The 230686-nt window shown below is 60.5% G+C and carries 211 protein-coding genes, 5 tRNA genes and 1 pseudogene (2 of these 217 cut by a window edge); 73 read left to right on the top strand and 144 right to left on the bottom strand.

Going from position 1 to position 230686, the window contains the following annotated elements:
* Positions 1-198, bottom strand: the 5' portion of a protein-coding gene (locus FAY22_RS06400; protein ID WP_146329442.1) for a type II toxin-antitoxin system RatA family toxin. It extends 234 nt beyond the left edge of the window; only the first 198 of its 432 coding nucleotides appear in the window; it begins with the start codon at positions 196-198; its stop codon lies beyond the left edge, outside the window.
* A 67-nt stretch (positions 199-265) separates the two neighbouring features.
* Here FAY22_RS06400 and smpB point away from each other — a divergent pair, with 67 nt between their 5' ends.
* Positions 266-715 carry an SsrA-binding protein SmpB gene (gene smpB / locus FAY22_RS06395; protein ID WP_146329441.1) on the top strand — a complete coding sequence of 150 codons (450 nt, stop codon included), beginning with the start codon at positions 266-268 and terminating at the stop codon, positions 713-715.
* Between the two features lie 44 nt (positions 716-759).
* Here smpB and FAY22_RS06390 read toward each other — a convergent pair whose 3' ends face one another.
* From FAY22_RS06390 to ppsA, 3 genes are all read right to left on the bottom strand, one after another.
* Positions 760-1686, bottom strand: a complete 927-nt coding sequence (locus FAY22_RS06390; RefSeq protein WP_146329440.1) for an SPFH domain-containing protein — start codon at positions 1684-1686, stop codon at positions 760-762.
* A gap of 15 nt (positions 1687-1701) precedes the next feature.
* The gene (locus tag FAY22_RS06385; protein WP_371417372.1) at positions 1702-2160 is read right to left on the bottom strand and encodes an NfeD family protein; all 459 of its coding nucleotides are present in this window, start codon (positions 2158-2160) and stop codon (positions 1702-1704) included.
* Between the two features lie 242 nt (positions 2161-2402).
* Positions 2403-4811: a phosphoenolpyruvate synthase gene (ppsA, locus tag FAY22_RS06380; protein ID WP_371417392.1), complete on the bottom strand. Its 2409-nt coding sequence runs from the start codon at positions 4809-4811 to the stop codon at positions 2403-2405.
* Between the two features lie 190 nt (positions 4812-5001).
* On the opposite strand from ppsA, the gene FAY22_RS06375 reads away from it, so the two are divergent.
* Both FAY22_RS06375 and FAY22_RS06370 read left to right on the top strand, forming a co-directional pair.
* Entirely contained in the window at positions 5002-5850 is an 849-nt protein-coding gene (locus FAY22_RS06375; RefSeq protein WP_146329438.1) for a pyruvate, water dikinase regulatory protein, read from the top strand.
* 153 nt (positions 5851-6003) lie between these two features.
* Positions 6004-6345: a hypothetical protein gene (locus FAY22_RS06370; RefSeq protein WP_146329437.1), complete on the top strand. Its 342-nt coding sequence runs from the start codon at positions 6004-6006 to the stop codon at positions 6343-6345.
* 27 nt (positions 6346-6372) lie between these two features.
* Here the strand turns inward: FAY22_RS06370 and FAY22_RS06365 are convergent, their stop codons facing one another.
* From FAY22_RS06365 to rpsB, 16 genes are all read right to left on the bottom strand, one after another.
* The gene (locus FAY22_RS06365; protein ID WP_146329436.1) at positions 6373-7158 is read right to left on the bottom strand and encodes an RNA methyltransferase; all 786 of its coding nucleotides are present in this window, start codon (positions 7156-7158) and stop codon (positions 6373-6375) included.
* A complete protein-coding gene (gene rnhB, locus FAY22_RS06360) occupies positions 7155-7805 on the bottom strand; it encodes a ribonuclease HII (protein ID WP_146329435.1) in 651 nt (216 codons plus the stop codon). The genes FAY22_RS06365 and rnhB overlap by 4 nt, the downstream gene beginning before the upstream one ends.
* The gene (gene lpxB, locus FAY22_RS06355; protein WP_146333285.1) at positions 7802-8935 is read right to left on the bottom strand and encodes a lipid-A-disaccharide synthase; all 1134 of its coding nucleotides are present in this window, start codon (positions 8933-8935) and stop codon (positions 7802-7804) included. The genes rnhB and lpxB overlap by 4 nt, the downstream gene beginning before the upstream one ends.
* A gap of 13 nt (positions 8936-8948) precedes the next feature.
* On the bottom strand, positions 8949-9737 hold the full coding sequence (gene lpxA / locus FAY22_RS06350) for an acyl-ACP--UDP-N-acetylglucosamine O-acyltransferase (RefSeq protein ID WP_146329434.1): 789 nt from the start codon (positions 9735-9737) through the stop codon (positions 8949-8951).
* Positions 9737-10207 carry a 3-hydroxyacyl-ACP dehydratase FabZ gene (fabZ, locus tag FAY22_RS06345; protein WP_146329433.1) on the bottom strand — a complete coding sequence of 157 codons (471 nt, stop codon included), beginning with the start codon at positions 10205-10207 and terminating at the stop codon, positions 9737-9739. Before fabZ ends, lpxA begins: the two co-directional genes overlap by 1 nt.
* A complete protein-coding gene (lpxD, locus tag FAY22_RS06340; RefSeq protein ID WP_146329432.1) occupies positions 10207-11256 on the bottom strand; it encodes a UDP-3-O-(3-hydroxymyristoyl)glucosamine N-acyltransferase in 1050 nt (349 codons plus the stop codon). The genes fabZ and lpxD overlap by 1 nt, the downstream gene beginning before the upstream one ends.
* A gap of 17 nt (positions 11257-11273) precedes the next feature.
* Positions 11274-11798 (bottom strand): OmpH family outer membrane protein, encoded by a 525-nt coding sequence (locus FAY22_RS06335; RefSeq protein WP_146329431.1) that lies wholly within the window; start codon positions 11796-11798, stop codon positions 11274-11276.
* A 32-nt stretch (positions 11799-11830) separates the two neighbouring features.
* Positions 11831-14170, bottom strand: a complete 2340-nt coding sequence (gene bamA / locus FAY22_RS06330) for an outer membrane protein assembly factor BamA (RefSeq protein ID WP_146329430.1) — start codon at positions 14168-14170, stop codon at positions 11831-11833.
* A gap of 53 nt (positions 14171-14223) precedes the next feature.
* Positions 14224-15591, bottom strand: coding sequence for an RIP metalloprotease RseP (rseP, locus tag FAY22_RS06325; protein ID WP_146329429.1), 1368 nt, complete (start codon positions 15589-15591; stop codon positions 14224-14226).
* An 11-nt stretch (positions 15592-15602) separates the two neighbouring features.
* The gene (gene ispC, locus FAY22_RS06320; protein WP_146329428.1) at positions 15603-16772 is read right to left on the bottom strand and encodes a 1-deoxy-D-xylulose-5-phosphate reductoisomerase; all 1170 of its coding nucleotides are present in this window, start codon (positions 16770-16772) and stop codon (positions 15603-15605) included.
* A gap of 22 nt (positions 16773-16794) precedes the next feature.
* A complete protein-coding gene (locus FAY22_RS06315) occupies positions 16795-17613 on the bottom strand; it encodes a phosphatidate cytidylyltransferase (RefSeq protein WP_146329427.1) in 819 nt (272 codons plus the stop codon).
* Positions 17613-18371, bottom strand: a complete 759-nt coding sequence (gene uppS, locus FAY22_RS06310) for a polyprenyl diphosphate synthase (RefSeq protein WP_146329426.1) — start codon at positions 18369-18371, stop codon at positions 17613-17615. Before uppS ends, FAY22_RS06315 begins: the two co-directional genes overlap by 1 nt.
* A 182-nt stretch (positions 18372-18553) precedes the next feature.
* Complete coding sequence (gene frr, locus FAY22_RS06305; protein WP_146329425.1) at positions 18554-19114, bottom strand: ribosome recycling factor; 561 nt, start codon at positions 19112-19114, stop codon at positions 18554-18556.
* A 24-nt stretch (positions 19115-19138) separates the two neighbouring features.
* Positions 19139-19855, bottom strand: a complete 717-nt coding sequence (gene pyrH, locus FAY22_RS06300) for a UMP kinase (RefSeq protein WP_146329424.1) — start codon at positions 19853-19855, stop codon at positions 19139-19141.
* A gap of 308 nt (positions 19856-20163) precedes the next feature.
* Positions 20164-21045, bottom strand: a complete 882-nt coding sequence (gene tsf / locus FAY22_RS06295) for a translation elongation factor Ts (protein ID WP_146329423.1) — start codon at positions 21043-21045, stop codon at positions 20164-20166.
* Between the two features lie 127 nt (positions 21046-21172).
* Entirely contained in the window at positions 21173-21922 is a 750-nt protein-coding gene (rpsB, locus tag FAY22_RS06290; protein WP_146329422.1) for a 30S ribosomal protein S2, read from the bottom strand.
* Positions 21923-22174: 252 nt separating this feature from the next.
* Between rpsB and map the strand changes: the two genes are divergently transcribed.
* From map to FAY22_RS06275, 3 genes are read left to right on the top strand one after another with little or no spacing between them, the layout of a single operon-like run.
* Entirely contained in the window at positions 22175-23005 is an 831-nt protein-coding gene (gene map, locus FAY22_RS06285) for a type I methionyl aminopeptidase (protein WP_146329421.1), read from the top strand.
* 2 nt (positions 23006-23007) lie between these two features.
* Positions 23008-25560 (top strand): [protein-PII] uridylyltransferase, encoded by a 2553-nt coding sequence (locus FAY22_RS06280; protein WP_146329420.1) that lies wholly within the window; start codon positions 23008-23010, stop codon positions 25558-25560.
* A gap of 45 nt (positions 25561-25605) precedes the next feature.
* Positions 25606-26352 carry a pseudouridine synthase gene (locus FAY22_RS06275; protein WP_146329419.1) on the top strand — a complete coding sequence of 249 codons (747 nt, stop codon included), beginning with the start codon at positions 25606-25608 and terminating at the stop codon, positions 26350-26352.
* Positions 26353-26386: 34 nt separating this feature from the next.
* On the opposite strand, the gene def is transcribed toward FAY22_RS06275, so the two are convergent.
* From def to FAY22_RS06255, 4 genes are read right to left on the bottom strand one after another with little or no spacing between them, the layout of a single operon-like run.
* Positions 26387-26920, bottom strand: a complete 534-nt coding sequence (def, locus tag FAY22_RS06270; protein ID WP_146329418.1) for a peptide deformylase — start codon at positions 26918-26920, stop codon at positions 26387-26389.
* Entirely contained in the window at positions 26917-27795 is an 879-nt protein-coding gene (gene galU, locus FAY22_RS06265; protein WP_146329417.1) for a UTP--glucose-1-phosphate uridylyltransferase GalU, read from the bottom strand. Before galU ends, def begins: the two co-directional genes overlap by 4 nt.
* Positions 27792-29861 carry an NAD-dependent DNA ligase LigA gene (ligA, locus tag FAY22_RS06260; protein WP_146329416.1) on the bottom strand — a complete coding sequence of 690 codons (2070 nt, stop codon included), beginning with the start codon at positions 29859-29861 and terminating at the stop codon, positions 27792-27794. Before ligA ends, galU begins: the two co-directional genes overlap by 4 nt.
* 3 nt (positions 29862-29864) lie before the next feature.
* Positions 29865-30947 carry a cell division protein ZipA C-terminal FtsZ-binding domain-containing protein gene (locus FAY22_RS06255; RefSeq protein WP_146329415.1) on the bottom strand — a complete coding sequence of 361 codons (1083 nt, stop codon included), beginning with the start codon at positions 30945-30947 and terminating at the stop codon, positions 29865-29867.
* A 409-nt stretch (positions 30948-31356) separates the two neighbouring features.
* Between FAY22_RS06255 and FAY22_RS06250 the strand changes: the two genes are divergently transcribed.
* Complete coding sequence (locus FAY22_RS06250; RefSeq protein WP_146329414.1) at positions 31357-31728, top strand: hypothetical protein; 372 nt, start codon at positions 31357-31359, stop codon at positions 31726-31728.
* Positions 31729-31798: 70 nt separating this feature from the next.
* Here FAY22_RS06250 and smc read toward each other — a convergent pair whose 3' ends face one another.
* Positions 31799-35329: a chromosome segregation protein SMC gene (gene smc / locus FAY22_RS06245; protein ID WP_146329413.1), complete on the bottom strand. Its 3531-nt coding sequence runs from the start codon at positions 35327-35329 to the stop codon at positions 31799-31801.
* 186 nt (positions 35330-35515) lie between these two features.
* On the opposite strand from smc, the gene dapC reads away from it, so the two are divergent.
* From dapC to alaC, 10 genes are all read left to right on the top strand, one after another.
* A complete protein-coding gene (gene dapC / locus FAY22_RS06240; protein WP_146329412.1) occupies positions 35516-36724 on the top strand; it encodes a succinyldiaminopimelate transaminase in 1209 nt (402 codons plus the stop codon).
* A gap of 23 nt (positions 36725-36747) precedes the next feature.
* Positions 36748-37575 (top strand): 2,3,4,5-tetrahydropyridine-2,6-dicarboxylate N-succinyltransferase, encoded by an 828-nt coding sequence (gene dapD, locus FAY22_RS06235; protein ID WP_146329411.1) that lies wholly within the window; start codon positions 36748-36750, stop codon positions 37573-37575.
* Positions 37576-37683: 108 nt separating this feature from the next.
* On the top strand, positions 37684-38817 hold the full coding sequence (locus tag FAY22_RS06230; protein ID WP_146329410.1) for a PilT/PilU family type 4a pilus ATPase: 1134 nt from the start codon (positions 37684-37686) through the stop codon (positions 38815-38817).
* Positions 38818-38821: 4 nt separating this feature from the next.
* A complete protein-coding gene (locus tag FAY22_RS06225) occupies positions 38822-39175 on the top strand; it encodes an ArsC family reductase (RefSeq protein WP_146329409.1) in 354 nt (117 codons plus the stop codon).
* A gap of 3 nt (positions 39176-39178) precedes the next feature.
* Complete coding sequence (gene dapE / locus FAY22_RS06220) at positions 39179-40306, top strand: succinyl-diaminopimelate desuccinylase (protein WP_146329408.1); 1128 nt, start codon at positions 39179-39181, stop codon at positions 40304-40306.
* A gap of 63 nt (positions 40307-40369) precedes the next feature.
* On the top strand, positions 40370-41254 hold the full coding sequence (prmB, locus tag FAY22_RS06215) for a 50S ribosomal protein L3 N(5)-glutamine methyltransferase (RefSeq protein ID WP_146329407.1): 885 nt from the start codon (positions 40370-40372) through the stop codon (positions 41252-41254).
* A 2-nt stretch (positions 41255-41256) separates the two neighbouring features.
* A complete protein-coding gene (locus tag FAY22_RS06210) occupies positions 41257-43218 on the top strand; it encodes an ATP-binding cassette domain-containing protein (protein WP_146329406.1) in 1962 nt (653 codons plus the stop codon).
* Between the two features lie 15 nt (positions 43219-43233).
* Positions 43234-44322 (top strand): CaiB/BaiF CoA-transferase family protein, encoded by a 1089-nt coding sequence (locus tag FAY22_RS06205; protein ID WP_146329405.1) that lies wholly within the window; start codon positions 43234-43236, stop codon positions 44320-44322.
* A gap of 10 nt (positions 44323-44332) precedes the next feature.
* A complete protein-coding gene (locus tag FAY22_RS06200; protein ID WP_146329404.1) occupies positions 44333-45184 on the top strand; it encodes a Rossmann-like and DUF2520 domain-containing protein in 852 nt (283 codons plus the stop codon).
* A gap of 138 nt (positions 45185-45322) precedes the next feature.
* Entirely contained in the window at positions 45323-46534 is a 1212-nt protein-coding gene (gene alaC, locus FAY22_RS06195; protein WP_146329403.1) for an alanine transaminase, read from the top strand.
* Positions 46535-46579: 45 nt separating this feature from the next.
* Here alaC and FAY22_RS06190 read toward each other — a convergent pair whose 3' ends face one another.
* Positions 46580-46927, bottom strand: coding sequence for a hypothetical protein (locus FAY22_RS06190; protein WP_146329402.1), 348 nt, complete (start codon positions 46925-46927; stop codon positions 46580-46582).
* 220 nt (positions 46928-47147) lie between these two features.
* On the opposite strand from FAY22_RS06190, the gene ompR reads away from it, so the two are divergent.
* The 4 genes from ompR to FAY22_RS06170 all read left to right on the top strand — a co-directional run bounded on the left by ompR (position 47148) and on the right by FAY22_RS06170 (position 51413).
* Positions 47148-47909: a two-component system response regulator OmpR gene (gene ompR, locus FAY22_RS06185; protein WP_146329401.1), complete on the top strand. Its 762-nt coding sequence runs from the start codon at positions 47148-47150 to the stop codon at positions 47907-47909.
* A gap of 18 nt (positions 47910-47927) precedes the next feature.
* On the top strand, positions 47928-49280 hold the full coding sequence (locus FAY22_RS06180) for an ATP-binding protein (protein WP_146329400.1): 1353 nt from the start codon (positions 47928-47930) through the stop codon (positions 49278-49280).
* Between the two features lie 106 nt (positions 49281-49386).
* On the top strand, positions 49387-50565 hold the full coding sequence (locus tag FAY22_RS06175; protein ID WP_146329399.1) for a DUF4382 domain-containing protein: 1179 nt from the start codon (positions 49387-49389) through the stop codon (positions 50563-50565).
* A 242-nt stretch (positions 50566-50807) separates the two neighbouring features.
* Positions 50808-51413 (top strand): DUF4382 domain-containing protein, encoded by a 606-nt coding sequence (locus FAY22_RS06170; protein ID WP_146329398.1) that lies wholly within the window; start codon positions 50808-50810, stop codon positions 51411-51413.
* A 28-nt stretch (positions 51414-51441) separates the two neighbouring features.
* Here FAY22_RS06170 and FAY22_RS06165 read toward each other — a convergent pair whose 3' ends face one another.
* Positions 51442-51738 (bottom strand): encapsulin-associated ferritin-like protein, encoded by a 297-nt coding sequence (locus FAY22_RS06165; protein WP_146329397.1) that lies wholly within the window; start codon positions 51736-51738, stop codon positions 51442-51444.
* Between the two features lie 201 nt (positions 51739-51939).
* On the opposite strand from FAY22_RS06165, the gene FAY22_RS06160 reads away from it, so the two are divergent.
* Both FAY22_RS06160 and FAY22_RS06155 read left to right on the top strand, forming a co-directional pair.
* Positions 51940-53097, top strand: a complete 1158-nt coding sequence (locus FAY22_RS06160; RefSeq protein ID WP_146329396.1) for an iron-containing alcohol dehydrogenase — start codon at positions 51940-51942, stop codon at positions 53095-53097.
* 127 nt (positions 53098-53224) lie between these two features.
* Complete coding sequence (locus tag FAY22_RS06155) at positions 53225-53428, top strand: hypothetical protein (protein ID WP_146329395.1); 204 nt, start codon at positions 53225-53227, stop codon at positions 53426-53428.
* Between the two features lie 3 nt (positions 53429-53431).
* Here FAY22_RS06155 and ispF read toward each other — a convergent pair whose 3' ends face one another.
* Positions 53432-53923 (bottom strand): 2-C-methyl-D-erythritol 2,4-cyclodiphosphate synthase, encoded by a 492-nt coding sequence (gene ispF / locus FAY22_RS06150; protein ID WP_146329394.1) that lies wholly within the window; start codon positions 53921-53923, stop codon positions 53432-53434.
* Positions 53920-54618: a 2-C-methyl-D-erythritol 4-phosphate cytidylyltransferase gene (gene ispD, locus FAY22_RS06145; RefSeq protein WP_146329393.1), complete on the bottom strand. Its 699-nt coding sequence runs from the start codon at positions 54616-54618 to the stop codon at positions 53920-53922. The genes ispF and ispD overlap by 4 nt, the downstream gene beginning before the upstream one ends.
* Before the next feature lie 145 nt (positions 54619-54763).
* Between ispD and mfd the strand changes: the two genes are divergently transcribed.
* The 7 genes from mfd (at position 54764) to FAY22_RS06110 (ending at position 65269) form a co-directional block, all read left to right on the top strand.
* Positions 54764-58204 (top strand): transcription-repair coupling factor, encoded by a 3441-nt coding sequence (gene mfd, locus FAY22_RS06140; protein ID WP_146329392.1) that lies wholly within the window; start codon positions 54764-54766, stop codon positions 58202-58204.
* A gap of 88 nt (positions 58205-58292) precedes the next feature.
* On the top strand, positions 58293-59135 hold the full coding sequence (serB, locus tag FAY22_RS06135; protein ID WP_146329391.1) for a phosphoserine phosphatase SerB: 843 nt from the start codon (positions 58293-58295) through the stop codon (positions 59133-59135).
* Between the two features lie 19 nt (positions 59136-59154).
* Positions 59155-59517: a hypothetical protein gene (locus tag FAY22_RS06130; RefSeq protein WP_146329390.1), complete on the top strand. Its 363-nt coding sequence runs from the start codon at positions 59155-59157 to the stop codon at positions 59515-59517.
* A gap of 244 nt (positions 59518-59761) precedes the next feature.
* Positions 59762-60901: an FIST signal transduction protein gene (locus tag FAY22_RS06125; protein ID WP_146329389.1), complete on the top strand. Its 1140-nt coding sequence runs from the start codon at positions 59762-59764 to the stop codon at positions 60899-60901.
* Positions 60902-60904: 3 nt separating this feature from the next.
* Complete coding sequence (locus tag FAY22_RS06120; protein WP_146329388.1) at positions 60905-63694, top strand: EAL domain-containing protein; 2790 nt, start codon at positions 60905-60907, stop codon at positions 63692-63694.
* Between the two features lie 61 nt (positions 63695-63755).
* Positions 63756-64349 (top strand): hemerythrin domain-containing protein, encoded by a 594-nt coding sequence (locus FAY22_RS06115; RefSeq protein ID WP_146333283.1) that lies wholly within the window; start codon positions 63756-63758, stop codon positions 64347-64349.
* Between the two features lie 47 nt (positions 64350-64396).
* A complete protein-coding gene (locus tag FAY22_RS06110; RefSeq protein ID WP_146329387.1) occupies positions 64397-65269 on the top strand; it encodes a YihY/virulence factor BrkB family protein in 873 nt (290 codons plus the stop codon).
* A gap of 9 nt (positions 65270-65278) precedes the next feature.
* On the opposite strand, the gene FAY22_RS06105 is transcribed toward FAY22_RS06110, so the two are convergent.
* The 6 genes from FAY22_RS06105 to FAY22_RS06080 all read right to left on the bottom strand — a co-directional run bounded on the left by FAY22_RS06105 (position 65279) and on the right by FAY22_RS06080 (position 72573).
* Positions 65279-66469, bottom strand: a complete 1191-nt coding sequence (locus tag FAY22_RS06105) for a cystathionine beta-lyase (protein ID WP_146329386.1) — start codon at positions 66467-66469, stop codon at positions 65279-65281.
* Positions 66470-66481: 12 nt separating this feature from the next.
* Entirely contained in the window at positions 66482-67837 is a 1356-nt protein-coding gene (rimO, locus tag FAY22_RS06100; protein ID WP_146329385.1) for a 30S ribosomal protein S12 methylthiotransferase RimO, read from the bottom strand.
* Positions 67838-67926: 89 nt separating this feature from the next.
* Positions 67927-68499 carry a polyhydroxyalkanoate synthesis repressor PhaR gene (phaR, locus tag FAY22_RS06095; protein WP_146329384.1) on the bottom strand — a complete coding sequence of 191 codons (573 nt, stop codon included), beginning with the start codon at positions 68497-68499 and terminating at the stop codon, positions 67927-67929.
* A gap of 236 nt (positions 68500-68735) precedes the next feature.
* Positions 68736-70445 carry a class I poly(R)-hydroxyalkanoic acid synthase gene (gene phaC, locus FAY22_RS06090; protein ID WP_146329383.1) on the bottom strand — a complete coding sequence of 570 codons (1710 nt, stop codon included), beginning with the start codon at positions 70443-70445 and terminating at the stop codon, positions 68736-68738.
* Positions 70446-70788: 343 nt separating this feature from the next.
* Positions 70789-71547, bottom strand: coding sequence for a peptidoglycan editing factor PgeF (gene pgeF / locus FAY22_RS06085; RefSeq protein WP_146329382.1), 759 nt, complete (start codon positions 71545-71547; stop codon positions 70789-70791).
* A gap of 3 nt (positions 71548-71550) precedes the next feature.
* Complete coding sequence (locus FAY22_RS06080; RefSeq protein ID WP_371417391.1) at positions 71551-72573, bottom strand: RluA family pseudouridine synthase; 1023 nt, start codon at positions 72571-72573, stop codon at positions 71551-71553.
* 58 nt (positions 72574-72631) lie between these two features.
* On the opposite strand from FAY22_RS06080, the gene FAY22_RS06075 reads away from it, so the two are divergent.
* The gene (locus FAY22_RS06075) at positions 72632-73429 is read left to right on the top strand and encodes an outer membrane protein assembly factor BamD (protein WP_146329380.1); all 798 of its coding nucleotides are present in this window, start codon (positions 72632-72634) and stop codon (positions 73427-73429) included.
* A gap of 60 nt (positions 73430-73489) precedes the next feature.
* Here FAY22_RS06075 and yaaA read toward each other — a convergent pair whose 3' ends face one another.
* Positions 73490-74266 (bottom strand): peroxide stress protein YaaA, encoded by a 777-nt coding sequence (yaaA, locus tag FAY22_RS06070; RefSeq protein ID WP_146329379.1) that lies wholly within the window; start codon positions 74264-74266, stop codon positions 73490-73492.
* 27 nt (positions 74267-74293) lie between these two features.
* On the opposite strand from yaaA, the gene FAY22_RS06065 reads away from it, so the two are divergent.
* The 3 genes from FAY22_RS06065 to FAY22_RS06055 all read left to right on the top strand — a co-directional run bounded on the left by FAY22_RS06065 (position 74294) and on the right by FAY22_RS06055 (position 77262).
* Positions 74294-74758: a putative toxin-antitoxin system toxin component, PIN family gene (locus FAY22_RS06065; protein ID WP_146329378.1), complete on the top strand. Its 465-nt coding sequence runs from the start codon at positions 74294-74296 to the stop codon at positions 74756-74758.
* Positions 74759-74782: 24 nt separating this feature from the next.
* Entirely contained in the window at positions 74783-75952 is a 1170-nt protein-coding gene (locus tag FAY22_RS06060) for a pyridoxal phosphate-dependent aminotransferase (RefSeq protein WP_146329377.1), read from the top strand.
* A gap of 155 nt (positions 75953-76107) precedes the next feature.
* Positions 76108-77262, top strand: coding sequence for an HD-GYP domain-containing protein (locus FAY22_RS06055; RefSeq protein WP_146329376.1), 1155 nt, complete (start codon positions 76108-76110; stop codon positions 77260-77262).
* Positions 77263-77293: 31 nt separating this feature from the next.
* Here the strand turns inward: FAY22_RS06055 and FAY22_RS06050 are convergent, their stop codons facing one another.
* Positions 77294-77941, bottom strand: coding sequence for a glutathione S-transferase family protein (locus FAY22_RS06050; RefSeq protein WP_146329375.1), 648 nt, complete (start codon positions 77939-77941; stop codon positions 77294-77296).
* Between the two features lie 156 nt (positions 77942-78097).
* On the opposite strand from FAY22_RS06050, the gene FAY22_RS06045 reads away from it, so the two are divergent.
* From FAY22_RS06045 to FAY22_RS06030, 4 genes are all read left to right on the top strand, one after another.
* A complete protein-coding gene (locus FAY22_RS06045) occupies positions 78098-78877 on the top strand; it encodes an oxepin-CoA hydrolase, alternative type (protein WP_146329374.1) in 780 nt (259 codons plus the stop codon).
* Positions 78874-79578: a histidine phosphatase family protein gene (locus FAY22_RS06040; protein WP_146329373.1), complete on the top strand. Its 705-nt coding sequence runs from the start codon at positions 78874-78876 to the stop codon at positions 79576-79578. Before FAY22_RS06045 ends, FAY22_RS06040 begins: the two co-directional genes overlap by 4 nt.
* A 109-nt stretch (positions 79579-79687) precedes the next feature.
* Positions 79688-80755 carry a phosphotransferase family protein gene (locus FAY22_RS06035; protein WP_146329372.1) on the top strand — a complete coding sequence of 356 codons (1068 nt, stop codon included), beginning with the start codon at positions 79688-79690 and terminating at the stop codon, positions 80753-80755.
* A gap of 83 nt (positions 80756-80838) precedes the next feature.
* Complete coding sequence (locus FAY22_RS06030) at positions 80839-81531, top strand: glutathione binding-like protein (protein WP_146329371.1); 693 nt, start codon at positions 80839-80841, stop codon at positions 81529-81531.
* A gap of 53 nt (positions 81532-81584) precedes the next feature.
* On the opposite strand, the gene FAY22_RS06025 is transcribed toward FAY22_RS06030, so the two are convergent.
* The 19 genes from FAY22_RS06025 to FAY22_RS05935 form a co-directional block, all read right to left on the bottom strand.
* Positions 81585-82040, bottom strand: coding sequence for a MaoC family dehydratase (locus tag FAY22_RS06025; RefSeq protein ID WP_146329370.1), 456 nt, complete (start codon positions 82038-82040; stop codon positions 81585-81587).
* Between the two features lie 34 nt (positions 82041-82074).
* Positions 82075-82530, bottom strand: a complete 456-nt coding sequence (locus tag FAY22_RS06020; protein ID WP_146329369.1) for a MaoC family dehydratase — start codon at positions 82528-82530, stop codon at positions 82075-82077.
* A 17-nt stretch (positions 82531-82547) separates the two neighbouring features.
* Positions 82548-83687: an acyl-CoA dehydrogenase family protein gene (locus FAY22_RS06015; RefSeq protein ID WP_146329368.1), complete on the bottom strand. Its 1140-nt coding sequence runs from the start codon at positions 83685-83687 to the stop codon at positions 82548-82550.
* Between the two features lie 10 nt (positions 83688-83697).
* A complete protein-coding gene (locus FAY22_RS06010) occupies positions 83698-84894 on the bottom strand; it encodes an acyl-CoA dehydrogenase family protein (protein WP_146329367.1) in 1197 nt (398 codons plus the stop codon).
* 137 nt (positions 84895-85031) lie between these two features.
* Positions 85032-85454: a DUF1178 family protein gene (locus FAY22_RS06005; protein WP_146329366.1), complete on the bottom strand. Its 423-nt coding sequence runs from the start codon at positions 85452-85454 to the stop codon at positions 85032-85034.
* Positions 85455-85629: 175 nt separating this feature from the next.
* Positions 85630-85911, bottom strand: a complete 282-nt coding sequence (locus FAY22_RS06000; RefSeq protein ID WP_146329365.1) for a hypothetical protein — start codon at positions 85909-85911, stop codon at positions 85630-85632.
* A 387-nt stretch (positions 85912-86298) separates the two neighbouring features.
* A complete protein-coding gene (lipA, locus tag FAY22_RS05995) occupies positions 86299-87273 on the bottom strand; it encodes a lipoyl synthase (protein ID WP_210411902.1) in 975 nt (324 codons plus the stop codon).
* Between the two features lie 9 nt (positions 87274-87282).
* A complete protein-coding gene (gene gcvT, locus FAY22_RS05990; protein WP_146329364.1) occupies positions 87283-88407 on the bottom strand; it encodes a glycine cleavage system aminomethyltransferase GcvT in 1125 nt (374 codons plus the stop codon).
* Between the two features lie 43 nt (positions 88408-88450).
* On the bottom strand, positions 88451-89830 hold the full coding sequence (locus tag FAY22_RS05985) for an L-serine ammonia-lyase (protein ID WP_146329363.1): 1380 nt from the start codon (positions 89828-89830) through the stop codon (positions 88451-88453).
* A gap of 112 nt (positions 89831-89942) precedes the next feature.
* On the bottom strand, positions 89943-92804 hold the full coding sequence (gene gcvP, locus FAY22_RS05980; RefSeq protein ID WP_146329362.1) for an aminomethyl-transferring glycine dehydrogenase: 2862 nt from the start codon (positions 92802-92804) through the stop codon (positions 89943-89945).
* A gap of 104 nt (positions 92805-92908) precedes the next feature.
* Entirely contained in the window at positions 92909-93289 is a 381-nt protein-coding gene (gene gcvH / locus FAY22_RS05975; protein WP_146329361.1) for a glycine cleavage system protein GcvH, read from the bottom strand.
* Between the two features lie 670 nt (positions 93290-93959).
* Positions 93960-95411 (bottom strand): NADP-dependent succinate-semialdehyde dehydrogenase, encoded by a 1452-nt coding sequence (gene gabD, locus FAY22_RS05970; RefSeq protein WP_146329360.1) that lies wholly within the window; start codon positions 95409-95411, stop codon positions 93960-93962.
* Between the two features lie 23 nt (positions 95412-95434).
* The gene (locus FAY22_RS05965; protein ID WP_146329359.1) at positions 95435-96589 is read right to left on the bottom strand and encodes an iron-containing alcohol dehydrogenase; all 1155 of its coding nucleotides are present in this window, start codon (positions 96587-96589) and stop codon (positions 95435-95437) included.
* Positions 96590-96606: 17 nt separating this feature from the next.
* Positions 96607-97263 (bottom strand): ABC transporter ATP-binding protein, encoded by a 657-nt coding sequence (locus FAY22_RS05960; protein WP_146329358.1) that lies wholly within the window; start codon positions 97261-97263, stop codon positions 96607-96609.
* Positions 97260-98042 carry an ABC transporter ATP-binding protein gene (locus tag FAY22_RS05955; RefSeq protein ID WP_146329357.1) on the bottom strand — a complete coding sequence of 261 codons (783 nt, stop codon included), beginning with the start codon at positions 98040-98042 and terminating at the stop codon, positions 97260-97262. Before FAY22_RS05955 ends, FAY22_RS05960 begins: the two co-directional genes overlap by 4 nt.
* Positions 98039-99010 carry a branched-chain amino acid ABC transporter permease gene (locus tag FAY22_RS05950; RefSeq protein WP_146329356.1) on the bottom strand — a complete coding sequence of 324 codons (972 nt, stop codon included), beginning with the start codon at positions 99008-99010 and terminating at the stop codon, positions 98039-98041. The genes FAY22_RS05955 and FAY22_RS05950 overlap by 4 nt, the downstream gene beginning before the upstream one ends.
* A 3-nt stretch (positions 99011-99013) precedes the next feature.
* The gene (locus FAY22_RS05945; protein ID WP_146329355.1) at positions 99014-99919 is read right to left on the bottom strand and encodes a branched-chain amino acid ABC transporter permease; all 906 of its coding nucleotides are present in this window, start codon (positions 99917-99919) and stop codon (positions 99014-99016) included.
* Positions 99920-100032: 113 nt separating this feature from the next.
* Positions 100033-101352: an ABC transporter substrate-binding protein gene (locus FAY22_RS05940; RefSeq protein ID WP_146329354.1), complete on the bottom strand. Its 1320-nt coding sequence runs from the start codon at positions 101350-101352 to the stop codon at positions 100033-100035.
* A gap of 3 nt (positions 101353-101355) precedes the next feature.
* On the bottom strand, positions 101356-102720 hold the full coding sequence (locus FAY22_RS05935) for an ABC transporter substrate-binding protein (protein WP_146329353.1): 1365 nt from the start codon (positions 102718-102720) through the stop codon (positions 101356-101358).
* A gap of 459 nt (positions 102721-103179) precedes the next feature.
* Here FAY22_RS05935 and FAY22_RS05930 point away from each other — a divergent pair, with 459 nt between their 5' ends.
* Positions 103180-104865 (top strand): sensor histidine kinase, encoded by a 1686-nt coding sequence (locus FAY22_RS05930; RefSeq protein WP_146329352.1) that lies wholly within the window; start codon positions 103180-103182, stop codon positions 104863-104865.
* On the top strand, positions 104858-106222 hold the full coding sequence (locus FAY22_RS05925) for a sigma-54 dependent transcriptional regulator (RefSeq protein ID WP_146329351.1): 1365 nt from the start codon (positions 104858-104860) through the stop codon (positions 106220-106222). The genes FAY22_RS05930 and FAY22_RS05925 overlap by 8 nt, the downstream gene beginning before the upstream one ends.
* Positions 106223-106306: 84 nt before the next feature.
* Here FAY22_RS05925 and FAY22_RS05920 read toward each other — a convergent pair.
* From FAY22_RS05920 to FAY22_RS05780, 29 genes are all read right to left on the bottom strand, one after another.
* Positions 106307-106399, bottom strand: a tRNA-Leu gene (locus tag FAY22_RS05920).
* Between the two features lie 66 nt (positions 106400-106465).
* Positions 106466-106539 (bottom strand) — tRNA-Cys (locus FAY22_RS05915).
* Between the two features lie 102 nt (positions 106540-106641).
* Positions 106642-106717 (bottom strand) — tRNA-Gly (locus tag FAY22_RS05910).
* Between the two features lie 106 nt (positions 106718-106823).
* Positions 106824-106899, bottom strand: a tRNA-Gly gene (locus FAY22_RS05905).
* A 59-nt stretch (positions 106900-106958) separates the two neighbouring features.
* Complete coding sequence (pgsA, locus tag FAY22_RS05900; RefSeq protein WP_146329350.1) at positions 106959-107543, bottom strand: CDP-diacylglycerol--glycerol-3-phosphate 3-phosphatidyltransferase; 585 nt, start codon at positions 107541-107543, stop codon at positions 106959-106961.
* A gap of 77 nt (positions 107544-107620) precedes the next feature.
* The gene (gene uvrC / locus FAY22_RS05895; protein WP_146329349.1) at positions 107621-109477 is read right to left on the bottom strand and encodes an excinuclease ABC subunit UvrC; all 1857 of its coding nucleotides are present in this window, start codon (positions 109475-109477) and stop codon (positions 107621-107623) included.
* A 15-nt stretch (positions 109478-109492) separates the two neighbouring features.
* Entirely contained in the window at positions 109493-110542 is a 1050-nt protein-coding gene (nagZ, locus tag FAY22_RS05890) for a beta-N-acetylhexosaminidase (RefSeq protein ID WP_146329348.1), read from the bottom strand.
* On the bottom strand, positions 110539-110931 hold the full coding sequence (gene acpS / locus FAY22_RS05885; protein ID WP_146329347.1) for a holo-ACP synthase: 393 nt from the start codon (positions 110929-110931) through the stop codon (positions 110539-110541). The genes nagZ and acpS overlap by 4 nt, the downstream gene beginning before the upstream one ends.
* The gene (gene pdxJ / locus FAY22_RS05880) at positions 110928-111695 is read right to left on the bottom strand and encodes a pyridoxine 5'-phosphate synthase (protein WP_146329346.1); all 768 of its coding nucleotides are present in this window, start codon (positions 111693-111695) and stop codon (positions 110928-110930) included. The genes acpS and pdxJ overlap by 4 nt, the downstream gene beginning before the upstream one ends.
* Positions 111696-111712: 17 nt before the next feature.
* Entirely contained in the window at positions 111713-112552 is an 840-nt protein-coding gene (gene recO, locus FAY22_RS05875; RefSeq protein ID WP_146329345.1) for a DNA repair protein RecO, read from the bottom strand.
* A 90-nt stretch (positions 112553-112642) separates the two neighbouring features.
* On the bottom strand, positions 112643-113545 hold the full coding sequence (gene era / locus FAY22_RS05870) for a GTPase Era (protein WP_146329344.1): 903 nt from the start codon (positions 113543-113545) through the stop codon (positions 112643-112645).
* Positions 113542-114501, bottom strand: coding sequence for a ribonuclease III (rnc, locus tag FAY22_RS05865; RefSeq protein ID WP_246860674.1), 960 nt, complete (start codon positions 114499-114501; stop codon positions 113542-113544). The genes era and rnc overlap by 4 nt, the downstream gene beginning before the upstream one ends.
* A gap of 17 nt (positions 114502-114518) precedes the next feature.
* Positions 114519-114908: a DUF4845 domain-containing protein gene (locus FAY22_RS05860; RefSeq protein WP_146329343.1), complete on the bottom strand. Its 390-nt coding sequence runs from the start codon at positions 114906-114908 to the stop codon at positions 114519-114521.
* A gap of 19 nt (positions 114909-114927) precedes the next feature.
* On the bottom strand, positions 114928-115839 hold the full coding sequence (gene lepB, locus FAY22_RS05855) for a signal peptidase I (protein WP_146329342.1): 912 nt from the start codon (positions 115837-115839) through the stop codon (positions 114928-114930).
* The gene (gene lepA, locus FAY22_RS05850) at positions 115836-117629 is read right to left on the bottom strand and encodes a translation elongation factor 4 (protein WP_146329341.1); all 1794 of its coding nucleotides are present in this window, start codon (positions 117627-117629) and stop codon (positions 115836-115838) included. The genes lepB and lepA overlap by 4 nt, the downstream gene beginning before the upstream one ends.
* Before the next feature lie 234 nt (positions 117630-117863).
* Positions 117864-118127 carry a glutaredoxin family protein gene (locus FAY22_RS05845; RefSeq protein ID WP_146329340.1) on the bottom strand — a complete coding sequence of 88 codons (264 nt, stop codon included), beginning with the start codon at positions 118125-118127 and terminating at the stop codon, positions 117864-117866.
* A 72-nt stretch (positions 118128-118199) separates the two neighbouring features.
* Complete coding sequence (locus tag FAY22_RS05840) at positions 118200-119687, bottom strand: DegQ family serine endoprotease (protein ID WP_146329339.1); 1488 nt, start codon at positions 119685-119687, stop codon at positions 118200-118202.
* Between the two features lie 20 nt (positions 119688-119707).
* Entirely contained in the window at positions 119708-120739 is a 1032-nt protein-coding gene (locus FAY22_RS05835) for a MucB/RseB C-terminal domain-containing protein (RefSeq protein ID WP_146329338.1), read from the bottom strand.
* 5 nt (positions 120740-120744) lie between these two features.
* The gene (locus FAY22_RS05830; protein ID WP_246860673.1) at positions 120745-121389 is read right to left on the bottom strand and encodes a sigma-E factor negative regulatory protein; all 645 of its coding nucleotides are present in this window, start codon (positions 121387-121389) and stop codon (positions 120745-120747) included.
* A 70-nt stretch (positions 121390-121459) separates the two neighbouring features.
* On the bottom strand, positions 121460-122062 hold the full coding sequence (rpoE, locus tag FAY22_RS05825) for an RNA polymerase sigma factor RpoE (RefSeq protein WP_040041344.1): 603 nt from the start codon (positions 122060-122062) through the stop codon (positions 121460-121462).
* Between the two features lie 100 nt (positions 122063-122162).
* On the bottom strand, positions 122163-122657 hold the full coding sequence (locus tag FAY22_RS05820) for a protein YgfX (protein WP_146329337.1): 495 nt from the start codon (positions 122655-122657) through the stop codon (positions 122163-122165).
* Positions 122658-122720: 63 nt separating this feature from the next.
* A complete protein-coding gene (fabF, locus tag FAY22_RS05815; RefSeq protein ID WP_146329336.1) occupies positions 122721-123968 on the bottom strand; it encodes a beta-ketoacyl-ACP synthase II in 1248 nt (415 codons plus the stop codon).
* Between the two features lie 32 nt (positions 123969-124000).
* On the bottom strand, positions 124001-124240 hold the full coding sequence (gene acpP / locus FAY22_RS05810; RefSeq protein ID WP_040041346.1) for an acyl carrier protein: 240 nt from the start codon (positions 124238-124240) through the stop codon (positions 124001-124003).
* A 123-nt stretch (positions 124241-124363) separates the two neighbouring features.
* A complete protein-coding gene (fabG, locus tag FAY22_RS05805) occupies positions 124364-125110 on the bottom strand; it encodes a 3-oxoacyl-ACP reductase FabG (RefSeq protein ID WP_146329335.1) in 747 nt (248 codons plus the stop codon).
* Positions 125107-126039: an ACP S-malonyltransferase gene (fabD, locus tag FAY22_RS05800; protein WP_146329334.1), complete on the bottom strand. Its 933-nt coding sequence runs from the start codon at positions 126037-126039 to the stop codon at positions 125107-125109. Before fabD ends, fabG begins: the two co-directional genes overlap by 4 nt.
* Positions 126040-126055: 16 nt before the next feature.
* On the bottom strand, positions 126056-127042 hold the full coding sequence (locus tag FAY22_RS05795; protein ID WP_146329333.1) for a beta-ketoacyl-ACP synthase III: 987 nt from the start codon (positions 127040-127042) through the stop codon (positions 126056-126058).
* Positions 127039-128130 (bottom strand): phosphate acyltransferase PlsX, encoded by a 1092-nt coding sequence (plsX, locus tag FAY22_RS05790; protein WP_146329332.1) that lies wholly within the window; start codon positions 128128-128130, stop codon positions 127039-127041. Before plsX ends, FAY22_RS05795 begins: the two co-directional genes overlap by 4 nt.
* 148 nt (positions 128131-128278) lie before the next feature.
* On the bottom strand, positions 128279-128461 hold the full coding sequence (gene rpmF, locus FAY22_RS05785; RefSeq protein ID WP_146329331.1) for a 50S ribosomal protein L32: 183 nt from the start codon (positions 128459-128461) through the stop codon (positions 128279-128281).
* A gap of 73 nt (positions 128462-128534) precedes the next feature.
* Positions 128535-129032: a DUF177 domain-containing protein gene (locus FAY22_RS05780; RefSeq protein WP_210411901.1), complete on the bottom strand. Its 498-nt coding sequence runs from the start codon at positions 129030-129032 to the stop codon at positions 128535-128537.
* Between the two features lie 104 nt (positions 129033-129136).
* On the opposite strand from FAY22_RS05780, the gene FAY22_RS05775 reads away from it, so the two are divergent.
* Positions 129137-129751 carry a Maf-like protein gene (locus FAY22_RS05775; protein WP_146329329.1) on the top strand — a complete coding sequence of 205 codons (615 nt, stop codon included), beginning with the start codon at positions 129137-129139 and terminating at the stop codon, positions 129749-129751.
* A gap of 26 nt (positions 129752-129777) precedes the next feature.
* Positions 129778-130530, top strand: a complete 753-nt coding sequence (locus FAY22_RS05770; protein WP_146329328.1) for an SAM-dependent methyltransferase — start codon at positions 129778-129780, stop codon at positions 130528-130530.
* Positions 130531-130799: 269 nt separating this feature from the next.
* On the opposite strand, the gene FAY22_RS05765 is transcribed toward FAY22_RS05770, so the two are convergent.
* The 4 genes from FAY22_RS05765 to rluC are packed head-to-tail and all read right to left on the bottom strand — an operon-like array spanning position 130800 to position 133943.
* The gene (locus tag FAY22_RS05765; protein ID WP_146329327.1) at positions 130800-131801 is read right to left on the bottom strand and encodes a S49 family peptidase; all 1002 of its coding nucleotides are present in this window, start codon (positions 131799-131801) and stop codon (positions 130800-130802) included.
* Between the two features lie 32 nt (positions 131802-131833).
* Positions 131834-132205: a Rieske 2Fe-2S domain-containing protein gene (locus tag FAY22_RS05760; RefSeq protein ID WP_146329326.1), complete on the bottom strand. Its 372-nt coding sequence runs from the start codon at positions 132203-132205 to the stop codon at positions 131834-131836.
* A gap of 7 nt (positions 132206-132212) precedes the next feature.
* Positions 132213-132872 carry an HAD-IA family hydrolase gene (locus tag FAY22_RS05755; protein ID WP_146329325.1) on the bottom strand — a complete coding sequence of 220 codons (660 nt, stop codon included), beginning with the start codon at positions 132870-132872 and terminating at the stop codon, positions 132213-132215.
* Positions 132873-132923: 51 nt separating this feature from the next.
* Positions 132924-133943 carry a 23S rRNA pseudouridine(955/2504/2580) synthase RluC gene (rluC, locus tag FAY22_RS05750; protein WP_146333277.1) on the bottom strand — a complete coding sequence of 340 codons (1020 nt, stop codon included), beginning with the start codon at positions 133941-133943 and terminating at the stop codon, positions 132924-132926.
* Positions 133944-134490: 547 nt separating this feature from the next.
* On the opposite strand from rluC, the gene FAY22_RS05745 reads away from it, so the two are divergent.
* The 3 genes from FAY22_RS05745 (at position 134491) to moaA (ending at position 139950) form a co-directional block, all read left to right on the top strand.
* Positions 134491-137337, top strand: coding sequence for an Rne/Rng family ribonuclease (locus tag FAY22_RS05745; RefSeq protein ID WP_146329324.1), 2847 nt, complete (start codon positions 134491-134493; stop codon positions 137335-137337).
* A 120-nt stretch (positions 137338-137457) separates the two neighbouring features.
* On the top strand, positions 137458-138801 hold the full coding sequence (gene chrA / locus FAY22_RS05740) for a chromate efflux transporter (RefSeq protein WP_146329323.1): 1344 nt from the start codon (positions 137458-137460) through the stop codon (positions 138799-138801).
* A 39-nt stretch (positions 138802-138840) separates the two neighbouring features.
* The gene (gene moaA, locus FAY22_RS05735; protein ID WP_146329322.1) at positions 138841-139950 is read left to right on the top strand and encodes a GTP 3',8-cyclase MoaA; all 1110 of its coding nucleotides are present in this window, start codon (positions 138841-138843) and stop codon (positions 139948-139950) included.
* A 51-nt stretch (positions 139951-140001) separates the two neighbouring features.
* Here moaA and FAY22_RS05730 read toward each other — a convergent pair whose 3' ends face one another.
* The 8 genes from FAY22_RS05730 to FAY22_RS05695 form a co-directional block, all read right to left on the bottom strand.
* Positions 140002-142002, bottom strand: coding sequence for an acyl CoA:acetate/3-ketoacid CoA transferase (locus FAY22_RS05730; RefSeq protein ID WP_305778381.1), 2001 nt, complete (start codon positions 142000-142002; stop codon positions 140002-140004).
* A 52-nt stretch (positions 142003-142054) separates the two neighbouring features.
* Positions 142055-145183 carry an efflux RND transporter permease subunit gene (locus tag FAY22_RS05725; RefSeq protein ID WP_146329321.1) on the bottom strand — a complete coding sequence of 1043 codons (3129 nt, stop codon included), beginning with the start codon at positions 145181-145183 and terminating at the stop codon, positions 142055-142057.
* Positions 145180-146742 (bottom strand): efflux RND transporter periplasmic adaptor subunit, encoded by a 1563-nt coding sequence (locus tag FAY22_RS05720; RefSeq protein WP_146329320.1) that lies wholly within the window; start codon positions 146740-146742, stop codon positions 145180-145182. The genes FAY22_RS05725 and FAY22_RS05720 overlap by 4 nt, the downstream gene beginning before the upstream one ends.
* Positions 146739-148052 (bottom strand): TolC family protein, encoded by a 1314-nt coding sequence (locus tag FAY22_RS05715; protein ID WP_146329319.1) that lies wholly within the window; start codon positions 148050-148052, stop codon positions 146739-146741. The genes FAY22_RS05720 and FAY22_RS05715 overlap by 4 nt, the downstream gene beginning before the upstream one ends.
* A gap of 72 nt (positions 148053-148124) precedes the next feature.
* Positions 148125-148511, bottom strand: a complete 387-nt coding sequence (locus tag FAY22_RS05710; protein WP_146329318.1) for a hypothetical protein — start codon at positions 148509-148511, stop codon at positions 148125-148127.
* A gap of 85 nt (positions 148512-148596) precedes the next feature.
* Positions 148597-149907 (bottom strand): hemolysin family protein, encoded by a 1311-nt coding sequence (locus FAY22_RS05705; protein WP_146329317.1) that lies wholly within the window; start codon positions 149905-149907, stop codon positions 148597-148599.
* Between the two features lie 90 nt (positions 149908-149997).
* The gene (rmuC, locus tag FAY22_RS05700; protein ID WP_210411900.1) at positions 149998-151452 is read right to left on the bottom strand and encodes a DNA recombination protein RmuC; all 1455 of its coding nucleotides are present in this window, start codon (positions 151450-151452) and stop codon (positions 149998-150000) included.
* Positions 151453-151512: 60 nt separating this feature from the next.
* Positions 151513-151914, bottom strand: a complete 402-nt coding sequence (locus FAY22_RS05695; RefSeq protein ID WP_146329316.1) for a group II truncated hemoglobin — start codon at positions 151912-151914, stop codon at positions 151513-151515.
* 432 nt (positions 151915-152346) lie between these two features.
* On the opposite strand from FAY22_RS05695, the gene FAY22_RS05690 reads away from it, so the two are divergent.
* The 9 genes from FAY22_RS05690 to FAY22_RS05650 all read left to right on the top strand — a co-directional run bounded on the left by FAY22_RS05690 (position 152347) and on the right by FAY22_RS05650 (position 162988).
* Positions 152347-153708 carry an undecaprenyl-phosphate glucose phosphotransferase gene (locus tag FAY22_RS05690; RefSeq protein WP_246860672.1) on the top strand — a complete coding sequence of 454 codons (1362 nt, stop codon included), beginning with the start codon at positions 152347-152349 and terminating at the stop codon, positions 153706-153708.
* 170 nt (positions 153709-153878) lie between these two features.
* Positions 153879-154847 (top strand): GDP-L-fucose synthase, encoded by a 969-nt coding sequence (locus FAY22_RS05685; RefSeq protein ID WP_146329314.1) that lies wholly within the window; start codon positions 153879-153881, stop codon positions 154845-154847.
* Between the two features lie 174 nt (positions 154848-155021).
* Complete coding sequence (locus FAY22_RS05680; RefSeq protein ID WP_146329313.1) at positions 155022-156551, top strand: lipopolysaccharide biosynthesis protein; 1530 nt, start codon at positions 155022-155024, stop codon at positions 156549-156551.
* Between the two features lie 12 nt (positions 156552-156563).
* Positions 156564-158009, top strand: coding sequence for an O-antigen ligase (locus FAY22_RS05675; RefSeq protein ID WP_146329312.1), 1446 nt, complete (start codon positions 156564-156566; stop codon positions 158007-158009).
* Positions 158010-158139: 130 nt separating this feature from the next.
* The gene (locus FAY22_RS05670) at positions 158140-158898 is read left to right on the top strand and encodes a glycosyltransferase family 2 protein (RefSeq protein ID WP_146329311.1); all 759 of its coding nucleotides are present in this window, start codon (positions 158140-158142) and stop codon (positions 158896-158898) included.
* The gene (locus FAY22_RS05665; RefSeq protein WP_146329310.1) at positions 158895-159752 is read left to right on the top strand and encodes a glycosyltransferase family 2 protein; all 858 of its coding nucleotides are present in this window, start codon (positions 158895-158897) and stop codon (positions 159750-159752) included. Before FAY22_RS05670 ends, FAY22_RS05665 begins: the two co-directional genes overlap by 4 nt.
* A gap of 26 nt (positions 159753-159778) precedes the next feature.
* Entirely contained in the window at positions 159779-161005 is a 1227-nt protein-coding gene (locus FAY22_RS05660; RefSeq protein WP_246860671.1) for a glycosyltransferase family 4 protein, read from the top strand.
* Between the two features lie 50 nt (positions 161006-161055).
* A complete protein-coding gene (locus FAY22_RS05655) occupies positions 161056-162225 on the top strand; it encodes a glycosyltransferase (protein ID WP_146329309.1) in 1170 nt (389 codons plus the stop codon).
* Positions 162215-162988, top strand: a complete 774-nt coding sequence (locus tag FAY22_RS05650; protein WP_168204778.1) for a WecB/TagA/CpsF family glycosyltransferase — start codon at positions 162215-162217, stop codon at positions 162986-162988. The genes FAY22_RS05655 and FAY22_RS05650 overlap by 11 nt, the downstream gene beginning before the upstream one ends.
* A gap of 97 nt (positions 162989-163085) precedes the next feature.
* Here the strand turns inward: FAY22_RS05650 and FAY22_RS05645 are convergent, their stop codons facing one another.
* The 4 genes from FAY22_RS05645 to FAY22_RS05630 all read right to left on the bottom strand — a co-directional run bounded on the left by FAY22_RS05645 (position 163086) and on the right by FAY22_RS05630 (position 167324).
* Positions 163086-163796, bottom strand: a complete 711-nt coding sequence (locus FAY22_RS05645) for a polysaccharide deacetylase family protein (RefSeq protein WP_246860670.1) — start codon at positions 163794-163796, stop codon at positions 163086-163088.
* Positions 163797-164022: 226 nt separating this feature from the next.
* Positions 164023-165144, bottom strand: a complete 1122-nt coding sequence (locus FAY22_RS05640) for a glycosyltransferase (RefSeq protein ID WP_246860669.1) — start codon at positions 165142-165144, stop codon at positions 164023-164025.
* A gap of 317 nt (positions 165145-165461) precedes the next feature.
* Complete coding sequence (locus FAY22_RS05635; protein WP_246860668.1) at positions 165462-166244, bottom strand: family 16 glycosylhydrolase; 783 nt, start codon at positions 166242-166244, stop codon at positions 165462-165464.
* Positions 166245-166586: 342 nt separating this feature from the next.
* Positions 166587-167324, bottom strand: coding sequence for a family 16 glycosylhydrolase (locus FAY22_RS05630; RefSeq protein WP_246860667.1), 738 nt, complete (start codon positions 167322-167324; stop codon positions 166587-166589).
* Between the two features lies 1 nt (position 167325).
* Here FAY22_RS05630 and FAY22_RS22295 point away from each other — a divergent pair, with 1 nt between their 5' ends.
* Positions 167326-167538, top strand: a complete 213-nt coding sequence (locus tag FAY22_RS22295) for a hypothetical protein (RefSeq protein WP_246860666.1) — start codon at positions 167326-167328, stop codon at positions 167536-167538.
* A gap of 50 nt (positions 167539-167588) precedes the next feature.
* Positions 167589-167780 carry a hypothetical protein gene (locus tag FAY22_RS05625; RefSeq protein ID WP_146329305.1) on the top strand — a complete coding sequence of 64 codons (192 nt, stop codon included), beginning with the start codon at positions 167589-167591 and terminating at the stop codon, positions 167778-167780.
* Positions 167781-167806: 26 nt separating this feature from the next.
* Here the strand turns inward: FAY22_RS05625 and FAY22_RS05620 are convergent, their stop codons facing one another.
* Positions 167807-168562 carry a methyltransferase domain-containing protein gene (locus FAY22_RS05620; protein ID WP_146329304.1) on the bottom strand — a complete coding sequence of 252 codons (756 nt, stop codon included), beginning with the start codon at positions 168560-168562 and terminating at the stop codon, positions 167807-167809.
* 324 nt (positions 168563-168886) lie between these two features.
* A complete protein-coding gene (locus FAY22_RS05615) occupies positions 168887-169558 on the bottom strand; it encodes a family 16 glycosylhydrolase (RefSeq protein ID WP_146333265.1) in 672 nt (223 codons plus the stop codon).
* Between the two features lie 41 nt (positions 169559-169599).
* Here FAY22_RS05615 and FAY22_RS21950 point away from each other — a divergent pair, with 41 nt between their 5' ends.
* Entirely contained in the window at positions 169600-170037 is a 438-nt protein-coding gene (locus tag FAY22_RS21950) for a hypothetical protein (protein ID WP_168204715.1), read from the top strand.
* Between the two features lie 197 nt (positions 170038-170234).
* On the opposite strand, the gene FAY22_RS05610 is transcribed toward FAY22_RS21950, so the two are convergent.
* Both FAY22_RS05610 and FAY22_RS05605 read right to left on the bottom strand, forming a co-directional pair.
* Positions 170235-170936: a family 16 glycosylhydrolase gene (locus tag FAY22_RS05610; protein ID WP_146329303.1), complete on the bottom strand. Its 702-nt coding sequence runs from the start codon at positions 170934-170936 to the stop codon at positions 170235-170237.
* A gap of 575 nt (positions 170937-171511) precedes the next feature.
* Positions 171512-172189: a family 16 glycosylhydrolase gene (locus FAY22_RS05605; RefSeq protein ID WP_246860665.1), complete on the bottom strand. Its 678-nt coding sequence runs from the start codon at positions 172187-172189 to the stop codon at positions 171512-171514.
* 32 nt (positions 172190-172221) lie between these two features.
* Here FAY22_RS05605 and FAY22_RS22530 point away from each other — a divergent pair, with 32 nt between their 5' ends.
* Positions 172222-172356 carry a hypothetical protein gene (locus FAY22_RS22530; RefSeq protein WP_256377359.1) on the top strand — a complete coding sequence of 45 codons (135 nt, stop codon included), beginning with the start codon at positions 172222-172224 and terminating at the stop codon, positions 172354-172356.
* 600 nt (positions 172357-172956) lie between these two features.
* Here the strand turns inward: FAY22_RS22530 and FAY22_RS05595 are convergent.
* The 11 genes and pseudogenes from FAY22_RS05595 to FAY22_RS05545 form a co-directional block, all read right to left on the bottom strand.
* The gene (locus FAY22_RS05595; protein WP_146329301.1) at positions 172957-173754 is read right to left on the bottom strand and encodes a polysaccharide deacetylase family protein; all 798 of its coding nucleotides are present in this window, start codon (positions 173752-173754) and stop codon (positions 172957-172959) included.
* 63 nt (positions 173755-173817) lie between these two features.
* Positions 173818-174840 carry a UDP-glucose 4-epimerase GalE gene (gene galE / locus FAY22_RS05590; protein WP_146329300.1) on the bottom strand — a complete coding sequence of 341 codons (1023 nt, stop codon included), beginning with the start codon at positions 174838-174840 and terminating at the stop codon, positions 173818-173820.
* A gap of 13 nt (positions 174841-174853) precedes the next feature.
* Positions 174854-176500 (bottom strand): FAD-dependent oxidoreductase, encoded by a 1647-nt coding sequence (locus tag FAY22_RS05585; protein WP_146329299.1) that lies wholly within the window; start codon positions 176498-176500, stop codon positions 174854-174856.
* 477 nt (positions 176501-176977) lie between these two features.
* The gene (locus tag FAY22_RS05580; RefSeq protein WP_146329298.1) at positions 176978-178354 is read right to left on the bottom strand and encodes a phosphomannomutase/phosphoglucomutase; all 1377 of its coding nucleotides are present in this window, start codon (positions 178352-178354) and stop codon (positions 176978-176980) included.
* Positions 178355-178481: 127 nt separating this feature from the next.
* A complete protein-coding gene (locus FAY22_RS05575) occupies positions 178482-180749 on the bottom strand; it encodes a polysaccharide biosynthesis tyrosine autokinase (protein WP_146329297.1) in 2268 nt (755 codons plus the stop codon).
* Positions 180750-180888: 139 nt separating this feature from the next.
* Positions 180889-181971 carry a polysaccharide biosynthesis/export family protein gene (locus tag FAY22_RS05570; RefSeq protein WP_146329296.1) on the bottom strand — a complete coding sequence of 361 codons (1083 nt, stop codon included), beginning with the start codon at positions 181969-181971 and terminating at the stop codon, positions 180889-180891.
* A 656-nt stretch (positions 181972-182627) separates the two neighbouring features.
* Entirely contained in the window at positions 182628-185129 is a 2502-nt protein-coding gene (locus FAY22_RS05565) for an ABC transporter permease (protein ID WP_146329295.1), read from the bottom strand.
* Positions 185130-185165: 36 nt separating this feature from the next.
* Positions 185166-185750, bottom strand: coding sequence for a DUF4126 domain-containing protein (locus FAY22_RS05560; protein ID WP_146329294.1), 585 nt, complete (start codon positions 185748-185750; stop codon positions 185166-185168).
* 105 nt (positions 185751-185855) lie between these two features.
* A complete protein-coding gene (locus FAY22_RS05555; RefSeq protein ID WP_371417361.1) occupies positions 185856-186866 on the bottom strand; it encodes an adenosine deaminase in 1011 nt (336 codons plus the stop codon).
* Positions 186867-186985: 119 nt separating this feature from the next.
* Positions 186986-187378: a TraR/DksA family transcriptional regulator gene (locus FAY22_RS05550; protein ID WP_146329292.1), complete on the bottom strand. Its 393-nt coding sequence runs from the start codon at positions 187376-187378 to the stop codon at positions 186986-186988.
* A gap of 49 nt (positions 187379-187427) precedes the next feature.
* Positions 187428-188452 (bottom strand): annotated as a pseudogene (locus tag FAY22_RS05545) (SDR family oxidoreductase).
* Positions 188453-188753: 301 nt separating this feature from the next.
* Here FAY22_RS05545 and FAY22_RS05540 point away from each other — a divergent pair.
* Positions 188754-189032, top strand: a complete 279-nt coding sequence (locus FAY22_RS05540; protein WP_040039597.1) for a hypothetical protein — start codon at positions 188754-188756, stop codon at positions 189030-189032.
* Positions 189033-189133: 101 nt separating this feature from the next.
* Positions 189134-189367: a hypothetical protein gene (locus FAY22_RS05535; protein WP_146329291.1), complete on the top strand. Its 234-nt coding sequence runs from the start codon at positions 189134-189136 to the stop codon at positions 189365-189367.
* Positions 189368-189394: 27 nt separating this feature from the next.
* Here FAY22_RS05535 and FAY22_RS05530 read toward each other — a convergent pair whose 3' ends face one another.
* The gene (locus tag FAY22_RS05530) at positions 189395-191158 is read right to left on the bottom strand and encodes a chloride channel protein (protein WP_246860664.1); all 1764 of its coding nucleotides are present in this window, start codon (positions 191156-191158) and stop codon (positions 189395-189397) included.
* A 208-nt stretch (positions 191159-191366) separates the two neighbouring features.
* Between FAY22_RS05530 and FAY22_RS05525 the strand changes: the two genes are divergently transcribed.
* Complete coding sequence (locus FAY22_RS05525) at positions 191367-192527, top strand: HPP family protein (RefSeq protein WP_146329290.1); 1161 nt, start codon at positions 191367-191369, stop codon at positions 192525-192527.
* Between the two features lie 805 nt (positions 192528-193332).
* Here FAY22_RS05525 and FAY22_RS22650 read toward each other — a convergent pair.
* Entirely contained in the window at positions 193333-193722 is a 390-nt protein-coding gene (locus tag FAY22_RS22650) for an EAL domain-containing protein (RefSeq protein WP_371417390.1), read from the bottom strand.
* Between the two features lie 887 nt (positions 193723-194609).
* On the opposite strand from FAY22_RS22650, the gene FAY22_RS05515 reads away from it, so the two are divergent.
* Positions 194610-195323 carry an MCP four helix bundle domain-containing protein gene (locus tag FAY22_RS05515; RefSeq protein ID WP_146329289.1) on the top strand — a complete coding sequence of 238 codons (714 nt, stop codon included), beginning with the start codon at positions 194610-194612 and terminating at the stop codon, positions 195321-195323.
* Between the two features lie 148 nt (positions 195324-195471).
* Here FAY22_RS05515 and FAY22_RS05510 read toward each other — a convergent pair whose 3' ends face one another.
* On the bottom strand, positions 195472-195711 hold the full coding sequence (locus tag FAY22_RS05510; RefSeq protein ID WP_210411899.1) for an SHOCT domain-containing protein: 240 nt from the start codon (positions 195709-195711) through the stop codon (positions 195472-195474).
* A 131-nt stretch (positions 195712-195842) separates the two neighbouring features.
* Here FAY22_RS05510 and FAY22_RS05505 point away from each other — a divergent pair, with 131 nt between their 5' ends.
* On the top strand, positions 195843-196025 hold the full coding sequence (locus FAY22_RS05505) for a hypothetical protein (RefSeq protein ID WP_146329288.1): 183 nt from the start codon (positions 195843-195845) through the stop codon (positions 196023-196025).
* Between the two features lie 276 nt (positions 196026-196301).
* On the opposite strand, the gene FAY22_RS05500 is transcribed toward FAY22_RS05505, so the two are convergent.
* The 6 genes from FAY22_RS05500 to FAY22_RS05475 form a co-directional block, all read right to left on the bottom strand.
* Positions 196302-196389, bottom strand: a tRNA-Ser gene (locus FAY22_RS05500).
* Between the two features lie 270 nt (positions 196390-196659).
* Positions 196660-197892, bottom strand: coding sequence for a radical SAM family heme chaperone HemW (hemW, locus tag FAY22_RS05495; RefSeq protein WP_146329287.1), 1233 nt, complete (start codon positions 197890-197892; stop codon positions 196660-196662).
* Positions 197889-198473, bottom strand: a complete 585-nt coding sequence (rdgB, locus tag FAY22_RS05490) for an RdgB/HAM1 family non-canonical purine NTP pyrophosphatase (RefSeq protein ID WP_146329286.1) — start codon at positions 198471-198473, stop codon at positions 197889-197891. Before rdgB ends, hemW begins: the two co-directional genes overlap by 4 nt.
* Before the next feature lie 101 nt (positions 198474-198574).
* Positions 198575-199309, bottom strand: a complete 735-nt coding sequence (rph, locus tag FAY22_RS05485; protein ID WP_146329285.1) for a ribonuclease PH — start codon at positions 199307-199309, stop codon at positions 198575-198577.
* 3 nt (positions 199310-199312) lie between these two features.
* On the bottom strand, positions 199313-200245 hold the full coding sequence (locus FAY22_RS05480; protein ID WP_146329284.1) for a PP2C family serine/threonine-protein phosphatase: 933 nt from the start codon (positions 200243-200245) through the stop codon (positions 199313-199315).
* Positions 200246-200254: 9 nt separating this feature from the next.
* Positions 200255-201268 (bottom strand): serine/threonine-protein kinase, encoded by a 1014-nt coding sequence (locus tag FAY22_RS05475; protein ID WP_146329283.1) that lies wholly within the window; start codon positions 201266-201268, stop codon positions 200255-200257.
* A gap of 66 nt (positions 201269-201334) precedes the next feature.
* Here FAY22_RS05475 and FAY22_RS05470 point away from each other — a divergent pair, with 66 nt between their 5' ends.
* From FAY22_RS05470 to FAY22_RS05455, 4 genes are read left to right on the top strand one after another with little or no spacing between them, the layout of a single operon-like run.
* The gene (locus FAY22_RS05470; RefSeq protein WP_246860663.1) at positions 201335-202249 is read left to right on the top strand and encodes a YicC/YloC family endoribonuclease; all 915 of its coding nucleotides are present in this window, start codon (positions 201335-201337) and stop codon (positions 202247-202249) included.
* A 53-nt stretch (positions 202250-202302) separates the two neighbouring features.
* The gene (gene gmk, locus FAY22_RS05465) at positions 202303-202947 is read left to right on the top strand and encodes a guanylate kinase (RefSeq protein ID WP_146329282.1); all 645 of its coding nucleotides are present in this window, start codon (positions 202303-202305) and stop codon (positions 202945-202947) included.
* Positions 202948-202969: 22 nt separating this feature from the next.
* Entirely contained in the window at positions 202970-203173 is a 204-nt protein-coding gene (gene rpoZ, locus FAY22_RS05460) for a DNA-directed RNA polymerase subunit omega (RefSeq protein WP_146329281.1), read from the top strand.
* A gap of 36 nt (positions 203174-203209) precedes the next feature.
* Entirely contained in the window at positions 203210-205477 is a 2268-nt protein-coding gene (locus FAY22_RS05455; protein WP_146329280.1) for a bifunctional (p)ppGpp synthetase/guanosine-3',5'-bis(diphosphate) 3'-pyrophosphohydrolase, read from the top strand.
* A gap of 24 nt (positions 205478-205501) precedes the next feature.
* Here FAY22_RS05455 and FAY22_RS05450 read toward each other — a convergent pair whose 3' ends face one another.
* The 9 genes from FAY22_RS05450 to FAY22_RS05410 all read right to left on the bottom strand — a co-directional run bounded on the left by FAY22_RS05450 (position 205502) and on the right by FAY22_RS05410 (position 214734).
* Positions 205502-206851: a DUF3422 family protein gene (locus tag FAY22_RS05450; RefSeq protein WP_146329279.1), complete on the bottom strand. Its 1350-nt coding sequence runs from the start codon at positions 206849-206851 to the stop codon at positions 205502-205504.
* 150 nt (positions 206852-207001) lie between these two features.
* Positions 207002-207553: a transcription elongation factor GreB gene (gene greB, locus FAY22_RS05445; protein WP_146329278.1), complete on the bottom strand. Its 552-nt coding sequence runs from the start codon at positions 207551-207553 to the stop codon at positions 207002-207004.
* Between the two features lie 58 nt (positions 207554-207611).
* Positions 207612-208901, bottom strand: coding sequence for an EAL and HDOD domain-containing protein (locus FAY22_RS05440; RefSeq protein WP_146333252.1), 1290 nt, complete (start codon positions 208899-208901; stop codon positions 207612-207614).
* A gap of 274 nt (positions 208902-209175) precedes the next feature.
* Complete coding sequence (locus FAY22_RS05435; protein ID WP_146329277.1) at positions 209176-210093, bottom strand: 23S rRNA (adenine(2030)-N(6))-methyltransferase RlmJ; 918 nt, start codon at positions 210091-210093, stop codon at positions 209176-209178.
* Between the two features lie 122 nt (positions 210094-210215).
* Positions 210216-211532 carry an isocitrate lyase gene (gene aceA / locus FAY22_RS05430; RefSeq protein WP_146329276.1) on the bottom strand — a complete coding sequence of 439 codons (1317 nt, stop codon included), beginning with the start codon at positions 211530-211532 and terminating at the stop codon, positions 210216-210218.
* A 372-nt stretch (positions 211533-211904) separates the two neighbouring features.
* Positions 211905-212099: a DUF2892 domain-containing protein gene (locus FAY22_RS05425; protein WP_146329275.1), complete on the bottom strand. Its 195-nt coding sequence runs from the start codon at positions 212097-212099 to the stop codon at positions 211905-211907.
* A 95-nt stretch (positions 212100-212194) separates the two neighbouring features.
* Positions 212195-212887, bottom strand: coding sequence for a Crp/Fnr family transcriptional regulator (locus FAY22_RS05420; protein WP_146329274.1), 693 nt, complete (start codon positions 212885-212887; stop codon positions 212195-212197).
* Between the two features lie 18 nt (positions 212888-212905).
* Positions 212906-213400 carry a ribonuclease E activity regulator RraA gene (rraA, locus tag FAY22_RS05415; RefSeq protein WP_146329273.1) on the bottom strand — a complete coding sequence of 165 codons (495 nt, stop codon included), beginning with the start codon at positions 213398-213400 and terminating at the stop codon, positions 212906-212908.
* Positions 213401-213498: 98 nt separating this feature from the next.
* A complete protein-coding gene (locus tag FAY22_RS05410) occupies positions 213499-214734 on the bottom strand; it encodes an MFS transporter (protein WP_146329272.1) in 1236 nt (411 codons plus the stop codon).
* Positions 214735-214849: 115 nt separating this feature from the next.
* On the opposite strand from FAY22_RS05410, the gene FAY22_RS05405 reads away from it, so the two are divergent.
* Positions 214850-215641: a helix-turn-helix transcriptional regulator gene (locus FAY22_RS05405; protein WP_146329271.1), complete on the top strand. Its 792-nt coding sequence runs from the start codon at positions 214850-214852 to the stop codon at positions 215639-215641.
* A 69-nt stretch (positions 215642-215710) separates the two neighbouring features.
* On the opposite strand, the gene clpB is transcribed toward FAY22_RS05405, so the two are convergent.
* The 8 genes from clpB to kbl all read right to left on the bottom strand — a co-directional run bounded on the left by clpB (position 215711) and on the right by kbl (position 224627).
* Positions 215711-218287, bottom strand: coding sequence for an ATP-dependent chaperone ClpB (gene clpB, locus FAY22_RS05400; RefSeq protein WP_146329270.1), 2577 nt, complete (start codon positions 218285-218287; stop codon positions 215711-215713).
* Positions 218288-218459: 172 nt separating this feature from the next.
* Positions 218460-218837: a fluoride efflux transporter CrcB gene (gene crcB, locus FAY22_RS05395; protein ID WP_146329269.1), complete on the bottom strand. Its 378-nt coding sequence runs from the start codon at positions 218835-218837 to the stop codon at positions 218460-218462.
* On the bottom strand, positions 218834-219313 hold the full coding sequence (gene moaE / locus FAY22_RS05390; protein WP_146329268.1) for a molybdopterin synthase catalytic subunit MoaE: 480 nt from the start codon (positions 219311-219313) through the stop codon (positions 218834-218836). Before moaE ends, crcB begins: the two co-directional genes overlap by 4 nt.
* 7 nt (positions 219314-219320) lie before the next feature.
* Positions 219321-219578 carry a molybdopterin converting factor subunit 1 gene (gene moaD, locus FAY22_RS05385; RefSeq protein WP_146329267.1) on the bottom strand — a complete coding sequence of 86 codons (258 nt, stop codon included), beginning with the start codon at positions 219576-219578 and terminating at the stop codon, positions 219321-219323.
* 5 nt (positions 219579-219583) lie between these two features.
* Positions 219584-220825 carry a gephyrin-like molybdotransferase Glp gene (gene glp / locus FAY22_RS05380; RefSeq protein WP_146329266.1) on the bottom strand — a complete coding sequence of 414 codons (1242 nt, stop codon included), beginning with the start codon at positions 220823-220825 and terminating at the stop codon, positions 219584-219586.
* 27 nt (positions 220826-220852) lie between these two features.
* Positions 220853-222325: a threonine synthase gene (gene thrC / locus FAY22_RS05375; RefSeq protein ID WP_146329265.1), complete on the bottom strand. Its 1473-nt coding sequence runs from the start codon at positions 222323-222325 to the stop codon at positions 220853-220855.
* Between the two features lie 117 nt (positions 222326-222442).
* Entirely contained in the window at positions 222443-223408 is a 966-nt protein-coding gene (locus FAY22_RS05370; RefSeq protein ID WP_146329264.1) for an NAD-dependent epimerase/dehydratase family protein, read from the bottom strand.
* Positions 223409-223418: 10 nt separating this feature from the next.
* A complete protein-coding gene (gene kbl / locus FAY22_RS05365; protein ID WP_146329263.1) occupies positions 223419-224627 on the bottom strand; it encodes a glycine C-acetyltransferase in 1209 nt (402 codons plus the stop codon).
* 148 nt (positions 224628-224775) lie between these two features.
* Between kbl and FAY22_RS05360 the strand changes: the two genes are divergently transcribed.
* Positions 224776-225351, top strand: coding sequence for a helix-turn-helix domain-containing protein (locus FAY22_RS05360; protein ID WP_146329262.1), 576 nt, complete (start codon positions 224776-224778; stop codon positions 225349-225351).
* Positions 225352-225411: 60 nt separating this feature from the next.
* Here the strand turns inward: FAY22_RS05360 and FAY22_RS05355 are convergent, their stop codons facing one another.
* Both FAY22_RS05355 and FAY22_RS05350 read right to left on the bottom strand, forming a co-directional pair.
* Complete coding sequence (locus FAY22_RS05355) at positions 225412-226734, bottom strand: homoserine dehydrogenase (RefSeq protein ID WP_146329261.1); 1323 nt, start codon at positions 226732-226734, stop codon at positions 225412-225414.
* A 75-nt stretch (positions 226735-226809) separates the two neighbouring features.
* A complete protein-coding gene (locus FAY22_RS05350; protein ID WP_146329260.1) occupies positions 226810-228039 on the bottom strand; it encodes a pyridoxal phosphate-dependent aminotransferase in 1230 nt (409 codons plus the stop codon).
* 187 nt (positions 228040-228226) lie between these two features.
* On the opposite strand from FAY22_RS05350, the gene FAY22_RS05345 reads away from it, so the two are divergent.
* The 4 genes in view from FAY22_RS05345 to FAY22_RS05330 are tightly spaced (at most 23 nt apart) and all read left to right on the top strand, a layout consistent with a single transcriptional unit that may run on beyond the window.
* Entirely contained in the window at positions 228227-228607 is a 381-nt protein-coding gene (locus tag FAY22_RS05345) for an Mth938-like domain-containing protein (protein WP_146329259.1), read from the top strand.
* Positions 228604-230283: a glycosyltransferase family 39 protein gene (locus FAY22_RS05340; protein ID WP_146329258.1), complete on the top strand. Its 1680-nt coding sequence runs from the start codon at positions 228604-228606 to the stop codon at positions 230281-230283. The genes FAY22_RS05345 and FAY22_RS05340 overlap by 4 nt, the downstream gene beginning before the upstream one ends.
* Positions 230280-230651, top strand: a complete 372-nt coding sequence (locus tag FAY22_RS05335) for a multidrug efflux SMR transporter (RefSeq protein ID WP_146329257.1) — start codon at positions 230280-230282, stop codon at positions 230649-230651. The genes FAY22_RS05340 and FAY22_RS05335 overlap by 4 nt, the downstream gene beginning before the upstream one ends.
* 23 nt (positions 230652-230674) lie before the next feature.
* Positions 230675-230686, top strand: partial view of a DegT/DnrJ/EryC1/StrS aminotransferase family protein gene (locus tag FAY22_RS05330; RefSeq protein ID WP_146329256.1) — the beginning only. It continues 1113 nt past the right edge of the window; 12 of the gene's 1125 nt are visible here — the first part of the coding sequence; its start codon is at positions 230675-230677; the stop codon falls past the right edge of the window.

Below are 230686 nucleotides of genomic sequence, written 5' to 3'. Positions count from 1 at the left end.
ATTCTCGGTCGAAAAGCTTTGCTTCACGCCACGGTAATTGATCGTCAATTCGGCCAGCACCTTGCTACCATCCCTGGTGCGCACCTCTGCCCCACCACACCAGGGCAGAAATTTCGGATACTCCTCGATGTTCTCCACCAGCGTGAACATTTGTTCTGCGCTATATGCGAGCAATACCGACTTGTGAACGACAGCCATCGCGAATGAACCGTTTGATAAAATAAGAAGTTAAAATTTTAACCGACACACTCTGTTTCCAGAACTCATGACCATTGTTGATAATAAAAAAGCCTTCCACGATTACTTCATCGAGGAGCGCTACGAAGCCGGCATGGTTCTGGAAGGTTGGGAAGTCAAATCAATCCGCGCCGGCCGCGTGCAATTGAAGGAAGCCTATGTCATCGTGCGCAATGGCGAAGTCTTCCTGTTCGGCTCCCATATCAGCCCTTTGCCTACCGCATCGACCCATGTGTCGCCGGACCCGGTACGTACCCGCAAGCTGCTGCTGAACGGGGAAGAAATCAAGCGGCTGATCGGTAAGGTCGAGCGCGCCGGATACACATTAGTTCCAATCAATTTGCATTACACCAAAGGCCGCATCAAATGCGAGATCGGCCTGGCCAAGGGCAAGAAGCAGCACGACAAGCGCGAGAGTGAAAAACAGCGCGACTGGCAGCGCGAGCAGCAATCGATCATGAAGCAGCACCGGCGCTGATCACGCCCGGCGCGCCCTTCCTCCTTGCGGCGCGCCTTTCCGGCTCACGCTTTTTGCTGCGATTTTACGACCTGCAACGCGCTCGCGATCAAGCCGCTGATGTCGCTCATGTTGGCGGGAACGATAATCGAGTTATTGGTTTTTGCCAGCTGCGAGAAGGCACTCACATACTGTTCCGCCACTTTCAGGTTGACCGCGTCCGAGCCGCCCGGCTCGCGGATGGCCGCTGCCGTCTTGCGCAATGCTTCCGCGCTCGCTTCCGCGATGGCAAGAATACCGGCGGCCTGGCCTTGCGCGCGATTGATCGCCGCCTGCTTTTCACCTTCGGACTTGGCGATCGCCGCTTCGCGCTCGCCGCTGGCGATATTGATCTGTTCCTGCTTGCGCCCCTCCGACGCAGCAATCAGGGCGCGCTTTTCGCGTTCTGCCGTAATCTGTGCCTGCATTGCATGCAGGATTTCCTTGGGCGGGGTCAGATCCTTGATTTCATAACGCAGCACCTTGACGCCCCAGTTTGCCGCCGACTCATCGATTGCACTGACCACCGCCTTGTTGATGTGATCGCGTTCCTCGAAGGTCTTGTCCAGCTCCATGCGCCCGATGACGGAACGCAGGGTGGTTTGCGCCAGCTGCGTAATCGCCATCAGGTAATTGGACGATCCGTACGATGCGCGCATGGGGTCGGTCACCTGAAAGTACAGGATGCCATCCACTTGCAGCTGCGTATTATCCTTGGTAATGCAGACTTGACTGGGAACGTCGAGCGGAATTTCTTTCAGCGAATGCTTGTAGGCGATGCGGTCAATAAACGGCAATACGATATTCAGGCCGGGGCCGAGCGTGGCGTAATATTTGCCCAGTCGCTCGACGACCCAGGCATGCTGCTGCGGCACCACGTTGATCGTCTTGACGACGAATACCACCGCAACGACAAACAAAATCAGGCCGAGATTTCCGAATCCGAATTGCATGGGCATCCTTTCTTTTCAGTTATCTTGTTTGCGATCTTTTGAAACGATCAGGCGATTGCCACGGATTTCCCGAATGGTGAAGATGCCTGGCACGCAATCGGCATCATGTTCGAGTTCGACATCCCATAAAGCGCCGCGATATGTTACTCGGGCCGTCTTGCCGTCCTCATTCCAGGCGTCGACTTTCAAAGCCTGCCCGATGTCGAGATTGACGTTCGGATCACGGGCAGCCAGACGCCGCGTCATGCCTCCCCATTTGCTGCGCCGCAGGCCATAGGTGGCAATCGCACCGACGATACCTGCACCGATCAGTTGCGCTTCGCGCCCCAAGCCGGCAAAAGCCACCAAGCCGCCGGCGACCAAGCCGAAACCGATCATCAGCAGATAAAACGTCCCGGTAAACATTTCCAGGATCACCAGAGCACCGGCGAAAACAAACCAGATCATCCAATCCGCCATTTTCAGTCCCCGCATTCTTACTGCAGCACAAAAATAAAACACCCCCGCAGCCGCGAGGCTGGCGGGGGTTCAAACCACCTTGTACTGCCGTTTTTGTTGGTTGTTGTCCATGAATAAGGTTGCTTAAGTCTAATCCAAAACCCCTTGCCGTCAAATGCTTTCTATCTGCATTTTTGCCGCCTTACAACAGATTACTCTAAACAAAAACGCGGGCATGAAGCCCGCGTTTTCGCATCTCAACAAGACATGTCCACCGATCAGCGCACCGTCGCCAGCTTTTGCCAGGTATCGATCACGGTATCGGGATTCAGCGAAATCGATGCAATCCCCTCTTTCATCAGCCACTCCGCGAAATCCGGGTGGTCCGACGGCCCCTGACCGCAGATGCCGATGTACTTGCCCTGCGCACGGCATGCAGCAATCGCCTTGGACAGCAAGGCGCGCACAGCCGGGTCGCGCTCATCGAAATCGGCCGCCAGCAATTCCATGCCAGAATCGCGATCCAGGCCGAGCGTGAGCTGGGTCAGGTCGTTGGAACCGATCGAGAAACCGTCGAAATACTCCAGGAACTGCTCGGCCAGTATCGCGTTGGACGGCACTTCGCACATCATGATCAGGCGCAGGCCGTTTTCGCCGCGCTTCAGACCGTTCTTCGCAAGCAGGTTGACAACCTTTTCCGCCTGGCCGAGCGTGCGCACGAACGGCACCATGATTTCGACATTGGTCAGGCCCATGTCGTTGCGCACCCGCTTCATCGCCTGGCATTCCATCTCGAACGCCTCGGCAAAATCCTCTGCCAGGTAGCGCGCCGCGCCGCGGAAGCCGAGCATCGGGTTTTCCTCGTCCGGCTCGTATCGCGAACCGCCGATCAACTTCTTGTACTCGTTCGACTTGAAGTCGGAAAGGCGCACGATCACCGGCCTCGGCCAGAATGCGGCGGCGATCGTTGCCACGCCTTCGGCCAACTTATCGACATAGAAGGCCTTGGGCGACGCATGGCCGCGCGCGACCGATTCGACCGCCTTCTTCAAGTCGGCGTCGATGCCCGGATATTCCAGGATCGCCTTCGGATGCACGCCGATGTTGTTGTTGATGATGAACTCCAGGCGCGCTAGGCCGACGCCGCCGTTCGGGATCGACTGGAAGTCGAACGCCAGCTGCGGGTTACCGACGTTCATCATGATCTTCACCGGCACTTCCGGCAGTTCGCCGCGCGACACTTCGGTCACCTCGGTTTCCAGCAAGCCGTCATAAATCTTGCCTTCATCGCCCTCGGCGCAGGACACGGTCACCAAGGTGCCGTCTTTCAGCATGTCGGTCGCATTACCGCAGCCGACCACCGCCGGCACACCCAGCTCGCGCGCGATGATCGCCGCATGGCAGGTGCGTCCGCCGCGATTGGTCACGATTGCGGAAGCGCGCTTCATCACCGGCTCCCAGTTGGGGTCGGTCATGTCGGCCACCAGCACGTCGCCCGGCTGCACGCGCTCCATCTCGGAGGGGTCGCGAATCACACGCACCGGGCCGGCGCCGATCTTCTGGCCGATCGCGCGGCCCGAAGCCAGCACGACGCCATTGCCCTTGAGCTTGAAGCGCTGCTGCGCATCGGTCGCCTTTTGCTGCGACTTCACCGTTTCCGGGCGCGCCTGCAGGATGTACAGCTTGCCGTCGCGGCCATCCTTGCCCCATTCGATATCCATCGGGCGGCCATAGTGCTTTTCGATGATGACTGCATACTTGGCCAGCTCGACGATTTCCTGGTCGTTCAGCGAATAGCGGTTGCGCAGCTCGATCGGCACGTCGACCGTCTTCACCGAGCGGCCGGCTTTCGCTTCGCCGGTGAATTCCATCTTGATCAGCTTGGAACCGATATTGCGGCGGATGATGGGCAGCTTGCCCTGCTCCAGCATCGGTTTGTGCACGTAGAATTCGTCAGGATTGACCGCTCCCTGCACCACTGTCTCGCCTAGGCCGTAGCTGGCGGTGATGAACACGACATCCTTGAAGCCGGATTCGGTATCGATGGTGAACATCACGCCGGCGGCACCGATATCGGAACGCACCATGCGCTGCACGCCCGCAGACAATGCCACTTCGGAATGGGTAAACCCCTTGTGCACGCGATATGAAATCGCGCGGTCGTTGTACAACGATGCAAACACATGCTTGATCGCTTCCAGCACATTGTCGATGCCGACCACATTCAGGAAGGTTTCCTGCTGGCCCGCGAACGATGCATCCGGCAAATCTTCGGCAGTCGCGGAGGAACGCACCGCAAACGACATCTCAGCGGTCGAATCGGCGACCAGGCGCTGGTAAAACTCGCGGATCTCCTGTTCCAGGCGCGGCTGGAACGGGGTGTCGATGATCCATTGACGGATTTCGGCGCCGGCTGCAGCCAGCGCGCGCACATCGTCGATATTCAGCGACGCGAGGCGGTCCTCGATGCGCTGTGCGAGCGTTGCACCACCACCGGCGCTGTAGGACAGGAAGTCGCGAAACGCCTGCGCGGTGGTCGCGAACCCGCCGGGCACACGCACGCCGGCACCGGCCAACTGGCTGATCATTTCACCCAGCGACGCATTCTTGCCGCCGACGGACTCGACGTCCGTCATTCTCAGATGTTCAAATGATGCTACGTAAGTAGCCCCCTGGGTAGCACCCATAGCTGTGTTGGACATAACAACCCTTTAAGTTTGATGATAGAAATCTTCATATGCGGTGGCACGGCTCATTTCTTGTTATTCTTCGTCGTGAGCGCGGCATGGCTTACTGTTCAATGTCATTTTACAGTGTGCAACAGGAATCCGCCGTGCACAACTGAGAGTTTTTCATCATTTCAAATTAGATAAGATTATGCCAGACTTGTCCGCCCAACATTTGCCGCCTGCCGATCGCACTGTATTCTTCGTTTCCGATGGGACCGGTATCACGGCGGAGACATTCGGCCATTCCGTGCTGACCCAGTTCGAGTTGCGATTCAAGCAAGTTCGCCTTCCTTTCATCGATACGCTCGACAAGGCTTATGAGGCTGTACGCCATATTAACGACGCCTGCGAGATCGATGGCAAGCGCCCCATCGTGTTTTCCACCTTGGTCAAGGCGGAGCTGTCATCGGTAGTCAGGCAATCCAAGGGTATGCACATGGACCTGATCCAGACCTTTGTCGAGCCGCTGGAGCAGGAACTGGGCGTGAAGTCCACGCATACGGTGGGGCGCAGCCATAACATCGCCGACTCGGAGGAATACAAGAACCGTATTGAGGCGATCAATTTCTCGCTTGCGCATGACGATGGCCAATCGGACCAGAACCTCGCCGCCGCCGACGTAATCCTGGTGGGCGTGTCGCGTTCCGGGAAAACCCCGACCAGCCTCTACCTCGCCATGCAATACGGGATCAAGGCTGCCAATTACCCGCTGATCCCGGACGATTTCGAACGCGGCAAGCTGCCGAATGGTTTGCTGGCGTACAAGAAGAAGATATTCGGATTATCCATTGCCCCGGACCGCCTGTCCGAAGTGCGCAATGAGCGGCGGCCAGGAAGCAAATACGCAGCACTGGAAAATTGTCGGTACGAAATCAACGAGGCGGAAAAAATGATGCGTCGCGAAGGCATACGCTGGATGTCCTCGACGGCAAAATCAATTGAAGAAATTGCAACAATGATTCTTCAAGAAATCAAGCTGGACAAACGCTCATATTGATTGGCTGGCATTGCTGTAACTATGCCGCGCCGCGCCAGCGTCGCGGCATTTTTCATTCGACTAGGCAGTTCCAGTCAATATCACCCCGAAAAACCTTACAGATTCCTTACAAATTGAGTATAAAGAAAGCATAGGCGTTGATGGAGCGGTGCCATGGATTTGCTATTGATCGAACTCGTATTGTGGGGCGGCCTGGTATTTTTTTTCTGGGCACTAAAGGACGGGCTGGGACATGTCGAGAGCGATATTGAGTCGCTCGGTCTCCTTGATAAATCTAGGGCGGACGCCAAGCCTCGCGAGGCCATGCCTTTCGCCCGCCCCGAACAAGTGCTCGAACCGATCGGCAGTTACCAGGACTCACAGATTCATCGCTACGCGATCATCAACGGACGGAAATGCCAGTTCGACCGCGTCTGTCCGATGCAAAGCAGGATGACGCTGGAGGCAGACGAATACTATGTAGCGCCCGGCCTTGTATACCGAGAGTGCGGCTGACAATTCCCTCCGTCCGCCACCGCTCGATCAGGCTGTTTTCTGGCGCACCTGCTCGAAAAAGCACACGGCGGCGCTTGCCGCGACGTTCAGCGACTCCACCTCGCCAAGATGCGGGATCGATACGCGCCAAGTGGCCAAGTCGAGCAAATCCCCGGAAACGCCTTGACCCTCGTGGCCGAACAGCCAAGCGACAGGGCCCGCCAAGTCGACGTCATATATCCGTTTGTCGGCATGTGAACTGGTTGCTAATATCGGTATGCGTGCGGCGCGCACCAAGCTGCCGAGGTCGACATTCTCGAAGATATTGAGCAGAAAGTGCGCCCCCATTCCGGCGCGCAGAACCTTCGGCGACCATGCAAACACGGTCGTTTTGCTGCAGTAAACATCCTCGATCCCTGCCGCAGCGGCGCTACGCAGAATCGAGCCGAGATTTCCCGGATCTTGCAGGTTATCGAGCAACACCGCTCCACGTACCAGGTTTTTAGGTGGGGCAATACGCGGCGTATCGACCACAAACAGCAATCCGACACCGTGCTCGACCTGGCTCAAGGCATGAAAAAGCGCTTCCGGCAGCACGATGCATTGCGCCCTCGCCGCTTCGCAACGTTGCACGATAGAGGCAACTTCCGCATGCCCGACAGAGTCCTCGCTGACGATACACAATGGTGGCAATCCGACGTGCTGTAGATAAGCCTCGCACAAATGCACGCCGTCGAGCAGCGTGCGCCCTGCCTTGCGCCGTGCATGAGGATTCGATGCCAGCAGCTTCAATTCCTTGTACAACGGGTTCTCGCGCGATGAAATCGCCTTCATGTAGTTCCTTTGCCGTCCCGTCCCATGCCCGTCTCCTCGCAAGCATCGATCAATGCCCGTACTGGCGCATATGATTTGCGGTGTACCGGTGTCACACCGTGCAGGCGCAGGCGCTCCAAGTGCAGCGCGGTGGGATATCCCTTGTGCCGGTCGAAGGCGTAATCCGGATACTGCCGGTGCAGCGCCAGCATGGAAGCGTCGCGCGCAGTCTTCGCCAGTATCGATGCGGCGGAAATGGCCGGCACCTTGTCGTCGCCCTTTACGATCGCTTCGGAGCGCAGCGGCATCACAGGACAGCGGTTGCCATCGACCAGCGCGAGCGTGGGCTGCACTTTCAGCGCCTCGACCGCGCGCCGCATCGCCAGGAGCGACGCCTGCAGAATGTTGATCTCGTCGATTTCAGCTTCGGTGCAGCAAGCGATCGCCCACGCCAGCGCGTCCGCCTTGATCTGTTCGGCCAGCGCTTCGCGCCGGGCTTCCGTCAGCTTCTTGGAGTCGCGCAAACCGGCGATCGGCTTGAAGGGATCGAGAATCACGGCTGCGGCAAACACGGCGCCGGCAAGCGGACCGCGCCCGGCCTCGTCCACGCCGCAAATTACTTCGCCCGCGTGGTCAAACAGCGACAGACTCACGTCCTTCTTTTTCATGCCGGCCGTCGTCCAATCAATTGCAGGACCGCCTGCGCACTCTCCCGCGCTGTATCGCGCAACAGCGAGTGATGCATATCCGTAAATCGCTGGCGCAGCCGCGCACGCAACGCGTCGTCGTCCAACTGCGCCCACAATGCATCGGCGAGCGCCTGCGGCGTGGCCGCATCCTGAAGTAATTCGGGCACGACGAATTCCTGCGCGAGGATATTCGGCAGTCCGATCCAAGGTTGGTACCCCATGTGGCGCAGAATATGCCACGAGGCCCGCATCATCTTGTATGCGATCACCATCGGCTTCTTGAACAGCGCCACCTCCAGCGTTGCGGTACCCGAAGCAACCAGCACCACGTCCGCGGCCGCGATGGCTTCATGCGAACGCCCCGCCGTCAGCTGGATCGGGACATCGGCCAAGCCCGCCTTCGATACCAGTTCGAGAAAATAAGCGCGCTGCTTCTCGCCGGCCATCGGCACCACGAAGCGGATCGACGGGTCGCGCTGGGCCAATACCTTGACAGCCTCGATGAATGCAACAGTGTTGTACTTCAGTTCGGACATGCGACTGCCTGGCAGGATGGCGATCACGCGCCCTTCGTTCGGCAAGCCGAGCGCCATGCGAGCGGCGTCGACGTCCGGCTCCATGGGAATGACCTCGGCCAGCGGATAGCCGACATAGGTCACCGGAATTCCAGCCTTGCGGTAAATCTCCTCTTCGAAGGGGAATACCACCAGCATGTGGGACACGGCACGCGCGATCTTCTTGATGCGCCCTGCGCGCCATGCCCAGATCGACGGACTGATGAAATGCATGGTTGGGATGCCAGCCCGCTTCAGCTGCTCTTCCAGGCCGAAATTGAAGTCAGGGGCATCGACGCCGATGAAGGCGGCCGGCCTTTCCCGCAACAAGGCATCACGCAGCGTATTCTGGATACCCTTGATTTCGCGGTAATGCGCGAGCACCTCGAACAGGCCGCGCACCGAAAGCTTTTCCATCGGCCAGTCGCTGCGAAAGCCGTACTGCGCCATCTTCGGCCCGCCGATTCCATGAATATCGGCGTGCGGCAAATGCGGCCGCAGGCCAGACAACAAGCGGCTCGCGAGCAGGTCTCCGGAAGTCTCGCCGGCGACCATCGCAAGGGACAGCTCAGCGGATGATGCCACGGCTGCTATTTTCCACGAACTCGCGCAACATGCGGATCGATTCAGCCGCTGCAGGTGACTTGATTTCTTCCTGCGCCAGCGCCGACTTGGCATCGTCCAACGACAATCCGGCCCTGTATACCAGCTTGTAGGCGCGTTTGATGGCGGCGATCTGTTCTGGTGTGAAACCGCGGCGCTTCAGTCCTTCGGAATTGATCCCCGCAGGTACGGCACGGTTGCCTGCGGCCGTCACAAATGGCGGAACGTCCTGGCTCACGGCGGCGGTAAAGGCGGTCATTGCATGGGCGCCGACATGGCAGAACTGATGAATGGTCGTAAACCCGCCCAAAAACACCCAGTCGGCCAGATGCACATGGCCAGCAAGCGTCACGTTGTTCGCCAAAATAATATTGCTGCCGAGCTGGCAATCATGCGCGACATGGACGTACGCCATGATCCAGTTATCGCTGGCGATGCGCGTTGCCCCGGCATCCTGCGCCGTGCCGAGGTTGAAGGTGCAGAATTCGCGGATCGTGTTGCGGTCGCCGATCTCCAGCAGGGTCGGCTCGCCCTTGTATTTCTTGTCCTGAGGCGCCGCGCCGATCGACGAAAACTGGAAGAAAGTATTGTCGCAGCCGATCGTCGTATGTCCCTCGATCACCACGTGCGGCCCCACCTTGGTCCGGGCGCCGATCTTGACGTTCGGCCCGACAATCGAATACGCGCCGATCTCGACCGAATCGTCGAGTTCCGCCTTCGGGTCGACGATGGCGGTCGGATGAATGTTGGCCATTACTGCCCCGCCGGCTGGCTGGCGTCGGTTGCGCTACGCATGGTGCACATCAGTTCGGCTTCCACCGCTGTCTGGCCGTCGACCGTCGCCACCGCCTTGTATTTCCAGATACCGCGCGACTGGCGCAGGATCTCGACTTGCATCTTCAATTGATCACCCGGCTCGACCGGACGCTTGAAGCGGGCGCCGTCGATGCCGACGAAATACACCACGCTGTTCTCGTCCGGCTTCTGCCCCATTGTCAGGAAGGACAGCAAAGCAGCCGTCTGCGCCATCGCCTCGATCATCAATACGCCTGGCATGACTGGCTTGTGCGGGAAATGCCCGTTGAAAAATTCCTCATTCACCGTGACGTTCTTGATCGCAGTAATCGATTTTCCGGATTCCCATTCCAGTACGCGATCGACCAGCAACAACGGATAACGATGCGGCAAATATTCTTTGATTTGATTTATATCGAGAGTTTTCATTACTTTTTTTCGATGAGCGATTTGATTGTTTTTTCCAGCTCGCGGATTTTCTCACGCATTGATCCCAGATTGCGTACGATCGCGGCCGATTTTTCCCATTCCGCGTTCTTGGCAAGCGGATAGAAGCCGGTGTATTGCCCGGGTTCCATGATCGAGCGCGACACCATGCTGCCCGACGAAATATGGACGTTGTCCACAATCGTCAAATGGCCGAGCACCATCGCGGCGCCGCCGAACGTGCAATATTTCCCGATCCGGGCGCTACCGGCGACACCGACGCAACCCGCCATCGCGGTATGCGCGCCGATATGGCAGTTATGGCCAATCTGGATCTGATTGTCGAGCTTGACGCCATCTTCGATCACGGTATCGGCCAGCGCGCCGCGATCGATCGTGGTGTTGGCGCCGATCTCCACGTCATCGCCGATCACCACACGTCCGGTTTGCGGGATCTTGATCCAGGCGCCCTTTTCATTGGCAAATCCGAATCCGTCCGCACCGATCACAGCGCCCGAATGAATGATGCCGCGCTCGCCGATCTCGCAGCCGGCGTGGAACGTGACATTGGCGAAAAAATGCGTGTCGGCGCCGATTTGCGCATTGCGTCCGACAAAACACCCCGCATCGATCACTGCCCGGTCGCCGATGACGGCGCCAGCCTCGATCGTGACTTGGGGGCCAACGTACGCTTCCGCCGACACTTTCGCATCCGGATGCACGCTGGCTCGCGGATCGATGCCGGGCACGAGCGGTACGGCGCTTTGCTCCGCGAACAACTGTGCCGTGCGCGCAAAATACGCGTATGGATTATCCGTGACGATACGCGCGCCTTGGTACGTCGCGCTGATAGCCGCATCGTCGGCCGCCGACAGAATCAGCGCCGCAGCCTTGGTTTGCGCCGCTTGCGCGCGCAGCCTGGGATTGGAAAGAAATGTGATGTGGGACGCGTTTGCGTCATCCAGCGGAGCGATGCCAAATACTTCTATATCGGCATCGCCTATCAGTTGGCCTCCCAAGCGTTCGACCAATTTTCCCAGCCGATTGCTCATCGTGGCCTTCCTTTGGGTTATTTGTTGAGCGCCTTCAGAACCTTGTCGGTGATATCGATGCGCGGGCTGGCGTAGACCGCTTCCTGGAACACGATATCGTACTTTTCCGTTTCGGCGATCTGCTTGATCACCTTGTTGGTTTTTTCCAAGACCGTGGCGAGTTCCTCATTGCGGCGCTGATTCAGATCTTCGCGGAATTCGCGCTGTTTGCGCTGGAAATCCTTGTCCAGGTCGGCCAAGTCGCGCTGGCGCCTGACCCGGTCGGAATCGGACAACACGGCGGCATCCTTGTCCAGCTTTTCCGACATGCCTTTCAGCCGTGCCGCCATGTCCTGCAATTCTTTATCGCGTCGCGAGAATTCCTGCTCGATTTTGGCCTGCGCAGCCTTGGCTGGTGCCGCCTCCCGGAAAATCCGCTCGGTGCTGACGAATCCGATCCTGGATTCCTGCGCCTGCACATTGCTCAAGGGGAGCATGCACAATGCAAGCAACGCCATAAGCCGAGAGGGGGTCGATATTTTAGTGAAAGACTTCAAGGTCATTCTCCGCAAATCAAATTGCAATTATGCCATTATTAGAAACCGGTACCTAATTGGAACTGGAATGACTGCTTCCTGTCTTCCGGCTTCGCATTCAAGGGCTTGCCATAACTGAGCTTCAGCGGACCAATCGGCGAGACCCAACTGATGCCGATACCAGCCGAATAGCGCAGTTCAGATACCTGGATTTTCTCCCCCTCGCCGAACACGTTGCCGCCGTCCAGATAAGTGAACCAGCGCAGGGTACGGTCGTTGCCGGAACCAGGGAACGGGAACTGCAGTTCCGCGTTCGCGATGATACGCGAGGTGCCGCCTAGAGGGTCGCCGTTGGAAGCGCGCGGGCCGAGCGACGAGCCTTCGTAGCCGCGTACCGAGCCAATCCCGCCGGCATAGAAATTCTTGAAGATCGGGTACGGCTTGCCGCCGAAACCATGACCATAATCCAGTTCGCCATTCAATGCCAGCGTAATGGTACGGAACAAGGGCTTGAAGTACTGGTGCTGATAAATTGCGCGGTAATACTTCAGCGTTCCGACTGGCGCAATCTCGAAGTTGGCGCGCTGATAGCGCCCCACCGACGGTACAAGTGCGCTGTCGCGGCTGTCGCGTTGCCAAGCCACAGTCAACGGGAAGCTGGTAGTGTCGGCGTTGGTGCCATCGCCGAAGTCGGTTACGTATTGCTTGTACAGTTGCGGACTGTCATTGTGGTCGGGGACGCCGGTAAAGGTTTCCACCCGTGTCTTTTCCACGCCGAGTCCGAAAAACACTGTATCCACTTCCGAGAATGGCACGCCGAACCTGATATTGCCGCCCGTGGTGCGGACGATATAATCGCCGGTATTTACTTCCGGCGGACGCGTGGTGCGCAGGAAGAGTTCATAACTGCGGCTGACACCATCATCCGTAAAGTAAGGATTGGTCTGCGACACCGCAATGGTCCGGTTGCGATGGCTGGTATTGACGTCGATGCCGAGCGTATTGCCGCTGCCGAAGGCATTGGCCTGCTGGATCGAACCTGTCAGTGTCAATTTGTCGCTGCTCGAAAAGCCTGCGCCGAGCAGGATATTTCCGGTCGGCTTCTCGGCAACCGTCATGTTGACATCGACCTGGTCAGTCGTGCCCGGGACCTCCGGCGTTTCGATATTCACTTCCTTGAAATAGCCGAGGCGGTCAACACGGTCACGCGACAGCCTGATCTTTTCGCCGTCGTACCACGAATCCTCGAATTGCCGGAATTCGCGGCGAATCACTTCGTCGCGCGTCTTGGTATTGCCGGCGATACTGATGCGCCGCACATAGACACGCTTGCCCGGGTCGATCAGCACCGTGAAGCCGACTTCCTTCTTTTCGCGGTTGATTTCCGGATTTGCGTTGACGTTCGCGAATGCGTAACCGAAGTTACCCATACGTTCGGAAATCTTCTTCACGCTTTCAGCGAGTTTCTCACCGGAATAGACGTCGCCCTTTTTCAGCTCCACCAGCGACTTCAGCTCCTGCTCCCGCCCAAACATCTCGCCTTCCAGCTTGACGTCGCCGACGGTGAACTTGTCACCTTCGTTGATGTTGATCGTGATGTAGATGTCTTTCTTGTCCGGCGTAATCGACACCTGGGTCGATTCCACCTGCATCTCGAGGTAACCGCGGTTCAGATAGAAGGAACGCAAGGTCTCGATATCGCCGGTGAGCTTTTGCTTGGAGTACTGGTCCGCCTTGGTATACCAAGTGAACCAACCTGGCGTCCTGAGGTTCAGCAGGCCGCGCAGCTCGCTGTCGGAAAAAGCCTTGTTGCCGACAATATTGATCTGCTTGATGCGGGAAACCTCGCCTTCGTCAACGACAAAGTTGATATTCACGCGGTTGCGCTCGACCGGTGTCACGGTAGTCGTGATTTGCACCCCGTACAGGCCGCGTGACAGGTATTGCCGCTTGAGTTCCTGCTCGGCGCGATCGAGCAGCGCCTTGTCGAAAATGCGCGACTCGCCAAGACCGATTTCCTTGAGCGCCTTGGTCAGTTGATCCTTGTCGAATTCCTTCACACCAGAAAAATCGACGGCGGCAATTGCGGGCCGCTCTTCCACCGACACCACCAGCACGTCGCCCTCGACCTCGATGCGCACGTCCTTGAAAAAGCCGGTCGCATACAGCGCCTTGATCGCGGCAGCCCCTTTTTCGTCGGTATAGACTTCACCGACCCGCACCGGCAGATAGCTGAAAATAGTCCCTGCTTCGGTGCGCTGGATTCCCTCTACGCGAATATCCTTGACGGTGAACGGTTCCACAGCCAGCGCATGGCCTGTGCAAAGAGTGAAGGCGGCAATGGCGATTAAGCGACGGGCAAAAAAAGGCTGTGAAAAACGCTCGGAATGTAATTTCATCGGTTCTTTATTATCAATATTCTTGCCGGGCGAGCCGCGCGATTGGCGCGGTTTCAGGACATGAGTCGGATGATGTCGTTAAAGACAGCGACAGCCATCAATGTCATCAGGATGCCCACCCCGGCACGCTGGGCCAGTTCACCAAACCGCTCGGGTATGGCTCGGCCAGTCAAAACTTCCAGCGCATAATACAGTAAAAGCCCCCCGTCTAAAACCGGGATGGGCAGCAGGTTCATGACCCCCAGGCTGATACTGATGAACGCAATGAAGCTGAGATAGCTGATCATGCCGATGCGAGCCGTCTGCCCCGCATAATCCGCAATCGTGATTGGCCCGGTGACGTTCCTCCAAGAAACTTCACCAACGAGCATTTTACCAAGCATCTTGATAGTGAGCGTGCTGGTTTCCCAGGTTTTCTTGACGGCTTTTCCAACGGCGACCAATGGCGAATCACTGGCAATCGTCATTTCTGGTGCGAGCGGCACCTCCGTCCCGATACGACCAAGCACCTGATTACCCTTGCTGTACGACTCCGGCGTCACGTCAAGGCTGAATTCCCGTCCATTGCGCAATCCGTGAATGCGCAACGGCTTCCCCGGCGACGCCCTGACCAGCTCCACAAATGCGAGCCCATCGGCGACCGCACCACCGTTGACGTCGAGGATCAGATCTCCCTCTTTCAAGCCGGCTCGCATCGCCGGGCCATCCTCAATGATCCTGCCCAGCACGGGACGTGGCCGGGCCAGATCCATGCCGAGCTTTCCGAGGAAGTCGCCTTCCAGATCGGAAGTGGAAAGGCTATTCAGGTCAAGGGTCTTCGTATCCAGCAAATCCCCCCCCGAAGGGCCGGGGTTCGGACGTTGCACATCCAGCCGTGCCTGCTTGCCTTCCAACGCCAGTTGCATCAGCTTCCAGCGCAAGTCGGACCAGAGCCGAATCGGTTCGCCATTGATGGCAGTAACCAATTCGCCCCCGCGCAATCCAGCCTGATACGCGGCTGAATTTTCGGGAACCGCACGCAGCCTTGCTGTCGGCTCTGGAATTCCATAACTGTACAGCCCTGCAAACAGCACGATCGCCAGCACAAAATTGGCGAGCGGCCCTGCCGCCACGATGGCGATGCGCTTCCATACCGATTGCCGTGTGAATTCACGCTTGAGCTCCTCAGGCGGCAGCTTCGCTAAATCCTGCTCGCGCGCATCGAGCATCTTGACGTAACCGCCGAAAGGAAGGATCGAAAGCGCCCACTCCGTCTGGTCGGAGCCAAGACGGCGCGAATAGACAATGCGCCCCATGCCGACCGAAAAACGCAGGACCTTGACGCCGCACCAGCGCGCCACCCAGTAATGCCCCAGCTCGTGCACGATGATCAGCACGCCGAGCGCGACGAAAAACGCGATCAGAGTCTGCAGCAGAGTCATGTTTTTAGCAGTTAGTGAATGAGCGCCTGGGCTGCCTGACGGGCGCGACGGTCTTGCTCAAGCAAGGTCCCGACATCTCCGGCTTCGCCATGCGGCACCCGATCCATGACTTGCGCGATCAGGCGGTCGATCGCACGGAAGCCGATCTTTCGATCCAGAAATGCTTCGACAGCCACTTCATTGGCTGCATTCAGTATAGCCGGCGCTGTGCCTCCCGCCAACAAGGCGTCATAGGCCAGCTTAAGACATGGAAAACGCTCGAAATCGGGCCGCTGGAAAACGAGCTGACCGACTTGCGCAAGGTCGAGCGCAGCAACGCCGGATTCGATTCGCTCGGGGTATGCGAGCGCATGTGCGATCGGGGTGCGCATGTCCGGATTGCCTAGTTGCGCGAGGACCGAGCCATCGACATAGGACACCATCGAATGGATCACGCTCTGCGGGTGAATCACCACCTCGATCTGTTCCGCCGCGGCGCCGAACAGCCAGTGCGCCTCGATGACTTCCAGCCCCTTGTTCATCATGGTGGCCGAGTCCACCGAAATTTTTCGCCCCATGACCCAGTTTGGATGGGCGACCGCCTCTTCAGGAGTAACGTTTTCCAAGGTGGCGACCGCGCGCGTGAGGAAAGGTCCGCCCGATGCAGTCAACAGCACCTTGGCGACCCCGTGCTGCGCCGGGGTACGGCGATATGCCTGGGGCAGACACTGAAAAATGGCATTATGCTCGCTGTCGATCGGCAGCAGTGTTGCACCGCTTTGTGCAACGGCGTCCATGAACAGGCGCCCGGACATGACCAATGCTTCCTTGTTGGCAAGCAATATCTTTTTCCCGGCGCGCGCCGCCGCCATAGTGGGCGCAAGCCCTGCGGCACCGACGATGGCGGCCATCACCACGTCGCATCCGGGAGCGCTCGCAACGGCACACAATGCTGCCTCTCCATATTCGACGACGGTGTTGACGCCTTTTTCCCGCAACAATACTGACAAAGCCTGGGCCGCCTCCGCAGAGCCGACGACGGCAACTTCAGGCCTGAAACGCTCGCACTGCGCGGCAAGTTCCTCCACGCGGCGTTGCGCCGTCAATGCATAGACGCGATATCGTTCCGGATGGCGCGCGAGCACATCCAGCGTGGAAACACCGATCGAACCTGTCGCGCCGAGTATCGTAATTTGCTGCATCCAGCCGCTACCTATCTCTATCCTAAAGCCATGAATCAATCAGGATCGCCAGCGGAAGCGTCGGTATCAGTGCGTCGATCCGGTCCAGCACGCCTCCATGCCCCGGCAACAGATTGCTGCTGTCCTTCATCGACACACGCCGCTTGAGCTGCGATTCAAACAAATCGCCAACGATACTGGCCGCGACCAGAAGCGTCATTACCGCGCCAAACCCGAGCCAGCCCCACTTCATCTGGACGCGAGCCGCGAATGTGTCAGCGAGTGCGGGAGCCAAGGTCGTCGCAGCGGCAATCACCAGCACAGCCAGCCATCCTCCGATCGCACCTTCCCAGGACTTGCCAGGCGAAATCGACGGCGCCAGCTTGTGTTTGCCAAATGCCTTGCCGGCAAAATAAGCGCCAATGTCCGCAACCCAAACGAGAGCCATCACGGAAAGCAGGTATTGTGGCGAATGCCGGAATAATGCCGCAATGGCGATAAAGCAGCCAAGAATCGCGATGCCGTATATCCCGTTCAGCAGCCGGTTGCCGACGCTTCCCGCCGCGGGCAAACCGACTGCGAGCGACGGCACCAGGCGCAGCGCCCATATTGCGGCGCACAAGCCGAACAGCAGGTTCGCACGGGACAAGTCCCCCTTGAATACGATGAAAACGAATGCCGCACTCCACAGTGCCGCACCAAGCAGGGGCTGCCGATTCTGGAACAAGCGAAAGCATTCCCAGGCTGCGGCGCCGAAAAAAACCGCGGCAACCAGAGAAAAGAAGACAAACGAATGGGAAAACAAGACCGACAGCAGTATCGCCAGCAAAATTACCGCCGTAATGACGCGTGTCTTGAGCATTACGAAGCCTTCTTCTGTTCGACCAGTTGCTCGCTGGTTCGACCAAAGCGGCGCTCTCGCTGCTGATAGGATGCAATGGCACGGTCAAGCGCCGTCGCATCGAAGTCCGGCCAAAAAGTATCGGTGAAGTGCAGCTCGGTATAGGCAAGCTGCCATAAAAGGAAGTTGGAAATACGCTCTTCCCCGCCAGTACGGATAAACAGGTCCGGTTCGGGCGCGTAGGCCATGGCCAGATATGGCGCCAACTGTTCCTCGCTGAAAGCAGTTTCACCCGGATGCGCGGCGACCATCTTGCCGACGGCCTGCATGATGTCCCAGCGGCCGCCGTAATTGGCGCAGACAGTGACCGTCAATCGGGTGTTATTGGCCGTGCGGCGCTCCGCATTGGCGATCAGTTCCTGCAACCGGGCATCAAAGCGACTGAGATCACCCACCACCTTCAAGCGAATATCGTTGGCATGCATTTTTGCCACTTCGCGCTCCAGTGCCGTGACAAACAAGCGCATCAGCAACGACACTTCCTCGGCAGGCCGGCGCCAGTTTTCAGAACTGAAGGCAAACAGCGTCAGATATTCGACGCCACGCGTCACGCAGGCTTCCACGATATTGCGTACCGCTTCAACCCCCTTGTGATGGCCGGCGACACGCGGAAGAAAGCGCCTGGTAGCCCAGCGTCCGTTACCATCCATGATGATGGCAATATGGCGCGGCACACCGGAAACAATAGGTACCGCTTGGGTTGAACTCTGATGCGTCATGAGAAGGCTGAAGCCAAAATGAAGTTATCGGGTGTATTGCGGTTTCCACCGCTGAAGCAACGCATACCTTATCACGCAAATGGCTTCTTCATGCGACCGGCCGTCGGCTACGGGAAAGCCCGCCAGCCCAGAACAGGCGTCGCTGAACTGCCGGATTGAGCGTATCGATCCGGCAGAGTCGATCAGACAGTCAGCAGCTCTTTCTCTTTTTCGGCAATCAGCTTATCCACTTCTGCCACAAACTTGTCCGTCAGCTTTTGCACGTCATCCTGGGCGCGTCGCTCGTCGTCTTCCGAGCAAGCCTTATCCTTCAACAGCTTCTTCAGCGCTTCGTTGGCATCACGGCGAATATTGCGGATCGCCACCTTCGAGTCCTCGCCTTCACCCTTCACCATCTTGACGATTTCCTTGCGACGCTCTTCAGTAAGCGGCGGTGTCGGCACACGAATCAGGTCGCCCTGGGTGGACGGATTCAGGCCGAGGTCAGATTCACGAATCGCCTTTTCAACCACCGCGACCATTTTCTTTTCCCACGGCTGAACGCCGATTGTGCGCGCATCGATCAGCGTGACATTCGCCACCTGGCTAATTTGCGTGGGCGTGCCGTAGTAGTCCACCTGAACATGATCGAGGATCCCCACATGGGCACGGCCGGTGCGCACCTTGGCAAGGTCCGCCTTCAGCGTCTCGATCGACTTGTGCATTTTTTGTTCAGCGTTTTTCTTGATCTCAATGACTGACATGCTGTTCTCCACAATGGCAATGAGTTATACGTGAACCAGAGTGCCCTCATCATCACCCATGATGACATTCTTCAGCGCGCCTGGTTTGACAATGGAAAACACCTTGATCGGCAGCTTCTGGTCGCGGCAGAGCGCAAACGCAGTCGCATCCATGACCTGCAAGTGCTTGGCGATCGCCTCATCGAAACTGATTGTCGAATAGCGCGTCGCGTTGCGGTCCTTGTTCGGGTCGGCGCTGTACACCCCGTCAACCTTGGTCGCCTTGAGAACGATCTCGGCTCCAATTTCGGACCCGCGCAAGGCAGCCGCAGTATCCGTTGTAAAGAACGGATTACCGGTGCCAGCCGCAAATATGACGATCTTACCCTCTTCCAGGTATTGCAGCGCCTTGGGACGCACATAGGGCTCGACTACTTGCTCAATAGCAATTGCAGACATCACCCGAGATGTCAGGCCGGCCTGACGCATCGCATCGGCGAGGGCCAGCGAATTCATTACGGTTGCCAGCATTCCCATATAGTCCGCGGTTGCGCGGTCCATGCCTTGAGCGCCCGGCGCAACGCCGCGAAAGATATTGCCGCCACCGATAACGATCGCCAGCTCCACACCCAGCTTCGCCACTTCGGCCACGTCCGCCACCATCCGCTCAATGGTAGAGCGATTGATGCCGTAAGCATCGTCACCCATCAGCGCTTCACCGGAGAGTTTGAGCAGGACGCGTTTATAAGCTGGTTTTGTCATTGGCTAGACTCCTAATAAAGGGCGATTCCAAAAGGGTAATCAGTTGTTGCCACCCTTCATCTCCCGCTAGCCTGCGTGCGGCTAAAGATTAGATGAAATCCGGCGTTACTGGTGCACTTAAATATTAATAAGCTGTAAGACAGTGCGTTTTAGCAATGATTTCCGAGCTTCTGCACGAGGAAATTGTATTGATTCCCGGCTTGCTCGCATCAGCTTGCCAAGCGACGCGTCTACATTCTTTTCCGTTACAAAATATTTCGGCGAAATTGATTCGCCTAGAAAAACGGGCCTTTCGGCCCGCTTTCCTTTTATGCCTGCTTGGCCGCCGCGACTTGCGCCGCGACTTCCGCAGCGAAGTCATCCTGCTTCTTCTCGATACCTTCGCCGACGACAAACATCGTGAATGATTTCACGGTTGTATTAGTCGCCTTCAACATTTGCTCGACCGTCTGCTTGTCGTTCTTCACGAACGGCTGATTCAGCAGCGACACTTCCTTCAGATACTTCTGCACCGAGCCCTCGACCATCTTGGCGACGATGTCGGCCGGCTTGCCAGATTCGGATGCCTTTTGCGCGGCGATCGAACGCTCTTTCTCGATCAGGTCTGCCGGCACTTCATTTGCCGACAATGCCACCGGCTTCATCGCAGCGATGTGCATTGCAACGTCCTTGCCCACCTGCTCGTCGGCGCCGTCGTATTCGACGAGCACACCGATGCGGGTGCCATGCAGGTAAGAAACCAGCTTGGAGCCGGTTTCATAACGTTTGAAGCGGCGGATCGACATGTTCTCGCCAATCTTGCCCACCAATGCAGCGCGCACTTCATCGAGCGTCTTGCCGTCGACCGGCAGCGCGGACAATGCTGCCACGTCGGCCGGATTCTTCTCGGCAGCCAGCTTCGCCGTGGTATTTGCGAGCGAGATGAACTCTTCGTTCTTGGTCACGAAGTCGGTTTCGCAATTAACCTCGACAATGGCACCAACGCCGCCGGCGATGTATGCAGCGACTACGCCTTCTGCGGTGATGCGGGAAGCCGCCTTGGAAGCCTTGCTACCCAGTTTGACGCGCAGGATCTCTTCGGCGCGCGCCATATCGCCTTCAGCTTCAGTCAATGCCTTCTTGCACTCCATCATCGGCGCGTCGGTTTTCGCGCGCAGTTCGCCTACCATTGCTGCGGTAATTGCCGCCATGTCTTTCTCCTAAATTCAGTGGGCGTCTCATCGGACGCATTCAATCAAAATACGTTCAAGTCGGCTAAAAAAAAGGGGCGAACAGCCGTTGCCCCTTCTTTAAAGCCCGACCTCGGGGCACAGGGCATTAAGCCTGTTCGTTGACCTCAACGAATTCGTCTGCGCCACCCTTGACTGCTTCCAGCACGTCGGCCGTTGCATTCGCACGGCCTTCCAGGATCGCGTCCGCCACGCCGCGCGCGTACAGAGTGATTGCCTTGGAAGAGTCGTCGTTGCCAGGAATAACGTAGGTAACGCCTTCCGGGGAGTGGTTGGTATCGACCACGCCGATCACCGGGATGCCCAGTTTGGCGGCTTCGGTAATCGCGCCCTTGTGGTAGCCGACGTCGATCACGAAAATCGCGTCCGGAATGCCGCCCATATCCTTGATGCCGCCGATGGACTTCTGCAGCTTTTCCATCTCGCGCTGGAACATCAGCGCTTCCTTCTTGCTCATCTTCTCGACGGATCCGTCTTCGATCGCAGCTTCCATGTCCTTCAGACGCTTGATGGAAGTCTTGATGGTCTTGAAGTTGGTCAGCATGCCGCCCAGCCAGCGCTGATCAACGTAAGGCATGCCGGCGCGCTGCGCTTCGGCCGCGACGATGTCACGTGCCTGGCGCTTGGTGCCGACGAACAGGATCGTACCGCGGTTGGCGGACAGTTGACGGATATACTTCATCGCCTCCTGGTACATGGCCAGAGTCTTTTCCAGGTTGACGATGTGAATCTTGTTGCGATGACCGAAGATGTACGGGGCCATCTTGGGGTTCCAGAAGCGGGTTTGGTGGCCGAAGTGGATACCGGCTTCCAGCATTTCGCGCATGGTAACGGACATAATTTCTCCAGGGTTAGGTCTTGAATCCGCTCAGTCACCCGACGATGTCGCCAGGCACCCTTTAAGAGCGGATTCGCGATTTGTGATCAAAGTTTCACTTGAATCCATTTCAAGCTAACCCGAGATTCTACTCCAAATCCCGGAAAAGATTCAAGACTGGAACGGGCTTTGCGTCAGCGAACTTGCGGCGCGTCGACTATAATTTTGGATTGACTCTTATTTACTGCACTTTTGTGCACATTCTGGATTGCCATGGCTTCAATCACTATCAAAAGCGAGGACGATATCAAGGGTATGCGGGTAGCCGGAAAACTGGCCGCCGAGGTACTCGACTTCATCGAACCGCATATCAAACCCGGCGTGACAACCGGCGAACTCGACCGTCTTTGCCATGAATACATGACCGATGTGCAGGGAACCATTCCGGCTCCGCTGAACTACTGCCCGCCCGGCTACACGCCGTATCCGAAAGCAATCTGCACCTCGGTCAACGACGTGGTCTGCCACGGCATCCCCGGCGACAAGGCGCTGAAAAACGGAGACGTCATCAACATCGACATTACGGTGATCAAGGACGGCTATCATGGCGACACCAGCCGCATGTTCTTCGTCGGAGAGCCGTCGATTCTCGCGCGCCGCCTGACGGAAGTCACTTTCGAGTGCATGTGGATCGGGATTTCCAAGATCAAGCCGGGCGCGCACTTGGGCGACATCGGCTACGCGATCCAGCAGCATGCGGAAAAGGCCGGCTACAGCGTAGTGCGCGAATTTTGCGGCCACGGCATCGGCAAGGTGTTTCACGAAGAGCCGCAGGTGCTGCATTACGGCCGCCCCGGCACACTGGAAGAACTGGTTCCCGGCATGATTTTCACGGTGGAGCCGATGATCAATGCCGGACGCCGCGAAATCCGCGAAATGGGCGACGGCTGGACTATCAAGACCAAGGACCGCAGCCTGTCCGCGCAATGGGAACATACCGTGCTGGTGACGGAAACCGGCTATGAAGTGTTGACGGTGTCGCCCGGCATGCCGGCCCCGCCTGCCTTCATCACGCTGCCCAAGACACAGACGGTAGCGGCCTGACGATGGCGTCTTTTGCATTGACGCTCAAAGAGCAACTGAAGACCGAGCGCCAAGCAGCCATCGCCGACTTCCAGGCCGACGGCAAGCCGGAAAAGCTACTCGCCAAATTGCGTCAGAACGTAGATGCCGCCTTGATCCAGGCCTGGCAGGCATTCGCGCTCCCGTCCAGCGCGGCTCTGGTCGCTGTTGGCGGCTACGGCCGCGGCGAATTGTTTCCCGGCTCCGATGTGGATGTGCTGATCCTGCTCGATTCGGCACCGGACGCCTCCCTCCAAGGCAAACTGGAAGAGCTGGTTCAACTGTTCTGGGATATCGGCCTGGAAATCGGACACAGCATCCGCACCATTGATGAATGCCTGATCGAATCCGCCGCCGATATCACTGTCCAGACGGCGCTGCTGGAGGCGCGCCTCGTGACCGGCAGCCGCAAGCTGTTCCAGTTCCTGCGCGACCGTTACAACGCCGCGATCAATCCGCAGGCTTTTTTCGAGGCCAAGACGCTTGAAATGCGCCAGCGGCACGCAAAATACGAAGACACCCCGTACAGCCTGGAACCGAATTGCAAGGAAAGCCCGGGCGGATTGCGTGACTTGCAAGTCATCCTGTGGGTCGCGAAGGCAGCCGGGCTGGGCGATTCATGGCGCAGGCTGGCAGAGCGCGGCCTGATCACGTCGACCGAAGCACGTCAGCTGATGCAGAAGGAACGCGCGTTCAAGGACATCCGCATCCGGCTGCACATCCATGCCGGGCGGCGCGAGGATCGGCTGGTATTCGATGTCCAGACGCCGATTGCGGAAAGTTTCGGATTCAAGACCACCGAAACCAGGCGCGCCAGTGAATACCTGATGCAGCACTACTACTGGGCCGCCAAGGCCGTTACCCAGCTCAATACCATCCTGCTGCAGAACATCGAAGCTCAGCTGTTCCCGCAAAATGGTTCGCCGCAGCCCATCAACGAGCGCTTCAACGAGATCAACGGACTGGTCGATATCGCGCGCGACGATACATTCGAAACGACGCCCTCTGCCATGCTGGAAGTGTTCCTGCTCATCGCGCAGCATTCCGAACTCAAAGGCATGACGGCCCGCACCCTGCGCGCCCTGTGGCATGCCCGCTTCAAGATCGACAGCCAGTTCCGCAGAGATCCAGCCAACCGGGCGCTGTTCCTGCGGATTCTGCAGGCGCCTCAGGGAATCACGCATGCCCTGCGCGGCATGAACCAGACCAGCATTCTCGGGCGATATCTGCCGAACTTCCGGCGCATCATCGGCCAGATGCAGCACGACCTGTTTCATGTCTACACGGTTGACCAGCATATCCTTATGGTGGTGCGCAATGTGCGCCGCTTTACCATGCCGGAACACGCGCATGAATACCCGTTCTGCAGTCAGCTGATGGCGAATTTCGCCCAGCCCTGGCTGCTGTACATCGCGGCGCTGTTCCACGATATCGCCAAGGGCCGCGGCGGCGACCACTCTCAACTTGGCATGGTCGACGCGCGCCGTTTTTGCAAGGAACACGGCCTGTCGAAGGACGATATGGATCTCGTGACCTTCCTAGTCGAGCATCACCTGTCGATGTCGCAAGTGGCGCAGAAGCAGGACTTGTCCGATCCGGATGTCATTCGCAATTTCGCCAATCTGGTGAAAAACGAGCGTCATCTCACCGCGCTGTATCTGCTGACGGTGGCCGATATCCGCGGCACCAGCCCAAAGGTATGGAACGCCTGGAAAGGCAAGCTGCTGGAAGACCTGTACCGGATGACGTTGCGGGTATTGGGCGGCGAGGATCCATCCACCGACCATGAACTGAAAAACCGCCAGGAAGCAGCGCTCAAGACCTTGCGACTGTATGGCTTGCCGGACGATGCGCACCAGCGGCTGTGGCAGCAACTGGATGTCGCCTACTTCCTGCGTCATGATGCAACGGATATCGCGTGGCAAACGCGCTGCCTCTATCACAAGACCGACAGCGAGCGCGCCGTCGTGAAATGCCGCCTCGCCCCGATCGGGGAAGGTGTGCAAGTGGCGGTCTACATCAAGGACCAGCCCGATCTGTTTGCGCGCATCTGCAGTTACTTCGACAAGAAGAATTTCAGCATCCTCGACGCGAAGATCCATACGACCAAGAATGGCTATGCGCTGGATACGTTCCTGGTGACAGAACCGGCCTTCGCGAACAATTATCGCGACATCATCAACCTGATCGAACATGAACTGACGCAGCTGCTCGAGTCGCAGGCGCCATTGCCTCCGCCGAGCAAGGGGCGCCTGTCGCGCCTGTCGCGCACCTTCCCGATCACGCCGACAGTCGACCTGCGGCCGGACGAGCGCGGCCAGTACTATCTGCTCTCCGTGTCGGCCAACGACCGCAATGGCTTGCTGTATTCGATCGCCAACTTGCTGGCGAAATACAAGGTCAATCTGCATACCGCGAAGATCATGACGCTGGGCGAGCGCGTGGAAGACGTCTTCCTGGTGGATGGCCCCGTCCTGAATAACGCGCGGTCCCAGATCCAGCTGGAGACCGAACTGCTGGAAGCGCTACGCGTTTAAATACCCGCTTTAAATACCCGCTCGCATTTTCCTCCCATTACTCCAATGACTGAACCCGTCCGCTTATCCAAACGCATGTCCGAACTTGGCCTGTGCTCGCGCCGCGAAGCCGATGAATGGATCGCGCGCGGCTGGGTACGGGTGGACGGCGCCATTGTTTCCGAACTAGGAAGCAAGGTGCTGCCGCACCAGCGCATCAGCGTGGAACGCCAGGCCAGCGCGCAGCAGGCGCGCCGCGTGACCGTCCTGCTTAACAAGCCGGTGGGTTACGTCAGCGGCCAGGCTGAAGACGGCTACAAGCCGGCGGTCACCCTGATCAATGCCGCAAGCCGCTGGAAGGAGGACAAGTCTCCGCTCCAGTTCCACCCCAGCCAGTTGCGCAGCCTGGTGCCGGCAGGCCGGCTCGACATCGATTCGGTCGGCCTGTTGGTGCTGACCCAGGATGGCCGCGTCGCGAAACAGTTGATCGGCGAAGACACGTCGATCGAAAAGGAATACCTGGTGCGCGTGCAGTACACGAAGCCAGGGCGCCTGCCGGACGCCAACCTGAGACTACTGAACCACGGCCTTTCACTCGACGGCAAGAAGCTCTTGCCCGCGAAAGTACGCTGGCAAAACGACGATCAATTGAGCTTCATTCTGCGCGAAGGGAAAAAGCGCCAGATACGCCGCATGTGCGAAGCGGTCGGCCTGAAAGTACTCGGACTAAAGCGCGTGCGCATCGGCCGCGTCGCGCTCGGCAACCTGCCGCCGGGCCAATGGCGCTACCTCGAAAACGACGAAAAGTTCTGACCCGTCCGGACGACTGCGGCTGAATTACCCCCGCTCAGTCGTCGCCAGCTTCAAGCTCGGGAAACAGCACGTCGGTAAAGCCGAAGCGCGAAAAGTCCTTGATCCTCATCGGATAAAGAATCCCGGCAAGATGGTCGCACTCGTGCTGGACGACACGCGAGTGAAAACCGTCCACGTCACGACTAATCGGCCGCCCGTACTGGTCGACGCCCTCGTAATGCAACGTGCGCCAGCGCGAGACCATTCCGCGCAAGCCCGGAACGGAAAGACATCCCTCCCAGCCATCTTCGACCTCGTCCGACAGCGGCTTGAGCAGCGGATTGATCAGGACCGTTTCCGGCACCGGAGGCGCATCCGGATAGCGCTGGTTTTGCCGGAACCCGAAAATGACCAGCTGCAAGTTCACCCCGATCTGGGGCGCGGCCAGTCCGGCGCCATTGGCCGCATGCATGGTATCGAACATATCCTCGATCAAGGCATCCAGCTCCGGCGTTCCGAATTGCGTGACCGGTTCAGCCTGCCGCAGTAGGCGCGCATCACCCATCTTGAGGATTTTCCTGACGCTCATCTCACTTGCCCGAGAAAACTCGAAAACGCCGCTCCCATTTCCGGGTGCTTCAATCCCATTGCCACGGTCGCCTGCAGATAGCCCAGCTTTGAACCGCAGTCATAGCGGCGTCCGTCGTAGCGATACGCCAGCACCGGATCCGTTTTCATCAATGCGGCGATGCCGTCGGTCAGCTGGATCTCGCCGCCCGCGCCCTTTCCAAGCCCTTCGAGATACGAAAAAATCCGATTATCGAGCACGTAGCGCCCGACCACCGCCAGCGTCGAAGGCGCGGCTTCCGGAGCCGGTTTTTCGACAATGCTGTTGACCCGCTCAAGGCGGCTCTTGAAGGGCGCGACACTGACGATGCCATATTGCCGCGTGTCGGCGCGCGGCACCTCGTGTACGGCCAGCAGGCTCGCGCCCTCGCGGCTATACAAGTCGGTCATCTGTGCCAGCACGGGCGCCTGGCCCGCCTCGACATCCATGAAGTCATCGGCCAGCAGCACGGCGAACGGTTCGTCGCCAATCACCGGACGGGCGCATAGCACCGCATGACCTAGGCCAAGCGGCGCGGACTGGCGAATATAGATGCAGTTGACGTTTTTCGGGATCGCATTGCGCACCACTTCGAGCAGCGCAGTCTTGCCAGCCGCCTCCAACTCCGCCTCCAGTTCGTAGGCAGTATCGAAATGATCCTCGATCGCGCGCTTGTTGCGGCCGGTGATGAACACCAGGTCCGTAATTCCTGCAGCGACAGCTTCTTCCACCGCATACTGGATCAACGGCTTGTCCACGATGGGCAGCATTTCCTTCGGTTGTGCCTTGGTAGCGGGCAAAAACCGGCTCCCCAGGCCGGCGACGGGGAAAACTGCTTTTCTTATTTTTATCGTCATTGCTGTTCCAGTAAATGAAGCAAGCCTGCTTCGTCGATAATCGTGATGCCAAGCTCCTGCGCCTTGACCAGCTTGCTGCCTGCTTCCTCGCCGGCCACCACGTAGCTGGTCTTCTTCGATACCGAGCCCGCGACCTTTCCGCCTGCGGACTCGATTTTCCCGGCCGCCTCATCCCGGGTCAGCGTCGGCAAAGTGCCGGTGAGAACGAATGTCTTGCCCTGCATCGGCCTGAGCACCTCCACCTTGCGCTCGCTTTCCGTCCAGTGAATACCGGCGGCACGCAGCTGCTCGATCAATTCCCTATTCATCGCCTCGGACAGGAAAGCCGTGATCGAGCGCGCCACCACCGGGCCGATGTCGGCCACCTCGAGCAGTTGTTCTTCCGACGCATTCAGCAGCGCATCCAGACTGCCGAAATGATGCGCCAATTCCTTTGCCGTCGCCTCGCCGACATGACGAATCCCCAATGCGTAGATGAAGCGCGCCAAGGTGGTCGATTTGGATTTTTCCAGCGCGTTGAGCACGTTTTGCGCCGACTTGTCGGCCATGCGATCCAGTTCAACCAGCGCGGTCAGCCCGAGCCTGTACAAGTCGGCTGCGGTGGTAACAATATGTTTATCGACCAGCTGTTCGATCAACTGCTCGCCAAACCCTTCGATATCCATCGCGCGGCGAGATACGAAGTGCAGTAAACCGCCCTTGCGCTGTGCCGCGCACTTGATCCATCCACCGGAACAGCGCGCAATGGCTTCCTCTTCCGGCCGGACGATGGGCGAGCCACAGACCGGGCATTGCACCGGCATCCTGAATTCGCGGGCATTATCCGGACGCAGTTCGGGAACATAGGCAACAACCTCCGGTATGACGTCGCCGGCACGCCGCACGATCGCGGTATCGCCAATCCGGATATCTTTGCGCCGGACCTCGTCCTCATTGTGCAGGGTGGCATTGGTCACGGTCACGCCGCCGACGAATATCGGAGCGAGCCGGGCCACTGGCGTAATCGCGCCAGTTCGCCCCACCTGAACGCCGATATCCTGCACGACAGTCATCGCTTCCTCGGCCGGAAATTTATGCGCGATCGCGAAACGCGGGGCGCGCGAGACGTAGCCAAGCTTCAGCTGATGCTCCAGCCGGTTGACCTTGTACACCACGCCGTCGATGTCATACGGCAGTTGTTGTCGTTTCGCGGCGATGCCATGAAAAAAATCGAGCAGCCCTTGCGCCCCCTTCACCACGGCGCGCTCCCGGCAGACTGGCAGTCCGAGGCTGCCATACCAATCGAGCAGCGCGGCATGCGAAGTCGGCATCGGCGCGCCTTCCAGCATGCCGATACCGTACGCGAAAAACCGCAGCGTGCGCTGTGCGGTAATGCGCGCGTCAAGTTGGCGCAGACTACCCGCCGCCGCATTACGCGGATTGACGAATTCCTTCTGTCCCGCCGTACGCTGGCGCTCGTTGAGCTTGGCGAAATCGGCCTTGTACATCAGCACTTCACCGCGTACGTCGAGTAGAGCGGGAGGCTGATCGGTATGCAGGCGCAATGGAACGGCGCGCACGGTACGAATGTTGGGCGTGACATTCTCGCCGGTCGCGCCGTCGCCCCGAGTTGCGGCCTGGGTCAGGACGCCATTCTCGTAGCGCAGGCTGATCGCCAGCCCGTCGAATTTCAGTTCCGTGGAATACTCCACCTCCTCCGCAATTTCAAGCCCTTCCCGCACGCGGCGATCGAATGCCACCGCGTCCTGTTCGTCAAACGCGTTGTTCAGCGAGAGCATCGGCGTCGAATGACGCACCTGGTCGAACTGTGGCAGCGGCTTGCCGCCTACCCGCTGGGTCGGGGAATCCGAGGTAATGAGGTCGGGATGCGCCTGCTCCAGCGCCACCAGTTCGCGGAACATCCTGTCATATTCCGCGTCGGGAATAGTCGGGTTGTCGAGAACATAGTACGCATGGCTATGCCGGTTCAGTTCGGTCTTGAGCCATGCGGCGCGTTCCTGCCAGTGGCTTGCTTCCGGATTCGGCGGGGAAGCGTCCTGGGGTATCGAAAATAAATCCGGTTGCATCGCTTAACTGAACAAACGCAGTGCCCTGGTCGAGCCCGCCGGGATAGTTGATGCATCCATCTGGCTATAGAACGCGTTGACCTGCTCGCCGATTTCAGACAGCGTCGCCTCTGAAAGCGCCTGGTTACCGTCGTCGACGACGGTTCCGTCGAGCCGCGCCGCGAGCATGCGCGCGCATGCGATCATCGCACCGAAGCCATCGCGCTGGGGGGCGACGCGCGGCACATCGAGCAGTAAGGTCAGGCGCGAAGTGATTTCCTCGGCCAGCGTAACATTGGTCGACAGCGAAAACAGGATGCCGCCCTCCCCGTCCGGCATGACCAACCGGCCGTCCGGACGCAGATCGAACCCCTGGCGCTCCAGCGCGCCCAGCAGCGTATTGATCGCCCATGCGGCGCCATTGGAATGGACATTGACGCTCAATTGCGCATCATATTCCGCGACGAACTGGTGCAGCGAGCGTGCTTTTTCCATGACTTCCGCCATGTCGGGCACATCGGGTTCGGCGTCCAGTTCGTCGGTGATCTGGCGTAGCCGCATGATCAATTCCGAATATTCGATTTCATTCAAGGCGCTGCTGCGATTCGCCAGTTGCACACCGGCGCGCAATCCGTAATAGATACCGCCGTGGGCAACCGGCTCCCAGACGCCGTCATCGCGCTGGCCGATGAAATGCACCGGTTTGCTGCCGACGTGACGCAGCGTTTGCAGCTTGGGCAAAAGCTTTTCCCCGCGCACCGGCGCATCCAGCGCGATCGGAATCACGCAATCGATCAAGTCATCGACTGGCAATTCGCGTTGAGGAACTTGCACCGCCGCCTGCACCTCGCCACTTTCGTCGATGGCAGCCGGCTCATCGTCCAACGCAATGTCGGGCACCTCGGCCTCGGGTTCCAAAGTCGGCTCATGCCGGGCGGCGCCAGTCTCGGAGACCGTTTCGGAACTCATCAACACATCATCGTGATCCGAAGAAAATGCCCGCTGCACGCTCTTCTTCGCCTTGTATTCCTGCCACTTGTTATAGGAAATTACGGCGGCCACGATAGTGCCGCCAATTGCCATCAGGCTTACCTGGAGGTCGGTCATGCCGCTTGCACCTTAGCGTAATGAATTGAAGCGCGCATCGCGCGGCTGGAGGGAAAGTGCACGCATTGCAGTGCTGCTGAAACAGAAGTCATTTACATCAATCCGATAAATACGGCCGGTACTTGTCTTCAACGAATGCCCCCACGAAAAGGAAATGGTTTAAGTAACGGCCAGCGTAAAGTTAGCAAGTTGAACAGTCTTGGTCAATGGACAACAAATACTTCAACGTTTATTCCAATAAGAAAATGATTCCAAGGGACTTGATCGTGTCGAAATCGCGAAAATCAGGCCGTTGACCGTTATCAATACAACCACAATCATGCCGCTAATAAAATAACAATACCTTCAGAGGCGCCGCTGGAGGGAGCAAACGAAATGTCTGTAACACATTCTTTCGTAGGGAGACCGCATGAATTTCGATTATGGAGCTGGCGCAGCATTGAATCACACTTCCACAGGGCCCGACACCCCGGCAAAGACCGAAGCGTACCAATCGAAAATCAACCGCGACAGAGCGACCATGAACAATTTATCCAGCACGAACCTTCGCACCGGCAAATCCAATTTGGACCTTTCCAATACGAAAGAATTCAAATTGCAGGAACTCGCCATGCTGTCGCTTTCACCGATCCTACGTTCGATCCATCACTGGTGGTTGCAGCGCGCAGAACGGCATTACCTGATTTGCGCCGATGTCGAACAACAGCGTGCGCGCGAAGCGCAGATGAACGTTGCGTACTATCAAAAACGCGCCGCACTCGCTCGCTCCGCCCGCCTCTGAACCTCGTTTCACTCGATGAAAGGCGCACCTGCCTGCGGGCGCCTTCCTTTCCTCCGCATCCACCTTCCTGTTACGCAACCTGGGCTTCGGCCGCAAAGTTCGCCGCCGCTTCCATATCGACTGCCACGATACGCGATACACCCTGCTCCTGCATCGTAACGCCGATTAATTGCTGTGCCATTTCCATGGCAATCTTGTTATGCGAGATGAACAGGAACTGGGTTTGCGACGACATGCGCTTAACCATGTTGCAGAAGCGTTCGGTATTTGCATCATCGAGCGGAGCATCCACTTCATCGAGCAGACAAAACGGTGCCGGATTGAGCTGGAACATCGAGAACACCAGCGCGGTTGCAGTCAATGCCTTTTCGCCGCCAGACAGCAGGTGAATCGTTGCATTTTTCTTTCCAGGCGGCTGCGCCATCACCTGAACGCCAGAATCAAGAATTTCTTCCCCAGTCATGATCAGCTTCGCATTACCCCCGCCGAACAGCACCGGGAACAGCTCGCCGAAATGCTTGTTGACCTTGTCGAAGGTATCTTGCAACAGCTCGCGGGTTTCCTTATCAATCTTGTTGATCGCGTCTTCCAGCGTCCCGATCGCTTCAGTCAGGTCGGCATGCTGCGCATCCAGGAAATTCTTGCGTTCGCGGGCCTGCGCCAACTCTTCCAGCGCCGCAAGATTAACGGCGCCCAAGGCCGCGATGGCATTGGTCAGCCGCGTCACCTCGCCTTGCAAATAAGACGGCTTCATGTCGACATTCAGCTTTTCGGCAAGAGCCGCTTCGTCCGCCTGCGCCTCCAGCAACTGCTGCGCATATTGTTCCTGATTCAGGCGCGCCGCCTGCTCCTTCAACTGCAGCTCCATGATTCGGTCGCGCTGCGGCTGCAGGCTGCGTTCTGACTGCATGCGCGCTTCCTCGGTATGGCGCAGCTTCTGTGTCAGCTGATCCAATTCATGGCGCGCATCCGCCAACGCGCGCTCCTGCTCGGAACGTTTTTCCAGGAGAGTTTGCAGGCCGGCTTGCGCCGCCTGATCATCCAGGCTTTCCAGCTCGAGATTCCCCTGCTGCATGCTTGCGAATAACTGCGCCGACTGCTCGGACGCGGTTGCGATACTTCGCTTCAATTCCTCTATCTTGTTGCGATGGGATTTCTCGGCAAATTCCGCTTCCTGCGCGCCACGTTCCAGCTCGCGCAAGCGCTGGCGCGCATCATTGAGCTGCTGCTCCTTGGCCAGGTAATCGGTCTGGCCGTTTTCATGCCGTTCCTGCAACTCCGCCAGCTCGATGTCCAGCTGCTCGAACTTTGCCTCGGATTCCGCCTTGATTTGCTGCTGCTCTGCTTCTTGCGCGGCAATCTCTGCAAGATCCGCTTCAATTTGCGTATTGCGCTGATTGAAGCGCTCCTGCACCTCGGAAAGCTTCATCGCTTCAAGCTGCAGGCTGTGCACGGTCTGCGTCAAGGCTGTGACGCGCTGACGTAACTCTTGCAAGCGCTGCATGGCCTGCGACAAGGCTGCTTCCGCGCGTACGGCGCGGGACTTTGCCTCGTCGGCCAGCATCTGCTGCGCGCGCAACTGCTTGGTAATGTTTTCGATTTCCTGCTGGCGCGCCAGCATGCCGTCCTGCTCCGAGTCGGAAGCATAGAAGCGCACGCTTGATTTCTCGATCAAATGCCCCTGGCGCGTGACGAAACAGCCGCCGACCGGCAGCTTGCCGCGATCGAGGAAGGCCGCGTTGACGTCATCGGCGGCAAACACGTTGTGCAGCCAATCCTGCAGCAGCGCACGCAAGCCGGGATCGTTCAGGTGCAACAGACTCAGGAATGGCTTCAGCCCGGCCGGACCGTCGGCATGCGCCGCGCTAGCTGCACTGTTTAACGAAAACAGGGCGAGCTTGGCCGGCGGCGCATCGTTGAAGAAACCCTTGGCCCAGTCGAGATTGGACATCTCCAAGGCAGAAGTTCGCTCCCGCAGCACGGATTCCAGCGCGGTTTCCCAACCCTGGTCGATGTGCAGCTTCTGCCACAGGCGCGGCAGCTCGCCGAGTTCATGCTTCTTGAGCCAGGGTTGAACCTTGCCCTGGGTTTGCACATTTTCCTGCAGCTGTCGCAAGGCGGCCAGGCGGGCCTCGAGCTGTGCGTTATTCGCGGTTTCCGTGTTCAGCTGCGCCTGGGCGGCGCGACGTTCTTCCTCGAGCTTCGGCTGCTGCTCCTGCGCCGCTTCCAGCTGTTCTCGCGCCTCTTCCAACGCGGCTTGCTTTTCCTCGAGCTGCATTTTCAGGTTGGACAAATGCGCGGTATCCGGCATCAGCATGCCATTTTTTTCCTGCGACAGGCGCTCGCGCCGCGAAGCCAGATTGGAGAGAATGCCGGAGGCATTGCGCTGGTGAGCGGATTCCAGCTCGATCTGCTGCTGGACCTGCATGATCTTGCCGCGTGACTCGGTCGCCTTCAACTGCGCTTCGCGCCATGCCTGTTCGAGCGCAGGCAGGTTGTCATTCTGATTCTGGGCGGCCTGCTGCGCCTGCTCGACACGCATGGCGTGTTCTTCCAGGCGCATTTCGGCCTCGGCCAAGTCGTCCTGGAACTGCTGGCCTTGGCGCTGCCACTGGTCGCGTTGCGCGGTCAGCGAATTGAGCTGGGCCTGCAACCGGTTGCGCGATTCGATCACAAACCTGATCTGCGCCTCCAGGCTGCCGATCTCGGAATTGGTCTGGTACAGGTGGCCTTGCGCCTGATGCATGCGGTCGCCGGCGGCATAATGCGCTTGGCGCATGTGCTCCAGCTCGGTCTCGACATGGCGCAGCTTGGCAGTCTGCTCTTCCAGGTCGAGCTGCGCCTTTTCGATGTCGCGGAAGAATTTATCCTGCTCCGCCTTCGCCTCGTTCTTTCGCAGCAGCCACAGCAGCTTTTGCTTTTCGTCCTGGTCGGCCTGCAATTCGTGGAATTTCTGCGCAACCGCCGCCTGCACTTCCAGCTTGTCGAGATTGGCATTCAGTTCGCGCAGGATGTCCTCGACCCGGGTCAGGTTCTCGCGCGTATCGTGCAGCCGGTTTTCGGTCTCGCGGCGGCGTTCCTTGTACTTGGACACGCCCGCGGCTTCTTCCAGGAAAATCCGCAAGTCTTCCGGGCGCGCTTCAATGATGCGCGAAATCATGCCTTGACCGATGATCGCGTAAGCGCGCGGTCCCAGGCCAGTACCGAGAAAGATGTCCTGGATATCACGGCGGCGCACCGCCTGGTTATTGATGTAGTAGCTCGACGTGCCGTCGCGCGTCAGCACGCGCTTGACGGCAATTTCGGCATACTGGCTCCATTGGCCGGCGGCACGGCCATCGCTGTTATCGAACACCAGCTCGACCGATGCACGTCCGGCTGGCTTGCGCGCTGTGGAACCGTTGAAGATTACGTCCTGCATCGATTCGCCGCGCAATTCCGACGCCTTGGATTCGCCCAACACCCAGCGCACCGCGTCCATAATGTTGGATTTGCCGCAGCCGTTTGGTCCCACCACGCCCACCAGCTGGCCCGGGACCTGGAAATTAGTGGGATCCACGAAAGACTTGAATCCCGATAATTTAATGGAATTTAGACGCACGTTATCGACTGTTCTACACTAAAGGAAGCAAGCAGCGGCCTTCGCCGCGCGAAAGGGCCTTATCATAACATTTCGAGTCTGCGCCTCATTACTTTCCGCTCAGTAATCACGGGCCAATGGCATGAACGGTATAATGCCGCCTTTAGCGATTTTGCACTCCGATCCACTCCTTCCGCGTCCGCCCAAGTGAATCCGCTCCTCGACAAGCTTCAGCCCTATCCATTTGAAAAGCTGCGACTTTTGTTTTCCGGCATTACGCCGAATTCGGCCTACTCGCCGATCAGTCTCGGCATCGGCGAACCCAAGCATCCGACGCCGGCATTCATTCAAAAGGCGCTGGCTGACGGTTTGAGCAATGGATTGGCAAGTTATCCGGCGACGGCTGGCTCGGAAGCGTTGCGCGCTGCCATAGCCGACTGGATTGAGCGACGTTATGGCTTACCCCCACTCAACCCGGCAACGCAAATTCTCCCCGTAAATGGTTCGCGCGAAGCCTTGTTCGCGCTGGCGCAAACGGTGATCGATCCCAGCCGGGGTGATGCGCTGGTGATGAGCCCGAACCCGTTCTACCAGATCTACGAAGGCGCGGCCTACCTGGCCGGCGCCCAACCGTATTTCGTCAACTCCGATCCGGCGCTGAACTTCGCACCGGACTACAAGAGCGTTCCGGCCGACGTGTGGCCGCGCGTGCAGTTGCTGTATCTCTGCTCCCCAGGCAATCCGACCGGCGCCGTGCTGACCTTGGAAAACTGGAAGGAATTGTTCGAATTATCCGATCGCTACGGTTTCGTGATCGCCGCCGACGAATGCTATTCGGAGATTTACTTCAAGGAAGACGCCCCGCTGGGCGGGCTGGAAGCGGCGCACAAGCTTGGCAGAACCGGCTACCCGCGCCTGATCGCTTTCTCCAGCCTGTCCAAGCGCTCCAACGTGCCGGGCATGCGCTCCGGTTTCGTCGCCGGCGATGCGGAAGTGATGAAGAAATTCCTGCTGTACCGTACCTATCACGGCAGCGCGATGAGCCCGGCAATCCAGGCTGCCTCCGTGGCGGCATGGAACGACGAACAGCACGTCGCGGAGAACCGCGCCAAGTACATCGCGAAATTCAAACAGATCACACCCATGCTGCAGGAAGTGCTGGACGTGCAGTTACCCGACGCCGGTTTTTACCTGTGGGCGAAGGTCGATCAGCGTGTAGCGATTTCGGACACGGAATTCGCGAAGCGCCTGTATGCCGAATATAATGTGACCGTATTGCCGGGAAGCTATCTCGCGCGCGAAGCACATGGCATCAACCCCGGCCGCAACCGCATCCGCATGGCGCTGGTGGCTGAAGTGGAAGAATGCCTGGAAGCCGCCAGCCGCATCGTCGAATTCACTAAGAAATTATCGTAATCCACCAACTTCAGAGCATCCAGATGACTCAACAACTCCAACAGATCATTGACCAGGCGTGGGAAGACCGTGCCAATTTCTCCCCCAAGTCCGCCCCGGCCGAGGTGCGCGACGCGGTAGCGCACGTGCTGGCCCAACTCGATGCCGGCACGCTGCGCGTGGCGCAAAAAGAAGGCGGCGACTGGACTGTCAACCAGTGGGTCAAAAAGGCCGTGCTGTTGTCGTTCCGCCTGGAAGACAACCTGCCTATGCCAGCCGGTGGCAGCATGCAGTTCTACGACAAGGTGCCCACCAAGTTCGCCAACTACACCGCCGACGACTTCGCCAAGGGCGGCTTCCGCGTGGTGCCACCAGCAGTGGCGCGACGCGGCAGCTTCATCGCCAAGAACGTGGTGCTGATGCCGTCGTACGTCAACATCGGCGCCTACGTCGATGAAGGCACGATGGTCGACACCTGGGCCACCGTCGGCTCCTGCGCGCAGATCGGCAAGAACGTGCACCTGTCCGGCGGCGTCGGCATCGGCGGCGTGCTGGAGCCGATGCAGGCCAATCCGACCATCATCGAGGACAACTGTTTCATCGGCGCCCGCTCCGAAATCGTGGAAGGCGTGATCGTCGAGGAAAACTCGGTGATCTCGATGGGCGTGTACATCGGCCAGTCGACCAAGATCTATGACCGCGCCACCGGCGAAGTCAGCTATGGCCGCATTCCGGCCGGCTCGGTGGTGGTGTCGGGGAGCCTGCCCTCCGCCGACGGCAAGTACAGCCTGTACTGCGCGGTGATCGTCAAGCGCGTCGATGCCAAGACGCGCGCCAAGACCGGCATCAACGAGCTGCTGCGCGAAGCGTAACCTGTCGGCGTTGCGCACGCCGTCCCCCCTCCCTCGCAAGCGCGCGAGGGGAGCCTCAAAACTGGAGCGGCCCGCAGCCGTTCCAATGGCTAAACAACGGAGAGCATCATGGCAATGGACCGTCTGTTCCAGCTGATGAAGGACAAAAAGGCGTCGGACCTGTTCATGGCCGTGAACTCCCCGATCCACATCAAGATCAACGGCCATCTGCTCCCCGTCAACCAGCAGAAGATGGACAACCCGACCATCCGGAACCTGCTGGCCGAAGTCGTCCCCGCGCCGCAGCTGCAGATCCTGGACACGCACAACGAGCTCAACATGGGCATCCCGGTGCCGGGCGTCGGCAGTTTCCGCTTGTCGGCGTTCCGCCAGCGCGGCTCCGTGTCTGCCGTCTTTCGCTACATCCCCGGCAATATTCCGCGCCTGGCCGACCTGAACCTGCCGCCGGTGCTGGCCGAGATCATCATGGAAAAGCGTGGACTGGTCCTGGTCGTGGGCGCGACCGGCTCCGGCAAATCGACCACGATCGCCTCCATGCTCGACCATCGCAACGCGAGCAAGACCGGCCACATCCTGACGCTGGAAGATCCGATCGAATTCCTGTTCACCAACAAGAAATCCATCGTCAACCAGCGCGAAATCGGCACCGATGCGGAAAGTCTGCAGATCGCGCTGAAGAATGCACTGCGCCAGGCACCGGACTGCATCCTGATCGGCGAAATCCGCGACAAGGAAACCATGGGCGCCGCGCTGGCCTATGCGCAATCCGGCCACCTCGTGCTCGCAACCCTGCATGCGAACAACAGCTACCAGGCGCTCAACCGCATCATCAATTTCTATCCGATCGAAACCCGCACCTCGCTCCTGCCCGACCTCGCCGCGACCGTCAAGGCGGTGATTTCGCAGCGCCTCGTGCAGGCGAAGGACGGCGGCCGCCGCGCGGCAATCGAAATACTGCTCAATACCCGTCATGTGGCCGAACTGATCGAGCAAGGCGATATCTCGCAGATCAAGGAAGCGATCGAGAAAAGCATGGCACCCGGCTCGCAGACCTTCGAGCAGGCGCTGATGCAGATGATCCAGGACGATGTCGTCACGCAGGAAGAAGCCCTCGCCAACGCCGACTCGGCCAGCAACCTGTACTGGCTGATCAACAATGCGCAAGGCAAGCAGGCGCCGCCGGAACCCGAGGAAAAGAAAGACGAAGGCCCGACCTTCACCGAATTCACCCTGAACGTCTGACAGCATGACTGCAACCCTCTTCGGCATCCCGAACTGCGACACCGTCAAGAAAGCAAGAACCTGGCTCGACCGCAACGGCGTTGCGTACACCTTCCACGACTTCAAGAAGGCCGGGCTCAGCCGCGCGCAGATCGACGCGTGGCTGTCGCACGTTTCATGGGAAATGCTGGTCAACCGCAAGGGCACGACATGGCGCGCCCTGAGCGACGAACGCAAGGCAGCCATCGCCGATGCCGGCAGCGCCACCGACCTGATGCTGGAGTCGCCGTCGGTTATCAAGCGACCGGTACTCGTCCTTGGCGCCAGTACGCATGTCGGCTTTTCCGAGGGCGCCTACCAACAGATTTTCAAGAAATAAGCCATGAGTAAAACGCTTGCCCTCACGGAAGAACTGATCGCCCTCTCCTCCGTGACGCCGGACGACAAGGGCTGCCAGCGCCGGCTGATGGAACTGCTGTCTCCGCTCGGATTTCAATGCGAGAGCGTGGAGTCCGGCAATGTGACGAACCTCTGGGCGCGCCGGGGCACCACGCAGCCGCTGGTCGTCTTTGCCGGGCATACCGATGTCGTGCCGACCGGACCGCTCGACCAGTGGCATTCCGACCCGTTCGTGCCCACCCGGCGCGACGGCAAGCTGTACGGCCGCGGCGCGGCCGACATGAAAACGTCGATTGCCGCAATGGTGGTCGCAGTCGAAGAATTCGTCGGCAACCATCCGGACCACAAGGGCTCGATCGGTTTTCTGATCACGAGCGACGAGGAAGGCCCGGCCATCGATGGCACCGTGATCGTGTGCGACATGCTCAAGGCACGCGGCGAGCAGCTCGACTACTGCATCGTCGGCGAGCCGACCTCTTCCGACCAGTTGGGCGACGTGATCAAGAACGGCCGGCGCGGTTCGCTGTCCGGGAGGTTGACCATCAAGGGCGTGCAGGGCCACATCGCCTATCCGCACCTGGCGAAGAACCCGATCCACCTGGCCGCCCCCGCGCTGGCGGAGCTGGCGGCGGAGCACTGGGACAACGGCAACGAATACTACTCGCCAACCTCCTGGCAGATGTCCAATATCCATGCAGGCACCGGCGCGACCAACGTGATTCCGGGCGAAGTCGTGGTCGATTTCAATTTCCGTTTTTCCACCGCGAGCGCGGTCGAAGACTTGCAACAGCGCGTGCACGCGATCCTGGACAAGCATGATTTCGACTACGGCATCGAGTGGACCGTCGGCGGCCGCCCTTTCCTCACGCCGCGCGGGGCGCTGTGCGACGCGATGACCGAGGCGATCAAGTCGGAAACCGGGATCGATGCCGAGCTGTCGACCACCGGCGGCACCTCGGACGGGCGCTTCATCGCCCAGATCTGCCCGCAGGTGATCGAGTTCGGCCCGCCCAACGGCAGCATCCACAAGATCGACGAGCATATCGAACTGCGCTTCATCGATCCGCTCAAGAACATCTACCGGCGCGCCCTGGAAAACCTGCTGCGTTAACCTTCCGATTTCCCCGCGCCTGGGCGCGGGGAAATCGCCGCACATCCCACACGAATATACTCCATGACTCCAGAAAATTTTTCCACGATCCGCGACCTGCTGCGATACGCAGTCACCCGCTTCAACCGCGCCCAGCTATTCTTCGGCCACGGCAGCAGCAATGCATTCGATGAAGCCGCCTACCTGATCCTGCATACACTCAAGCTCCCGCTCGACAAGCTCGATCCATTCCTCGACGCGCGCCTTCTGCCGGACGAGGTCAGCGCGGTGCTCAAGGCGCTAGAACGGCGCGCGACCGAACGCGTACCCGCCGCCTACATCACGAACGAAGCCTGGCTCGGGGATTACCGTTTCTACGTGGACGAGCGCACGATCGTGCCGCGCTCCTTCATCGCGGAACTGATCCCCGACCAGTTCGCGCCCTGGGTGGAAGATGCCGACGGCGTCGCCAACATCCTTGAACTGTGCACCGGTTCGGGCTGCCTGCCGATCATGCTGGCCGACGCCTTTCCCAACGCACAGGTAGATGCAGTGGATATCTCGCCGGACGCCCTGGCGGTAGCGCGGCGCAACGTCGACGACTATCACCTGCAGGACCGCATCACGCTGATCGAGTCGGACCTGTACGCCAACGTCCCGAAAAAGAAATACGACCTGATCGTCACCAACCCGCCGTACGTGAACTCCGGCTCGATGGACAAGCTGCCGCAGGAATACCTGCGCGAGCCAAGAATCGCGCTGGCAGGCGGCGCCGACGGCATGGACCTGGTGCGCAGAATCGTGGCCGGCGCCGGAGAACGTCTGACCAAGGAAGGCGTGCTGGTGGTGGAAATAGGTAACGAACGGGAATTCGCGGAAGCGGCATTTTCCGACCTCGAGCTGACCTGGCTGTCGACTTCCGCCGGCGACGACATGGTGTTTCTCGTCACCGCCGATCAGTTGAAATAACGATGATACGTTTTCTTCAAGTCAGTTTGACCCGCGGCGTCAAGCCGCTGCTCGACAGCGTCGACCTGACGCTCAATCCGGGCGAAAAGGCCGGCCTGATCGGCGCCAATGGCGCCGGCAAGTCGAGCCTGTTCGCCATGTTGCGCGGCGAACTGCACGCCGACCAGGGCGAGCTCGGTTTTCCGGCGAAGTGGCGCATGGCTTACGTCGCCCAGGAGACGCCGGCGCTCGACCGTCCGGCGATCGAATATGCGATCGACGGCGACACCCATCTGCGCCACCTGCAGGCGGAACTGGCGGAGCTGGAAGCCCATCCGGACCATGCCGCCAGCGGCACCCGCATCGCGGAACTGCACGCAGCGCTGGCCGACGCGGACGCCTACACGGTGCGTTCGCGCGCGGAACAGCTGCTCACCGGCCTGGGCTTCACCCAGGAACAGATGCAGCAGCCGGTGGCCAGCTTTTCCGGCGGCTGGCGCATGCGCCTGAACCTGGCGCAGGCGCTGATGTGCCCGTCCGACCTGCTGCTGCTGGACGAGCCGACCAACCACCTCGACCTTGACGCCATCATCTGGCTGGAAGATTGGCTCAAGCGCTATCCGGGTACGCTGATCATCATTTCGCACGACCGCGATTTCCTTGACGGCGTGGTGAACGTGATCGTCCATATCGACGAACGCAAGCTCAAGCGATATTCCGGCAACTACTCGGCATTCGAGCGCCAGCGCGCGGCGCAGATCGCGCTGACCCAGGCAGCCTACGAAAAGCAGGCACGGCAGCGCGCCCACCTGCAATCCTTCATCGACCGCTTCAAGGCCAAGGCCACCAAGGCGCGCCAGGCGCAAAGCCGCATGAAGATGCTGGCGAAGATGGAGGAAATCGCTCCCTTGCAGGCCGCCGCCGAGTTTTCGTTCGAATTCCGTGAACCGTTGAGCGCGCCCAACCCGCTGCTGGTGATGGAAGACGTCGATGCCGGTTACCGCACCGAAGGCGGCGACAAGACCATCGTATCCGGAATTAATTTCTCGCTGCAGACCGGCCAGCGCATCGGCCTGCTGGGCGTGAACGGTGCCGGCAAATCGACCCTCGTCAAAACCATCGCCGGCGAACTGAAGCCGCTGGCGGGCGACGCACGACTCGGCAAAGGACTGGTGATCGGCTATTTCGCGCAGCACCAGGTCGAAATGCTGCGGCACGACGAATCGCCGCTATGGCATCTGGCGCGCATTGCGCCGAACGTGCGAGAACAGGAGCTGCGCAATTTCCTGGGTGGCTTCAATTTCGGTGGGGATATGGTGACCAGCAAGATCGCGCCATTCTCCGGCGGCGAAAAGGCGCGCCTGGCACTGGCGCTGATCGTCTGGCAGCGCCCCAACCTGCTGCTGCTGGACGAGCCGACCAACCACCTCGACCTGGAAACGCGCGAGGCGCTGACGATGGCGCTGGCGCAGTTCGAGGGCACGCTGGTGCTGGTGTCGCACGACCGCCACCTGCTGCGCGCCACCACCGACCAGTTCATGATCGTGGCCGACGGCAAGCTGCAGCCGTTCGACGGCGATCTCGACGATTACCGCGACTGGCTGTTCAAGACCAAGCTCGGCAAAACGGATACGCCCTCTTCCGCTTCGGAAGCACCCGAGAAGCCTTCCGCCGCCGCGGCATCGGAATCGCGCGAAGACCGCCAGGAGCGGCGCCGGCTGGAAGCCGAAGAACGCCAGCGCATGTCCGCGCTGAAAAAGCCGATCGAAGCGCGCATCAAGCGCCTCGACGAGCAGATGGCGAAGCTCAATGCCCGCAAGGCCGAAGTCGATGCACGGCTGGCCGAACCGTCCATCTATGACGACGCCAACAAGGAAGAGCTGAAAACCCTGATCCTCGACCAGGCCTACCTGGCCAGGGAACTGGAACAGCTCGAGACCGAATGGCTGGAGAAGCAGGAAGCGCTGGAACAGCTCACCGCCTGACCTGAAGGAGGACGCATGAATCAACCGATCAACAAGCCGCTGCAAGGCATCCGCGTGCTGGACCTGACGCGGCTGCTGCCCGGCCCGATGGCAACCCTGCATCTAGCCGACTTGGGTGCCGAGGTCATCAAGATCGAAGATCCCGGCGCCGGCGACTATGCGCGCACGATGGGCCCGGTGCGCCATGAAGTGTCGCAATTTTTTGTCGCGGTCAATCGCGGCAAGCAGTTCATGCGCCTCGACCTGAAGAAAGAGGAACAGCGCGAAGAGTTCCTCAAACTGGCCGAGGCCGCCGACGTGGTCGTGGAAAGTTTTCGGCCCGGGGTGATGGACAAGCTCGGCGTCGGCTGGGAAGTACTGAAGCGCCGCAACCCGCGACTGGTAATGTGTGCCATTTCCGGCTATGGCCAGGACGGGCCACTGGCGCAGATGGCCGGCCATGACATCAACTATATCGGGCTGGCCGGCATGCTGGAGCAGAACGTCGGGCCCGACGGCGTTCCCGCCCTGTCCAACCTGCAGGTTGGCGACCTTCTCGGCGGCGCACAAGCCGCCGTGCAAGGCATTCTCGCCGCCCTGCTCGGCGTGAAGATGAACGGCTGCGGCCGCTTCATCGACGTGTCGATGACCGATGCCGTATTTGTGCACAACATCATGCCGCTGGTCGCGGTCAACAACTTCGGCCGGACCGCTGTGCCCGGACGCGACCTGCTGACCGGCGGCGTTCCCTGCTATAACGTCTATCGCACCGGCGACGGCCGCTTCATGGCGGTCGGCGCGCTCGAACTGAAATTCTGGGAATCGTGCTGCGACGTGCTGCAACGGCCCGACCTCAAGACAAGGCACTGGAGCCTTGGCCAGGAAGTCGGCGGCACCGATGCCATGGCGGTCAAGGCCGAACTCGACGCGATCTTCGCGCAGCACAGCCTCGCAACATGGACCGAACGATTCGCAGGCGTCGATTGCTGCGTGACGCCGATCCTGCGCATGGACGAAGCCATCGCTCATCCGCTGTTCCAGGCGCGCGCCATGGCCGTGCCAGAAACCCATCCGACCGAAGGCCGCTATTGGGCGAGCGGGCCCGCGGTGAAGTTCAAGCCTTAGGCGAGCGGACATGAAAACAGGCGCGTCCCCGAAAACTCTCAACATCATTGGTTGCGGCAAGGTCGGCAAGACCCTGGCGCGCCTGTGGGCGCAACGATCGACGTTCATCGTCCAGGACATACTTAACCGCACGCCTGACAGCGCGCGGAAGGCGGCGGCATTCATCGGCGCCGGCCATGCCGTCGACGATTACGCCGGCCTGCGCGCCGCCGACGTCTGCCTGATCGCCGCGACGGACGACCAGATCGCGGCGTGCTGCGAGCAGCTCGCCCATGCCGGCCAGCTGGGGCCAAGCACCATCGTCTTCCATTGCAGCGGAGCGCTACCTTCGTCTGTGCTGCAGGCCGCCGTGCAGTGCGGGGCGTCGGTCGCGAGCATTCATCCGATCCGCAGCTTTGCCGACCCGGCGCAGGCGGCAGCCGCTTTCGACGGCACCTATTGCGGAGCAGAAGGCGATACGCAGGCGCTTGAGGCGCTCAACGACGCCTTCAGCGCAATCGGCGCACGCATCGTGCCGATTCATTCGGACGGCAAGATTCTGTATCACTCCGCAGCGGTTTTCGCATGCAACTACCTGGTCACGCTGCTCGACGTTGCGCTGCAGGCTTACCAACAGTCGGGCGTTCCACAGGAAGTGGCGTTACGCCTGATGGAACCACTGGTGCGCGGAACGATAGACAACGTTTTCAAGGCGGGCACCGTCAATGCTCTTACCGGCCCGATTGCCCGCGGCGACCTGGCAACGACCGCGAAGCAGGCGCACGCCGTCGCAGATTGGTGCGCGGATTACGGCAAGCTGTACGAGCAATTCGTCGCGCTGACGAAGGAGCTTGCCGCGCGCCGCAACGACGCGGACACCTGAGCCCCCCGTCATTACGTTACACCGGTTGCCGGCACTGCAATCCTTGGCTAGAATCAAGCCAGAAACCGCTTCATCCTACGGAGCAAAGCCGGTTTCAACGTCGCTCGGACGGTTCCGGGCGCTTACGTAAAAATTCACATGACACAATCCCGAAGCCCGCGCCGCTTTGCGCGCATCGATCGCCTTCCCCCTTACGTTTTCAACATCACGGCCGAACTGAAGATGGCAGCCCGCCGTCGCGGCGAGGACATCATCGACATGTCGATGGGTAATCCCGATGGCCCGACGCCGCCGCACATCGTCGAAAAGCTGGTCGAGGTCGCCAGGCAGCCCGACACGCACGGCTACTCGGCCTCCAAGGGCATTCCGCGCCTGCGCCGCGCCATCGCGCGCTGGTACAAGACGCGCTATGCGGTGGAGATCGACCCGGACAGCGAAGCGATCGTAACGATCGGCTCGAAGGAAGGCCTGGCGCACCTGATGCTCGCCACGTTGGATCGCGGCGACACGGTGCTGGTGCCCAATCCGAGCTACCCGATCCACATCTACGGCGCGGTGATCGCCGGCGCCGACATCCGCTCCGTGCGCATGAGCCCGGGCGTCGATTTTTTCGCCGAGCTGGAGCGCGCCATCCGCGAAAGCTATCCGAAACCGAAGATGATGATCTTCGGCTTTCCCTCCAATCCGACGGCGCAATGCGTGGAGCTCGATTTTTTCGAGCGCGTGGTCAAGCTCGCCAAAGAGCATGACATCCTGGTCGTGCATGACCTGGCATATGCCGATATCGTGTTCGACGGATGGACGGCGCCATCCATCATGCAGGTGCCGGGCGCGCGCGACGTGGCCGTGGAATTCTTCACGCTGTCGAAGAGCTATAACATGGCCGGCTGGCGCATCGGATTCATGGTCGGCAACAAGGAGCTGGTGGCGGCGTTGGCGCGCATCAAGAGCTATCACGACTATGGCAGCTTCACGCCGGTGCAGGTGGCCGCGATCGCGGCGCTGGAAGGCGATCAGACCTGCGTGCAGGAGATCCGCGCAAAGTACCAGAGCCGGCGCGATGTGCTCGTCAAGGGCTTGCACGAAGCGGGCTGGGATGTGGACCTGCCGAAGGCCTCGATGTACATCTGGGCACGGATTCCGGAACCGTACCTGCATCTCGGTTCGCTGGAATTTGCAAAACAATTGCTGGCCAAGGCGACAGTCTGCGTTTCGCCGGGTATCGGCTTCGGCGAATATGGTGACGAGTATGTGCGCTTTGCGCTGATCGAGAACGAGGCGCGCATCCGCCAGGCGATTCGCGGGATCAAGGCCATGTTCCGCGAAGACAGTCTCGTCCATCGCGATTGAACGGCGCGCGGCTGGCTCGGTGAGAGCCGTCGCGCCCCCTGCGGCCTATCTTTGTTTGGGCGTGTAAATGTCGTGCCCGGCTTCGTCGATCTGGCGGCGCAGCGTGCGGCGCTCTTCCGGGGACATTCTTCCCTGCCGGCGCGCATTTTCCTGTGCGCCGGAGCCGCTGTCGCCCTGTGCGGTATAGCCGCTGGTTTCCGGCAGGCCCACCAAGCGGCCGCGACGCTGCTCGGGCTGGCGCTGCTCGGCTTGCTCGGCGCCCTGCAAATTGCGGTCGAGGACAGCGTTCTGCAGGAATGCGCGCTCGGCACGACCGAACATGCCCGGTGCGGCAGCCACTTGCGCCGCGCCGGAAACCAATAACAGAAAGAAGCCTAAGTGTGTGAGCCGCATGTCTCGCCGCTAATCCAAAAACTGCCTGCCCGCCGGTGTTGGAATCCATGTCTTGCCGCGTCTTGAGCTAGACTTCGCATAGCGGTTAAGCTTGAACAGTGATCCCAGTGTATGTCGCATCATGCGATGCGATAACCTGTTTAAGGTAAAGTTTGTAACTCTTTGTAATGCTTTTCATTAAGCAGATGAATCACCGACTTTCCGAAGTTACCATAGCGCCATGAATACGACAAATCCGACAACAAACCAACCCGCGTCCGCCGGACACCAGGCGAAAATCCTGGTGGTGGACGATGACCTGCGTCTGCGTGATCTGTTGCGCCGTTATCTGGCCGAGCAAGGCTTCAACGTGGTGACCGCGGAAAACGCGCAAGCCATGAACAAGCTGTGGATCCGGGAGCGCTATGATCTGCTGGTGCTGGACCTGATGCTCCCCGGGGAAGACGGCCTGTCGATCTGCCGGCGCCTGCGCGGGGCCGGCGACCAGACCCCGATCATCATGCTCACGGCTAAGGGGGAAGACGTCGACCGCATCGTCGGCCTGGAAATGGGCGCCGACGACTACGTGCCGAAGCCTTTCAATCCGCGCGAACTGGTGGCGCGCATCAATGCCGTCCTGCGCCGCAAGGGTCCGGACGAAATCCCGGGTGCGCCGTCGGAAACGCCTCAGACCTTCCGCTTCGGCGATTTCGTGCTCGATCTCGGCACCCGCACGCTCAAGCGCAACGACAGTACCATTTCGCTCACCACCGGCGAGTTCTCCGTGCTGAAGGTGTTTGCACGCCACGCGCGCCAGCCGCTGTCGCGCGAAAAGCTGATGGAACTGGCGCGCGGCCGCGAATATGAAGTGTTCGACCGCAGCCTGGACGTGCAGATTTCCCGCTTGCGCAAGCTGATCGAGCCCGACCCCTCCAATCCGATTTTCATTCAAACCGTGTGGGGACTCGGCTACGTATTCATCCCCGATGGCCAGCCGCGATAGGAGCATCGACCGCTTCGCATGAAGAAGATCCGACACCGCCTAGGCTGGCTCAGGAGCGGCCTGTTCTGGCGGACCTTCATTTTGCTGGCGTTCCTGATCACGGCAAGCCTGCTGACCTGGGTGGCCAGCTTCCGTACCGTGGAACGTACGCCGCGCGCGCAGCAGATCGCGGCGCAGGTGATTTCCATCGTGACCATTACGCGGGCGGCACTGACCCACTCCGCGCCGGATTTGCGGCGCGAGCTCCTGTTCGACCTTGCCAGCAATGAAGGCATCCGTGTCTACCCGCTGGAAAAAAATGATGCGATCGAGCCGCCCGAGGACAGCGGCGTGCTGCCGGTACTGGAGGCGGACGTCAAGGCCCGCCTTGGCAAAGACACGAAATTCGCCGGCAAGGTCAACGACGTAGCCGGTTTCTGGATCAGCTTCAAGATCGACGACGACGAATACTGGTTGCGGCTGGACCGCGAGCGCATCGAACGGGTATCGAACATCCAGTGGCTTGGATGGGGCGCCATTTCCCTCGCGCTGGCGCTGCTGGGCGCGGTCTTCATCTCGCGCCTGATCAACCAGCCGCTGTCGCGCCTGACCGACGCCACGCGCGCCATCGCCAAGGGCGTGCAACCGGAGCCGCTACCGGAAAAGGGCCCGACCGAGATCCGGGAAGCCAACCGCAGCTTCAACCAGATGGTGGCCGACCTGAAGCGACTGGAATCGGACCGTGCCATCATTCTTGCCGGCATTTCACATGACTTGCGTACGCCGCTGGCGCGCATGCAACTGGAACTGGAACTGGCCAAGCTGAGCGAAGACGCGCGCAACGGCATGCAATCCGACCTGGCGCAGATGGACTCGATCATCGGCCAGTTCCTGGAATACGCGAGACCGAGCGACAAGTCGCAGCACGACCCGGTCGAACTGAGCGCGCTGCTGTCCAGTTGCGCGCACGAGGCGGAACGCCTCCCGGATGTGCGGATCACGACCGACATCACGCCTGGCGTGAAGGTCATCGGCAACGCGACCGAGCTGAAGCGCGTCGTCCACAACCTGATCGAAAATGCCCGGCGTTACGGCAAGAGCGCCGGTATCGACCTGGCCGAAATCGATATTGCCTGTCATGTAGAAAACGGGCAGGCGGTGATCGAAGTGGCGGACAACGGCTCGGGTGTCCCGGAATCCGAAATGGAGCGCCTCCTGCGGCCATTTACGCGCATGGACGTTGCACGTGGGCAAGCTAATGGCTCGGGCCTGGGCTTGGCTATCGTCGATCGCATCATCAAGCGCCACCACGGCTCGCTCAAGCTGTCGAACCGAGCCAGCGGCGGGTTGAAGATCCGGATTGCCTTCGATACGCTGGCGATGCGGGTATAACAATTTCTTACACAGTCTCTCTTTGCACTTAATTTCCAATTCGTTACAGTTCTCTCTAGGTAAGGCTTCGGCCTGATATCGGCATCCAACACACCAGGGAGCTGCAATGAAAACATCTATATCCGTTCGCCATCTTGGCCTTCCCGTTGCTCTCAGCATCGCCGGCATGCTTGCCGCTTGTGGCGGTGGGGGCGACAGTGCCACGGCGCAGGGAACGGTGCAGGTCAAGCTGACCGATGCCCCCGCGTGCGGCTTCGATAACGTCAACGTGACCGTGACCAAGGTCCGCATCAACCAAAGTGCGACCGCCGGAGAAAGTGATGCTGGCTGGCAAGATATCGCACTGGACACACCCAGGACGATCGATCTGCTTACGCTGACCAATGGCTTGACGACCGACCTCGGTATCAAGACCCTGCCGGCCGGCCACTATACGCAGGTACGCCTGGTGCTGGACAAGACGCCGTCGGCCAATTCGGTCGTCGTTAGCGGCGCAACCAAGGCACTCTCCACCCCGAGTGGACAAACCAGCGGGCTGAAGGTCAATATCAAGGACGGCGGGTTCGATGTCACGGCCAATTCGACGGTGAACCTGGTGCTCGATTTCGACGCCTGCAAATCGATCGTTACCCAAGGTAACGGCAGCTATGCCCTCAAGCCTGTGATTACGGCATTTCCGGTGCTTGCCACAACTGGGATTACGGGCATCACCGGCAGCGTCGCCACCGGCCTGACCGCGCCGCTCGTCACTGCCCAGCAGAACGGCGTGGTGGTCAAGGCGACCGTGCCGACTTCGGACGGCAAGTTCGACCTGTCGCCGCTGCCCGACAGCTCCGTCTCGTACGTAGTCGTCCTGACCGCCGACGGACGCACCACTGCGGCCATCACGGGCGTTCCCGTGACTTCCGGCCAGAAGACGGCGATCGGCACAACGATCACGCCGACCGTTTCCACAACGCAGAGGATCATCAGCGGCACGGCGACACCGGTAGCGGCGCAAGCCCTGGTACGCGCCACGCAAAACTATTCGAACGGAACAACGGTCGAGGTCGGCTTCAAGAACGCCGATGCAAGCACGGGCCAGTACTCCCTGACGGTTCCGGTTGAAGCGCCGTTGCTGGGCAGCTACAGCACATCCGCGATCACCCTGGCGCCGGATGTGTCGGCCACCGCCGGCAAGTACACCCTGCAAGCGTCCGCCACCGGCTATGCATCCCAGACCGCGAATGTCGATGTCGGCAGTGCCGATGCCACAGCGAACTTCACGCTGGTACCTACACCCTGAACCGCACCTTAGAAACGCTCTCCGAGCCAAGCCTCCGCCTCCAAGCGGAGGCTTTTTTATTTTTCGGATGAGCCGACACAGTCGAAAAAACAGCGAGCCTTTTGTATAGCCACAACAGCAATACAAAAGGCTCGGAAGATCGGCCCGCGTCAATATAAAATATTGACTCTTAAACAATAATCACTAAAAACGCGGCGGCCGACATTGTCGAAGCGTACCGCATACCTGTTCAGGGAGACATCATGCGATTCAAGAAAATCGTCCAACATGCACGCTCGCTTGCAGCCGTTGGCGTTGCGGCCCAGCTCGCGGCTTGCGGCGGAGGTGGCGACCACGCTCTAGCCGAGGGGACGTTGCGCGTATCGCTCGCGAATACCGGGTCGAACACATGTGGTTACGATATGGTCCGCATTGCCGTGGACTCTGTCATGGTGAACCAGAGTGCGAACGCAATCCCTGGTGACGCCGGCTGGCAACCGAAGGATGTGCCGCTGGCACTCCGTCAGGCCAAGGACATGGATTTGTCTGCGCAGAACAACAACTCCCCGCAGGAAGTCGTCACGATGTCGGTACCCGCGGGGAATTATGCGCAAGTGCGCCTGTGGCTGGAACAAAACAGCGCGCTTGTCGTGGCACCCAGCTGGGTCATGCAATCGGGCACGAAGATCACCCTCGACACAAGCAAGGCCGCCACCGTCCCTGTTCCATACGCATTCACCGTGCCGGCGAACGGGCAAGTCGACCTAACTCTGAAACTCGATGTATGCCAGTCCATCGTCGATACCGGCAGCATGTTCGAGCTGAAATCGGCGCCGGTCATTACAGCCATGTCGACCACCGGCGCCTGATGGGCGGCCAAGCCGCGCAGAGAGCCGCTCAATCGGGCTCGTGACTGGCGATATCGCCCGGCTTGAACAGCACCTCGCGCAATTCGTGATCCATCTTCGGATCGCGCCGCCTGATCCATTCCAGCACCATCGCCGCATGCTCCTTTTCCTCGTCGCGGTTGTGCTCGAGGATGCGCTTCAATTCCTGGTCGCCTGTCGCGTCGATACGCTGGTTGTACCAGTCGACCGCTTCCAGTTCTTCCATCAGGGAAGTAATTGCGCGATGCATGTCCATGGTCGCCGGGGACAGTTTGTCGAGTGGTTCATGGAAGCCTTCGCTTGCCATAGTTTCTCCTTGGGTTAAGTCGTCGTAATGATCGAGGTCATTGTGAAATCTGCACAAGGAAAGCTCAAATTGGCAGTTTCAATATTGAAGATAGACAAACGCAATTCATGATCCCCTGAAAAGGCCCATGGCAAACCCGATTTCATGCTTGACGTTACAATAAGTCACGCAAAAAACGTTCGATAACCTTGGGAGATTCCGGTGCTGAACTTCGATTTATATAATCCGACCAACATTCTTTTCGGCAAAGGTCGCATCGCCGACTTGGCCAAGGTGGTGCCGGCCGATGCGCGTGTACTGTTGCTGTACGGCGGCGGCAGCATCAAGAGCAACGGCGTGTTCGATGAAGTGATGGCAGCACTGGCCGGACGCAGCGTGCAGGAGTTTGCCGGCATCGAGCCGAATCCGAGCTACGAAACGCTGATGCAGGCGGTCGAACTGGTACGCCGCGACAAGCTGGATTTCCTGCTGGCGGTCGGTGGCGGTTCCGTCATCGATGGCACCAAGTTCGTGGCGGCTGCCGCCTGCTTCGAAGGCGATCCCTGGGCGATCCTGGAAAAGCGCGGCCGCAACATCACGCAGGCGCTGCCGTTTGGCACCATCCTGACGCTGCCTGCCACCGGGTCCGAAATGAATGACGGCTCGGTCATCACGCGCAAGGCGCTGCAGGCGAAGATGGCGTTTTCCTCGCGGCTGGTATTCCCGAAATTCTCCATCCTCGATCCGTCCAAGACCTTCAGCCTGCCGGCCAGGCAGGTCGGCAACGGCGTGGTCGATGCGTTCGCGCACGTGATGGAACAGTACATGACCTATCCAGTGAATTCGCCGGTGCAGGATCGATTCGCGGAAGGCTTGCTGCAGACGCTGATCGAGGAAGGCCCGAAGGCGTTGGCGAAACCGGACGATTACGACGTGCGCGCCAACATCATGTGGTGCGCCACCCTTGCGCTGAATGGCCTGATCGGCGCCGGCGTGCCGCAGGACTGGGCCACGCACATGGTGGGTCACGAACTGACCGCCTTGTACGGACTTGACCATGCGCAGACGCTGGCGATCGTGTTGCCGGGCATGCTGCGCGTGCGCAAGGAAAGCAAGCGCGCGAAACTGCTGCAATACGCGGCGCGCGTGTGGAGCATCAGCGAAGGCGACGAGGATGCGCGTATCGAACAGGCGATCCGGCGCACCCAGGACTTCTTCGAACAGATGGGCGTGAAAACCCGCCTGTCCGACTACCAGTTGGGCGCGCAAAACATCGAGGCGATCCTGAAACACCTGGAAAACCACCGCATGGTGACGCTGGGAGAACAACGCGATGTAACGCTGGAAGTCAGCCGCAAGGTACTCGAACTGAGCGTGTAATCCCCATCCGCAATGCTTGAACTTCCTGCCGGACGGTCAATCTACCGGTGTGCCATGCCCGAGGGCATAACGGGGCTTGATCGTCGGCATGGCGTCGTGTCCATGCATCACGTTCGCAGGAGGATTCATGAATCCCACTCCCTCTTCCGGCAATACCGGCGCCAACGCGCCGCCCCACCTGAAACCCGGTGACGAAGCAGCGCCGGGCACGGTAGGCACCGGCGAAGACATCTGCCAGGATTGTTCCGGCACCGGCAAAAGGAAAGACGGCAGCGAGTGCCCGACGTGCGAAGGCACCGGCCGCATCGTGCAGGGCATCGGCGGCGGCTGAAAACTAGTCGCGCCGATAGACCAGGGCCACGGCTTCCGCCGCAATGCCCTCTTCCCGTCCGAGATAGCCGAGCTTTTCGTTGGTCTTGGCCTTGAGGTTGACCTGGCTCACCGCCACGTCGAGATCGGTGGCGACGTTCGCCGCCATCTGCGCGATATGCGGCGCCATCTTCGGTGCCTGCGCGATGATGGTGCCATCAACGTTGCCGATCAGGTAACCGGCGGCGGTCACGCGTTTGCACGCTTCGCGCAGCAGCGCCCGGGAGTCCGCGCCCGAGAATTGTGGATCGGTGTCCGGAAAATGCCGCCCGATGTCGCCCAACCCGGCAGCGCCCAGGATCGCATCGGTGATCGCATGCAGCAGCACGTCGGCGTCGGAATGCCCGAGCAAGCCGGTCTTATGCGGAATGACGACGCCGCCGATAATCAGCTTGCGCCCCGGCACCAGCGCGTGGCAGTCGTATCCTTGTCCGACCCGGAACGGTGGCAGGTTCATGCGATTCCTTTCAAATACAGTTCGGCCAGCGCCACATCGTGCGGCAGGGTGACCTTGAGATTGCGCGGGCTGCCTTCGACCAGCTTCGGCTGCAGGCCGAGCGCCTCGACGGCGCTGGCCTCGTCGGTGACTTCGTCCGCCTCTTCCAGCGCGCGGCGCAGCAAGGCGTAGCGAAACATTTGCGGCGTCTGCGCCGCCCACAAGTGTTCGCGCGAAACGGTTGCCTGCGCGCGGCGCTCGCCGTCGCTGCGCTTGAGCGTGTCGACCACCGGCAGCGCAAGCAAGCCGCCCACCGCATCGTCCCGCAACTCGCGCGCCAGCTTGCCGATCAGCTCGCCGGTCAGGCCCGGCCTGGCGGCATCGTGCACCAGCACCCAGTCGTCTTCGCCGACGTGGCCGCCGATGGCGCGCAAGCCGTTCAGCACCGACTGGTGCCGGGTTGCGCCGCCGTTGTAGATGACCGAGATGCGGTCGAACAGGTGGCGGGCGCCGGACAGCACATCGGCGATATAGCCGTCCTCGGCCGAGACGACGACGTAGGTATGCGCGATTTCCGGTGTCGCTGCGAAGGTATCGAGCACATGCCGCAGCATCGGCTTGCCGGCCAGCGGCATGTATTGCTTCGGACAACCGGCGCGCATGCGCGCGCCGACGCCGGCGGCGGGGATGAGCGCGAAATAACGTGGTGAAATCATTGCGTTCGAAGGAAAGGCCCCGTTCCGGCCGGGGCGAAGTGCTTGGTTTATAATCTCGACATATTTTCTCACAGCCAAAGTGCGCTGAAATGCAGGCATTTCGGTACTTTTTGGCGAAACATGACATTTCAGATGTCCCGACTTGATGTCATTCGATCTAAAGAAATCCCTTCCCAAGCCCGGTAACCGATTCGCCCTGCCCGCCGTGCACGGCTCGGCCGACGCCTTTGCACTGGCGCAGGGCGCCATCGAACTGAAGGCGCACAAGCGCATGCTGGCGGTGGTCGTCGCCAATGCCACCGATGCGCAGCGCCTGCTCGACGAAATCCCGTGGTTCGGCGGATCCGCCGACTTGCGCTGCCACCTGCTGCCGGACTGGGAAACGCTGCCCTACGACGCCTTCTCGCCGCACCAGGACTTGGTGTCCGAGCGCTTGGCGACGCTGTACGAAGTGCAGAATGGCCAGTGCGACGTGCTGCTGGTGCCGGCAACGACGGCCTTGTTGCGCATGGCGCCGCCCTCCTTCCTGGCGGCGCACACCTTTTACTTCAAGCAGGGCGAAACGCTGGACGAGGCACGCCTGAAAGCGCAGCTGACGCTGGCCGGCTACACCCATGTGTCGCAGGTGATGTCGCCGGGTGAATACTCGGTGCGCGGCGGCCTGATCGACCTGTTCCCGATGGGCTCGGCGCTGCCCTACCGGCTCGACCTGTTCGGCGACACGATCGAAACCATCCGCACCTTCGATGCCGACACCCAGCGCTCGCTCTACCCGGTGCGCGAGGTGCGCCTGCTGCCAGGCCGGGAATTCCCGATGGACGAAGCATCGCGCACCGCCTTCCGCGGCCGCTGGCGCGAAGAGTTCGAGGGCGATCCGTCCAAGTCGCCGATCTACAAGGACATCGGCAACGGCATCGCATCGGCCGGCATCGAATACTACCTGCCGCTGTTTTTCGAGGAGACGGCGACGCTGTTCCAGTACCTGCCGGACGACGCCACCTTCGCGCTGGTCGGCGACATCGACGGCGCGATCAAGCGCTTCTGGAGCGACACGCAGTCGCGTTATAAATTCCTGAAGGCCGACCGCGAGCGGCCGCTGCTGGCGCCGGAACGCCTGTTCCTGAAGGACGAGGATTTCTTCACGCTGGCCAAGCCGCATGGCCGCTGGGTGATCCAGGCTGGCGACGTCGCTTCCGAAATCTCGGCGCCGATCCCGAATATCGCCGTCAACCGCCGCGTCGAAGACCCGCTGGTCAACCTGCGCTCCTACCTGCTGCAGACCGACAAGCGGGTGATGATCTGCGCCGAATCGAACGGCCGGCGCGAAACGCTGCAGCAGTACTTCAACGAATACGACCTGGCGCTCGCGCCCTGCGACGGCTACGGCGACTTCGCCGGCGCTTCCGCCAAGCTGATGCTCGGCGTCGCGCCGCTGCATGCCGGCTTCGAGCTCGGCCCCGAGTTCGGCAATCTCGCCTTCATCACCGAAACCGAACTCTATGCCGGCTCCGGGCGCCGCGCCGGCAGGAGAAAACAGGAAGGCGCGACGCAGGTCGAATCGATGGTGCGCGACCTGTCGGAACTGAAGGTCGGCGACCCGGTCGTGCACGTGAACCACGGCATCGGCCGCTACATGGGCCTGGTCAGCATGGACCTGGGCGAAGGCGAGACCGAATTCCTGCACCTCGAATACGCGAAGGACACCAAGCTCTACGTGCCGGTGTCGCAGCTGCATGTGATCTCGCGCTACTCCGGTGCCTCTCCCGAGGACGCGCCGCTGCACGTGCTCGGTTCCGGCCAGTGGGAAAAGGCGAAGAAGAAGGCCGCGCAGCAGATCCGCGACACCGCCGCCGAGCTGCTCAACCTGTATGCGCGCCGCGCCGCCCGCCAGGGCCATGCGTTCCAGTATTCGGCGCGCGACTATGAGGCGTTCGCGGAGAGCTTCGGCTTCGAGGAAACGCCCGACCAGAGCGCCGCAATCAATGCCGTGATCAAGGACATGACCGGCGGCAAACCGATGGATCGCCTGATCTGCGGTGATGTCGGCTTCGGCAAGACCGAAGTCGCATTGCGAGCGGCCTTCGTTGCCGTCATGGGAGGCAAGCAGGTCGCGATCCTCGCCCCCACCACGCTCCTGGCCGAACAGCATGCGCAAACCTTCGCCGACCGCTTCGCCGACTGGCCGGTGAAGATCGCCGAACTGTCACGTTTCCGTACCGGCAAGGAGGTCACTGCGGCGATCAAGGGCATGGCCGAGGGCACGATCGACATCGTGATCGGCACCCACAAGCTGCTGTCGAACGAAGTGAAATTCTCGCGCCTCGGTCTGGTCATCATCGACGAGGAACACCGCTTCGGCGTGCGCCAGAAGGAGGCACTGAAAGCCCTGCGCGCCGAGGTCGATGTGCTCACGCTCACCGCCACGCCGATCCCGCGCACGCTCGGCATGGCGCTGGAAGGCTTGCGCGACTTCTCGGTGATCGCCACCGCGCCGCAAAAGCGCCTGGCGATCAAGACCTTCGTGCGTTCCGAGAACGACTCGGTGGTCCGCGAAGCCTGCCTGCGCGAACTGAAGCGCGGCGGCCAGGTGTACTTCCTGCATAACGAGGTCGAAACCATCCAGAACCGCAAGGCGATGCTGGAAGAATTGCTGCCGGAAGCGCGCATCGCGGTCGCGCACGGCCAGATGCACGAGCGCGACCTGGAAAAGGTGATGCGCGATTTCGTGGCGCAGCGCTTCAACATCCTGTTGTGCACCACGATCATCGAAACCGGCATCGACGTGCCGACTGCGAACACGATCATCATGCACCGCGCCGACAAGTTCGGCCTGGCGCAATTGCACCAGTTGCGCGGGCGCGTCGGGCGCTCACACCACCAGGCCTACGCCTACCTGCTGGTGCACGACGTGCACGGGCTGACCAAGCAGGCGCAGCGCCGGCTGGAAGCGATCCAGCAGATGGAGGAGCTGGGCAGCGGCTTCTATCTCGCGATGCACGACCTGGAAATCCGCGGCGCCGGCGAGGTGCTCGGCGAAAACCAGTCGGGCGAAATGATGGAGATCGGCTTCCAGCTCTATTCCGACATGCTCAATGAAGCGGTGCGCTCGCTCAAGAACGGCAAGGAACCTGACCTGGCCGCGCCGCTGTCGACCACTACCGAGATCAACCTGCATGTGCCGGCGCTGCTGCCGCAGGATTACTGCGGCGACGTGCACGAGCGGCTGTCGCTGTACAAGCGCTTTGCCAACTGTGCCACGCCGGAAGCCATCGACGGCTTGCAGGAAGAACTGATCGACCGCTTCGGCAAGATGCCCGATGCGGCCAAGGCGCTGATCGAGACGCATCGGCTGCGGATTGCCGCGATGCCGGTCGGGATTGTTAAAATCGACGCCCACGCGGAATTGGCTGTGCTGCACTTCCAGCCGAACCCGCCGATCGACGCGATGCGCATCATCGAGCTGATCCAGAAGAACCGCCACATCAAGCTGCACGGACAGGACAAGCTGCGCATCACGGCGAACATGCCGGATCTGGCGGCGCGCGTGTCGCAGGTGAAGGCGACCATCCGCTCGCTGGTCGGATAAGCACGAATTTCGAATAGCGCAGGTTGGCGCTCACGCCTCCTGCACCAGTTTTTTTATTTTTGTCGAGACTGCCGCAAGCAGCCCAGTAATGAACCTGATTCTCCAAGGCCTCGCCACCGACCGTTCCACCATCGACCGCATCGCCGCCATGGCGGACGCGCAGCGAATCGTCCAGATCCATCCGAACGCCTATCGCTGCGAAGGTGTCGGGCATTCCGACGCATTGAAAGCGAAGATCGACAGCGAATGCTTCGCAGCCCGGTTGGACTATGCCTTCAGCGCCGCGGCGCGCAAGCTGAATGACTTCGGCCTGGTCGCGATGGACATGGACTCGACGCTGATCACGATCGAATGCATCGACGAGATCGCCGACATGCAGGGGCTGAAACCGCAGGTGGCGGAAATCACCGAAGCCGCCATGCGCGGCGAGATCGAATTCCGCGAAAGCCTGACGCGCCGCGTGTCGCTGCTCAAGGGGCTGGATGCGGGCGCCTTGCAGCGCGTCTACGACGAACGGCTCAAGCTGTCTCCCGGCGCGGAAAAAATGCTTGCGGCGGTTCAGGCGGCCGGCCTGAAAACCCTTTTGGTATCGGGAGGCTTCACCTTCTTTACCGACCGCATGAAAACCCGCCTAGGCCTCGACTACACGCATTCCAACGAGCTGGAAATCGTCGACGGCAAGCTGACCGGCAAGGTGGTCGGCGGCATCGTCGACGCTGACGAAAAAAAGAACACCGTCGAACGCGTGTGCCGCGAACTCGGCATGTCGCCGAAACAAGCCATCGTCATGGGTGACGGCGCCAACGATCTGAAGATGATGGGCATTTCCGGCATGTCGGTAGCCTTCCGCGCCAAGCCGGTTGTGCGGGCGCAAGCGGACATCGCCTTGAATTTTGTAGGATTGGACGGCATTTTGCCTCTGTTCGATTAACTCACTCCAGGGAAACGCCATGGCCCAGGAACTCGTGTTCGATGAAAAGCTGCAATCCGCAAAGAACCTTGCATGGTGGCTGTATATCGGCCATGGCGCGAGCTTCCTGTTTTCGCTGGGAGCGTTTTCCTGGATTCCGCTGATTATCAATTACATCAAGCGCGACGAAGCCCTCGGCACTTTCGTCTACAGCCACCACAACTGGCAAATCCGCTCGTTCTGGTGGTTTTTCTTCTGGATGGCGATCAGCGTAATGCTGGCGTTTACCATCATCGGTATCCCGCTCGCGTGGCTGATCGGCACCGTCGTCTGGGTGTGGAAAGCCTATCGCTTGCTCAAGGGCATCCTGGACCTCAACGACAACAAGGCGATGCCTGTGTGACGCCACGTGGCGTCCCGTTTCCTGGCCCCATCCTTCCAAATAGGAAATAAACGGCGGCTATCCCGCTGCGGCATTGCCCGCCTGTCAATCAGCTCTGGGAAACATCGAGTCCATCCTCGCATTTATTTCTAGGAGATAAGATATCTTCGGTGTACTCTTTAAGCATCCATCGGCCACGCGTCGCCCTTGCAACTGAAATTGGCCGTCCGAAGAGCATGTCAGACATGCCGCTGGAGGGAGAGTCATGCAACTGAGTACATTTTCGTTTGACGCGGCAAACGGCTGGTCGCCGTCCGCGTTCCCGCCCCTGGATTCCGACCGGACGCTCGTCATGGTCTATGCCGCGCCCGGCTACATCGATAATCCCCAGCCCATCTCGGACCTGTACCGCGCCTATCCGCGCTCGCGCCTGATCGGCTGTTCCACGGCTGGCGAGATTGCCGGGCCGGAGGTCAACGACGGCAGCCTTTCCGTTGCAGTAGTCCGGTTCGAGCACAGTGATGTCGAAGCCGTCTCCGCTCAAATCCGCGATGCGGCGGATTCGCATGAAGCCGGCGCGCAGCTGGCTCGCCAGCTTTGCCGCGCCGGCTTGCGCAGTGTCTTCGTCCTGTCGGACGGATTGCATGTCAACGGCAGCGAACTGGTGAAGGGGCTGGCGGCCGCCTTGCCGGCCGATGTCACGGTGACCGGCGGTCTGGCAGCGGACGGCGACCGTTTCCGACGCACGTGGGTCATCCGCGACGGAAAGCCGGAGAGCGGCGTCATTACCGCGGTCGGCCTGTACGGCGAGCGGCTGCGCGTCACCCACGGCTCTCGCGGCGGCTGGGACAGTTTCGGTCCCGAGCGGCGCATCACCCGTTCCAACGGCAACATCCTGTACGAACTCGACGGCAAACCGGCGCTTGCCCTCTACAAGGAGTACCTGGGCGAACGGGCTTCTGGCCTGCCCGCCACCGGCCTGCTGTTTCCGCTGTCGATACGCAAGCAAGCCGGCGAATCGCGGCAGGTGGTGAGGACCATCCTCGGGATCGACGAAGCCAGGCAGGCGCTGATCTTCGCCGGCGATGTGCCCAAGGGCTATCTGGCGCAGCTGATGCGCGCCAATTTCGACCGCCTGCTCAACGGCGCGAGCCTTGCGGCCGACCAGGCCAAGGGCGACGGCCAGACGAGCGGCCCCGTGCTAGCGGTCGCTATCAGTTGCGTCGGCCGCCGCCTGGTGCTGGGCGAGCGCATCGAGGAAGAAACCGAAAGCACGCTGGAAAACCTGCCGCCGGCGACGCAGCAGGTCGGCTTCTATTCCTACGGCGAGATTTCCCCGTACACGAATGGCAGCTGCGACCTGCACAACCAGACGATGACCCTGACTACGTTTTCCGAGGCCTAATCCATGCCTCCCAACCATAACCTGCTGTTGCGGCAACTGAAAAAGCTCGGCATCGATAGCGTCGAAGGCCCCCAATCGCGGGAACAGTGGCTGCAATTCCTCGATCGTGTCAATCGCGCCTATACGGAAGCGGACCAGGAACGTTATCTGATGGAGCGTTCGCAGGAAATTTCTTCCCGCGAAATGCAGGAGCTTTACACCCGGCTGGAGGAGGCGCAGCGCATCGCCGGATTGGGAAACTGGTCGTTCAACCACCCGGATCGCCACGGGCACTGGTCGGAGGAGTGCTTCCGCATCTTCGATTTCGATCCCTCCTCGCCGCTGCCGACGTACCGCCGCATCCTGCAAAAGGTGCGGAAGAAGGACCGCCATCAGCTGACACAGGCCTTCCGGGCAGCGCGGCGGGAAGGCATGGACGGCGAGATCGAGTTCGGCCTGCGTCGCGCGAACGGCGGCACGCGGTGGGTGCGGGCACTGCTCCAACCGGTCAGGAACGGCGACGGCACGGTCGCGCGCCTGCACGGCACGATGATGGATATCACCGTGCGCAAGCATGGCGAGATACGGCAGGCGCTGAAGCACACGATCACCCGCACCGTGGCCGAGTCCGCCTCGATCGACGGCATCATGCCGCAGATCATACAGATCGTCTGCGAAACGGTGGGTTGGGCATGCGGCACGTTATGGATGCTGAACCACAAGGAAAATTCATGCGAACGCATCCACACATGGACCGCGCCCGATCCCCGCGTGCGCCAATTCCTCGATGAAGCGCCGCGCATGCTCGGCCTGCCCGCACGCGACAGCCTTGCGGGGCGCGTGATCGAAACGCGCCAGCCGGTGTGGATCGGCGACATTGGCCGTGCGCCGATCCACACGGCCGCCGCCGCGGCGCTCGACGCCGGCTTGCGCGCGGCATTCGCCTTCCCGATCCGGATGGGAGACGAGCTGCTGGCCGTGGCCGAATTCTTCAGCAAGCGGACGCAGGAAGCCGATGGCGAAATTCTGCAAAGCGCGGAATCGATCGGGCGCCATATCAGCCAAGTGCTGCAGCGCAGGCAGGCCCAGCACGCCCTGCACGAGAGCGAAGCCCACTTCCGTGCCCTGGTGGAGCAGGCCAGCGACAGCTTCTACGTGCACGACAGCGCTGGCCGCCTGATCGACGTCAACCGGCACGCATGCGACAGCCTCGGTTACAGCCGCGACGAACTGCTGTCGATGACCATGATGGAGATCGACGTCGACCTTTCCCTGGCCGACCTGCGACACCTGCAGGCAAGCGCCGTCGAGGGCGCGGCGCTTGCCGTCGAGAGCCGCCACCGGCGCAAGAACGGCTCCACCTTTCCGGTCGAGATCCGCATGGGACCGATCCGCATCGGCGGCAAGGAACACCTGCTGTCGCTGGTGCGCGACGTCACCGAGCGCAAGGTCTTGCAGGAGCATATCCAGCATCTCGCCTACCACGATGCGCTCACCGCCCTGCCCAACCGCGCCATGTTCAACCGCCACCTGCGCCACGCCATCGCGCAGGCGCAGCGCTACAACAAGCGGCTGGCGGTGCTGTTCGTCGACCTCGACCGCTTCAAGAACATCAACGACACGCTCGGCCACGAAGCCGGCGACCGCCTGTTGCAGGAAATGGCGCATCGCATCGGCTCCAGCCTGCGCAGCGGCGACGTGGTCGCGCACCTGGGCAACGCGGAAAGCCTGGTGGCGCGCCTGGGCGGCGATGAATTCGTGGTTCTGGTCGAGGAAGTGACGGACAGCGCCCAGGTCAGCCAGATCGCCCGCCGCATCCTGGCAGCGACGGTCAAGGAATACCTGCTCGACGGCCAGCTGGTCCACATGACGGCGAGCGTCGGCATCAGCCTGTTCCCGGAAGACGGGCGCAACGAATATGCGCTGATGAAGCACGCGGACATCGCGATGTACCGGGCCAAGGACAGCGGCAAGAACACGTTCCAGTTTTATTCTGCCCAGATGGATGCCCATTCGGCCAAGCTGCTGGCGCTCGAATCGGGCCTGCGGCGCGCCATCGAACGCAACGAGCTGACGCTGCACTATCAGCCCAGGGTGGATGCGAACAGCGGACGCATCACCGGGGTGGAAGCGCTGGTGCGCTGGCATCATCCCGATCTGGGGCTGGTGGCGCCGGCGCACTTCATTCCGCTGGCTGAAGAAACCGGCCTGATCGTGCCGCTGTCGAAATGGGTGCTGAGGCAAGCGTGCCTTCAATGTTGTCAATGGAAACAACTGGGCCTGCCGCCCTTGCGTGTTTCGGTCAACCTGTCGGCACGGCAGTTCACCGACGACAACCTGTCCGGCGAAACGGCAAGGACACTGCGGGAAGTCGGCATGGACCCGTCCCTGCTCGAACTCGAAATCACCGAGAGCATGATGATGTACAACACCGACCGGACCATTCAGGTGCTGTCGGAATTGCGCATGATGGGTATCGGCATTGCCATCGACGATTTCGGCATCGGTTATTCCTCCCTGTCTCACTTGAAACAGTTCCCTATCGACATCATCAAAATGGACCGCTCGTTCATCAAGGACATTCCCGGCGATTATTCGGATGCCGCCATCGCCGACGCCATCATTGCAATGAGCCAACGTCTCAAGGTCATGGTCGTGGCCGAAGGTGTGGAAACCGATGCACAGCTTGATTTCCTGCGCGAACGCGGCTGTGACGAAATTCAGGGCTACTACTTCAGCAAGCCATTGCCGCCAGACGAATTCGTCAGATTCGCATTGGACAATCTCGCTGTTCCCCAGCGCATCAAGGCCTAGGCACATCGATTGCTTGGCTGGAGGCGTCTTCGCCCTCACCTCGCCAATGGAGGATGCCAGCATGAAATCGATCACCCGTTCCGTCGCCAACACACTCTCGCCATCCATTACCAACATGATTCGGATGGATCATACCCATGTCATGGCGACCTTCCATGAGTATGAAATGGATACAAGTCCGCAGAAAAAAAAGGCATTGGTCGATTCGGCCTGCCTGGCACTGGAAATTCATGCGCAGCTAGAGGAAGAAATTTTTTACCCGGCCATGCGTGAACTTGCCGCCGATACGGCCGTCGTGGAAAAAAGCATTCCGGAACATAACGAAATGCGCCGCCTGATTGCCGAACTGCGCCACATGGAGCCAACCGATCCGGCTTATGACAAGACATTCCTGGAATTGATGCGCGACGTGATGCACCACGCCGCCGATGAAGAGACCTCGCTGCTGCCCGACGCGGAGCGGTTGCTCGCGGACCGGCTGGGCGAACTCGGCGTACGTATGACCAAGCGCCGGCTGCAGCTGGCCGCACCGCATGCCGGCGAACTTGCACGCGGCACGGTGCGCACTTTCCCCGTCACTTCGGTTGCGGTGGCGGCAGGAGCGCTACTGGCCGGGACCTACCTGGCACGCCGAACCTTTGCCCGGCATGCTTGATGTAAAGACTTGCCAACCGTCCGATCACTTTACTGGGGGTAACGCTCATGCAGATTCCCGGTCTCCGGGGGCTTTCTCCCCTCGCGCTCATCAAGGAATCCGTCAAGGCCTTTTCCGACGACGACATGTCGACCTATGCGGCGGCGCTCTCCTACCAGGTTTTGTTTTCGCTTTTTCCGTTTGTGCTATTCCTGATCGCGCTGCTCGGTTTCCTCAACCTGTCCGATTTCTTTGACTGGCTGCGGCAACAGGCGCAGGTATTCTTGCCCGGGCAGGCGATGCAACTGGTCGACAAGGTGATCCACGAGCTCAAGCAGCCCAAGGGGGGGCTGATGTCGATCGGTGCTATCGTCGCCCTCTGGACCGCTTCGGCCGGCATACGTGCCACGATGAATGCACTGAACACGGCTTACGACGTGGAGGAAGGCCGCCCGGCCTGGAAACTTTATCCGCTCTCGGTGGTGTATACGCTCGGGCTTGCCGCCATGCTGATCGCTGCCGCGGCCTTGTTCATAATCGGACCGCAGGCGGTGCAGTGGGTAGCGCGCCACCTCGGTCTGGAGCAGATTTTCGTGTTTTTGTGGACCTGGCTGCGCTGGCCGGTAGTCCTGTTCCTGCTCACACTGGCGATTGCCGTGGTTTATTATGTCGCGCCCGATGTCGAGCAGGAATTCCGCTTCATCACGCCCGGTGCAGTGTTGTCCGTCATCGTTTGGATTGCCGCCTCACTGGGCTTTGATTTCTACGTACGCAATTTCGCGGACTACAGCGCCTCCTATGGCAGCGTCGGCGCGATCATCGTGATGCTGCTGTACTTTTACATCTCGGCCGCGGTGCTGCTGTTCGGCGCCGAGGTCAACGCGGTGATCGAGCATCATGCGCCGACAGGCAAGGATCCCGGCGAAAAGAAGATGCCTTGACAGCCCGAGTCAGGCGCAGTGCAGCGCCGCGAGCGCCTGTTCGATATCGGCGATCAAGTCCTGCGGATCTTCCAGCCCGATGTTGAAGCGCACCAGCTGACCCTGCTCGCGCCAGTTCGCGCGCATCCCCTGGATACGGTATGGCACGCACAGGCTGTTGGCGCCGCCCCAGCTGTAGCCGATCTTGAACAGCTTGAGGCTGTCGATGAAGCGGTCGGTCTGCGCCTCGCTGTAGCGCGCGTCGAACAAGACCGAGAACAGTCCGCCGGCGCCGGTAAAGTCGCGCTTCCAGATTTCATGGCCCGGGCAATCCGCGAATGCGGGATGCAGGACCTTGGCGATTTCCGGCCGCGCCTTGAGCCACGCGGCGACCTTGCGCGCGGCGGCATCATGCGCATCGAAGCGCAGTTTCATGGTCGGCAGTCCGCGCAGCACGAGGTAGCAGTCGTCCATGCCGACGCCGTAACCGAGACGCATATGGGCCATCTCGATACGATTGATCAAATCCTTGTCGCGCGTAATGACCGCTCCCATCAACACGTCGGAGCCGCCTGACTGGTACTTGGTGAGCGCCTGCATCACGATGTCGACGCCGTAATCGAAGGCGCGAAAAGCGATGCCCGCCGACCAGGTATTGTCGATCGCCACGTAGACTTTCTGCCCGCCCGCACTCTTGCTTTGCGCGGCACGGCAGATGGCGGGAATGTCGGGCACTTCCATCGACACCGAGCCCGGTGCTTCAGTCCAGATCAGACGGGTATTCGGCTGGATCAGGTCGGCAATCCCTTCCCCGGCCAACGGATCGTAGAAGCGCGCGGAAATGCCAAAATCGCGCGCCAGCCAGTTGCCAAGCTCGCGGTTCGGGTTGTAAACGTTATCCGGGATTAGCACATCGTCGCCGCTTTTCAGCAGCGCGAGGTCGATCATCGAGATCGCCGCCAAGCCGCTTGGCGCCAGCAGGCAATGCTCGCCGCCCTCGATCTGCGCCAGGCGCGCCTCCAGCGTGAATGACGTCGGCGTGCCGTGCAAGCCGTAGGTGTAGGAATTCTTGTCCTGCCAGTTGCGCGAACGCATAGCGGCCACATTCTTGAACAGGACGGTGGACGCATGATGAATCGCCGTCGGAAATGCGCCGAATCCGGCCGGCGCCTTGTAGTCGCTGTGAATGAGAGCGGTCTGAAGCGATTTGCGATCCGTCATGCGTCCTCCCGGTCAGGCTTCCGCCCACAAGTCGTAGGCATCGGCGGCAGTCACCCGGACATCCACGAATTCGCCGACGCGCAGCTTCCTGTGCGGTTCGTACGGCGGCTTGACGTAAACTACGCCGTCGATTTCCGGAGCATCGGCGGAGGAACGCGCGACGGCGCCGCCGGTCTTCTCCACCTCGTCGATCAGCACACGGATGGTCTTGCCGACTTTCGCCTGCAGGCGCTTCTTGGAAATCCCTTCCTGCAGCGCCATCACACGGTCGCGCCGCTCGTCGCGCACTTCTTCCGGCACCGGGTTCGGCAACTCGTTGGCCGTCGCGCCTTCCACCGGCGAATACGAGAAGCAACCGAGCCGGTCGATCTCGGCTTCCGCCAGGAAGTCCAGCAGGTACCGGAACTCCGATTCCGTCTCGCCCGGGAACCCGGCGATGAAAGTGGAGCGGATCGTCAGGTCCGGGCACATCTTGCGCCAAGCCTGGATGCGTTCGATATTCTTTTCGCCGTTGGCCGGGCGCTTCATGCGCTTCAACACATCCGGGTGTGCATGCTGCAGCGGCACGTCGAGGTAAGGCAAGACCCTGCCCTGGGCCATCAGCGGGATGATGTCGTCGACGTGCGGATACGGATACACGTAGTGCAGGCGCACCCACGCATCGTATTGCGCGGCCAGCTCGCCCAACGCGGTCACCAGTTGCGTCATGTGGGTCTTGACCGGCTTGCCGTTCCAAAAGCCGGTGCGGAACTTCACGTCAACGCCGTACGCGCTGGTATCCTGCGAAATCACCAGCAATTCCTTGACGCCCGCCTTGAACAGGTTTTCCGCCTCCAGCATCACATCGGCCACCGGGCGCGACACCAGATCGCCGCGCATCGACGGGATGATGCAGAAGCTGCAGCGGTGATTGCAGCCCTCGGAAATCTTCAGGTAGGCATAGTGTTTCGGCGTGAGCTTGATGCCCTGCGGCGGTAACAGATCGACGAACGGATCGTGCGGCTTGGGCAGGTGCTGGTGGACCGCGCCCATCACTTCGCCAAGCGCATGCGGTCCGGTCACCGCCAGCACCTTCGGATGCACGCTCTGGACGATGTCATTGCCGGCAGCATCCTTTTTCGCGCCCAGGCAACCGGTGACGATCACCTTGCCGTTTTCATTGAGCGCCTCGCCGATCGCATCGAGCGACTCCTGCACGGCGGCATCGATGAAGCCGCAGGTATTGACGATCACCAGATCGGCGCCGTCGTACGACTTCGCCGTTTCATAGCCTTCGGCGCGCAACTGGGTAATGATTTGTTCCGAATCGACCAGTGCCTTGGGGCAGCCGAGCGAGACGAAACCGACTTTGGGAGAAGAATCGGACATAACAAAAAAGGGTACAAAGCAATCCGCTATTGTACCCTTTCAAGCCGCCGTTCTCGCCTGCAGAGGCAAGAGTTGCACTAAAGCGTGGACTATTTCTTGTCCTTGTCGGTCATGCCAGGAAACGGGAAATTCCCCGGAAAGCTGCCGAACATATTCTTGGTCTGGTTCTGCATCTGCTCCTGCATCTGCATAAACAAATTCTTGCTCTGCTCGATGTAGTTGCTCATCATCCCCTGCATCATCGGCCCCTGCACATTCATGAACTGGGTCCACATTTCCTGACTAAACGGCTTGCCTTCGTAAAAGCCCTTGGAAGTTTCGGCCAGCTTGTTCTGGATGTCGATGAAGGCCTGGATATTTTTCTCGATATAGGAACCCATCATCCCCTGCATCGCGTGGCCGTAGTAACGGATGATCTGCGACAGCGCACTGCTGGAAAACATCGGCGTGCCGTTCGCCTCTTCTTCCAGGATGATCTGCAAAAGAATGCTGCGAGTCAGGTCTTCCTCGGTCTTGGCATCGACGACGGTGAACTCTTCGTTGTCGAGCACCAGTTGCTTCACGTCGGAGAGCGTAATGTAGGAACTGGTCTGGGTATCGTAAAGGCGGCGGTTCGGATACTTCTTGATCAAGCGCTCGGTAGCCTTTTTTGCACTATTCATCGAATTTCCAGTGTTTTGCGTTGCAACGCATTTATGCCGTTTTATAAAAAGCGAACATGCGTTCGCCTCTGTCTCGTTTAATTATAGTGCGAGAAAACAAAGATTTACGCAACTATTGCCAGATTATTATAAGGTTATTGCAATGCAATTGAGAACAACTTTATTTCTTTTTAGCAATGCCAATACGCCATGCATGGCGTATTGGCAAAAGATACGTTATCCATCCGGCGCGCCGCTTATTCCGCCTTGACCTTCACATAGCGGCCCGGTGCAGGCTCGATCACCTTGTACTTGGGGTTGCCGTACTTGGGTGCCTTCACTTGCTCGCCTGCGTTTGCACCGAGGAATGACGACCATTCCGGCCACCAACTGCCCGGATGCTCGGTCGCGCCTTTCATCCATGCGTCGGCGCTGGCCGCCGGCTTGTCGTTGGTCCAGTAGCTGCGTTTCTTCTTGGCCGGCGGATTGATCACGCCAGCGATGTGGCCGGACGCGCCGAGCACGAAACGGTTATTGCCGCGCTTTCTGGCGTTCAAGAGGTTGTTCGATTCGTAGGCGGCGGTCCACGGAACGATGTGATCTTCGCGCGACCCGTAGATGAAGACCGGCGCATCGATTGCGCCGAGATCGACCGGCTCGCCAGCCACCGTGAGCTTGCCCGGCACCTTCAGGCTGTTTTCAAGGTAAAGGTTGCGCAGGTACCAGCAGAACATCGGTCCCGGAAGATTGGTGGCATCCGCATTCCAGTACAGGAGGTCGAACGGCGGCGGGTTTTCCCCCTTCAGGTAGTTCGACTTCACGTAATTCCAGACTAGGTCGTTCGGCCGCAGACTGGAAAATGCGGACGTGAAATCTCGTCCCGGCATGAGCCCGCCGTTGCCGATGGTCTTTTCGCGCAACGCAACCTGCGCCTCGTCGATGAAGACGTCGATGACGCCGGTCTCCGAGAAATCCAGCAGCGTGGTCAGCAGGGTGACGCTGGACACGGGTTTTTCGCCGCGCGCAAAAAGCAATGCCAGTGCTGTCGACAGAATCGTTCCGCCCACGCAGAAGCCAAGTGCATTGATCTGGTCCTGCTTGGAAATGTCACGCACGACGTTAATTGCCTCGATCGCGCCTTGTTCGATATAGTCGTCCCAGGTCGCATTGGCCAGCGAGGCATCCGGATTGCGCCATGAAACGAGGAATACCGTGTGTCCTTCGCTGACGGCATAGCGCACCAGCGAATTTTCCGGCTGCAGATCCAGAATGTAGTACTTGTTGATGCAAGGCGGAACCAGCAGCAGCGGTCGCTCGAAGACGGTTTTTGTCAGGGGCTTGTACTGGATGAGCTGGAAAAACGCGTTTTCGAATACGACCGCGCCTTCGGTAGTGGCCACATTGCGCCCGACTTCGAAAGCGGACTCGTCAGATTGCGAGATATGGCCTTTTTGCAAGTCTTCGATCATGTGGGAAATGCCTTTCATCAGGCTCTCTCCCTTGGTCTCGATCAGTTTTTGCTGTGCTTCCGGATTGGTCGCGAGAAAATTTGCCGGCGACATGGCATCGACCAATTGCTGAACCGCGAAGCGGATTTTCTGCTTCGCGCGCGGCGTTGCTTCCACGGCGTCCGCCATGGCCATCAGGAATCGCGAATTCAGCAAGTACGTGGCGGCGTTGAAAGCGAACATCGGGTTCGACTGCCATTCCGGGCCGGCGAAGCGCCGGTCGGGAATCGCGGGCGTCTTTGAGCTCAGCATCTCCTGCCACAGCGAAGAGCATTGCTGCATATAGTCGTTCTGCAACTGCGCAATCGTTGAGGGATCGATAGTCGCACCGAACTCCTTCATCGTTGCGGTGATCGGCTTCGTATCAATTTGCTGGGTTTTGAGCCAGGATTGCCATGCCGTGGGATCGAACTTGGGCATCCACGAGGCGAAATCGGTTTGCGGGGTGAACATGTTCATGCGTGCATCTCTAGGTTTTGACGTGTCGTTGAAGTTCGGGTGTGGTACTTAACCTTCGGTTCGATCGCTGCCATCGCCGGATTTATCTTGTTTTTGCAATGCCTGTCACCGTGCGATTCTCCTTGCCGGCCACGATCTGTATGCTGTACGTCTAGTGTCTCCCCAGCAGCCCATTTTAACTTGCCGTATACACGCCAGCGCCAAGCCCATAACAAAGAAATTGAAAATATTTCCGCATAACGGATTGAATCATGCGCTTGATATTTCTCTTGAGAAAGGCAATGACGAGAGGTACAGGCCAATTGAAATGGGCGCACCAATCTTCACCCATGAAAGAAGGCAACTATTTGAGCCAAATCAACGATGCCATACGGCCAGTCGTCTTGTCGCGTCGATAGGAAAAAAAACTTCCTCGATCGGTCACGGTGCACAGGCCGCCGCCGTATATGCGGGTGATGCCCGCATGCGCGAGTATCGCCCTCGCCAAGCTATAAATATCGGCCCAATATTTTCCCGCCTGATCGGGATTCGGCATGAATGCCGCAGCAAGGCGGGCATCGCGCTTGACGAATGCGTCGTACACGTCTTGCCCGACCTCGAAGCGCTCCGGGCCGATGGCCGGCCCGAGCCAGGCCAAGATTTCATCCGCGCCCGCGTCGCGCATGCGCGCGATCGTGTTGTCCAGTACGCCTTGCGCCAAGCCGCGCCATCCGGCATGCGCGGCGCCGACCGCGCGCCCTCGCGTATCGCAAAACAACACCGGCAGACAGTCCGCGGTCTGGATGACGCAGACGACTCCGGGCTGATTCGCAACGCTGGCGTCCGCGTCCGGAACAGTCTGACCTATGCCGGCGGCGTCGACCACCGTCGTGCCGTGCACTTGCGACAGCCAGGCAGGCTCGGCCGGCAAATGCTGGCGCAACAGCGCCCTGTTGCGGGCGACGTGCGCGGGATCGTCTCCGACATGCGCGCCCAGATTCAGTCCGCCGCCGCCTACACCATCGTCATACGGCGCACGGCTCACGCCGCCTATGCGCGTGGTCGACAGTGCTGCGACGTTGGGAGGCGCACCGATCCAGTCGGGGACGACGAAATGGGGCATTGATCAATCCGCCGCGGCTGCGTCTATGCCGGCCCGCTCGAACAGTTCCGCCAAATCGGGCGGCAATGCCGCGCGCCATTCGCAATGCTGTTCCGACCCGGGGTGCGTCAGGCCGAGCCGATAGGCATGCAACGCCTGGCGGGCGAACGCTGATGCCAAGTGCGGCTTTCCATATAGCGGATCGCCCACCAATGGAAAACCGATCGACGCCATATGGACGCGGATCTGGTGGGTTCGCCCAGTTTCCAATTGGCAACGCAATAGGCTCACCGCGCGGCCATCGAGCTGTCCGGTTGCCAGGCGCTGGTAATGCGTGACTGCCGGCTTGGCGCTTTCATGCGTGGAGACGGCCATCTTGATGCGGTCGCGCGGGTGGCGGCCGATCGCGGCCTCGATCCGGCCGCTAATCTGCGGCATGCCCCACACCAGCGCCAGATATTCGCGCTTGACGGTGCGCGCCTGCAGCTGGCGCACCAGGTCGGTCTGCGCTTCCAGGGTCTTGGCGACCACCATCAAGCCGCTGGTTTCCTTGTCGAGGCGATGCACGATTCCCGCGCGCGGTACGCCGGCCTGCGACGGAATGTGGTGCAGCAGCCCGTTGAGCAAGGTACCGGTCCAGTTGCCTGCCGCCGGATGCACGACCAGGCCGGCCGGTTTGTCAATAACCAGAATCGACGCATCTTCGTGGACGATTGGCAGCGTCATCAGTTCCGGCTGATAGGCCTGTTCCTCGGGCGCTGCCTGCGGCTGCACGACGATGGTTTCGTCGCCCAGCATCGTCGTTTTCGGGCGCGCAGGCTGACCGTCCACGATGACATGGCCGGCTTCTATCCATTGCTGCAGGCGGCTGCGCGAATATTGCGGAACCAGTGTCGACAGCACCTTGTCGAGCCGCATGCCGCAATATTCGGGGCTCAGGACCAGGGTGATCGCGGCTTGCTCCGGCAAGCCTGCATCTTCATCGACGTCCTCGAAATCGGAGTCGGGCAGGGTTTTATTATTCAAATTCGGTTTTTCGGCGCGCATCGTGGCAAGTTCCATCAGCTATAATCGATCTCTTGTTCAGATGTATTCTTGCAACGTCATGCAAAAAAAATCCCTGAAGTTCGCTGCCCTTGTTCTCGCCGCCTCGCTGTCGGGTTGCGGTCTGCTTCCCGAAAAAGTGGATGAGACCAAGGATTGGCCAGCCGCCAAATTATACTCGGAGGCTCGCGACGAATTATCGAGCGGGAATTACGAAAAAGCGATCCAGTACTTCGAAAAGCTGGAGTCGCGTTATCCATTCGGCACCTATGCGCAGCAGGCGCAGATGGAAATCGCCTACGCCAATTACCGCCAGGGCGACCAGGCGCAGGCGCTGGCCGCGGTGGAGCGCTTCATCAAGCTGCACCCGAATCATCCGAACGTCGATTACATGTATTACCTGCGCGGACTGATCAACTTTAACGACAACACCGGCTTCTTCGATTTCCTGTCGAAGCAGGATCCGAGCGAACGCGATCCGAAAGCCGCGCATGAAGCCTTCGACTCCTTCAAGCAGCTGGCCGAGCGTTTCCCGGACAGCAAATACGCCAAGGATGCGATCGCCCGCATGAAGTACCTGGTCAATGCCATGGCACGCCACGAAGTGCATGTAGCAAGTTACTACTATCGCCGCGGCGCCTACGTGGCGGCGGCCAACCGTGCTCAGGTAGCGGTCAACGAATACCGCGACGCGCCGGTGATCGAGGAAGCCCTGACCATCATGGTGAAATCATACGATGCACTGGGCCTGACCGATCTGCGCGACGATACAGAACGCGTGCTGAAAGCGAATTTCCCGAACAGCGCATTTTTCAAGGGCACAGTGGCGCAAAGCGGCCCGTGGTGGAAAATCTGGTAAGTCGCGCTTACCGCGACAAAATGACAAAGCCTCGCAATGCGAGGCTTTGTCGTTTCCGGCCTAGCCCTCGATACGACGCCGAAAGACCCACATGTTGTCGTTTGAGGCTGCCGCGTCGAACGCATATCCTTCCGCATCGAATTCCTTCAGCTTTTCCGGCTGCCTGATCCCGTTCTTCACCGCGTAGCGCGCCATCATGCCGCGCGCGCGCTTGGCGTAAAACGAAATCACCTTGTACTTGCCGCCCTTCCAGTCCTCGAACACCGGCGTGATGACCGGCGCCTTCAACAAACGGGGCTTGACCACCCTGAAATACTCTTCCGACGCGAGATTGACCAGCGCCATCGACTTCTGCTCGTCCAAGGCCTGGTTGAGCGCCTCGGTAACCCGGTCGCCCCAGAATGCATACAGATCCTTGCCGCGTGGGTTAGCCAGCCGGGTTCCCATTTCCAGCCGATACGGCTGCATCAGGTCGAGCGGACGCAGCACGCCGTACAAGCCGGATAAAATGCGAATCCTGGATTGCGCGACATCGAGCTGTTTCGCGGTAAGCGACGCCGCGTCGAGCCCCTCGTAGACATCGCCGTTAAATGCGAGAATCGCCTGTTTTGCGTTCTCTTTGGTGAAGCTGGTCGACCAGGAAGCGTAACGCCCGACGTTCAACACCGCCAAGGCATCCGAAATCCGCATCAGGCTGCCGACCTGGGCCGGCGACAGCTGTTTCAGGGTAGCGATCAGTTCGGCCGAATGGCTGAGGAAATCCGGGAGGGTGTGCGCATCGGTCGTTGCAGGCGTGTCGTAGTCGAGCGTCTTGGCGGGCGATAAAACAATCAGCATGGAAAATCAATCAGGATAACTAAGGCAATGATACCGACGCGCATTGTAATCGACACCAACGTCTGCCTGGATCTGTTCGTGTTTCGCGACCCGCGCTGGGCAGGGCTGCTGGCGGCGCTGCAGGCTGGCACGGTGGAAGCTGTGACGCGGGACGATTGCCGCACCGAGTGGCTGCTGGTGCTGGAATACCGTCACCTCCCGCTGGACGAGCAATCGCGGCCACTTGCGGCGGCGCAGTTCGATGCCCTGATCACCTGCCTCGCGGCCGACATGCTGCTGCCGCGCGACGACATTCGCCTCCCCGTCTGCAAGGACCCGGACGACCAGAAATTCCTCGAACTGGCGCGCGACGCCCGGGCGCATACCTTGATCACCAAGGACAAAGCACTGCTGAAACTGGGAAAAAGAACCGCGCGCGCGGGGCTGTTCGGCATCATCCAGCCGGAATCCTGGCAGCCGACCGAGGCGGCAATGGTTACAATGCCAGCTTGATTCCCACAACTGCCCGCATGCCGCATGAATCCGTCTTCCAGCACTCCCGCTCTACAGTCGAAACTGCCGAACGTCGGCACCACGATCTTTACCGTCATGTCGGCCCTGGCGGCGGAAAAAGGCGCGGTCAACCTGGGCCAGGGTTTTCCGGATTTCGACTGTGACCCGGCTCTGGTCGACGCGGTGTCGGCGGCGATGAAGCAAGGCATGAACCAGTATCCGCCGATGACGGGCGTGCCGGCGTTGCGCGAAGCGATCGCGGCAAAGATTGCCGCGCTGTACGGCCACGCCTATGACGCTGCCACGGAAATCACCGTGACGGCGGGTGCCACCCAGGCCATCCTGACGGCGATCCTGTGCAGCGTCCATGCCGGCGACGAAGTCATCGTGATCGAACCGGCTTACGACAGCTACGTGCCGGCGATAGAGCTGGCCGGTGGAAAACCGGTTTTCGTGCAGATGGAAGTCGGCCCGGGCGGTTATTCCGTGCCCTGGGAAAAAGTGGCCGCGGCGGTCACGGACCGCACCCGCCTGATCATGGTCAATTCGCCGCACAATCCGACCGGCTCGGTGCTGCGTGCGGCGGACCTCGCGGCGCTCGCGGCCATCGTGCGCGGCACTGGCATCCTGATCATTTCCGACGAAGTGTACGAACACATGGTGTACGGCGACGCGCGCCATGAATCGGTGTGCCGTCATCCGGAGCTGGCGACGCGCGCCTTCGTCATCTCGAGTTTCGGCAAGACCTATCACGTGACCGGATGGAAGGTCGGCTATGTCGCCGCTCCGGCCCCACTGTCCGGCGAATTTCGCAAGGTGCATCAGTTCAACGTCTTTACCGTCAATACGCCGGTGCAGCATGCGCTGGCGCGCTACATGGGCGACCCGGCGCCCTATCTCGAACTTCCCGCGTTCTACCAGCGCAAGCGCGACCTGTTTCGCAACGGGCTGGCATCGACCCGTTTCAAGCTGCTGCCGTCCGACGGCACCTATTTCCAGTGCGTCGATTACTCCGCCGTGTCGGACATGCCGGAAGCCGACTTTGCAAAATGGCTGACGGCCGAAATCGGCGTCGCCGCCATTCCTGTTTCCGCCTTCTATCAGCAGCCACGGGAATCGGGCATCGTCCGCTTCTGTTTCGCCAAGAAGGATGAAACTTTGCGCAGCGCCCTTGAGCGGCTTGCAACCCTCTAGAAAATTTCTTATGCTGCCTATAGGAAACAAAAAAATCTGCCGATAACAGAGGCAAGGCGTACCGGTCATTCATCGTCGGCGCGAAGGCAAGTTGCATAAAAGACATGCAAGGCCGCATTTTGCAACCCCGTCATTGTTCGGTGCAGGGATAGCAGATGGACCAGAAAAACCTCACTGTTGCAGACTTCCTGATCGGCCATCCATTGCCTTGGGACGTCTATACCGAAGGCGACAAGCTGCTGCTGCGCCGCGGGCAGATCGTCCAATCCGTCGAACAGTTGCACAAACTGCTAGAGCGCGGCCTGTATATCAATCGATCCTCGGAAGAAGCGACGCAGGCTGCTGCCAAGGCGCATGAACGCCCCGTGCCCAAAAAGGCGGAAACCCCGTCCGCGCTCCATTTCATCAACCTGGCGAACAAGCGGCTCGAACGCCTGCTTTACAACCTCGTCAACGAAGACGGGGCGCAGGAAAAGCTCCTCGAAGTCGTGAAAGCACTGAATCACGCGGTCAACATCAATTCCGACGTGGCGCTGGCCAGCGTGCTGCTCAACCAGGATGCCGCCAACTATGCGGTGCGGCACAGCGTCGATACCGCGATCGTTGCACTGCACGTGGCACGCGCGATGAAGAAAACCCCGGATGAAATGCAAGCCATCATGGCGGCAGCCCTGACCATGAATATCGGCATGCTGCGCCAGCAGGACCATCTCGAGAGCAAATCCGAACCGCTCACCGAGAAGGAAAACGACATCATCCGCCACCATCCGCAGGAGTCGGTCGCCATCCTGCGCCAGGCCGGCATATCGGATCCGGAATGGCTGTCGTATGTGCTGCTGCACCATGAAAACGAAGACGGCAGCGGCTATCCGCTCGGCACGGGAATCGGGGATATTCCGCAAAACGCCAGGATCGTCGCGATGGCCGACCGCTATTGCGCCGCCGTCTCTCACCGCAAGTACCGCAAGACGCTGATGCCGAATGCCTCGCTGCGCGATGTGCTGATGGCCGGCGGCAAGGCCAGCGACCCGATGCTAGCGGCCTATTTCATCAAGGAGCTCGGCATGTATCCGCCCGGCGCCTTCGTCCGCCTGCAAAACGAGGAAATCGCGGTAGTGACCAAGCGGGCGACGGCCGAGGAGTTAGCGATCGTGCATGCCTTCATCGGCCCGCGCAACTCCGCGCTATCCATCCCGCTGCAACGCGAGACGGCAAAGAAGGCGTTTGCGATCCGGGAGGCGGTGTCGAGCGATCAGATCACCCTGCGCTTCAGCATGCACCAACTCTGGGGCGACGTCGCCGCGCCATGAATGAAGTCCGCGCCGCGGCCTTCCCCGCGTATTACCTGAAGCGCTGCATGAACAGCGCGGAGTTGGCCTTGCGATCCGCATTGACGCGCTGCGCAGCGGGCCGCTCGTTCATCATCGCCACATATTCCTGCAACGGCAAACCGGCCAGCACGTCTTCGCCGTAGATCTTCTTTGTCGTGCTGCTAACCAGCGGCAAATGGACCAGGCCAGCGCAATCGGCCATCGTGAATTCCGCGCCGGCCACGTACGGCGCGAATTTCGCCAGCTGCGCGAACGCTTTCGCGTTGCGCTTCAACAGCTTGTGCGCGCGCTCTTTCACCTCGTCCGACACCTTGCCTCCAAAGAAAGCCTCGGCGAACAACTCGCGCGCCACCAGCTCCAGATGCAGTTCCATGAAGGCGATCAGCTCGCGCACCTTGGCGGCTGCGAACGGGTCGGGCGGCATCAGCGGCTTTTCCGGATACGCGGCTTCCAGGTATTCCATCATGACTTGCGATTCGCACAGCAGCCCATGCCCGGTGTCGAAAAAAGGCACCTTGCCCAACGGCGAACGCGCCAGCAACTCGGGCGAGCGGTCGGTCCAGACCAGCTCCTCTTCGAATGGCACGCCCTTTTCGAGCAGCGCGAACTTGACCTTGTTGTAGTAATTGCTGGCGGCAAAGCCGCAGAGTTTCAGCATGTCGTCTCCCCTCTGGTTAATGAATTCTTGCTTGCGAGCTTACTGCAGGAAATGGCCGGATTGCAGTCTTAGCCACTTGACGTCCACATTTCGGCAATAATATCGTGCAATGCAATTGCGTTTTACGGCACATCCATTTTCCAACCCGCCATCACCATGTCCGCCGAACTCCAAGCCTCGCGCCAGGACGCGACCCTGATTCTGACTATCTCCAATCCCGGTGCCCGGAATGCGCTGCATCCCGACATGTACGCCGCCGCGATCGAGACCCTGACGACCGCCGAACGAGACGAGTCGATCCGCGCGGTCGTACTGACCGGCGCCGACCATTTTTTCTGCGCCGGCGGCAACCTCAACCGGTTGCTGGATAACCGAGGCAAGGATCCGTCCGTGCAAGCCGACTCGATCGACCAGCTGAACGGCTGGATCGAGGCGATCCGCGATTGCCCGAAACCGGTGATCGCCGCCGTCGACGGTGCGGCGGCCGGCGCCGGCTTTTCTCTGGCGCTGGCGTGCGACATGATCGTCGCCGGCCAGTCCGCCAAGTTCGTGATGGCCTACGCACGCGTCGGCCTCACGCCCGATGGCGGCGGCTCCTGGTTCCTGACGCGCGCCCTGCCGCGCCAGCTGGCGTTTGAAATCCTGGTTGAAGGCAAGCCGGTGTCCGCGCCTCGGCTGCATGAACTGGGGCTGGTCAACCGATTGGCGGCGGATGGCTCCGCGCTGGATGCGGCGCTGGCCTGGGCCGACGAATTGGCGGAACTGTCGCCCAATGCCGTCGAGCGTATCAAGACACTCACCCACGAAGCGCAAGCCAATTCGCTGGCCCGGCACTTTGACAGCGAAAAGCGGCATTTCGTCGAGAGCCTGCATCACCGCGACGGGCATGAAGGCATTACCGCCTTCCTGGAGAAAAGAAAGCCCCACTACAAATGACTTCCCATCAGAGACGGCGCATCTACCTGATGCGCCACGGCAGCGTCACGTATTTCGACGAACAAGGCAAACCCTTCCTCCCGGAACAGGTGCCTTTGAACGAACTAGGCCAACGTCAAGCCACAGCCGCCGGCAAGGTGTTCGCGCAGGCAGGGTTGCGGTTCGACCGCGTGATCGTGTCCGGCTTGCCGCGCACCGTCGAAACTGCAACACGGGTGTTGGCCGAAACCGGGCAGCGGATCGAGCTGGAGCACTGGAGCGACCTGGAAGAACTACGCGGCGGCAAGCTTTCCGCAATTCCGGACGAAAGCCTGAAAGAAGCTTTCGTCGGCGCCTTCGACGGGCTGGTGCCGGAAGACAAGCAATTCCTCGGCGGCGAAACCATCGGCCAGCTGCTGGACCGCGTGCATCCCTGCATCGACCGCCTGCGAAACGATTCCTCGTGGGACACGGTGCTGCTCGTGCTGCATGGCGGCGTCAACCGCGCGATCCTGTCCTACGCGCTGACCAACCAGCGGCTCTTTCTCGGCAATCTCGCGCAGACCGCCGGCTGCATCAATGCGATCGACGTCGGAGCAGCCCATGCCGATTGGGTAGTGCGCATCGTGAATTACTCGCCCATCTCGGAGCTGCAGGGCGAGTCGCGCCATACCACGATGGAAGTACTGCTTGATCAGTACCGCAAGTCGCGCGGCTTGTAGCTCGCGCCCCTCTTTTTCGCCTTCAGGCACCGGAAAAATAGTACGAGCGTACACTTTTGTAATGTAAAATGAGCCATCATTGATCCGCCCCTCACGCAAAGGAGACAAGATGTTCGAAGAATTCATGGGCACCCGGCCGGTGTCGGAGCGCGCGAAGTTCGATGTCGACGCATTGCAGGCCTACATGCGCGAACACGTCGAAGGCTATTCCGGCGAGCCGCTCACGGTGGAACAGTTCAAGGGCGGGCAATCCAATCCGACCTTCAAGCTGTCCGCAGGCGACCAACGCTATGTGCTGCGCACCAAGCCGGGCCCGGCCGCCAAGCTGCTCGCCTCCGCCCATGCGATCGACCGCGAGTTCCGCGTGATGGATGCGCTCAACAAGGCCGGCTTCCCGGCCGCGCGCCAATATGCATTGTGCGAGGACGAGTCGGTGATCGGCCGCGCCTTCTACATCATGGAATTCGTCGACGGCCGCGTGCTGTGGGACCAGTCGATGCCGGGCATGAGCAACGCCGAGCGCGCCGCGCACTACGACGAGATGAACCGCGTGATCGCCCAGCTGCACACGATCGATTACGCCGCGATCGGCCTGGCCGACTACGGCAAGCCGGGTAACTACTTCGCGCGCCAGATCGACCGCTGGACCAAGCAGTACCGTGCGTCGGAAACCGAGAAAATCGAGGCGATGGACAAGCTGATCGAATGGCTGCCGAATAACATCCCGCCGGGCGACGAAACCAGCATCGTGCATGGCGACTACCGCCTCGACAACATGATCTTCCATCCGACCGAGCCGCGCGTGCTGGCGGTGCTGGACTGGGAATTGTCGACGCTGGGCCACCCGCTGGCCGACTTCTCCTACCACTGCATGAGCTGGCATATCCCGCAGGGCCAGTTCCGCGGCATCGGCGGCCTCGACCACAAGGCGCTCGGGATTCCGACCGAAGACGAGTACATCGCGAAATACTGCGAGCGCACCGGCAAGACGATCCGCAAGGAAGACTTCGACTTCTACCTCGCCTATAACATGTTCCGCCTGGCAGGCATCATGCAAGGCATCATGAAGCGCTACGTCGACGGCACCGCCGCCAGCGAGCAGGCGCTCAAGAACGGCAAGGCCGCGCGCCCGATGGCGGAGATGGGCTGGAGCTACGCTTCGCGCGCCAAGGGTTGATCGCCCCGCTTCTTGGTCTGCACGGAATCTCGAACTTCTGCATAATCAAGCAGCGTTTGAGATTCCGACAACAAGGAGAAAAAATGATCGACGTTTATTCCGCCGCCACGCCCAACGGCCACAAGATTCACATCATGCTGGAAGAATGCGGCCTGCCCTACCGGGTCCATCACATCAACATCGGCGAGGGTGACCAGTTCAAGCCTGAATTCCTGGCGATTTCCCCCAACAACAAGATCCCGGCGATCGTCGACGCCGACGGCCCCGACGGCAAGCCGATGTCGCTATACGAATCCGGCGCGATCCTGGTCTACCTTGCCAGCAAGACAGGCAAATTCCTTGGCAACACCGATCGGCAGAAGTTCGTCACGCTGCAATGGCTGATGTTCCAGATGGGCGGCGTCGGGCCGATGCTGGGACAGGCGCACCACTTCCGCATCTACGCGCCGGAGAACATCGAGTACGCGGTCAACCGCTATACGAATGAGGCGCATCGCCTGTACGGCGTCATCGACAGGCAGCTGTCGAAAAATGCCTATCTCGCGGGCGACGAATACACGATCGCCGACATCGCCACGTTCCCGTGGCTGCGTTCATGGAAGAATCAGGGAATCGAGTGGGCGGATTTCCCGAATGCGAAACGCTGGTTCGATGAAATCAGCGAGCGGCCGGCAGTCAAGCGCGGCGTCGAAGTGCTAGCCGGCGAGCGCAAGCCGCTGACCGACGACAAGGCAAGGGATATCCTGTTCGGCAAGACGCAATACGCGAAGCACTAAACCTTCTGTCACGCAGGGCGCGTCATGACACGCCCTGCAAAACGCCTTCCGTTTTACCAATAGCGGCGCGAAATCGATTCTGCGACACAGACCGGCTTGTCGCCGCCCTCGCGTTCGATCGTCACCTTCCAGATGACCTGCACGCCGCCTTCGATATCTTCCACTTCCTGCAGCGTCATGCGCGCGCGCACCTTGCTGCCGACCGGGACGGGTGCCGGAAAGCGCACCTTGTTCAGTCCGTAATTCACGCCCATCTTGCTGCTGGGGATGCTGACCGCGCTCTCCATCAGCATGGGCAGCAGCGACAAGGTGAGAAAGCCGTGCGCAATCGTGCCGCCGTACGGCGACTCCTTGCGCGATCGCTCGACATCGGTATGGATCCATTGATGGTCCCCGGTCGCTTCGGCAAACATGTTGACGCGCTCCCGGCTGATCGCCACCCAGTCGGTGACCGCGACCTCCTGCCCGACCAGGCTTTTCAGTTCTTCTACCGACGAAATTTTCCGCATGTTGTCTCCATACTCGTCTCGTTGAATATTTTGTTTATGCCGGCCGGCGCTGGAACATGCCCATGCCCTTGATGGTGGCGACCAGTTCTCCGTGCTGGTTTTTTGCCTCCCACAAGGTGACCACCACGCCACGGTCCGGCCGGCTGCCCGACGGCCGCTTCTCCAGCGCGGTGGTCGTGACGGTCATCGTATCGCCACCGCGCACCGGCTTGATCCAGCGGATTTCGTCGACGCCGGGCGAACCGAGGCTGGCTGCTTCCCTCAGGAATCCATCTACCATCAGGCGCATGATCATGCCGCAGGTATGCCAGCCGCTGGCGATGATTCCGCCGTACATCGACTTCGCGGCGGCGTCCCTATCGACGTGAAATGGCTGGGGGTCGAACTGTGTCGCAAAATCGATGATTTCCTCTTCCGTCACAGTACGGCTTCCGACTTCAATGGACTTACCCACTTCAAAATCTTCAAAGTACCAGTTCGGTTGCGACATATTCGCCCCTTTCCTTGTTAAGCAGCGTCCTTGAAGCCCGGCTGCGCGGCAAAACGTGCCAGGTGGTGATCGGTGTCGCCCAGCGTCAGCTCGATCATGGTCAGGCGCTTGAAGTGATGCGCGGACGGCAGCTCGTTGGTCACGCCCATGCCGCCATGCAGCTGCACCGCCTGCTGGCCGACATACTTCATCGCCTGGCCGACGCGCGCCTTCGCGGCCGACACGGTGCGGCGGCGTTCGGTCGCGTCCGCCGATGCAACCTTCACCGCAGCCAGCGTCGCCATCGAACGCGCCTGCTCGGCCTGCATGAACATCTCGGCCATGCGGTGCTGCAGCACCTGAAATTTACCGATCGGCACGCCGAATTGCTGGCGGGTTTTAAGGTATTCCAGCGTCGCTGCATTCAATGCATCCATCGCACCGACCGCTTCCGCGCACAGCAGGGTCGCACCGTAATCCGCTGCAGCATCGAGGATGTCCCAGCCGGCACCTTCCTTGCCGAGCAAAGCGGAGGTTGGCACCTGCACGTTGTCGAAGCTGATATCGGCCGCGCGCAGGCAATCGAGCGTGCGATAGTCGCGGATCGAAACACCGGCGGCATCGGCCGGCACCACGAACAGCGAAATGCCGTTCGTGCCGCGCTGCTCGCCGCTCGTACGTGCGGATACGATGATCTTGTCGGCCTGCCCGCCATGTATGACGATGGTCTTCGTGCCGTTGATCACGTAACCCTCGCCATTGGCTTTCGCGGTCGTCGAGACATCGGACAAGTCATGGCGTGCCTGCTTTTCGCCCAGCGCCGCCGCCAGCTTCAGTTCGCCGCCCGCGACCTGCTCCAGCAGAGCTTCCTGGCCGCCGGCCAGCTTCAGGAATTGCGCGCCGACGACCGTCGCGAAATACGGCTCGACCACCAGGCCACGCCCCAACTCCTGCATCACGACCAGCATGTCGACCGCGGAACCGTTGAAACCGCCTTGTTCTTCGGGAATAGGCAATGCCGTCATGCCCAGCTCGGTCAGCGTCGCCCAGGCGTCGTCCGAAACTCCCTTGTCGGAATGGACGATCTTGTTGCGATGCTCGAAGGTGTAATCCTTGTCGATGAAACGACGCAGCGCATCCTTGAACTGCTGTTGCTCCGGTGTGTAATTGAAGTCCATGCTTGTCCCCTCACAGCCCCAGGATCATCTGGGAAATGATGTTCTTCTGAATCTCGTTGGATCCGCCGTAGATCGACGTCTTGCGGAAGTTGAAGTAATACCCGGCCAGCGGTGCCGCATCATCATCTCCGGTGATGCTGTGCTCGTGCTCGCCCTCGAGATAGGCCGGATCGAAAGGCATCGCGTACGGACCGGCGGCTTCCACCATCAGTTCCGTCAGCCACTGCTGCACCTCGGTGCCCTTCACCTTCAGCATCGACGCTTCCGGTCCCGGGCCGCGCTTGGCGCCTTCCTGCGACAGCACGCGCAGCACGGTCATCTCGAGTGCCATGATTTCGATTTCCAGGCTGGCGACCTTGGCGGCGAACAGCGGATCATCGAGCAGCGGCTTGCCGTTCTTCTGCTGCTTGTTGGCGACGCGCTTCAGGAATTGCAGCTCGCGCTTGGCGCGGCCGACCGCGGCGATATTGGTGCGCTCGTGGCCGAGCAGGTATTTCGCGTAGGTCCAGCCCTTGTTTTCTTCGCCGATCAGGTTCGCCACCGGCACCTTCACGTTGTCGAAGAAGACTTCGTTCACCTCATGCTCTTCGTCGAGCATGATGATCGGGCGCACGGTGATGCCCGGCGTCTTCATGTCGATCAGCAGGAACGAGATGCCTTCCTGCTTGCGCGCGTTCGGATCGGTGCGTACCAGGCAGAAAATCATGTCGGCGTGCTGGCCCAGCGTGGTCCAGGTCTTCTGGCCATTGACGATGTAGTAGTCGCCCTGGCGTTCGGCGCGCGTCTTCAGCGACGCGAGGTCGGAACCGGAGCCGGGCTCGGAATAGCCCTGGCACCACCAGTCGTCGCAATTGAGAATGCGCGGCAGGTAGTGCCTTTTCTGCGCCTCGTTACCGTAAGCCATGATGACGGGCGCCACCATGTTGACGCCGAACGGCAGGATCGCCGGGGTGCCGGCGCGCGCGCATTCCTCTTCCCAGATGTGGCGCTGCACGGCGGTCCAGCCGGTGCCGCCGTATTCGACCGGCCAACCGGTGCCGACCCAGCCCTGCTTGGCGACGATCTTGTGCCAGCGGACGTAATCTTCTTTAGAAAGGCGCTTGTGATTGAGGACTTTGTGCTGCAGGTCTTTTGGCAGGTTCGCATCCAGGAAGGCGCGAACAGTATCGCGGAAGGCCAGATCTTCCGCCGTGTAATTCAAATCCATGCTGTCTCCTAGTTTTCCCGGTTAAAAAGCACGACCGTTCGAAAACGATTATACAGCGGATTTCAGGAATGCATAGCGAAATAATATGTGGCTGGTCGACCAGTCGAACTGGTCAATCGGTGAGAGGAAAACTGCCGTTATTGGAGCGGCTGCTTCAATGCGGCTGGCAGCGGCAGCGGGGTAACCTCGATCCCCTCGTCCACCAGCGCCTCGCATTCGGCAACGGTGGCGACACCGCGAATCGGCCGCTCCGGGGATTCGTTGTAGTGGATGCGCCTGGCCTCGTCGGCGAAGCGTTCGCCGACATCCTCGGTGCCTTCAATAACCTTGCGCACCATGCTCAAGATTTGGGCCTGGATCTTGGCGGTGGCGTCCCCGCGCGGCTCTTGTGCCGACGAGAGATTGAGACGCGGAGCGGAAGGAAGCTTGTTGATGGAGCGGCTTTCGCAAACGGGGCACGCAATCCTGTTCTGAGCCAGTTGCGAGGCGTAATCATCCTCCGAAGAAAACCATCCTTCGAAACGATGCTCGTGGTCACAACTGAGGTTATAGACTTTCATGGGTGTGCCGGACTGAAAACCGCACCCGGAACGGAGCGTTGCCGTTCCGACGTAGAGTGCGCATGAAGGCGGCATGAAAGCCGCCGCACAAGTGCCACTATTTTACAGTTTTCTATCGGGACACGTACCGAAAGGACATCGTTTCGCCTTAATTATCGAGCGATATGTCGTTGATTTAATTGAATTCGAACTGCTGCTGTGCGCCGGCCAAGATGGCCGGCAAGCGCTGCGCGAGAAGCACAGCCTTCGCGCGACGGCGGGCATTATGCACCTCCATGGCCCCGGTCAGCTTTTGCACATTCGCCTTGATTTCCATGATCTGTTCGGATTTCGCAAGCCGAACCAGGCTATGCAGGCTCTCACGGAACAGATATTTCTGACGCAGCGTTGCGTCTTCCCCCAACATGGCCGCAATCAGATTATCAATAACTTGGTCCGACTCAAGTTGTTTCTTCATGACTGTCTCCAGTTGATGAAAGGAATTTTCTAACTAGAAAGTATCCTTAATTCTCGACAGGCAATTTTTGAGAAATCTCAATCGGAATTCGGGTTTCATTCTCGTCAGTAACAACGAATATTTAATTGTCAACAAAAAAAACCCGCATGGCTGACGCGATGCGGGTAAATACTTCCTGGGAGGCCTTTAGGGACCGACCTCATCGTATGACAGACTGGATAAGCCGGCTTTGCGTTACCACAAAGAACATATTGACTTTGATAATTATCAGAAGTTACCCACAGCAACTGTGGCTAAGCCTGTTGATAACCATGTTGATTTCTTCCTAGTCTTTTGATTTGAAAAGATTTTCCCTAAAGCTTCATTTCTTGGGCAAGGCGCCGTCAGTCAGAACTGCCCTTTCGCCTGCAGATCCGCGTGATACGAGGATCGCACCATCGGCCCGGACGCGACATGGGTGAACCCCATCTTCTGGCCCGCGACGCGTAACGCATCGAATTCTTCCGGCGTGACATAGCGCTGCACCTGCAGATGATGCGCGCTCGGCTGTAAATACTGCCCCAGGGTCAGCATCTCGATCCGATGCGCGCGCATGTCGCGCATGACCGCTTCAACCTCATCCAGAGTTTCGCCAAGACCGAGCATCAGGCCGGACTTGGTCGGAACATCGGGATGCTGCTCTTTCACGCGCAACAGCAGGTCGAGCGAATGATCGTAATCCGCGCCAGGACGGGCCTGCTTGTACAGGCGTGGCACCGTTTCGAGGTTGTGATTGAACACATCCGGCGGCGCCTCGCGCAGGATTTCCAGCGCAGTATCGACGCGCCCCCGGAAATCCGGCGTCAGGATCTCGATCGAGATGCCGGGATTGAGGCGCCGCGCCTCCTGGATGCAGGCGACGAAATGCGCCGCGCCGCCGTCGCGCAGGTCGTCGCGGTCGACCGAGGTGATCACGACGTACTTCAGGCCCATCGCCTTGATCGTCTCGGCCATGTTCTTCGGCTCGTCCGGATCGAGCGGGTTGGGACGGCCGTGGCCGACGTCGCAGAACGGGCAGCGCCGGGTGCAGATGTCACCCATGATCATGAAGGTCGCTGTGCCGCTCTTGAAGCATTCGCCCAGGTTCGGGCACTTCGCTTCCTCGCATACCGTATGCAGCTTGTTCTCGCGCAGCACGGACTTCAGGCGCTGCACCTCGCGGGTCCCGGTGAATTCGGCTCGGATCCACTTCGGCTTGCGCAGGTACTGCGACGGCTCGGTCGGCGCAATCTTGATCGGAATGCGCGCCATCTTTTCCGCGCCGCGCAGCTTTTCGCCGGCCTGCACCGGGCGCGAAGCCGGATCGATCTTCGAATCGCTCATCGGTTGCCTTCAGCCACGGTAGTAGCGCTGGGGCGCGAACGGCGTCTTCGCCACTTCAACCGGAACCGGCTTGCCGCGCACGATCGCCTGCAGCGCAGTGCCGATTTTGGACTGCGCAGTTTCGGTATAACCCATCGCGACCGGGCCGCCCACCGTCGGGCCAAAGCCGCCGCTGGTCACTTTCCCGATCACGCGGCCTTCGGCGTCGGTCAATTCCGCGCCTTCACGCACCGGCATGCGGTCCTTGACCAGCAGGCCGACGCGCTTGCGTGCCACGCCTTCGGCAAGCTGCCGCAGGATGACTTCCGCACCGAGGTAACCGCCGGGGCGGGCGCCGTCCGCGCGACGCGCCTTGGACAACGCCCACGCCAGGCTGGCCTCGACCGGCGTGGTCGTCGTATCCATGTCATGCCCATACAGGCACAGCCCGGCTTCCAGCCGCAGCGAGTCGCGCGCGCCGAGGCCGATCGGCGCCACTTCCGGCTGCGCCAGCAGCAGGCGCGCAAGCTCTTCGGCCTTGTCGTTGGGTACCGAGATTTCGAAGCCATCCTCGCCGGTATAGCCGGAACGGCTGACGAAGCATTCGGCACCGACCAGCGTGGCCTTGGTGGTCTGCATGAAGACCATCTTCACCGCTTCCGGCGCGAGGCGCGCCATCACGGTTGCCGCCGCCGGCCCCTGCAAGGCCAGCAGCGCACGATCCGAGAGTTCCTCGATCGTGCAACGGTTGCCGATATGCTTGCGCATGTGCGCGACGTCCTGCTGCTTGCACGCGGCATTGACCACCACGAACAGGTGGTCGCCGCCGTTCGACACCATCAGGTCGTCCAGGATGCCGCCGTGCTCGTCGGTGAACATCGCGTAGCGCTGCGTATTCAGCGGGAGATCGATGATATCGACCGGCACCAGCGTCTCCAGCGCAGCCGCGGCGTCCGGTCCGGAAAGGCGCACCTGCCCCATGTGCGACACGTCGAACAGCCCTGCCTGGGTACGGGTATGGTTGTGCTCCTTGAGCACGCCGGTGGGATACTGCACCGGCATTTCGTAACCGGCGAACGGCACCATGCGGGCGCCGAGTTCGACATGCAGGTTGTACAGCGGAGTACGGGCCAGAGCTTGCGTGGTGTTTTCCATAAAACTGTTTTCCTTTTTTATTCGATGCCGCAAAGGAGCGGCATCAGCACTCGATCACATTGACCGCAAGTCCTCCGCGCGCGGTCTCCTTGTACTTCGTTTTCATGTCTGCTCCGGTTTCGCGCATGGTCTTGATCACCTTGTCGAGCGACACGAAATGCTGGCCGCTGCCGCGCAAGGCCATGCGCGCCGCATTGATCGCCTTGATCGATCCCATCGCATTGCGCTCGATGCAGGGTACCTGCACCAGCCCGCCGATCGGATCGCAGGTCAATCCGAGGTTATGCTCCATGCCGATTTCCGCGGCATTTTCCACCTGCTCGGGCGTTCCGCCCATCACTTCGGCCAGCGCGCCCGCAGCCATCGAACAGGCGACGCCGACTTCGCCCTGGCAGCCGACTTCAGCCCCGGAAATCGAGGCATTCTCCTTGTACAGGATGCCGATCGCCGCGGCCGTCAGCAGGAAACGCATCACGCCCTCATCGTTCGCGCCAGCGACGAAGCGATGGTAGTAATGCAGCACCGCCGGAATGATGCCGGCCGCGCCATTGGTCGGCGCCGTCACGACCCGGCCGCCCGCCGCGTTCTCTTCGTTGACCGCCAGCGCATACAGGTTCACCCAGTCCATCGTGGTCAGAGGATCGCGCAGGCTGGCCTCCGGCTGGCTGGACAGCTTGCGGTACAGCTCGGCGGCGCGCCGTTTCACCTGCAGGCCGCCCGGCAGCGTGCCTTCCCGTTCGCAGCCGCGCTTGACGCACTCCTGCATCACCTGCCAGATTCTCAGGAGGCCGGCGCGCGTTTCCTGTTCGCTGCGCCACACCTTCTCGTTTTCCAGCATGAGCTGGCTGATCGTCAGCCCGTGCTGCCTGCACAGGGCAAGCATTTCCGCCGCGCTCTTGAACGGATAAGGCAATACTGTCGTATCCGGCACGATCCGGTCGATGCCGGCCGCGTCTTCGTTGACCACGAAGCCGCCCCCCACCGAGTAATACACCTTGCTGCGGATTTCCGCGCCCGCCGCGCCATAGGCGGTGAAGCGCATGCCGTTCGGGTGATAAGGCAAGGATTGCCGCTTGTAGAGCAACAGATGCTCGCTCTCGATGAACGGAATCGCTTTTTCCCCGAGCAGGTCGATGCGCTTTTCTTGCCGAATCTTCGCCAGCGTGTCGGCCACCGTATCGGTATCAACCAGGTCCGGCGCTTCGCCCTGCAGCCCGAGCAATACCGCCTTGTCGCTGCCGTGGCCTTTCCCGGTTGCGCCCAGCGAACCGTACAGCTCCGCCTTGACCGCTTCCGTCTGCGCCAGCAGCCCGGCATCCCGCAAGCCGCTGACGAACTGCAAAGCCGCCCGCATCGGCCCGACGGTATGCGAACTGGACGGGCCGATGCCAATCTTGAACAACTCAAAAACGCTGATGGCCATACTTCGCCTGCCGCCTCGTCTACCCCTTGGTTGTTCCTCTCCCGCCATGGGGAGAGGACAAAATGCCCTGCTGTCGCGCTCTTATAAAATTCGGCGCGCTCCGGAGCCGGCCTTATTCGTAGTCGGACATCGGCGGGCACGCGCAGACCAGGTTACGGTCGCCGTACACGTTGTCGACCCGCCCGACCGGCGGCCAGTACTTGCCCTCGCGCAGGGAGCTGACCGGGAATACAGCCTGCTCGCGCGAGTACGGGCGGTTCCACTCGCCGGTAATATCCATCGCTGTATGCGGCGCGTTGCGCAGCGGGCTCTCCTCCGCCTTGTAGACGCCCTGCTCGACGGCGCGGATCTCTTCGCGAATGGCGATCATCGCTGCGCAGAAGCGATCGAGTTCTTCCTTCGATTCGCTCTCGGTCGGCTCGATCATCAGCGTGCCCGGCACCGGGAACGACATGGTCGGCGCGTGGAAGCCAAAGTCCATCAGGCGCTTGGCCACGTCGTCGACGGTGACGCCAGTGTCCTTCAGTGGACGCAGGTCGACGATGCACTCGTGCGCCACCAGGCCGTTGGTGCCGGTGTACAGGATCGGGAAATGCGGCTCCAGGCGCTTGGCGATATAGTTCGCGTTGAGGATCGCCATTTCGCTGGCCGCCTTCAGGCCCTGGCTGCCCATCAGCTTGATGTAGGTCCAGCTGATCGGCAGGATGCTGGCGCTGCCCCACGGCGCAGCGCATACCGGCGCCGCGTGCTTTTCCAGCATGCGGTGCCCCGGCAGGAACGGCGCCAGGTGCGACTTCACGCCGATCGGGCCGACACCCGGTCCACCGCCGCCATGCGGAATGCAGAAGGTCTTGTGCAGGTTCAGGTGCGACACGTCGCCGCCGAACTTGCCAGGGGCGCACAGGCCGACCATCGCGTTCATGTTGGCGCCGTCGATGTAGACCTGGCCGCCGTGCGAATGCACGATCTCGCACACTTCGCGCACCGCTTCCTCGAATACGCCATGCGTGGACGGATAGGTGATCATGATCGCCGCGAGGTCGTTCGCATGCTTCTCGGCCTTCGTCTTGAGGTCCGCGATATCCACGTTGCCGCGCTCGTCGCAAGCCACGACCACCACCTGCATGCCGGCCATGTGCGCCGTCGCCGGATTGGTGCCGTGCGCGGAGCTCGGGATCAGGCAGACGTTGCGGTGTCCCTCGCCGCGGCTCTGGTGATAGCCGCGGATCGCCAGCAGGCCGGCGTATTCGCCCTGCGAGCCGGCGTTCGGCTGCAGCGACACGGCGTCGTAGCCGGTGCAGGCAACCAGCATCTGCTCCAGCTCGGTGATCATCTGGTGGTAGCCCTGCGCCTGCTCGAGCGGCGCGAACGGATGGATTTCACCGAATTCCTTCCAGGTGACCGGGATCATTTCGGTCGTCGCGTTCAGCTTCATCGTGCAGGAGCCGAGCGGAATCATGCTGCGATCCAGCGCAAGGTCCTTGTCGGACAGCTTGCGCAGGTAGCGCAGCAGTTCGGTTTCGGAATGGTGGGTGTTGAACACCGGATGCGCGAGGAAATCACTGGTGCGGACGAGCGATGCTGGGATGCGATCGCTCACGTCGGCTTCGATTGCCGCGAATGCCGGAATCGCCTTGCCGTCGGCAAAAATGCCCCACAGCGCCTCGACGTCGGCCGGGGTCGTCGTCTCGTCGAGCGAAATGCCGACCGTTTCGCCGTCGGCCACGCGCAGGTTGATCGCCTGCTTGCGTGCGGCTTCGTGAATCTGCTGCGTGCGGCCGCCGGTCTTCACCACGATGGTGTCGAAGAATGCCGATGTGGCGACTTCGCAATCCAGCTTGCGCAGGCCGGCGGCGAGCGTCGCGGTCAGGCGATGCACGCGCTGCGCGATCGTCTTCAGCCCCAGCGGGCCGTGATAGACGGCGAACATGCTGGCGATATTGGCAAGCAGGACCTGCGCGGTACACACGTTGGAGGTTGCCTTCTCGCGGCGGATATGCTGTTCGCGGGTCTGCAACGCCAGGCGATACGCCTTGTCGCCGCGGCTGTCGATCGACACGCCGACCACGCGCCCCGGCATCAGGCGCTTGTTCGCGTCGCGCGTGGCGAAATACGCGGCATGCGGGCCGCCGTAACCGAGCGGCACGCCGAAACGCTGGGCGGAACCGATAGCTACGTCGGCGCCGAATTCTCCCGGCGGCGTCAGCACGGTCAAAGCCAGCAGGTCGGCGGCGACCACCACCAGCGCATCCTTGCCGTGCGCCTTGGCGACGACGTCCTTGTAATCATGGATTTCGCCGTCGAGCGTCGGATACTGCAGCAGCACGCCGAAGCAGTCGAGCGAATCGATATCCTTGCGATGGTCGCCGACGACCACCTGCACGCCGATCGGCTCGGCACGGGTGCGCACCACGTCGATGGTCTGCGGGAAGCATTCCTGCGACACGAAGAAGGTCTTGCTCTTGCTCTTGGAAACGCGCTGGCAGAAGGTCATCGCTTCGGCGGCGGCGGTCGCCTCGTCCAGCAGCGATGCGTTCGCGATTTCCATGCCGGTCAGGTCCGAAATCATGGTCTGGAAGTTCAGCAGCGCTTCCAGGCGGCCCTGCGAAATCTCCGGCTGATACGGCGTGTACGCGGTGTACCAGGCCGGGTTTTCCAGCAGGTTGCGCAGAATGACCGCCGGCGTGTGGGTATTGTAGTAACCCATGCCGATATAGGATTTGAAGACCTGGTTCTTGGACGCGATCGCGCGCAGCTCTTCCAGGACTTCCGATTCGTTGCGCGGCGTCCCCAGCTCGAGCGCCTTGTCGGTCAGGATCGCCGCCGGCACCACCTTCTTGATGAAGGCATCCATGGACTCAAAGCCGAGTGCTGCGAGCATTGCCTTCTTTTCCGGCTCCGCCGGCCCGATATGCCTGCCGATGAAATCCGTATGCTGCTGCAAATCCTCAAAAGCAGCTCGTTTCTGAACCATGGTTTTCCTACCTCTCGATACAAATTGAAAATGGTGGGTGCCGATTGCGATTCCAAATCAGCGTAAAAACGTGTTCGCGGCGGGTTCCCGCCGCGGCGCCGGCGTTAATGCAGCGTTTCGATATAGGCCTTGTAGCCGGCTTCATCCAGCAAGCCATCCAGCTCGCCCGGCTCAGTCACCTTGAACTTGAAGAACCAGCCGGCGCCCAGCGGATCTTCATTGACCTTGGCCGGCTCGTCGGCCAGCGCGGTGTTGATCTCGGTGACGACGCCGGCGGCCGGCATCAGGATCTCGCCGGCCGTCTTGACCGACTCGATCACCGCGGCTTCCTCGCCCTTTGTGAATTCACGCCCGGTTTCGGGCAACTGGACATAGACGATATCGCCGAGATGATCCTGCGCATAATCGGTAATCCCCACCGTCACCGAACCATCGTCCTCGATGCGCAGCCACTCATGCTCCTGCGTATATACGGTCTTGCTCATTTGCCCTCTCCTTCTGAAAGTGATTAATCGACATCGGTGATGCGAACGAATGCGAAGCGGCCGGCAGCGCTCGATGTATTGCATCGCGCTGAACTCAGACACTTCGCATCGCGCAAAAATTCTTGTTTTACGGCGAGTATTTCGCTGACAGGCGGTAGCCAGCCCCTCCTAGCATCGACTGCCGCGCATGGGGCAGATTTTAGTGCGTTACATATTTTTATTGTATTCAATTGCACCCCACAAAACATCGATAATTCAAATGTTTTGTCGGCATTTTATTTATTTTTAAAAATTTCCACGTATTTTTATTAATATAAAAAATAAGGATTTGCGGCAGGAATGCCTTGCCCGTCAGACAAGGCCAGATGCAAGGCCGGCGACCGCAGATGCGGCTGAGGCAGGCGTAAAAAAACCCGCATGCCTGCTCAGTGCTCAGGGTCATGCGGGTGATATGAATCGTTCAACAGGGTCGTTCACGGGGTGCCGATACCGGCATCGAAAGCCGAGCCATAATAGCCCGGGCCTCAAGCTAACGGCACTGACAATGCCCCGACAAAGCAAAAGGCGATTGCATTTTATTGCTTTAAAGCGATATTTGAAAGCCGAAGAACCGCCGGCAGCGATGCTGCCTGCCACGCGTTTCGATCGGCTTCAAGCGCTTTCTGCCTGGTTACACTCCCATGCAGAGATACTTGATCTGCAGGTACTCGTCGATGCCGTAATGCGAGCCTTCGCGGCCGATCCCGGACTCCTTCACTCCACCGAAAGGAGCGACCTCGTTGGAAATCAGTCCTTCATTGATGCCAACCATGCCATATTCGAGCTGCTCGGCGACGCGCCATACGCGGCCGATATCGCGCGAATAGAAATACGCCGCCAGTCCGTAACGGGTATTGTTGGCCAGCGCCACGGCTTCCTCGTCCGTCTTGAAACGGAACAGCGGCGCGACCGGCCCGAAGATTTCCTCCTGCGCGACAGCCATTGCCGAGGTCACGTTTGTCAGCACGGTCGGTGCATAGAAGTTGCCGCCCAGCGCATGACGCGCGCCGCCAATGATGGCTTTCGCCCCCTTGGAGACCGCGTCGGCGACCAGATTGTCCACCTTGCCGATGGCAGCCTGGTTGATCAACGGGCCAATCTGCACGTCCTGCTGCAGGCCGTCGCCGACCTTCATGGCGCGGACTGCCTCTGCGAGTTTTTCCGCGAACCGGTCGTACACGCCATCCTGCACGATGAAACGGTTGGCGCAGACGCAGGTTTGGCCGGCATTGCGGTATTTGGACGCGATCGCGCCGCGCACGGCGGCATCGATATCGGCGTCGTCGAACACGATGAACGGCGCATTGCCGCCCAATTCCAGTGATACGCGCTTGACCGTGTCGGCGCACTGCGCCATCAGCCGCTTGCCGACCGGCGTGGAGCCGGTAAAGCTGAGCTTGCGCACGACAGGGTTGGACGTCAGCTCCCCGCCCACTTCCGCGGGGCGGGCGGTGGTGACGATGTTGAGCACGCCCTTCGGAATGCCGGCGCGTTCGCCCAGCTCGGCCAGCGCCAGCGCCGACAACGGCGTGGCTTCGGCAGGCTTGACGACGGAGGTGCAGCCGGCGGCAAGGGCGGGGCCGACTTTGCGCGTGATCATCGCGATCGGGAAGTTCCACGGCGTGATCGCCGCCGTGACGCCGACCGGCTGCTTGATGACGACCAGGCGCTTGTCGCCCGTCGGCGCCGGGATGACGTCGCCGTAAACACGCTTGCCCTCTTCCGCGAACCATTCGATGAAGGAAGCGCCGTAGGCGACTTCGCCGCGCGCTTCCGCCAGCGGCTTGCCCTGCTCCAGTGTCATGATGCGCGCCAGGTCTTCCTGATTGGCCAGGATCAGCTCGAACCAGCGGCGCAGGACGGCGGCACGTTCCTTGGCGGTCTTCGCGCGCCAGGCCGGCAATGCCGAGTCGGCCGCTTCGATGGCCCGCCGCGTTTCGGCCGCGCCCATATCGGGCACATGCGCGATGGTTTCGCCATTGGCAGGATTGCGGATCGCATTCGTGCCGCCATGGTCGGCAACAATCCAGCTGCCGTCGATGTAGGCTTTTTGTTTAAAAAGGCTGGGATCTTTGAGTTGCATGGTGTCGGACAAGAGAAAAAGGATCAATAGGCTGCGCGATAAATCGCCAGTGCATCTTCATAGCTGACGTCGCGCGGGTTGTTAACCAGCAGGCGCTGCACGTTCATCGCATCTCTGGCCAGCATTTCCAGGTCGGATTCCGGCACGCCGGCGCTCTTCAAGTCCTGCTCGAAGGGCATCTCGGCCACCAGCGTGCGAATCGCATCGATGAACGCGCCGGTCGCTTCCGCATCGTTCGCAAAGCTGCGGCCGGGCAGCATGGCGCGCGCGAGTTCCGCATACAGCGGCGCGGCGGCATCGCGGTTGAATTCCAGCACGGGGACCAGCACCAGCGCGTTGGTCAACCCGTGCGGCAGGTGGTAGTGCCCGCCGAGCGGGTAAGCCAGCGCATGCACCGCCGCGACAGGCGCGTTGGCGAAGGCCATGCCGGCGAACAGCGAACCGAGCAGCATCGCCTCGCGCGCATCGGCGTCGGCGCCGTCGCGGATGACCGTGCGGATGTTGTTGTACAACAGGGTCAGCGCGCGCATCGCCAGCGAATCCGACAGCGGATTCTTCTTGGTGCGGGTCGTGAAGGATTCGATCGCATGGACCATGGCGTCGACGCCGGTCATGGCGGTGATGCGCGGCGGCAGGCCGAGCGTGAGCAGGCTGTCGAGCAGCGCCACGTCCGGATACAGCAGGGACGAGACGACGCCCTTCTTTTCATTGCTCGGCGTCGTCAGGATGGAGATCGCCGTCACTTCCGAGCCCGTGCCGGCAGTGGTCGGCACCTGCACCAGCGGCAGGCGCGGGCCGCGCGCCAGGCCGATGCCATAAATTTCGGGTAGCGATTGCGGCGTTTTCACCAGCAGCGCGACCAGCTTGGCGGTGTCCATGGAACTGCCGCCGCCGAAACCGGCGACGCCGTCCACGCCTGCCTTGCGCGCCTGTTCGACCGCGGCCAGCACGCTGGCCTCCGGCGGATCGGCGAGCACGTCGGAGAATACGGTCGCCTTGATGCCGGCGGCCGCCAGGCTTTCCAGCGCGCCGGCGAGCAAGCCGGACTCATGCAGAAAACGGTCGGTGACGACGAACATGTGGCTCACGCCGAGCTGGGAAGCCAGCGCGCCGAGCTGCCTGGAAGCGCCCTGCTCGCACACGATTTTCGGCGCCGTTTCAAATACGAATTGAGACATCTGAGTTCTCCTGGTGGTTAGCCGGCGGTGACGACGCCGCGTTCGATACGGAACACGCGGTCGACGAGGTCGGCGGAATGGGTGTCGTCGGATTCGGACAGGATGATGGACATGCCCTCGTTGCGCAGCGTGGCGATCACCTCCGTCAGGCGGCGCGAGAGCACCGGGGCGACGCCTTCGAAGGGTTCGTCGAGCAGCAGCAGCGTGCGTCCCGGCATCAGCGCGCGCGCCAGCGCCACCAGCTTCTGCTGGCCGCCGGACAGCTGCAGCGCGCGGCGGTCGCGGAACTCCCTGACCTCGGGCATCAGTCCGTAAATCCATTCGAGGCGCTTGGCCGCATCCGCGATGCCGTTGGCCCATGCGGGCAGCAGCACGTTTTCCTCGACCGTCAGCGACGGGATCAGGCGGCGGTCTTCCGGCAGGTAGCTGATGCCGCGCGAGGCGCGGCCGTGCGCCGCGACCTTGACCAGGTTTTCGCCCGCCACATCGAGTTTTTTCGCTTCGAGCTGCATCAGCCCCATGATGGAACGCATCAGCGTGGTCTTGCCGGCGCCATTGCGGCCGATGAGGCCGACCATGCTTCCCTTCTGCACATCCATGCAGACATTGCGCAGGATGGGAATGCGGTCGATGGCGACGTTCAGATGTTGAATCGAGAGCAGCGGCTGGCTCATGCTGATTTTCCTTCCAGGATCTGCGCGGGAACGATGTGGTGGCCGATGACCAGTTCCTGTACGCGCTCGTTGCCGAGCACCTCGGCAGGCTCGCCGTCGGCGATGATTTCCCCGCTGTAGAACGCGAGGATGCGGGATACGTAGCGTGCCACGATATCCATGTCGTGTTCCACGAACAGGACGGTAGTGCCGTGGTGGCGCACCGCCTCCATCACGGTATCCATCAGCGGGAATTTTTCCTCGACGCTGACGCCGGAAGTCGGCTCATCGAGCAGCAGCATGCGCGGATTGCTGACCAGGGCCATGGCGATGTCGATCAGCTTGCGCGCGCCCTGCGGAATGGCGCTGACCAGCGAGCTGGCCAGATGGCCCACGCCGAATTCGTCGAGGATGTCGAGCGCTCGGCGGCGCCGCGCCGGCGTGTCGTAGGCCGCCATGAAGGACGGGCGCGGGCTTTCCGCCGACACCAGCGCCACCATGACGTTGTCCAGTACGGTGAGTTGCGGGAACAGCTGCGCCACCTGGAACGAGCGCGCCATGCCCATGCGGGTGATTTCGCGCGAGGCACGGCCGATGATGGGCTGGCCTTCGAACAGGATCTTGCCGCCGGACGGCGGCAGGTAGCCGGTGACCATGTTGATGAAGGTCGTCTTGCCGGCGCCGTTGGAGCCGATCACGCCGACCACCTCGCCCTTGTTGATGCGCACATTGATGTTGCGCGCGGCGACCACCGCGCCGAAGGTGCGCTGCAGGTCGATGGTTTCCAGAATTGCGCTCATGCGTTCACCTTGGCAGTAGTGTTGGCGACAGTTGCGTCCCCGGAGTCCCGGCGGCGCTTGCCGACCAGGCTCCACAAGCCCTTGGGCAGGAAGATGACCAGGACCAGCAGCACGGCGCCCAGCATCATTTGCCAGGTGTGCGGCGCTTCCTGGATCGCGAAGGTGCGCACCGCGGCAAACACGATGGCGGCGAGGAACGGCGCGGCCACGTGGCCGGTGCCGCCCAGGATCGCGATGAACACGAACTCGCCGGAAGTGGTCCAGACCGCCATGTCGGGGTCGATGTGGCCGGTGGCCAGCGCGGTCAGGCCGCCGCCCAGCGCGGAGATGCCGGCGGCAAAGAGGTAGTTGGCGTAGATGGCGGCGCGCGGGGAAACGCCGAGGTACTCGACGCGCACCTCGTTTTCGCGGATCGCTTCCGAAATCAGCCCCAGGCCCGATTTCATCAGGCGGTGGAAAGTGATCGCGGCCACTGCGCTCACACCGACGGTCAGCAGGAAAACGATTCGCTTGGCGGTCTCCGGCGACGGCTCCCAGCCGAAGTAGGTCGGCATCGATACGTTGAAGCCGTCGGTCGAGCCAAGCGCCGAGGACTTGACCAGTACGCCGAACAGCACCATGGACAGCGCCATGGTCAGCATCGCAAAGAAGATGTCGCGGTAGCGCGCCAGCAGCAGACCGCAAACGGCGGCGAACGCCACCGCGACGGCCACGCCCAGCACCAGCAGGGCAAAGGCATCGCGCACGCCCAGGTATTGCATCGCCAGGCCGGCTGCATAGCCGCCGGCGCAGTAGAACAGCGCCTGGCCGAAGGTCACCAGGCCGACACGCATCTGTACCACGACGCCCAGCACCACCAGCGCCTTGGCGAAGGCGAGCGTGAGCAAAAAGCTCAGCCAGTCCGGCGCCAGAAAGCCGCCGGCGGCGACGACGGCAGCTGCGGCCAATAATGAAAATTCAGTACGCATGAGTTAGATCTTCCTTGCAAGAATCTGTCCGAACATGCCTTGCGGACGTACCGCAAGCACCAGGAACATGACGCCGTAGATCACGAACAGCTCGATCTCGGGCGCAAGATGGACGGCGAACGAACGGGTCAGCCCGACCAGCAGCGCGCCGGCTGCGGCGCCGCCGATGCTGCCCAGGCCGCCGACCACGACCACCGCGAAGGCGAGCACGATGACTTCGATGCCGATGCCCGGCGTGACCGAGATCGCCGGGGCGGTCAGCGCACCGGCCAGCGCGCCCAGCATCGAACCGATAACGAAGGTCACGGCGAACATCACGTTGACATTGACGCCCATGGCCATCGCCACTTCCCGGTCATGGATCACGGCACGCAGCAGGCGGCCCTTGTTGGTGCGGTTCAGCGCATACCAGGCGGCGAGGCCGACGAGGATGGAGACGACGACCAGCGCAAGGTCATAGTTGGCGAAGCTCAGCGCGTCGCCTACCGCACTCTGGCCCAGCAGGCGGTATGGCTGGTACGCGAAATACGGATCGACGCCCCACAGCAGCTTGGTGGCATCTTCGAGAATGAGCAGCAAGGCATAAGTGACGATCACCATCAGCGTTTCGTCGCGGCCGCGCATGAAGCGCAGCAGGCCCTGCTCCACCACCAGCCCGACCACCAGGCCGGCGACGAGCGCGCAGCCGAGCAGCAGTGCGTAGCTCCAGTAAGGCGACGAGTCGCCGTCGCCGTTGAAGTACCAGCCCACCAGCGAGGCGGCACTATAGGCGCCGATGGCATAGAAGCTGCCGTGCGCCATGTTCAGGATACGCATCACGCCGTAGATCACGGTGAGGCCTGCGGCGACGAGAAACAGCCAGGATGCGTAAATCATCCCGTCGATGAGGATTGCGAATAGGGTATTCATAGTATTTTGTAGGGAAGCGGGCGCGCCCGCCGGGCGCCGCATCGGGCGGGCCGGTCCGGAGGACGCGCTGGCGCCGCCGGCGTCGCAGCGACGCCGGCGGAAAGGTCACTGCATTACTTGCACTTGGCTCCCGGCATGCCAGCCTTGATCCAGTCGGCGGCGGTCGTGCCGTCCGGCGGCATCAGGCATTCGGCGGCATAGCTCTTGACCTTGGTGACGGAGCCCTTCTTGGTCTTCGGGTCGTACTGGTACTCGCCGTAGGACACGCCCTGCACCGCCTGGTGGCCGCCGGCGCTGGCCATGCGCACCGTGCCGCTCGGGGCTTCGAAGGTCAGGCCCTTCATGCCCTGGATGACGTTATCCGCGGTCGGCATCGCGTTCGGCTTGCCGGTTTTTTCGGCGCTGGCCTTGACCGCGAGGATGGCCTGGACCATCTTGTAAGCCGGATAGGTCGGCCATTCCTTGAACTGCGCCGTGAACTTCGGGCGGAACCAGTCGTTCAGCGGGTTCTGCGGAGCGAAGATGCCGTACGGGCCGCGCGCGCCGATGATCACGCCATTGGGCACCTTGTCCTTGAAGTCTTCGACGCCGGTGTCGCCGCAAGTCAGAGCGATCGGGCTCTTGTCGAACAGGCCGCGCGCCGACCCTTGCAGCATCAGCGCTTCCATGTCGCCGCCCCAGAAGCTGGAGTGCACCAGGTCGGCCTTGGCGACGGACAGCGCGGAGATTTCGGCGCCGTACTGGCCCTGCATCACTTTCGGCCACTGCTCCGAAACCACCTTGATTTCAGGCTTGAGATGCTTGAGCGTCAGGATGAAGTCGTTCCAGGAATCCTGGCCGAAGGAATAGTTTTGCTGGATGCTGGCGACGCTCTTCAGGTTGGGACGCGTTTCCGTGACATAGCGCGCCAGCGCAACGTTGTCGACCACCGCGTCGAGGCCGGTACGGAAGCTGTACTTCGGCGACTTGACGGTTTCGAACAGGCGCGAGGTGCCGCAGTCGAAGAAGACGGTCGGCGTCTTCAGTTCCTCGGCCACCGGGGCGATCGCCAGGCAGTCGCCGGAGGAAATGTAGCCGATCACGGCATCGACCTTCTGGCGCTGCACCAGGTTGCGGAATTCCTCGACCTGCTTGGTGGCGCCGCCGTTCTCATCGATGATGACGGTTTCGATTTCCATGCCGTTGATGCCCTTCTTGTTGTAAGGGGCCGGCAATGCACCCGCATTCAAGGCTTCCACGGTCAACTTGGCGGCATTGGCGGCCGGCACGCCGAACGGTCCGGCGGCGCTGCCGGACAGGAAAGTGACGATGCCAAGGCGGAACTTGCCGTTGTCAGCCGCCTGGGCGGCCGGAGCGAAGGCCGCCGAAACGGCGACGGACATGGCGGCGATGGCGAGGCCGGCCTTGCGTGCGGATGGACGTGAAACGCGCATGAACTACTTCTCCTTTGGTGGTGGTTGGACTGCGGGCGGTTTTGCGCGGGCGCGTGCCCGGCGTTCTTGAATCAGGCCGGCGGGCGGGCGCAGGGCCTCGGCGGGATAGACGGTCCAGTTGGACAGCATCACCTGCGCCGGCGGGAAATCATGGTTCGGCACCACTTCCCCGATCGCCTGCGCCTGCACGATCTGATGCGTATTCGGATCGATCCAGGAGCTGTACCCTTCCGGGTCTTCCGGCAGGTTCAGGCGCAGGCCTTCCAGCGTGGCGATCAGCTTGTCTGTGGTCGCATGCTTGCCCGCGATGGCCAGCGCCCGGCCCATGGCGACGATGCCGCTGTAGGCGCCTTCGGCGACATAAGTGGGATAGCGGCCTTCAAGCCGGTGGAAATCGGCAACGAACTTGCGGTTACGGGCGGTATCCGGCCAGTTGTTGTGATGGCGGCCCGACAGGATCAGGCCGGTCGGTGCCTGCTCGCCGAGCGACACCAGCGTGTCGTAGCTGCCGCCGGTATCGAAGTTCGCAATACGCATCTTGGCGTTCAGGCCACTCGACACCGCCTGCTTGAGGAAGGTGACGAAATCTCCGCCCCACAATCCGACCACGGCGACATCGGCCCCGGTTTTCGCGACTTGCTCGATATACGTGGAGTAATCCGGCTCGTACAACTTGGTCCAGTATTCGCCCGCCACCGTGTATTTCACGCCGAGCCGGTCCAGGTTGCCCTTGAGGTCGCGCCATGCGATATGGCCGTAGTCGTAGTCCGAGCCGAGGAAGACGAGGCGCTTCCAGCCCGCCTTCTTCTGCAGGTCGGCCAGATAGCGGGCCCCGGCCGCCATCGAGGTGTAGGTGTCGTTGGACAACCGGAAGTAGTAGCGGTGGAATTCTTCGATCGTCAGGCGCGACGACGCATGATCGGTGCCGATCATCAGCACGCCGCGCTCCCGGGCCACGCGGCTGACCGCCTGGGCCACGCCGGAACTGACGATGCCGCACAGGAAGCGCGCATGATCGCGCCTGACGTAGTCTTCGGCGATGCGCTGCGCAAACGAAGCCTTGGAGCGGTCGTCCTCGACCAGGATGCGCAATTTCGGCGCGTCTTTCGCCCCCAAGTCCGCCTGCAGGTCGGCCAGGGCCACCTTGATGCCGCCGATACTATCGCGGCCGTAAAGCGCGCCCCACCCGGTCAGGGGAAACATGCACCCCACGACGGCATCGGCCTGATCCGCCGGCGCGCCGAGTTCAATCCGCGCCTGCGCCTCGCCGCAGGCGGCAAACAGCAGGCTCGCGACAGCGCAGGCCAGCCCCGCGAACTCGCGGGACAGCCAATCGCAACAGCGCAGGGCGTGGGTTGATCTGAACATGGGGTCTCCTCCTCGGCGAAAAATCAGAAAGGCGCTATGGGCACCGTCGCGGTGGCTCAAGACACTCGATAATTCGCTTGAGCAACACATCGCAAGCAGTGTGCCAGCTTTTGCCGAAACGAAAGAATTGGCTGAGAAGGCACGCCATCGCTGGCGATGCCGACGGCGGCCGCATCGCCAGCGATGGCCGCGAGCGCGGAAGAGCCGCTCGCCCGAGCGGTTTTCGCTCGAAATGATTGACGGAGCGAGCGGAAACCGCTCAAACTTGAGTTTTGGAAATTTTTAAGTGATGCGCGGCTTGCAGGCCCGCGCCGGGGATGGATCCCTGTGGTCGCGCCGGCCGCCGAAGCATATCGGTAACGAGGCGCCGTCACGGCAGCGGTGCCAGCCGCTGGCGGCACGTTCTTTGCCTGTGTGCAAATATTCGTATCGTCCGCTCCCCCAGCCAGCCCCTATCCGATGGCTATCAAGAAAAGCATCATCCGCCGCTATCTCATCCTGTCCCTGCTGGCATCCGCCATACCGGTGGTCTGGGTCGGCCTGCTGTACGACCGGTTTTCCGAATCGGCGTTCCAGACCGTACTGGAGGAAAAGCTGTCGGCGCAGCTCACCGCAACCGCCAGCCGCCTGTCGTCCTTCATCGAGGCGCGGCGCTATCAAGCCGAAACGCTGGCCAATTTCCCCGGCATTAACCAGCTCGTCGACACGCGCCAGGGACTGGCATCGCAACAGGTCAGCGCGCTGCTCCAAGTCGAATCGGACCTGCCGGATTTGTTCGGTATCCTGTTTTTCTCTGCCGACGAGGCGCTGCAAAAAGTCATTCCGGGCCAGGCGGCATCCGGCCCGCCCTACTGGAGCGACGCGGCGTTCCACACGACCGGCCTGCCTCGAACCCTGGTCGGCGACATGGAACTGGTCGGTCCTGCCGCGCCGCGCGATGGCGAATCGGGCTGGCTGCTGCTGCGTCACCCCTTGGGCGAGGCGCAGCCCGGCCGCGGCCCCGCAGGGCATGTCGCGCTCCATGTACGCCTTGCCTCGCTGACCGAGCTCATGGGCGGCGCGACGGCGGAGGGCACGCTGGAGCCGCTCCTGAAAACGCCGACGGGCTACTTCAACAGCGTCGGCCATGCAGCACGCCCGGCCGGCAAGCTGGTGCTCGGCCCGGAGATATTCCCCGGCTGGCAGGTGGCCCTGCAGGTCGACACCTCCAGGCTCGAAGCGCCATTCAACCGCATGCGCCGCGCGCTCTTCATCGCCGTCATGGTGGGCGCCATCCTGATCGTGCTCCTGTTCTACCGCATGTCGGTCAACCTGCGGCAGCGCGTGCGCCAGCTGCTGGACGGGGCGCAGGCGATTTCCACCGGCCGCCTCGAATACCGGATCGCAGATCCTGGCCAGGACGAAATCGCGACCGTCTCGCGCGCCTTCGATGCCATGGCGACCAGCCTGGAGGCCCAGCTGGCGCAGATGGTGCGCATGGAAAAACTGGCCGTGCTGGGCGAGTTCGCCACCACGATCGCGCATGAGGTGCGCAATCCTCTCGCGGCGGTCAAGACCAGCGTGCAAGCGCTCGCGCGTCGCGAGAAGGACGCGCGGCGCCTGCAGCTGCTGGACGACATGGAAAACGAAATCGACCGCCTGGCGCGCGTCGTGAGCCAGTTGCTGGAATTCGGCCGGCCGCGGCCGCCGGCGCCCGATGCCGTTCCGGTGCGCGAAGTATTCCGCCGCGTGATCCAGTTGCTCGCCCCCGAAGCCACTGCGCGCGGCGTCGCCTTGTCGGCGCAAGGCGATTCCGACCTGGTGCTGCATGCGGACCCCGATCACGTCGTACAGATACTGCTCAATCTGGCTCTCAATTCCATCCAGGCCTGCGACGAAGGCGGCGCGGTCGTGCTGCGCGCGCTGCGCCTGACATCCATGGCCGAGCTGGACGTCAGCGATACCGGCCACGGCATTCCGGCCGCCACCCTGCCCCGCGTCACCGACCCCTTTTACAGCACCAAGGCCAAGGGCATGGGCCTGGGCCTTTCCATTTCCCGCCAGCTCACAGAGATGAACGGCGGTCGCCTGGAAATCCGCAGCACGCCCGGCAGCGGGACATCCGTTCGCATTTACTTCCCCATCTACGAGAACAACGATGGCTAGCATCCTGATCATCGACGACGAGTCCAATCTCGTGCGCTCGCTTACCTTTGCGCTGGAGGACGAAGGCCATGCGGTCCACGGCGCCGGCACGGCCGCCGACGGCTTGGCAAAAGCCGCCGAGCTGCAGCCCGACCTCATTCTGCTGGACCTGAAACTGCCCGACATGTCCGGCCTCGACGTGCTGGAAACGCTAAAGGCACGCCAGATCGAAGCCCAGGTCATCATGATCTCGGCGCACGGCGACACCCGTTCCGCCGTGAAAGCGGTCAAGCTCGGCGCCGCCGATTACATCACCAAGCCGTTCGATCTCGATGACCTGTCCATGACCATCCACGCTACGCTGGAGCGGCGGCAGATGGCGGCCGAGCTGGAATTCCATCGCGGCGCAACAATACAGGAATCCGGCATGCTGGGTGCCAGCCTCGCCATGCGCGATCTGCTGGGAACCGTCGAGCGTATCGCCGCCAGCGCGGCCATGCGCATCCTCGTATTGGGAGAGTCCGGCACCGGCAAGGCGCTGGTTGCGCGCACCGTTCATTCGGCCAGCCCGCGCGCATCCGGGCCCTTCATCGAAATCAACTGCGCGTCATTGCCCGAACAGCTGATCGAGGCCGAGCTTTTCGGCGCCGAAAAAGGCGCATACACCGGCGCCCACCAGCGCCGCGTCGGGCTGGTTGCCCTGGCCGACAAAGGCACGCTGTTTCTCGATGAAATCGGCGAGCTGCCGCTTCCCTTGCAAGCCAAGCTGCTGCATTTTCTGGAGAACGGCCAGTATCGGCCCATCGGCAGCGGGCGCGCCCAGACGTCGGACGTGCGCGTCGTCGCCGCCACCAACCGCGACCTCGCGGCAGCGGCACGCGCCGGAACGTTCCGCGAAGACCTGTATTTTCGCCTCAACGTCATCCAGCTCAATATTCCGCCGCTGCGCGAGCGCGCCTCGGACGTGCCCGCGTTGATCGAGCATTTCTCACGCCTGTTCGCGCGCGAAGAGCGGTCAAAGCCGATTACCGTATCGGAAGACGCCAGGCAGGCTCTCATGCAATACCGATGGCCGGGCAACGTACGCGAGCTGAAGAACTTGATTGAACGCCTGACCATTCTCTACCCCGGAACCGAAATCGGAGCGGAAACGCTGCCCCGCGAACTTGTAGATGCAGAAGCACCGCTGACGGCGACGGCGCCAATCCACGCATCCCAGGGAGCGGCCAACATCGAGGATGCTCTTGCGAGCACGGAAAGGGAAATGATGCTGGCCGCACTGCGCGACGCCGGCGGGCACAAGGGGCAGGCCGCCGAGCGGCTGGGGATTTCTCGCCATGCCTTCAAGCGACGGCTGCAACGATTGGGACTGGGATAAGGCCAGCGCTTCCCTGTGAGACGAAAAACCCGCGATATTCAGTAAACATGCGGGTTTCGGATGATTCGAGATGCGACAGGTTTTTGGTGCCCGAGACCGGAATCGAACCGGTACGCCCCCTCTCGGGTAAGCGGCGGATTTTAAGTCCGCTGTGTCTACCAATTTCACCACTCGGGCATAGTTCGACAAGCTTAGCAGGCGCGCATGCAAAAAAAGCGCACTCGGCGCTTTTTATTGGAAAACTGGAGGCGGGGGTCGGAATCGAACCGGCGTAGACGGCTTTGCAGGCCGCTGCATAACCACTTTGCTACCCCGCCGCGGAAGGTTATTGTAACCACAAACTACTATTGCAGCATGCTGCGCCTGCGACACAAGCGACTTGCATAACAAGGGAAGACAGAAAAGCCTGCCCAGATATATGGAGCGGGAGAAGAGTCTCGAACTCTCGACCTCAACCTTGGCAAGGTTGCGCTCTACCAACTGAGCTACTCCCGCATATAAACTTGCAATTTTGCACACCCGGAACCTAGCGATGACACTCTAAACTAGGCTCTCACTCTAGAATAAAAAAAGGAAGCCGGATAGCTTCCTTTCCGAATCCTGGAGCGGGAGAAGAGTCTCGAACTCTCGACCTCAACCTTGGCAAGGTTGCGCTCTACCAACTGAGCTACTCCCGCGTTCACAACAGACAAGCATTATAGAGATTTGCCGCTTTTTGTCAAGCACAATGCAGCGTTCACTCCAATCGACCTGACCTTTCTTTGATCAACGGCCAAGCCTTTTTCAGATAATAGAACATCGACCATACGGTCAGCACGGCGGCGATCACCAGCAACCATGCACCCCAAAACCGGGTATCGATCACGCCAAACAAGGTATCGCTAAACAGCAGCATCGGAATCGCGATCATCTGCGCGGTCGTCTTGATCTTACCGATCGAACTGACCGCCACCGACTTGGACGCGCCGATCTGCGCCATCCATTCGCGCAGTGCCGAAATGGCGATCTCGCGTCCGATGATGATGAAGGCGATGACCGCATTAACACGCTCGAATTCGACCAGCACCAGCAGCGCGCCCGCAACCATCAACTTGTCGGCCACAGGATCGAGAAAGGCGCCAAACGCGGATGTCTCGTTCCAACGCCGCGCAAGAAATCCATCGAACCAATCGGTGACTGCGGCCACGATGAATATGGCGCTGGAAGCGATGCCCTTCGACAGCGGTGGCAACCAGGTATCGGGCAGATAGAACACGCCTACCACCAGCGGGATAAGCGCCACACGCAACCAAGTGAGCAGGATAGGAATATTAAAAGGCATATGTCGGCGTCGGTGAATAAGCTCGATTATCGCGTGGAACTTGCCCGAACCGCAATGCACCGCTTCACACCGCTGATTTAATGCAACTGCCGATATATCTCTTCCGCAAGCTGACGCGATATACCATCGACCGATGCCAATTCATCTACGCTTGCGTCAGCCACGCCGCGCAGCCCCCCGAAGCGCGCCAGCAGCTTTTGGCGCCGTTTCGCACCAACGCCTTCGATTTCCTCCAGCCGCGACGTCTGACGCGCCTTGGCGCGCTTGGCGCGCATGCCGGTAATGGCGAAACGATGCGCCTCGTCACGGATTTGCGCAATCAGCATTAGCGCGGCCGACTCCTTGCCCAGTTCCTGCGGCGACCGCTCGTCGGCGAACACCAGCGTTTCCAGGCCAACCTTGCGTCCCTCGCCCTTGGCAACGCCGACAATCAATCCGATGTCGAGCCCCAGCTCGCTGAACACCTGCCGCGCCATCTCGACCTGGCCTTTGCCGCCGTCGATCAGTACGACATCGGGCATCCCCCCCTCGCCGTTGGCGACTTTCTCGTAGCGCCGCGTCAGCACCTGGCGCATCGCCGCATAATCGTCGCCGGGCGTAATGCCGGCGATGTTGTAGCGCCGGTATTCGCCGTTCTGCATCGCGTGATGGTGAAACACCACGCAGGATGCCTGGGTCGCTTCGCCTTGGGTGTGGCTGATATCGAAGCATTCGATGCGCAGGCTTTCGATGTCGCCCACGTCCAGGCCGAGCGCATCGACCAGGGCCCGCGTGCGCGCCTGCTGCGAACCTTGCTCGGAGAGCAGGCGCGCCAGCGCGATTTCAGCCCCTTTGTGCGCCATTTCAAGCCACTGGCGGCGCTGCCCCTGCGGCTGGAACACCAGGTTGATGCGATGGCCGCATTGTTCCGCCAGCGCCATCATCAGCGCGGGCTCGTCGAATTCGACGTTCAGGATCAGAGTCGGCGGAATGAACTTGTCGATGTAATGCTGCGCAAGAAACGCCTTCAGGACTTCCACCTCGACCGTATCCCCGTCGGCGGCAAGCACGCTGTCGACATGAGCCGGAAAGTAAGCGCGGTCACCCAGGTGGCGGCCGCCACGCACCATCGCCAGGTTCACGCACGCCCGGCCGCCCTGCACCACGACAGAGATGATATCGATGTCGGCGTCGCCGACCGTTTCCATGGTCTGCTGGTGCAGCACACGCGACAGCGCACTGATCTGGTTACGCACCGCGGCCGCCTGCTCGAACTTGAGTTCGGCGGCGAACGCATGCATTTTCCTTTCCAGTTCCTCCAGCACCTCGGTCTGCCGGCCGCGCAAAAATCTGGCGGCGTTGTCGACATCGGCCGCATAGTCTTCGCGGCTGATCGCATTCACGCAGGGCGCGCTGCAGCGCTGGATCTGGTGCAGCAGGCAGGGGCGCGTGCGATTGGCGAATACCGAATCCTCGCATGTCCTCAGCCGGAACACCTTCTGCAGGATCTGCATTGATTCCTTGACTGCCCACGCGCTCGGGAAAGGCCCGAAATACTGGTTCTTCTTGTCGACGGCACCGCGGTAATACGCCATGCGCGGCACATCCTGCCCGGTGATCTTCAGATAGGGATACGACTTGTCGTCGCGGAACAGGATGTTGAAGCGCGGCTGCAGCGTCTTGATCAGGTTATTTTCGAGCAGCAGCGCTTCCGCCTCGCTGCGCGTGACCGTCGTTTCCAGCCGCGCGATACGCTCGACCATCATCGCAATGCGCGGGCTGGTTAGCGTCTTCTGGAAATAACTGGAAACCCGCTTCTTGAGATCGCGCGCCTTGCCCACATACAGCAGCGAATTGTCCGCATCGAAGTAGCGGTAAACGCCGGGCAGGTGCGGCAGCTTGGCGACCGTCTCGAGAACGACTTCGCGCGAATCAGGTACGGCGGCGTCCGACATCGGGCAAGACGAGCATCAAGCGGAAACGAGTTCTTGCGCGGTTTGCCTGGCGGCGCGGTAGCGCGCGTCCTGCTGCAGAGCATCCCAGTCGAGCGCATTCCCTTGCGGAACCAGAGCTGCAATGCGAGCGGCAGATGCCTTCGTGGCGGCATTCGTCTTCACTTTCAGCCCGTCCAGCAATTCGTCGGCCTTGTCCGGAGAGTTGCAGATCAGGACCATGTCGCATCCGGCTGAAAGCGCTGCATTGGCGCCATCGATCACGCCGCCGGCGACGCTCGCGCCTTCCATGCTCAAGTCATCGCTGAAGATCACCCCCTCGAACCCCATGTCCTTGCGCAGGATGGACAGCCACTTCTTCGAAAAGCCGGCCGGGTTCTTGTCGACCTTCGGGTAGATCACGTGCGCCGGCATGACCGCAGCCAAGCCAAGGCCCAGCCAGTCGTACGGCGCGGCGTCGTCGGCCAAGATTTCCTTGAGGTTGCGGTCATCCGTCGGAATGGCGAAATGGGAATCCGCTTCCGCAAATCCATGTCCCGGAAAATGCTTGCCGCAGTTCGCCATGCCCGCCAGGGCCAGGCCGTGATTGAGGCTTTTCGCCAGCAGGGTCACCACCCGCGCGTCGCGGTGGAACGCGCGGTCGCCGATCACCCCCGACTGCCCGTGATCGAGGTCGAGCACCGGCGTAAACGACAGGTCGACGCCGCACGCACGCAGCTCGGCTGCCAGCACAAAGCCGACATCGGTTGCCGCCCGCGTCGCTTCCAGCACGTCACGCTCCCACAGTTCGCCCAATCTGCGCATCGCCGGCAGCTTGGTGAAGCCATCGGTCTTGAAGCGCTGCACGCGTCCGCCCTCGTGGTCGACGGCGATCAGCACGCCCGGACGCACTTCGTGAATCGCCGCCGTCAGTTCGCACAGCTGCTGGCGGTTCTGGTAATTGCGTGCGAACAGAATGACGCCGCCCGTCAGCGGATGGCGGATGCGCCGGATATCGTCGTCGTTAAGCGAGGTGCCGACGACGTCCAGCATGACCGGGCCCAGTCCGGTATTGGCATTTGATTTCATTTCTTCTCCACTATCACGAAGGCGACCGCATATTCGGCTTCATCGGTAATCGACACCTGGGCGGTCAAGCCGTTCTGTTCCATAAATTCCTTCAGCGCTCCGCTGGCCACCGCTACCGGCTTGCCGCTTGTGGCGTTCAGCGTCTGCATCGCACGCCAAGTCATCGGCATGCGCATTCCCAGGCCGATCGCCTTGGAAAACGCTTCTTTTGCGGCAAAGCGCGTCGCCAGAAAGCGCACTCCGCGCGCTTCGACCTTGGCCTTGCGGCGCCGGTATTTTTCCAGCTCCTCGGGACCAAGGATCTTTTCAGCGAAACGCTCGCCATTGCGGGCCAACGCCGCTTCCACGCGGGAGATCTGAATGATGTCGGTACCGATACCGTAGATCATTTCTTGTGAACGCCCAGGCGTGCTGCGATCATGATGGCCTTCATTTCCTTGATGGCGTTTTGCCAGCCGATGAATATGGCCTGCGCGACGATCGCATGGCCGATATTGAGTTCGGCGATTTCCGGAATCGCGGCGATCGCCTGCACATTGGTGTAGTGCAAACCATGTCCCGCGTTCACTTTCAGGCCGAGCCCCACACCTTCCAGAACGCCAGCGTGCACCCGAGCCAGTTCCTGTTGCTGTTCGCAGTCGGTTTGCGCATCGGCATAGCGGCCGGTATGAATTTCGATGACCGGTGCGCCGGTCTCCGCAGCGGCCCTGATCTGTACCGGGTCCGCATCGATGAACAGGCTGACCTGAATTCCCTGGGCCTGCAACTGCTTGACCGCCGCCTGTACGGCGGAAAAATGCGTAGCGACGTCCAGGCCGCCTTCGGTCGTCACTTCATTTCGCCGCTCCGGCACCAGACAGACATCCTGCGGCTTGATGCGGCAGGCGAATTCGATCATCTCGGGCGTCACGGCCGCTTCAAGGTTCATGCGGGTGCGCAGTTGCGGGCGGATCGCTTCGACGTCCGCATCCTTGATGTGACGACGATCCTCGCGCAGGTGCAAGGTGATGGCGTCGGCGCCGGCATCCTCCGCCAGCAAAGCGGCCTGTACCGGGTCCGGGTAGAGGGTTCCGCGCGCGTTTCGCAGCGTCGCGACGTGATCGATGTTGACGCCGAGATCAATGACGGGGCTGGTGGGGTGTAGAAGGCTCATGGCGGGCAATGGTGGCTTTATAACTGCATTAAATCTATCAGAATCTGGCGCGTGTTGAGCGGCGCGCCGCCCAAATGATGCGCAAGCAGAAAACGCATCAGGAACTTGCTCTGTGTCTGCGTATTGCTGTCGGTGTAATCCTCGCGCTCCATGTCGAGCAGGGTCTTGCCGGACACGCGCGGCGCCGTATCAGCCGGGTACGCCGGGCGCGGACCGCGCTCGGGCTCGACCACGTAGATTTTGCTTTCCTCGACCGGCTGCCCCGTCACCGCGCACGTCGTGAAATTGCCGGCCACCCCGGTTTCCTTCAGCAATGCACGCTCGAATTTCCGCAGCACGATCGGCGCCGGCTCGTCATGCGCGAGTTCGTTGAGGGTGGCAATATAGTGATCGAACAGCGCGGGATGAGGATCGTCGCGCGCCAGCAGTTTGACCAGCAATTCATTGAGATAGAACCCGCACAGCAGTGCCGATTTTTCGAGTGGCAGCAAGCCGCCGATCCATTCAGCCTGCGTCAGCGTGCGTACTTCCGCCTTGCCGCTCCAGCCCACGGACAAGGGCTGAAAGGTCTGCAGCACGCCGCGCAACTTGGAATGCGGCCTCTTGGCACCTTTGGCGATCAAGGCGATGCGCCCGTAGTCGCGCGAAAAGACGTCGACGATCAGGCTGGTTTCCTTGTACGGATAGCTATGCAGGACAAACGCCGGCTGGCCGGTGACCCGGGTTTCCTTTTCGGGAGATTTGGCGCGCGTTCCATTCGATGAGGAGGCTCGCGGCCTGGCGGCGTGATCGGATTGCGGGTGTGCCTGCCGCATTTCGCGCAATGTGTCGTCGGACTGGCTTGATTGCGGGGTCATACAGTTAAAGCGCCGTTTCCAATCGTGCCGCGCGGACGCCGAGTCGAATGCGGCGCCTCGGCGGCAGTGTCGCTGTCATCCGATAAAGGTCTACTCGTAGCCGTATGCACGCAGCCCGGCCTCGTTATCGGCCCAGCCCGACTTTACCTTGACCCAGATTTCGAGATAGACCGGACCGCCGAACAGCTTCTCCATGTCAAGGCGGGCCTGAGTCGAAATCTCCTTGAGTTTCGCCCCTTTCTGGCCGATCACCATCGCCTTGTGGCTGTCGCGGTCGACCAGGATGGCGGCAAAAATCCGGCGCAAACGGCCTTCTTCCTCAAATTTTTCGATGACGACCGTGCTGGTATAAGGCAATTCGTCGCCGACGAAGCGGAAAACCTTTTCCCGCACGATCTCGGCAGCCAGGAACTTCTCGCTGCGATCGGTGATATCGTCCTCGTCGAACATCGGCGGATTGTGCGGAAGATGCTTTTCAATTTCCGCTTCGAGCACATCCAGTTGATAGCGCTGCTTGGCCGAAACGGGAATGACTGCTGCAAAATCGTGCGCCGCCGCCACCTGCTGGGCGAACGGAAACATCTCCGCCTTTTCCTTGATGCGGTCCGATTTGTTGATAATCAGGATGCAAGGAACGCCCTTCGGAATCAGGTCGAGCACCTGCTTGTCGGCGTGACCGAACGTGCCAGCTTCGACCACAAACAGGATCACATCGGCTGCCGTCAAGGTGTTGGCAACTGTGCGGTTCAGCGTCTTGTTGAGCGCATTGGCATGCCGGGTTTGAAAACCAGGCGTATCGACGTAGACGAACTGCACGCTTTCGCGGGTCTGGATGCCGGTGATCCGGTGCCGGGTGGTTTGCGCCTTGCGCGATGTAATGCTGACTTTTGCGCCGATAAGCGCATTCATCAGTGTCGACTTTCCGACGTTGGGTCGACCAACGATCGCGATATAGCCGCAGCGGAAGTCAATGGGAGCGGCGGGTAATGTCATGCAGTTTTTGATTGGGTGGAAATTGCCGGAGCAGGCGCTCCGTCAGTGGCGCCCGCTTCGGGCGAAGCGTCAGTATTCGTGCTGGTTTCGGGCCGAGCTTCCGGTTTGGCGGCCTTGCCGTCCCCTTTCAGGTCGAGCCTGGCCTGCTTGGCGTCCGACTTGGACGCTTTTGCACTTTTTTTGGATTCTTCCTCGACGGGCGCGTCGGGTTGAATTGTTGCGATACCGGCCAGTTTGAGCTGAGAAGCCTTGCGGGGCTTACGCCCGGATGCAGCGGTTTTAACCAAGGCGTTCTGGACCGCTTCCAGCGCCAGCTTGGCCGCCGCCTGTTCGCCGGCACGACGACTTCCACCTGTACCGAACACCTGGATATCCAGTTTGGGCACCAGACATTCGATCTCGAATTCCTGATTGTGCGCGGCGCCATGCGTGGCAACAACGTTATATTGGGGCAACGCCAATTTTTTACCTTGCAGGAATTCCTGCAGCAGCGTCTTCGCATCCTTGCCCAGTGTCTTGGGATCAACCGTATCCAGAATCGGAATATAGAGAGAGCGGATTACATCGCGTGCGGCATTGAAGCCGGCGTCAAGGAAAATTGCCCCGAACAGCGCCTCCAGCGTATCGGCGAGGATGGAAGGACGGCGAAAACCGCCGGACTTCAGCTCGCCCTCGCCCAGACGCAGGAACTGGGACAGTTCGAGCCGTTGCGCAATCTCGTACAAAGACTGCTGCTTGACGAGATTTGCACGCAAGCGCGACAAATCGCCTTCATCAATCTTGTTGTAGCGCTCGAACAGAAGAGAGGCGACGACGCAATTCAGTACCGAGTCGCCAAGAAATTCGAGCCGTTCGTTATGCAGGCTGCTATGGCTACGATGCGTCAAGGCTTGCTGCAGCAGCGCGGCATCCTTGAATGTATGTCCCAGCCGGTCCTGCAATAACTTTAGATCCATTTATCTTCGCTTATTCTTTATTGCGCAATTTTCTGCGCCGGCTTACCGCCCGTGCTAGCCACATAGTCGATGACTAGACTGGTCGGACCAATCAGGCCAATTCGTTTCTCATATGAAACACTGACATCAAATCCATCCGCCGTTTTCGTAATTTCTAGGTCCTTGCCACTAACCGATTCGATATATCCGGCATCACGTTGTTTATCGAAAGCAACTTGAATATCCCGTGCACTGGCCGCATTGGCCGTCGCGGTCGTTATCGCCTTCTTGATCGCCGTATATTCGATCACGGTCGGAACAACCTTCATCCCCAACACAACCAAGACCGCGATAATGGCAGTTACGAACATGAAGCCGACTAGAGAAAGACCTTCCTGCCCGTCTTGAGTTGCCGATCGAAGCTTCATGTAACCTCCCTGGTTTTAATTATTTAAAACTGCCGATGCGTCTGAAATCGCCCAGATTCATCCAAACAAAAAATGCCTTTCCCACAATATTTTCATCGGGCACGAATCCCCAATAGCGGCTGTCGAGACTGTTATCCCGATTATCTCCCATCATGAAGTAATGTCCAGCGGGGACCGAGCAGGCAAATCCTTCCAGATTGTAGCTGCATAGCTCGCGCATCGGAAATGGATCCGGATTCTGCACATAGGCCGGCGCACGTTCGTCGTTCAGAATCCTATGTGTCGCTCCAGGCAATTTTTCCAGGAATTGCTTGGAGTAAGTCAGATGCTCCTCATCCAGGTAATCAGACAATGGCGCATAAGACACTTCTTTACCATTTACTGTTAACCGCTTGTTTTTATAGACTATTTTATCACCCGGCACACCAATTACACGTTTGATGTAATCCAGCGACGGATCTTTCGGGTACTTGAAAACCATGACGTCGCCACGCTGGGGGTTGTTGATCTCAATGATTTTCTTGTTGATGATCGGCAAGCGAATTCCGTAAGTGTATTTGTTCACGAGAATCAGGTCGCCGATCACCAGCGTCGGCACCATCGAACTGGACGGAATCTTGAATGGCTCATACAGGAAGGAGCGCAGGACAAATACGAGCGCAATGACCGGGAAAAAGCTGCCCGAGTATTCGATCCAGGTCGGCTGCCTGAGAATTTCCGCTTCCAGTCGCGCACGACCGCTGTCGTCGGCCTTGATCCCCTCCTGCTTCAGCTTTGCCTGGCGCGCATCGTACTCCGCCAGCGCGGCGTCCGCCTTAGCACGTCGCTGCTTGGCAAAGTGAAAGACGTCGAGAGCCCAGATAACGCCGGTTACAATGGTGAGAATAAAAAGGATTAATGCAAAGTTACCAAGGATTGCTTGCAAACTCATTTATCTTCCACTTGTAAAATCGCCAAAAATGCCTCTTGCGGCACCTCCACGGAACCCACCTGTTTCATGCGCTTCTTGCCGGCTTTTTGTTTTTCGAGGAGCTTGCGCTTGCGGGAGATATCGCCGCCGTAGCACTTGGCCAGCACGTTCTTGCGCATCGCCTTGACGTTTTCACGCGCAATGATATTGGAGCCGATCGCCGCTTGGATCGCGACATCGAACATCTGGCGCGGAATCAGTTCACGCATCTTGGCCGCCACCGCTCGCCCACGGTACTGACTGCTGGAGCGGTGCACAATGATGGCGAGGGCATCGACCTTGTCGCCGTTGATCAGCATGTCGACCTTGACTACGTCGGCGGCGCGATACTCCTTGAACTCGTAATCCATCGATGCATAACCGCGAGAGGTGGACTTGAGCTTGTCGAAGAAATCGAGCACGATCTCCGCCATCGGCATTTCATAGGTCAGCATCACCTGCTTGCCATGGTAGGTCATGTTGATCTGCACACCACGCTTCTGGGTGCACAACGTGATCACCGAACCTACGTACTCCTGCGGCATGTAGAGATTGACGGTGACAATCGGCTCGCGGATTTCTTCGATCTTGGACGGATCCGGCATCTTGGACGGATTATCGACCATGATGACAGTACCGTCGCGCTGCACGACTTCATACACCACGGTCGGCGCAGTGGTGATCAAGTCCATGTCGAACTCGCGCTCGAGTCGTTCCTGCACGATCTCCATATGCAGCAAGCCGAGGAAGCCGCAGCGGAAACCGAAACCGAGCGCCTGGGACACTTCCGGCTCGTACTGCAGCGCAGCGTCGTTCAGTTTCAGCTTCTCCAGCGACTCGCGTAGCGCATCGTACTGGTTCGCTTCGACCGGGAACAGGCCGGCAAACACCTGCGGCTGCACTTCCTTGAAGCCGGGAAGCGGTTGTGCGGCGGGCTTGGCTGCCAGCGTGATGGTGTCGCCCACGCGCGCCGCTTTCAACTCCTTGATACCCGCAATCACAAAGCCCACCTGCCCGGCTGACAGTGTTTCGCGCGCCTGCGATTTCGGCGTAAACACACCGACGCTCTCGGCCAGATATTGGGCGCCGGTTGCCATCAGGGAGATCTTGTCCTTCGGGCGCAACGTCCCATTGACGATACGCACCAGCATCACCACGCCGACGTAATTATCGAACCAGGAATCGATGATCAATGCCTGCAGCGGCGCATCTGGATCGCCCTTGGGCGGGGGCACCTTGACAATCAAGGCTTCCAGCACATCCTCGACACCCAGACCGGTTTTTGCGGAGCAACGTACCGCGTCACTTGCTTCTATGCCAATGACGTCTTCGATCTCCTCGATTGCGTTGTCAGGGTTAGCAGAAGGCAAGTCGATCTTGTTCAGCACCGGCACGACCTCAACATTTAGGTCGAGGGCGGTATAGCAGTTGGCGACGGTTTGCGCTTCCACGCCCTGCGAAGCATCAACTACCAGCAACGCACCTTCGCAGGCTGACAAAGACCGGCTCACTTCATAGCTGAAGTCGACATGGCCAGGCGTGTCGATCAAATTCAGATTGTAGACCTTGCCGTCGCGCGCCTTGTAGTTCAATGCCGCGGTTTGCGCCTTGATCGTGATGCCGCGCTCGCGCTCCAGATCCATCGAGTCCAGGACTTGCGCTTCCATCTCGCGGTCGGAAAGGCCTCCGCATAGTTGAATGATGCGATCGGCCAGCGTTGATTTGCCGTGATCAATATGGGCAATGATGGAAAAATTGCGAATGTTGTCCATTAACTAAGATGCACACAAAAAAAGCGCTCTGAGCGGGGCAGTCTCCCCAAGCGAGCGCCTTATAGCAGAAGGTTGTTCGATTGCCGGCATTTTACCGGATTTCCGGGGCTAAAACCCATCACTTGAGAGGGTACGCAGCCGATTTCACTGGAAATTAGACGAAAAGTCCGTTTCCAGTCAACGTGCAATGCGATGACGCACGATTGTCAACATGGTGGGCGCCGGTATAAGAACTCAGCTTTGCGACAGAAACTCCCTGACTTTCCGTTCATCAAGAAAGTAGTGACATAACTGCACAATACTCGCCCCCTTTTTTTGACCGAACAACACTGGCACCAGTTCGTCGAACTGGGCAACAAGTGTATCGTCGCTATCAATGTCGAGAACCTCGACAGAAAAGGGATAGTCGCCACTCAATGCCTGCAGCGCCTCCAACATATCCTCGCAAAGGTGACAATAGGATCTGGAATAAAGAACGAAATGTGTGGGGAAATCCATGAACTTTTCCGGCAACCCGGCAACTAAGGCCTCCGCATGAAGATCAGTCGGAGGCCTGCCAGAATTGATCGATCAGCGCCCGTTGGCGGGTCGAATCGGGACGAATTGCGACGCCTCGCCGCGCCGCACTAGCAGGACGGCCGTCTTTTTCGGATCGAGTTTCGCAACCAGAGTATTGAACTGCTTGGCGTCCTTCACATCGGTGTTATTCAGGCGCAAGACGATGTCGCCTGAACGCAATCCGACCCGCGCTGCCGCGCCTTCGGATTCATCGACAATGACGCCCCCCTCGATCTTGAGCTCCCTCTTCTGCGCCTCGGTCAGGTCACTAACAACCAGCCCGAGCGCATTGGCGGCCTGTTCGGCCCTTGGCTGGCGCTCTTCTTTCTTCGCAGCCTTCTCCGGTTCGAGTTCAGCGACAGTCAGCGCAATATCGCGGCTTGCGCCTTTGCGCCAGATATTCAATGTCGCCCGGGTACCAGGTTTAGTCGCCCCCACCAAGCGAGGTAGATCGGTCGATTTCTCAATCGGTGTACCGTTGTACTTGAGAATAATATCTCCCGCCTCCAACCCGCCTTTTTCGGCCGGTCCGCCAGGCTCGACACGCTGGATGAGCGCGCCTTGCGCACGCGCCAAGCCAAGCGTTTCCGCGACATCCTTGGTGACTTCGCCGATCTGGACGCCAATCCTGCCGCGCGTAACCTTGCCTGTGGTTCGCAACTGGTCGGCCACGCGCACTGCCTCGTCGATCGGCACCGCAAACGAAATTCCCATATAGCCACCCGAGCGGCTATAGATTTGAGAATTGATGCCGACGACTTCGCCTCGCATGTTGATCAAGGGGCCGCCCGAATTTCCGGGATTAACCGCGACATCGGTCTGAATCAACGGCAGATATTCACCAGTATCGCGCGCCTTGGCCGAAATGATGCCAGCAGTGACCGTATTATCAAGGCCAAACGGCGAACCGATCGCAATGACCCATTCGCCGACGCGCAACTTGTTTGGATCTCCCATGGTCAGACGAGGGAGATCCTTACCATCGATCTTGACGACCGCCACATCAGTCCGCTTGTCGACCCCGATAATCTTGGCCTTGAATTCACGCTTGTCCGTAAGCGTCACATAAACCTCGTCCGCGCCCTCCACCACATGCGCATTGGTAAGCACAAAGCCATCCGCAGAAATGATGAAGCCCGAGCCAACTCCGCGCGGCACCTCCTCCTCCTGTGAAGGCGGCGCTTGGCGGCGATTGCGCGGCGCGCGTTCAGGCTGTTGCTGCCGCGGCATGGGGATTCCAAAGAAACGGCGGAAGAATTCCTGCATCTCCTCATCGTCGCCGCCTGGCATGCCTTGCCCCTGCCTGACTCGCTCAGTCGTGCGAATATTCACAACCGCCGGGCCGGTTCGCTCGGCGAGATCTGCAAAATCCGCCGGAACGGTGACCGGTGCTGCGTGAGCCTGGCCGATAAGCATGTTATTCGCTGGCGACAGCAGTGAGCCGAACGCGCCGGTCAGCGCCACCAGCAGGAAACTTCGGACAAAGGAGATTGTTTTCATAAAATCCTTATTTGTTTTAGCTATTTAGATTTGAATTCAATCGAATTGGCGACTTGCCGGATCGCTGCGGAAGGAACCTCTCCTACGATGGTAAGCCAAAAATCACCGTATCGCTTACCGATAATATTCATGGCACCCTGCTGCATCGAACCTTCGGTGCGGCTTTGCGTCCCGGGTTCGATGAATACGGAAATTGCGGCAAGACCATCCGAAAACACCATTTGTGCCACTTCACGCTGGCTGGGTTGCGCGCTCATGCGAGACCCGTCCGAGGTAGTCGTCGACGCGGATACATCGGACACCATGCGCTTGACCTCCCGTATTTTACGGAATCCTGGCGGTAACGACTTCACAGTCCAACCAGAAAGATTTACCTGAGTCATGATGGCATTCTCTACATGCCAGCCATTGGTGTTTGGATAATTCGACCTGACTCGAGTGCGATCAACGTTGCCAATCGAAACTTCTGTAAATGCAATCTGCTCAACAACCTCATGTTTTTCGTTGAGTGTCTGGGCCCGCAACAACAATCCGGTCGATTTATCTGCCCATAGACGGTAACCGTAACGAAGGTTATCGTTTGGTTCCAGCAGAATCGACTGACAATCCCTGCCGGCGACGCGTCCCGCAACCTCTTTCCTGACGTTATAGAACTCTGTGACATCGGAAGGATTGATCGCCAGAATGGCAGGAAATATGTCATGCGTTATACGCTTTTCGACCAGCAAGGTTTTTGCTTCCGGTACGTAGCAAATTACTTCTTCGTTATTACGAATGTACTCCCGTGGCTTACCATCAAGTATTTCGAGCTTTTCAAGCTCGTTTTTCCCATCAAGCACATGAGTGATGCGTGATGTTCGCATCTGGTTTGCCTGCTGATACACAAAGGTGCCGGAATAATTAAGTTTTTGCGCTGCGGACTGGATCTTCTTCAGCCAGGTTAAGGCTTCCCGCTTTTCGGATTGAGGTTCAGCATTTTCGGCGTTTGCCGAACATGCAAAGAGAAGCGAAAAGGCAACGACAAACTTAAATAAACCGAATGTTTGCCGCATATGAATCATTTATTGGAATCGTTTGCAAATGTCGCCGAACGTGCGTATTGAGCGGTGCTGAACACCGAGGGTGAAAAACGTTGATGGGCCAACAGATAGTCATCGATACGCGAATCGCGCAATACGACACCGTCTGGTGCGGACGCTGTAATAACGCCCCCCTGCTCCATGTCGGCGGGAAGAACTGCAGTCTTCCCAGAGAAACCCGCTGACGCGACGGCAGATGACGGACCTGCTTCAGTGGTCTTTCCGTTTAATGCCAGCATCATCTGTGGCGTAACGAAAAATGCTGCCGCGGCTGCTGCGGCAGCAGCAATGGCGCCCGGTATTGCCCATCGTCTGGCAGTGCGAGCCTTCGCTGCCACCTGCGCGACATCAATGTCATCTGCATGCTGCTTTTGGCCGTCCATTGGGGCGATGATGGTAGGTTCTGCATCAAGGCGCGCAGCCATGCGCGCTGCAAATCCAGGGCTTAGCGAAACCGCCATGTCGTCCGAACGCAACACATCTCCGATCTGGTGGTAGATGTCCCATGCAGCCTTTCCTTCAGGGTGACGTAGCGTCGCCAACACGAGATCCACCTGCGAATCGTTGTACTCGGCATCGGCAAATGCAGAAATCCGTTCCCCTGTCATTTCATTCATTTTCATAAAACCTCGTTCAGGCTGCGCCAATCCCTGTTTTTTTACCCTAATGCCCTACTTTTTTCAGCCCCAACCACTACCAGCGCTTGTCGATTGCGGTTCCGAGCAACGGCCTTAACTTTTCCGCGATCGCCTCACGTGCACGAAATATCCGACTGCGCACAGTACCTATTGGACATCCCATCGCCTCCGCAATTTCATCGTAGCTCAACCCTTCAATTTCACGCAATGTAATTGCAATGCGCAACTCGTCAGGCAGTGCGTCCATAGCCACATTTACCGTTTCGGCGATTTGCTTGGTGGCGAGCATCGATTCGGGCGTATTGATATCCCTGAGGTGTTCGCCGTCATCAAACGTCTCAGCCTCCTCGGCATCCGCTTCGGTCGATGTAGGTGCACGGCGCCCCTGCGTCACCAAGTAGTTCTTCGCAGTATTAATTCCAATCCGGTACAACCAGGTATAAAACGCCGAGTCGCCACGGAACTGAGGCAATGCGCGGTAAGCCTTGATAAACGCTTCCTGCACCACGTCCTCCGCCTCCGCCTGGTCGCGCACAAGCCGCGACACGAGCCGCATCAGTTTCCTCTGATACTTGGTCACCAACAGCTCGAACGCCTTTTTATCGCCGCGCTGCACGCGCTCGACAAGCAGTTGGTCAATATCGCGTTCTGTCGTCAATCCCCGTTCCCTTGTTTCATTGCAACATGTACGCGGCTTATGCAGTTGACTGAGAGAAATGCAATAAGTTCAATTTATCTTCAACATATTCCAGGATCTTTTATTCCTGAAACTCACTACGTGCGGCCACCCAACGACACGCCACGGACAGCGCCCGAAAGCTGTCCCGCGAAACGCTATCGGGCAAAATCGGTACGGTCGTTATTTTCCCGCTTTCGGCCTGCAAGCGAAGCAACAGCATGAATGGCCAAATAGTTGAATCCTTCAACAAAGCCACCACCGCTTCATGGCTTCCTACATGCGGCCAATTTGTGGCCGCACAAGGGCTTGCAGAATCAACTTCAGCGAGGCGAAACTGCCCTGCACTGGAGATATCAATATGTAAGATTTTTCGATACCGGACACCATGATAAAACCCAAAAACTGAGAGGAAAATGATGGTGGCGCCGAACAACGTACGTGACAACAGGGTGAGGCTTCCAATCGTGTCAAAAACGATGGCAATGCCGATGGCAGCGACGATCGCGCACATAGCACCGACCATCGCGAAGAGAATCCGTGACGGGCGTACTATGGCGGACACCGCGATAGACATGATAAAGAAGAGGAGCGTTGACTCGATCGCGCCCCCTCCGATTGGAGAGGGACACGAGAGGGATTACACCTTACCGAAGATGAGAGTGCCGTTCGTACCGCCAAAACCGAACGAATTCTTAACCGCGATATTGATAGGCATATTGCGCGCCGTGTTTGCGCAGTAATCGAGATCGCATGCCGGATCTTGATTGAAGATGTTGATGGTGGGCGGAGATACTTGGTTATGCACTGCCAATACGGTAAATACCGACTCCAAACCGCCTGCACCGCCCAGCAAATGGCCAGTCATCGATTTGGTGGAGTTCACCACCACACTCTTGGCCCGTTCGCCCAGGGCTCGCTTGATCGCAACCGTTTCGGCAATATCGCCAAGCGGCGTGGACGTGCCATGTGCGTTGACGTAGTCGACCTGATCCGCATTGATCTGCGCATTATTCATCGCCGCGATCATGCAGCGGCGGGCACCGTCACCATCTTCCCGCGGGGCGGTCATATGGTAAGCATCTGCGCTCATGCCAAATCCAAGTACTTCAGCATAAATCTTCGCGCCACGTGCTTTCGCGTGCTCGTATTCTTCGAGCACCATGACGCCCGCGCCTTCGCCCAGCACAAAGCCATCACGATCCTTATCCCACGGACGGGATGCGGTTGCGGGATCGTCATTACGTGCCGACAGCGCGCGCGCTGCGGCAAAGCCCCCCAAGCCCAGCGGCGAAACGGTCGATTCCGCGCCGCCTGCCACCATGACGTCGGCATCGCCGTACTCAATCATGCGAGCTGCCGCACCGATGCAATGCAAGCCGGTGGTGCACGCGGTGACTAGCGCCAGATTCGGCCCCTTCAGGCCGTATTTGATTGACAGGTGACCGGAGATCATATTGATGATCGACGCCGGAACGAAGAAAGGACTGATGCGGCGCGGACCACGATTGGTCAGCTCTGCATGAGTTTCTTCGATCATCGGCAGGCCGCCGATGCCGGAGCCGATGATGACGCCGATTCTATCGGCATTTTCATCAGTTATCGCCAGACCACTGTCTTGGACTGCCTGGATCCCCGCAGCCATGCCGTAGTGGATGAAGGTGTCCATATGGCGCGCCTCTTTACCGGGAATGTAATCCTCGATATTGAAGCCCTTTACCTCACCCGCAAAATGCGTGGAGAAAGGCGTGGCGTCAAATTTGGTGATGGTCGCAATGCCGGATTTGCCTTCGATCAGCGCGCCCCACGAATCGGCAACGGTATTGCCAACGGGGGAAACGCATCCGAGACCAGTCACTACGACGCGACGTTCACGTGAGCGGCTCAAGCGGTTCTCCTAGACTCAATCCAAAAACTCTATTAGGCCTTGACGTGCGCCTTGGCGTAGTCGATCGCCTGCTGCACAGTGGTGATCTTCTCGGCCTGCTCGTCCGGGATCTCCATCTCGAATTCGTCTTCGAGGGCCATTACCAGCTCAACGGTGTCAAGCGAATCAGCGCCAAGATCGTCGACGAACGAGGACTCGTTCTTGATGTCGGCTTCAGCTACACCCAGTTGCTCAGCGACGATTTTCTTAACGCGTTGTTCGATATCGGACATATTTATCCCTCCAGTGGATTGCAGAAAGTGCGCGCATTTTATCAGGTTTGCGCAATGAAAATTCACTTTTGGCTTCTGTTTTCAATGTTGTTTGAACTTCAGCCAAAAGCGCCTAAGTAATATCTAACTCATGTACATGCCGCCATTGACATGCAATGTGGTGCCAGTGATGTACCCCGCTTGAGGCGAGGCAAGGAAAGCGACCGCAGCAGCGATATCTTCCGGCTGACCGAAACGGCCGAGCGGAATCTGTTGCATCAACGCTGATGTCTGCTGCTCGCCCAACTCCCGCGTCATGTCGGTATCGATGAACCCCGGCGCGACGCAATTGACGGTAATGTTGCGGCTGCCGATTTCGCGCGCCAGCGCGCGACTCATGCCAGCCACTCCGGCCTTAGCGGCGGCATAATTCATTTGCCCCGGATTGCCGGCCGAGCCGACTACCGACGTGATATTAATGATACGTCCGTGCTTGGCCTTCATCATGCCGCGCAAGACCGCGCGCGAAAGCCGCGCAACCGCCGTCAAATTAGTGGCGATCACGGCATCCCACTCTTCCTCTTTCATGCGCATGGCAAGCTGGTCTTGCGTGATACCAGCATTATTCACCAGGATCGACAATCCACCGAACTCCTTCTGCACCTGCTCGACCACCTCGCCGCAACGCTCCGCATCGGTCACATTCAGCACGACGCCCTTGCCGCAATCCGACACTACTGCCGACAGATATTCGGTAATCGCCGCCGCCCCGGATTCGGACGTTGCGGTACCAACGACCTTGGCGCCTTGCCTCGCAAGCTCTTGTGCAATTGCGCGACCGATACCCCGAGATGCACCGGTAACCAGCGCGACTTGATTATTCAGATTCACTTGAGCAACTCCATTACTTTATCCAGCGACGCCTGGTCGGTAATTGCTTCGCCAGCCAGTTCACCATTAATTCGCTTGGTTAGCCCTGCCAAGACTTTTCCAGGGCCGCATTCGACTACATGCGTAACTCCGTCGGCCGCCATTTTTTGCACCGTTTCAACCCAGCGCACAGGACTCGCCGCCTGACGCACCAAGGCATCCTTGATGTTATTGACATCCTGCGCAATGGCAACATCAACGTTGTTAATCAATGGAATTTGGGGCGCCGCAAACGTCAACTTGGCCATATATTCACGCAGGCGATCCGAAGCCGGTTTCAGCAGGGAAGAATGGAATGGGGCCGATACCGGAAGCGGTAGCGCGCGCTTTGCGCCTTTTTCCTTGGCAGCACTGCATGCACGCTCAACCGCTGCCTTATGCCCTGCAATAACTACTTGCGCCGGCGCATTGAAATTCACGGCTTCGACAACTTCTCCTTGCGCAGCCTCCGCACAGGCTGCACGCACCTCGTCGTCGGACAGACCGAGGATTGCAGCCATACCGCCCTGCCCCACCGGCACCGCCTCCTGCATGGCCTGGGCGCGGAAACGCACCAGCGGTACGGCATCCTTGAAGGCGATAACACCAGCGGCTACCAGCGCCGAGTATTCACCCAGGCTATGGCCGGCAACGACGGCAGGTACACCGCCGCCGGCAGCCAGCCAGGCACGGTAAAAGGCAACTGCGGCGGTCAACATGACCGGCTGCGTGTTCGTGGTCAGGTCGAGCTCTTCTTTCGGACCTTCGGCAATGAGCTTGCCGAGATCGAAATCCAATGCTTCAGATGCCTCGACCACGGTCTGCCTGACGGCTGCATTGTCTGCAAAACCGTTCAACATGCCGATAGCTTGCGAGCCTTGGCCAGGAAAAACAAATGCGAATTTGGTCATGGTTATTTCGAAAAAATTACATGCGTACGAGCGCCGCGCCCCAGGTAAATCCTCCGCCGACGCCTTCCATCATGACGTTTTGGCCCGGCTTGATACGGCCATCGCGCACTGCGACGTCCAGCGCCAGCGGAATCGATGCCGCCGAGGTATTACCATGCTGATCGACAGTAACGATCATTTTTTCCAACGGCAGGCCGAGCTTTTTCGCCGTACCTTGCATGATCCGGATATTTGCCTGATGCGGCACGAGCCAGTCGATTTGCGACGCGCTCATATCGGCGATGTCCAGTGCTTCTTTCGCTACTTTTTCCAGCACGGAGACGGCAAGCTTGAAAACAGCCTGCCCATCCATATACAAGAAGGCGCTGCCATCGACTGCGCCGCCGTTGATACTGCCCGGGACGCAGAGGATCTCGCCGTGACTGCCATCGGCATGCAGCTTGGTCGCAAGGATGCCGGGCTGGTCGGAGGCGCTAAGGACAATCGCGCCAGCTCCGTCGCCGAACAGTACGCAGGTAGTGCGATCCTCAAAATTCAGGATGCGCGAAAACACTTCGGCGCCAACGATCAGCACGTTTTTGTGTGCACCAGCCCTGATGAAGCTGTCTGCAATCGACATCGCATACACGAAGCCGCTGCAAACCGCCTGGACATCGAACGCAGCGGAACCGTTGCCGATGCCTAGCTTGCGCTGCACGACGCATGCAGTACTTGGAAATCCACCCAAATGATCGGGCGTGGACGTCGCAACGATGACCAAATCGATATCGTTCGGCGTCAGTCCAGCCATATCAAGCGCACGCTTGGCGGCCTCCACAGCGAGGTCGCTCGACTGCATGGTCGGTTCGGCGTAATGTCGTGCCGAAATACCGCTGCGCGAAACAATCCATTCGTCGGAAGTCTCGATCCCCTTTTCCGCTAGCTGCGCCGCCAGTTCCTGATTGGTCACACGCCTGGGCGGGAGAAAGCTCCCTGTACCTACAATTTTGCTATAGCGAGTCATGCCGTTTTCTGCTTTGCTAAATCAGACAGCGCAGTTGGATTTTCGGGTGCGCAAGGCGCGCCGGATTGCGGCATCAAATCCGCAATCGTTTTTGAAATGCGCGAAATGACATCGTGCTTGGCGGCGTCATAGGCGCGCTTGATCGCCCATTCATAGCCGTATGCACTCTCGCCGCCATGGCTCTTGAAAACGAGCCCACGCAAGCCGAGCAGGCTGGCGCCGTTATAGCGGGACGGGTTCATGCGGTGAGAAAACGACCGTAGCGCGCCGAATGCGAAGATTGCACCCAGCATATTGAGCGGATTGCGCTTGAATTCCGAGGTCAGCGTCTTCTTGACGAACCGCCCCAAGCCTTCCGAAGCCTTCAGCACCACGTTGCCGACAAAACCGTCGCAGACGACGATATCGGTAGTACCCTCGAAGATGTCATTACCCTCGACATTGCCGTAGAAGTTGAGGAGGCCTTTTTCGTGATCGGCACGCAGCAATGGCGCCGTTTGCTTGACGACCTCATTGCCCTTGATATCTTCCTCGCCGATGTTAAGCAAACCCACCGTCGGTTTCGCCTTGCCCTCCAGAGCCGCAACCAGTGCCGTCGCCATCAACGCGAATTGATGCAGATGATGGGGTTCGCAGTCCACGTTTGCCCCGAGGTCGAGCATGTAGGTCGGCGAATCCTTTTGATTCGGCATGGGGAAACAGATCGCGGGGCGGTCAACGCCCGGGATCGTCTTCAGCACATAGCGCGACACGGCCATTAACGCACCGGTGTTGCCGGCCGAAACACAGACATGCGCACGCCCCTCCTTGACCAGGCTGATCGCCACCCGCATCGACGAGTCCTTCTTGCGGCGCAAGGCGACTTCGAGCGGGTCGTCCATCGTGACCACCTCGGTCGCATTGATGATGGATAACCGAGGGTGATCGGCCGCGTGATGCTTTTTCAACTCGGCCCGAATGACATCCTCAAGGCCGACCAAAATCAGTTCGGCGTCAGGTTCGTGCTTGGCGAAGGAGACGGCTGCAGGAATAGTGACCGACGGGCCGTGATCACCGCCCATGCAGTCAATAGAAATTTTGATTGTCATTGTTTTGACTCAGTACCTCGCCCAAGGTGCTTTAGCGGGCCAGATCCGGTGCGATTCAAAATGACGCGATGCGCTTTTCCAGCATATGAAAAAACGGCGCCAAGTCAAACTTCCGCGCCGCTTTTAGCTTAAGGACAATGACTGACGATTATTCGTCGTTTTTGGTCTTGAGGACCTTGCGGCCGCGATAATAGCCGTTCGGGCTGATGTGGTGACGCATGTGCGTCTCACCGGTGGTCGGCTCCACGGCCAGCGGCGGCGTGCTCAGGTGATCGTGCGAGCGGTGCATACCGCGCTTGGACGGGGACTTCTTATTTTGTTGAACGGCCATGATGACTCCTAAACCTTAAGATTCGAAATTTTAACATATCCGGCCTGCCGACCTCTTGCAAACCAGGAACTCTTTACTTCTTTAAATTCTTCAGCACTGCAAACGGAGAGACTTTCTCCGCATCTTTCGGAGCCTCGGGCACCACCTGATCCGGACAAATTTCATGCTTGGGCGACAGCGGAATGGCGAGCAGCGCCTCATCCTCGATCAACTCGGCAATATTAAACGACCGACTACCGACAACGACGTCCACCGGCTCATCCTCCAGCACCGCCTCGATCTCGTCCGCACCAGCCTCATCCTGCGCCAGAACGACCACCGACGCGGATTCGATATCGAACGCAAACGGCGTCAGACAGCGCTGACACATTAACCGCACACTTCCCGAGATGGAAAGCGTCAACTGCGGATGGCCACGCCGATCACTCCCGCCTTGCAGAGCCCAGCGCACAGCACCGGACTTGTCAACCGACTCCTCCGCAAGCCGCGGCAAATCAACCACCGCAATCTCGCCTGCGCGGCTCTCGTTGAGCCGGCAAAATTCGAACGCATCGATTACAAAAGCATTCATACCAGAAGCCGAACCCGGAAAACCTGCGATAATAACAGGCTTTTCCCTTATCCGTCAAAGCCTTAGGCCGCACTCAACAAGCAGCCATTAAAAATAGTCCATCCATGCCATCGCCATCCGCTTTTCCCCGCCTGATTCTGGCGTCCAGCTCCAAATACCGGAAGGAACTGCTGAGCCGCCTGCACCTACCATTTGAAGTGTTGGTGCCGAACATTGACGAAACGCCCTACCCGAGAGAAACACCGGAACAGACCGCGATGCGCCTTGCATATGAGAAATCTCGCGCAGTCCTGATGCAGGCGCCGGAGGCAATCGTGATCGGCTCGGACCAGGTTGCAACCCTGGATGGCGAACAGATTGGCAAACCCGGATCACATGCGAACGCGCTAATGCAGCTGCGGAAGATGCGCGGCAAGCGCGTGGTTTTTCACACCGCGCTATGCGTATACGACGGGCGCAACCCGGATTCCACGCAAGCAGCGCAACTGGAAAATGTGCAGACCTTTGTCATGTTTCGCGACCTGCCCGATGAAGAACTGGAATCCTACCTGCGTATCGAGCGGCCTTACGATTGCGCTGGCAGCGCAAAAAACGAAGGACTCGGAATCGCGATCGTCGAAAGAATAGAAAGCACCGATCCGACAGCGCTCACCGGACTGCCGCTGATTGCGCTATGCACGATGCTGCGTCGTACCGGTGTGCCGTTTTTCTCCGCATAACAACCATCCCCTCCTAAAAGCGGACTATGCCCGGCATCCTGTACCTCATCCCCAACACACTCGGATCGACAACCTCCTTGGGGATCGATCCACTTGCTCACGTCATCCCGACCGAAGTGCAGGCCATTACTGCACGGCTCGACTATTTCATTGCCGAGAACGCAAAAACGACGCGCGCCTTTCTGAAACTGATCGCGGCACAGCACCCGCTGGCGAAGCCATTGCAGGAAATACGCATCGACGAATTGAACGTCAATACACCCGCACCTCAATTACCCACGCTGCTCGCTCCGATCAAGGCAGGACTGGATGGCGGCCTGATTTCGGAGGCCGGCGTTCCGGCCGTCGCCGACCCGGGCGCCAATCTGGTTCGCCTGGCGCACCAGCAGGGAATCCAGGTCAGACCTCTGGTCGGGCCCTCGTCGCTGCTGCTGGCAGTCATGGCCAGCGGCTTGAACGGCCAGAGCTTCGCATTCAACGGCTATCTTCCGACAGACGCCGCGCAACGGGCCAAGCGAATCAAGGCGCTTGAAGATCGGTCAAGACAGGAACGACAGACCCAACTGTTCATCGAAACCCCTTATCGCAATGCGACCTTGCTGGAGGCGCTGATCACGAACTGCAAGCCAGGCACATTGGTATGCACAGCAACCGACTTGAGCTTGTCGACAGAGATCATCACGACACAGGCGGCAGGCAAGTGGAAACAGGATTTAGCAGCAGGCAAGACACCTGATTTTCATAAGAGGCCGACCGTATTCCTGCTATTGGCCGAATAGCAATACACAAACGAGCAAAACGGCGGTATTGCGCCGCCGTTTTGCATGCCCAGATGGGCTATCCGAGAAGTCCGAGGCTTCTCAATCCCGCGCCCAAGACGCGGCAATGATCGTCCGGCCCGCAAGTCTTTCCTTTTGCATATTCTTATGCGTAACAAGGATCAAAACCGAAACCAGACAAAATCAGTATAAATCGCGAGATGAAAGTTTCAAGGCCGGAAAAGGCATTCCAGCCTCCAGTCACACCGCCCCGGCAGGAAAACGTCCTCTTACCGGAAAGTCGGCTTGGCAGAATGACTCCAGAATGCGCCCATCGCGGCACTGCCGACGGCGCCGCCAAATTTCTTCAGGAGCCGCTCGGACAAGCCTTCGCGCTGCGTGTAGTCGACGACGTCTTCCGCCTTGAGGACATCCCGCGCGACGGTATCCACCGTACCGAAACCATCCGCCAAACCCATGTCGACTGCCTGTGAGCCAATCCAAAACAATCCGGAAAAAGTTTCAGGAGTTTCCTTCAGGCGCTTGCCCCGTCCTTGGCGCACCACGTTGATGAATTGCTGGTGCACGGTATTGAGCATGTCTTGCGCGTAGTTCTTTTGCTTGGCGGTTTGCGGACTGAACGGGTCCAGGAATCCCTTGTTTTCGCCCGCCGTCATGAGGCGGCGCTCGACGCCGACCTTATCCATGAGTCCGGTGAATCCAAAGCCATCCATCAGCACCCCGATAGAGCCGACAATGCTCGCCTTGTTGACAAAAATCTTGTCGGCACCCGCCGCGATGTAGTAACCGCCAGAAGCGCAAACCTCGTCGACCACCACATACAAGGGCTTGCGCGGGTACTCCTTGCGCAGGCGGAGCATTTCATCGTTGATGATTCCCGCCTGGACCGGGCTGCCGCCCGGACTGTTGATGCGCAAGATGACGCCGACCGAGTTATCTTCCGAAAATGCGCGGTTCAGCGCCGGAATAACGGCGTCGGCAGCTCCCGAGGTGCCCGTTTCGATCGTGCCATCGATTTCGATGAGGGCAGTATGCAGCCCGACGATTTCCTCTTCCTGGTTGCTCAGGACGAAGGCCATCCACAGCCCGACGACAATGACACCAAGCGTCACAAATCGAAAAAAGACATTCCAGCGGCGGCGTGCGCGCTGCTCATTGAGCGTGGCGAATACCAGTTTCTCCAAGACCTCGCGCTCCCAGCCCTCTTTCCTTGCCGGGTCGTTCGCGGACGGCGGAACAGGACGATTTTCTTCAGAATTATTATCAATCATTGTGCAATACTCGAATGTGTGGATTTCAGCCTTTATGCTCTTGCCGGCTTGATATAGTCATCCGGCCTCCAGAATACCTGGTTATCTTTTTCAAACACCGCGATCGGCCGCAAGCGCCCGCCACGGCAGGGGCCACCCGCGCAGCGCCCGGTTTCCGGGATGTAGAGTGCCCCATGCGTTGAGCACATCAGATACAGCCCGCTCGACTCGAAAAAATCCCCTTCATTCCAGTCGAGTTCGATCGGCACGTGCGCACACCGATTCAGGTATCCGTACACCGCGTTGTCATACCGGACCACAAACCCGGTACTATCCTCGCCTCCCGCAGTGACGGGAAAGCGCACGCCCCTGCCCCCTTCGATCAAGTCGCCGGAGGCACAGATGGGAATGGCGATGTCATCCATATGGCAATCATGCATTTTCGTTCAGCCAGGCATGCAACTCGCCAACCGTCCCGGCCGCATACAGCGGATTCAAGGCCTGCAGTTCGGCTGCGGAATGGGCGCCGTAACGCACGGCCACGCTAGACGCGCCGGCATTGATCGCCATTTGCAAGTCGTGCGTAGTATCGCCGATCATCAGGGTGCGCCCGAGATCCTGGCCCAGTTCGCGCGTCAATTCCTGCAGCATGGCAGGATGAGGTTTAGAAAAGGTTTCATCGGCGCAGCGCGTGGCATCGAATACCGAAAGCAGATCGGCCACATCGAGCGCACGGTTGAGCCCGACACGGCTTTTCCCGGTCGCCACCGCCAGAAAGTACCCCTGCTGCGCCAGGTCAGCCAGCATTTCCCGCACCCCGTCAAACAGCGCCAGGTCGTGATCCCTGGACAAATAGTGGTAACGGTATCGCTCCACCATGTGCGGGTAATGTTTCGGGTCAAGTCCGGGCAAAACCGCCTCCATCGCGTCGTGCAAGCCCAATCCGATGACGTACGACGCTGCCTTCTTGTCCGGCACCGGTAGTCCGAGATCCTTGGCGGCGGCCTGGATACAGGCGACGATGGCGGCCGTGCTGTCCATCAAAGTGCCGTCCCAGTCGAACACGATTAAATCAAACTTCCTTCTTGCCATATATAGTCAATCAGCAATTGCTGCAAATTCATCGAAATTGTTGCGAAATTACTAAGACACAGCCTGCGCCATGGATTTACCCAGGCTGAGTAGGAATTTCTCGCATTCCGGCGGCAGCGCCGCCTTGAGCGTTACCGGATTACCGGTTTCCGGGTGCAGGAAGGTAATCTGATACGCATGCAGGAACATGCGCTTGAGCGCGACCCGCGATCCATCCGCCTTCTGCAATGCCTTGTTCAGGCCGAAGTCGCCATATTTGTCGTCGCCGGCGATCGGGAACCCCGATGACGCCAGGTGCACCCGGATCTGGTGAGTGCGTCCGGTTTTCAGTTCAGCTTCCAGCAAAGCAAATTCACCATAGCGCCTGATCAGGTTGAAGACGGTATGCGACGGCATCCCGTCAGACTGTACACGCACGCGGCGTTCACCTTCCGGTGTCGTGTATTTGAATAATGGCAGTTTTACATGCTGCCGGGAATTTTGCCAATCGCCATGCACCAAGGCGAGATATCGCTTGTCGAGCCGGCCTTCCCGGATCTGCTCATGCAGATTGGTTAGCGCGGAACGCTTTTTTGCCAGCAACAGGATACCTGACGTCTCGCGATCGAGGCGATGCACCAGCTCCAGGAATTTCGCCTCGGGCCGGGCGGCGCGCAATTGTTCGATCACGCCGTAGCTCACGCCCGATCCGCCATGCACCGCAACGCCGGCCGGTTTATCGATGACCAGTAGGTGCGGGTCTTCGAGCAATATACTGAACTCGGCACCCGGCACCACCTGGGCTGCCTTTTCAGCAATCCTTACCGGCGGCACACGGACTACATCTCCAACCGCAAGGCGGTACGTCTGGTCGACACGTCCCTTGTTGACCCTGACCTCGCCCGAGCGCAAGACACGATAAATATGGCTTTTGGGCACGCCTTTACAAATGCGTAAAAGAAAATTATCGATACGCTGCCCGGCTTCTTCGTCGGAAATGGTAACCAGTCGAACTTGCGGCAAGACTTGTGAGGATTGGTTACCTGGACCCGATTCGCTTCGCCCCTCAGAAAATCTCGCTAAGTCCTTCATTTTGAATATATAATTGTTTCGCATCGGTTACAAATCCGATGCGCGTGTAAGAATAAAAAGCACATTCTACACAGGGGCGTCTCCACCCGCCTCGCCAGATTGCAAAATCGATGGAAAGACGTGTATGCATCATCCACGCGCGAATCAGGGTTGCACCGCAGTTGCGATCGGATAGCGCGCATGGATGTTGGACAAGATTGCTTGAATTGTAAGGATACGTCCGGCAAGCACTTCCTTTTGAAGGATGCTTGCTGGTTGATGTGGTTGGCTCCTGTTTGCCGATTTCGTTGAACCCGATGTTTCGTTTGGCTCAAATAAGCTGCTCTTTGCCAGTCGCTGCGCCCGTCCCGGTCCGTGAACCGGTCGAGATGCGCGGCGAGGATGAAGCACGCCGTCGGCATCCGACTCAACCCCATCCGCGCCCCGTTGCGGCTGTTGCGCATTTCGCGCTCGCCGCACGCTAAGGCAGTTCCCTCCTCAAGCACTCCGACCTCGCGTACATCCCTGTACTTTAAAAAAGCTGGCCTTAAAGGCCACGGAGTAAAAAATGAAACGTATGTTGTTTAACGCTACGCAGCAGGAAGAGTTGCGCGTAGCCATTGTCGATGGGCAAAAACTCATCGACATCGACATCGAGACAAGCGGACGCGAGCAGCGCAAGTCCAATATCTACAAAGGTGTGATCACCCGCATCGAGCCGTCGCTGGAAGCCTGCTTCGTCAATTACGGCGAAGAGCGCCACGGCTTCCTGCCGTTCAAGGAAGTCGCGCGCAGCTACTTCAAGGAAGGCATCGACGTGCGCAATGCATCGATCAAGGATGCCCTGCGCGAAGGCCAGGAAATCATGGTCCAGGTCGAAAAGGAAGAGCGCGGCAACAAGGGCGCGGCGCTGACCTCCTTCATTTCGCTGGCGGGCCGCTACCTGGTCCTGATGCCGAACAATCCGCGCGGTGGTGGCGTGTCGCGCCGGGTGGAAGGCGAAGATCGGCAGGAACTGCGCGAAACGATGGACAAGCTCGATCTGCCGAACGGCATGTCGGTCATTGCCCGCACCGCCGGTATCGGCCGCAGCGTCGAGGAACTGCAGTGGGACCTGAACTACCTGATGCAATTGTGGCGCGCGATCGAAGGCGCCAGCACGTCCGCACCGGGTGCCTTCCTGATTTACCAGGAATCGTCGCTGGTGATCCGCGCGATCCGCGACTACTTCCAGCCTGATATCGGCGAGATCCTGATCGACACCGACGACATCTACGAACAGGCGCAGCAATTCATGACCCATGTGATGCCCGACATGGTGCACCGGGTCAAGCGCTACCGCGATGACGTGCCGCTGTTCTCGCGCTTTCAGATCGAACACCAGATCGAAACCGCCTATTCCCGCACGGTGCCTCTGCCTTCCGGCGGCGCCATCGTGATCGACCATACCGAAGCCCTCGTTTCGATCGACGTCAACTCGGCCCGCGCCACGCGCGGCAGCGATATCGAAACAACCGCGCTCCACACGAACCTCGAAGCTGCCGACGAAGTCGCGCGCCAGTTGCGCCTGCGCGACTTGGGCGGCCTGATCGTGATCGACTTCATCGACATGGAGAACGCGAAGAACCAGCGCGAAGTCGAAACCCGCCTGAAAGACGCGCTGCGCTACGACCGCGCCCGCGTCCAGATGGGCAAGATCTCCCGCTTCGGCCTGATGGAACTGTCGCGCCAGCGTCTGCGTCCATCGCTGTCCGAAGGCAGCCACGTGACCTGCCCGCGTTGCAACGGCACCGGCCATATTCGCGATACCGAATCGTCCGCATTGCAAGTCCTGCGCATCGTCCAGGAAGAGGCAATGAAGGAAAACTCCGCCGCCATCCACGTGCAGGCGCCGGTCGACGTCGCCGCATTCCTGCTGAACGAAAAGCGCGGCGAAATCCTGAAGATCGAAACGCGCCATCGCGTGACGATCATCCTGATTCCCAACAAGCATCTCGAGACTCCGCATTACAAGCTCGAGCGCATCAAGCACGACGATCCGCGTCTGGAAGAAGCACAGGCCAGCTATACGATGGCCGAGGAGGCTGATACCGACATCAGCTACGGCAAGCGCCAGAAGGAAGAAGCGCGCCCGCGCCAGGAAGCCGTGGTCAAGGGCATCACCCCGGATCAGCCGGCACCGATCGTCGAACGCAAGCCGGTGGAACCGGCACCCGCACCCGCCCCCGTGGTGCAGCCGGCGGAAGAAGGGTTCTTCAGCCGCATGTTCGGCTTCTTCCGCCGCAAGCCGGTCGCACCGGCACCGGCTCCGGCACCTGTGGTGGAAGAGAAACCGGCACAAGCCCGCAGCGACCGCGGCGACCGTAATGGCCGTAATCGCAATCGCGGCCGTGGCCGCGGCGGTCGGGAACGCGGCGATGAACGCGAAACGCCCCGTAGCGAAGGCCGCCAGGAAAATGTGAAGACGGCAGCAGTGCCTGCTGCGGAAACGGCGCAGCGTCCGCCGCGACCACCGCGCGAGCAACGCGAGCCGCGCGAACCTCGGGAGCAACGTGAGCCGCGCGAACAACGTGAAGCGCGCGAAGGCGGCGAACCGCGCCGCGAGCGCGCGGAGCGCCAGCCGCGCCAGCGGGAAGAACGCAAGGAAGCGCCTGCGGAGGAGCTACTGAATGTCGCAGCCGAACCGATCGCCCCCGTTGCGCCAGCCACGCTGACCGCAGTTTCCGACGTCGAAGCGCCCGAGGGCATCCCGGCAGCCGAAGACGGTACCGGCGAACAGGGTGAAGAGCGCCGCCGTCGCCGTCGTCGCGGCGGCCGCAACCGCAATCGCCGCGACCGTGAAAACGGCGAGGCAATCGAGGCTGGCGGCGAGCTGGAAGCCGCCGATGAAGCGCCTGCGGATGAAGCGAACGCGGCACAAGGTCAGGCACAGGCAGAAATCGCCGAAGCAGCGCCTGCGGCGGCACCCGTAGCCGCCGAGCCTGCAGCCCCGGCGCCGGCGCTTGCCGTAGCAATCGAGCCGGCCCCGGCGCCTGCCGAGGTCGCAGCCGTCGAAACGCCCGCCAAGGAAGCCGTCGTCGCCGAACAGGAAACTGCCATGCCGGCAGCCGCCGTTCCGGCCGAACCGGTTGCGGTTCCTGTTGCGGTAGCAGTCGAGCCGCAGCCGGTGCCGACGTCGGCCGCGCCCGTGGCCGAGCGTCAGCCCGAGCCGGCCGCGGCCGCGATGCCGCTGGACCATCTGCGCGGAATGCTGGCCGAGGCCGGCCTGACGCTGGCGGTCACCGACCCGGAGAAGCTGCGCGCAGCGCAGGAAGCAGCAGCGAAGATCGTTCCGGCGCCGCGCGTGCCGCGCGAACGCAAGCCGTTGCCGCCGCTGTCGACCGAGCCGCTGATCCAGGTCGAAACCCGTCGTTGACATCGGATCCCGGAATGCTGCAAGGCATTTCGGGGCAACCAACGGCAGTGAAAAAGGGAGCGCAAGCTCCCTTTTTCATTCCAAACAGCAATGCATTCCACTCCTCCGACAAAACAAGCCATGACTCCGACCTCGCTCCAGCGCCCTGCGCCAGTCGGCATCGGCGCCGCCTTCCGGTACTGGCTGAAGCTGGGCTTCATCAGCTTCGGCGGCCCGGCCGGGCAAATCGCGCTGATGCATGCCGATCTGGTGGAGCGGCGCCGCTGGATTTCCGAGCGCCGCTTCCTGCATGCGCTGAACTACTGCATGCTGCTGCCCGGTCCCGAAGCGACCCAGCTGGCGATCTACATCGGCTGGCTGATGCACCGCACCGTCGGCGGGATTATCGCGGGCAGCCTGTTCGTGCTGCCGTCGCTGCTGGTGCTGATCGCCCTGTCGTGGATCTATCTCGCATTCGGCGATGTGCCGCTGGTGGCGGGAGCGCTATATGGCGTCAAGCCGGCGGTGGTCGCGATCGTGCTGGCGGCGGCCTGGCGCATCGGATCGCGCACCTTGAAAGGCGCCTGGCTGGTAGCGCTGGCGGTGGCGGCCTTCGTCGCCATCGCGGCCCTGCACGTTCCGTTTCCGGCCATTGTGATCGCTGCCGCCGTGCTCGGCATGATCGGCGGCCGCATCGCGCCCGGACAGTTCGGCGCCCGCGCAAGCAATGCGGGCGCAAATGAGGCGTCGTTCGGCCCGGCGCTGATCGACGACGACACGCCGACGCCGCCCCATGCCCGATTCTCGTGGATGCGGCTGGCGGGAGTCGTCAGCGGCGGGATCGTGCTGTGTGGCATAGCGTGGGCCTTGCTTGCGATTCGTTACGGCGCCGCCGGTACTCTGGCACAAATGGGATGGTTCTTCAGCAAGGCGGCATTAATGACCTTCGGCGGCGCCTACGCGGTGTTGCCATACGTGTATCAGGGCGCGGTGGATTCCTACCACTGGCTGACGCCAGCGCAAATGGTCGATGGCCTGGCGCTGGGGGAAACGACGCCCGGCCCCTTGATCATGATCGTCGCGTACGTCGGCTTCGTCGGCGGCTGGAGCAAGGCCGTGTTCGGCGCCGACAGCCTGCTGCTGGCCGGCACCGCCGGCGCCTGCGTGGCGACCTTCTTCACCTTCCTGCCATCGTTCGTGTTCATCCTGGCCGGCGGTCCGCTGGTCGAATCCACGCGCGGCGACATCCGGCTGAGCGCGCCTTTGACGGCGATTTCGGCGGCGGTCGTCGGCGTCATCGTCAGCCTTGCCGTCTTTTTCGCCGAGCACGTGTTCCGCCTGGCCGGGGCTGTGCAAACCTGGGATTGGCCAGCGATCGTAATCGCCGCCGCTGCCGCGCTGGCATTGATGCGTTTCAAGGCGGGAACGATCAAGGTGATCGCTGCCTGTGCACTGGCAGGGCTCGTGGTATCTTATCTCCATTAAGCGCCGCCCCCTCCGGCGCCGGCATCTCCGCAATAGTCCATGGCAGAAAAATTCATTCCCGTTGCCGACCACCGCAATATCGTTCCCGTCGTCCCTTCCGTACCGGAAGCGCCGACCGGGCATCTCGCGGATACGCTCGCGCGGCCCTTGCAAGACTTGCGCATCTCGGTGACCGACCGCTGCAATTTCCGTTGCGTCTATTGCATGCCCAAGGAAGTGTTCGACAAGGACCATGCATTCCTGCCGCACTCGTCCCTGCTATCGTTCGAGGAAATCACACGTGTTGCGAAGATTTTCGTCGCGCACGGCGTGCGCAAGATCCGCCTGACCGGTGGCGAACCGCTGCTGCGCAAGAACATCGAGCACCTGGTCGAAATGCTGGCGGCGCTGCAGACGCCGGACGGCCAGGCGCTCGACCTGACGCTGACCACCAATGCCTCCCTGCTCGCCAGGAAGGCCCGGGCGCTGAAGCAGGCCGGTCTGCAGCGCGTGACCGTGTCGCTCGATTCGCTCGACGACGCAACTTTCAAGCGCATGAACGATGTCGACTTCCCGGTGTCGGCCGTGCTTGACGGCATAGCGGCGGCGCACGATGCGGGACTCGGCCCGATCAAGATCAATATGGTGGTCAAGAACGGCATGAATGATCAGGAAATCGTGCCGATGGCGCGCCACTTCAAGGGTTCGCCGTTCATCCTGCGCTTCATCGAGTACATGGACGTCGGCACCAGCAACGGCTGGAAAATGGATGAGGTGATTCCCTCGGCGGACGTGGTGAGCCGCATCAGCGCGGAAATGCCGCTGGAGCCGATCGATCCCAATTACGCCGGCGAAACCGCGCAGCGCTGGCGCTATGCCGACGGAAGCGGCGAAATCGGCGTCATTTCCAGCGTCACGCGCGCCTTTTGCCGCGATTGCACGCGCACGCGCCTGTCGACCGAGGGCAAGCTGTACACCTGCCTGTTCGCCACCCGTGGCCACGATTTGCGAGCCTTGCTGCGGGGCGGGCGCAGCGATGACGAGATCGCGGGCGCCGTTGCCCATCTGTGGCGCGCGCGCGCGGATCGTTATTCGGAGCTGCGCACGGCGCATACCGCCGTGCTGGCGCAGCCGGCCATGAAAGTGGAGATGTCCTATATCGGAGGGTAAGCGCCTGGCTTCTCTCTGCCGCACCATTTGTCGTCAGCGCCATCCAGGATGCTACCCTCCCAACTGCGACAATGCCTCCTCCGAACTCGCATACAGTCCGGGATCGGCCTGATGCCTGCGGAACGCCTTGCCGAAGTAGCTGCGCATGAATGCGCTGCTGGTGTAGCGCGTGACCCGGCTGTAATAGTTTTCGGTCAGCTCCTGCACCATATCGACATAGCCGTCCATCAGGTCCGGCAGGATGGAAAAGTTATCGTAATTCACCACGGCCGGCACTTTCCTATTTAAGGGCTTCAGCCGCTCTTCCACCGCGTTGCGTATCTCTTCGATGTCCGCGACGTTCTTCACCTCGTAGCCCTCGAAGTTCACGAAGAACAGGTTGCGCTTCGGGTCATAGGTGAGGCGCTGCGCCAGCGGCAGATACAGGATGTCGTTTCGCAATCCCATCGGCGCCGGCTGGAAGATGCGCTCGTCCATCAGCTTCAGTTGCGGGCTGATCACCGGCCGGAACCGCATCTGCGACAGCACGTCGCGTTCCAGGTCGATACCGGGCGCGACTTCGACCACTTCCAGTCCCGCCAGCACCAGCCGGAACACGCAGCGCTCGGTAATGTAAAGCACGCTCTGCCCGCGCTGCAGCGCGTATTCGCCGCTGAAGGTACGGTGTTCGACCTCGTCAACAAACTTGGGCGCGGAACCTTCGTGCCTGATCGCGAGCTTGCCGCTGGCAATTTCCACGTTCAGTTTGCCTGCGGTGAAGGTGCCGACGAACACCACCTTCTTTGCATTCTGGCTGATGTTGATGAAGCCGCCCACCCCCGCCAGGCGCGGACCGAATTTGCTCACGTTCAAGTTGCCGTGGCGGTCGGCCTGAGCCAGCCCGAGGAAAGCCACGTCCAGTCCGCCGCCGTCGTAAAAATCGAACTGGTAGGGCTGGTCGATGATCGCCTCGGCATTGGTGGCGGCGCCGAAGTTGAGGCCGCCAGCCGGTATGCCGCCGATGACGCCGGGCTCGGCGGTGAGCGTCACCAGGTCGAGGAGCTTTTCTTCCGCCGCCACGCTGGCCACGCCTTCCGGCATGCCGATGCCGAGGTTGACCACGTTGTTCGGCTTGATTTCGAGTAGCGCGCGCCGCGCGATGACTTTGCGCTCGCTCATTTCCATCGGCTTGATGGACGACACCGGAACACGGATTTCGCCGGCAAACGCAGGACTGTACGGCTCGATGAAGGTTTGCATGTGATATTCCGGCTTTTCCGCCACCACCACGCAATCGACCAGGATTCCGGGGATTTTCACCTGGCGCGGATTGAGCGAGCCGGCCTCGGCGATGCGCTCCACCTGCGCGATCACGATGCCGCCAGAATTGTGCGCCGCCATGGCGATCGCCAGCGCTTCCAGCGTCAGCGCCTCCTTTTCCATCGTCACGTTGCCGTCGGGGTCGGCGGTGGTGCCGCGGATGATGCCGACGTTGATCGGCAGCGCCTTGTAGAACAGGTATTCCTTGCCGCCGACCGTCATCAGCTCGACCAGGTCTTCGGTGGTGGCCGCATTGATCTTGCCGCCGCCGAAACGCGGATCGACGAAGGTGCCGAGCCCCACTTCGGTCAGCAGCCCCGGCTTGCCGGCGGCGATGTCGCGGAACAGGTGGGTGATCACGCCTTGTGGCAGGTTGTAGGCTTCGATCTTGTTGGCGATCGCGAGCTGCTGCAGGCGCGGCACCAAGCCCCAGTGGCCGCCGATGACGCGCCGCACCAGCCCTTCATGCCCGAGATGGTTGAGCCCGCGCTCCTTGCCGTCGCCCTGGCCTGCCGCATAGATGAGCGTGAGATCGCAGGGCGTGCCCTTGCCCAGCAATTCCTCCTCGCTCTCAAGGAAGCGCTTTTCCAGCGCAACGGCGATGTTCTCGGCAAAGCCGATGCCGACGAAGCCGCCGGTCGCGACGGTGTCGCCGCTGTGAATCAGGCGTACCGCTTCGGCGGCGCTAACAATCTTGTGGCGGTGCAGATGGCGCGACGCGCCCACGATCTGCGCCAGGACGGGATGGGCCACGATTCCTCCTTCATCATGTGGCGCACCGCCGACGTCCTGCCCCTGCCGGCCACTATCTGCGCGTGGAACGCCGGCGCATCAGCAGGTAAACCGCAGGAATCACGAACATCGACAACAGCGGCGCGGTAATCATCCCTCCGACCATCGGCGCGGCGATACGTTGCATGATTTCCGAGCCGGTGCCGGCCCCGACCATGATCGGAATCAAACCGGCGATGATGACGGCCACCGTCATGGCCTTGGGCCGCACGCGCAACACGGCGCCTGCGCGGATTGCGTCGAGCAAGTCCGCTTCGCTGGCCTTGCCGTCCATCACGCGCTCTTCCCATGCGTGTTTCAGGTACAACAGCATGATGACGCCGAATTCGGCCGATACGCCCGCCAGCGCGATGAAGCCGACGCCGCTGGCCACCGACAGGTGATGGCCCAAAAGCCACAGCAGCCAGATGCCGCCGGCCAGCGCGAACGGCAGCGTCGCCATGATCAGCGCCGCCTCGTCGACGCGCCGGAAGGTCAGGTACAGCAGCACAAAAATGATGAGCAGCGTGGCTGGCACCACGATCTTCAGCTTGGCAGCGGCGCGTTCCATGTATTCGAACTGGCCGGACCAGGACAGCGCGTAACCGGCCGGCAGCTTCACGTCCCTGGCAACCGCCTCCCGCATGTCTCGCACCACCGACTTCATGTCGCGTCCGTGGATATCCACATAGACCCATCCGGACAGGCGCGCATTCTCGCTCTTGAGCATCGGCGGGCCGTCGTTGATGCGGATGGCGGCGACGTCCGACAGGCGGATCTGCGCGCCGCGTTCGGTGAGCACCGGCAGCTGGCGCAGCCGCTCGACCGAATCGCGCAGCTCGCGCGGATAGCGCACGTTGATCGGAAAGCGCTGCAAGCCTTCGATGGTCTCGCCGATGTTGTCGCCGCCGATCGCGGCCGACACGATGCCCTGCACGTCGGCGATGTTCAGCCCATAGCGGGCCGCCGCACCGCGGTCGATATCCACATCCACGTAGCGGCCGCCGGTGAGACGTTCGGCCAGCGCCGAACTCACACCCGGAACCGCCTTCACGACGCGCTCGATCTCGACTGCGACGCGGTCGATTTCCTGCAGGCTGGCGCCGGACACCTTGATGCCGACCGGGCTCTTGATGCCGGTCGCAAGCATGTCGATGCGGTTGCGGATCGGCGGCACCCAGATATTCGACAGCCCCGGCACCTTGACGGCGCGGTCGAGTTCCTCGACCAGCTTGTCCGGCGTCATGCCGGGGCGCCATTGCTCGCGCGGCTTGAACTGGATCGTGGTTTCGAACATCTCCAGCGGGGCCGGATCGGTCGCGCTCTCGGCGCGACCTGCCTTGCCGAACACGCTCTGCACTTCGGGCACGGTCTTGATCAGGCGGTCGGTCTGCTGCAGCAACTCGGACACCTTGCCGGCCGAGATGCCGGGCAAGGCCGAGGGCATGTACAGCAGGTCACCTTCGTCCAGCGGCGGCATGAATTCGCCACCCAGCCGGCTCAGCGGCCAGGCGGTCAGCACGACCACCAGCACCGCCAGCGCCACGGTCGTCCAGGGATGGCGCAGCACGCGCACCAGCAGCGGCCGGTAGGCGGCGATCAGCAAGCGGTTGAGCGGATTGCGCTGCTCATCAGGGATACGGCCGCGGATCAGGTAGCCCATCAGCACCGGGATCAGCGTCACCGACAGGCCGGCAGCCGCCGCCATCGCATAGGTCTTGGTGAAGGCCAGCGGCGAGAACAGGCGGCCTTCCTGCGCTTCCAGCGTAAATACCGGGATGAAGGACAGCGTGATGATGAGCAGCGAAAAGAACAGGGCTGGCCCGACCTCGGCGGCGGCGTCGCCGATCACCTTCCATTGTTCCTCCCCTTCCAGCACGCTCCCCGCATGCGCATGGCGCCACTGCTCGAGATGCTTGTGCGCGTTTTCGATCATCACCACGGCGGCGTCGACCATCGCGCCGATCGCGATGGCAATGCCGCCCAGAGACATGATGTTGGCATTCACGCCCTGATAATGCATCACGATGAAGGCTGCCAGCACGCCCAGCGGCAGCGACACGATGGCGACGAAAGCCGAACGCAGGTGGAACAGGAAGATCGCGCACACCAGCGCCACCACCACGAATTCCTCGAGCAGCTTGTGCTGCAGGTTGTCGACCGCGCGCTCGATCAGACCGGAGCGGTCGTAAGCCGGCACGATTTGCACGCCCGGCGGCAGGCTCGATTGCAATGCCTTGAGCTTGGACTTGACCGCGCCGATGGTGTCCAGCGCGTTTTTCCCCGAACGCATGACGATCACGCCGCCGGCAACTTCGCCCTCGCCGTTCAGGTCGGCGATGCCGCGCCGCATCTCGGGGCCGACCTGCAGGTGCGCGACATCGCCCAGCAGCACCGGCACGCCGGCTTCGCTGGTCGTCAACGGAATCTTGCGGAAGTCGTCGAGCGATTTCAGGTAGCCCGAGGCGCGCACCATGTATTCCGCCTCGCCCAGCTCCAGCACCGAACCGCCGGTTTCCTGGTTGGCCTTTTGCACCGCCTCGATCACTCTTGCGTGCGTGATGTTGTAAGCGCGCAGCTTGCCGGGATCGAGCACGATCTGGTACTGCCGCACCATGCCGCCGACCGACGCGACTTCCGACACGTTTGGCACCGCCTTCAGCTCGTATTTCAGGAACCAGTCCTGCAACGCGCGCAATTGCGACAGGTCCATCCTGCCGCTCTTGTCGACCAGCGCATATTCGTAGACCCAGCCCACGCCGGTGGCGTCCGGCCCGAGCGATGCCTTGGCCTGCGCCGGCAGGCGCGACTGCACCTGGTTCAGGTACTCCAGCACGCGCGAACGCGCCCAGTAGGGATCGGTGCCGTCCTCGAACAGGATGTAGACGAAGGAGTCGCCGAAGAAGGAATAGCCGCGCACCGTTTTCGCGCCGGGCACCGACAGCATGGTGGTGGTAAGCGGATAGGTGACCTGATTCTCGACGATCTGCGGCGCCTGACCAGGATAGGTGGTACGCACGATCACCTGCACGTCGGACAGGTCTGGCAGCGCGTCGAGCGGCGTCTTCGACAGCGACCACATGCCCCAGCCGGCCAGCATCAGCGTGGCCAGCAGCACCAGGAAGCGGTTGGCGATCGACCAGCGGATCAGTCTGGCAATCATTTGTGCCCTCCGCTGTCATGTTGATGCTCATGCTCATGTTCCTGCGGCGGCGCAGCTGCCAGGCGCTTCATGCCGGCGATTTCGAATTCGCCGTCCGCCGTCTGGCGGAATTCGAACGCGACAGTGTCGCCTACGCCGATGCCCTTTGGCAGGGCGTTGGCCGGCAGCTTGAAGTCCATCGTCATCGCGTCCCACTGCAGGGACACGATCGGGCCGTGCGAGATGGTGATCGTGTCCTGGCTGATGAATTCGACCTTGCCCTCGCCGCGGTGCAGCGGCAGGCCAGCCTTCTTCGCATCCGGCGCCTGTCCGGCGCCCATGCGATTGGCGCTGCCCTTCAGGCTGGCTTCGGAATCGATCAGGAACTGGCCGGAGACCACCACCTTCTGGCCCGCGCCGAGTCCCTTGCGGATTTCGGTCTGGCCGTTCGCTTCGGCCCCGGTTTCGACGTCGACCGGCGCGAACTTGCCGTCGTCTTGCGCAACGATCACCACGTCGCGCCGCCCGGTCCGGATCACCGCTTCGGCCGGCACCAGCAACACCTCCTCGCCTGCAGCCGGAGCAAAACCGACGGTGACGAACATGCCGGGCACCAACTGCCCCCCCGTATTGGCCAGTTCCACCCGGGCCTTCAGCGTGCGGGTGGCCGGGTTCACGTCGGGCAGGATGGCGCCGATCCGGCCTTTGAACAGGGTCTGCGGCAAGGCCGCGGAACGTGCTTCGATTTCCATGCCGGGGCGCAGCCGGGATGCTGCGTTCTCCGGCACCTCGGCGTTCACCCATACCGTGTCGAGTCCGTTAATCCGGAACAGGGGCGCTCCGGCCATCACCGTCATGCCCTCGCGCGCGGCCAGTTCGGTGACGACGCCGCTTCCAGGCGCGGTCAGCGTCACGCGCGCATGGGTCTTGCCGCTGGCCTCCACCTGCCGGATCTGGGCTTCGGACATGCCTGCCAGCGCCATGCGCTGACGCGCCGCCGCCACCAGCTCGTCGCCGCCGCGCATGCGCCGCACCGCCAGGTATTCTTCCTGCGCGGCGATCCAGTCCGGCACATACAGCTCGGCCAGCGCCTGTCCCCGGCGCACGCGGTCGAGCGGCGCGCGCACCGCCAGCCGTTCGACAAAGCCGTTGCTGCGGGCCTGCACCAGCGCCACGTCGCGCTCGTTGAAGGCGACGCTGCCGACAGCCTCCAGCGCCGCGGCCAGCCGCCCGCGCGTCACTTGCGCGGTGCGGATGCCCAGGTTCTGCTGCACGCGCGGGCTGATGCTGACCGAGCTACCGTCGCCCGCGGCGTCGGCATAGACCGGCACCAGCGGCATGTCCATGTAAGGCGACTTGCCGGGCTTGTCGAATCGCGTGCCCGGAACCATCGGGTCGTGCCAATAGAGAATCGTACGGCCTGTCGCCGGGTCGGTCATGCCTGTCTTCGCTTCCGCCGCTTTTGCCTGGGGCGGCGCGGACTGAGCGCCCTGGCTGACGCCCAGCCGGTACAGTCCATAGCCGCCGGCGCCGAACAGCGCAAGCGCGCCGAGTGCGAGAACGATATTCCTCGTTTTCATTTGCCGTCCTTGTCCGTCATGGTCCGGGGCGCGTCGCCGCCCGCAGGAATAAGGAAATTAATCTGTGCCCACAGGCGGCCGATGTCCGCGTCGAGCTGCAGCGCCTGCATGCGCATGTCGATCTCGTTGCGGCGAGCCGCCAGTACGTCGCCCAGCCCCGCCTTGCCGCCGCGATAGGCCGCCAGCACCGCCTCCGAACGCTCCCGGCTCAACGGAATCAGCTCGCGCTCGTAACGGGCACGGCGCTCGCGCGCGCTTTCCCATTCATTGAGCATGGTCTGCACTTCGGCGACATGGGCGCGCAGCGCATCCTCGCGCTCCGCCTTGGCCTGTTCCAGTTGCGCGAGCTTCGCGGACAGTTCGCGATCCTGCCGGTTCTTGCGGTCCCACTGCAGAGGCACAGACAGGCCGACCGAAATCATGTTGTCGTAGGAGGAACCACGCTGGCTGAACATTACTTCCACGGCCCAGTCGGAATGGCGGTTGGCCTGCGCCAGGCGCGCTTCGGCCTCGGCGACCGCTTCCTGCCGGCCCAGCGTGGAGATTTGCGGGTGGTGGGCGAGTTCGCCTTCGAGTGCGGCGACGTTGAGCCGTACGCTGCCGGTATCGGGCTTGCCGGCGAGCGTTGTGCCGGCCGCATCGCCGACCCAGCGCGTCAGCATCGTTTTCGCGTTGCGCACGCGGTTCGCCGCCTCGGTCGCACGCTCCTCAAGCGCGGCCATCCCGCTGCGCGCGTTGAGCAGGTCGGCCTGCGCGCCGCGCCCTCCGCGGTAGGCGCTTTGCGCGGCTTCGATTTCCAGCCGGGCCTGCTCGATTTGCGCATCGTACAACCGCGCCATCGCTTCCGCGTAGTAGCGGTCGAGCCAGGCCAGCGCGGTGTCGCGTTCGATCGCGGCGGCCGTGGCCGCCTTGTCGGCCTGGATTTTTTCGGCTTCGCGCGTGAAGCGTTCGGCCCGCCAGTAGCGCTTGTCGGCGCGTGTCAATTCCTGCATCACGCCGATCCGGCGCATGGTCATGGAGTCGCGCGCGACACTGTAGCTGTCCGGCCCTTCGACCGGCAGGTTGTCGATACCGAGCTTGAGCACGGGATCCGGCAGCTGGCCGGCGGCAGCGGCCATGTCACGCGCAGCGGATGAAGCCTGATCCTGGGCCGCCAGCTGGCGCGAACGCCCAAGCGCGATGCGCTGCGCCAGTTCCAGCGTCAGCGCGTCGCCGGCAGATACCGGGTTGGCGCAGGCAAGCAATAGCAAGGCGGTGCCGCGAACAAGAAATGATCGTCCGCACAGGGACGTTTTGACATGCAACGACATGAAAATCCTCCAGACAAGCATCAACCAGCTGCGCGCGGGTATGGGGCGCGGCAATTCGGGCGGTCCGGGGTTTCAAATTCGGAAACAGCAGTGGTCGATCGCGTGGGGCGGTGCGGTGGCCCGCGTCAGAAAGATGTCGCCGGGATGCATGCGCGCCTGCGTCCGCCGCGTTTCGGCGTTGCGCACCTCCAGTTGCAGCGCGGCGGGAATGAACGGCTGGACATCGGGGAACGGCGGCTTGTCGAGAGATTGGTTGCCGGCCTGATCATGTGCCTGGCACAGGTTCGGCTGGACCGTGTCCATGTCGTGGCAACCCTGCATGCCTTCGTCGGCTGCCGCCACGAACTGCGCCGCTGCGGTGTTCGGACAGGCGTAGGCCGCGACGGCGAGCTGCATGAACAGCAGGCTGGCGAGCGCCAGAAGCGCGACGAAGCGGCGAGTGTGACGAATCCGATCCATATGCCGATTGTACCAATCCGCTCCCGGTCATGATGCTGCCCGGCATGTTAATTGGCGCATCCAGATCAAGCAGCCGCAAAATATTTCATCCTTCCGCCCCGGGCGCCGGCATCTCCGGCTGCTTGGGCGAGGCCAGCACCTTGTCGATGCGCTTGCCGTCGATGTCGACAATCTCGAACCTCCAGCTTTCCCAATCGCAGCGGTCGCCGGTTTGCGGCAGCCGCCCGAGGAGCAGCATCATCATTCCGCTCAGCGTGTTGTAGCGGCCGCGCTCTTCTTCCGGCACGCCATTGAGGCTCAGGCGGTCCTTCAGTTCCGGCACCGGGATCAGGCCGTCGAGCAGCCAGGAGCCATCCTCGCGCTGCACCGCCCACGCTTCTTCGGCGCGCGGCGTCTTGAACTCGCCGGTGATGGCCTCCATCACGTCCTGCAGCGTGACGATACCCTGCACCTGGCCGTACTCGTCGACGATGAACGCCAGCTGCACACCGGAGTTCTTGAAGTTTTCCAGCAATTCCATGCCGGTCAGCGATTCCGGCACAAAGACCGCCGGCTGCAGATGCTGCGTCAGGTTCGGCTGTTCGCCGCGCAGCGTCTGCGCCAGCAGCTGGCGCGCGCTGACCACGCCCAGCACATCGTCCCAGCCGCCGCGCAGCACCGGGTAGCGCGAATGATCGGTTTCCTCGAAGCGCTTGAGGTTGGTCTGCAGCGATTCCTGCACGTCGAAATACACGACATCGCTGCGCGGCACCATCAGCGATGCGATCTGGCGGTCGTCCAGGCGGAAGACATTGCGCACCATCTGGTGCTCATGGTGTTCGATCACGCCGGCGCTCGACCCTTCCGCCAGCAGCAGGTTGATTTCTTCCTGGGTCACGCTCGGCTCGGCGCGCTCGCTCACGCCGATCGCATGCAATACCAGCTGCGTGGAGCCGGACAAAAAGCGCACGAACGGCTTGGAGATCGCCGCCAGCCACAGCATCGGCCGCGCCACCAGGCGCGCGATCGGCTCCGGGCTGATCTGCCCGACGCGCTTGGGCACCAGTTCGCCCAGCACGATGGAAAAATAGGTGATGCTGAACACCACCAGCCCGGTGGCGAAATAGTGCGACACCGACTGCCGCATGCCGAGGCCCTGCAGCCAGACCGCGAACGGCTGCGCCAGCGTCGCCTCGCCGACGATACCGTTCAGGATGCCGATCGAGGTGATCCCGATCTGCACCGTGGACAGGAAGCGGTTCGGATCGTCGCCCAGCTGGATCGCTGCGCCCGCCGCCGCATCGCCGGCATCGGCCAGCTTTTGCAGGCGCGCCCGGCGCGCGGTGACCAGCGCTATCTCGGACATGGCAAACAAGCCATTCAGCAGAATCAGACCGAACAGTATCGCTATTTCCATAGGTGTTGCGCGGCAAGGCGCGTGAAATGTTGAAGATCGGGGCGTGGCGCGAGCCATCCGCCCGGCAGCTCCGGCGTTTCTATGCGCATCTTAGTCGTCATTCGGTTCGGCTGCCTCCGTCCCCAGCAACAGCTGCGCCGTCTCGGAAGGCAAGGCTTCCACCGACTTGAGCTTGCGCGACATCTGCCGGGTGCGGGTTTCCGCCTGCTCGATGTTCTTCGCGGCACGTTCGAGCGTATTCTTGGTGGCCGCCAGCACGTCGCCGAACTTGCCGAATTCGGTCTTGACCGCGCCCAGTACTTGCCACACCTCGGACGAGCGCTTTTCCAGCGCCAGCGTGCGGAAACCCATCTGCAGGCTGTTGAGCAGGGCCGAGAGCGTGGACGGGCCGGCAATGCTGACGCGACATACGCGCTGCAATTCGTCGGCCAGGCCGGGGCGGCGCATGACTTCCGCATACAAGCCCTCGGTCGGCAGGAACAGAATGGCGAAATCGGTGGTCAGCGGCGGCGACAGGTATTTTTCGGCAATGGTCTTGGCTTCCAGGCGCACTGCGCGCTCCAGTTCCTTTCCGGCAGCAGCCACGCCGTCGGCGTCGGCATGCTCGGCAGCTTCGGCCAGGCGCTCGTACTGCTCCTTTGGGAACTTCGCATCGATCGGCATCCACACCGGCCGGCCGCAGTCGTCCTGGCCTGGCAGCTTGACGGCGAATTCGACGCGCTCGCCGGTGCCCGGCACCGTCTCGACATTCTTGGCGTACTGGTCCGGCGTGAGCACCTGTTCCAGCAGCATCTCCAGCTGCACTTCGCCCCAGGTGCCGCGCGTCTTCACATTGGTCAATACGCGCTTGAGATCGCCCACGCCGATGGCGAGCTGCTGCATTTCGCCCAAGCCCTGGTGCACCTTTTCCAGCCGGTCGGACACCAGCTTGAACGACTCGCCCAGGCGCTGCTCGAGCGTGGCATGCAGCTTCTCGTCGACGGTCTTGCGCATTTCTTCCAGCCGTGCGCCGTTATCGGTCTGCAGGTCGCGGATCTTCGCTTCCAGCGTGGAGCGCACTTCCGCCATGCGCTGCGCATTCGATTCGGTCAGTACCGTCAGCGACTGGTTGAGCGTGTCGCCGAAGCGCTTCAATGCCGCCGACTGCTCCTCGCGCCCGCTCTGCGCCTGCGAGGCGATGGCCTGGCGCATCGACTCGAGCTGCCGGGCGTTGAGCTCGCTCATCTTGGCGAGCTGCTGCGCGAACGAGTCGATCTGGTTGTTCTGGATCGTGGCTACGCTGGTCAGTTGCGCGATGAGCGCCTGCTGGAATTGCCCGATATTGGCCCCCAGCTCCTGGCGCGTGCTCTGCGCCGTGGTTTGCACCTGGCTGCGCAATTCGCGCTCGACGCGCTCGACGGTATGCTGTTGATGGCGCTGCAGCTCGTCCTGCAATTGCAGCAGCTGGGGCGACACGTCCTTGGCGCGGGTGCGCAACAGGATAACGAGTTGCAAAATGATGATTGCCGCAATCAGCAGCAGCGTAACGAGTGTCATTGCATTCATGAAGATATCCATGTCACAGGACGAGGATGCCGGCTCCCAGCCGAGCAGAGAGAGGAGAGCCTAGCCAGCCCGGTTGCGCATCCAGTCGGCGGTCTGAGAAAAGGACTGCATCAGGCGCTCCTGCAGTGCCGGCTCGACCTTCACGTCCTGCATGGCCCAGGCCATGCAGCGCAGCCACTGGTCGCGCTCGTCGGAGGCAATCGGATACGGCAGATGCCGGGCGCGCAGGCGCGGGTGGCCGTAGCGTTCGATGTACATGTCGGGACCTCCCATCCAGCCGGAAAGAAACCAGTACAACTTGTCGCGCGAGCTGTCCAGCGGCGTCGGGTGCATGGCCCGGATGCCGGCGAACTCGGGTTCGAGTTCCATCAAATCGTAAAAACGGTCGACCAGTTCGCGCAGCCCGGTCGCTCCGCCGATCAATTCGTACGTCGTGCGTTCTTGAGCTTCATCAATATTCATGGGAACGAATGATAGCGCATCGACCGCCCTGCGGGTCATCCCGCCACCGCCTGGAGCGGTGGCGTGCAAACTTCACCAGGGCGGTTTCCATCTGCGCGAGCCGCACGTTTTTCGCTGCCGGCGCAGCGCCGTTGCCGCGCAAATTCGACTCCTTCGATCAGGCGCAACACCTCGTTTGACGCATCACATTCCGTTTTTTGAGACTGCGCAAGCAAATCGTACTTAGCAATTTTTCCTCTTCTTTAGTGACTACCATTGTCTAAAAGGTAATAGCCTTTTGAGCAGCAAGAGCACTTCGGCAGCTTCATGTCGAAACCGCAACAGTCGTACCGCGCCGGGCCATCGCGGGTTTGAACGTGTTGCAAACGATGAGACACCAGAAACGCCATGCAAGATTTAATAAGCAATAATTCTTCCCGGATGGAATTATCGATGAGGCTGATGGATGTCCTGGCGCTGGAGATCGCCGGCGTAGCCGCCAGCCAGCTTCATTTTCAGGCTTCCTTGCTCGACGCGGAGCCGATTCACACAGTGTTGCTCCACTTCTGCAGCGCCCTCGCCTTCCTCCTGTTCCCGCAGCTGGAATTGTATGGATCATGGCGCGGGCGTTCCCTGCCCGACCTGTTCCTGCGCCTGGCCGCATCCTGGGCACTGGTGCTGATGATCGGATTGTTCTTCAGCTTCCTGATCCACCATGTCGGCCATGTGTCGCGGCTCTGGCTGTTCTACTGGTACGCCATCGGCGTCGCCCTGCTCATGCTGTACCGCTCGGCGGTCTATTTCGTGCTGCGCTACCTGCGCACCAAGGGAATGAACAGCAAGCGCGTCGTGCTGGTCGGCTACGGCACTACCGGCCAGGAATTGCACCGGCGCGCGCACGACCTCGACTGGGCCGGCTACGACGTGGTCGCGGTCCATGCAGCGGCGGAAGATGCCGACAAGATCAACGATCCCGCGATCGTGCGGATCCCCGATCTGCAGAAGATCCATGAATATGTGACGGCCAATCATATCCACGAAATCTGGATCACCCTGCCGCTGATGGAGTCGCCCAAGCTGCAGCAGCTGCAATACCTGCTGCGCAATACGCTGGTCGACATCCGCTGGGCGCCCGACATCCTCGGCCTGCAAATGCTCAGCAACAAGATGACCAACTTCCTCGGCTTCCCGGTAGTCGACCTGAACCAGCCCATATCAAGCGGATTGAACGGCATCGTCAAGGATATCTTCGACAAGGTATTTGCCCTGGTCGCGCTGATCCTGCTGATTCCGCTGTTCGTGGTGCTGGCGGTGCTCATCAAGCACTCGTCGCCGGGACCGGTATTCTTCAAGCAGCCGAGGCTGGGCCTGAACGGGAAGAAATTCAACGTCTACAAGTTCCGCACGATGAAGATTCACGAAGAACACGGCAAAGTGACGCAGGCAACAAGGAACGATCCGCGCATCACACCGATCGGCGCCTTCCTGCGCCGCACCAGCCTGGACGAGCTGCCGCAATTCATCAACGTCCTGTTGGGCGACATGTCGGTCGTCGGTCCGCGCCCGCATGCGCTGCAACATAACGAGCTCTACAAGGACTTGCTCGAAATGTACATGCTGCGTCATCGCGTCAAACCAGGCATCACCGGATGGGCGCAGATACATGGCCACCGGGGCGAGACCGATACCGTGGACAAGATGGCCAAGCGGGTGCAGTTCGACCTGCACTACATCCAGAACTGGTCGTTATGGATGGATATACGCATCATTGTCTGGACCGCATTCAAAGGATGGACCGGAAAGAACGCCTATTGACGGCAAGCAGAGCGTGAGTCCGGCCCATCGTCACTAACAGAGCTGCAGCCGCCTGCGGTCAATTGCCGCTCTGCTTTTCGTACCGACCGCGGCGCGATCCATACGGGAGCGCTTCTCAGTTGGCTAGAATGCAGACACCTGCCAAGCCGCGACAATTCAAGAGGAAGAGCATGAACAGAGAATCAAACAAGCGCATTTACGTCGCCGGACATCGCGGGCTGGTGGGCGCGGCCATCGTGCGCGCGCTGCACAAGCGCGACCACGCCAACATCGTCACCCGCACCCACGCGGAACTCGAACTGACTGACCAGGCGCAAGTGCGCGCCTTCTTCGAATCGCAATCGATCGACGAAGTCTATCTCGCCGCCGCCCGCGTCGGCGGCATCCATGCCAACAATACCTACCCGGCGGAATTCATCTACGACAACCTGATGATCCAGGCCAACATCATCCATGAAGCCTGGCGCGCGGGCGTCAGAAAACTGCTTTTCCTCGGCTCATCCTGCATCTATCCCCGGATGGCGCAACAGCCGATCAGGGAAGAGTACCTGATGACCGGCCCGCTCGAGGCAACCAACGAACCCTATGCGATTGCGAAAATCGCCGGCATCAAGATGTGCGAAAGCTATCGCCGGCAGTACGGAGCCGATTTCCGCAGCGTCATGCCGACCAACCTCTACGGGCCCGGCGACAATTATCATCCGGAAAACAGCCATGTCATCCCCGCCCTGATCCGCCGCTTCCACGAAGCGAAGCTGAACGGCGCGGATAAGGTAATCATCTGGGGCACCGGCACGCCGAGACGGGAATTCCTGTATGTCGACGACATGGCGAATGCCTGCCTGCACGTGATGGAACTGGAGCGCACGCTCTACGAAGCCAATACCACAGCGACGTTATCCCACATCAATGTAGGCACTGGCGAGGACGTCACAATACGCGAGATTGCAGAACTGATCGGAAAGGTTGTCGGTTACCGGGGAAAGATCGAATTCGACGCCAGCAAGCCGGACGGCACGCCGCGCAAGCTGATGGATAGCGCGAAGCTCGCTCGACTTGGATGGCGCCCGGAGATTTCCCTGCATGCGGGCCTTGGGGAAACCTACCGGCAATTCCAGGAGAATGTTGCCGAAAGCTAGGAAAACGCCGAGCCGATCACGCAAGGTCCGCCTTGCGCTGCCAGCGGCCCGCAACCGGTCACCTCCCCGTGCGGCCATGCCTTGCCACTGTCTCTTCTTTATCGGAGTTGAAAGACGACATCTCGACAAGAAGTTGCTTTCTCGCCCACCGCCTTTCAATTCGCACAATCCGGTATGGATAAAAAAACCAATCTGGCAAGCAAGGGAATCACCGCTGTATTCTGGGGAAGCTTCGGTTCGGTTTTGCGCGCACTGCTACAGATCGTCACGCAAATCATCCTGGCGCGCCTGCTCGGCCCATCCGAATACGGTATTTTCGCAATTGCCTCCATCGTCCTCAGTTTCAGCAAATTCTTCTCCGATGTCGGCATTTCCTATGGGCTGATCCAGAAAAAGACCATCAGCGACTTGGACATCAAGTTCGTATTCACCTGGCAAGTCATACTCGGCGCGACTGTTTCCGGCATCGTATATCTCCTCGCCGTTCCACTGTCACATTTCTTTAACGAAGCACGCGTCATCCCGGTCATCCGCGTCGCGTCCGTCATCTGCTTCATCACCGCGCTCGCCTCGCTCTCGATCAACCTCCTGAAAAGGGAACTCGATTTCAAGTCGATCCAATCTGCACAGATCGTAAGCTATATCGTCGGCTACATCCTCATTGGCATTCCGCTCGCGCTGCTCGGACAACAGGTGTGGGCGCTGATCGCGGCCTTCATCAGCAGCGAGCTGATGAACCTGGTCCTGATATTCCGGAAATCGCGGCATCCGATCGGAATCGTTCTGTGGCGGCGCGACGAAGGCCAGCTGGTCGTGTACGGTGCACGCGTATTTCTCACCAATGTCATTAACTGGATCATCGGCAACGTCGATCGCGTCATCATCGGCCGCACCTTTCCGGCGGCACAAATCGGCCTGTATTCACTGTCGTACAACCTGGTCTCGAATCCGACGCTGACCATCATTGCCGTCATTCAATCGGCCCTGTTTTCGACCAGCGCACGCGTGCAGGATGATTTCGACCGCCTGCGCAAGGCACTGCTGACGATGATGGGCGTGGTGACACTGGTACTGTTCCCGGTGTTCGCCGGCATCGCCGTCGCCTCCGAAACCATCCTGCATGCACTCTACGGCAATGCATGGGCGGGAGCCGCAGACGTGCTGCGCCCGATCGCGCTGGCCATGCCGTTGTACCTGCTGCTGGGGATGGCAACCCCGCTGCTATGGGTATCGGGGCAAACGCACAAGGAATTCCTGATCCAGATTCCGGTCGCGATCGGTTTCGTGATCACGGCCGCCGTCGCGGCCATGGTATCGCTCGATACGGTCGCCTGGGTGGTGTTCGGCATGTATCTCGTGCGCGCCACCGCTATCGTGGCCACCACCTGCCATGCGCTCGACCTCGGGCTGCGCCGCATCTTCCGCTCGATGCGAGGCGGCGCCATCACCACCGCCATCACGGCGATCCTGATTGCCGTTGTCGATCTCGCCGCGCGCCAGATGGTGGAAATGCCATTGCTGTGGCTCGCCGCCGACGTTGTTGCCGGCCTGGCAGGCATGCTGCTGTCGCTGTGGATATTTCCGAGCCTGGTCAATCACCATGTGGCGCAGCTCTTCGAAAAAATCGCCATGCGCCTGCCGAAGCGCAGCAGTGAAAAGATCGTGCGTTTCCTGTACCGGGGGCACTTGAAAAGAACCATCTGAAAGGTCGAGAACATGGTTGACAATCAACTTTCCACGGTCCTGCTCTACTTTGTCGGCGCGCTCGCGCTATGCGGAATCGGGTTGCTGGCAGTAGGCTTCTTTGTCGACATCAATCGACATTTCAACAAGTGGCTGTTGCCGGTAATCAGCCCCATGGTTCTTGCGGCGACCGCCGCCAGCAGCGTTCTGTCAGAGCGCAACATCACGAATGCGGAGTTCGAAATCGGTACTGCATCGGGCGAGGAATCTGCGGTCCTGGTCTGGTTATTGCGGCTGGTCACCGCGCTGGTGCTGGGAATTTGCATCGCGCGGCTGATTTCGGTTTCACAGATGCACAAGGGCCGGTCGCGGCAAGGCGGTGCCCTGTTTGCCGCCTTCCTATTCTTTTTCATTACCAATGCCGTTCTCAACAACATTTTCGGCATCAAACCTGTTTTCGATCAGCGCCTGATCTACCCGGCGCTCGTCTTTCTCGCAGTGTATCTGAGCCGCGGCCATGGCTTCACGCCCATGATCGATGCCACCAAGTGGGGCCTGCTGCTGTTCTGCGTTGCGAGCATGGCCGCCATCGCGCTCTTTCCGCAGGCGGCGGTGCAGCAAAATTACGCCGGCGTTCTGCCGTCGATCCATATCCGCCTGTGGGGGCTGGGCTCGAATCCGAACAGCATCGGCCCGCTTGCGCTGACGCTGCTCCTGCTGCAGATATACCGCCCGTTCGGCGGCCGGCTGCTGCAGCTGGCCGGATATGCGGCCGGATTGTTCGTGCTGGTCCTGTCGCAGTCCAAGACCGCATGGATCGCTGCCCTCATCGCCATTCCGACGCTATGGTGGGGGCATCTGCTGTACGCGGCGCAGACACGCGCCCGTACGCGCCATTCGGCATATTCGCTACGCAGCTTTTCGCGCCCCATCCTGCTGTGCCTGCTCGGGCTTGTCGCGGTCTCGGCGCTGGCCTACGTTCTAATCCAGGACCCGTTCGCCAAACTGGCGCATGACGAGCAGGTGACGTCGCTCACCGGCCGCACCGACATCTGGGCGCTGGCCATCGACACCTGGAAGCAGAACCCGCTGTTTGGCTATGGGACGTCGATGTGGGACGTGGAATTCCGCCGCCTGAGCGGAATGAATTTTGCCTACCATGCGCACAACCAGTTTCTGCAATCGCTGTCGGTGGCCGGCCTGCTCGGCCTGCTCGGGCTTCTGGTCTACACGTTCGTTCTGTTCCGACAGGCATTTGCATCGAATACGGCGACGCGCGGATTTTCACTCGCCCTGTTCTGGGTCATTTTCATCCGCTACTTCACCGAAGCACCGCTCAACATGAGCAGCATCTTCAGCGGCGAATTCGTCACCCACCTGCTGCTGTTCTCGCTGGTGCTGACCAAGGGGCGGGAGCCCGCGTCCGTGTCGCAGGCCAGCCGCGATTACGAGCCGTTACAGAATTTACAGTGGCGATGATGTTCATGTAGGTCGGGCTTGTGGGAAATCATACCGCCGCTCACGACATCGATGCATTCTTTACAGGAACGTTTCGACAAGCAGGATACCGGCCTTCCTTCAACCCAACCTCGCTTCATTCGATTCCTTCATGCGACAACCTACGTTTTCCATCATCACCTGCACCTGGAACAGCGAGCCTTACCTGGCGCAATCGATCGAGTCCGTGCTGGCGCAGGACTATCCGCATGTCGAATATATCTTTGTCGACGGCGGATCGACCGACGGCACGCTGGAGCGGATAGCGTCGCTGCGGCGCCCCTATCGGCTGCTGAAGAATGTAGGCGGAGGGATCAGCCGTGCGATGAATGAAGGCGTGCGTGTCGCAACCGGAGACATCGTCGCGCATCTGCATTCCGACGACTACTATATTGGGTCCAACGTGCTGTCTACGGTCGTGCGGCACCTGGAGTCGAGCCGGCGCAACTGGCTGTTCGGGCGCATCCTGCGGGATGTCGACGGCAAGCTGGAGCCGGAAAAATACATCTCGCCGCGCTACAGCTATTCGCGCCTGCTGCGCACCAACTTCATCCCGCATCCGGCCACCTTCGTGCGGCGCGAGTTCATCCAGCGCGCCGGAGGCTTCGACACCACGCTCAAGTACGCGATGGACTACGACTTGTGGCTCAAGCTGGGCGAACTGGGCGAACCGGTGCAGCTCGACGAGCCGCTGGCGGCATTCCGCGAGCATCAGGGAAGCCTGTCCACACGCGAGCGCCTGCCGGCCCTGGACGAGGACTTCCGGGTGCGGCTGTCGCATGCCGGCGCCAACCCGTTTGCGCGCGCGCTTCACTATGCGCGCTACCTGGTGCGCCGCAAGCGCATCCTCCAGGCAGGAGCGCATGCATGACGACGCCAGCCGTTTCCCTGATCCTCGCTACCCTCGGCCGCACCGACGAACTCGATCGCATGCTCGACTCCCTGGCGAAGCAAACCTTCGATGACTTCGAAGTGATCGTGGTCGACCAGAACCAGGACGAGCGCCTGCGGCCGCATCTGGAGCGTGCCCGGACCCGCGGTCTCGCCATTCGTCACCTGAAGCAGCAGCAGCCCAACCTTGCCGCGGCCCGCAACGCTGGCATCGCCGCCGCCAGCGGAAAATGGGTGGGTTTTCCCGATGACGACTGCTGGTATGCACCGGATCTGCTGCAGCGAGTCGTGGGCAGGTTCCTGCGACAGGACGAGCCTTCAGGGGTGGTGGTGCGCTGGGTCGAACAAGACGAACAGCCCATGGCGGCCGGCAATCTGTCATGGGAACGGTCGAGCGCGTTTCGTGACATCCCGGTGAGCTCCATCACCCTGTTTTGCAGCCGCACGCTCTGTCTCAAGATCGACGGCTTCGACAGTCGGCTGGGCGTCGGGCAATGGTTCGGCGCCGGAGAGGAGACCGATTTCGTGTTGCGCGCGCTGCGTAGCGGAGCGCTGTTCACTTACGACCCCGCAGCCGAGGTGCATCATGCCGTTTCCTCTGCAGCGACGGAAGCGACACCGCAGGCACGCCAAGCCGTGCGCTGTCGCGCGCGCGGCACCGGGGCGTTGTATGCGAAACATCATCTACCGTTCTGGGTGATCGCACGCGGCCTGATCGCGCCGGTACTGCGGCCCCTGCTGAAGGGATCGTTCGGCGCCGACCTGGCGCTTGGCTGCGCCGTCATGCTGGGACGCCTGGACGGACTGCTCGGCTGGCGCCGCCGCCAGTCATGAGATAACGGAGAATTCCTCTCAAGGACATGTACAAACCATACGACAACACCAATCGGCTGGTCAGCACGGAGGGCTCTTCATGCGAGTCCGAAAGCCCGCGCGGCATGCCCGTGCGGCGGCTGGCGATCATCACCAACCATCCGCCGCCGTTCCGAATCCCGGTCTATGAAATCATCGGGACCATGCCCGGCGTCGAACTGCTGGTCATCTTTTGCAGCCGGCGCGAACCGAATCGGCAATGGCAGGTGCCGCCGCTGCGCTTCAACCACGTGTTCTTGCGCGAACGATTCGTCACGCGGGGCGACAACTTCATTCACAACAATCTGGATGTGGTTTCCGCCCTGCACCGCTTTGGTCCCGATGCGATCGTGACGACCGGCTTCAATCCAACCTACCTCTATGCGTTCGGCTATGCGCTGATGAAGGGCATCGCCCATGTTCCGATGACGGACGGTACCGACGCATCGGAGCAGGCGCTCAGTGCCTGGCACAAGCGGATACGCCGCTTCGTGTATCGCCGCTCGCAGGCATTCATCGCCGCCAGCGCCGGCGGGCAACGCCTGTATGAAAGCTACGGCATCGCGCCGCACCGCTGCTTCCGCTCCTGCCTGTGCATCGACAACGGAGAATACCTGCGCGAAGCGCCGCAAGAGGAAAAGAAGTACGACTTCATTTTCTGCGGCCGCATCGTCGAGGGAAAAAATCCGCTGTTCGCGCTTCACGTTGCACGCGACGCCGCCCGGAGCATGGGGCGAAAAGTCAGCATCCTGTTCGTCGGATCGGGCAGCCAGGAAGAGCGGGTACGGAAGGAGGCCGGATTGCTGGCCGACATGGTTCAGGCGGAATTCTACGGATTTGCCGGGCAAGACGAACTGCCGGCCCTGTACCGGTCGGCGCGCATTTTCCTGTTCCCTACCCTGGCCGACGTCTGGGGCGTGGTGGCCAACGAAGCGGCGGCAGCCAGCTTGCCCATCATTGTGTCGCCGCACGCCGGCGTCGCGGGAGAACTGGTGCAGCACGGCGATAACGGCTTCGTATGCGAACTGGACGCAGCCCAGTGGAGCAGGCATGCGGCCCTGTTGCTGACCCAGCCCGCTGTCTACCAGCGCTTTGCGGCGCGCAGCCGTGCCCTGGCAAGCCAGTACACCTTCGAGCAGGCGGCAGCCGGCCTGGTATCCGCGTGCCGCGCTGCACTGGATATCGACAGGACGGAGGAATACCTGAAGCCCGCCAACTCGGTGAAAGGCGGCTGATGCCTCATCGTTCCTGCGCGCGTGGCATTCTTGAATGAGCGGGACCGCCCATGAAAATTCTGATTGCACATAACGCATACCAGCAGCGCGGCGGCGAAGACATGGTGGTGGAAGCCGAAATCGAGCTTTTGCGCAAACACGGCAATCGGGTCGGAATGTACACGCAGCACAATGATGCGCTCGACAACATGTCCCGCGCAGCTGCGGCGATGAGCGCCATCTGGTCGCGCCGTTCCGCCGGCGAGGTCGAACGGCTTTGCGATGATTTTCAACCGGATGTCATTCATGTTCACAATACCTTTCCTCTCATCTCGCCGTCGCTGTACTGGACTGCATCGAGAAAAGGGATACCGGTAGTGCAGACCTTGCATAATTTCCGACTGCTCTGCCCGCAAGCCATCTTCCTGCGGGATGGAAAAATCTGCGAAGACTGCATCGGCAAGGTGCCGTGGCGCTCCGTCGCGCGCAAGTGCTATCGCGAATCCGCGGCGCAGTCGGCGGTCGTATCCGGAATGCTGGTCACGCACCGGCTCATCGGCACCTATCGCGAGCGCGTGACGCGCTACATCGCCCTCAATGACTTTGCACGCGATAAATATGTGGAAGGCGGACTGCCGCGCGCACGCTTTCGCATCAAGCCCAACTTTGTTGCGTCCTCCGCCGCGCCGCAGTGGGATGCGCGCCATGGAGGATTGTATGTCGGCCGCCTTTCCACCGAAAAGGGAATCGAGGTCCTGGCGCAGGCGATGCGCGGGCTGGACGAGATGCCGCTGCAGGTCATCGGCGGCGGACCGCTGGAAGGCATGGCACGGGATGCCTTCGGCACGCGCTTCCTCGGGTTCGAGCCGCTTGCCCGCATCCTGGAGCGCATGCAGACGGCCCGCTACCTGGTGGTGCCCAGCATTTGTTACGAAAACTCCCCGCGTACCATCGTGGAGGCGTTTTCCTGCGGCGTGCCGGTCATAGCAAGCCGGCTCGGCGCATTGGCCGGAATGGTGCGTGAAGGCGTGACCGGCCTGCTGTTTGCGCCCGGCGATGCCGGCGACCTGCGCGCTAGGATCGCGTGGGCCGAGGCGCATCCAGGGGAAATGGCCCGCATGGGGCGGGCAGCGCGCGCCGAATACGAGTCGAGATACACCCCGGAACAAAACTATGCAACTCTGATGGATATCTATAACGATGCAATTGCTGCGAAACGAAGAGAGCCACATGCCGCGTAAAGGCCATGCCATACTTGAAGCCTTCATCGATGCACTGACATGGGACGAGGCGATTGGGCGAATCACGCAATGGGGCGCGGGGCACGAGTCGCGCTACGTCTGCATCTGCAACGTCCACTCGGTGGTCACCACCACACAGGATGTCGAATTCAAGGTCGCGGTCAACAATGCCGACATGTCCACTGCGGATGGCGCGCCAATCGCATGGACGCTGCGCCGTCTCGGCTACCCGTCGCAGGAACGCATCAACGGCCCCGACCTGATGCTGAAGTACCTTGAGCAAGCCGAGCGGCTGGGACAGATCGTGTTTTTCTACGGCAGCACCGAGACCACGCTTGCGCTATTGCGTTCGGCGCTGGCGGCACGTTTCCCGCGCCTGCGCATCGGCGGCACCTACTCCCCTCCTTTTCGCCCGCTGACGATGGGGGAAGACAATGAAGTCGTGGAAATGATCAACGCATCTGGCGCCAATGTGGTTTTTGTCGGCCTCGGCTGCCCCAAGCAGGAAATCTGGATGGCCGAGCACCGGGGCAGGATCAACGCAGTCATGGTCGGCGTCGGCGCCGCCTTCGACTATCACTCCGGCGTATTGAAGCGCGCGCCGCTGTGGTGGCAACAGCACGGGCTGGAGTGGCTGTACCGTCTCGCATCGGAGCCGCGCCGGCTGTTCAAGCGCTATCTGATCACCAATACCCTGTTCGTTGTCGGCTTGCTGCGGCAATTCGCCACGGGGAAAATCACCTATAGCGATGCGGCGCCCTGACCCCGGGCGTTTGACAGCGTAGGCGAGGAAGACGGCGGGTACGGCTCCGACACGGCGGAGCCGAGCATCATTGGTTGCAGGACATGCGCAGTAGCGATCAGGCTCGGCAATCCATCAGCATTGCGGGGCCAAAGGCCCGCTGCGCGAGCTGGCTGTTGGTCAGGCGTTCTGGTAAAGCAACTTTTCCGGACACATAAGAAAAGAATGCGTCAAGTTCCTGCCAGGCTTGCAGCTCGTCGATCTGCTTGGAATGCCCCCACAAGTGAAACGCCGAGCCATGTTCGCATGCGTAATCGAACAGGCCATACAGTCGCTCGATCCAGTTTTCCGATTGCATTACATAGAACAAGGGCCCGCAGCGCCGCAACCAGTGGCCCGATTTGACAAAGTTACGTACGTACACGCTACGCTCGTGCGGATAGAACTGGACGGTGGTGGGCATTTCGAAAGGTTGTTTCCCGGGATCGAGGCATAGGTTGACCGTGGTGCGCGCGTACCGGAAGCCGCAAGCCCTGACGAGGTCGACATCCTTGTGACGATACTTTCCCCCGGGGTAGCAGAATCCCGTCACTTCCGCGCCGAGCATATCCTCCAGCTGCTTTTTCCCCTCCGCGATCTGGTAGTACGTGCGCCGCACATCCAGGTTCTTCAGATAGTAGTGGTCATGGGTATGCGATCCGATTTCGAAACGGCGTGCCAGTGTGAGCAGGCTCTGGCGAGACATGACGTTGGACCCTTCCCGATTCTTGATCGGCACGAAGAAGGTTCCTTGCAAGCCATGCTTATCCAGCAGTTCCGCCGTTTTCATGTCCAACGGGTGGCCGTCGTCGATTGAACACGTAAATACAAGTCCCATCATGGCCCCGGTCTGTCGTTCTTGTCATGCGTCGGAGTTACAGTGCCGGCGTGACGCCGTTCATGTCTTCCGCTGCGATTATTCAATTCATGGAAAGCGCGAGCTCGCCCTTCGGGAGCAGGCCGCGCGCCGGCTGCGACGCATGCGTCGCATTGACAGTCACCAGCAGCACGCCACATCACACCGGCATCTTGACTTTGACCGGTTCTCCTACGGAGAGGGAGAATCGGCAAGCCTGGGCAATGCCGTCGGCGGCGTGGTCGTAGGTATATTCACCGACGAGATACAGGCTGCGGCGCGAAAAGTCGTTCCAGACGTCCTGGCGCGACAGCAGCAGCGCGGCCTTTTCCGCCCATGCATTCACGTCCAATTCGCAAATGAAACCGTTTTCTCCGTTGCGCACCAGCTCACCGCACACGCCGGCGGCGGGCGATACCAGTACCGGCAACCCGGCCGCGCAAGCTTCGTTGGCGACCACGCCCCATGGGTCCCACAAGGTCGGGAACAGGAAAAGCCGGGCCGAACGATACAGTCCAGGCAACTCACGCTGCGCGGCAAAGCCGTGGAAGGTCGCTTCCAGCAGGTCTTTGTCAGCGCTCACGGCGGCGCGCACGCTTTCCTGCAGGCTGCCGGAGCCGACGAACAGGATGCTGACCTTCCGTCCCAGCCGCTTGGCGGCTTCTGCCGCCACCCGCACGGCGAACAAGGGATTCTTGACCTCCTCGATGCGGCCGGAAAAGAGGAAGTCGAAGCGCTTTTGCTGGTCCGGCTCCGGCATGAAGGCCTTGTTGTCGATGCACAGGCAGGACGTAAAACAGCGCTCTGCGGGAATGCCGTAACTCTCGTAATGCCGCTGACCGCCGACGCTGGCCGGCATGAACGCGCTGGAGCGGGCATAAACGAAGCGGCGCACGGCTTTGTGCAGCCGGCTCAAGCTTTGCTCGGAAATATCCGTGCCGTCAGTCATCGCGAGGTGCGGCAGCCCTTTTACCCAGGCATAAGCAAAGGCGTACAAGTGCGTGGGATTGAAGCCGTCGGTAATGACGACATCGGGCGCAAAGCGCTGTAGCGCTGAAATCACGTCCGGATTATTGTGGATGTAGCGCCCGCTGACAGTGACGAAGCGTTCGCGCAGAAAGACATGATCGAAATCGAGCGGCGGCAAGTCCCACTGGCGGTTCGGTTCGCGCCGCGAGCAGAAAATTGCTTGAAAGGCGATATCGGGCATGTTCCCGAGCCGGCGAAAAACAGGAACACGGTAAGGCGGCGGCGTATTGGTGACAAGGGCAATTCTCAGCATCGATAGGTCTCGCTTGATAGTGACTGACTGGACTATGCATGTCGGAAACGAACCGGAACGGCAAAGGAATGGGCGTTATCGCCGGCACGCATCATTCCAGGAAGCCGGCAACGAGGAAAGTCGAGATATCCGCAAGCCATTGGCGACCGCCGCCGTTTTTGCGTGCAGCATCAGTTACTCCTGTGAGGATGAGCGTCGTTCACCAAGCAGTGTAGGAGAGGATATCCAGACTACAGATGACGCATGTCATAGGTGGAACTGGATTTATGCCGGCAGTTGCGCCGGCTCATGCGCGCTGCACACCTTCCCGCAGCAGCTTACTTGAACTTCCATGCCCGCACATAGTTGACTTCGAAGGCGTTGTCTTTCCCCTGCGGCGTAGTGTCATCCGGAAGACCGGAGGCGCCGCCGAACCAGAGGTCGAGGATGATGTACATCGGATCGGCCATGCTGATATGCACTGTCATGGTCGGCTTGCCGTCGAAATAAAACGTTTGCCTGTGCGGCTCCCATTTCACCGCGTACTTGTGAAAGCCGGCCGAGAGATCCGTGTGGGTTTCATACATCACGAAGCCGGCCGCCTTGCCTTCGGCGTTCGACCTGCCATCGCCGGGCCAGACCGTGGCGGCATACACGTTGGGCCGGTACATGCCGCTGCGGTCCATGAAACCCCAGCCCTCTCCAGCCGGATAGGCTTCCATGATGTCGATTTCGGGACGGCGCTCGCCGGGATGGGCAAACAGCCAGAAGGCAGGCCACACGCCGCGTCCGCGCGGCAGCTTCGCTTCCATCTCGAAGTAGCCATAAGTCTGCTGATACTTGCCATCAGTATCCAGGGTCCGGTTGAAAAACTGCCCGGCCGCATCTCGCTGCGGCCAGATCTTCAATACCCCGTTTTCAACGGCATAGTTTTTGGTCGGATTGGAACGCTCATACCAGATATGGTCATTCCACCGGCGGCTGTTGAAATGGTCGAACTCTTCCGCAAATGTCAGTATGTAGCCATCCGGGTTCTGGCCGTAGGGCGCGAGCGATTTCGACGCACCTTTGCCTTCAGCCTGCGAGCCCGGCTCTCTTTTTTTCCTGGAGGAGACTGGCATGAGATCTGCCCCGGCCATCTGCGACAGCATGGCAAAGGGTGCGCCATGCGCTAGGGAAGGCAAGTGCCAGCGACTGTCGACGCCGGCGAAAGGTCCGCAAGTTCCGAGAACGATGGCGAGGCATGCGCAGCACGGTACGGGCATGAGGGAAAGTAAAAGTGGGCAATATGCACGATCATTTCCGGTTTCACATTAGCCGTGATTGATTATGCTCAATTGCAATGAAATGTGCCCCTGCCCGGCCGTACGAGTTTCTTGCCCATAAAAAAAGGCCAGCATTGCTGGCCTTCGAAGAACTTTATTCGAACCGACGCTGATGCCCTTTCGGTTCGGTACATGAGCTTACTTGAATTTCCAGGCGCGGACGTAATTCACTTCGTACGAATTGTCCTTGCCCTGCGGCGTCGAATTGTCCGGCGTACCGCTGGCGCTGCCAAACCACAGGTCCAGCATGATGTACATCGGATCAGTCATGCTCACGTTGACCGTCGTGACGACCTTGCCATCGAAGTAGTACGTCTGCTTGCCCGGTTCCCACTTCACTGCATATTTATGGAAGTCGGCCGACAGGTCCGTGCCCTCGGTGTACATCTTGAAGCCGGCCTGGTGGCCATCATAGTCGCCGACCCATACGGTAGCGGCATAGGTGTTCGGATGAGCAATGCCGGAGGCATCGGTATAGCCCCAGCCATTGCCGCCGGCATACGCTTCCATGATGTCCATTTCCGGACGGCGTTCGTTGATGTGGTTGAACAGCCAGAATGCCGGCCAGGTGCCTTTGCCCTTTGGCAGCTTGGCTTCCATTTCGAAGTAGCCGTATTGCTGGTAATACTTGCCATCGGTGTCGATGGTGCGATCGAAGAAGTTGCCCGATGCATCACGCTGCGGCCAGATCTTCAGCTTGCCGTCTTCCACCGTGAAATTCTTGGTGGCGTTCGAACCGGCGTACCAGATATGGTCGTTCCACAGGTTGCCGTTGAAGCCATCGTTGAATTCTTCGTCAAAGCTCAGCGTGTACTGGCTCGCATCCTGGCCAAACGGTCCGGCAGGTGTGGTTTGCGCGGGAGCCTGCGTTGTCACCGTGCTCGGTGCCGGCGAGGCGGTTGCGGTGCCGGAAGAGCTGGAGGAAGTATTGCTCGAATTCGTATCGGATGCCGCTGCTTGCGCCACAACCGGAGAGGCCGTGGCAGAAGCTGCCGTGCTGGCAACGTCGCTGGCGCCGGAGCCCCCGCCGCAAGCCGTGATCAGTACAGCCGCGCAGGCACAGGTCAGAGTGGTAATCGAAAAACGGTGAATAGATGCTCGTGACAAAACAGTCCCCTTTCTAAGCGATTGGCTCTCGAAATGCTCAAGAGCAAGAGTTTCGTCAGAGCATTGCTGCGTAGAAATGGTTCCTGGAAATATTTAAATTCGTCGCAAATATTTCGTGGCGTCAATAAAAATAATGGCGAGGTTGCAAACAAACGACATGCAAAAAAAGAAAAGGCCGGCATCTCTGCCGGCCTTTTCTTTGCCTTAATAGAACTATTCGAATGATCAGAGCGAGAACATTGGCACGAACCTTATTGAATAAGCACGATGAATGATTTTGTCATGCCAAGAAATTTCTCTTCTTTAATTTGCGCGGTTGGAAAGATTTGTTTCAGCTCCGACCTGCTGAGCAGGCGTGTCGTGCGCAAAAATTCGTCGATCTGCTTTTGGGAAGGTTTGGCGACCAACCCCCACAAGGAGAAATATCGGAGCAAGCGCCGCGACATCTTGAAAGGCAGCCATTGAATGAACGCGGTCATCAGGTGAGGTTCGACCGGAAACCATTTGTTCGGTGTTTGCAGATAGAGCTTGCGGCCGCATCGCATGGCTTCATGCGCGAATCGCTTTTGGTCCCCTAGATCACCCACATGCTCAATCACGGAATTTGAAAAGGCAAGGTGGAACTCCTTGTCGGCAAACGGCAGGCTCCTGCCATCCGTCCTGAAAAATTTGAAGCCGCTTTGGGTTACTTCCTCGCGGTGGTCATCGTCGATATTGACGATCGATATGTCTACGCTCTCTGGAAAGTCCTCCTTCCACCAGCCCGCGGTCCCTCCCAGGTCCACGACAGGCGCGCCTGATGCGACCTCCGGGAAAAGCTTCATGAATGCTCTTTTGCGCCTCGGCCGAAAATAGTCTTGAAAAATCTTGTAGACCTTATGGATGGGAAAATTCTGCGATTTCGGTGCTTCATAAACAACCTTCAACGTAGGTTGATGCACTGCTGGTTCTGTTTCTTCCTGCGTTGCCTCTTGCTCAGCTAATGATTGCGATTGATTTATCTTCATCTCCGGCTCTTTCTTCGCAGTAAATAAGAAGTCACTAGCAATAAATGCCAGCGAAAAACGTTACAGCGTAGGGATTTTTCTGAAGATGCAGCGACTTGTAATTCTTGGTTACTGATTTTTTATTGCAACCAAAAATAGCAGAGAAAAGCTCTCGAAAAATTTGAACTCATCAGGTATTTGAGAGACAGCAAAATCTGCAGCACCGAAAGATAGATCGGCGCAAACGGTTTTTTTATGAGGCAAGAAAAAAGGCCAGCAATACATGCTGGCCTTTGCGCAAGCACCTAAGAAGGCAGGTGCCGCGATACATCGATGTGGATGAGCTTACTTGAATTTCCAGGCGCGGACGTAATTCACTTCGTACGAATTGTCCTTGCCCTGCGGCGTCGAATTGTCCGGCGTGCCGCTGGCGCTGCCAAACCACAGGTCCAGCATGATGTACATCGGATCAGTCATGCTCACGTTGACCGTCGTGACGACCTTGCCATCGAAATAGTACGTCTGCTTGCCCGGTTCCCACTTCACTGCATATTTATGGAAGTCGGCCGACAGGTCCGTGCCCTCGGTGTACATCTTGAAGCCGGCCTGGTGGCCATCATAGTCGCCGACCCATACGGTAGCGGCATAGGTGTTCGGATGAGCAATGCCGGAGGCATCGGTATAGCCCCAGCCATTGCCGCCGGCATACGCTTCCATGATGTCCATTTCCGGACGGCGTTCGTTGATGTGGTTGAACAGCCAGAATGCCGGCCAGGTGCCTTTGCCCTTTGGCAGCTTGGCTTCCATTTCGAAGTAGCCGTATTGCTGGTAATACTTGCCATCGGTGTCGATGGTGCGATCGAAGAAGTTGCCCGATGCATCACGCTGCGGCCAGATCTTCAGCTTGCCGTCTTCCACCGTGAAATTCTTGGTGGCGTTCGAACCGGCGTACCAGATATGGTCGTTCCACAGGTTGCCGTTGAAGCCATCGTTGAATTCTTCGTCAAAGCTCAGCATGTACTGGCTCGCATCCTGACCAAACGGAGCGACTGCTGCCGGTGCCGGTGCCGGTGCCGGTGCGGGAGCCGGTGCCGGAGCCGGAGCCGGTGCAGGTGCAGGTGCAGGTGCAGGTGCAGGTGCAGGTGCAGGTGCAGGTGCTGGTGCTGGTGCTGGTGCTGGTGCTGGTGCTGGTGCTGGTGCTGGTGCTGGTGCTGGTGCCGGAACAGCAGCCACGGTCGGTTGCGCAGTGGTTACCGAGGTGCTGCTTCCCGAATCAGGGGCACTTGCGGTATTGGACGCCGAGGCTTGCTCCGAAGAGGATGCCTTTGCCTGAGCCGAAGCGGACGTGTCACTGCCAGCGGCCATGCCACTATCGCCGGAACCTCCGCAGGCAGCCAGTAATACGGTTGCGCACGCACAGGTCAGTGCGGCAATCGAGAATCGATGAAACGATGGTTTGGACAAGATACTTTCCCTTTCACATGAACCAGGCTTGAGCATTCTCAAGCGTGAGCGTTTCCTCTGAGCATTGCAGCTCGGAAATAGTTCCGTGGGGAATGTAGATGAGTGGAAATTTTCTTGGCGTTCAGCAGTATGGAGACAAAAAAAAAAGGCCGGCACTGATGCCGACCTTGAATACCTTCCCGGGTAAGGAGCAGGCGCCCGGCCTGCATCCCGCACTACTTTTTATTGCTTAGTTAAACTTCCATGCGCGAACGTAATTGACTTCGTAGGAATTGTCTTTTCCTTGCGGCGTCGAATCATCCGGCGTGCCGCTGGCGCTGCCGAACCACAGGTCGAGCATGAGATACATCGGGTCGTTCATGGAGATGTTTACCGTTGCCACTTCCTTGCCGTCGAAGTAATAAGTCTGCTTGTTCGGCTCCCACTTCACTGCGTACTTGTGGAAGTCTGCGGACAGGTCAATGCCGGCGTTATACATCTTGAAGCCTGCCTGATGTCCTTCATAGTCACCAACCCAGACGGTCGCCGAATAGGTGTTCGGGATCGCTACGCCGGAGCCGTCCTTGTAGCCCCAGCCTTCACCGCCGGCATACGCTTCCATGATGTCCATTTCAGGACGGCGCTCATTGATGTGGTTGAACAGCCAGAATGCCGGCCAGGTGCCTTTACCCTTAGGCAATTTCGCTTCCACCTCGAAGTAGCCGTACTTCTGGTAGTACTTGCCGTCGGTATCGAGCGTACGATTGAAGAACTTGCCGGATGCATCGCGCTGCGGCCAGATCTTCAGCTTGCCGTCTTCCACCGCATAGTTCTTGGTCGGGTTCGAGCCCTCGTACCACATGTGGTCATTCCACAGGTTGGTGTCCAGCGAGTTGAACTCTTCGGAGAAGGTCAGCGCGTAGTCGCTGGCATTCTGGCCATACGGCGTCATCGCGCCGCCGGAAGGAGCAGTCTGTTGAGTGGCGCCTGAAGACGAGGGATTCACCTCGGCGGTAGAAGCAATGTTCGGAGAACCTGCGGCTTGAGAAGCACCGGCACCAGCGAGATCACCACCGCCGCCACCGCATGCGGTCAACAGCGCAGCAGCGCAAGCGCACGCGGAGAGGGACAGGGAAAAACGGGAGAGAGAGAATTTAACCAAAACTTATTTCCTCACTTGATCTTTTAAAAGGGCCGGCAATTCTCACCAGCAAGTACTCCTCTGAGCCTTGCGTCAAAGAAATGGTTCCAGGAAATTTAAAGATTTTGGGAAATTTTTCCGCGTAGATACATGCATAATGCATGCAGTTGGGAAACATTGAACGAACATCACATCAATTCGAACGCCCGGCGAATTTACCAAGAAGCAATAAAATGGCCTTAGCTTTTGTTTTATTCGGTTAATTTCATGGCGTTAATCCGACGCGCGCTGCATTGCCGGACCGGTCGCGCAAAAAAAAAGAGGCCGGCTTTTGATGCCGGCCTCGCCGTTGACGGAAGGACGCGCCTTCACGGGATGTCAGGTGTTTACTTGAACTTCCAGGCACGCACGTAATTGACTTCGTATGAATTGGTCTTGCCTGTCGGCGTCGTCCCATCCGGCGTCCCGCTGGCGCTGCCGAACCAAAGGTCGAGAATGATGTACATCGGATCGGGCATCGCCACGTTTACCGTCAGTACTTCCTTGCCGTCGAAGTAGTAGGTCTGCTTGGTCGGTTCCCACTTGACCGCATACTTGTGGAAGGCTGCGGACAAGTCGAGGCCGCTGTCATACATCTTGAAGCCGGCCTGGTGGTTCGCATAGTCGCCGACCCATACGGTGGCGCCGTAGGTCGTCGGATGGGCAATGCCGGAGGCATCGGTATAGCCCCAGCCGTTGCCGCCGGCATACGCTTCCATGATGTCCATTTCCGGACGGCGGTCGCCAGGATGGGCAAACAGCCAGAACGCCGGCCAGGTTCCCTTACCCTTCGGCAGCTTGGCTTCCATCTCGAAGTAGCCGTAGGTTTGCGCATACTTGCCGTCGGTATCGATGGTGCGGTTGAAGAAATTGCCCGATGCGTCGCGCTGCGGCCAGATTTTCAGCGTGCCGTTTTCCACCGCATAGTTGATGGTGGGATTGGAGCTCTCATACCAGATATGGTCGTTCCAGCGGCTGGAATCGAATCCTCCATTGAATTCCTCCGCGAAGCTCAAGGTGTACAAACTGGCGTCTTGCCCGAACGGCGAGACCTCGGTTGGAGCCGGAGCCGGAGCCGGAGCCGGAGCCGGAGCCGGAGCCGGAGCTGGTGCTGGTGCTGGTGCTGGTGCTGGTGCTGGTGCTGGTGCTGGTGCCGGGCTCTGTTTTTTCCATTGCCGTGACAAATTCTTGAAATCCCAGCTTGCCGCCGTCTGATCCAAGCCGGAGGCGGCTGTTACGGCATTGTCGCCCCCCTCCTCGGCGCTGCCTCCGCCACAAGCAGAGAGCAAGACCGCAGCGCATGCGCATGATAGCGCCGACATTGAAAAACGATAAAAAACGGATTGATCCACGTGAAGTCTCCAAGATTGAAATGCTCTTGATTATTCTTAAGAGCAAGAGTTTCCTGAGAGTACTTTCTGTGGAAATTGGTTCCATGCAACTTTATTGATGAAGTGAAACCGTTATATATGAAGCTGTCTTGGGGAAATATTTTGAAAAGAGTGTAGGTAGCGAGCCATCCGCGCGTGGGAACGGAAGGTGACAGGAGCGCATCTGTATAAGCGGGTAACGCAAAAGACAAATTCCGCTGGCTCAATTGCTGCCAGCCCATGTGTTTGCACCAAATTCCGCCTGACAGGCTTGTCGGTGCCGGACGTTTGCTCTCGGCTATATGGTGCGGCTTATTGTTCCGCAGGCGATCTGCTCGGCTTCCGTTGCAATAGCCCGATTGAAATGGCTCTAAAGGGAATGTATTTCGTGGCGTAGCCCGCGCCGGCCCTTGCAAGAATGTTCAGGCGGCATTGCGGATGCGCGACGAAAACTGGCGCAGTTTTCGCCCCAAGGGGTAAGCTAGATCCCAGATGGGCGCGACATGGCTTGATTGCAGCCATACCTGCCGTTGAAATTGGGAAAAAGAACTTGCATCAAAACAGGTGCGGGGAATCTGGTCCAGCGGACAGTTTACTCTGGCGGACTGGCGCGATACCCCATATTGATACTTGAAGCCTATAGCGGTCGCGATGCCCCGCCACGCGGGTTGCGATAATCCCCAGGGCCACGCCAGATGCGAGAAATGACTTTTCGGCAGCCTTAATTCGGACGCAAGCATGTACATCGACATGGCGAGATCCTGCTTGAGTTTCTCCGCCGAATAAGTTGTGAAATTGTTGTGTCCATGACTATGGGACTGGCAATCGACGATACCGCTCGATTGCAGCTCGCGCGCTTGTGTCCAGGACAGGTAGTGCTCGGGATGCTCGATATTCGACAGCGGCACGCATTTGTCGTCGGGATTGCGCAAGAACGCGGTGGACAGGAAGCTAATTGCCTTGCAGTCGAATTCGCGCAAGATAGCGAGCGCCGTGCTTCTGATACTTTCGTACCCATCGTCGAATGTAATCAGAAACGATCTTGCCGGAAACGAGCGTCCAGTCATCATCGCAAAACAGAATTCATCAGCCGACAACGACCGCCAGCCGCGTTCCTTCAGCCACTGCAAGTGCTGCCGGAACAGCAAGGGCGATGTGGACGTACTGTACTTCGCATTGTCGATGCGATGATATAAGAGGATCGGAATCGGCAGGCTCAAGTGTCATCCTTCGGAACCAAGGGAGCAAGCAGGCAGGGAACGGCCGCAACGGCTAGCGGCCGGCTATTGAAAGCCGGTCGGGTTCATGCTCTGCCAGCGCCAGTGATCGGCACACATTTCGTCCAGCCCCTTTCTTGCCTGCCAGTCGAGCACCTCCCGCGCCAGCGTCGGATCCGCGTAGCACACCGCGATATCTCCGGGCCGCCGATCTACGATCCGGTAAGGAACCCGTCTTCCGCAGGCCTGTTCGAAGGCTGCCACCATTTCAAGCACGCTATAGCCGCGCCCGGTTCCCAGGTTAAGAGTGAAGCTGCAACCGCTGCGGAACAGTTCGGCCAGCGCCGCCACATGGCCGCGCGCCAGATCGACAACATGGATATAGTCCCTTACCCCTGTTCCATCCGGTGTCGGGTAATCGTTGCCGAACACCGACAGGCACTCGCGCCGGCCAACGGCGACCTGGGCAATGAATGGAACAAGATTGTTGGGCATTCCACGCGGGTCTTCGCCGATCAGGCCGCTCGGATGGGCGCCAGCGGGATTGAAATAACGCAGCCTCCCGATGGCCCAGGATGCATCTGCCCGGCCCAGGTCCTCCAACACCTGCTCGGCCATCAGCTTAGATCGGCCATATGGATTGGTGGTGGACAGGCGCGCCGTTTCCTTGATCGGCACCTCCTCCGGATCACCGTAGACGGTGGCCGACGAGCTGAACAGAAAGCGCTTGACGCCGGCAGCTCCTAATGCCTCCAGCAAGGTGACGGTGCCGCCGACATTGTTTTCAAAATAGGACAAGGGTTGGGCCGTCGATTCGCCGACCGCCTTGAGGCCCGCGAAATGTATGGCGGCGTCGATGCGATGCGTGCGCAATAGCGCATTGAGCGCCAGCCGGTCCCGCACATCCGCCTCGTAGAACGGGATGACGCAACCGGTGATTTTTTCCACGCGCCTGAGCGCCTCAGGAGAACTGTTGCACAGGTTATCGAGGGCAACGACCGAATATCCGGCACCCAGCAGCTCGACGCAGGTATGCGAACCGATATAGCCGGATGCCCCGGTAACGAGGATAGTCTTGTGGGTGCTCATGGCTGTCGGCGCCTCACGCCGCCTCCATGGAAAAATTTGCACCGGCACTCCTGACTTCCACCACGATATGCTCCGCCAACCTGAATGCGAGAGCCGCCAGCGTAATCGTCGGGAAGTTCGCGCCTGCCGTCGGGAATACCGAACTACCGGCAACATACAGGTTCGTCATGCCATGCACCTTGCACTGGCGGTCGACGACGCCATGCTTGGGCGAATCATGCATCCTGGTTGTTCCCATGTGATGCCATGTGCCTTCAAGATCGGCAGGCCATTTCCGGCCCTCGATCGGCGGGTCGAGTTCGACCTCGGCCACGCCACTGCGACGCATGTCCTCGGCAAGAATCGCCAGCGTGCGGTCGAAAGTGCGCTGCACATTGGATGTCAGACGCCAGTCGACCCTTACCCGGTTCATGCCGAGCTGATCTTTTTGCGATGGTGAAAGCATTACCCTGCTGTTCGGGTCCGGCTCCGGCTCGACGATGAGCTGGAATTTCACTCCCTGGATAAGCCAGCGCGGCTGGAACAGGCGCGTATATCCATAAGCCATGGTATCCACCGGGTGGGACAGCATCATCATCAGATCCTTGCTGAATTTCCATCCAGCCTGTTCCTTCTTCAGCAGCGCCTGCTTGCAGCGGAACAAAGCCTGTGCGCCTTCGCTTCCCTCCCCCGGAAATACCGACGAAAACCATACGCGCGCATTGAGCAATCTTTCTTCGCGTAGCGTTTCCGATGTCAACGCGAACTGATGCGCAATGCAGGTACCATGCGCCGCCACCGCGGCATTCATGTAGTGGTACTTCACATCAGAAAGCTTGTTGCGCGACCATTGCTTGGCAAACTTGATATTGCCGGAGAACAGGCGCGGATGATCCATGAAGAAGCGCCCGACCAGATCGTTCGCGTTTCCGAGGCCGGCGCGCTGGACCTTGTTCGAGGCCAGCAGCATGCGCGCATTTTCGATTCCACCGGTAGCCAGCACATACAGCTTCGCGCAAACCTTGAGCCTTCGCCCGCTTAGTGTCGCAACATCGATGTGGGTGACCTTCTGCCCGCTGGAATCGGTATCGATGTTGGTCGCATTCGCATACAGGAACACGCGCACGCGCTGCGAACGCTTCAGGGTATCCCGGTATAGCTTGCCGAAGCGCGCCGGCGGGCTGAATTGCGAAATCGTATCGCGCACCTTGCCCGTCACGAGCGGGATGCGGCGCACGTCGGACCGGTTGATGGAACGCTCCCAGAATTCGGGATCGAAATTATTCGGCCCAAGCTTCAGGAGGGCATGTGTGCGCTCGTAGTAAGGCGCCAGTTCGCTCAAGCCGAAAGGCCAGCCGCTGTGCGCAATCCATTCGCGCTTTTCGAAGTCCCAGGGATCGAGCGGACGGCACCAGCCGCCCCAGCAATTGCTGCTCCCCCCAAGAAAGCGGCTGCGGCTGCCATCGGCAAAGTTATAGCGCCATTCGCCAACATCCTCGCCGCGGTACAAATCGCGGGTATCGTCGTCCGGATTGAAGCCGCCGCTTTCAAGCAGGCATACTTCAATTCCCTTCTTGTCCAGTTCCATCGCCAGCGTAATGCCCGCCACGCCGCCGCCGATGATGCAGACTGTCGTTTCAATGACTGCGCCTTGCTCAACACGCCGAGTATCGATAAACATTATTGCTTTTTTCCCCAGGTTGATCTGACACATCCGCCGCTCGCGCATCCCTGCTTCGGAATGGCGCCTTCGCACTCGATAGCTGCTTTTCCGTGACGAAGCCCTCTATGCCGGCATGGTGCATTCCCCTTTGCCGCACGCTGCACGGCACGAAAATCGCGCTTCTTCATGTCTGATGAAGGAGCGCGCCGCTTCGCGACACTGATAGAAAAATAGGCCATGCTCAGGTGATGGATCTTGATATTCGTTATGAAGAATTCAAAAAGCCATTGGCGGCCACGGGAGCACGCGGGCGCAGGCACATACTTGCCGAATAAATGCCCTGCGCTGGGAAACGCGACAACAGTGACGGCATTTCGTATTAGCTGTGTATTGATGCGGATTGCGCTCTCGCATAGCGCGCCATGCAGGGGCGAACGAATTGGTCCGCCGTCATTTCACGGAGATGCATTGCCGTTCGCGTCTATTCAGGGCGGCTCAGAACGGGAGCGCAGCGTTTGCCTTGCTTGCGAGGATGACGCGCTTGAATTCATTCTGGATGCGCTGAAGCGCCTCGTCCGATTCGCCCTCGAAGCGCATCACCACCACCGGGGTCGTGTTCGACGAGCGCGCCAGCCCGAAGCCGTCCGCATACTCCACCCGCAAGCCGTCGATCGTGACCACCCGCTGCGCCCCCGGAAACTGCGCTTCCTTCTGCAGCTTGGCAATCAGCGCAAAGTTCTCGCCCTCTTCCAGCTTCAATTGCAGCTCCGGCGTGCTCACCGCTTGCGGCAAGGCATTCAATACCGCCGACGGATCGGCCACCCGCGACAGCAATTCCAACAGCCGCGCCCCGGCATACAAGCCATCGTCAAAGCCGTACCAGCGGTCCTTGAAAAACAGGTGCCCGCTCATCTCGCCGCCCAAGGGCGCGCCGGTTTCCCGCATCTTCGCCTTCACCAGCGAATGCCCGGTCTTCCACATCAGCGGCACTCCGCCATGCCGTTGCACCCAGGGCGCGATGTGGCGCGTGCACTTGACGTCGTACAGGATCTCGCGCCCGGGATGGCGCGTGAGCACATCCTGCGCAAACAGCATCAATTGCCGGTCCGGATAAATGATTTGCCCATCCTTGGTCACCACGCCCAGCCGGTCGCCGTCGCCATCGAAGGCCAGCCCGATCTCGGCATCCGTTTCTGTCAGGCAGCGGATCAAGTCTTGCAGGTTTTCCGGGTGGGCCGGGTCGGGATGGTGATTGGGGAAATGGCCGTCGACGTCGCAAAACAATTCGCGCACCTCGCAGCCCAATGCCCGGTACAGGTCGCCGGCAAAGGCGCCGGCCACGCCGTTGCCGCAGTCGATGGCGATTTTCATCGGCCGCGCCATCTTGACGTCGCTGACGATGCGTTCCATGTAGGCCTGGCGGATGTCGTGGGAGCGATAGCTGCCGTTGCCTTGGGCGAAGTCGCCCTTCACGATGGCCTGGTACAAGCCCTGGATCGTGTCGCCGTAGATCGCTTCGCCGGCCAGCACCATCTTGAAGCCGTTGTAGTCGGGCGGGTTGTGGCTGCCGGTGACCATGATGCCGGACTGGGCGTCGAGCACGTGGGTGGCGAAGTACAGCATCGGGGTGGCGACCACGCCGAGGTCGATGACGTCGATGCCGGAGCGCTGCAAGCCGGAAGCGAGGGCCTTGGCCAGTTCGGGGCCGGACAGGCGGCCGTCGCGGCCGATGACCACGGTTTGCTCGCCCTTGATGCGGGCGGCGGTGCCGAAGGCTTGGCCGATCTGGCGCGCAATGCCGATGTCCAGGGTTTTGCCAATGATGCCGCGGATGTCGTAGGCTTTGAAGATGCTTTGAGAGAGAGGTAACAAGGTAGCGTCCGCCAGACAGGAAATGACAGGATAGGCGCGCCAACGCCGAAGCCCGCATGGGCGCGTCACATTATTCCAAAGGTAAATCACGGGCCGGATTGCCGCCCGGCCCGCGATTGATGAGCGACTATCTGGCGCCCGACGCTTCGATCAGCGGGACATCGCCCTCCGAGGAACCGTTGCGGTAGGTGCCGTACCCATAGCCGTACCCGTAACGTCCCGGGCGCGCCTTGAGATCGTTGAACAGCACGCCCTTGGCCGCCAGACCGGCTTGGGCAAGACGCTTCATCGACTCGTTGATCTCACCCGGCGTGGTCACGCCTGCACGCGTCGTGATGTAGATCGCTCCGGCATGCGAGCCGATGATCAGCGTATCGGCCACCGCCAGGATCGGTGGCGCGTCGACCAGCACCAGGTCGTATCCGGCGGACAGTTGCTCGAGCATGGCGCCGAAGCTCGGCCGCAGTAGGAGTTCGGACGGATTCGGCGGCAAGGTTCCGGTCGAAATGAAGTCCATGTTCTCGATCACGCCGCGGTGTATCACCTGCTCCGGCGCGCGTGCGCCGGCAATTGCGTCCGACAGGCCATCCTGGCGTCCGAAACCGAAATACAGATGCAGCAAGCCGTTGCGCAGGTCCGCATCGACCAGCAGTACCCGCTTCCCGGTCGCCGCCATGATGGCTGCCAGATTGGCCGACACGAACGACTTGCCCATCCCCGGCGTCGCGCCTGTGATCAGCACGACATTGTTCCTGAACTGCGGCAGAGCGAATTGCAATGCCGCCCGGAAGCTGCGCAGGCTTTCAATGGCGGCGTCGGTGGAAGACACCTTGGCCAGCAGCGGAACTTTCTGCTGCCGTGCGGCGACCTGCTGATACAGCTCCTTCTGCTTCTTGCTGTGCGGGATAGTGGCGTAGACTGGCACGCCGACCATCTTCTCGACCTGCTCCGGCGTATCGATGCCGCCATACAGGGACTTGCGGAAGAACGCCGCCAGCACGCCGAGGAACAAGCCGCCCAGCACTGCCAGCGCCAGGATGACCGGCCGATTCGGCTTGATCGGCTTTTCCGGCAGCATCGGCGCATCCACCAGGCGCACGTTGCTGACCTTGCCGACGGTGATCAGGCGCAGCTGCTGCGCCGTGTTCAGCAACGCGGTATACAACTCGGTATTGACCTTCACCTCACGGGTCAGGCGTACCAGGTTCTGCTCCAGCATCGGCAGCGATTTGATGTGCTCCTGCATGCCATTGATTTCGGCATTGATTTCCTTCAGCTGGCTGTCGATGCCCTGCACAAGAGGATGATCCGGCGTGAATCGCGTCAGCAGCTCCAGTCGTTTTTGCTGAAGTTCCATTTTTTTGACCTTCGCGTTCGACTGCTGCTGCAGCGTCAGCTTGGATTCCTCGCTCAGGTCGACGGTGCCGTTGCTGTTGCGAAATGCGTTGTACTTCGCTTCAGCCTGTTCCAGCTGCTGCTTGAGTTCCGGCAGCTGCTTGTTCAGGTAGGCCAGCGACTTTTCCGCCTCTTCCGTCTTGCGCGCGGCGTTCTGCTTCACGTATTCCTTGCTGATCTCGTTCAGCACGGCATGGATCATTTTCGGATCCGATCCCTGCAGGGTAGCGGCAATGATTCCCGACTGCTTGCCGCCCTGTTCATTGACGGTCAGCGAATTCTGGATGCTTTCGATCGTCGCCAGGCGCGAGCCGCGATTGAGCAGGAATTGCGTTCCCGGCTTGGCCTGCAATCGGTCCACGCGCAATTCGATGGGGCCCTTGGCGGTTTCGACATTGACCGGCGCGCCGACCTTGCCGGCGAATTCCACCCCCTGATCCTTCTGGGTAACGCGGAACTGCCCGTCGTTCTCGGCGGTCAGGACGAACTCGCGGTTCAGGAATGCGTCCGGCACATTGAAGACGGCCACGTCGGCCTTTTCCGCCCCCCAGGCATAGCCGCCGTAGCCGAGCAAACCCGGGGTCGACAGCTGCTTGTTGTAGCCGGCCAGCCAGCCGCCGATCAGCGGAAACCGCTTCGGCTCGGCGCTGATGTACAGGCGCAAGTTGTCGATGGCGCGCGAAACGACTAGGCGGGAGCGCACCAGTTCCATCTCTGAAGGCGCCGACGTTTTCACGTCGAACATCGAGGACAGGTCGCCGAGGATGTTTTTCGATTCCTTCTGACTTTCCTCTTCGACGTGAATCAGCATGTTCGCTTCGTACACGGGCTTGGCCAGGAATGCATAGCAGGCGCCGAGCAGTGTCACGACAAACGCGACGCTGGCGATCAGCCAGCGGTTCTCCCACAGGATGTCGAAGTAGGTCGCCATCCCGATTTCTTCATCGTCGTGGCGGACGTTCGGCGGTCCGGATAACAGGGGTATGGATTGATTCGTCATAGGATTATCGAAAAGGAGTTAAATCGCACATAAGCCGGCGCCGCACGATCCGCACTGTCTGCGGCGGCGCCGCGCCGCCCGTTTCCCGCGCTCCCAGCAGGCCGGGCGGACGCGGCGCATGTCGTTCAGAACCGGTCAATTACTTGTTGGTGGCCGGCGTGACCGCTCCCACGGCGCCGGACAACGCGCTCGGGAGGATCAGGCTGATCGCGCGGTGCCAGTTGGCCAGCGGCGTGGCAGCCACATACACGACGTCCTTCGGGTCCAGCTCGAAGTTTTCCGCCATCGCCAGCGCTCCCGGCGAGCGTCCGTCGAGCTGATAGACGATCTGATCGGTCCCCGACCTGCGAATGACGTAGATCTGGCTGCCGTCGCCGCTGAGGGGATTGACGCCGCCGGACTCGCCCAGCGCTTCGTTGAGCGTCAGCCGTCCGTTATGCATGGGCAGCGCGCGCGGGCTCACCACTTCCCCCGACACGAATACCTTGCTTTCGTCGCGCGAGCGCACGCGCACCACGTCGCCGTCGCGCAGCATGATGGTCGATGGATTCACGCCGCGCTGCACGAGCTGCGGAAGGTTCACCTGGTAATTGACGCCACTGCGGTTAACCACGACCTGGCTCTGGTCGCCGGTAGGCAGCACACCGCCGGCGCGATTGATCGCCTCCACGAGGGTCATCGGGATATCGTTGATCGCCTGCAGGCCGGGATTCTTCACTTCGCCATCGACGTACACGCGTTTGCTCCGGTAGGACTGCACGCGCAGCGTGACCTTTGGATTGCGCAGGTAGCGCGACAGTTTGGAGCTGAGCAGGTTGGCCGCCTGATCCTGGGTCAGCCCGGATACCTTGAGCGTGCCTGCGTATGGGAATTGGATGACGCCCTCGTGGTCGACCATGAATCCGGCCGGCGGCGCGGTCGTCGCCGTCACTGCCGCATCGGCGCCGGCGCCGCCGTAGCCCGCGATCGCAGTCGTGGCGCTATTGGATAGTTCAGGATGGTCCCAGACCACGATCGACAGCACGTCGCCGCTGTCGATCTTGTATGCGCTCGGTTTGGCGATCAGCGCGCTGATATCCTGCGTCGCCTGCTTTTCACGCAATTCCTTTTCGGCCTTTACCAGTTTCACGGTGATAGGCTTGAGCACCGCATTGGCATTGTCGCCGCTCCCGGCGGCGGAGGAACCGGCGCTATAGCCGCTCGACTGCTGCTCGAAATGCATGCCCGGCGCGGCCGATGAGCATGCGGCAAACAACGGTATGAGTGCAACTACACTCCATCGTTTCAGGGATGCGTCGAAATACAAGTGCATATGATTACCCCACGTGATTAGTACGAACCTGCAAGAAGGCTGGCGGCACAAGCGGTGTGCAAGAAAATCTGATCGGAATACGTCCACGACTCGGCGGACTGCATGTCAATGAAGTGAACGTGGACTCGGGATAGACGTTGCGCGACTCCTCTTGATGAACGGAACCGGACTCTTTTCAGGCGCAGCGCCTGGAGCGGCTCTGGCCATGTGTTCCATTTGCCTCACACCCATCGGCGACTTACTTGACGTTCACTCTACTTTTCCACTCGTTGTTTGTTTTGACACGTATCAACGCAAAACACGAATGAAATTTCGCCTATGCGGATGCGTTGTTTTACCCGCGCATGACGCATGACGTGAAGTGACGTGCAGGAACAAACGCACCTCACGGCGGAATATTTTCCGCACCGAATTTACGAGATGCGCTGCACTGCGCGACTGCCGCATGGACAGTGAAAATATAGTGCGTGACGCCAGGAGAAGGCTTGCGGAAAAGCACGGCCACGCTCGTGCATCTTTAATGCAGATTAAAGCCGCGCAGAAGACCAGGAACGGCGCGAAAGGAATCAGCTTCCGCGCAACGACTGCAGCGGAGGCTGGCGCAATACCTTGCGCAAGCCGGCCCAGCCGCCGATGAATGCGCAGATCGAGCCGATCGCGAGCCCGCTCAGCCAGACCGCCGGGCTGAAGCGCCATTCGAAATTGAAGACGTAGTGCGCCAGCACCCATCCGGCCACGGCGGCGCCGGTGGCGGCAAGCAGCCCCGCCAGGCTGCCGACCAGCGCGAACTCGATCCACTGCGCCTGCGACAACTGGCGGCGCGTCGCGCCCAGCGCTCGCAGCAGGGCCGCTTCGCGAATCCGCTCATCCTGCGAGCCGGCCAGCGCCGCATACAGCACCAGCACGCCGGACGCCAGCGTAAAGAGGAACAGGAATTCGACCGCGGCGATCACCTGGTCGAGCACCGCCTGCAGTTGCCTGATCACGCTGCCCACGTCGATCACGGTCAGGTTCGGAAAGTCGCGCGTCAGGGAATGGACGAGCGCCGACTTCGACGGTGCAAGATGAAACGCGGTGATCCACGTCTGCGGCATGCCCCGCATCAGTTCCGGATTGAGGATCACGAAAAAATTCACCCGCATCGAGCCCCATTCCAGCTTGCGCAGGCTGGTCACGCTGGCCTCGACAGCCTGCCCCGCTATATCGAAGCGCAATCTGTCTCCCAGCTTCAGGTTCAGGGTTTTCGCCAGTCCCTCCTCGACCGATGCCTGCGCGCCCCGGCCCTCAAACCAGCGGCCGGCCACGATCTCGTTTTGCGGCGGCAACTCGCGCATGGTGGACAGGTTGAACTCGCGGTCTACCAGCCGCCTGGCGCGCTCCTCGACATAGGTCTGTCCCGTGATCGGCGTATCGTTCACCTGGATCAGGCGGCCGCGGATCATCGGATACAGCAGTGGATGCGCGATGCCCGCCTGCTCCAGGCGGCGCGCGATCTCGTCCTTCTGGTCGGGCTGGATATTGATCACGAACCGGTTCGGCGCGTCCGGCGGCGTCGACTGGCGCCAAGCCGCCAGCAAGTCGCCGCGGATGACGGTCAGCAGCAGCAAGGCCATCAGCCCCAGCGACAGCGCGACTATCTGCACCACGGTGGCACCGGTACGGCGCTGCAATGCAGTGACGGCAAAGCGCCAGGCCGGATGGGCGATACGCGACCGCAGCGCGCGCAGCGATTTCACGCCCAGCCATCCGACCGCCGCAAACACGGCGAACCCGCCGAGGAAGCCGCCGGCCGTCAGCAGACCAAGCCGTGGCGCGCCGGACTGCCAGAGCAGCAAGCCGACGAAAGCACTCAGGCCCAGCACATAGGTCGCCAGCGTCATCGCTTGCGGTGCATCCTGCTCGCGCCGGATGACGCGGTTGTGCGGCACGCCGCGCAGCTGCAGGATCGGCGGTATCGCAAAGCCGATCAGCAGCAGCATGCCGGCCGCCAGCCCCTGCAGGGCGGGCATGAAGGTGGCAGGCGGAAGCTGGCGGCTCACCAACGGGCCGAGCCATTCCAGCAGCGCGAAGTGCGCGCCGAAACCGAGCGCGACACCGAGCGCCCCGCCGGCCAGGCCGACCGCGCCGAATTCGATCAGGTACAGCGATGTCACCTGGTTTTGCGTCATGCCGAGGCAGCGCAGCATGGCGCACGCATCCAGGTGGCGCAACATGAAGCGGCGCGCCGCCATCGCCACCGCAACCGCGGCCAGCATGGCCGACAGCAGGCCGACCAGCGACAGGAACTGTTCGGCGCGATCCAGCGTCGCCTGCATCTCGGGACGGCCGGACTCGAGCGTTTCGAGGCGCACGCCCTTCACGTTGGCACGCTCGATCTCCTGCCCCAGCCAGCGCCGCAAGTACGCCACCTGCGCCGCATCGCCGGCCACGAGCAGCCGATAGGTCACGCGCGATCCGTTCTGGATCAGGTTGGTTGCCGGCAAATCGGACAGGCGCAGCATCACGCGCGGCGCGAAATTCATGAACGACGCGCCGCGGTCGGGTTCGAGCGCAATCACGCCGTCGATGCGGAACACGGCATCGCCCAGCTGCAGCGCAGCTCCCATTTTCACGCCGAGGGCCGCCAGAATGTTTTCATCCACCCATACGGTGCCCGGCAGCGGGATACCGCGCGCCGCGACGTCGGCGCCCTCCGTGCCGGTTGCCAGCGTCAGCTGCCCGCGCAGCGGATATCCGGGCGAGACCGCCTTGACCGACGCCAGCTGCGACACGGCCTGCTCCCCCTGTCCCGCCATGGCCATGCTGGGAAAGGCGACGGTCTCGGCCAGCTGCAGGCCGCGCCGCAGCGCCTGCGCGCGCCATGCCGCAGCGACCGGCTGGTCCGCATTGATTACCAGGTCGGCGCCAAGCAGTTGATGGGCATCCCGATTGAGCCCGGCGCGCATGCGGTCGACGAAAAAGCCGACCGAGGAAAGCGACGCCACCGCGACGACCAGCGCGGCCAGCAGGAATCGCAATTCGCCCGCGCGCCAGTCGCGCCGGGTCATTCGCAACGATTGCAACAGCATGGAATGTGTTTTCTTTCTTGTTGAGGCAGCGATACGCTATGCGCTCAGCCTGCGCAACAGCCAGCGCAGCCCGCGCCACAGCTTGGGTAGCAGCCACAATGCGACAAGGAAGAATACCGCAAGAAACGCGATCAGGATCCAGGGGTGGAAAAACGCCGCCCACAGCCCGCCGGCCACGCTCACGTCTTCCACGACCGACGCGGTCCAGTTGGAAAACGGCTCGGGCGAGGTATTGATCAGCGCGCGGCTGCCGGCCTTGGTGGCATGCGCGCCGGCGGCAAGCGTTCCGCCCAGGAGCGCGGCCGCGGCGGTCCATTCCGGCGCCATGTGGCCGAGCGTGGCGGCGCCGAGAATCGCGCCGGCGGGAATGCGGATGAATGTATGGACCGCGTCCCAGACCGAATCCACGCCGGGCACCTTATCTGCCAGGAACTCGACGACCAGAAGAACGCCGGTGACCGCGATGACCCAGGGCGATTCGAGCGGCTGCAGGGCCGGGGGCAGATCGAGCCAGCCGGCTCGGCCCAGCCAGCCGGCGGCAAACAGCGTCATGTAGAGCCGGATGCCGCTGGCCCAGGACAGGCCGCCGGCCAGCGCCGCGGCGGACAGCGGATCAGCCATGGATGTCCGGGTCCGGCACGATCCGCGCCACGGGAAATGCGGCTTCCATCATCATGGTTCTCCCGTCAATGCCTCGCGCCGCAGGGCACGCCCTAAAGGAATGCGCTACGCAAAGCAGGCATCGACCTCCTCCAGCAATTTGCGCTTGGCCGCCTCGTCCAGGAACGATGCGACGAAGCTGTTGCGCGCCAGCTGGCGCGCCTGTTCCCGCCCGAGCGGCAAGGCCTCGAACATGCGCAGGAAATTGTCATTGACGTACCCGCCGAAATACGCGGGGTCGTCGGAATTGACGGTCACCAGCAGACCGGCTTCCAGCAGCTTCAGCAGGTTATGATCCGCCAGCCGGTCGAAGACGCGCAGCTTGATATTCGACAGCGGGCAAACGGTCAGCGGTACGCGCTGCTCCGCCAGGCGCCGGGTCAGCGCGGCGTCTTCCAGGCAGCGCACGCCGTGGTCGATGCGCTCCACCTGCAATACGTCGAGCGCGGAACGGATGTAGTCCGGAGGGCCCTCTTCGCCCGCGTGCGCCACCAGGTGCAGTCCGAGCTCCTTGCAGCGCGCAAACACCCGTGCGAATTTTTCCGGCGGATGGCCGCGCTCCGACGAATCCAGGCCGACGCCGATGAACTTGGCGCGATGCGGAATGGCCTGTTCCAGCATGGCCAGCGCATCCTCTTCCGGCAAATGGCGCAAAAAGCACATGATCAGCGCGCCGCTCATGCCCCACTGGCGCTTCGCATCCTCGAGCGCACGGTGGATGCCGTCGATGACCGTGGCAAACGCGACGCCGCGCTCGGTATGGGTCTGCGGATCGAAGAAGATTTCCGCGTGCCTGACGTTGTCGGCGTGCGCGCGTTGCAGATAGGCCCAGGTCATGTCGTAGAAATCCTGCTCGTGCAGCAGCACGCTCGCCCCGGCGTAATAAATGTCCAGAAACGATTGCAGATCGGTGAACGCGTAGGCGCGGCGCAACTCCTCTACCGAGGCATAACGCAATGCAACGCCGTTGCGCTCGGCCAGCGCGAAGATCAGCTCCGGCTCCAGCGAGCCCTCGATATGAATGTGCAGCTCCGCCTTGGGCATTTCCTGCAGCAGGTTGCGTAGTGAGTCGTCCATGATTCTCCCTGAGTGCTATATGTGACGCGACAAATGCTGGAATTGTACGATCAACAGCACGGCAGCGGCATCACTGCACCCAAAGAAAAACAGGCCGCACGCGGGCGCCGGCCCGGTCTTCACATCGTGTTGCCGCGCAATGCATCGCCATGGGTTTTTTCGTAGTGTTCCTGGCATGGCGCGCAACGTTCGGCGGTCGGCTGCACCTTCAGCCGCTCATAGGGAATTTCCGATTCACAGCTCACGCACACGCCGTAAACCCCGTTTTCCATGCGCCGCCGCGCCGCCTCGACCGCCCGCAGCTCGGTCAGGTCGCGGGTGACCGCCGCATTGCCAAGGTCAACCGCGAGATTGGCGAAAGACGAGTCCCCCGGGTCCGGTATCTCGGTCGCCACCTCCATGTACTCGTCCTTCTCGTTGACTTCGCGCAGCAGGTCGGCGCGCAACACCTGTTCGCGCTCGTCCAGCAACTGCTTCAGATGAGCAAGTTGTTCGTCACTCAGATATGCCATGACATGCCTCCCAAAAAATAAAGTGCCACGCCGGCCCGGGCCAGGAATGTCAGGCCAGCGACTCCGGCTGGTCGCGCATGCGCAACCATGCGGCAAGAGCAAGACCGAGGCCAAACATCAAGGCCCAGGAGGTCCTGGGATGCAGCACCGCCTGGGTATACAAGCTCGATTCGAAGACGTGGCCGCGCTGCCCCTGGCGCTCCTGCAAATCGCTGCCGGGCGAATAGAGGCTGTTCTGGCTGCGGTCGCGCGCCGGCATGTCGGACTTTTGCTGCCCCAGCAAGAAGCGCCTGATGTACCCGTCCACCACGCGCGGCGCATAGTGGGCCGAGGACGAGACCAGCTTGGCCGCCCCGCCAACGAAGATATCGCGCTTGAAATTCTCGGCGGCGTACAGAATGGCGTCGGCCGCGATTTCCGGTGCGTAAATCGGCGACGGCAGCTTCGGCTCGACTTCCAGGTAATTCTTCGCATGCTCTACAAACATCGTGTCGATCGCCGCCGGCTTGATCAGCGTGACGGCAATGGGCACCTCTTCCGCCTCCAGCTCCGAGCGCAGCGAATCGGTGAAGCCCTTGACCGCGTGCTTGGAAGCGGAATAGGCGCCCTGCAGCGGCATGGCGCGGTCCGACACTTCGCTGCCCAGGTTGATGATCGCGCCGCCGCCGCGCTGCTTCAGGTGCTCGACGGCGACCAGCGAACCGTGCACCACCCCCAGAAGTTGGTCTGGAACAGCTTGCGCTGGTCCTCCAGCGACACATCCTCGACCCGTCCGAAAATCGAAATGCCGGCGTTGTTGACCCAGGTATCGAAACCACCGAAACGCTGGATCGCCGCCTGCGCCACCTTGCGCACGTCCTCCTCGATGCCGACGTCGGCCACCACGTGGATGACTTCGCCTCCCTGTTTCACCAATTCAAAGGTAAGTTGCTTCAACGCATCCTCATTGCGCGCCACCAGCACCACTCTGGCTCCGCGCCCGACGGCACGCCGCGCGGTCGTCAGCCCGATGCCGCTGGTGGCGCCGGTAATGACGATGACTTGTTCCTGCAATTTTTTTAGTCGAAATTTCATCCGGACACTCCTTTCCAACGTTACGTTCAGCGAAAAGCGTGCCTGGTTGAAAATTCGGTTGCATTCCATGCAAAGTACACGCGCTTTCGTCGCGTGCTGAAATTTTTACCGTTGCCGTGCGCGTTTTTTCACGCTGCACGGGAGTGCTCCCGTATGCGGGCAATGGCATGCAAAGCGCCGTGTTACGTTCTAAAATCGTTCGCATGCGAGGCGCATTCGCAGTCTGTGGTGCGCTTGATGGCAAAAAACGGCGCATCCCTATCGCAGACAGTTTCGCGTACCGAAGGAAAGGAGGCAGTGCATGCCCTTTGCTAGAAATCAATTCGGTGTACCGCTTTATCCGGAGAACGATGCGCGCCGATTGTTCGTGCTGTTGTCGGCGGTCGATCTGCTCGAACGACCGACCGCATCCGCCATCGCCGACCTCACCAGCCACGACAAGGAAACGATCGATGCCGACATGGCCAAACTGCGCGAGCAGTTCGGCGTCGTGCTGCACAAGAGCGGCGAGATTTACCGCATCGAATCCTGGGGAGAAGTGCTCAAGAAGCGCGGCGTCAAGCGCTACCTGAAAGGCTGAACGCTCCCGCCTTGCGCGGACAATGCCATGATGGTCCTCAATAGTGGCATGGGCATCGCTGCTAGGATTTGCGGGTACTTTATCGATGCGGAGAGATGGCGATGCAAATCGAAACGGTCGGAAAATACCAGCTTCACCTGATCGCTCACGAGCTTTCGGGCACGCGCGGCTGGGACGCCTACGTCTCCATTCACAAGTTCGATGATGCCGCGCAGGATTTCAAATGCGTGCTGGACAAGCACCATGCCGGCGACGAGCCGCTGCCCAGCTACGAGGAAGCGATCGACATGGCGCGACGTGTCGGCAACACGCTGCTTGAAAAGGGAAACCTGTAGCGGCAGTGCAGCGGTTTCGAGCAATCGTCAACGCATCCTTTCGCGCACCATTTCCTCGGCAAACACATCCTCGCTCGACTTCAGGATGTCGCTGCGGCTGATGATGCCGATCAGACGCATCCCCTCCCGCGTCTCGACCACCGGCAGGCGCTCCAGCCGATACGCCGCCATGCGCGCGGCCACGCTGCGCACGCTCTCCCCGGCCAGCGCCACGACCGGCTCCTCGCCTTGTTGCGCCAGATCGCGGCATGACGTAGCGGACTCCGGCGCATTCACGAGCGTGCCGCGCTCGATCATACCGACCAGGCAACCGTTACTGAGCATCGGATAGCAGCGATGCGGCTGGTCCGGGCCGAAATAGCGCTGCATCGCCTCGCGAATCGGACAATCGGCTTCGATCGTCATCACCGCGCGTGTCATCAGGTCGGACACATGCTGCCGTTCCAGCGGGTCGACCCCGTATTCACGATAGATATGCAGCCCGCGCCGCGCGATTTTCTCCGTCATGATCGAGCGCCGCATGGTCAGCACGTTGAAGCCGTATGACACCGCCGTCGTAAGCAGCAAAGGCAGCAGCGCATCGCTGTCATGGGTCAGGCCGAAGGCAAACACGATTGCGGTCAGCGGCGCGCCCAGCACGCCGCCCAGCACCCCGGCCATGCACACCAGCGCCCACAGGCTGGGTGTCGCTCCCGGCAGAACCGGCGCCAGCGCCACGCCCAGCCCGGCGCCCATCATCAGGAGCGGGGCAAGAACGCCGCCCGAGGTTCCGGAACCGAGCGCGACCACCCACATCAGCGCCTTGGCGCCAAGCAGCGACAGCGCCACCGTCAGCGCCATGTGATTGCTCAGCAAATCCCCGATCACGTCATAGCCAACGCCGAGCGCGCGCGGCTCGAAATAGCCGCCGATGCCGACGGCCAGTCCGCCGATGGCCGGCCACCACATCCAGTGCACCGGCAGCTTGGCGAACAGGTCCTCCATCCGGTAAAGCGCGTGCGTGAGCAATGACGACAGCAGCCCGCACGCCAGTCCGGCGGCTACGCAGGACGCCAGCGCGGGGAGCGTCGCGGGAGCCGTACTGATCGGAAACAGCGGGCCTGCCTCGAACAACAGTGGCCGCAGGAAGCCGGCCACGGCGCAGGCCACTGCAACCGGCAACAGGCTGCGCGGGCGGAATTCGAACAGCATCAGCTCGACCGCCAGCAACAGTGCCGCCACCGGCGTGCCGAAGATGGCGGTCATGCCGGCGCAGGCCCCCGCCACCAGCAGCGTCTTGCGTTCGGCAGCCGTCAGGTGGAAAAACTGCGCGATCAGAGATCCGAGCGACCCGCCGGTCATGATGATCGGCCCCTCCGCCCCGAACGGCCCGCCGCTGCCGATCACGATTCCCGACGACACCGGCTTGAGCAGCGCCACCTTGGGCGACATCCTGCTCTTGCCGAACAAGATTGCCTCGATCGCTTCCGGAATGCCATGGCCGCGTATCTTTTCGCTGCCGTAGCGCGCCATCAGCCCGACCAACAGGCCGCCGACGACGGGCAATGCGATCACCCAGGCCCCGAGCGCGTGATGGGCCGGCATGGCTTCGGCCAGCGACAGGCGCTGGAAAAAGAACAGGTTGGTAAAGAAGCGGATCAGCTTCAGCAGGACATCGGCCGCGATCGCGCTACAGCCCCCGATAGCCGCGGCCATCGCCGAAATCATGACCAGGCGGCGGTCGGCTGCGTAATCGCGCTTGGCAAGTGCATGGGCATGCCGATCCATCGGCATGGTCTTCGTTTGAGCCATCTTTTAAATCCTGAATTGAATAAATTGGGGGCTTGTCGCCCAAGCCGGGCGCCTTCCTGCACCGGCACGTTGCAAGACACCAACAACGTTTCTGGCTGTGGCAAAAATGAGCTGCGACAGTGGCAACAAAATGTATCACATCGTGTTATATTTCGCGGCTTTCCCAAAAACAGTAGTGCTTGCCGCCAGGCTGGCCAAACAAACCAACATGAATGATGTAAGGGCGTGGTTACACGGGTTCATTCCCGTTTCCATCAATATCGGGCGGCGCGAAAAGCTGTGTGCCTGCCTGGGCGCGTGGATCGGGTTGATGTTTGCCGGCCTCGTCAGCAAGGCCACGCTGGGCGATCTCAATCCCTGGTTTATTGCCCCGATGGGCGCATCGGCCGTGCTGCTGTTCGGCGTACCGTCCAGCCCGCTGGCGCAACCCTGGTCTCTGGTAGGCGGCAATATCGTTTCGGCCCTGGTCGGCGTCGCCTGCGCGCATACCATCGGCGATCCCGTGCTTGCCGCAAGCGCCGCCGCCGCCGTCGCCATTGCCGCCATGTTCGCGCTGCGCTGCCTGCATCCGCCCAGCGGCGCGGTGGCGCTGACCGCCGTCCTGGGCGGACCCGCCGTGTTCGCCAGCGGGTACCGTTTCGCCTTGTGGCCGGTCGGACTGAACTCCGTTTTCCTGCTGGTCGCGGCCCTGGTCTTCAATAACCTGATGCGCCGGCGCTATCCGCATGCCCATCTGCATCACACCAATCCGCACCATACAGCTGACCCGCTGCCGACCGAGCGCCTCGGCTTCACGCGCGCGGATCTGGACGCGGTACTGAAATCGCACCAACAATTTCTCGACGTCGATCCCGACGACCTGGAGGAAATTCTGCGGCATGCCGAACTGAAAGCCTACCACCGCCGTTTCGGCCAGATTCATTGCGCCGACCTGATGTCGAAGGATGTGGTCACGGTCCGGCAATCCACCTCGCCGCAAGCCGCCTGGCGTCTGCTGGCGAAGCACAAGATCAAGACGCTGCCGGTCGTCGATGACAGCGGCGTTCTGGTCGGTATCGTATCGCTGCACGATATGATGATCGGCCACGAACATGACGCACCGACCGGTTTCTGGCCGCCGCAGTTGCCACTCGTCGAACATATAGAACACCTGATGACCCGCGAAGTGCGAACAGCGACCCCCGATCAGCTTCTCACCGACCTGGTGCCGCTGTTTTCGGATGCCGGCTATCACCATTTACCGGTCGTCGACCCGCAACGGCGCGTCATCGGCATGGTCACGCAATCCGACCTCGTCGCCGCGCTCTACCGGGCGCGCCTCGAAGAGACCGGCAGTCCGGCACGTAGTCCCCTGGCAGCGGCGGCATAAGGTTCTTCGGAACAGCGCCAGCCGGGAGTGTTCCTTCACCGCCGGGAACACTGGACATCGCGCACGAATATTAATTGCTATGCATCAAGTTTGCGATTTGTCATAGCCTTGTAACGCCGCTTCGTTAACATCGCCGCATTCACACTTTTCCAAGTGAGCCACACTCAGAGGAATCGTATGTTTGTACCGGAGCTGGCGGTATGCAAAGATTCCAGCACCAGATTTCCAGCCCTCCGCTTCACGGAGGGTTTGTCTTTTCCAGACGTGACAAGCCAGATCGTAACTTTCCAGGCCATGTCTTAACAAAATTGTCATCAATAGCCTTAATCTTTGGTCTCCGGTAGTAACAATCCCGGCAAAGGCGTGTTTCTTCTCCGCACAGCGAAAGCCGTGCGGTTTTTTTTTGATCGCTAGTCTTCGGAAGCCACTTCAAGACCCTGTGAGCCAATGCCCTAGACTGTTTCTCTGAATAAATTATGCTTTAAAGCAAGTAGGCTCCAATCGTCGGTTCCACCGATCCGTCGAGGTATTTTTGCCCGCACAGCGCAAGCCGTGTGGGCATTTTTGTATTCGCCTGCTTTCCCTGATCCTGGCGTCATGACCAGCCAGGATCCTTGCCCGCGCAGCGCACGCTGCGTGGGCTTTTTTCAATCGTTATCAGGTATGCGCCGGCAAGAAGCGAAATGGGTGCGTGGCGCACATCAAGGTCAGGTTGCTTGTCACCGGCCACGAATTCACGGGCTATCCAGACGACGAGCGAAAATACCGTGTCGATAATCGGCTCAACAGGTATTGGGCAAGTTATTTAATCACTAGCCGTATGGACGCTGAATTCGCTTTCAGCCGTTCGAAGCGACTGTTCAACTACAGATAGTCCTTGCTCTCTCACGGTACCAGCCGGCAAAGGCTGCCGCCAGCAACGGCCGGCTGATGAAATACCCTTGCGCGAGGTTGCACCCCTGCTCTTCCAGATAGGCCAGCGCTTGTTCTGACTCAATGCCTTCCCCCTCTCAATGCCTTCCCCCTCGATTTCCAGATTCAGCGTCCTTCTCAGTGCAATGACAGCTATCGTAATGGCCTTACTTGAATTGTCGTGTCCCAGACGGCGTATGAAAGACTGGTCGACCTTCAGCTTGTCGATCGGAAGATTACTGAGGTGGCTAAGACTGGAGTAGCCAGTGCCGAAATCATCCAGCGCGATTTTGCTTTGTCGCTCGCGCAGTAATGTCGTTAGCGTTGGTCACGCCACGCAACTCGTCGATGAACGCGAGCTGAAAGCCCTGCCGTCTCTCTGCCCGGACCTGTGCGGTCGCATCCATACCAATCACCAGCGCCCCGCGATACTACCGGTATCGAAAATGGGTGAATGAGAAAACCGTGGCCCAGAGCTGTTCCTTGTAATCTCGCCGTTGCACGGCGAATGGCGCGTTTTTTGAGGAATGTTGCATGGCCTGCCCATCCCCGTTCGACAACGGTCCTCAGTTCGGGCGAAATTTCTGACCAAATATCTCGATAGGACTGAAAAAACGCTGTGGGGTGTTTACTGCCAAGAAATTTCTGATGGTAAGCATCGTTATAGATGGAGATAAGGCGCGCCCCCCCAAAAAACCAACATCGGTATCTTGGATGCCAAGATACTGTTCACGAGGGCTATCAATGTCGGCGACCACCGCTGTGGAGCTCCAAGCGGACAATTAGTCCAAACGAAGGAGCGAATCAGCGACGGACTTCGCTTTCGTGAACGAGAAACGCAAAGTCATCATTGGTGTTTTTCTTCATTGAAAGAATTTAACCAAGCCATGGGGATGATATTCTTAATGTGCGATTATTTATACTCTACGCCGTTCATGCCGGTTTGAAATTCCACGCTCGATCTTTCAGACATTCTTGCCCGCTCTCAAAAGCAAGGTGAAGCGGGCCGTACACCGCTTCCAGTGACTGCGCCAATTTCCAGTGTCTTGCCAGCGTTCGAGTAAAAGGTCTTGAACAGCTTCTGAGTTCATCGAAAAATACACCAAATCGCTTTTCAGATTTGGTATCGTCACGCTGCTTTAGTAAATCAATCTCGCTGGGGACTTGAGCATGACCGTTAGTTACAAAACAAGAATTGGCAACCGATTAACGTTGGCTTTGTTTGCATCGCTGTCCATGGCGATGCTAATCGCAGCCAACGGGATGTGGAAAGGCATTCAAAATGACAAAAGCGTCGGGACGGCCTTGGCCATTCCTTTGAGTACCGAGCGTCTCGTAAGCGATTGGAACAGCAATATTACGAGCACGGTAATGCGCACAACGGTCCTGGTTCACAGCAGAGATTCAGGGCTATCGGCCGTTTTCCCTGCCACCGTCACGGCGGGGCAGAATGATGAACTTATCAGGCGCGTCGGCGACCGGCTGGACACTGACCAAGAAAGAGTCCTGTTCGCCAAAATTGTTGAAATCCGCAATGCATATCACGCAGCCAGGGATGCCGTGCTCAAACTGAAGTCCACGGGGCATGCTCAGGAAGCGGTAAAGCTGCTTAATGAGCAATATCTGCCGCTTTCGCAACATTACCAAAAGGCCGTGTCCGACTTGCTGCAGCTCCAAAGGACCCAGGTAAACGAAGAGTCCTCGGAAATGGCGCGTACTAAAACATACGGTCGGCAAGAAATAATCGCACTTTCAGTTCTGGCATTCCTTGCCGGAGCAGCTCTTTGCTGGGCATTGAAGGGATACAGGAATAGCTCGCGGCACAATCTAGGCAAGTACAACTCGAAAGGCGAGTGGGACAGCTTTTACGAAACATTAGCCTGAATAGCAATCTAAATTGACTGCATCGGGCCAGCCAGAGAGCGTCAATTTGCGAATGCCTTGGGTTTCGTAGGCACGTCTGTCCCTGGCATCTCCAAATTGGCACTATGCCTATGCTGTCCGACAGGAAGTCTGCGGACAGATACGTGAATCATTTATCCCGGATATCCGCGCGCTTCTGCAAAAACTCTTCACGCGTGATTTCTCCTTTGGCATACGCTTCCTCCAGAAAGTCCATTGCCGTCTTGCCGCTTTCAACGCCCGGCCGATCCGCTGGACCGGAACGTAGATACTTGAGCGCACCAAGCACCAGCAAAATGATCAAGACCCAAAAGAGAAGCATTCCGATGCCGCCCATCCAATGCCATCCCCACGCGCCATTCCACATCATCGCTGCCTCCTCAACGGAAAATCTACACTGCACCGCTCCCCTTCGCTTGTACGCATGTCAGGACGCAAAGTCCTTGACGTACCTCATACCGCAAAAATCTACGGAAAATTAGAGCCGCCGTACCGCTATCGGTGCACTATGCCTTCGCCTCGACGCTGCAGAATAATTTACTGGCACTCCAGCCGTGCAACGCCACTGCGAGCAATGCCAAAGCCAGCAAGGGCAATGCCGCCACATTCAACGATCGCCAGCCGATGGCATTGAACAATCTACCTGCGGAAAACGATGCCAATCAGGCTGCCGGTAAAAAATGATGGGGCGAACATGCCGAGCACGTGCCACTGGAAGCGATCATCGCCAAGTAAGAGCATAAAACCGGGAACTCGCCCAGGAATCGTTGCGAGAAACTGGCATTGTTCTGGCGAGTCGAACGACGGTGTGATGTGGCAGGTAGGCCGAGAGGAAAAGCGCGCGTGGAACTGACGCGCATCCTTGTCATTCACGCGTCCTTTTTAAAACCGGTGTGCAGGACAATCGGCTGTCGCGAATACGCAGAACGGATGACGCAAGGGATTGATTTGAAAAGAATTTGGCGGAGACTGTGAGATTCGAACTCACGGAAGGTTGCCCTTCGGCAGTTTTCAAGACTGCTGGTTTAAACCACTCACCCAAGTCTCCATAAACCTGTTTCCATGCTGCGTTGCGGAGATGATCCTCTGTTGCGGAGAATTCTCCCTTGGAACCCGCATGGAATCAAGGGGTCGGGGAGCGTCGCCGGTTTTCAAGACCAGTGCCTTAAACCACTCGGCCACACCTCCAATGGCGCAGATTATCACACAGATCGCCCCCCCTGCCCATGCCCTGGACAGTCGGCAAGCGGATTTCCTGCAATTTTGCGCAGCCGGCATTATACCCAACTCATCCCCGCCCCGCTGTGCAAATGACAAATTAATCGCCGAGAAAAACCTGCTGCAAGTCGTTGAGGAAACGCTTGCCCAGCTCCGTCGGTTTGATGATCCGGTGATCGCGATACAGCACCCCCTTCGCCTCGGCCTCGTTCAGAGATTTTTCGATGGCGTTGAGCGTCAGCCCGGTACGTTCGGCGAACAGGTTCACCTCGAAACCTTCATCCAGGCGCAATGCATTGAGCATGAATTCGAAGCCTAGGTCGCCACGACCGATCTCGAACTCTTCCTGCAGAGGCGTGCCCAGCCGTGCATGCTCAAGGTATGCCTTCGGCTGCTTGTAGCGCATCTGGCGGATGATCCGGTGCGGGAACGAAATCTTGGAGTGTGCGCCGGCACCGATGCCGAGATAGTCGCCGAACTGCCAGTAATTCAGGTTGTGGCGCGCCTGCCGCCCCGGTCGCGCATAAGCCGACACTTCATAATGCCGGTAGCCGGCGGCGGCGGTCAGTTCCGCAATCATGTCCTGCATCTCGGCGCTGGCATCGTCATCCGGCACATGCGGCGGATATTTCGCGAAATACGTGTTCGGCTCCAGTGTCAGGTGATACAGCGACAAATGCGGCGGCGCGCAGCCAATCGCGGTTTCGACATCGTGCCGGGCCTCTTCCATCGTCTGCGACGGCAGGGCGTACATCAGGTCGAGATTGAAATTGTCGAAATTCGCGTGCGCAATCTCGACCGCCTTGCGCGCCTCGTTATCGTCATGAATGCGCCCCAGCGCTTCCAGATGACGCGCGTTGAAGCTCTGGATGCCGATCGACAGGCGATTGATGCCGCTGGCGCGATACGACTTGAACTTCTCCGCCTCAAAGGTGCCGGGATTGGCTTCCATCGTGATCTCGGCTGCACCGTCGAGCGGCAGCAGCGTGCGAATGTCCGACATCAGCCGGTCGAGTCCGGCGGCCGACATCAGGCTGGGCGTGCCGCCGCCGATGAAGACCGTGTAGATCTTGCGGCCCCAGATCAGCGGCAGCGCGCCTTCTAGATCGGCCCGCAGTGCGGCGAGATATTCCTCCTCCGGGAAACCGCCTTTGGCCTCGTGCGAATTGAAGTCGCAGTACGGACACTTCCTGACGCACCACGGAAAATGAACGTACAGGGACAAAGGCGGCAAGGCGGACAAATGCAATGCGCCGGGCCGCAGGAACGCCGCCGCGGCCTGCGCCGGAGTCGTCGCGCCGGCGCCCGCGCCGACGGGCTTAATCGGAATCATCGTAGTTTTTCAACCAGCAAGCGTAACGCCTGGCCGCGATGCGACAGGCGGTTCTTTTCATCCGCGCTCAATTCCGCCACGGTCTTGCCCTGCGCGGGCAGCCAGAAATACGGATCGTAGCCGAACCCGCCCTGCCCGCGAGCCACCGCAATGATTTCGCCATTCCAGCGCCCGTCGGCGATGATCGGCTGCGGGTCGTCGGCATGGCGCACGAATACCAGAACACAGTAATAATAGGCCGATCTGTCGGCATGCGGCGTCAGGTCGGCAATCAGCTTTTCATTATTGCGCTGATCGGACTTCGGCTCTCCGGCAAAGCGCGCCGACAGCACGCCCGGCGCGCCGCCCAGAGCGGTGACGCACACGCCCGAATCGTCGGCCAAGGCCGGCATGCCGGTCAGGCGAGCCGCATGGCGCGCCTTGGCAAGCGCATTCTCGAGAAAGGTCGGATGCGGTTCTTCCGCTTCCGGCACGTTGAATTCGCGCTGGGGGCGAACGGTAAAGCCGATCGGCGCAAGCATTTCGCCGAATTCTTTCAGTTTGCCGGCGTTATTTGATGCAAGAACGAGGGTACGGGACATGATATCGGTTGCCGCCAAGCGCGCCGGGAGCGCGAAGAAGAGTGAGTTCTTCGCGCTCCCGGCATGCCGTGCGGCTTAGACAGGTTATTGGGTTGATTTGATCAGGACGACAGGCCGAGCGTTTTCTTTTGCAGTGCGATCAGTTCACCAATGCCGGATTGCGCCAGATCCAGCAGACGGTTCATCGTTGCGCGGTCGAACGCCTCGCCTTCGGCGGTTCCTTGCACTTCGACAAAATGGCCGGCCTCGGTCATCACGACATTCATATCGGTGTCGCAGCCGGAATCTTCAAGATAGTCGAGATCGAGCACCGGCTGGCCGCGATAGACGCCGACCGACACGGCGGCCACGAAATGCTTGACCGGCATGGCGGCGATCAGTTTCGCTTCTGCCAGCCGTGCGAAGGCGTCGTATGCAGCAACCATCGCGCCGGTGATCGACGCGGTGCGGGTGCCGCCATCGGCCTGGATCACGTCGCAATCGAGGTGCAGGGTACGCTCGCCGAAACCGTTCAGATCGAACGCGGCGCGCAGGGAACGCCCGATCAGGCGCTGGATTTCCTGCGTGCGCCCGGATTGCTTGCCTTTGGCCGCCTCGCGGTCCATGCGGCTATGGGTCGAACGTGGCAGCATGCCGTATTCGGCGGTCATCCAGCCCTGGCCTTTTCCTTTCAGGAAGCCGGGAACCTTTTCTTCGATGCTGGCGGTGCAGATCACGCGCGTATCGCCGAATTCCACCAATACCGATCCTTCGGCATGCTTGGTGTACTGGCGCGTCAGGCGCACGGCGCGCAACGCGTCGGCGGCACGGCCACTGGGGCGGTTTTCAAACGTCATGGATTAATTCTTTGAAGTGATACGGGAAGTCTTTTCGATCGCGCCGCGAATCTCGGCGATCGCCTTTTCGATTTCGCTCTCGTCGAATACGTCGCTCGGTTCCGGGTCGACATGGCGCGCTGCCTGGATTGTAGTAGTGACGCTGCCGACCGGTAAAGTATGCGTGGTAATGGTGCTCGGGGAATCCTGCAATGCATTGCCGCTTTCCCATGTCATCGCGAGCGCGGTGACATTATCGCTGGTCTTGCCCGCGATGCTGACCGCAGTCGACAGCAAGTCAGGCACGGCGCGCACCACGGTATTGTTCTGCAAGGTCTGTGCCAATACATGGTCCGGCAACACCGACCACAAGCCATCGGAACACAGCAGCAAGACGTCGCCCGGCTGAAGGCTGGCGCGGCGCGACAATTCGACGATCGGCATGTTCGGCGCGCCAAGGCAATTGAACAGCTTGTTGCGATCGGGGTGGGTATCGCGCTCGGAAGGATCGACCTTGCCCTGCGCAATCAAAGTTTCGATGCGCGAGTGATCGCGCGTGCGCGCCAGGATCTGCCCCTGGCGCATCCAGTACAGGCGCGAGTCGCCGCAGTGCGCCCAGTACGCGCTGTTGTGCTGCACGATGCAGGCCACGATAGTCGTGCGCGGCGTTTCCGGCAAATTATTGATGGCGCGGTAACGATGGATCTCGCGGTGCGCCGCCAGGAAGCTCTCCTCGAGGAACTTCTCCGGCTTTTTCACGTAGGGAGTCGCGTTCTGCTGGAACAGCGAGCCGATCGTCTGCAGTGCAATGGTCGCAGCCGTTTCGCCCTGAATGTGCCCGCCCATGCCGTCGGCGACCACGAGCAGCAGCGCATCGCGGGTAAAACTGTACCCCATGCGGTCCTGGTTATTCCTGCGGCCGCCGATGTGGCTCTCTTGATAGACAGAAAATCGCATGAACGTGATTTATCGGGTGTTGTTATGCAAGTTGGCGGCATTGCTCTGCGCCGCTTTTCCAAAGCCGCTGAACAGGCTGCGCAATCTGGCGGAGATCTTTTCCAGCAGGGCGGTATCTTCTTCCCTCTTTTCAGCCACCGGTTCGCGCAAGGCCTTCTGCAACGCGAACACGCTTTGCGGGCGCTCGAGCGGGTCGATGCGCAAGGACCAGCGGATCACCTGGATCAGCTCGCGCGAATACGTGCTTTCCAGCTTGCGGAAGTGATCTTCCATCTTGTCGTTGGTCTTGCGCTGGTCGGCCGGCTGCGGCGGCGCGCCCACCATGCAGGCGAACATCGACGCGCCGATGCTGTAGATGTCGGTCCATGGGCCGAGATTACCGTTCTTGACGTACAGTTCCGGCGGCGCGAAGCCCGGCGTGTACATCGGATACAGTTTCGGCATGTCGGTCTTCAAAGTCTGCCGCGCGGCGCCGAAATCGAGCAGGATCGGCGTGCCATCCATGCGCAAATAGATGTTCGCCGGTTTCAGGTCGAGATGCAGGAGCTTGTTGGCATGCACTTCGCGCAAGCCGTTCATCACCTGATTGAACATTTTCCGTATGAAGCGTTCCGACACCAGTGGCCGCTCGCCCTTGTCGCGCCGGCGCAGGATATGATCTTGCAGTGAGCGGCCAGATTCATAAGCCATCACCATGTAGACGGTATCGTTGGCGCGGAAGAAGTTCAGCACGCTGACCACGTTCGGATGGGAGATGCGTGCCAGCGCCCGACCTTCCTCGAAGAAGCACTTCAGTCCGATGCGGAACACGGGCAGGTTTTCGGAAGCAATGGCCGGCACCAGTTCGCCCGGTTGGCGCAAGGCCAGCGAACTGGGCAGGTATTCCTTGATCGCGACGGCATTGCCGTCTTCATCGTATGCCAGATAGACAATACTGAACCCACCGGACGCAATCTTCTTTACAATGCGGTATCCGGCAATTTCTAGTCCATCCGGCAACGGAGCGTTGTTTTGCGCAGCCATGTTGTCTCAAGTAATTATTACTTGCGATTTTGTTGATAAATCCCTGTTTTGTAAAGAAGAACTACCTTGACTATCTGTAGCATGACCGGGTACGCGGTCACAACACGTGAAACTTCCGCCGGCACGCTGACGGTGGAGCTCAAGAGCGTCAACTCCCGCTTTCTCGATCTACAGTTCCGTATCAACGACGATTTGCGCGCGCTCGAACCCGCCTTGCGCGAAGCGATCATGGGCCGGGTCCAGCGCGGCAAGGTGGAATGCCGCCTGAGCTTTGGCCGCAAATCCGTTGCGGGATCGACACAGAATCTCAATGCCTCGGCGTTGGATGGATTGTCAAAAATGCAAAACGAAATCCGCCAACGCTTTCCCGATGCGCCGGTGTTGACCGTCAATGAGTTATTGCGCTGGCCTGGCGTAATCGAAGAAGGCGAAATTACGCAGGATGCGCTGCAGGCCGATGTGCAGGCGACCATGGCCGGGGCACTCGACGCCTTCGTCGCCGCGCGTGCGCGCGAAGGCGCCGCCCTGCAAGCGATGCTGCTGACGCGCATTGACGAAATGGAAGCTATCGTGCAGCGCATCACGCCGCTGGTGCCGCAAGCCGTCGCGCAATTCCAGCAAAAAGCGACCGAGCGCATGAAGGAAGCGCTGGGCCTGGCGGCTCAAAGCGCCGCCGGCGCCACCCAAACCCTGTCGCATGAAGATGCGCTGGAGCGCATTCGCCAGGAAGTGACCATGTACGGCATCCGGGTCGACATTGCCGAAGAGTTAACGCGCCTGTCGGCCCACCTGTCTGAAACGCGCCAGGTGCTGAAGAAAGGCGGCCAGGTCGGCAAGCGCCTCGACTTCATGATGCAGGAACTTAACCGCGAAGCCAACACGGTTGGCTCCAAGGCCGCCGTCAAGGAATTGTCCGACGCGTCGATGGCCATGAAGCTGCTGATTGAGCAGATGCGGGAACAAGTTCAGAATCTCGAATAAATCCAACCTTTTTAACCGTTTTTAACCGTTTGCAGCACTCTACAGGGAGCCCTATGTCCGACGCCCGCTCTTCCTCCGGCAGCCTGTTCATGGTAGTCGCGCCTTCCGGCGCGGGCAAATCCACGCTAGTCAACGCGCTCCTGGCACAGGAACCGGCCATCAAGCTGTCCATCTCGTTTACGACGCGCCAGCCGCGTCCGCTGGAGCAGCACGGCCGCGAATACTATTTCACCTCGGTCGACGATTTCCTGAAACGACGCGAAGCCGGGGAATTTTTGGAATCGGCCGAAGTCCACGGTAATTACTACGGCACCTCGCGCCTGCTGATCGAGGAACAAATGAAAGCAGGCACCGACGTCTTGCTGGAAATCGACTGGCAAGGCGCTCAGCAGGTGAAAAAGCGCTTCCCGCACGCGGTCGGCGTCTTCATTCTGCCGCCGTCGATCACCGCGCTGGAAGAGCGTCTGAAAAAGCGCGGGCAGGATGACGATCACGTGATTACGCGCCGCATCCTGGCCGCCGGCGGCGAAATCGCGCACGCCCCGGAGTTCGAATATGTTATTATTAATCAAGAGTTTGCGACTGCTTTGTCCGAACTGACCGCGATAGTCAAAGCGACTCGTTGCCGGTTTGCGCAACAAGCGGCGCGCAACGCCTCCCTGTTCGCCCAGCTTGGCATTCATGCCGCCCTCAGCTGACACCGATTTTTTAGGAGTAAGAATGGCCCGTATCACCATTGAAGATTGCCTCAAACAAATCCCGAACCGCTTCCAGCTGACTCTGGCAGCCACCTACCGCGCACGCCAGCTGCTGCAAGGCCACACCCCAAAGGTGGAAGCCAAGGACAAACCGACCGTGATCGCGCTGCGCGAGATCGCCAGTGGCAAGGTTGGCATGGAAATGCTGAAAAAAGTCCCGAGCTAGGTTTCACCATTACCATGCAGCTGATATGCTTACCGTATGAACTTGACACCTGCGGATTCAACGCTATCAGTTGCGCCCAATAACCGGGCGGCATCCGATCGCCCGGCATCACGAAATACCGATTCCCCTCCAAAATCCGATCCGAATGGCCAAAGCACCGGGGTCGCGTCGGTCACACTCCTGATCAATAAGCTGTCCGAATACCTGACGCCTTCCGACATGAAGAAGGTGAAGGAGGCGTATCGCTTCTCGGACGAGATGCACTTGGGCCAGATTCGCAAATCCGGCGAACCGTATATATCCCATCCGATTGCCGTCGCCGAGATCTGCGCCGACTGGAAGCTCGACGCGCAGGCGATCATGGCGGCGCTGCTGCATGACGTGATGGAAGACCAGGACGTCACCAAGGAAGAATTGATCGAACGCTTCGGCGCACCGGTCGCGGCCCTAGTCGACGGCTTGTCGAAACTGGACAAGATCGAATTCCAGAGCCAGATCGAGGCGCAGGCAGAGAACTTCCGCAAGATGCTCCTGGCGATGGCGCGCGACGTGCGCGTCATCCTGGTCAAGCTGGCCGACCGGCTGCACAACATGCGCACGCTGGATTTCATGTCGCCGGAAAAGAAGCGCCGCATCGCGCGCGAGACGATGGAAGTCTATGTGCCGATCGCGCACCGCCTCGGCCTGAACAACATCTACCGCGAACTGCAGGACCTGTCGTTTTCGCACCTCTATCCGGTGCGCTACCGCACCCTTTCCAAGGCGGTGAAGGCCGCGCGCGGCAACCGGCGCGAGGTGGTCAGCAAGATTCTCGACTCGGTCAAGACGACGCTGGCCGCCACCGGCATCCAGGCCCAGGTCTACGGCCGCGAGAAGACGCTATACGGTATTTACCGCAAGATGCGCAACAAGCACCTGTCGTTCTCACAGGTGCTGGACGTGTACGGTTTCCGCATCGTGGTCGACAGCTTCGCGAACTGCTATGTCGCGTTGGGCACACTGCACGCGCTGTACAAGCCGATGCCCGGCAAGTTCAAGGATTACATCGCCATTCCCAAGATGAATGGCTACCAGTCGCTGCACACCACGCTGATCGGCCCGTACGGCACGCCGGTCGAATTCCAGATCCGCACCCAGGAAATGCACCGCGTGGCCGAAGCCGGCGTGGCGGCGCACTGGCTGTACAAGGACGAGGAAGCAAGCCTGACCGACCTGCAGCAGCGCACCCACGCGTGGCTGCAGTCGCTGCTCGACATCCAGAAGCAGACCGGCGACTCGGCCGAATTCCTTGAACACGTGAAGGTCGACCTGTTCCCCGATTCGGTCTACGTATTCACGCCGAAGTCGCAGATTATCGCGCTGCCGCGCGGCGCCACCGTGCTCGACTTTGCATACACGATTCACACCGACATCGGCGACCAGGCGATCGCAGCGAAGATCAACCACGAGCCGGCCGCATTGCGCAGCGAACTGCGCAACGGCGACATCGTCGAGATCACCACCGCGCCCTCCTCGCGCCCAAGCCCCAACTGGCTCACGTTCGTCCGTACCGGCAAGGCGCGCTCGGCAATCCGCCATCATCTGCGCACCGTCAACCTGTCGGAATCGACCGAACTCGGCAAACGGCTGCTAGCGCAGGCGCTCAACGCAGTGCACATCAGCCCGGCACTCCCCGAACCGCTGACGGAAAAACTACTCAACGAGTCCAGCGCGAAGTCGCTCGACGAACTGTACGCCGACATCGGCGTCGGCAAGCGCATGGCGACACTGGTGGCGCGGCATATCCGCGGCCTGATCGAAAGCGAGTCGGGCATGCCGCTGCCGGACGTCGACGCCGACATCCCCGGCAAGCTCGACCCGGTCACCATCTCTGGCAATGAAGGCGTGTCTGTGCAACTCGCCCCGTGTTGCCAGCCGATTCCGGGCGACGCGATCATCGGCCAGCTCAAGCGCGACCAGGGCATCAGCGTGCACGCGAACGATTGCGATTACGCGAAGCGCCAGCGCCTCAAGGAGCCCGACCGCTGGATCGAGCTGATTTGGGGCGCGGACCTCAACCGGCGCTTCGACTGCCGCCTGCGGGTCCTGGTGCGCAACGAGAAAGGCGTGCTGGCGCGCGTGGCCGCGGAAATCGGCGAATCGGACGCCAACATCACCTATGTCGGCATGGACGACGACAAGGACACCCTGATGAAGCTGCTGCGCTTTACCGTTCAGGTGGAGGACCGCGTGCATCTGGCCCGCCTGATGCGCAATGTGCGCAAGATACCGGGCGTGACCCGCATCCTGCGCGAGCGCGGCTAGGTCTCCGCCCCTTCTTCTCCTCTTCTACGCGCCGTGTATCTGCCTGTGCATCCTGCGCAGGCCGAGCCACACTCCGGCGGCGACCACCGGCACCAGTGCGCCGGTGAGCAAGTCCGGATTGACCGGCCAGCCGATGGCCTTGGCCGCCTTCCCCGCGTAGCCGAACAGGCCGACCATGTAATACGAAATCGCCGCCACAGACAGCCCCTCGACCGCCTGCTGCAGGCGCAGCTGCTGCGCCGCGCGCGCGTTCATCGATTGCAGGATCTGCCGGTTCTGGTGTTCCTGCACGATGCCCACGCGCGTGCGCAACAAGTCATTGGTGTGCGCGATGCGCTCGGCCAGCGCTTCCTGGCGCCGCGCAATCGAGGCGCAGGTGTTCATCGCCGGCGTCAGGCGCCGGTCCATGAATTCACCCACCGTCGGAAAGCCTTCGATGCGCGTCTCGCGCAGTTCGTCGATGCGCGCGTCGACCAACCGGAAGTAGGCTTGCGAAGCCGAAAAGCGGTAGCTGTTGTCGAGGGCGAGCTTTTCGATGCGTGCCGCCAGGCCGGTGATCGTATTGAGCAGGGCCTGCTCGCGATCGGTGTCGGCTGCGGATAGCGCATGCGCGTCGGCGATGACGCCGTCGACCATCTCCACGGTCAGCGCGGCCAGTTCTCCCTCGATCGCATTGAGCACCGGCGTGGCTTGCTGCGCGTGAGGCAGGCCGAGCAAGGCCATCATGCGGTAGGTTTCGATCTCCAGCACGCGCTGCACAAGGCGCCCGGACTGTTGTTCGTGCAGGCCGACGTCGCGCACCACGAAGCGGCTGAAGCCGTCGGACTGGATCAGGAAATCCGTCCACAGCTCGCCGCCCTGCAGTACGCGGCTGCCGACCAGGTTGTTCCCCTCAAAAACGCGCCGCAAGCCGGCGGCAAAGGCATCGCTGGCGCCACGCGTGCGGTCGAGCACGACATGCGCTGCGACCATGACCTTGCCCTGCAAGCCGGCCAGCCATTCCTGCGGCAGGTGGAACAACGGAACGCGTTCGAACGCTTCCGCCAGAGGCAGATCGGCTTCATGGCGCTGTGCAAAAGTATAGGTCGCAAACTCGGTATGGCATTCCCATTTCAGCCGGAAGCGGCCGAAGTCATGAAAAAAGTACTTGGCGTCGGACACCGGCGCGGTGACGCCGAAATGCGCGCACAGCGCCGAAAGCAGCATGTGCTGGGCGGCGGCATTGTTGCTGGCGGAACGCGCTCCATCGCGCGCATACACTGCAAGATGGGTCAGGCTTTCCGGCGCTTCCAGCCGCAGGTAAGGACGCGAATGGACTTCTGCGGCCAGGGGTACGCGCAAGGCATGGTTCAGATTTGGATAGATGATCGCCATGAATAAGCCAGCTATTTAAAAACTTTCAATTCAGCAAATTCTATGCCGAATACATGACGGCATGTTGACGCCCCCGACAACCGCCCACAAAAGAAAAACCCTTGCAGCCGCGAGACTGCAAGGGCATCGCTTTCGTCCATACGGGATTGCCTACGGCGCCGGATAGCGCACTTCGAGTATCGTCAGCTCATCCATGCCGGACGGAGTGCGCAGCACCACGGCATCGCCCTCGCGCGCCTTGGTCAGGGCCCGCGCCACCGGCGAAATCCAGCTGATCTTGCCATTGAGCGGGTCCAGCTCGTCGATGCCGACGATGGTGACCGTATGCTCTTCACCGGCCTGGTTTTCATAGGTGACTGTCGCGCCGAAAAAGATCTGGTCGCTGCCGTGATGCACGCTCGGATCGACCACCTCGGCGATGTCGAGGCGCTTGGTCAGGAAACGGATGCGGCGATCGATCTCGCGCAGGCGGCGCTTGCCGTATATGTAGTCGCCGTTCTCGGAACGGTCGCCGTTGGACGCAGCCCACGATACGATCTTCACCACTTCCGGACGCTCGACATCGATCAGATGCAGCAGCTCCTGCTTCATGCGCGCATGTCCCTGCGGCGTCATGTAGTTCTTGGTCCCGGCGGGGATGGCAGGCAGCGCGCCTTCCAGATCGTCGTCGTCTTCGCTTTCTTTGACAAATGCTTTGCTCATAATGCGTCATTGTAGCGCCATGCGGCGCATATCGATTCTGCGCCAGGACGGGACCGTCCTAATTCGCACCATCGGTGACACGATTGCTCCATTTGTACGCAGCCAGCTGAAGCGCATAGAAATCTTCGCCCGACAAACTCAGCTTCCTCAGCAGCGGCGCAATCGCGGGCTCCGGCTCCCTGAACTGCTCGACCGATTCGGCCAGCCTCAACAAATCGCCATAAAAGCCCTGCCGCACCAGCAAAGCATCGCGCACGTCCTTGGAGACCGAAACCTGTTCCAGGATTTTTTCCATCGGCATGCCGAACAAGGCATCCATCAGCGACATGGTGCCGACAGTGAATGCGACGTCGGCAGCATGGCGATCGCCCTGCCGAATTTTAGCTGCGATCAGCTCCAGCAACCGCCCGCGCGTACTCGCCAGAGTCAGCAGGGGCGACGCCGCATGCACTGCCTTGCCAGGTTCGGCGTACAGGAGGATCTGCAGCCAGCGGTGCAGTTGCCGCTTGTCGAGCACGGCGAGCGCGTGCCCGATCGAATCGACGCCCTGTGCCGCGCCTGCCGCCGGCGCGTTGGCAAGACGCAGCAACGGCAAGGCCAGCGCCGCATCCTGCTTGATACTGCGCTCCAGATCGGCACTGTCCGCATTTTCGGTAATTTGCGCCATCAGGCGGACGATCGTCATCTGCGAGGGCGACAGTTTTTTACCCGTCAAAACAAACGGCTTCGCAAAATAATAGCCCTGGAAATAGGCGAAGCCGAGCTCAAGGCACTGGTGGAACTGCCCCAGGTTTTCCACCTTTTCGGCCAACAGTTTTTTCCCTGATTGGATGAAGCGAGCGCTCAGGGCGCGCAACGCGCTCTCGCTCATGCCGCTGATATCGATCTTGACGATCCGAGCCATGGGCAACAGCCTTCGGACGCTGCCTGACTCCGCCACCACGTCGTCGAGCGCGAACACATATCCCGCCTTCGACAGCTGATCGATGCGCGCGACGATTTCATCGGTGGCCTCGACGGTCTCCAGCACCTCCAGCACGACCTTATCCCTGGGCAGGAACTGGATGAAATCGCTCATCAGCACGGCCGCATCGACGTTGACGAAGCCGGGCAGCGTACCGACCACATTCTCCAACCCGAGCTCCGATGCATGCGCGATCACCGATGCCGTCGCATAAACGTCATCAGTGACATCAGCCGGACCGTCGGCTCCTGTGCGGAACAACAATTCATAGGCGACCAGATCCTGATTGCGATCCAGAATGGGTTGGCGCGCAAGAAAGAATTCCTTGGCGCGATGCAAAGGCAGCGGGGTTTGAGAAAAAGAGCGGAGAACGAGATCATTCATCAACGAATTGGCGCTCCTCTTGGCTGGATTCGCGCAGAACACGCCTGCGCCGGCGCCGACAGCGGAATTGCATAGACACCGCCGGGCATGAACCCGTTTTACGGTTTGTATTTTCTATCGATGGAAGCCGGATTTTTCATGCAGTCCGACGAACAAGAACGCAACCGCCCCAGGAAAATACGCAATGCCGCCTCATGCCGGCATATCTGCCCGACGAACATGCAATTAACGTACCGCAGCCGGAAATGCCATTTCCGGCGGTCAGCCGCGCAGTTCAGGTGCGGCGCGTGCCGGTGTGCGGTGTCACGGTCGCGCCGGATTCCAGCGTAAATCCGGCCTTGTCATCGGTGCCGAGCGCGGCCACCAGGTAAGGCATCAGCTCGCGCAGCATCGGCTCCAGCGTCCAGGGCGGATTGATGATGAACATGCCGCTGCTGCGCAATCCGAACCCGTCGGGAGCCGGACCGCTGACCGACAGCGTCACGTTCAGCCATCCGTTGGCCGGCAGGCGCTTGAGCTTGTCCGGCAGCTGGCGCGACTCCATGCGCTGCAGCACCGGATACCACACTGCATAGGTGCCGGTCGCGAAGCGCTTCAAGGCGTCGTCGAGCGTTTCCTTCACCTTGCGATAATCGTCCTTGACTTCGTATGGCGGATCGATCAGCACCAGGCCGCGCCGCGACGGCGGCGGCAACAGCGCTTTCAAGCCGGTAAAGCCGTCCCCCTTCTGGATCATCACGCGCTTGCCGCGCGCTCCGGAACGCTGTCCCTGTGCGGCGGCATGCGCCTCCAGCTTGCGGAAATTGTCCTCCAGGATCTTGCCGTCGCTCGGGTGCAATTCGAACAGCCGGATGCGATCCTGTTCGCGCAGCACCTTTTCGGCGCAGTAGGGCGATCCCGGGTAATAACGCATTTTTCCGCTCGGATTCATCTCCTTGACGAGCTGCAGGTATTCGCCCAGCGCCGGAGGCAAGTCCTTGCGCTCCCACAGCCTGGCAATGCCGGTTTCATATTCGGCGCTCTTGGCCGCATAACCGGTATCCAGCTCATACACACCCGCGCCGGCATGGGTATCGATGTACATGTAGGCGGCATCCTTTTGGCCGAGGTAACGCAGCAGCTGGATCAGAACGGTGTGTTTGAGCACGTCGGCATGATTGCCTGCGTGGAAGGCGTGGCGGTAGCTCAGCATAGGGATTTACAGATAAGGCGGGGAAATGAAGAGGCGCCATTGTAACAAGCTAACTGGCTGGCGCAGCCACAAATAAAAAAACCGCACCCCAAGGTGCGGTTTTGATGCCGAGCCGGCGAAGATCAGTGGAACTGTTCTTCTTCGGTCGAACCGGTCAGTGCCTTCACGGAAGACGAACCGCCCTGGATCACGGTGGTCACGTCGTCGAAGTAGCCTGCGCCGACTTCCTGCTGGTGCGACACGAAGGTGTAGCCTTTTTCGCGTGCTGCGAATTCCGGCTCCTGCACCATGTTCACATAGTGCTTCATGCCTTCGCCACGAGCGTAAGCGTGCGCGAACTGGAAGGTGTTGAACCAGTTGACGTGGATACCGGCCAGCGTGATGAACTGATACTTGTAGCCCAGTTCGGACAGCTTGTCCTGGAATTCGGCGATCGTCTTGTCGTCGAGGTTCTTCTTCCAGTTGAAGGACGGCGAGCAGTTGTAGGACAGCAGCTTGCCCGGGCACTTCTCGTGCACGGCTTGCGCGAATTCGCGGGCAAAGCCCAGATCCGGCGTTCCGGTTTCGCACCATACCAGGTCAGCGTACGGCGCGTATGCAACGCCACGGCTGATCGCTTGCTCCAGACCGTTCTTGACGCGGTAGAAACCTTCCTGGGTACGCTCGCCAGTCAGGAACGGCTTGTCGTTGGCGTCGTGGTCGGAAGTGATCAGGTTAGCCGCTTCAGCGTCGGTACGAGCCAGAACGATAGTCGGCACGCCCATGACGTCGGCTGCGAAACGGGCAGAAACCAGCTTCTCGATCGCTTCCTGGGTCGGGACCAGAACCTTGCCGCCCATGTGGCCGCACTTCTTCACGGCAGCCAGCTGGTCTTCGAAGTGCACGCCTGCTGCGCCGGCAGCGATCATGTTCTTCATCAGTTCGAAGGCGTTCAGCACGCCGCCGAAACCGGCTTCAGCGTCAGCAACGATCGGCAGGAAGTAGTCGATAAAGCCTGCATCGCCCGGGTTGACGCCACGGGACCACTGGATTTCGTCGGCACGCTTGAAGGTGTTGTTGATGCGGCGAACCATGGTCGGCACGGAGTCGTATGCGTACAGCGACTGGTCGGGGTACATGGTTTCGGAGGTGTTGCCGTCGGCAGCAACTTGCCAGCCCGACAGGTACACGGCTTCCAGGCCAGCCTTGGCCTGCTGCATTGCCTGGCCAGCGGTGATGGCGCCGAATGCGTTCACGTAGCCCTTCTTGGCGCCGCCGTTAACCTTCGCCCACAGCTTCTCGGCGCCTTCCTTTGCGAGCGTGTACTCGATCTGCTTGGAACCACGCAGGCGGACAACGTCTGCTGCGGAGTAGTTACGCTTGATGCCTTTCCAGCGCGGGTTTTCAGCCCAGTCTTTTTCGAGTGCCTTGATTTGTTCTTCGCGAGTTGCCATGGTCATTCTCCTATGGGGAAGCGAGTGAAAAGAAAAAAGAAAACTTGATGGGAGAATGATAGGCGCTTTTTTGCGAGGCAACAAGGTCTTATATAAGACATATAACCAAAATTAAATCATTGATTTTCAATGACTTATATATTTGATTTCGCGATACAAAACCATTTTTCTTACAATGAAACAACTTTGTGATGTGCCGCGACAGAGTTTTTCACGATGCAAAACATACTTTCTGGATCGTGAAATTTGCCTTGCGTATCGAAGAAAGATCAGGCGGGGCGCGCGGAAGACTTGATTTAAGTCAGTGGATGACCGGCAGCCGGAGGTCCGCCCCGGTTGCCGGCCCGTATGGAGTTGCGCGTTGCGGCTCTGCGGCGCTCAGCGCATCTTGCAAGTCTTGATGCCGAATATCGAATACAGCGGACACCAGCCTGCCAAGGCGGTTACCAGCGGGACGATGCCGATCAGGGCGATCCATTTCAAGTCGCCTTGCAGGACGAAAAACAGGCTGAAAAAGACGGCGGCCAGAATCAGCCTGATGATCTTGTCGAGGGAACCGACGTTTGCGTTCATGACATTCTCCTTGCGCGGGTGATGGAAAGGCTCCAGCATAGACAAACCGCCCGCCGGCGTATGTAACCGGAGTCACACAACCCGGCGCGAGCACGTCAGCGGGTGGCGGCCAATGCGTGCAGTCCAGCGGCATCGAGGATGTCAATCCGCCCCCGGCCCAGCGCCAGCATGCCGCGCTGGGCGAAATCGTCCAGCAGACGGCTGATCATTTCGCGCACCGTCCCCAGTTCGTCAGCCAGCTGCTGGTGGGTCAGGCCGATCGTGCCGGAGCCTCCATCGTCCGCCGCGTGGCCTAGAGCGGCATGCTCAAGCAGCGCGCTCGCCAGGCGCACGTCCAGCCTGAGCGTGACGACTTCCTCGACCAGCTCCATCGTGTTGACCAGCCGGTTGCCAAGCGCGCGAAACATCGCGTTCCTGAAGACCGCGTTGTTCGCGACGCATTCGTTGAACAAGCCGGACGGCATGACGATCAGGCGCGTGGCGTCGCCCGCGATGCCGCTGGCGGGATAGCGGCCGCCGCCAAGCAGGCAGCCCAGCGAGAGGATGCACGGCTCGTCCGGCGTCACCCGGTACAGTTCGATGCGGCGGCCGTTGGCAAGATGCTTGAACACGCGCACGCCGCCGGAAAGGATGATCGGAAAGCCGCCGCAGTCGCTGCCGGTGTCGAACACCCGGGTGCCGGCCGGCAGCTCAAGCACGGGTTGCGCGGCCAGCAGTTCCAGCGCCGACGGCGCGAGGCCCTGCAGGAGCGGCTGCGCCGCGATCAGCGAAGACAAGGCGCTCGTCATGGCGACAATCGGCGCGCGTCAGGCCAGCGGCTGGGAAGCCACCAGCACGCCGTCGGCATCGGCATAGATCCAGTCGCCCGGATTGATCGCGACGCCTGCGATCGACACGCGCAAGTCGCGCTCGCCCACGCCCTTTCGCACGCTGCGCTGCGGATGCACGGCGAGCGCGCGAACGCCGATGCTGCAGGCGTTGATTTCTTCGGAGTCGCGGATGCAGCCGTTGACGAGGATGCCGGCCCAGCCGTTTTTCTCGGCCAGCACACCGAGGTTGCCGCCGACCAGCGCGCAGCGCAGGCTACCGCCGCCGTCGACCACCAGCACTCGGCCCTCGCCCGGGGTTTCCAGCGCCTGCCGCACCAGCACGTTGTCTTCGAAGACCTTGAGCGTGGCGGCCCGGCCAGAAAACTTCACCAGCTTGCCGAATTTCTGGAATACGGGAGGCAATACGGCCAGCGCGCCGGTCGCCAGTTTGTCTTCATTCGCATCGCAAATATCGCAGGTCGCAAAACTCATCCGCTTCTCCTTCGGTCAAAAAGAAGCATTGTAAGCGAGCTCGCCGGCAAAAAAGCCGCCGGCGGCGAGCGGCGGCTTTGCGAAAATTGCCCGCGCGGCTATGCGGCCGCCCTCGCCTCTGCGGTCCTTGCCGTGTTCACGCCGACGCTGACTGCGGTGAAGATCGCCAGCGACTGGAACAAACCGATGCAGATGAACACCCACGACGGGTGGTTCGCATCCATCAATGCGCCGAACAGGACGGGCGCGCCCGCCAGGCCGATGTCGAGCCCGGAATACACGACGCCGTACACGCGGCCGGTCGCATTCTTCGGGGCGGCGGCGCGGATCAGCAGGTCGCGCGACGGCCCGGCGATGCCGGCGCCAAAGCCGATGACGCCCATGAGCGCGATCGCCAGGAACGACGGCACGAGGCCGGCGGCGACGATGAGGGAGACGATGCCCGAGCCGGTGAATGCCATTGCGATGGTGCGTTCATGACGCGATGTGCGCGACGCCATGAAGCCGCCCGCCACCATTCCGGCGGCCGACGCCAGCATGTAAGCGGTGTATCCGGCGGTAGCCGACGCCAGCGACATGCCGTACAGTGCGCGCAGGCCGGACGAAGAAAAGCTCTGGATGCCCCCCAGCGCCATGGCGGTGATGAAGAAGAAGGCAAAGCACATCCACACCGCCGGCAAGCGCATAAAGTCGAGCACGTGACCGCCGGCGGCGCTCCTGCCCGGGGCCGCCACGGCCGTTTTCGCCTCATCCGTGCGCAGCAGGTCACGATATGCGAACAGCACCACCAGGGTCGCGAACGGAATGCATGCGGCGGCGGCCAGCGCAGTGCGCCAACTCGACAGCGCCGCGATCGTGGTCAGGAAGACCGGTGCCGCCGCCCAGCCGAGATTGCCGGCAATGCCGTGCACCGAAAAGGCATGGCCGAGGCGTTGCGTGGGCACGCGCTTGTTGAGCAAGGTGAAGTCCGCCGGATGAAACACGCTGTTGCCCAGTCCGGCCAGCATCGAACCCGCCAGCAGCATCGCGTAGCTGTGTGCCTGCGACAACAGCAGCGCCGACAGGCCCAGCAGCGCAATGCCCGAGAACAGGACCGCACGCGCGCCAACCCGGTCGACGACGAAGCCGGCCAGCGCCTGCCCGGCGCCGGACACGATGAAAAATACCGTCATCAGCAAGCCCAGCTCCGCATACGACAGACTGAACGCCTCCTTCAGCCACGGGAACAGCGGCGCCAGGATCAAGTGAAAGAAATGCGATACGCCGTGGGCGACGCCCACCAGGCCGATCACCTGCGCGTCGCGCCGCAGGGAAGGAATTGTTGCTGCGCTCATCTCCGCCTCTTTGAATTATTGGTACAAGGAGTGTAAGCAAAAAGATTTCGTCTGTTTTAAGATAAAAAGACAATCTTTATCGAATAAATGACAGCCCAGCCTTTCGGCATATTCCATGGCAATCCAACCCGTCACCCATACCCGCCTGCACCTGCCCGGCACCGCGCCGACTGCCGAGCGGCCCGTGCGGCTGGTTGCACGCGACCTCGATGCCTCCGAGCTGCTGGCCGCTCACCACCATGCTTGGGGCCAGGTGACCTATGCGCTGGACGGCGTGGTGCGCGTCACGGTGGGCAGCACCACGTGGATCGTGCCGCCGCAGCGCGCGATCTGGATACCCGCGCATGCCCGGCACGAAGTCGTCACCCTTGAAAAGGCGCGCCTGCGCGCCCTGTACGTGCAGGCCGACGCCGCTCCGTTTCAGGGGAAACGATGCGAAGTGCTGGAGGTGACGCCGCTGCTGCGCGAACTGGTGGTGGCGTTGTCGCAGGCGGAAGCGGGCGGGCCGCGCGAAGCGATGCTGTCGACGCTGATCCTCGATGAGCTGGCGCGTTCGGCCACGCTGCCGATCTGCGTCGCCCTGCCCGAGGAAAAGCGCCTGCGCACCTTGTGCGAAATGCTGATCGCCGAGCCGGCTTCCGCGCTGACGCTGGAAGACTGGGCTACTCGCGTGGGCGCGTCCGGGCGAACGCTGGCGCGCCTGTTCGAACGCGAACTGGGCATGAGCTTCAGCCAGTGGCGCCAGCAGGTGCGGCTGGCGCATGCGGCGCCGCTGATCGCACGCGGATTGCCGCTGTCGCGCGTTGCAGCAGAACTCGGTTACGCCAGCCAGTCGGCATTCTCGGCGATGTTCAAGAAGACCTTCGGGCAGTCGCCGACGGCATTCTTTGCACGCGGAGAGAATTAGCGCGCCAGCGTGCCCCAAAAACAGAAAAGGCCACTCGCGTGGCCTTTTCCTTCTTGCGGCAAGCGCCTGCTACGCAGCCTTCTCGAACGCCAGCTCGCCGTTGCGCGCCTCCACCGAGATCGTGTCCTTCGGACCGAAGCGGCCGTTCAGGATCATCTTCGACAACGGGTTCTCGATCTCCTGCTGGATCGCGCGCTTGAGCGGACGTGCGCCATACACCGGATCGAAACCGGCTTCCGCAATCTTCTGCAACGCGGCATCGCTCACCGCGAGCTTCATGTCCATCTTCGCCATCCGCTGCTCCAGCACATGCAGCTGAATACGCGCGATCGCGCCGATGTTCTTCGCGTCGAGCGCATGGAACACCACGATCTCGTCGATGCGGTTGATGAACTCCGGACGGAAATGCCCCTTCACCTCGGCCATCACCGCCAGCTTCACCAGCTGCGGATCGCTTTCCTCCATCGACTGGATCTTGTGCGAACCGAGGTTCGAGGTCATCACGATCACGGTATTGCGGAAGTCGACCGTGCGGCCCTGGCCGTCCGTCATGCGGCCGTCGTCGAGCACCTGCAGCAGCACGTTGAACACGTCCGGATGCGCCTTCTCGATCTCGTCGAGCAGGATCACGCTGTAGGGCTTGCGCCGCACCGCCTCGGTGAGATACCCGCCCTCCTCATACCCGACATATCCCGGCGGCGCGCCGATCAGGCGTGCGACCGAATGCTTCTCCATGAACTCGCTCATGTCGAGGCGGATCATCGCTTCCTCGGTATCGAACAGGAAGGACGCCAATGCCTTGCACAGTTCGGTCTTGCCCACCCCGGTCGGCCCGAGGAACATGAAGGAGCCGTACGGCCGGTTCGGATCGGACAGGCCGGCACGCGAGCGGCGGATCGCATCGGATACCGCGACGATCGCCTCGTCCTGGCCGACCACCCGCTTGTGCAATTCCGCTTCCATGTGCAGCAGCTTGTCGCGCTCGCCCTGCATCATCTTCGAGACCGGAATGCCGGTGGCGCGCGAAACGACCTCCGCGATTTCCTCCGCGCCGACCTGCATGCGCACCAGCTTCGGCACCTGCGCCTCGGCCTTATCGGCCTGCTTCAGCTGCGCCTCCAGCTGCGGCAGACTGCCGTACTGCAGCTCGGACATCTTCTGCCAGTCGCCCTTGCGTTTGGCCTCGTCCATCTGCAGCCTGATCTTTTCGATTTCTTCCTTGATGTGCTGGGCGCCCTGCACCGTCGCCTTTTCCGCCTTCCAGATTTCCTCCAGGTCGGCGTACTCGCGCTCCAGCTTGTGGATTTCCTCCTCGATCAGGCCAAGGCGCTTCTGCGATGCCTCGTCGGTTTCCTTCTTCACCGCCTCGCGCTCGATCTTCAGCTGGATCAGGCGGCGGTCGAGCTTGTCCATCACCTCCGGCTTGGAGTCGATCTCGATCTTGATCTTGGACGCGGCTTCGTCGATCAGGTCGATCGCCTTGTCCGGCAGGAAGCGGTCGGTGATATAGCGATGCGACAGTTCGGCCGCGGCCACGATCGCCGGGTCGGTGATCTCGACGCCGTGGTGCACCTCGTACTTCTCCTGCAGGCCGCGCAGGATCGCGATAGTCGCTTCCACGCTCGGCTCGTCCACCAGGATCTTCTGGAAGCGACGCTCCAGCGCGGCATCCTTCTCCACGTACTTGCGGTATTCGTCGAGCGTGGTGGCGCCGACGCAGTGCAGCTCGCCGCGCGCCAGCGCCGGCTTGAGCATGTTGCCGGCATCGATCGCGCCTTCGGCCTTGCCGGCGCCTACCATGGTGTGTAGCTCGTCGATGAAGACGATGGTCTGGCCTTCGTCCTGCGCGAGTTCCTTCAGCACGGCTTTCAGGCGTTCCTCGAATTCGCCGCGGTATTTCGCGCCAGCCAGCAAGGCAGCCATGTCGAGCGACAGCACGCGCTTGCCCTTCAGGCTGTCCGGCACCTCGCCGTTGACGATGCGCTGCGCCAGGCCTTCGACGATCGCGGTCTTGCCCACGCCCGGTTCGCCGATCAGCACCGGGTTGTTCTTGGAACGGCGCTGCAGGACCTGGATCGCGCGGCGGATTTCGTCGTCGCGGCCGATCACCGGGTCGAGCTTGCCGGCACGCGCGCGCTCGGTCAGGTCGAGCGTGTATTTCTTCAACGCTTCGCGCTGCCCTTCCGCGTCCTGCGACGATACGTTGCCGCCGCCGCGCACCGCATCGATCGCGGCTTCCAGCGCCTTGCGCGCCAGGCCGTTTTCACGTGCCAGGCGGCCCGCCTCGGACTTGTCGTCGGTGAGCGCAAGCAGGATCATTTCGCTGGCGATGAACTGGTCGCCGCGCTTTTGCGCCTCCTTGTCCGCCAGGTTCAGCAGCGCGACGGATTCGCGCCCGATCTGCACTTCGCCGCCGGTACCTTGCACCTTGGGCAGGCGCTCCAGCACGTGTTTCAGCGCATTCTGCAAACCGCCGACGTTGACCGCTGCACGCTGCAGCAGCGAACGCGCGCCGCCGTCGTCCTGGTTCAACAGCGCGGTGAGTATGTGTACCGGTTCGATATACTGGTTATCGTTGCCGACGGCCAGGCTTTGGGCATCGGACAGTGCTTCCTGTAATTTGGTTGTTAGTTTGTCGAGACGCATGGATTTGATCTCCAAAAATTCGATTTGATAACAACGTGGGGATGGAGAGACCGCATTTCAAGCAAGGAATTTGATTCTCGCCATTTCCGTTTTATAACGGAATGGACCTGAATCAAATTCGGCAAATTTATAAAGCGGAAGGAGCCGCCAAACTGGCGGCGGGAATGCGCAATCAGGAACCGGAGATGGCGCGGTAGCTCGCGAATCCGGCGATGCAACAGGTGATGGAGCCAAGCAGGTGCAAGGCGCTGTGCGCCAGCGCCCAGCCATAGTTGCCGCGCTGCAGCAGCACCATGGATTCGGCCGAAAAGCTGGAGAAGGTGGTCAGGCCGCCGAGAAAGCCGGTCACGGCGAACAGCCGCCATTCCAGCGGCACCGTTGGGTGAGCGGTAAAGAAGCCGACCGCAATGCCGATCAGATAGCCGCCGCCGAGATTGGCGGTCAGCGTGCCCAGCAGGACATGCGCGTGCAGGTTATTGAGCAGCGAGCCCAGTCCCCAGCGCAGCCAGGCGCCGATCGCCGCTCCCAAGCCCACCGCCAGCCAGCTCACGACTGCTGCTCCGAATTGGCGGAGCGAACGCCCCACTTGGCCATCGCCCGGTCGTCGGCGACGCGGGCGTCGACCCAGCGCGCGCCCTGCGCCGTCTGTTCCTTCTTCCAGAACGGCGCCTGCGTCTTGAGATAGTCCATGATGAATTCGCAGGCGGCGAACGCCTCGCCGCGATGCGCCGAGGTCACCGCCACCAGCACGATCTGGTCCATCGGCCGCAAGGGACCGACACGGTGGATCACCAGAGCGTCGTAGATATTCCAGCGCGCCTTGGCCTGCGCCACGATCTCTTCCAGCGCTTTCTCGGTCATGCCCGGATAGTGTTCCAGCTCCATCTCGGAGACGCCCGCGCCCTCGTTCATGTCGCGAACGGTGCCGACGAAGCTGACCACGGCGCCCACGCGCGCGTCCCCGGCACGCAACCGCTCTACCTCGGCGCCGAGGTCGAAATCCTGGGTCTGGACGCGAATTGCCATACCCGCCTCAGCCCCCCGTCACCGGCGGGAAGAACGCCACCTCGCAGCCTTCCGCGATGCGCGTTGCTGCATCCGTCATCTGATGGTTGTACGCCATGCGCAGCGCGCGCCCTTCCGCCAGTGCCTCGGCCCACGCACCGCCGCGCTCGCGCAGGAAGGCGCGCACCTCACCGACGGTCTGCACATGCGCCGGCAGTGCGACGGATTCCTGGGCCGTGCCTAACGCTTCGCGGATGCTGGCGAAAAATCGAAGCTGAATATTCATCTGTCCTAATACAATAGTTCGTTGAACGGAATGAAGCGCACCATGTCGCCCTGCCCGATTGCCTGCCCCGGCGGATTGTCGATCAGGCCGTCGCCCCACGCCGTCGAGGTCAATACGGCCGAGCCCTGGTTGGCGAACAGGTCGAGCCCGCCGCTGCCATTGATCTTCGCGCGCAGGAATTCGTTGCGGCGGTCGCCCTTTGGCAAGACGAAGTCGGCGCGCATGCGGAACGCTTTCGGCGCCACGTCGGCCACACCCTGCAGCCGCAGGATGAACGGCCGCACGAACAGCAGGAAGGTCACGAAGCTCGATACCGGGTTGCCGGGCAGACCGATGAAATAGGCACGGCTGTCTTGATCCGCGCGGTTGATCTCGCCGAACGCGAGCGGCTTGCCCGGCTTGATCGCGATCTGCCACATGTTCAGCCGCCCTTCGGCCTCGACCGCTGGCTTGATGTGGTCTTCCTCGCCGACCGACACCCCGCCCGACGTGATAATCAGGTCGTGGCCGGCGGCGGCGCGGCGCAAGGTATCGCGCGTGGCATCCAGCGAATCGGGCACGATGCCGTAATCGGTGATCTCGCAGCCGAGGTTTTCCAGCAGGCCGCGCAGCGTGAAGCGGTTGGAGTTGTAGATCGCGCCGGGTTTCAGGGGCTCGCCCGGCATCGCGAGTTCGTCGCCGGTGAAAAATACCGCCACGCGCGGCTTGCGCACCACCGGCAGGCTGGCCAGTCCGACCGAGGCGGCCAGACCCAGTTCCTGCGCGCGCAGCCGGGTTCCGGCCTGTAGGATGACGCTGCCGGCCCGGATGTCCTCGCCGCTGCGGCGAATCCACTCTCCGGCTTGCGGCGCGTGCCGGATCGTCACGAAGTCGCCCTCGACGGTCTTTTCCGGCTCGCACTGCTCCTGCATCACGACCGCGTCCGCGCCCGGCGGGATCATCGCACCGGTGAAAATTCGCGCCGCGGTGCCGGCCTGCAGCGGCTGTCCCACCTGGCCGGCCGGAATGCGCTGGGCCACCTTCAGCCGGGCAGCGCCGCCGGCGCAGTCGATCGCGCGCACCGCGTAGCCGTCCATCTGGGTATTGTCCATCGGCGGGACATTGAGCTGCGAAACCTGCCCCTCGGCGAGCACACGGCCGTTCGCCTCCAGTGTCGGCAGCGTCTGCGTTTGCGCGATCGGCTCGACCGCGGCAAGCAGCAAATCGAGCGCCTCGGCTGCGCTCAGCATGGGCTTCTTTTCAGTCATGCTCGGCCCCGCATTGAAATGGCCGGATCACAAGCCGGTGCGGCTGGCGATGTAGGCCTTCATCTTCTCGACGTCCGGCGCCATCACCTCGAAACGCTGTGGCAGCGCCTCGATATTCTCGAAGCCGGCCGGACGTTCGGCGTCGCGCCCGAGCGCTTCGCGGATCGTCTCGTTGAACTTCGCCGGCAAGGCGGTTTCCAGCACGATCATGGTCTCGCCCGCAACCAGGTTTTCACGCGCCACCTTCACGCCGTCGGCGGTGTGGGTGTCGATCGTCACGCCGTATTTCGCCTGCACGTCGCGGATGGTCGCGATGCGGTCCGCGTGCACCGATTTGCCGGATACGAAGCCGTACTGCGCGACTTTCTTGAATTCGTCGCCGTCGCTGCCCGGCTTGCCGGAGAGGTCGAAGCCGCCGTGCGTTTCCACCTTCTTGAACAGCGCGCGCACGCGCTCGGCGTCGCGGTCCAGCAGGTCATAGATGAAACGTTCGAAATTGGACGCCTTGCTGATGTCCATGCTGGGGCTGGTGGTGTGATAGGTTTCGGCCGACTTGCGCACGCGGTAGACGCCGGTGCGGAAAAATTCGTCGAGCACGTCGTTCTCGTTGGTCGCCACCACCAGCTTGTTGATCGGCAGGCCCATCATGCGAGCGATATGGCCGGCGCAGATATTGCCGAAGTTCCCCGACGGGACGGTGAACGACACCTTCTGTTCATTGGCAGTAGTCGCCGACAGATAGCCGCGGAAGTAGTACACGACCTGCGCGACCACGCGCGCCCAATTGATCGAATTGACGGTGCCGATCTTCTGGCGCGTCTTGAATTCGAGGTCATTCGACACCGCCTTCACCATGTCCTGGCAATCGTCGAACACGCCTTCGACTGCGATATTGAAGATATTCGGATCCTGCAGGCTGAACATCTGTGCGGTCTGGAACGCGCTCATCTTCCTGTGCGGCGACAGCATGAACACGCGGATACCCTTCTTGCCGCGCATCGCGTATTCGGCCGCGCTGCCGGTGTCGCCGGAAGTCGCGCCGAAAATGTTCAGCTCCGAATGCTCCTTGGCCAGCTCGTACTCGAACAGGTTGCCGAGCAGTTGCATCGCCATGTCCTTGAACGCCAGCGTCGGCCCGTTCGACAGGGCCTGCAATACCAGTTTCGCTCCGTCCCTCTCTTCCAGCACGCGCAGCGGCGTGATCTGCGACGCATCCTCGCCGGCGCGCGCATTGCGGTACACGTCGGCGGTATACGTCTTGTGCGCCAGCGCCTTCAGGTCTTCCTGCGGGATGTCGGTCGCGAACTTCTTCAGCACCTCGAAAGCGAGGTCGGCGTAGGACAGCTTGCGCCACGCATCGAGCTCGTCGCCGCTGACCTTCGGATATTCGACCGGCAGATAAAGACCGCCGTCGGGAGCGAGGCCACCCAAGAGGATCTGGGAAAAGGATTGCGCCGGAAATTGTGCCGATACTTGGCCGCGGGTGGAAACGTATTGCATAAAATGGAATGGATTGGATGGCAACGGGGTATCCAACATTATAACTGGAGCGCCTGCGCCCCACCGCGGTTTCCGTGCCGGCGCGCCCTGGGGCAGGCCATTCCACCCGCGTCTGGCTTACGCGGCGTGATGCAGCGCGGGCGCCTCGATATGCGCAAGCATGTCCTCCACCAGCCGGTCCAGCCCGATCGCCGCCTGCCAGCCCCAGTCCGCCCGCGCATAGGTGTCATCCAGGCTGTGCGGCCAAGTATCGGCGATCGCCTGCCGATGGTCGGGCTGGTAAGCGATCTCGAAGCCCGGCACGCGCTTTTTGATCGCCTGCGCCAGTTCGCGTGGATTGAAGCTCAGGCCCGCCACGTTATAGGCGGAGCGCACGCGGATCTGCTCGGCCGGCGCATCCATCAGCTCGATCGTGGCACGAATCGCGTCCGGCATGTAAATCATCGGCAGCGTGGTTTCCGGGCCGAGGAAGCAGGCGTAGCGCTCATGGCGTTTGGCCGCATGGAAGATCGCGATCGCATAATCGGTGGTGCCGCCGCCCGGCGGCGACTTGTAGCTGATGATGCCTGGATAGCGGATGCTGCGCACGTCGACGCCGAACTTGCTGAAGTAGTATTCGCACAGCCGCTCGCCGGCCTGCTTGCTGATCCCATAGATGGTGGTCGGATCCATCACCGCCAGTTGCGGCGTGTCGACCGCCGGCGTATGCGGGCCGAAGGCCGCGATCGACGACGGCCAGAACACCTTCAGCGGCTTGCCGGCCTGCCCGCGTTCGCGCGCCAGTTCCAGGATGTTCAGCAGCCCGTTCATGTTCAGCGTCCACGCCTTCAGCGGCGCCTGTTCGCCGGTCACGGACAATAGCGCCGCGAGCTGGTAGACCTGCGTCACGCCATAGCGCTCGACGATCTGTACCACGCGCTCCTTGTCGAGCACATCGACCGTTTCGTAGCTGAGTGCGCCGAACAGGCTGCGCGGCGCGATATCCGCCGCAATCACGTTCTCCGCGCCATGTTTCGCGGCCAGCGCCTCCACCAGTTCGCTGCCGATCTGCCCATTGGCGCCGATGACCAAAATCCGTTCCATGCTGAATTCCTCAATTCTTCAAAATACCGAGTTCCCGGCCTGCCTGCGTGAACGCGGCGAGCGCCTTGTCCAGTTGCTCCCTGCTGTGCGCGGCCGATAGCTGCACGCGCACGCGCGCCTGCCCCATCGGCACCACCGGATAGAAGAAGCCGGTCGCCAGCACGCCCAGTTCATACAGGCGCGCCGCGAATTTCTGCGCCAGCGGCGCGTCGAACAGCATCACCGGCACCACCGGATGCGTGCCGGGCTTGATCGTGAATCCCAGTTCGGCAATCGCCTTGCGGAAGTAGGCGGTGTTCTCGTGCAGGCGGTCGCGCAGCTCGGTCGACGACGACAGGCGCTGCAGCACGGCCAGCGATGCCCCGGCGATCGCCGGCGCCAGCGAATTGGAAAACAGGTAGGGGCGCGACTTCTGGCGCAGGGTATCGATCACTTCGCGCCGCGCCGCGGTGAATCCGCCCATTGCGCCGCCCAGCGCCTTGCCGAGCGTGCCGGTGATGATGTCGATCCGGCCCATTACGCCATGATGCTCGTGCGTGCCGCGGCCGGTCTTGCCCATGAAGCCGGTCGCGTGGCTTTCGTCGATCATCACCAGCGCGCCGTAACGGTCGGCCAGGTCGCAGATCCTGTCGAGCTGCGCGATCGTGCCGTCCATCGAGAACACGCCGTCGGTGACGATCACCTTGTGACGCTTGTCCGCGGCAGCCTGCAACTGCTTTTCCAGGTCGGCCATGTCGTTGTGCTCGTAACGGAAGCGCGCCGCCTTGCACAGACGAATGCCGTCGATGATGGACGCATGGTTCAGCGCATCCGAAATGATCGCGTCGTTCTCGTCGAACAGAGGCTCGAACAGGCCGCCGTTGGCGTCGAAAGCCGCCGCGTACAGGATGGTGTCCTGCATGCCGAGGAATTCGGACAGCGCACGCTCCAGCTGCTTGTGCACCGTCTGGGTGCCGCAGATGAAGCGTACCGAGGACAGGCCGTAGCCGTATTTCTCGGTCGCGTCGATCGCCGCGCGCACCATCGCTTCGTCGCCCGACAGGCCGAGGTAATTGTTCGCACACAGGTTGATCAGGGTACGTCCGTCGTCGCTCGTCACTTCCGGGCCCTGGCGCGATGCGATCACGCGCTCGGGCTTGTACAGTCCCTGCTCGCGCAGGATGGCGAGATTACGGTCCAAACCCGAATAAAAGTCTTCTCGTGCAGTTGTTGCACTCATTACAATTCCACCATCCTCTCGCAGTTCGATTCACTGTTTTTGCATCCAATCTGCTACGATGCAATTCATAAAACAAATTCACTATTTAGAACTCAAGTTCAATATATTGAATATTATCCATCCCCATTGAACATTGCAAGCATCTGTTATGAAAAAAACCAGCACGCCAAGTTCCCCGCCCGAAGTCGGGGTCATGCTCCAGAAGCTGCGCCTCAAGCGCGGCCTCACGCTGGACGACCTGTCGCGCGCGGCCGGCGTGTCGAAATCCATGCTGTCGCAGATCGAGCGGGAAAAGGCGAATCCGACCATCGCGGTCGCCTGGCGCCTGGCGAACGCGTTGGGAGTTGGCATAGAAGAACTGCTGTCGAGCGAAGCGCAGGAAGTCGAAGCGATCCATATCCTGGAGCCGCATGAGACGCCGACCCTGCCGGGCAGCCATGCCGGCTATGTATTGCGCATCCTGGGGCCGATGGAATTGGCGGGGAAATACGAATGGTATGAACTGACGCTGGTGCCGGATGGCGCGCTGGTGTCCAATCCGCACGACCCGGGCACGTCGGAATACCTGACGCTGCTGCACGGCGCGCTGGAAGTCGAAGTGGACGGCACGAAGAAAAAGCTGAAGGCGGGCGGGACCGCGCGTTACCTGGCTGACAAGAGCCACGCGATCCGCAATGTCGGCAAGACCGAGGCGAAAGCCTTGTTGGTCGTCATCCACCGATAGGCAAAATAAAACGGCCCGGAACGCCATGTCCCGGGCCGCGCGACTTGCGTTGAAATGGAATCAGCTTAGCTGTTCCAGGCGGATCTTGGTCACTGCACCGACGACGGTAGAGAGCGCCTCGATCTTTCCGATCGCCGCCACGATGTTCTTTTCCTTCGTCTGGTGCGTCAGGATGATGATGTCGGCGCGGGTCTCACCCTCGGCCGGCTCCTTCTGCAGCATGGCGTCGATCGAAATCGTCGAATCCGCCAGGATGCGCGTGATATCGGCCAGCACGCCCGGCTGGTCCGCCACTTGCATGCGCAGGTAGTAGCTAGTCGTCACTTCCGACATCGGCAGGATCGGCGTATCGGTCATCGCATCCGGCTGGAACGCGAGGTGCGGCACGCGATGCTCCGGATCGGCCGTCGCCAGACGGGTGATGTCGACCAGGTCGGCGATCACCGCGGATGCGGTCGGCTCGGAGCCGGCACCCTTGCCGTAATAAAGCGTCGCGCCGACCGCGTCGCCCTGCACCAGCACCGCGTTCATCGCGCCTTCCACGTTGGCGATCAGGCGCTTGGCCGGAATCAGGGTCGGGTGCACGCGCAGTTCAATCCCTTCGCTGCCATTGACCTGGGTGCGCTTGGCGATGCCAAGCAGCTTGATGCGATAGCCGAGCTGTTCCGCGTAGCGAATGTCGGTCGCCTGCAGCTTGGTGATGCCTTCCACATAGGCCTTGTCGAACTGCACCGGGATGCCGAAGGCGATGGCCGACATGATGGTCGCCTTGTGTGCCGCGTCGACGCCTTCGATATCGAAGGTCGGATCGGCTTCGGCATAGCCCAGGCGCTGCGCCTCTTTCAGCACGACGTCGAAGTCCAGGCCCTTGTCGCGCATTTCAGACAGGATGAAGTTGGTGGTGCCGTTGATGATGCCGGCGATCCACTCGATGCGGTTGGCGGTCAAGCCTTCGCGCAGCGCCTTGATGATCGGGATGCCGCCGGCAACCGCCGCCTCGAACGCCACCATCACGCCCTTTTCCTGCGCCGCCTTGAAGATCTCGGTGCCGTGCGTCGCCAGCAGCGCCTTGTTGGCGGTGACCACGTGCTTGCCGTTGGCGATCGCCTTCATCACCAAGTCCTTGGCGATGCCGTAGCCGCCGATCAGCTCGATGACGATGTCGATTTCCGGATTGCTCACAACCAGGTTGGCGTCATTGACTACTTCACACTCGCCGTTGGTCAGCTCCTTCGCACGGGCCGTGTTCAGATCGGCCACCATCGTGATCTGGATCGAACGTCCGGCGCGGCGCGTAATCTCTTCCTGGTTGCGCTTCAATACGTTGAACGTGCCGGAACCGACGGTACCGATGCCTAACAAGCCTACTTTGATGGGTTTCATAGCGAGTGAAGTCTATTTAAAAATGAGTTTCCCGCGCCCTTCATGCCGGAAGGACGCGGGCGTATTGGAGCAAAACTAGGCCGCGCCGTGCCGGCGGCGGTAGCCGTCGAGGAAGCGCGCGATGCGCCCGACCGCCTCGCCCAGATCGTCCGAATTCGGCAGGAACACGACGCGGAAATGGTCGGGTGCGATCCAGTTGAAGCCGGTACCCTGCACGATCAGCACCTTCTCCTCGGCCAGCAGTTCATAGGCGAACTGCTGATCGTTCTCGATCGGGTACATCTTGGGATCGAGCTTCGGGAACATGTAGAGCGCCGCGCGCGGCTTGACGCAGGATACGCCCGGAATCTCGGTCAGCAGCCGGTGCGCCAGGTCGCGCTGCCGCGCCAGACGTCCGCCGGGCCCGACCAGGTCGTTGATGCTCTGGTAACCGCCCAGCGCGGTCTGGATCGCGAACTGCCCGGGCACGTTGGCGCACAGGCGCATCGACGCCAGCATGTTCAGGCCTTCGATGTAATCCTTCGCATGCTTCTTCTGGCCCGACACCACCATCCAGCCGGCGCGATAGCCGCAGGAACGGTAGTTCTTCGACAAGCCGTTCAGGGTCACGAACAGCACGTCGTCCGCCAGCGATGCGATCGAGGTGTGGGTCGCGCCGTCGTAGAGGGTCTTGTCGTAGATCTCGTCGGCAAACACGATCAACTGATGCTGGCGCGCCAGCTCGACGATCTGCTCCAGCAATTCCGTCGGGTACAGCGCGCCGGTCGGGTTGTTCGGGTTGATGACCACGATCGCCTTGGTATTGGTCGTGATCTTGCGCTTGATGTCCTCGATGTCCGGATACCAGTCGGCCTGTTCGTCACAGACATAGTGCACCGGAGTGCCGCCGGACAGGCTGACCGCCGCCGTCCACAGCGGATAATCGGGCGCCGGCACCAGCACTTCGTCGCCACTGTTGAGCAGCGCGTTCATGCCCATCACGATCAGCTCGGACGCACCGTTGCCGATATAAATGTCATCGATCGTCACCCCCGGGATCTTTTTTTCCTGGGTGTAATGCATGATGGCCTTGCGTGGCGCGAACAACCCCTTCGAATCGGTATATCCGGCAGAATTCGGCAGGTTCAGGATCATGTCACGCACGATCTCGTCCGGTGCGTCGAAGCCGAACACGGCCAAGTTGCCGATATTCAACTTAATGATCTTGTGACCCTCGTCCTCCATTTGCTTGGCCTTTTCCAGGACAGGGCCGCGAATGTCATAACAGACGTCTGCCAGTTTTTTCGATTTTTGAATCGGTCGCACGCGTGCAATCCCTTACAGAAAATACAAGAAATGGGATGCAATGGTGCACCGCCAAAATACCCATTTTGCCGAAAGCAATCTGTTTTATCAACGGATGCCGTAGCGTTTATTTTGGAAAACGCTACAATGCCGCATCTTTTTATTCCAATTGTCGGAAATTCACGCCCGGCAGCCTGTCTATAGCGCCATGAAGCTGCATGCCACCCCGACCCAACATTATCAAACCGCCACGGCCTACGACGATACGGGCGTCGAAATCAATGCCGTGCGCTTCGCCCACAGCCTCGTGGTATTGCCCGAGACACCTCCTGCGCCGTGGCCGCCCACTTCGTTCGATGCCTTGTTGCCCGAGCATTTCGCCCAGATCGAAGCCATGGTGCCGGATGTCGTCATTCTGGGTACCGGCCGTCGCCAGCGTTTCATCCATCCGAAGCTGATCGCGGCTCTTTCCGCGCGGCACATCGGCGTCGAATGCATGGATAACCAGGCTGCCTGCCGCACCTACAACATCCTGATGGGCGAAGGCCGCAAGGTCGCCCTGGCCCTCATTTTCGACCAAACGGCATGACAGATCACTATAAATCGCAACTTCCGATCTCCAAACCCGCCCTCTGGGCCTTACTCCTGATCTTCTGCGCAGTCTGGTTTTACGCGCTCGGCGCCCGCACGCTGGTGCCGACCGACGAAGGCCGCTACGCTGAAATGGCGCGGGAAATGGTCGCCACCGGCGATTGGATCACGCTGCGCCTGAACGGCCTCAAGTACTTCGAAAAGCCGCCGCTGCAAACCTGGATGAATGCAATTACCTTCGAGGCATTCGGGCTGGGCGAGTGGCAGGCCCGGCTATGGACCGGCCTGTGCGGCCTGTTCGGCATCCTGATCACAGCCTATGCGGGAACGCGGGTCTTCGGCCGGCGCATCGGCTTCCATGCCGGACTGGTGCTTGCATCCAGCCTGTTCTGGGCGGCGCTCGGCCACGTCAATACGCTGGACATGGGACTGGCAGGCATGATGACGCTCACGCTCGCCGCCCTGCTGCTTGCGCAACACAATGACGCCAGCGGGCGCGAGCAGCGCAACTGGATGCTGGCATGCTGGGCCGGCATGGCACTCGCGGTGCTGTCCAAGGGCTTGATCGGCATCGTGCTGCCCGGCGCCGTGCTGGTGCTGTACACCCTGCTGTCGCGCGACTGGGCGATCTGGAAACGCCTGCATTTCGGCGCCGGCCTGCTGCTGTTCTTTGCGATTGCGACGCCCTGGTTCGTGCTGGTGTCGCTGAAGAATCCGGAATTCCCGAATTTCTTCTTCATCCACGAGCATTTCCAACGCTTTACCAGCAAGGTGCACCATCGCGCCGGCCCGTGGTATTACTTCATCCCGATACTGATACTCGGCATCGTGCCATGGCTGGGCGTGCTCGCGCAAAGCCTGTGGAATGCGCGCCGCGAGCCGATGCAAGGCTTCCGGCCGAAGAAAATGCTGCTGGTCTGGTCGGTATTCATTTTCTTTTTCTTCAGCATTTCCGGCTCCAAGCTGCCTTCGTACATCCTGCCGATTTTCCCGTCGCTGGCCCTGCTGATCGCCTGCCACCTGGAAAAGGCATCGGACAAGGCAATCATGCTGACGGCGGCCTTGGTCGCGCTGTTCGCCGCAGTCGGTCTCGGTTTCGTCGGAAAGATTCCCGAGCTGGCCAGCAATGCCTACGAAAAGCCGATCTACCAGGCCTACCTGCCGTGGGTTGTGGCCGGTGCGGTGATAGCATTGGCGGGCGGCCTGCTTGCAGCCTTCCTGGCGCGCCGCCGGCGGGAATGGTCGCTGATCGCATTGGCGGCCGCCACGTTCGTCAGCGGGCAGGTCTTGATGATCGGTCACGAGCCGCTCGGCCGCTACAAGGCCGGCCTCGACCACGTACCCGCGATTGCCGCGGAACTGACGCCGCAGACGCCGATTTTCCTGGTGCGCCTGTACGAGCAGTCGCTGCCCTTCTACCTGCGGCGCACCATGACCCTGGTCGAGCACGCCGATGAAATGGAGTTCGGCGTCAAGCAGGAGCCGCAACTGTGGATTCCGACCCGCGCGGAATTCGTGGCGAAATGGAACGCACTGCATGCCGAAGGCAAGAAGGCGGTCGCGATCATCCATCCCGACGCCTTCGTCGAACTGAAAAAACAAGGCTTGCCGATGCGCATCATCGCGCAAGATCCGCGCCGCATCATCGTGACCAACGACATCAAGAATTCATGAATCTGACGACCTTCGGTTTTATCCTCACCGGCATCTGCCTGAATGCCGTCGCACAGTTACTGCTGAAAGCCGGCACCAATGCGGTCGGCGCGATCCACCTGACCGCGCAAAACTGGTTCTCCACCGGACTGAAACTGGCAACCCAGTTGCCGATCATCGGCGGCCTGGGCTGTTACGTGATTTCGGTGCTGGTGTGGATCATCGGATTGTCGCGCGTGGATGTCACGATCGCCTATCCGATGCTGTCGATCGGATACATCATCAATGCGATCGGCGCATGGTATTTTCTCGGCGAAGCCGTTTCCGCGCAGCGCCTGCTGGCCATCGGCATCATCATCGTCGGCGTCGTCCTGCTGGCGCGCAGCTGAATTCAACTTTTCCATCATTCATCATGAGCGAATCC

This window comes from Noviherbaspirillum sp. UKPF54 (assembly GCF_007874125.1).
GTDB lineage: Bacteria > Pseudomonadota > Gammaproteobacteria > Burkholderiales > Burkholderiaceae_D > Noviherbaspirillum.
Note: the sequence above shows the minus strand (reverse complement) of the source record. Positions and strands in the feature narration are given on the sequence as shown.

Excerpts from the sequence above, each read along its gene's own strand:
- FAY22_RS06050 (WP_146329375.1), bottom strand. The coding sequence starts at position 77,941 with ATGCTGAAACTCTGCGGCTTTGCCGCCAGCAATTACTACAACAAGGTC.
- FAY22_RS06105 (WP_146329386.1), bottom strand. The coding sequence starts at position 66,469 with ATGACGGATCGCAAATCGCTTCAGACCGCTCTCATTCACAGCGACTAC.
- FAY22_RS06020 (WP_146329369.1), bottom strand. The coding sequence starts at position 82,530 with ATGTCGCAACCGAACTGGTACTTTGAAGATTTTGAAGTGGGTAAGTCC.
- lepA (WP_146329341.1), bottom strand. The coding sequence starts at position 117,629 with ATGGACAACATTCGCAATTTTTCCATCATTGCCCATATTGATCACGGC.
- FAY22_RS05710 (WP_146329318.1), bottom strand. The coding sequence starts at position 148,511 with ATGGATCGGATTCGTCACACTCGCCGCTTCGTCGCGCTTCTGGCGCTC.
- FAY22_RS05780 (WP_210411901.1), bottom strand. The coding sequence starts at position 129,032 with ATGAATGCTTTTGTAATCGATGCGTTCGAATTTTGCCGGCTCAACGAG.
- FAY22_RS06315 (WP_146329427.1), bottom strand. The coding sequence starts at position 17,613 with ATGCTCAAGACACGCGTCATTACGGCGGTAATTTTGCTGGCGATACTG.
- rnc (WP_246860674.1), bottom strand. The coding sequence starts at position 114,501 with ATGGATCTAAAGTTATTGCAGGACCGGCTGGGACATACATTCAAGGAT.
- pgsA (WP_146329350.1), bottom strand. The coding sequence starts at position 107,543 with ATGCCTTTTAATATTCCTATCCTGCTCACTTGGTTGCGTGTGGCGCTT.
- FAY22_RS05575 (WP_146329297.1), bottom strand. The coding sequence starts at position 180,749 with ATGACGAATCAATCCATACCCCTGTTATCCGGACCGCCGAACGTCCGC.
- FAY22_RS06205 (WP_146329405.1), top strand. The coding sequence starts at position 43,234 with ATGAATCAACCGATCAACAAGCCGCTGCAAGGCATCCGCGTGCTGGAC.
- pgeF (WP_146329382.1), bottom strand. The coding sequence starts at position 71,547 with ATGCCCCATTTCGTCGTCCCCGACTGGATCGGTGCGCCTCCCAACGTC.
- FAY22_RS06000 (WP_146329365.1), bottom strand. The coding sequence starts at position 85,911 with ATGAAGAAACAACTTGAGTCGGACCAAGTTATTGATAATCTGATTGCG.
- ompR (WP_146329401.1), top strand. The coding sequence starts at position 47,148 with ATGAATACGACAAATCCGACAACAAACCAACCCGCGTCCGCCGGACAC.
- FAY22_RS05480 (WP_146329284.1), bottom strand. The coding sequence starts at position 200,245 with ATGCGATTTTCTGTCTATCAAGAGAGCCACATCGGCGGCCGCAGGAAT.
- FAY22_RS05435 (WP_146329277.1), bottom strand. The coding sequence starts at position 210,093 with ATGCTGAGCTACCGCCACGCCTTCCACGCAGGCAATCATGCCGACGTG.
- FAY22_RS06255 (WP_146329415.1), bottom strand. The coding sequence starts at position 30,947 with ATGACCGACCTCCAGGTAAGCCTGATGGCAATTGGCGGCACTATCGTG.
- FAY22_RS05965 (WP_146329359.1), bottom strand. The coding sequence starts at position 96,589 with ATGTCTCAATTCGTATTTGAAACGGCGCCGAAAATCGTGTGCGAGCAG.
- FAY22_RS05620 (WP_146329304.1), bottom strand. The coding sequence starts at position 168,562 with ATGAAGATAAATCAATCGCAATCATTAGCTGAGCAAGAGGCAACGCAG.
- greB (WP_146329278.1), bottom strand. The coding sequence starts at position 207,553 with ATGAGCAAAGCATTTGTCAAAGAAAGCGAAGACGACGACGATCTGGAA.
- FAY22_RS05655 (WP_146329309.1), top strand. The coding sequence starts at position 161,056 with ATGAAAATTCTGATTGCACATAACGCATACCAGCAGCGCGGCGGCGAA.
- acpS (WP_146329347.1), bottom strand. The coding sequence starts at position 110,931 with ATGATCTACGGTATCGGTACCGACATCATTCAGATCTCCCGCGTGGAA.
- FAY22_RS05455 (WP_146329280.1), top strand. The coding sequence starts at position 203,210 with ATGAACTTGACACCTGCGGATTCAACGCTATCAGTTGCGCCCAATAAC.
- FAY22_RS06065 (WP_146329378.1), top strand. The coding sequence starts at position 74,294 with ATGATACCGACGCGCATTGTAATCGACACCAACGTCTGCCTGGATCTG.
- FAY22_RS05745 (WP_146329324.1), top strand. The coding sequence starts at position 134,491 with ATGAAACGTATGTTGTTTAACGCTACGCAGCAGGAAGAGTTGCGCGTA.
- thrC (WP_146329265.1), bottom strand. The coding sequence starts at position 222,325 with ATGCAATACGTTTCCACCCGCGGCCAAGTATCGGCACAATTTCCGGCG.
- galE (WP_146329300.1), bottom strand. The coding sequence starts at position 174,840 with ATGAGCACCCACAAGACTATCCTCGTTACCGGGGCATCCGGCTATATC.
- FAY22_RS06025 (WP_146329370.1), bottom strand. The coding sequence starts at position 82,040 with ATGCGGAAAATTTCGTCGGTAGAAGAACTGAAAAGCCTGGTCGGGCAG.
- serB (WP_146329391.1), top strand. The coding sequence starts at position 58,293 with ATGAACCTGATTCTCCAAGGCCTCGCCACCGACCGTTCCACCATCGAC.
- FAY22_RS05835 (WP_146329338.1), bottom strand. The coding sequence starts at position 120,739 with ATGCGGCAAACATTCGGTTTATTTAAGTTTGTCGTTGCCTTTTCGCTT.
- FAY22_RS06365 (WP_146329436.1), bottom strand. The coding sequence starts at position 7,158 with ATGAAGGCGATTTCATCGCGCGAGAACCCGTTGTACAAGGAATTGAAG.
- FAY22_RS05640 (WP_246860669.1), bottom strand. The coding sequence starts at position 165,144 with ATGCTGAGAATTGCCCTTGTCACCAATACGCCGCCGCCTTACCGTGTT.
- gabD (WP_146329360.1), bottom strand. The coding sequence starts at position 95,411 with ATGCAACTCAAAGATCCCAGCCTTTTTAAACAAAAAGCCTACATCGAC.
- rseP (WP_146329429.1), bottom strand. The coding sequence starts at position 15,591 with ATGACTCTGCTGCAGACTCTGATCGCGTTTTTCGTCGCGCTCGGCGTG.
- FAY22_RS05940 (WP_146329354.1), bottom strand. The coding sequence starts at position 101,352 with ATGCGCGTTTCACGTCCATCCGCACGCAAGGCCGGCCTCGCCATCGCC.
- FAY22_RS06370 (WP_146329437.1), top strand. The coding sequence starts at position 6,004 with ATGGATTTGCTATTGATCGAACTCGTATTGTGGGGCGGCCTGGTATTT.
- moaD (WP_146329267.1), bottom strand. The coding sequence starts at position 219,578 with ATGAATATTCAGCTTCGATTTTTCGCCAGCATCCGCGAAGCGTTAGGC.
- FAY22_RS05770 (WP_146329328.1), top strand. The coding sequence starts at position 129,778 with ATGCCCGGCATCCTGTACCTCATCCCCAACACACTCGGATCGACAACC.
- rnhB (WP_146329435.1), bottom strand. The coding sequence starts at position 7,805 with ATGAAAAAGAAGGACGTGAGTCTGTCGCTGTTTGACCACGCGGGCGAA.
- FAY22_RS05830 (WP_246860673.1), bottom strand. The coding sequence starts at position 121,389 with ATGAAAATGAATGAAATGACAGGGGAACGGATTTCTGCATTTGCCGAT.
- gcvP (WP_146329362.1), bottom strand. The coding sequence starts at position 92,804 with ATGGTTCAGAAACGAGCTGCTTTTGAGGATTTGCAGCAGCATACGGAT.
- rdgB (WP_146329286.1), bottom strand. The coding sequence starts at position 198,473 with ATGTCCCGTACCCTCGTTCTTGCATCAAATAACGCCGGCAAACTGAAA.
- FAY22_RS05360 (WP_146329262.1), top strand. The coding sequence starts at position 224,776 with ATGAAAAAAACCAGCACGCCAAGTTCCCCGCCCGAAGTCGGGGTCATG.
- lpxB (WP_146333285.1), bottom strand. The coding sequence starts at position 8,935 with ATGGTCGCCGGCGAGACTTCCGGAGACCTGCTCGCGAGCCGCTTGTTG.
- FAY22_RS06225 (WP_146329409.1), top strand. The coding sequence starts at position 38,822 with ATGACTGCAACCCTCTTCGGCATCCCGAACTGCGACACCGTCAAGAAA.
- FAY22_RS06125 (WP_146329389.1), top strand. The coding sequence starts at position 59,762 with ATGCAACTGAGTACATTTTCGTTTGACGCGGCAAACGGCTGGTCGCCG.
- FAY22_RS06385 (WP_371417372.1), bottom strand. The coding sequence starts at position 2,160 with ATGCGGGGACTGAAAATGGCGGATTGGATGATCTGGTTTGTTTTCGCC.
- FAY22_RS06250 (WP_146329414.1), top strand. The coding sequence starts at position 31,357 with ATGAATTTCGATTATGGAGCTGGCGCAGCATTGAATCACACTTCCACA.
- FAY22_RS05760 (WP_146329326.1), bottom strand. The coding sequence starts at position 132,205 with ATGGATGACATCGCCATTCCCATCTGTGCCTCCGGCGACTTGATCGAA.
- FAY22_RS05675 (WP_146329312.1), top strand. The coding sequence starts at position 156,564 with ATGGTTGACAATCAACTTTCCACGGTCCTGCTCTACTTTGTCGGCGCG.
- FAY22_RS05635 (WP_246860668.1), bottom strand. The coding sequence starts at position 166,244 with ATGCCAGTCTCCTCCAGGAAAAAAAGAGAGCCGGGCTCGCAGGCTGAA.
- prmB (WP_146329407.1), top strand. The coding sequence starts at position 40,370 with ATGACTCCAGAAAATTTTTCCACGATCCGCGACCTGCTGCGATACGCA.
- FAY22_RS06155 (WP_146329395.1), top strand. The coding sequence starts at position 53,225 with ATGAATCCCACTCCCTCTTCCGGCAATACCGGCGCCAACGCGCCGCCC.
- tsf (WP_146329423.1), bottom strand. The coding sequence starts at position 21,045 with ATGGCGGCAATTACCGCAGCAATGGTAGGCGAACTGCGCGCGAAAACC.
- FAY22_RS05625 (WP_146329305.1), top strand. The coding sequence starts at position 167,589 with ATGCTCAAGAGCAAGAGTTTCGTCAGAGCATTGCTGCGTAGAAATGGT.
- FAY22_RS05405 (WP_146329271.1), top strand. The coding sequence starts at position 214,850 with ATGGCAATCCAACCCGTCACCCATACCCGCCTGCACCTGCCCGGCACC.
- hemW (WP_146329287.1), bottom strand. The coding sequence starts at position 197,892 with ATGATTCCGATTAAGCCCGTCGGCGCGGGCGCCGGCGCGACGACTCCG.
- FAY22_RS05525 (WP_146329290.1), top strand. The coding sequence starts at position 191,367 with ATGAATGATGTAAGGGCGTGGTTACACGGGTTCATTCCCGTTTCCATC.
- FAY22_RS05340 (WP_146329258.1), top strand. The coding sequence starts at position 228,604 with ATGACAGATCACTATAAATCGCAACTTCCGATCTCCAAACCCGCCCTC.
- FAY22_RS05925 (WP_146329351.1), top strand. The coding sequence starts at position 104,858 with ATGGCTAGCATCCTGATCATCGACGACGAGTCCAATCTCGTGCGCTCG.
- rpoZ (WP_146329281.1), top strand. The coding sequence starts at position 202,970 with ATGGCCCGTATCACCATTGAAGATTGCCTCAAACAAATCCCGAACCGC.
- FAY22_RS05670 (WP_146329311.1), top strand. The coding sequence starts at position 158,140 with ATGCGACAACCTACGTTTTCCATCATCACCTGCACCTGGAACAGCGAG.
- FAY22_RS05765 (WP_146329327.1), bottom strand. The coding sequence starts at position 131,801 with ATGATTGATAATAATTCTGAAGAAAATCGTCCTGTTCCGCCGTCCGCG.
- FAY22_RS05725 (WP_146329321.1), bottom strand. The coding sequence starts at position 145,183 with ATGATTGCCAGACTGATCCGCTGGTCGATCGCCAACCGCTTCCTGGTG.
- FAY22_RS05755 (WP_146329325.1), bottom strand. The coding sequence starts at position 132,872 with ATGGCAAGAAGGAAGTTTGATTTAATCGTGTTCGACTGGGACGGCACT.
- FAY22_RS05775 (WP_146329329.1), top strand. The coding sequence starts at position 129,137 with ATGCCATCGCCATCCGCTTTTCCCCGCCTGATTCTGGCGTCCAGCTCC.
- FAY22_RS06120 (WP_146329388.1), top strand. The coding sequence starts at position 60,905 with ATGCCTCCCAACCATAACCTGCTGTTGCGGCAACTGAAAAAGCTCGGC.
- FAY22_RS05565 (WP_146329295.1), bottom strand. The coding sequence starts at position 185,129 with ATGCTGTTGCAATCGTTGCGAATGACCCGGCGCGACTGGCGCGCGGGC.
- fabD (WP_146329334.1), bottom strand. The coding sequence starts at position 126,039 with ATGACCAAATTCGCATTTGTTTTTCCTGGCCAAGGCTCGCAAGCTATC.
- FAY22_RS05570 (WP_146329296.1), bottom strand. The coding sequence starts at position 181,971 with ATGCATTTCGAGCAGCAGTCGAGCGGCTATAGCGCCGGTTCCTCCGCC.
- FAY22_RS05650 (WP_168204778.1), top strand. The coding sequence starts at position 162,215 with ATGCCGCGTAAAGGCCATGCCATACTTGAAGCCTTCATCGATGCACTG.
- rmuC (WP_210411900.1), bottom strand. The coding sequence starts at position 151,452 with ATGAATGCAATGACACTCGTTACGCTGCTGCTGATTGCGGCAATCATC.
- FAY22_RS06010 (WP_146329367.1), bottom strand. The coding sequence starts at position 84,894 with ATGGATTTGAATTACACGGCGGAAGATCTGGCCTTCCGCGATACTGTT.
- FAY22_RS05645 (WP_246860670.1), bottom strand. The coding sequence starts at position 163,796 with ATGAAAACGGCGGAACTGCTGGATAAGCATGGCTTGCAAGGAACCTTC.
- FAY22_RS05510 (WP_210411899.1), bottom strand. The coding sequence starts at position 195,711 with ATGATGTGGAATGGCGCGTGGGGATGGCATTGGATGGGCGGCATCGGA.
- FAY22_RS06015 (WP_146329368.1), bottom strand. The coding sequence starts at position 83,687 with ATGGACTTCAATTACACACCGGAGCAACAGCAGTTCAAGGATGCGCTG.
- moaE (WP_146329268.1), bottom strand. The coding sequence starts at position 219,313 with ATGGCAATTCGCGTCCAGACCCAGGATTTCGACCTCGGCGCCGAGGTA.
- pyrH (WP_146329424.1), bottom strand. The coding sequence starts at position 19,855 with ATGACAAAACCAGCTTATAAACGCGTCCTGCTCAAACTCTCCGGTGAA.
- FAY22_RS05555 (WP_371417361.1), bottom strand. The coding sequence starts at position 186,866 with ATGGACGACTCACTACGCAACCTGCTGCAGGAAATGCCCAAGGCGGAG.
- map (WP_146329421.1), top strand. The coding sequence starts at position 22,175 with ATGGCTTCAATCACTATCAAAAGCGAGGACGATATCAAGGGTATGCGG.
- moaA (WP_146329322.1), top strand. The coding sequence starts at position 138,841 with ATGGCAGAAAAATTCATTCCCGTTGCCGACCACCGCAATATCGTTCCC.
- FAY22_RS05695 (WP_146329316.1), bottom strand. The coding sequence starts at position 151,914 with ATGAATATTGATGAAGCTCAAGAACGCACGACGTACGAATTGATCGGC.
- ispC (WP_146329428.1), bottom strand. The coding sequence starts at position 16,772 with ATGCAGCAAATTACGATACTCGGCGCGACAGGTTCGATCGGTGTTTCC.
- rimO (WP_146329385.1), bottom strand. The coding sequence starts at position 67,837 with ATGTCCGATTCTTCTCCCAAAGTCGGTTTCGTCTCGCTCGGCTGCCCC.
- lpxD (WP_146329432.1), bottom strand. The coding sequence starts at position 11,256 with ATGAGCAATCGGCTGGGAAAATTGGTCGAACGCTTGGGAGGCCAACTG.
- FAY22_RS05450 (WP_146329279.1), bottom strand. The coding sequence starts at position 206,851 with ATGGCGATCATCTATCCAAATCTGAACCATGCCTTGCGCGTACCCCTG.
- FAY22_RS05410 (WP_146329272.1), bottom strand. The coding sequence starts at position 214,734 with ATGAGCGCAGCAACAATTCCTTCCCTGCGGCGCGACGCGCAGGTGATC.
- rraA (WP_146329273.1), bottom strand. The coding sequence starts at position 213,400 with ATGAGTTTTGCGACCTGCGATATTTGCGATGCGAATGAAGACAAACTG.
- FAY22_RS06060 (WP_146329377.1), top strand. The coding sequence starts at position 74,783 with ATGAATCCGTCTTCCAGCACTCCCGCTCTACAGTCGAAACTGCCGAAC.
- glp (WP_146329266.1), bottom strand. The coding sequence starts at position 220,825 with ATGACTGAAAAGAAGCCCATGCTGAGCGCAGCCGAGGCGCTCGATTTG.
- FAY22_RS05795 (WP_146329333.1), bottom strand. The coding sequence starts at position 127,042 with ATGACTCGCTATAGCAAAATTGTAGGTACAGGGAGCTTTCTCCCGCCC.
- FAY22_RS05425 (WP_146329275.1), bottom strand. The coding sequence starts at position 212,099 with ATGAACGCAAACGTCGGTTCCCTCGACAAGATCATCAGGCTGATTCTG.
- FAY22_RS06110 (WP_146329387.1), top strand. The coding sequence starts at position 64,397 with ATGCAGATTCCCGGTCTCCGGGGGCTTTCTCCCCTCGCGCTCATCAAG.
- FAY22_RS06045 (WP_146329374.1), top strand. The coding sequence starts at position 78,098 with ATGTCCGCCGAACTCCAAGCCTCGCGCCAGGACGCGACCCTGATTCTG.
- rph (WP_146329285.1), bottom strand. The coding sequence starts at position 199,309 with ATGACGTTTGAAAACCGCCCCAGTGGCCGTGCCGCCGACGCGTTGCGC.
- FAY22_RS06130 (WP_146329390.1), top strand. The coding sequence starts at position 59,155 with ATGGCCCAGGAACTCGTGTTCGATGAAAAGCTGCAATCCGCAAAGAAC.
- uvrC (WP_146329349.1), bottom strand. The coding sequence starts at position 109,477 with ATGTCGGACGCCGCCGTACCTGATTCGCGCGAAGTCGTTCTCGAGACG.
- FAY22_RS05660 (WP_246860671.1), top strand. The coding sequence starts at position 159,779 with ATGTACAAACCATACGACAACACCAATCGGCTGGTCAGCACGGAGGGC.
- recO (WP_146329345.1), bottom strand. The coding sequence starts at position 112,552 with ATGACCCCGCAATCAAGCCAGTCCGACGACACATTGCGCGAAATGCGG.
- FAY22_RS05960 (WP_146329358.1), bottom strand. The coding sequence starts at position 97,263 with ATGAGCCAGCCGCTGCTCTCGATTCAACATCTGAACGTCGCCATCGAC.
- FAY22_RS05950 (WP_146329356.1), bottom strand. The coding sequence starts at position 99,010 with ATGCGTACTGAATTTTCATTATTGGCCGCAGCTGCCGTCGTCGCCGCC.
- FAY22_RS05610 (WP_146329303.1), bottom strand. The coding sequence starts at position 170,936 with ATGACGCCGTATGGCCAGAATGCCAGCGACTACGCGCTGACCTTCTCC.
- ispD (WP_146329393.1), bottom strand. The coding sequence starts at position 54,618 with ATGATTTCACCACGTTATTTCGCGCTCATCCCCGCCGCCGGCGTCGGC.
- FAY22_RS06005 (WP_146329366.1), bottom strand. The coding sequence starts at position 85,454 with ATGAAAGTCTATAACCTCAGTTGTGACCACGAGCATCGTTTCGAAGGA.
- FAY22_RS06165 (WP_146329397.1), bottom strand. The coding sequence starts at position 51,738 with ATGGCAAGCGAAGGCTTCCATGAACCACTCGACAAACTGTCCCCGGCG.
- lepB (WP_146329342.1), bottom strand. The coding sequence starts at position 115,839 with ATGAGTTTGCAAGCAATCCTTGGTAACTTTGCATTAATCCTTTTTATT.
- plsX (WP_146329332.1), bottom strand. The coding sequence starts at position 128,130 with ATGACAATCAAAATTTCTATTGACTGCATGGGCGGTGATCACGGCCCG.
- FAY22_RS05715 (WP_146329319.1), bottom strand. The coding sequence starts at position 148,052 with ATGTCGTTGCATGTCAAAACGTCCCTGTGCGGACGATCATTTCTTGTT.
- FAY22_RS05335 (WP_146329257.1), top strand. The coding sequence starts at position 230,280 with ATGAATCTGACGACCTTCGGTTTTATCCTCACCGGCATCTGCCTGAAT.
- FAY22_RS05945 (WP_146329355.1), bottom strand. The coding sequence starts at position 99,919 with ATGAATACCCTATTCGCAATCCTCATCGACGGGATGATTTACGCATCC.
- nagZ (WP_146329348.1), bottom strand. The coding sequence starts at position 110,542 with ATGAAATCAAATGCCAATACCGGACTGGGCCCGGTCATGCTGGACGTC.
- rluC (WP_146333277.1), bottom strand. The coding sequence starts at position 133,943 with ATGAAGGACTTAGCGAGATTTTCTGAGGGGCGAAGCGAATCGGGTCCA.
- FAY22_RS05540 (WP_040039597.1), top strand. The coding sequence starts at position 188,754 with ATGCCCTTTGCTAGAAATCAATTCGGTGTACCGCTTTATCCGGAGAAC.
- FAY22_RS05420 (WP_146329274.1), bottom strand. The coding sequence starts at position 212,887 with ATGACGAGCGCCTTGTCTTCGCTGATCGCGGCGCAGCCGCTCCTGCAG.
- gcvT (WP_146329364.1), bottom strand. The coding sequence starts at position 88,407 with ATGGAAAACACCACGCAAGCTCTGGCCCGTACTCCGCTGTACAACCTG.
- FAY22_RS06030 (WP_146329371.1), top strand. The coding sequence starts at position 80,839 with ATGATCGACGTTTATTCCGCCGCCACGCCCAACGGCCACAAGATTCAC.
- era (WP_146329344.1), bottom strand. The coding sequence starts at position 113,545 with ATGACATTACCCGCCGCTCCCATTGACTTCCGCTGCGGCTATATCGCG.
- FAY22_RS05515 (WP_146329289.1), top strand. The coding sequence starts at position 194,610 with ATGACCGTTAGTTACAAAACAAGAATTGGCAACCGATTAACGTTGGCT.
- fabZ (WP_146329433.1), bottom strand. The coding sequence starts at position 10,207 with ATGAAAACTCTCGATATAAATCAAATCAAAGAATATTTGCCGCATCGT.
- FAY22_RS06075 (WP_146329380.1), top strand. The coding sequence starts at position 72,632 with ATGCAAAAAAAATCCCTGAAGTTCGCTGCCCTTGTTCTCGCCGCCTCG.
- ispF (WP_146329394.1), bottom strand. The coding sequence starts at position 53,923 with ATGAACCTGCCACCGTTCCGGGTCGGACAAGGATACGACTGCCACGCG.
- FAY22_RS05930 (WP_146329352.1), top strand. The coding sequence starts at position 103,180 with ATGGCTATCAAGAAAAGCATCATCCGCCGCTATCTCATCCTGTCCCTG.
- chrA (WP_146329323.1), top strand. The coding sequence starts at position 137,458 with ATGACTCCGACCTCGCTCCAGCGCCCTGCGCCAGTCGGCATCGGCGCC.
- FAY22_RS05475 (WP_146329283.1), bottom strand. The coding sequence starts at position 201,268 with ATGGCTGCGCAAAACAACGCTCCGTTGCCGGATGGACTAGAAATTGCC.
- FAY22_RS06115 (WP_146333283.1), top strand. The coding sequence starts at position 63,756 with ATGAAATCGATCACCCGTTCCGTCGCCAACACACTCTCGCCATCCATT.
- FAY22_RS05820 (WP_146329337.1), bottom strand. The coding sequence starts at position 122,657 with ATGTCTATCGCGGTGTCCGCCATAGTACGCCCGTCACGGATTCTCTTC.
- FAY22_RS06390 (WP_146329440.1), bottom strand. The coding sequence starts at position 1,686 with ATGCAATTCGGATTCGGAAATCTCGGCCTGATTTTGTTTGTCGTTGCG.
- FAY22_RS05535 (WP_146329291.1), top strand. The coding sequence starts at position 189,134 with ATGCAAATCGAAACGGTCGGAAAATACCAGCTTCACCTGATCGCTCAC.
- yaaA (WP_146329379.1), bottom strand. The coding sequence starts at position 74,266 with ATGCTGATTGTTTTATCGCCCGCCAAGACGCTCGACTACGACACGCCT.
- FAY22_RS06035 (WP_146329372.1), top strand. The coding sequence starts at position 79,688 with ATGTTCGAAGAATTCATGGGCACCCGGCCGGTGTCGGAGCGCGCGAAG.
- aceA (WP_146329276.1), bottom strand. The coding sequence starts at position 211,532 with ATGACCATGGCAACTCGCGAAGAACAAATCAAGGCACTCGAAAAAGAC.
- FAY22_RS06280 (WP_146329420.1), top strand. The coding sequence starts at position 23,008 with ATGGCGTCTTTTGCATTGACGCTCAAAGAGCAACTGAAGACCGAGCGC.
- FAY22_RS05935 (WP_146329353.1), bottom strand. The coding sequence starts at position 102,720 with ATGTTCAGATCAACCCACGCCCTGCGCTGTTGCGATTGGCTGTCCCGC.
- phaR (WP_146329384.1), bottom strand. The coding sequence starts at position 68,499 with ATGAATAGTGCAAAAAAGGCTACCGAGCGCTTGATCAAGAAGTATCCG.
- FAY22_RS06055 (WP_146329376.1), top strand. The coding sequence starts at position 76,108 with ATGGACCAGAAAAACCTCACTGTTGCAGACTTCCTGATCGGCCATCCA.
- bamA (WP_146329430.1), bottom strand. The coding sequence starts at position 14,170 with ATGAAATTACATTCCGAGCGTTTTTCACAGCCTTTTTTTGCCCGTCGC.
- kbl (WP_146329263.1), bottom strand. The coding sequence starts at position 224,627 with ATGAGTGCAACAACTGCACGAGAAGACTTTTATTCGGGTTTGGACCGT.
- FAY22_RS06335 (WP_146329431.1), bottom strand. The coding sequence starts at position 11,798 with ATGACCTTGAAGTCTTTCACTAAAATATCGACCCCCTCTCGGCTTATG.
- FAY22_RS06230 (WP_146329410.1), top strand. The coding sequence starts at position 37,684 with ATGGCAATGGACCGTCTGTTCCAGCTGATGAAGGACAAAAAGGCGTCG.
- FAY22_RS05550 (WP_146329292.1), bottom strand. The coding sequence starts at position 187,378 with ATGGCATATCTGAGTGACGAACAACTTGCTCATCTGAAGCAGTTGCTG.
- frr (WP_146329425.1), bottom strand. The coding sequence starts at position 19,114 with ATGTCAGTCATTGAGATCAAGAAAAACGCTGAACAAAAAATGCACAAG.
- FAY22_RS05560 (WP_146329294.1), bottom strand. The coding sequence starts at position 185,750 with ATGGCTGATCCGCTGTCCGCCGCGGCGCTGGCCGGCGGCCTGTCCTGG.
- FAY22_RS06170 (WP_146329398.1), top strand. The coding sequence starts at position 50,808 with ATGCGATTCAAGAAAATCGTCCAACATGCACGCTCGCTTGCAGCCGTT.
- FAY22_RS05680 (WP_146329313.1), top strand. The coding sequence starts at position 155,022 with ATGGATAAAAAAACCAATCTGGCAAGCAAGGGAATCACCGCTGTATTC.
- FAY22_RS06200 (WP_146329404.1), top strand. The coding sequence starts at position 44,333 with ATGAAAACAGGCGCGTCCCCGAAAACTCTCAACATCATTGGTTGCGGC.
- FAY22_RS05440 (WP_146333252.1), bottom strand. The coding sequence starts at position 208,901 with ATGAATGATCTCGTTCTCCGCTCTTTTTCTCAAACCCCGCTGCCTTTG.
- acpP (WP_040041346.1), bottom strand. The coding sequence starts at position 124,240 with ATGTCCGATATCGAACAACGCGTTAAGAAAATCGTCGCTGAGCAACTG.
- FAY22_RS06190 (WP_146329402.1), bottom strand. The coding sequence starts at position 46,927 with ATGCGGCTCACACACTTAGGCTTCTTTCTGTTATTGGTTTCCGGCGCG.
- gcvH (WP_146329361.1), bottom strand. The coding sequence starts at position 93,289 with ATGAGCAAGACCGTATATACGCAGGAGCATGAGTGGCTGCGCATCGAG.
- FAY22_RS05345 (WP_146329259.1), top strand. The coding sequence starts at position 228,227 with ATGAAGCTGCATGCCACCCCGACCCAACATTATCAAACCGCCACGGCC.
- clpB (WP_146329270.1), bottom strand. The coding sequence starts at position 218,287 with ATGCGTCTCGACAAACTAACAACCAAATTACAGGAAGCACTGTCCGAT.
- FAY22_RS05955 (WP_146329357.1), bottom strand. The coding sequence starts at position 98,042 with ATGAGCGCAATTCTGGAAACCATCGACCTGCAGCGCACCTTCGGCGCG.
- FAY22_RS05985 (WP_146329363.1), bottom strand. The coding sequence starts at position 89,830 with ATGGCCATCAGCGTTTTTGAGTTGTTCAAGATTGGCATCGGCCCGTCC.
- FAY22_RS06080 (WP_371417391.1), bottom strand. The coding sequence starts at position 72,573 with ATGCGCGCCGAAAAACCGAATTTGAATAATAAAACCCTGCCCGACTCC.
- FAY22_RS05370 (WP_146329264.1), bottom strand. The coding sequence starts at position 223,408 with ATGGAACGGATTTTGGTCATCGGCGCCAATGGGCAGATCGGCAGCGAA.
- FAY22_RS06210 (WP_146329406.1), top strand. The coding sequence starts at position 41,257 with ATGATACGTTTTCTTCAAGTCAGTTTGACCCGCGGCGTCAAGCCGCTG.
- rpmF (WP_146329331.1), bottom strand. The coding sequence starts at position 128,461 with ATGGCCGTTCAACAAAATAAGAAGTCCCCGTCCAAGCGCGGTATGCAC.
- FAY22_RS06375 (WP_146329438.1), top strand. The coding sequence starts at position 5,002 with ATGCCAGACTTGTCCGCCCAACATTTGCCGCCTGCCGATCGCACTGTA.
- lipA (WP_210411902.1), bottom strand. The coding sequence starts at position 87,273 with ATGAGCGATTCGAAGATCGATCCGGCTTCGCGCCCGGTGCAGGCCGGC.
- gmk (WP_146329282.1), top strand. The coding sequence starts at position 202,303 with ATGTCCGACGCCCGCTCTTCCTCCGGCAGCCTGTTCATGGTAGTCGCG.
- FAY22_RS05705 (WP_146329317.1), bottom strand. The coding sequence starts at position 149,907 with ATGGAAATAGCGATACTGTTCGGTCTGATTCTGCTGAATGGCTTGTTT.
- galU (WP_146329417.1), bottom strand. The coding sequence starts at position 27,795 with ATGACGATAAAAATAAGAAAAGCAGTTTTCCCCGTCGCCGGCCTGGGG.
- alaC (WP_146329403.1), top strand. The coding sequence starts at position 45,323 with ATGACACAATCCCGAAGCCCGCGCCGCTTTGCGCGCATCGATCGCCTT.
- ppsA (WP_371417392.1), bottom strand. The coding sequence starts at position 4,811 with ATGGGTGCTACCCAGGGGGCTACTTACGTAGCATCATTTGAACATCTG.
- FAY22_RS05690 (WP_246860672.1), top strand. The coding sequence starts at position 152,347 with ATGAGGCTGATGGATGTCCTGGCGCTGGAGATCGCCGGCGTAGCCGCC.
- FAY22_RS06180 (WP_146329400.1), top strand. The coding sequence starts at position 47,928 with ATGAAGAAGATCCGACACCGCCTAGGCTGGCTCAGGAGCGGCCTGTTC.
- FAY22_RS06040 (WP_146329373.1), top strand. The coding sequence starts at position 78,874 with ATGACTTCCCATCAGAGACGGCGCATCTACCTGATGCGCCACGGCAGC.
- FAY22_RS05355 (WP_146329261.1), bottom strand. The coding sequence starts at position 226,734 with ATGAAACCCATCAAAGTAGGCTTGTTAGGCATCGGTACCGTCGGTTCC.
- FAY22_RS05720 (WP_146329320.1), bottom strand. The coding sequence starts at position 146,742 with ATGAAAACGAGGAATATCGTTCTCGCACTCGGCGCGCTTGCGCTGTTC.
- phaC (WP_146329383.1), bottom strand. The coding sequence starts at position 70,445 with ATGAACATGTTCACCCCGCAAACCGATTTCGCCTCGTGGATGCCCAAG.
- FAY22_RS05840 (WP_146329339.1), bottom strand. The coding sequence starts at position 119,687 with ATGAAAACAATCTCCTTTGTCCGAAGTTTCCTGCTGGTGGCGCTGACC.
- pdxJ (WP_146329346.1), bottom strand. The coding sequence starts at position 111,695 with ATGAGCCTTCTACACCCCACCAGCCCCGTCATTGATCTCGGCGTCAAC.
- uppS (WP_146329426.1), bottom strand. The coding sequence starts at position 18,371 with ATGACGCATCAGAGTTCAACCCAAGCGGTACCTATTGTTTCCGGTGTG.
- smpB (WP_146329441.1), top strand. The coding sequence starts at position 266 with ATGACCATTGTTGATAATAAAAAAGCCTTCCACGATTACTTCATCGAG.
- FAY22_RS05615 (WP_146333265.1), bottom strand. The coding sequence starts at position 169,558 with ATGCTGAGCTTTGACGAAGAATTCAACGATGGCTTCAACGGCAACCTG.
- FAY22_RS05530 (WP_246860664.1), bottom strand. The coding sequence starts at position 191,158 with ATGGCTCAAACGAAGACCATGCCGATGGATCGGCATGCCCATGCACTT.
- rpsB (WP_146329422.1), bottom strand. The coding sequence starts at position 21,922 with ATGTCCGTTACCATGCGCGAAATGCTGGAAGCCGGTATCCACTTCGGC.
- lpxA (WP_146329434.1), bottom strand. The coding sequence starts at position 9,737 with ATGGCCAACATTCATCCGACCGCCATCGTCGACCCGAAGGCGGAACTC.
- FAY22_RS05665 (WP_146329310.1), top strand. The coding sequence starts at position 158,895 with ATGACGACGCCAGCCGTTTCCCTGATCCTCGCTACCCTCGGCCGCACC.
- FAY22_RS05860 (WP_146329343.1), bottom strand. The coding sequence starts at position 114,908 with ATGAAGCTTCGATCGGCAACTCAAGACGGGCAGGAAGGTCTTTCTCTA.
- FAY22_RS06275 (WP_146329419.1), top strand. The coding sequence starts at position 25,606 with ATGACTGAACCCGTCCGCTTATCCAAACGCATGTCCGAACTTGGCCTG.
- FAY22_RS05685 (WP_146329314.1), top strand. The coding sequence starts at position 153,879 with ATGAACAGAGAATCAAACAAGCGCATTTACGTCGCCGGACATCGCGGG.
- FAY22_RS05585 (WP_146329299.1), bottom strand. The coding sequence starts at position 176,500 with ATGTTTATCGATACTCGGCGTGTTGAGCAAGGCGCAGTCATTGAAACG.
- def (WP_146329418.1), bottom strand. The coding sequence starts at position 26,920 with ATGAGCGTCAGGAAAATCCTCAAGATGGGTGATGCGCGCCTACTGCGG.
- mfd (WP_146329392.1), top strand. The coding sequence starts at position 54,764 with ATGTCATTCGATCTAAAGAAATCCCTTCCCAAGCCCGGTAACCGATTC.
- FAY22_RS06175 (WP_146329399.1), top strand. The coding sequence starts at position 49,387 with ATGAAAACATCTATATCCGTTCGCCATCTTGGCCTTCCCGTTGCTCTC.
- FAY22_RS05845 (WP_146329340.1), bottom strand. The coding sequence starts at position 118,127 with ATGGATTTCCCCACACATTTCGTTCTTTATTCCAGATCCTATTGTCAC.
- ligA (WP_146329416.1), bottom strand. The coding sequence starts at position 29,861 with ATGCAACCGGATTTATTTTCGATACCCCAGGACGCTTCCCCGCCGAAT.
- dapE (WP_146329408.1), top strand. The coding sequence starts at position 39,179 with ATGAGTAAAACGCTTGCCCTCACGGAAGAACTGATCGCCCTCTCCTCC.
- dapD (WP_146329411.1), top strand. The coding sequence starts at position 36,748 with ATGACTCAACAACTCCAACAGATCATTGACCAGGCGTGGGAAGACCGT.